The 201,674-nt window shown below is 59.1% G+C and carries 210 protein-coding genes and 1 tRNA gene (1 of these 211 running past the window's edge); 114 read left to right on the top strand and 97 right to left on the bottom strand.

Annotation, left to right across the window (positions count from 1 at the left end):
• The first annotated feature begins 425 nt into the window (after positions 1–425).
• From GOW04_RS15855 to GOW04_RS15845, 3 genes are all read left to right on the top strand, one after another.
• Positions 426–515: transfer RNA gene (locus GOW04_RS15855), tRNA-Ser, on the top strand.
• Between the two features lie 263 nt (positions 516–778).
• Positions 779–2,761, top strand: a complete 1,983-nt coding sequence (locus tag GOW04_RS15850) for a hypothetical protein (protein ID WP_171233196.1) — start codon at positions 779–781, stop codon at positions 2,759–2,761.
• Between the two features lie 145 nt (positions 2,762–2,906).
• Positions 2,907–4,154, top strand: a complete 1,248-nt coding sequence (locus GOW04_RS15845; protein WP_171233195.1) for a hypothetical protein — start codon at positions 2,907–2,909, stop codon at positions 4,152–4,154.
• A gap of 7 nt (positions 4,155–4,161) precedes the next feature.
• On the opposite strand, the gene GOW04_RS15840 is transcribed toward GOW04_RS15845, so the two are convergent.
• Positions 4,162–5,103 carry a YcaO-like family protein gene (locus GOW04_RS15840; RefSeq protein ID WP_171233194.1) on the bottom strand — a complete coding sequence of 314 codons (942 nt, stop codon included), beginning with the start codon at positions 5,101–5,103 and terminating at the stop codon, positions 4,162–4,164.
• 68 nt (positions 5,104–5,171) lie between these two features.
• On the opposite strand from GOW04_RS15840, the gene GOW04_RS15835 reads away from it, so the two are divergent.
• Together GOW04_RS15835 and GOW04_RS15830 are read left to right on the top strand one after the other, a co-directional pair.
• On the top strand, positions 5,172–5,483 hold the full coding sequence (locus tag GOW04_RS15835; RefSeq protein WP_152456717.1) for a hypothetical protein: 312 nt from the start codon (positions 5,172–5,174) through the stop codon (positions 5,481–5,483).
• 32 nt (positions 5,484–5,515) lie between these two features.
• Positions 5,516–7,135 (top strand): hypothetical protein, encoded by a 1,620-nt coding sequence (locus GOW04_RS15830; RefSeq protein ID WP_152456718.1) that lies wholly within the window; start codon positions 5,516–5,518, stop codon positions 7,133–7,135.
• 7 nt (positions 7,136–7,142) lie between these two features.
• Here GOW04_RS15830 and GOW04_RS15825 read toward each other — a convergent pair whose 3' ends face one another.
• From GOW04_RS15825 to GOW04_RS15805, 5 genes are read right to left on the bottom strand one after another with little or no spacing between them, the layout of a single operon-like run.
• On the bottom strand, positions 7,143–7,526 hold the full coding sequence (locus GOW04_RS15825) for a carboxymuconolactone decarboxylase family protein (protein WP_171233193.1): 384 nt from the start codon (positions 7,524–7,526) through the stop codon (positions 7,143–7,145).
• 17 nt (positions 7,527–7,543) lie between these two features.
• Complete coding sequence (locus GOW04_RS15820) at positions 7,544–8,290, bottom strand: sulfotransferase family protein (protein WP_254430167.1); 747 nt, start codon at positions 8,288–8,290, stop codon at positions 7,544–7,546.
• Entirely contained in the window at positions 8,287–9,123 is an 837-nt protein-coding gene (locus GOW04_RS15815; protein WP_171233192.1) for a hypothetical protein, read from the bottom strand. Before GOW04_RS15815 ends, GOW04_RS15820 begins: the two co-directional genes overlap by 4 nt.
• Positions 9,124–9,142: 19 nt before the next feature.
• The gene (locus GOW04_RS15810) at positions 9,143–10,231 is read right to left on the bottom strand and encodes an aromatic ring-hydroxylating dioxygenase subunit alpha (RefSeq protein ID WP_171233191.1); all 1,089 of its coding nucleotides are present in this window, start codon (positions 10,229–10,231) and stop codon (positions 9,143–9,145) included.
• Entirely contained in the window at positions 10,228–11,115 is an 888-nt protein-coding gene (locus tag GOW04_RS15805; RefSeq protein ID WP_171233190.1) for a MurR/RpiR family transcriptional regulator, read from the bottom strand. Before GOW04_RS15805 ends, GOW04_RS15810 begins: the two co-directional genes overlap by 4 nt.
• 68 nt (positions 11,116–11,183) lie before the next feature.
• Here GOW04_RS15805 and GOW04_RS15800 point away from each other — a divergent pair, with 68 nt between their 5' ends.
• The 7 genes from GOW04_RS15800 to GOW04_RS15770 are packed head-to-tail and all read left to right on the top strand — an operon-like array spanning position 11,184 to position 19,873.
• A complete protein-coding gene (locus GOW04_RS15800) occupies positions 11,184–13,637 on the top strand; it encodes an FAD-dependent oxidoreductase (RefSeq protein ID WP_171233189.1) in 2,454 nt (817 codons plus the stop codon).
• Positions 13,637–14,719, top strand: a complete 1,083-nt coding sequence (locus GOW04_RS15795; RefSeq protein ID WP_254430166.1) for an alcohol dehydrogenase family protein — start codon at positions 13,637–13,639, stop codon at positions 14,717–14,719. Before GOW04_RS15800 ends, GOW04_RS15795 begins: the two co-directional genes overlap by 1 nt.
• On the top strand, positions 14,716–15,294 hold the full coding sequence (locus GOW04_RS15790) for a dimethylsulfonioproprionate lyase family protein (RefSeq protein WP_171233188.1): 579 nt from the start codon (positions 14,716–14,718) through the stop codon (positions 15,292–15,294). Before GOW04_RS15795 ends, GOW04_RS15790 begins: the two co-directional genes overlap by 4 nt.
• Positions 15,291–16,397 (top strand): mandelate racemase/muconate lactonizing enzyme family protein, encoded by a 1,107-nt coding sequence (locus tag GOW04_RS15785; RefSeq protein ID WP_171233187.1) that lies wholly within the window; start codon positions 15,291–15,293, stop codon positions 16,395–16,397. Before GOW04_RS15790 ends, GOW04_RS15785 begins: the two co-directional genes overlap by 4 nt.
• The gene (locus GOW04_RS15780; protein WP_171233186.1) at positions 16,394–17,500 is read left to right on the top strand and encodes a mandelate racemase/muconate lactonizing enzyme family protein; all 1,107 of its coding nucleotides are present in this window, start codon (positions 16,394–16,396) and stop codon (positions 17,498–17,500) included. The genes GOW04_RS15785 and GOW04_RS15780 overlap by 4 nt, the downstream gene beginning before the upstream one ends.
• Positions 17,497–18,600 (top strand): mandelate racemase/muconate lactonizing enzyme family protein, encoded by a 1,104-nt coding sequence (locus tag GOW04_RS15775; RefSeq protein ID WP_171233185.1) that lies wholly within the window; start codon positions 17,497–17,499, stop codon positions 18,598–18,600. The genes GOW04_RS15780 and GOW04_RS15775 overlap by 4 nt, the downstream gene beginning before the upstream one ends.
• Before the next feature lies 1 nt (position 18,601).
• The gene (locus tag GOW04_RS15770; protein ID WP_171233184.1) at positions 18,602–19,873 is read left to right on the top strand and encodes an aspartate aminotransferase family protein; all 1,272 of its coding nucleotides are present in this window, start codon (positions 18,602–18,604) and stop codon (positions 19,871–19,873) included.
• A 238-nt stretch (positions 19,874–20,111) separates the two neighbouring features.
• Here the strand turns inward: GOW04_RS15770 and hemC are convergent, their stop codons facing one another.
• A complete protein-coding gene (gene hemC / locus GOW04_RS15765; RefSeq protein ID WP_171233183.1) occupies positions 20,112–21,077 on the bottom strand; it encodes a hydroxymethylbilane synthase in 966 nt (321 codons plus the stop codon).
• 106 nt (positions 21,078–21,183) lie between these two features.
• Between hemC and hemE the strand changes: the two genes are divergently transcribed.
• Positions 21,184–22,218, top strand: coding sequence for a uroporphyrinogen decarboxylase (gene hemE, locus GOW04_RS15760; RefSeq protein WP_171233206.1), 1,035 nt, complete (start codon positions 21,184–21,186; stop codon positions 22,216–22,218).
• An 80-nt stretch (positions 22,219–22,298) separates the two neighbouring features.
• Here the strand turns inward: hemE and GOW04_RS15755 are convergent, their stop codons facing one another.
• Positions 22,299–23,393, bottom strand: a complete 1,095-nt coding sequence (locus tag GOW04_RS15755; RefSeq protein ID WP_171233182.1) for a CaiB/BaiF CoA-transferase family protein — start codon at positions 23,391–23,393, stop codon at positions 22,299–22,301.
• Positions 23,394–23,558: 165 nt separating this feature from the next.
• Between GOW04_RS15755 and GOW04_RS15750 the strand changes: the two genes are divergently transcribed.
• From GOW04_RS15750 to uvrC, 7 genes are all read left to right on the top strand, one after another.
• Positions 23,559–24,488, top strand: a complete 930-nt coding sequence (locus tag GOW04_RS15750) for an ABC transporter ATP-binding protein (protein WP_171233181.1) — start codon at positions 23,559–23,561, stop codon at positions 24,486–24,488.
• Complete coding sequence (locus tag GOW04_RS15745; protein ID WP_152456733.1) at positions 24,485–25,246, top strand: ABC transporter permease; 762 nt, start codon at positions 24,485–24,487, stop codon at positions 25,244–25,246. Before GOW04_RS15750 ends, GOW04_RS15745 begins: the two co-directional genes overlap by 4 nt.
• Before the next feature lie 114 nt (positions 25,247–25,360).
• Positions 25,361–26,158, top strand: a complete 798-nt coding sequence (locus tag GOW04_RS15740; protein ID WP_171233180.1) for a S49 family peptidase — start codon at positions 25,361–25,363, stop codon at positions 26,156–26,158.
• Positions 26,139–26,330: a hypothetical protein gene (locus GOW04_RS21995; protein ID WP_253282532.1), complete on the top strand. Its 192-nt coding sequence runs from the start codon at positions 26,139–26,141 to the stop codon at positions 26,328–26,330. Before GOW04_RS15740 ends, GOW04_RS21995 begins: the two co-directional genes overlap by 20 nt.
• Positions 26,330–27,289, top strand: a complete 960-nt coding sequence (locus GOW04_RS15735) for a calcium/sodium antiporter (protein ID WP_171233205.1) — start codon at positions 26,330–26,332, stop codon at positions 27,287–27,289. The genes GOW04_RS21995 and GOW04_RS15735 overlap by 1 nt, the downstream gene beginning before the upstream one ends.
• 21 nt (positions 27,290–27,310) lie before the next feature.
• The gene (locus tag GOW04_RS15730) at positions 27,311–28,090 is read left to right on the top strand and encodes an SDR family oxidoreductase (protein WP_171233179.1); all 780 of its coding nucleotides are present in this window, start codon (positions 27,311–27,313) and stop codon (positions 28,088–28,090) included.
• A 290-nt stretch (positions 28,091–28,380) separates the two neighbouring features.
• Positions 28,381–30,243 carry an excinuclease ABC subunit UvrC gene (uvrC, locus tag GOW04_RS15725; RefSeq protein WP_171233178.1) on the top strand — a complete coding sequence of 621 codons (1,863 nt, stop codon included), beginning with the start codon at positions 28,381–28,383 and terminating at the stop codon, positions 30,241–30,243.
• Here the strand turns inward: uvrC and GOW04_RS15720 are convergent.
• Complete coding sequence (locus GOW04_RS15720) at positions 30,240–31,124, bottom strand: DMT family transporter (protein ID WP_171233177.1); 885 nt, start codon at positions 31,122–31,124, stop codon at positions 30,240–30,242. The two genes, uvrC and GOW04_RS15720, sit on opposite strands and share 4 nt — an antisense overlap.
• A gap of 173 nt (positions 31,125–31,297) precedes the next feature.
• Between GOW04_RS15720 and pgsA the strand changes: the two genes are divergently transcribed.
• The 4 genes from pgsA (at position 31,298) to GOW04_RS15700 (ending at position 33,982) form a co-directional block, all read left to right on the top strand.
• Complete coding sequence (gene pgsA, locus GOW04_RS15715; RefSeq protein ID WP_152456738.1) at positions 31,298–31,966, top strand: CDP-diacylglycerol--glycerol-3-phosphate 3-phosphatidyltransferase; 669 nt, start codon at positions 31,298–31,300, stop codon at positions 31,964–31,966.
• 3 nt (positions 31,967–31,969) lie between these two features.
• On the top strand, positions 31,970–32,215 hold the full coding sequence (moaD, locus tag GOW04_RS15710; protein WP_171119782.1) for a molybdopterin converting factor subunit 1: 246 nt from the start codon (positions 31,970–31,972) through the stop codon (positions 32,213–32,215).
• Positions 32,216–32,218: 3 nt separating this feature from the next.
• Positions 32,219–32,662 carry a molybdenum cofactor biosynthesis protein MoaE gene (locus GOW04_RS15705; RefSeq protein ID WP_152456740.1) on the top strand — a complete coding sequence of 148 codons (444 nt, stop codon included), beginning with the start codon at positions 32,219–32,221 and terminating at the stop codon, positions 32,660–32,662.
• Between the two features lie 111 nt (positions 32,663–32,773).
• Positions 32,774–33,982 (top strand): PLP-dependent aspartate aminotransferase family protein, encoded by a 1,209-nt coding sequence (locus GOW04_RS15700; RefSeq protein WP_171233176.1) that lies wholly within the window; start codon positions 32,774–32,776, stop codon positions 33,980–33,982.
• 21 nt (positions 33,983–34,003) lie between these two features.
• On the opposite strand, the gene GOW04_RS15695 is transcribed toward GOW04_RS15700, so the two are convergent.
• The 3 genes from GOW04_RS15695 to ubiA form a co-directional block, all read right to left on the bottom strand.
• The gene (locus GOW04_RS15695) at positions 34,004–34,324 is read right to left on the bottom strand and encodes a hypothetical protein (RefSeq protein WP_117870533.1); all 321 of its coding nucleotides are present in this window, start codon (positions 34,322–34,324) and stop codon (positions 34,004–34,006) included.
• Position 34,325: 1 nt separating this feature from the next.
• A complete protein-coding gene (locus tag GOW04_RS15690; RefSeq protein ID WP_171233175.1) occupies positions 34,326–36,257 on the bottom strand; it encodes an OmpA family protein in 1,932 nt (643 codons plus the stop codon).
• Between the two features lie 64 nt (positions 36,258–36,321).
• Entirely contained in the window at positions 36,322–37,284 is a 963-nt protein-coding gene (gene ubiA, locus GOW04_RS15685) for a 4-hydroxybenzoate octaprenyltransferase (RefSeq protein WP_171233174.1), read from the bottom strand.
• Positions 37,285–37,296: 12 nt separating this feature from the next.
• On the opposite strand from ubiA, the gene GOW04_RS15680 reads away from it, so the two are divergent.
• The 9 genes from GOW04_RS15680 to GOW04_RS15640 all read left to right on the top strand — a co-directional run bounded on the left by GOW04_RS15680 (position 37,297) and on the right by GOW04_RS15640 (position 46,587).
• Positions 37,297–38,022 carry a 16S rRNA (uracil(1498)-N(3))-methyltransferase gene (locus tag GOW04_RS15680; RefSeq protein WP_171233173.1) on the top strand — a complete coding sequence of 242 codons (726 nt, stop codon included), beginning with the start codon at positions 37,297–37,299 and terminating at the stop codon, positions 38,020–38,022.
• A gap of 68 nt (positions 38,023–38,090) precedes the next feature.
• The gene (locus GOW04_RS15675; protein WP_171233172.1) at positions 38,091–38,864 is read left to right on the top strand and encodes a GNAT family N-acetyltransferase; all 774 of its coding nucleotides are present in this window, start codon (positions 38,091–38,093) and stop codon (positions 38,862–38,864) included.
• Entirely contained in the window at positions 38,861–39,388 is a 528-nt protein-coding gene (locus GOW04_RS15670) for a hypothetical protein (protein ID WP_171119774.1), read from the top strand. Before GOW04_RS15675 ends, GOW04_RS15670 begins: the two co-directional genes overlap by 4 nt.
• A gap of 66 nt (positions 39,389–39,454) precedes the next feature.
• A complete protein-coding gene (locus tag GOW04_RS15665; RefSeq protein WP_171233171.1) occupies positions 39,455–40,825 on the top strand; it encodes a glutamate--cysteine ligase in 1,371 nt (456 codons plus the stop codon).
• A 70-nt stretch (positions 40,826–40,895) separates the two neighbouring features.
• Positions 40,896–41,969 (top strand): phenylalanine--tRNA ligase subunit alpha, encoded by a 1,074-nt coding sequence (gene pheS / locus GOW04_RS15660; RefSeq protein ID WP_171233170.1) that lies wholly within the window; start codon positions 40,896–40,898, stop codon positions 41,967–41,969.
• Positions 41,966–42,466 carry a hypothetical protein gene (locus tag GOW04_RS15655; RefSeq protein WP_171233169.1) on the top strand — a complete coding sequence of 167 codons (501 nt, stop codon included), beginning with the start codon at positions 41,966–41,968 and terminating at the stop codon, positions 42,464–42,466. The genes pheS and GOW04_RS15655 overlap by 4 nt, the downstream gene beginning before the upstream one ends.
• A gap of 314 nt (positions 42,467–42,780) precedes the next feature.
• Positions 42,781–43,584 (top strand): PHB depolymerase family esterase, encoded by an 804-nt coding sequence (locus GOW04_RS15650; protein ID WP_171233168.1) that lies wholly within the window; start codon positions 42,781–42,783, stop codon positions 43,582–43,584.
• Positions 43,585–43,662: 78 nt separating this feature from the next.
• Entirely contained in the window at positions 43,663–46,059 is a 2,397-nt protein-coding gene (gene pheT, locus GOW04_RS15645; protein WP_171229843.1) for a phenylalanine--tRNA ligase subunit beta, read from the top strand.
• Between the two features lie 81 nt (positions 46,060–46,140).
• Positions 46,141–46,587 carry a YtoQ family protein gene (locus GOW04_RS15640; RefSeq protein WP_171119768.1) on the top strand — a complete coding sequence of 149 codons (447 nt, stop codon included), beginning with the start codon at positions 46,141–46,143 and terminating at the stop codon, positions 46,585–46,587.
• Positions 46,588–46,637: 50 nt separating this feature from the next.
• On the opposite strand, the gene GOW04_RS15635 is transcribed toward GOW04_RS15640, so the two are convergent.
• Positions 46,638–47,336, bottom strand: coding sequence for a glutathione S-transferase family protein (locus GOW04_RS15635; RefSeq protein WP_171233167.1), 699 nt, complete (start codon positions 47,334–47,336; stop codon positions 46,638–46,640).
• Between the two features lie 261 nt (positions 47,337–47,597).
• Between GOW04_RS15635 and GOW04_RS15630 the strand changes: the two genes are divergently transcribed.
• Complete coding sequence (locus GOW04_RS15630) at positions 47,598–48,359, top strand: mechanosensitive ion channel family protein (RefSeq protein WP_253283973.1); 762 nt, start codon at positions 47,598–47,600, stop codon at positions 48,357–48,359.
• Between the two features lie 189 nt (positions 48,360–48,548).
• Here the strand turns inward: GOW04_RS15630 and ald are convergent, their stop codons facing one another.
• Positions 48,549–49,667, bottom strand: coding sequence for an alanine dehydrogenase (ald, locus tag GOW04_RS15625; RefSeq protein WP_171233166.1), 1,119 nt, complete (start codon positions 49,665–49,667; stop codon positions 48,549–48,551).
• A 135-nt stretch (positions 49,668–49,802) separates the two neighbouring features.
• On the opposite strand from ald, the gene GOW04_RS15620 reads away from it, so the two are divergent.
• Complete coding sequence (locus GOW04_RS15620; RefSeq protein ID WP_152456756.1) at positions 49,803–50,261, top strand: Lrp/AsnC family transcriptional regulator; 459 nt, start codon at positions 49,803–49,805, stop codon at positions 50,259–50,261.
• Between the two features lie 3 nt (positions 50,262–50,264).
• Here the strand turns inward: GOW04_RS15620 and GOW04_RS22285 are convergent, their stop codons facing one another.
• Positions 50,265–51,143: a CPBP family intramembrane glutamic endopeptidase gene (locus GOW04_RS22285; protein WP_171233165.1), complete on the bottom strand. Its 879-nt coding sequence runs from the start codon at positions 51,141–51,143 to the stop codon at positions 50,265–50,267.
• A 241-nt stretch (positions 51,144–51,384) separates the two neighbouring features.
• Here GOW04_RS22285 and ppk2 point away from each other — a divergent pair, with 241 nt between their 5' ends.
• A complete protein-coding gene (ppk2, locus tag GOW04_RS15610; protein WP_371419726.1) occupies positions 51,385–52,302 on the top strand; it encodes a polyphosphate kinase 2 in 918 nt (305 codons plus the stop codon).
• 67 nt (positions 52,303–52,369) lie between these two features.
• Here the strand turns inward: ppk2 and GOW04_RS15605 are convergent, their stop codons facing one another.
• The 3 genes from GOW04_RS15605 to rpsU form a co-directional block, all read right to left on the bottom strand.
• A complete protein-coding gene (locus GOW04_RS15605) occupies positions 52,370–53,482 on the bottom strand; it encodes a CAP domain-containing protein (RefSeq protein ID WP_171233164.1) in 1,113 nt (370 codons plus the stop codon).
• A gap of 83 nt (positions 53,483–53,565) precedes the next feature.
• Entirely contained in the window at positions 53,566–53,754 is a 189-nt protein-coding gene (locus GOW04_RS15600) for a hypothetical protein (protein WP_171229838.1), read from the bottom strand.
• Between the two features lie 25 nt (positions 53,755–53,779).
• Positions 53,780–53,986 carry a 30S ribosomal protein S21 gene (rpsU, locus tag GOW04_RS15595; protein ID WP_005614280.1) on the bottom strand — a complete coding sequence of 69 codons (207 nt, stop codon included), beginning with the start codon at positions 53,984–53,986 and terminating at the stop codon, positions 53,780–53,782.
• A gap of 111 nt (positions 53,987–54,097) precedes the next feature.
• Here rpsU and GOW04_RS15590 point away from each other — a divergent pair, with 111 nt between their 5' ends.
• Positions 54,098–54,790, top strand: coding sequence for a COQ9 family protein (locus tag GOW04_RS15590; RefSeq protein ID WP_171233163.1), 693 nt, complete (start codon positions 54,098–54,100; stop codon positions 54,788–54,790).
• 61 nt (positions 54,791–54,851) lie between these two features.
• On the top strand, positions 54,852–55,838 hold the full coding sequence (locus GOW04_RS15585) for an NAD(P)H-quinone oxidoreductase (protein WP_171233162.1): 987 nt from the start codon (positions 54,852–54,854) through the stop codon (positions 55,836–55,838).
• A 30-nt stretch (positions 55,839–55,868) separates the two neighbouring features.
• Here GOW04_RS15585 and GOW04_RS15580 read toward each other — a convergent pair whose 3' ends face one another.
• Positions 55,869–56,726, bottom strand: a complete 858-nt coding sequence (locus GOW04_RS15580; RefSeq protein WP_171233161.1) for a DUF2189 domain-containing protein — start codon at positions 56,724–56,726, stop codon at positions 55,869–55,871.
• 192 nt (positions 56,727–56,918) lie between these two features.
• Here GOW04_RS15580 and GOW04_RS15575 point away from each other — a divergent pair, with 192 nt between their 5' ends.
• Positions 56,919–57,902 carry a quinone oxidoreductase gene (locus tag GOW04_RS15575; protein ID WP_171233160.1) on the top strand — a complete coding sequence of 328 codons (984 nt, stop codon included), beginning with the start codon at positions 56,919–56,921 and terminating at the stop codon, positions 57,900–57,902.
• Between the two features lie 49 nt (positions 57,903–57,951).
• Here the strand turns inward: GOW04_RS15575 and GOW04_RS15570 are convergent, their stop codons facing one another.
• The 10 genes from GOW04_RS15570 to GOW04_RS15525 all read right to left on the bottom strand — a co-directional run bounded on the left by GOW04_RS15570 (position 57,952) and on the right by GOW04_RS15525 (position 64,498).
• Positions 57,952–58,485 (bottom strand): outer membrane protein, encoded by a 534-nt coding sequence (locus GOW04_RS15570; RefSeq protein ID WP_171233159.1) that lies wholly within the window; start codon positions 58,483–58,485, stop codon positions 57,952–57,954.
• 260 nt (positions 58,486–58,745) lie between these two features.
• Positions 58,746–59,222, bottom strand: coding sequence for a YHS domain-containing (seleno)protein (locus tag GOW04_RS15565; RefSeq protein ID WP_171119757.1), 477 nt, complete (start codon positions 59,220–59,222; stop codon positions 58,746–58,748).
• A 183-nt stretch (positions 59,223–59,405) separates the two neighbouring features.
• The gene (locus GOW04_RS15560) at positions 59,406–59,675 is read right to left on the bottom strand and encodes a hypothetical protein (protein WP_171233158.1); all 270 of its coding nucleotides are present in this window, start codon (positions 59,673–59,675) and stop codon (positions 59,406–59,408) included.
• Positions 59,672–60,277, bottom strand: a complete 606-nt coding sequence (plsY, locus tag GOW04_RS15555) for a glycerol-3-phosphate 1-O-acyltransferase PlsY (protein ID WP_171206089.1) — start codon at positions 60,275–60,277, stop codon at positions 59,672–59,674. Before plsY ends, GOW04_RS15560 begins: the two co-directional genes overlap by 4 nt.
• Positions 60,277–61,557, bottom strand: coding sequence for a dihydroorotase (gene pyrC, locus GOW04_RS15550; RefSeq protein ID WP_171233157.1), 1,281 nt, complete (start codon positions 61,555–61,557; stop codon positions 60,277–60,279). Before pyrC ends, plsY begins: the two co-directional genes overlap by 1 nt.
• Positions 61,554–62,006 carry a hypothetical protein gene (locus GOW04_RS15545; RefSeq protein ID WP_171233156.1) on the bottom strand — a complete coding sequence of 151 codons (453 nt, stop codon included), beginning with the start codon at positions 62,004–62,006 and terminating at the stop codon, positions 61,554–61,556. Before GOW04_RS15545 ends, pyrC begins: the two co-directional genes overlap by 4 nt.
• A complete protein-coding gene (locus GOW04_RS15540) occupies positions 62,003–62,389 on the bottom strand; it encodes a hypothetical protein (protein ID WP_171233155.1) in 387 nt (128 codons plus the stop codon). Before GOW04_RS15540 ends, GOW04_RS15545 begins: the two co-directional genes overlap by 4 nt.
• Positions 62,374–62,892 (bottom strand): hypothetical protein, encoded by a 519-nt coding sequence (locus tag GOW04_RS15535; protein ID WP_171233154.1) that lies wholly within the window; start codon positions 62,890–62,892, stop codon positions 62,374–62,376. The genes GOW04_RS15540 and GOW04_RS15535 overlap by 16 nt, the downstream gene beginning before the upstream one ends.
• Positions 62,889–63,824, bottom strand: coding sequence for an aspartate carbamoyltransferase catalytic subunit (locus tag GOW04_RS15530; RefSeq protein WP_171233153.1), 936 nt, complete (start codon positions 63,822–63,824; stop codon positions 62,889–62,891). The genes GOW04_RS15535 and GOW04_RS15530 overlap by 4 nt, the downstream gene beginning before the upstream one ends.
• A gap of 59 nt (positions 63,825–63,883) precedes the next feature.
• On the bottom strand, positions 63,884–64,498 hold the full coding sequence (locus GOW04_RS15525) for a scavenger receptor class F, member 2 (RefSeq protein WP_152456772.1): 615 nt from the start codon (positions 64,496–64,498) through the stop codon (positions 63,884–63,886).
• Positions 64,499–64,581: 83 nt separating this feature from the next.
• On the opposite strand from GOW04_RS15525, the gene GOW04_RS15520 reads away from it, so the two are divergent.
• The 6 genes from GOW04_RS15520 (at position 64,582) to GOW04_RS15495 (ending at position 72,073) form a co-directional block, all read left to right on the top strand.
• Positions 64,582–65,349, top strand: a complete 768-nt coding sequence (locus tag GOW04_RS15520) for a uracil-DNA glycosylase family protein (RefSeq protein WP_171233152.1) — start codon at positions 64,582–64,584, stop codon at positions 65,347–65,349.
• Positions 65,346–65,945: a metallophosphoesterase gene (locus GOW04_RS15515; protein ID WP_171233151.1), complete on the top strand. Its 600-nt coding sequence runs from the start codon at positions 65,346–65,348 to the stop codon at positions 65,943–65,945. Before GOW04_RS15520 ends, GOW04_RS15515 begins: the two co-directional genes overlap by 4 nt.
• Complete coding sequence (locus GOW04_RS15510; RefSeq protein WP_171233150.1) at positions 65,942–66,562, top strand: LysE family translocator; 621 nt, start codon at positions 65,942–65,944, stop codon at positions 66,560–66,562. The genes GOW04_RS15515 and GOW04_RS15510 overlap by 4 nt, the downstream gene beginning before the upstream one ends.
• A gap of 6 nt (positions 66,563–66,568) precedes the next feature.
• Positions 66,569–67,111, top strand: a complete 543-nt coding sequence (gene moaB / locus GOW04_RS15505) for a molybdenum cofactor biosynthesis protein B (protein WP_171233149.1) — start codon at positions 66,569–66,571, stop codon at positions 67,109–67,111.
• A 106-nt stretch (positions 67,112–67,217) separates the two neighbouring features.
• Positions 67,218–68,666 (top strand): efflux RND transporter periplasmic adaptor subunit, encoded by a 1,449-nt coding sequence (locus GOW04_RS15500; protein ID WP_171233148.1) that lies wholly within the window; start codon positions 67,218–67,220, stop codon positions 68,664–68,666.
• 5 nt (positions 68,667–68,671) lie between these two features.
• Positions 68,672–72,073: an efflux RND transporter permease subunit gene (locus tag GOW04_RS15495; RefSeq protein ID WP_171233147.1), complete on the top strand. Its 3,402-nt coding sequence runs from the start codon at positions 68,672–68,674 to the stop codon at positions 72,071–72,073.
• Here GOW04_RS15495 and GOW04_RS15490 read toward each other — a convergent pair.
• Together GOW04_RS15490 and GOW04_RS15485 are read right to left on the bottom strand one after the other, a co-directional pair.
• The gene (locus GOW04_RS15490; protein WP_171233146.1) at positions 72,040–72,489 is read right to left on the bottom strand and encodes an NUDIX hydrolase; all 450 of its coding nucleotides are present in this window, start codon (positions 72,487–72,489) and stop codon (positions 72,040–72,042) included. The genes GOW04_RS15495 and GOW04_RS15490 overlap by 34 nt on opposite strands.
• A 4-nt stretch (positions 72,490–72,493) precedes the next feature.
• A complete protein-coding gene (locus GOW04_RS15485) occupies positions 72,494–73,306 on the bottom strand; it encodes a protein-disulfide reductase DsbD domain-containing protein (RefSeq protein WP_371809354.1) in 813 nt (270 codons plus the stop codon).
• Between the two features lie 145 nt (positions 73,307–73,451).
• Between GOW04_RS15485 and GOW04_RS15480 the strand changes: the two genes are divergently transcribed.
• On the top strand, positions 73,452–74,006 hold the full coding sequence (locus tag GOW04_RS15480) for a YqgE/AlgH family protein (protein WP_152456781.1): 555 nt from the start codon (positions 73,452–73,454) through the stop codon (positions 74,004–74,006).
• Here the strand turns inward: GOW04_RS15480 and GOW04_RS15475 are convergent, their stop codons facing one another.
• Positions 74,007–74,957 carry an L-threonylcarbamoyladenylate synthase gene (locus GOW04_RS15475; RefSeq protein ID WP_171233144.1) on the bottom strand — a complete coding sequence of 317 codons (951 nt, stop codon included), beginning with the start codon at positions 74,955–74,957 and terminating at the stop codon, positions 74,007–74,009.
• A gap of 138 nt (positions 74,958–75,095) precedes the next feature.
• Between GOW04_RS15475 and GOW04_RS15470 the strand changes: the two genes are divergently transcribed.
• From GOW04_RS15470 to GOW04_RS15440, 7 genes are all read left to right on the top strand, one after another.
• Positions 75,096–76,799, top strand: a complete 1,704-nt coding sequence (locus GOW04_RS15470; protein ID WP_171233143.1) for an acyl-CoA dehydrogenase — start codon at positions 75,096–75,098, stop codon at positions 76,797–76,799.
• A complete protein-coding gene (locus tag GOW04_RS15465; protein WP_171233204.1) occupies positions 76,799–77,845 on the top strand; it encodes an MBL fold metallo-hydrolase in 1,047 nt (348 codons plus the stop codon). Before GOW04_RS15470 ends, GOW04_RS15465 begins: the two co-directional genes overlap by 1 nt.
• A 4-nt stretch (positions 77,846–77,849) precedes the next feature.
• Positions 77,850–78,302, top strand: coding sequence for a DUF6173 family protein (locus GOW04_RS15460; RefSeq protein WP_170346311.1), 453 nt, complete (start codon positions 77,850–77,852; stop codon positions 78,300–78,302).
• 56 nt (positions 78,303–78,358) lie between these two features.
• Positions 78,359–80,200, top strand: a complete 1,842-nt coding sequence (locus GOW04_RS15455; protein WP_171233142.1) for a glycerophosphodiester phosphodiesterase — start codon at positions 78,359–78,361, stop codon at positions 80,198–80,200.
• The gene (locus GOW04_RS15450) at positions 80,187–80,726 is read left to right on the top strand and encodes a hypothetical protein (protein WP_171171214.1); all 540 of its coding nucleotides are present in this window, start codon (positions 80,187–80,189) and stop codon (positions 80,724–80,726) included. Before GOW04_RS15455 ends, GOW04_RS15450 begins: the two co-directional genes overlap by 14 nt.
• 89 nt (positions 80,727–80,815) lie before the next feature.
• Positions 80,816–80,950 carry an aa3-type cytochrome c oxidase subunit IV gene (locus tag GOW04_RS15445; protein ID WP_050604020.1) on the top strand — a complete coding sequence of 45 codons (135 nt, stop codon included), beginning with the start codon at positions 80,816–80,818 and terminating at the stop codon, positions 80,948–80,950.
• A 17-nt stretch (positions 80,951–80,967) separates the two neighbouring features.
• The gene (locus GOW04_RS15440) at positions 80,968–81,600 is read left to right on the top strand and encodes a hypothetical protein (protein ID WP_171171212.1); all 633 of its coding nucleotides are present in this window, start codon (positions 80,968–80,970) and stop codon (positions 81,598–81,600) included.
• On the opposite strand, the gene GOW04_RS15435 is transcribed toward GOW04_RS15440, so the two are convergent.
• Entirely contained in the window at positions 81,589–81,921 is a 333-nt protein-coding gene (locus GOW04_RS15435) for an AzlD domain-containing protein (protein WP_171233141.1), read from the bottom strand. The two genes, GOW04_RS15440 and GOW04_RS15435, sit on opposite strands and share 12 nt — an antisense overlap.
• Positions 81,918–82,634, bottom strand: coding sequence for an AzlC family ABC transporter permease (locus GOW04_RS15430; protein ID WP_171233140.1), 717 nt, complete (start codon positions 82,632–82,634; stop codon positions 81,918–81,920). Before GOW04_RS15430 ends, GOW04_RS15435 begins: the two co-directional genes overlap by 4 nt.
• A gap of 49 nt (positions 82,635–82,683) precedes the next feature.
• On the opposite strand from GOW04_RS15430, the gene GOW04_RS15425 reads away from it, so the two are divergent.
• The 6 genes from GOW04_RS15425 to GOW04_RS15400 are packed head-to-tail and all read left to right on the top strand — an operon-like array spanning position 82,684 to position 87,889.
• Positions 82,684–83,571 (top strand): formate dehydrogenase accessory sulfurtransferase FdhD, encoded by an 888-nt coding sequence (locus tag GOW04_RS15425; RefSeq protein ID WP_171233203.1) that lies wholly within the window; start codon positions 82,684–82,686, stop codon positions 83,569–83,571.
• Positions 83,568–84,104 carry a hypothetical protein gene (locus GOW04_RS15420; protein ID WP_171233139.1) on the top strand — a complete coding sequence of 179 codons (537 nt, stop codon included), beginning with the start codon at positions 83,568–83,570 and terminating at the stop codon, positions 84,102–84,104. The genes GOW04_RS15425 and GOW04_RS15420 overlap by 4 nt, the downstream gene beginning before the upstream one ends.
• A complete protein-coding gene (gene mobA, locus GOW04_RS15415; RefSeq protein ID WP_171233138.1) occupies positions 84,101–84,745 on the top strand; it encodes a molybdenum cofactor guanylyltransferase MobA in 645 nt (214 codons plus the stop codon). Before GOW04_RS15420 ends, mobA begins: the two co-directional genes overlap by 4 nt.
• Complete coding sequence (gene mobB / locus GOW04_RS15410) at positions 84,742–85,233, top strand: molybdopterin-guanine dinucleotide biosynthesis protein B (protein WP_171233137.1); 492 nt, start codon at positions 84,742–84,744, stop codon at positions 85,231–85,233. The genes mobA and mobB overlap by 4 nt, the downstream gene beginning before the upstream one ends.
• 20 nt (positions 85,234–85,253) lie before the next feature.
• Positions 85,254–87,299 carry a gephyrin-like molybdotransferase Glp gene (gene glp / locus GOW04_RS15405; protein ID WP_171233202.1) on the top strand — a complete coding sequence of 682 codons (2,046 nt, stop codon included), beginning with the start codon at positions 85,254–85,256 and terminating at the stop codon, positions 87,297–87,299.
• Positions 87,296–87,889 (top strand): GNAT family N-acetyltransferase, encoded by a 594-nt coding sequence (locus tag GOW04_RS15400; RefSeq protein ID WP_371814409.1) that lies wholly within the window; start codon positions 87,296–87,298, stop codon positions 87,887–87,889. The genes glp and GOW04_RS15400 overlap by 4 nt, the downstream gene beginning before the upstream one ends.
• Here GOW04_RS15400 and GOW04_RS15395 read toward each other — a convergent pair.
• The 3 genes from GOW04_RS15395 to GOW04_RS15385 form a co-directional block, all read right to left on the bottom strand.
• Positions 87,886–88,881 (bottom strand): hypothetical protein, encoded by a 996-nt coding sequence (locus GOW04_RS15395; protein ID WP_171233136.1) that lies wholly within the window; start codon positions 88,879–88,881, stop codon positions 87,886–87,888. The two genes, GOW04_RS15400 and GOW04_RS15395, sit on opposite strands and share 4 nt — an antisense overlap.
• 14 nt (positions 88,882–88,895) lie before the next feature.
• Positions 88,896–89,366, bottom strand: a complete 471-nt coding sequence (gene greA / locus GOW04_RS15390; protein WP_170346321.1) for a transcription elongation factor GreA — start codon at positions 89,364–89,366, stop codon at positions 88,896–88,898.
• A gap of 231 nt (positions 89,367–89,597) precedes the next feature.
• The gene (locus tag GOW04_RS15385) at positions 89,598–89,978 is read right to left on the bottom strand and encodes a VOC family protein (protein ID WP_171206067.1); all 381 of its coding nucleotides are present in this window, start codon (positions 89,976–89,978) and stop codon (positions 89,598–89,600) included.
• Between the two features lie 86 nt (positions 89,979–90,064).
• On the opposite strand from GOW04_RS15385, the gene soxR reads away from it, so the two are divergent.
• The 4 genes from soxR (at position 90,065) to GOW04_RS15365 (ending at position 94,930) form a co-directional block, all read left to right on the top strand.
• Positions 90,065–90,520: a redox-sensitive transcriptional activator SoxR gene (soxR, locus tag GOW04_RS15380; RefSeq protein ID WP_171119728.1), complete on the top strand. Its 456-nt coding sequence runs from the start codon at positions 90,065–90,067 to the stop codon at positions 90,518–90,520.
• A gap of 136 nt (positions 90,521–90,656) precedes the next feature.
• Positions 90,657–92,303 (top strand): electron transfer flavoprotein-ubiquinone oxidoreductase, encoded by a 1,647-nt coding sequence (locus tag GOW04_RS15375; protein ID WP_171233135.1) that lies wholly within the window; start codon positions 90,657–90,659, stop codon positions 92,301–92,303.
• Positions 92,304–92,448: 145 nt separating this feature from the next.
• A complete protein-coding gene (locus GOW04_RS15370) occupies positions 92,449–94,119 on the top strand; it encodes a tetratricopeptide repeat protein (protein ID WP_171233200.1) in 1,671 nt (556 codons plus the stop codon).
• Positions 94,109–94,930: a 4-(cytidine 5'-diphospho)-2-C-methyl-D-erythritol kinase gene (locus tag GOW04_RS15365; protein WP_171233134.1), complete on the top strand. Its 822-nt coding sequence runs from the start codon at positions 94,109–94,111 to the stop codon at positions 94,928–94,930. The genes GOW04_RS15370 and GOW04_RS15365 overlap by 11 nt, the downstream gene beginning before the upstream one ends.
• Here GOW04_RS15365 and GOW04_RS15360 read toward each other — a convergent pair.
• The gene (locus GOW04_RS15360) at positions 94,923–95,921 is read right to left on the bottom strand and encodes a polyprenyl synthetase family protein (protein WP_171171195.1); all 999 of its coding nucleotides are present in this window, start codon (positions 95,919–95,921) and stop codon (positions 94,923–94,925) included. The two genes, GOW04_RS15365 and GOW04_RS15360, sit on opposite strands and share 8 nt — an antisense overlap.
• Positions 95,922–95,977: 56 nt before the next feature.
• On the opposite strand from GOW04_RS15360, the gene GOW04_RS15355 reads away from it, so the two are divergent.
• The 3 genes from GOW04_RS15355 to GOW04_RS15345 all read left to right on the top strand — a co-directional run bounded on the left by GOW04_RS15355 (position 95,978) and on the right by GOW04_RS15345 (position 97,249).
• On the top strand, positions 95,978–96,193 hold the full coding sequence (locus tag GOW04_RS15355; RefSeq protein WP_152456800.1) for a DUF2007 domain-containing protein: 216 nt from the start codon (positions 95,978–95,980) through the stop codon (positions 96,191–96,193).
• The gene (locus tag GOW04_RS15350; RefSeq protein WP_171233133.1) at positions 96,190–96,969 is read left to right on the top strand and encodes a tRNA1(Val) (adenine(37)-N6)-methyltransferase; all 780 of its coding nucleotides are present in this window, start codon (positions 96,190–96,192) and stop codon (positions 96,967–96,969) included. The genes GOW04_RS15355 and GOW04_RS15350 overlap by 4 nt, the downstream gene beginning before the upstream one ends.
• Before the next feature lie 115 nt (positions 96,970–97,084).
• On the top strand, positions 97,085–97,249 hold the full coding sequence (locus GOW04_RS15345; protein WP_083445267.1) for a YdcH family protein: 165 nt from the start codon (positions 97,085–97,087) through the stop codon (positions 97,247–97,249).
• On the opposite strand, the gene GOW04_RS15340 is transcribed toward GOW04_RS15345, so the two are convergent.
• From GOW04_RS15340 to GOW04_RS15290, 11 genes are all read right to left on the bottom strand, one after another.
• On the bottom strand, positions 97,246–98,112 hold the full coding sequence (locus GOW04_RS15340; RefSeq protein ID WP_171233132.1) for a DMT family transporter: 867 nt from the start codon (positions 98,110–98,112) through the stop codon (positions 97,246–97,248). The genes GOW04_RS15345 and GOW04_RS15340 overlap by 4 nt on opposite strands.
• Entirely contained in the window at positions 98,109–99,056 is a 948-nt protein-coding gene (locus GOW04_RS15335; protein WP_171233131.1) for a transcriptional regulator GcvA, read from the bottom strand. Before GOW04_RS15335 ends, GOW04_RS15340 begins: the two co-directional genes overlap by 4 nt.
• 300 nt (positions 99,057–99,356) lie before the next feature.
• On the bottom strand, positions 99,357–100,079 hold the full coding sequence (gene phbB, locus GOW04_RS15330) for an acetoacetyl-CoA reductase (RefSeq protein WP_152456804.1): 723 nt from the start codon (positions 100,077–100,079) through the stop codon (positions 99,357–99,359).
• A gap of 186 nt (positions 100,080–100,265) precedes the next feature.
• Positions 100,266–101,441: an acetyl-CoA C-acetyltransferase gene (locus tag GOW04_RS15325; RefSeq protein WP_152456805.1), complete on the bottom strand. Its 1,176-nt coding sequence runs from the start codon at positions 101,439–101,441 to the stop codon at positions 100,266–100,268.
• A 190-nt stretch (positions 101,442–101,631) separates the two neighbouring features.
• Positions 101,632–102,465 (bottom strand): EAL domain-containing protein, encoded by an 834-nt coding sequence (locus GOW04_RS15320; protein ID WP_171233130.1) that lies wholly within the window; start codon positions 102,463–102,465, stop codon positions 101,632–101,634.
• Positions 102,466–102,568: 103 nt separating this feature from the next.
• Positions 102,569–102,757 (bottom strand): hypothetical protein, encoded by a 189-nt coding sequence (locus tag GOW04_RS15315; RefSeq protein ID WP_171171185.1) that lies wholly within the window; start codon positions 102,755–102,757, stop codon positions 102,569–102,571.
• A gap of 93 nt (positions 102,758–102,850) precedes the next feature.
• Entirely contained in the window at positions 102,851–103,822 is a 972-nt protein-coding gene (locus GOW04_RS15310; protein ID WP_152456808.1) for a sterol desaturase family protein, read from the bottom strand.
• On the bottom strand, positions 103,819–104,205 hold the full coding sequence (locus GOW04_RS15305) for a hypothetical protein (protein ID WP_171233129.1): 387 nt from the start codon (positions 104,203–104,205) through the stop codon (positions 103,819–103,821). The genes GOW04_RS15310 and GOW04_RS15305 overlap by 4 nt, the downstream gene beginning before the upstream one ends.
• Before the next feature lie 59 nt (positions 104,206–104,264).
• The gene (locus GOW04_RS15300; RefSeq protein WP_152456810.1) at positions 104,265–104,594 is read right to left on the bottom strand and encodes a hypothetical protein; all 330 of its coding nucleotides are present in this window, start codon (positions 104,592–104,594) and stop codon (positions 104,265–104,267) included.
• Between the two features lie 84 nt (positions 104,595–104,678).
• A complete protein-coding gene (locus GOW04_RS15295) occupies positions 104,679–105,038 on the bottom strand; it encodes a hypothetical protein (protein WP_171233128.1) in 360 nt (119 codons plus the stop codon).
• A gap of 72 nt (positions 105,039–105,110) precedes the next feature.
• Entirely contained in the window at positions 105,111–105,677 is a 567-nt protein-coding gene (locus GOW04_RS15290) for a TlpA disulfide reductase family protein (protein ID WP_171233127.1), read from the bottom strand.
• A gap of 21 nt (positions 105,678–105,698) precedes the next feature.
• On the opposite strand from GOW04_RS15290, the gene argH reads away from it, so the two are divergent.
• The 5 genes from argH to GOW04_RS15265 all read left to right on the top strand — a co-directional run bounded on the left by argH (position 105,699) and on the right by GOW04_RS15265 (position 111,436).
• Positions 105,699–107,087: an argininosuccinate lyase gene (gene argH / locus GOW04_RS15285; RefSeq protein WP_171233126.1), complete on the top strand. Its 1,389-nt coding sequence runs from the start codon at positions 105,699–105,701 to the stop codon at positions 107,085–107,087.
• Complete coding sequence (locus GOW04_RS15280) at positions 107,087–107,284, top strand: hypothetical protein (protein ID WP_171233125.1); 198 nt, start codon at positions 107,087–107,089, stop codon at positions 107,282–107,284. Before argH ends, GOW04_RS15280 begins: the two co-directional genes overlap by 1 nt.
• Before the next feature lie 87 nt (positions 107,285–107,371).
• The gene (locus GOW04_RS15275; protein ID WP_171229797.1) at positions 107,372–107,527 is read left to right on the top strand and encodes a hypothetical protein; all 156 of its coding nucleotides are present in this window, start codon (positions 107,372–107,374) and stop codon (positions 107,525–107,527) included.
• Between the two features lie 62 nt (positions 107,528–107,589).
• Complete coding sequence (lysA, locus tag GOW04_RS15270; protein ID WP_171233124.1) at positions 107,590–108,855, top strand: diaminopimelate decarboxylase; 1,266 nt, start codon at positions 107,590–107,592, stop codon at positions 108,853–108,855.
• Positions 108,856–108,892: 37 nt separating this feature from the next.
• Positions 108,893–111,436 (top strand): TIGR02302 family protein, encoded by a 2,544-nt coding sequence (locus GOW04_RS15265; RefSeq protein WP_371814408.1) that lies wholly within the window; start codon positions 108,893–108,895, stop codon positions 111,434–111,436.
• A gap of 3 nt (positions 111,437–111,439) precedes the next feature.
• Here GOW04_RS15265 and GOW04_RS15260 read toward each other — a convergent pair whose 3' ends face one another.
• Positions 111,440–112,189 carry a zinc-ribbon domain-containing protein gene (locus tag GOW04_RS15260; protein ID WP_171233123.1) on the bottom strand — a complete coding sequence of 250 codons (750 nt, stop codon included), beginning with the start codon at positions 112,187–112,189 and terminating at the stop codon, positions 111,440–111,442.
• A gap of 182 nt (positions 112,190–112,371) precedes the next feature.
• Here GOW04_RS15260 and GOW04_RS15255 point away from each other — a divergent pair, with 182 nt between their 5' ends.
• From GOW04_RS15255 to GOW04_RS15240, 4 genes are read left to right on the top strand one after another with little or no spacing between them, the layout of a single operon-like run.
• Positions 112,372–113,049, top strand: coding sequence for a cell division ATP-binding protein FtsE (locus tag GOW04_RS15255; protein WP_152456816.1), 678 nt, complete (start codon positions 112,372–112,374; stop codon positions 113,047–113,049).
• Positions 113,046–113,945, top strand: coding sequence for an ABC transporter permease (locus GOW04_RS15250; protein WP_152456817.1), 900 nt, complete (start codon positions 113,046–113,048; stop codon positions 113,943–113,945). The genes GOW04_RS15255 and GOW04_RS15250 overlap by 4 nt, the downstream gene beginning before the upstream one ends.
• On the top strand, positions 113,945–114,688 hold the full coding sequence (locus tag GOW04_RS15245; protein ID WP_171233122.1) for a 1-acyl-sn-glycerol-3-phosphate acyltransferase: 744 nt from the start codon (positions 113,945–113,947) through the stop codon (positions 114,686–114,688). The genes GOW04_RS15250 and GOW04_RS15245 overlap by 1 nt, the downstream gene beginning before the upstream one ends.
• Positions 114,672–115,277 (top strand): pyridoxamine 5'-phosphate oxidase family protein, encoded by a 606-nt coding sequence (locus GOW04_RS15240; protein ID WP_171233121.1) that lies wholly within the window; start codon positions 114,672–114,674, stop codon positions 115,275–115,277. The genes GOW04_RS15245 and GOW04_RS15240 overlap by 17 nt, the downstream gene beginning before the upstream one ends.
• A gap of 20 nt (positions 115,278–115,297) precedes the next feature.
• Here GOW04_RS15240 and GOW04_RS15235 read toward each other — a convergent pair whose 3' ends face one another.
• Positions 115,298–115,891, bottom strand: coding sequence for an NAD(P)H-dependent oxidoreductase (locus tag GOW04_RS15235; RefSeq protein WP_171233120.1), 594 nt, complete (start codon positions 115,889–115,891; stop codon positions 115,298–115,300).
• 103 nt (positions 115,892–115,994) lie between these two features.
• Here GOW04_RS15235 and GOW04_RS15230 point away from each other — a divergent pair, with 103 nt between their 5' ends.
• On the top strand, positions 115,995–116,573 hold the full coding sequence (locus GOW04_RS15230) for a TetR/AcrR family transcriptional regulator (RefSeq protein WP_171233119.1): 579 nt from the start codon (positions 115,995–115,997) through the stop codon (positions 116,571–116,573).
• A gap of 21 nt (positions 116,574–116,594) precedes the next feature.
• Here the strand turns inward: GOW04_RS15230 and GOW04_RS22170 are convergent, their stop codons facing one another.
• From GOW04_RS22170 to mdh, 11 genes are all read right to left on the bottom strand, one after another.
• Positions 116,595–116,723, bottom strand: coding sequence for a hypothetical protein (locus tag GOW04_RS22170; RefSeq protein ID WP_256367778.1), 129 nt, complete (start codon positions 116,721–116,723; stop codon positions 116,595–116,597).
• A gap of 27 nt (positions 116,724–116,750) precedes the next feature.
• Complete coding sequence (gene lpdA, locus GOW04_RS15225) at positions 116,751–118,139, bottom strand: dihydrolipoyl dehydrogenase (protein ID WP_171206053.1); 1,389 nt, start codon at positions 118,137–118,139, stop codon at positions 116,751–116,753.
• A gap of 72 nt (positions 118,140–118,211) precedes the next feature.
• Positions 118,212–118,481 (bottom strand): hypothetical protein, encoded by a 270-nt coding sequence (locus GOW04_RS15220; protein WP_152456823.1) that lies wholly within the window; start codon positions 118,479–118,481, stop codon positions 118,212–118,214.
• A gap of 2 nt (positions 118,482–118,483) precedes the next feature.
• Entirely contained in the window at positions 118,484–119,998 is a 1,515-nt protein-coding gene (gene odhB / locus GOW04_RS15215) for a 2-oxoglutarate dehydrogenase complex dihydrolipoyllysine-residue succinyltransferase (protein WP_171233118.1), read from the bottom strand.
• 3 nt (positions 119,999–120,001) lie between these two features.
• Complete coding sequence (locus GOW04_RS15210) at positions 120,002–122,959, bottom strand: 2-oxoglutarate dehydrogenase E1 component (protein ID WP_171233117.1); 2,958 nt, start codon at positions 122,957–122,959, stop codon at positions 120,002–120,004.
• Positions 122,956–123,498 (bottom strand): DUF805 domain-containing protein, encoded by a 543-nt coding sequence (locus GOW04_RS15205; protein ID WP_152456826.1) that lies wholly within the window; start codon positions 123,496–123,498, stop codon positions 122,956–122,958. The genes GOW04_RS15210 and GOW04_RS15205 overlap by 4 nt, the downstream gene beginning before the upstream one ends.
• A complete protein-coding gene (locus GOW04_RS15200) occupies positions 123,495–124,007 on the bottom strand; it encodes a DUF805 domain-containing protein (RefSeq protein WP_171233116.1) in 513 nt (170 codons plus the stop codon). The genes GOW04_RS15205 and GOW04_RS15200 overlap by 4 nt, the downstream gene beginning before the upstream one ends.
• A gap of 131 nt (positions 124,008–124,138) precedes the next feature.
• A complete protein-coding gene (gene sucD, locus GOW04_RS15195; protein ID WP_152456828.1) occupies positions 124,139–125,020 on the bottom strand; it encodes a succinate--CoA ligase subunit alpha in 882 nt (293 codons plus the stop codon).
• A gap of 13 nt (positions 125,021–125,033) precedes the next feature.
• Positions 125,034–125,861, bottom strand: coding sequence for a glycosyltransferase family 25 protein (locus GOW04_RS15190; protein ID WP_171233115.1), 828 nt, complete (start codon positions 125,859–125,861; stop codon positions 125,034–125,036).
• A gap of 97 nt (positions 125,862–125,958) precedes the next feature.
• Positions 125,959–127,152, bottom strand: coding sequence for an ADP-forming succinate--CoA ligase subunit beta (gene sucC, locus GOW04_RS15185; protein WP_171233114.1), 1,194 nt, complete (start codon positions 127,150–127,152; stop codon positions 125,959–125,961).
• A gap of 309 nt (positions 127,153–127,461) precedes the next feature.
• Complete coding sequence (gene mdh, locus GOW04_RS15180) at positions 127,462–128,424, bottom strand: malate dehydrogenase (RefSeq protein WP_171233113.1); 963 nt, start codon at positions 128,422–128,424, stop codon at positions 127,462–127,464.
• A gap of 167 nt (positions 128,425–128,591) precedes the next feature.
• Here mdh and GOW04_RS15175 point away from each other — a divergent pair, with 167 nt between their 5' ends.
• Complete coding sequence (locus GOW04_RS15175) at positions 128,592–129,347, top strand: sulfite exporter TauE/SafE family protein (RefSeq protein ID WP_171233112.1); 756 nt, start codon at positions 128,592–128,594, stop codon at positions 129,345–129,347.
• Here GOW04_RS15175 and GOW04_RS15170 read toward each other — a convergent pair whose 3' ends face one another.
• On the bottom strand, positions 129,348–129,653 hold the full coding sequence (locus GOW04_RS15170; protein ID WP_171233111.1) for a hypothetical protein: 306 nt from the start codon (positions 129,651–129,653) through the stop codon (positions 129,348–129,350).
• 170 nt (positions 129,654–129,823) lie between these two features.
• Between GOW04_RS15170 and GOW04_RS15165 the strand changes: the two genes are divergently transcribed.
• From GOW04_RS15165 to GOW04_RS15100, 13 genes are all read left to right on the top strand, one after another.
• A complete protein-coding gene (locus tag GOW04_RS15165) occupies positions 129,824–130,681 on the top strand; it encodes a CoA ester lyase (protein ID WP_171233110.1) in 858 nt (285 codons plus the stop codon).
• Between the two features lie 6 nt (positions 130,682–130,687).
• On the top strand, positions 130,688–131,242 hold the full coding sequence (locus tag GOW04_RS15160; protein WP_152456834.1) for an NnrU family protein: 555 nt from the start codon (positions 130,688–130,690) through the stop codon (positions 131,240–131,242).
• Positions 131,243–131,254: 12 nt separating this feature from the next.
• Positions 131,255–131,461 carry a DUF1737 domain-containing protein gene (locus GOW04_RS15155; protein ID WP_152456835.1) on the top strand — a complete coding sequence of 69 codons (207 nt, stop codon included), beginning with the start codon at positions 131,255–131,257 and terminating at the stop codon, positions 131,459–131,461.
• A complete protein-coding gene (locus tag GOW04_RS15150; protein WP_171233109.1) occupies positions 131,461–132,489 on the top strand; it encodes a MaoC family dehydratase in 1,029 nt (342 codons plus the stop codon). The genes GOW04_RS15155 and GOW04_RS15150 overlap by 1 nt, the downstream gene beginning before the upstream one ends.
• A 54-nt stretch (positions 132,490–132,543) precedes the next feature.
• The gene (locus tag GOW04_RS15145) at positions 132,544–133,206 is read left to right on the top strand and encodes a DUF1194 domain-containing protein (RefSeq protein ID WP_171233108.1); all 663 of its coding nucleotides are present in this window, start codon (positions 132,544–132,546) and stop codon (positions 133,204–133,206) included.
• A gap of 213 nt (positions 133,207–133,419) precedes the next feature.
• On the top strand, positions 133,420–133,806 hold the full coding sequence (gene sdhC, locus GOW04_RS15140; RefSeq protein WP_152456838.1) for a succinate dehydrogenase, cytochrome b556 subunit: 387 nt from the start codon (positions 133,420–133,422) through the stop codon (positions 133,804–133,806).
• 13 nt (positions 133,807–133,819) lie between these two features.
• Positions 133,820–134,191: a succinate dehydrogenase, hydrophobic membrane anchor protein gene (gene sdhD / locus GOW04_RS15135; RefSeq protein WP_171233107.1), complete on the top strand. Its 372-nt coding sequence runs from the start codon at positions 133,820–133,822 to the stop codon at positions 134,189–134,191.
• 18 nt (positions 134,192–134,209) lie between these two features.
• Entirely contained in the window at positions 134,210–136,015 is a 1,806-nt protein-coding gene (gene sdhA / locus GOW04_RS15130; protein WP_171233106.1) for a succinate dehydrogenase flavoprotein subunit, read from the top strand.
• Between the two features lie 25 nt (positions 136,016–136,040).
• Positions 136,041–136,640 carry a class I SAM-dependent methyltransferase gene (locus tag GOW04_RS15125; protein ID WP_171119694.1) on the top strand — a complete coding sequence of 200 codons (600 nt, stop codon included), beginning with the start codon at positions 136,041–136,043 and terminating at the stop codon, positions 136,638–136,640.
• A gap of 147 nt (positions 136,641–136,787) precedes the next feature.
• Positions 136,788–137,414: a sulfotransferase gene (locus tag GOW04_RS15120; RefSeq protein ID WP_152456841.1), complete on the top strand. Its 627-nt coding sequence runs from the start codon at positions 136,788–136,790 to the stop codon at positions 137,412–137,414.
• Between the two features lie 31 nt (positions 137,415–137,445).
• Entirely contained in the window at positions 137,446–138,225 is a 780-nt protein-coding gene (locus tag GOW04_RS15115) for a succinate dehydrogenase iron-sulfur subunit (protein ID WP_171233105.1), read from the top strand.
• A gap of 121 nt (positions 138,226–138,346) precedes the next feature.
• Positions 138,347–138,487, top strand: a complete 141-nt coding sequence (locus GOW04_RS15110; RefSeq protein ID WP_171119692.1) for a hypothetical protein — start codon at positions 138,347–138,349, stop codon at positions 138,485–138,487.
• 290 nt (positions 138,488–138,777) lie between these two features.
• Positions 138,778–139,641, top strand: a complete 864-nt coding sequence (locus tag GOW04_RS15100; protein ID WP_171233104.1) for a DUF1989 domain-containing protein — start codon at positions 138,778–138,780, stop codon at positions 139,639–139,641.
• Positions 139,642–139,678: 37 nt separating this feature from the next.
• Here GOW04_RS15100 and deoD read toward each other — a convergent pair whose 3' ends face one another.
• The 3 genes from deoD to GOW04_RS15085 all read right to left on the bottom strand — a co-directional run bounded on the left by deoD (position 139,679) and on the right by GOW04_RS15085 (position 142,816).
• Positions 139,679–140,389: a purine-nucleoside phosphorylase gene (gene deoD / locus GOW04_RS15095; protein ID WP_171233103.1), complete on the bottom strand. Its 711-nt coding sequence runs from the start codon at positions 140,387–140,389 to the stop codon at positions 139,679–139,681.
• A gap of 17 nt (positions 140,390–140,406) precedes the next feature.
• On the bottom strand, positions 140,407–140,724 hold the full coding sequence (locus GOW04_RS15090) for an H-NS family nucleoid-associated regulatory protein (protein WP_171233102.1): 318 nt from the start codon (positions 140,722–140,724) through the stop codon (positions 140,407–140,409).
• 124 nt (positions 140,725–140,848) lie between these two features.
• A complete protein-coding gene (locus GOW04_RS15085) occupies positions 140,849–142,816 on the bottom strand; it encodes a protein meaA (RefSeq protein WP_171233101.1) in 1,968 nt (655 codons plus the stop codon).
• A 144-nt stretch (positions 142,817–142,960) separates the two neighbouring features.
• On the opposite strand from GOW04_RS15085, the gene GOW04_RS15080 reads away from it, so the two are divergent.
• From GOW04_RS15080 to GOW04_RS15055, 6 genes are all read left to right on the top strand, one after another.
• Positions 142,961–144,325, top strand: coding sequence for a 1-acyl-sn-glycerol-3-phosphate acyltransferase (locus tag GOW04_RS15080; RefSeq protein WP_171233100.1), 1,365 nt, complete (start codon positions 142,961–142,963; stop codon positions 144,323–144,325).
• 136 nt (positions 144,326–144,461) lie between these two features.
• Complete coding sequence (ccrA, locus tag GOW04_RS15075) at positions 144,462–145,745, top strand: crotonyl-CoA carboxylase/reductase (protein ID WP_170346380.1); 1,284 nt, start codon at positions 144,462–144,464, stop codon at positions 145,743–145,745.
• Positions 145,746–146,114: 369 nt separating this feature from the next.
• Positions 146,115–146,834 (top strand): LuxR family transcriptional regulator, encoded by a 720-nt coding sequence (locus GOW04_RS15070; RefSeq protein ID WP_171233099.1) that lies wholly within the window; start codon positions 146,115–146,117, stop codon positions 146,832–146,834.
• 83 nt (positions 146,835–146,917) lie between these two features.
• Positions 146,918–147,556, top strand: a complete 639-nt coding sequence (locus tag GOW04_RS15065) for an acyl-homoserine-lactone synthase (protein WP_170346382.1) — start codon at positions 146,918–146,920, stop codon at positions 147,554–147,556.
• A gap of 60 nt (positions 147,557–147,616) precedes the next feature.
• Entirely contained in the window at positions 147,617–149,149 is a 1,533-nt protein-coding gene (locus tag GOW04_RS15060) for an ATP-dependent RecD-like DNA helicase (RefSeq protein ID WP_171233098.1), read from the top strand.
• Positions 149,146–149,874, top strand: a complete 729-nt coding sequence (locus GOW04_RS15055; protein WP_171233097.1) for an SDR family oxidoreductase — start codon at positions 149,146–149,148, stop codon at positions 149,872–149,874. The genes GOW04_RS15060 and GOW04_RS15055 overlap by 4 nt, the downstream gene beginning before the upstream one ends.
• Before the next feature lie 3 nt (positions 149,875–149,877).
• On the opposite strand, the gene GOW04_RS15050 is transcribed toward GOW04_RS15055, so the two are convergent.
• From GOW04_RS15050 to trpS, 13 genes are all read right to left on the bottom strand, one after another.
• A complete protein-coding gene (locus GOW04_RS15050; protein WP_171233096.1) occupies positions 149,878–150,645 on the bottom strand; it encodes a TIGR02186 family protein in 768 nt (255 codons plus the stop codon).
• Between the two features lie 2 nt (positions 150,646–150,647).
• Positions 150,648–151,568, bottom strand: coding sequence for a sulfite exporter TauE/SafE family protein (locus tag GOW04_RS15045; RefSeq protein WP_152456856.1), 921 nt, complete (start codon positions 151,566–151,568; stop codon positions 150,648–150,650).
• A gap of 257 nt (positions 151,569–151,825) precedes the next feature.
• Positions 151,826–152,794: an ABC transporter permease gene (locus GOW04_RS15040; protein WP_171233095.1), complete on the bottom strand. Its 969-nt coding sequence runs from the start codon at positions 152,792–152,794 to the stop codon at positions 151,826–151,828.
• On the bottom strand, positions 152,794–153,888 hold the full coding sequence (locus GOW04_RS15035; RefSeq protein ID WP_152456858.1) for an ABC transporter permease: 1,095 nt from the start codon (positions 153,886–153,888) through the stop codon (positions 152,794–152,796). Before GOW04_RS15035 ends, GOW04_RS15040 begins: the two co-directional genes overlap by 1 nt.
• Position 153,889: 1 nt before the next feature.
• Complete coding sequence (locus GOW04_RS15030; RefSeq protein WP_171233094.1) at positions 153,890–155,419, bottom strand: ABC transporter ATP-binding protein; 1,530 nt, start codon at positions 155,417–155,419, stop codon at positions 153,890–153,892.
• Positions 155,420–155,514: 95 nt separating this feature from the next.
• The gene (locus GOW04_RS15025) at positions 155,515–156,513 is read right to left on the bottom strand and encodes a BMP family protein (RefSeq protein WP_171119679.1); all 999 of its coding nucleotides are present in this window, start codon (positions 156,511–156,513) and stop codon (positions 155,515–155,517) included.
• 139 nt (positions 156,514–156,652) lie between these two features.
• Positions 156,653–157,087, bottom strand: a complete 435-nt coding sequence (locus tag GOW04_RS15020) for an N-acetyltransferase (protein ID WP_171233093.1) — start codon at positions 157,085–157,087, stop codon at positions 156,653–156,655.
• Entirely contained in the window at positions 157,084–157,674 is a 591-nt protein-coding gene (gene tsaB / locus GOW04_RS15015) for a tRNA (adenosine(37)-N6)-threonylcarbamoyltransferase complex dimerization subunit type 1 TsaB (RefSeq protein ID WP_152456862.1), read from the bottom strand. Before tsaB ends, GOW04_RS15020 begins: the two co-directional genes overlap by 4 nt.
• Positions 157,664–158,227, bottom strand: a complete 564-nt coding sequence (locus tag GOW04_RS15010; protein ID WP_152456863.1) for a NifU family protein — start codon at positions 158,225–158,227, stop codon at positions 157,664–157,666. Before GOW04_RS15010 ends, tsaB begins: the two co-directional genes overlap by 11 nt.
• 69 nt (positions 158,228–158,296) lie before the next feature.
• Complete coding sequence (locus tag GOW04_RS15005; RefSeq protein ID WP_171233092.1) at positions 158,297–158,890, bottom strand: 2-hydroxychromene-2-carboxylate isomerase; 594 nt, start codon at positions 158,888–158,890, stop codon at positions 158,297–158,299.
• 9 nt (positions 158,891–158,899) lie between these two features.
• Positions 158,900–159,355: a universal stress protein gene (locus tag GOW04_RS15000; RefSeq protein ID WP_152456865.1), complete on the bottom strand. Its 456-nt coding sequence runs from the start codon at positions 159,353–159,355 to the stop codon at positions 158,900–158,902.
• A 77-nt stretch (positions 159,356–159,432) separates the two neighbouring features.
• The gene (locus GOW04_RS14995; RefSeq protein WP_170346396.1) at positions 159,433–160,296 is read right to left on the bottom strand and encodes a branched-chain amino acid aminotransferase; all 864 of its coding nucleotides are present in this window, start codon (positions 160,294–160,296) and stop codon (positions 159,433–159,435) included.
• Positions 160,297–160,355: 59 nt separating this feature from the next.
• Entirely contained in the window at positions 160,356–161,384 is a 1,029-nt protein-coding gene (gene trpS / locus GOW04_RS14990) for a tryptophan--tRNA ligase (RefSeq protein ID WP_171233091.1), read from the bottom strand.
• 86 nt (positions 161,385–161,470) lie between these two features.
• Between trpS and GOW04_RS14985 the strand changes: the two genes are divergently transcribed.
• A complete protein-coding gene (locus GOW04_RS14985) occupies positions 161,471–162,157 on the top strand; it encodes a rhomboid family intramembrane serine protease (protein ID WP_152456868.1) in 687 nt (228 codons plus the stop codon).
• Here GOW04_RS14985 and murJ read toward each other — a convergent pair whose 3' ends face one another.
• The 3 genes from murJ to GOW04_RS14970 are packed head-to-tail and all read right to left on the bottom strand — an operon-like array spanning position 162,158 to position 167,635.
• Positions 162,158–163,699 (bottom strand): murein biosynthesis integral membrane protein MurJ, encoded by a 1,542-nt coding sequence (gene murJ, locus GOW04_RS14980; RefSeq protein ID WP_171233090.1) that lies wholly within the window; start codon positions 163,697–163,699, stop codon positions 162,158–162,160.
• Positions 163,696–166,515, bottom strand: coding sequence for a [protein-PII] uridylyltransferase (locus tag GOW04_RS14975; protein WP_371814407.1), 2,820 nt, complete (start codon positions 166,513–166,515; stop codon positions 163,696–163,698). Before GOW04_RS14975 ends, murJ begins: the two co-directional genes overlap by 4 nt.
• A complete protein-coding gene (locus GOW04_RS14970) occupies positions 166,475–167,635 on the bottom strand; it encodes a penicillin-binding protein activator (RefSeq protein WP_152456871.1) in 1,161 nt (386 codons plus the stop codon). Before GOW04_RS14970 ends, GOW04_RS14975 begins: the two co-directional genes overlap by 41 nt.
• Positions 167,636–167,723: 88 nt before the next feature.
• Here GOW04_RS14970 and rsmI point away from each other — a divergent pair, with 88 nt between their 5' ends.
• From rsmI to gshB, 3 genes are all read left to right on the top strand, one after another.
• Positions 167,724–168,581 carry a 16S rRNA (cytidine(1402)-2'-O)-methyltransferase gene (gene rsmI, locus GOW04_RS14965; RefSeq protein WP_171233089.1) on the top strand — a complete coding sequence of 286 codons (858 nt, stop codon included), beginning with the start codon at positions 167,724–167,726 and terminating at the stop codon, positions 168,579–168,581.
• Between the two features lies 1 nt (position 168,582).
• A complete protein-coding gene (locus GOW04_RS14960; RefSeq protein ID WP_171119670.1) occupies positions 168,583–168,954 on the top strand; it encodes a YraN family protein in 372 nt (123 codons plus the stop codon).
• Between the two features lie 61 nt (positions 168,955–169,015).
• Entirely contained in the window at positions 169,016–169,948 is a 933-nt protein-coding gene (gene gshB, locus GOW04_RS14955; protein ID WP_171233088.1) for a glutathione synthase, read from the top strand.
• On the opposite strand, the gene GOW04_RS14950 is transcribed toward gshB, so the two are convergent.
• From GOW04_RS14950 to cobU, 4 genes are read right to left on the bottom strand one after another with little or no spacing between them, the layout of a single operon-like run.
• Entirely contained in the window at positions 169,945–171,459 is a 1,515-nt protein-coding gene (locus GOW04_RS14950; RefSeq protein WP_171233087.1) for a YifB family Mg chelatase-like AAA ATPase, read from the bottom strand. The two genes, gshB and GOW04_RS14950, sit on opposite strands and share 4 nt — an antisense overlap.
• A 47-nt stretch (positions 171,460–171,506) precedes the next feature.
• A complete protein-coding gene (locus tag GOW04_RS14945; protein WP_171233086.1) occupies positions 171,507–172,388 on the bottom strand; it encodes a glutathione S-transferase in 882 nt (293 codons plus the stop codon).
• A gap of 58 nt (positions 172,389–172,446) precedes the next feature.
• The gene (locus tag GOW04_RS14940) at positions 172,447–173,025 is read right to left on the bottom strand and encodes a histidine phosphatase family protein (RefSeq protein ID WP_171233085.1); all 579 of its coding nucleotides are present in this window, start codon (positions 173,023–173,025) and stop codon (positions 172,447–172,449) included.
• Positions 173,022–173,543: a bifunctional adenosylcobinamide kinase/adenosylcobinamide-phosphate guanylyltransferase gene (cobU, locus tag GOW04_RS14935; protein WP_171233084.1), complete on the bottom strand. Its 522-nt coding sequence runs from the start codon at positions 173,541–173,543 to the stop codon at positions 173,022–173,024. The genes GOW04_RS14940 and cobU overlap by 4 nt, the downstream gene beginning before the upstream one ends.
• A 99-nt stretch (positions 173,544–173,642) precedes the next feature.
• Between cobU and GOW04_RS14930 the strand changes: the two genes are divergently transcribed.
• From GOW04_RS14930 to GOW04_RS14905, 6 genes are all read left to right on the top strand, one after another.
• Complete coding sequence (locus GOW04_RS14930) at positions 173,643–174,521, top strand: RNA polymerase factor sigma-32 (protein ID WP_171233083.1); 879 nt, start codon at positions 173,643–173,645, stop codon at positions 174,519–174,521.
• Positions 174,518–175,342 carry a ChaN family lipoprotein gene (locus tag GOW04_RS14925; RefSeq protein ID WP_171233082.1) on the top strand — a complete coding sequence of 275 codons (825 nt, stop codon included), beginning with the start codon at positions 174,518–174,520 and terminating at the stop codon, positions 175,340–175,342. Before GOW04_RS14930 ends, GOW04_RS14925 begins: the two co-directional genes overlap by 4 nt.
• 63 nt (positions 175,343–175,405) lie before the next feature.
• Positions 175,406–176,602: a bifunctional phosphopantothenoylcysteine decarboxylase/phosphopantothenate--cysteine ligase CoaBC gene (coaBC, locus tag GOW04_RS14920; protein ID WP_171233081.1), complete on the top strand. Its 1,197-nt coding sequence runs from the start codon at positions 175,406–175,408 to the stop codon at positions 176,600–176,602.
• 15 nt (positions 176,603–176,617) lie between these two features.
• Positions 176,618–177,073 (top strand): dUTP diphosphatase, encoded by a 456-nt coding sequence (dut, locus tag GOW04_RS14915; protein ID WP_171119662.1) that lies wholly within the window; start codon positions 176,618–176,620, stop codon positions 177,071–177,073.
• Positions 177,073–178,122, top strand: coding sequence for a molybdopterin-synthase adenylyltransferase MoeB (locus GOW04_RS14910; RefSeq protein WP_171233080.1), 1,050 nt, complete (start codon positions 177,073–177,075; stop codon positions 178,120–178,122). The genes dut and GOW04_RS14910 overlap by 1 nt, the downstream gene beginning before the upstream one ends.
• A gap of 75 nt (positions 178,123–178,197) precedes the next feature.
• Positions 178,198–180,213 carry a M3 family metallopeptidase gene (locus tag GOW04_RS14905; RefSeq protein ID WP_171233079.1) on the top strand — a complete coding sequence of 672 codons (2,016 nt, stop codon included), beginning with the start codon at positions 178,198–178,200 and terminating at the stop codon, positions 180,211–180,213.
• Positions 180,214–180,215: 2 nt separating this feature from the next.
• Here GOW04_RS14905 and GOW04_RS14900 read toward each other — a convergent pair whose 3' ends face one another.
• The 6 genes from GOW04_RS14900 to GOW04_RS14875 are packed head-to-tail and all read right to left on the bottom strand — an operon-like array spanning position 180,216 to position 186,782.
• Positions 180,216–181,148, bottom strand: a complete 933-nt coding sequence (locus GOW04_RS14900; protein WP_171233078.1) for a glyoxylate/hydroxypyruvate reductase A — start codon at positions 181,146–181,148, stop codon at positions 180,216–180,218.
• Positions 181,149–181,163: 15 nt separating this feature from the next.
• Positions 181,164–182,303, bottom strand: coding sequence for a rod shape-determining protein RodA (gene rodA, locus GOW04_RS14895; protein ID WP_152456886.1), 1,140 nt, complete (start codon positions 182,301–182,303; stop codon positions 181,164–181,166).
• Positions 182,300–184,249 (bottom strand): penicillin-binding protein 2, encoded by a 1,950-nt coding sequence (mrdA, locus tag GOW04_RS14890; protein WP_171233077.1) that lies wholly within the window; start codon positions 184,247–184,249, stop codon positions 182,300–182,302. The genes rodA and mrdA overlap by 4 nt, the downstream gene beginning before the upstream one ends.
• Entirely contained in the window at positions 184,246–184,782 is a 537-nt protein-coding gene (locus GOW04_RS14885) for a rod shape-determining protein MreD (protein WP_171233076.1), read from the bottom strand. The genes mrdA and GOW04_RS14885 overlap by 4 nt, the downstream gene beginning before the upstream one ends.
• A complete protein-coding gene (gene mreC / locus GOW04_RS14880) occupies positions 184,775–185,677 on the bottom strand; it encodes a rod shape-determining protein MreC (RefSeq protein ID WP_152456889.1) in 903 nt (300 codons plus the stop codon). Before mreC ends, GOW04_RS14885 begins: the two co-directional genes overlap by 8 nt.
• A 58-nt stretch (positions 185,678–185,735) precedes the next feature.
• Entirely contained in the window at positions 185,736–186,782 is a 1,047-nt protein-coding gene (locus GOW04_RS14875) for a rod shape-determining protein (RefSeq protein WP_039523195.1), read from the bottom strand.
• 155 nt (positions 186,783–186,937) lie between these two features.
• On the opposite strand from GOW04_RS14875, the gene GOW04_RS14870 reads away from it, so the two are divergent.
• A complete protein-coding gene (locus GOW04_RS14870; protein WP_171233075.1) occupies positions 186,938–187,723 on the top strand; it encodes a 23S rRNA (adenine(2030)-N(6))-methyltransferase RlmJ in 786 nt (261 codons plus the stop codon).
• Positions 187,724–187,899: 176 nt separating this feature from the next.
• Here GOW04_RS14870 and GOW04_RS14865 read toward each other — a convergent pair whose 3' ends face one another.
• On the bottom strand, positions 187,900–189,468 hold the full coding sequence (locus GOW04_RS14865; RefSeq protein WP_171233074.1) for a 2-isopropylmalate synthase: 1,569 nt from the start codon (positions 189,466–189,468) through the stop codon (positions 187,900–187,902).
• Between the two features lie 288 nt (positions 189,469–189,756).
• Here GOW04_RS14865 and GOW04_RS14860 point away from each other — a divergent pair, with 288 nt between their 5' ends.
• Positions 189,757–190,422, top strand: a complete 666-nt coding sequence (locus GOW04_RS14860; protein WP_171233073.1) for an SDR family NAD(P)-dependent oxidoreductase — start codon at positions 189,757–189,759, stop codon at positions 190,420–190,422.
• A 4-nt stretch (positions 190,423–190,426) separates the two neighbouring features.
• On the opposite strand, the gene GOW04_RS14855 is transcribed toward GOW04_RS14860, so the two are convergent.
• Positions 190,427–191,908 carry a 2-isopropylmalate synthase gene (locus GOW04_RS14855; protein WP_171233072.1) on the bottom strand — a complete coding sequence of 494 codons (1,482 nt, stop codon included), beginning with the start codon at positions 191,906–191,908 and terminating at the stop codon, positions 190,427–190,429.
• A gap of 153 nt (positions 191,909–192,061) precedes the next feature.
• On the opposite strand from GOW04_RS14855, the gene GOW04_RS14850 reads away from it, so the two are divergent.
• The 3 genes from GOW04_RS14850 (at position 192,062) to GOW04_RS14840 (ending at position 195,724) form a co-directional block, all read left to right on the top strand.
• On the top strand, positions 192,062–193,720 hold the full coding sequence (locus GOW04_RS14850) for an NAD+ synthase (RefSeq protein ID WP_171233071.1): 1,659 nt from the start codon (positions 192,062–192,064) through the stop codon (positions 193,718–193,720).
• Between the two features lie 311 nt (positions 193,721–194,031).
• Positions 194,032–194,256 (top strand): hypothetical protein, encoded by a 225-nt coding sequence (locus tag GOW04_RS14845; RefSeq protein WP_254430164.1) that lies wholly within the window; start codon positions 194,032–194,034, stop codon positions 194,254–194,256.
• A gap of 136 nt (positions 194,257–194,392) precedes the next feature.
• Entirely contained in the window at positions 194,393–195,724 is a 1,332-nt protein-coding gene (locus tag GOW04_RS14840) for an FAD-binding oxidoreductase (RefSeq protein WP_171233070.1), read from the top strand.
• A gap of 4 nt (positions 195,725–195,728) precedes the next feature.
• Here the strand turns inward: GOW04_RS14840 and GOW04_RS14835 are convergent, their stop codons facing one another.
• Complete coding sequence (locus tag GOW04_RS14835; protein ID WP_171233069.1) at positions 195,729–196,661, bottom strand: MBL fold metallo-hydrolase; 933 nt, start codon at positions 196,659–196,661, stop codon at positions 195,729–195,731.
• A gap of 122 nt (positions 196,662–196,783) precedes the next feature.
• On the opposite strand from GOW04_RS14835, the gene GOW04_RS14830 reads away from it, so the two are divergent.
• Both GOW04_RS14830 and gltX read left to right on the top strand, forming a co-directional pair.
• Positions 196,784–197,218 (top strand): DUF1801 domain-containing protein, encoded by a 435-nt coding sequence (locus GOW04_RS14830; protein WP_171233068.1) that lies wholly within the window; start codon positions 196,784–196,786, stop codon positions 197,216–197,218.
• A gap of 75 nt (positions 197,219–197,293) precedes the next feature.
• Positions 197,294–198,619 (top strand): glutamate--tRNA ligase, encoded by a 1,326-nt coding sequence (gltX, locus tag GOW04_RS14825; RefSeq protein ID WP_171233067.1) that lies wholly within the window; start codon positions 197,294–197,296, stop codon positions 198,617–198,619.
• A 49-nt stretch (positions 198,620–198,668) separates the two neighbouring features.
• Here the strand turns inward: gltX and GOW04_RS14820 are convergent, their stop codons facing one another.
• Positions 198,669–199,238 (bottom strand): gamma-glutamylcyclotransferase family protein, encoded by a 570-nt coding sequence (locus tag GOW04_RS14820; protein ID WP_171233066.1) that lies wholly within the window; start codon positions 199,236–199,238, stop codon positions 198,669–198,671.
• 93 nt (positions 199,239–199,331) lie between these two features.
• Here GOW04_RS14820 and GOW04_RS14815 point away from each other — a divergent pair, with 93 nt between their 5' ends.
• Positions 199,332–199,778 carry an Rrf2 family transcriptional regulator gene (locus GOW04_RS14815; RefSeq protein WP_170346430.1) on the top strand — a complete coding sequence of 149 codons (447 nt, stop codon included), beginning with the start codon at positions 199,332–199,334 and terminating at the stop codon, positions 199,776–199,778.
• A 2-nt stretch (positions 199,779–199,780) separates the two neighbouring features.
• Here the strand turns inward: GOW04_RS14815 and GOW04_RS14810 are convergent, their stop codons facing one another.
• Positions 199,781–201,674, bottom strand: partial view of an ABC transporter permease gene (locus GOW04_RS14810; protein WP_171233065.1) — the 3' portion only. Its footprint extends 635 nt past the window's final position; 1,894 of the gene's 2,529 nt are visible here — the last part of the coding sequence; the start codon falls outside the window, past its right edge; its stop codon occupies positions 199,781–199,783.

The following is a 201,674-nucleotide window of genomic DNA, read 5'->3' as shown; positions in this document are numbered from 1 at the left end:
GGTTCAAATCCTGCTCCCGCAACCAATAATTCCAGCCATATATCAAACACTTAGCCTCGCAACTCGCGGGGCTTTTTGTGTTGGGGTAATGTCCCTTAGCGAACAAGTGGGCATTTTCCAGGTTGGGCGTGGCAATGGGATCCAACTGTAACAAGAGAACTTCATCGCTTTCAGAAAATGATCTCATAATCGGCGCAACTATGCGGAACGGGGAATCGATATGCCGTGTCGCTTCGAACCTGAAGGTTTGGTGGCACCGCGTTGAATAAAGGCTTCAGAAAAAATTCTCCAAAACTGGCCCATGATCCATCTAAGTTGGCGTCTTTTACCGTGATTTCAACGGGTTCAACAATTTTGCCAGAGAGGGGCACAAATCAGATATTTCGCCTTGTATTCCCGTCGCTTGCAAGGATATACCCGTCGATGGAGACGTGGCCGAGTGGTCGAAGGCGCTCCCCTGCTAAGGGAGTAGGCGGGAAACCGTCTCGAGGGTTCGAATCCCTTCGTCTCCGCCATCCAACTTCCTTTATCTTTCTGTTCGGGGAGATTCAGCCCGAAGATGGCTGGGCCCCAGATATCCTGTTTTGCATTGGATTCTGCGATTTCTCGAAAGATCGGAAAGTGGCGGCGGGGCTTGGTGTCCAGCGCGATCGAAGCCCTTTCTATCCCGAATATTCCCAATCTCCTTCAGAACAGGGCAAAAACATGTCGGAATGACCGGTCACGATCCGGTAACGGCGTCGTGCGAATCGTTGTCTTCGTCGATCGGGAGAGCAACATGCCGCAACATATCATTCCGTCTGAACCCTGGCAGGACCTGGAAAAGCCCAATCGTGGATTGAACCGGGATCAGTGTCACTCGAGCGCGCCGACTGGTGCCCGAGACAGGGCGGCCGCAGAACATAACGGCGAAGCAGACCTGTTTGCCGGGACTTGGCCCACGAGCTTTTCCAAGGGCTTGCGGCATGACGAAAATGGCATTGTCGACGTGCAGGTTTATACCGAATTTCTGGAAGAAGTGGCTGATCCTACCTGCACCGACAATCAAGGAAACAGGCTGACGCTGTTTGACACGCCAGCCTATTCCGGGCCCTTCCGCACCGCGCCATCAGAGGGTGGTGAATTTAGATGGCGTGCGTGGGAAGGGCCAATCCTGGGTCATCGGTTGGGGTTCAATGGATTGGACGCCGGCGGTTTGGGTATCGCGCCGGCGCCCAGGCTTGGGTCAGATGAATTGGCGGCAGAGATGGCCGAACTCTATGCGATGGCCTGTCTGCGAGATGTGTCCTTCGAAACCATTCGGGATGGTGCCGAGGGAACCGACAAGGTGCTTGGCGCCCTTGGCCGGTTGGAGTGGTTCCGCAAAGACGGTTTCCCAAAGGATGCCAGCGGCGCCGAGATCGGGAAAGTACCGGCGGCGCGCCGGGTCCGAGATGGCGAAGGTCTGTCTTCGCGAACTTTGTTCCGCGGCTCGAGCCAAGGCTGTTCGGACGGGCCTTACGTGTCGCAGTTCCTTTTGCAGGGTTACGACCCGCTGACGTCAGACGCGGCGCATGTGCAAGGGCGGTGGTTGTCAAATACAACTGCGCCAAGGGCAATGCCGTTTGGTTCATTTCGGGTTGACCAAAGAGTTGCCCCACAGGCCGTTGGCGTGGACTATTTGCGGGACTGGGCCGAGTGGCTGGACGTTCAGAACGGGGCGGACGCGACCGGCGAACAAGCCTTTGAGGCCTGTGGCCCGAAGTTTATTGAAACACCTCGCGACCTTGCCACCTATGTGCATTTCGACTCGATCTATCAGGCTTTTTTCAATGCCTGCCTGTTGATGTTGGGCCGAGGTATTCAAGCAGATGACGGTCTGCCCGAAGTCTGGAATTCCCGTGCGGAGGATAGTGGGGCCCATTGGGGCGGATCACACGCGCTGTCAATGCTGGCAGAAACCGCGACCAGGGCAATGCGGGCCGTGCGACGCCAGACCTTTCAGGTGCACAACCGCGCCCGCCCTGAAAAGCTGGGCAGCGTTGCAACCTTGGTGGCGAATGGTCATGGCGCGGTGCTTGGGGCAGCGGAACCGTTTGCCGCAGCCCATCTTGAGAAATTGGAAAGCGCCGCCTGCGAAGATTTCAGTCTTGTGGAAGCCATTGCCGCCGCGCCGGCCACTAAGCGGTTCGCCCACAACGCGGTTTCTCATAAGGGGCTGCCACAAATCGATCGCAACCTGCTGTTGCCTGTTGCTTATCCCGAGGGCTCGCCAATGCAGCCGTCCTACGGGGCGGCGCATGGCGCAGTAGCCGGGGCGTGCGCGACGCTGCTCAAGGCGTTCTTCAGAACACATGCGCTGGACGGGTCCCGGGTAACTTTGGCAGAGGCGGGTATGGAGCGCGTCTTTGTTCCGGCTCCGGGTGGCAGGACACTGGTTGAGTCCGTGCGGCCAGAGGACAGCGCAGCGAAGCTTACGCTGAATGGCGAGCTGAACAAGTTGGCTGCGAATATCGCGATCGGGCGCAATTTTGCAGGGGTACATTTCTACAGCGACTATTTCGACAGTATCCGAATGGGTGAACGCGTTGCAGTGGGCATTCTGGCCGAACAGATGGCGAATTTCCGGGGGGCCGCGAAAATGTCGCTTGAAACATTTGATGGAGATCGCCTCAACATCGTTGGCGGTCGTTCTTGCGGTAGCGAAATCCACATTGTGAACAGTACGCCCGAATTGTGGTGGACCCGTCATTTGCCTGAACAGGCGGGGTGGGCAGGATGAATGTATCAGACCCCATGACAGGTCGGTCTACATGATGCTTCCTTGTGCGTCACCGGTGGCGATCGCCCCGTCGGAATTGAAACCCTGCGGGCATCGACCTCTGACTTTCCATTCTAGTGTCTCTGAAGCCCAACGGTGTTCTTTGATGTCTGTATTCCAATCGCCGGGACTTGCTGATCAAGGCGTGAACGACGCCACCCGGTCCGCGTGGAATTCGACCATTCAGAACATATTCGACGTGCAGGGCGTCAGCCCGTTTCTGGTCATGGATCCGCGTGACATCGAGGCGGGCCAGCCTTCGAATGGGTTCAGATGGCGCGCCGATCCGCGGGAACCGCGGGACTGTCTGGGCGATGAGCTGGCGGCGCGCGTGTGTGACCAAGGCTGGCCCGGCAGGGTTGAGCTGCACAATGAATATCTTGAATACACGTTGGTAATGCGACCCGATACCAGTGGCAGACTGCGCCCGAAGCGATTTGTGGCCACTACCGAGTTTGTGGAGTGGTGGCAGTTCATGGCGGTGTTCGATTTCGATCACTTCCTGTCGGTGGTCGCATCGGTGACCGGGCGCTTCTACTCCTGTAAGGATCTGTTTGAAGTCTCACGGTCGGTATGGACGTCGATGGATGTGTCCGAGCGTGCGGCCCGCTTTCACAAAAGGCTGGTGGGTAGGGATCACGCGCATCCGCCGGAACATCCGTTGAATATCCAGCATGCCCTGTTTCTGGCCAAGGGTACGAACCGTTTGACCGATCTGATCCAGACCATGCATTTTTCTTCCTTCCCGTATCTCGTGAAGGACGGCGAGAGCAACCGGCGCGCCCGGCTTGAAGAAGTTCTTGATTTCGCGAACCGGCAGGATCTGTACTGCGGGCATGCAGGGTTCCGCCTGGTGAGCGATACGCTTGAACTGGCCGCGGGGAAATGTGGTAAGTCACCAGCGGGTCGGGCGATGGCATTCTCTGATCCGCTTGGGCTGTATATTCAGGCATTCCATACATCACGACTGTTTGTGGGTGCGGGCAGGGTGCCTCGGGGCTGGGTCCGGTTCAGGCGCGGTGCGCCGGGAATGCACATGCGCCTTGAATTCGGGCCTGCCGACGACGATCCCCGGTTTCTGGATGATATCACGCTGGGAACAGGCCCTTCGGCTCGCCCTGTCTCGGGCTATGCTCTGGCCAGCCTGATCGAGGTCGGCCCGATGATCACAGTTGCCGCCAGGCCGCGCGTGATCACCCGTGTCGAATTTGTTGAAACTCCGCATGTTGATCCGGGGCGGGTTGTCCGCAGCCTGCCCGAGACCGAACGTTGCAGGCAGCTTTTGGAATTCGCGGACCGTTGCAAGGCAGAGACCAACGGCGACACGACACGCTTTCCCAGAGACGGATCCTGACCAGTGCTCAAACTGCTACGGCTTTGACCACCGGCAGGGGAATTTCAGGTGCCGTCATGTCAAAAACCGCAACCGGACGACCAAGGGCGCGGCTTGCCGCGGTCAATACCGTCGTCAGCGACGGATTCGGGCTGTCCCACGCCTGCACGTCGTACAACCGCGTCGGAGCAACAGGCCGGTCATTCTGCGCGCCACGATAAAGCCGGAACAGACGGGCCTGTTCGGCATCCATGCCGTGATCCGTTACACCGTTGTGTTCAAGCATCACCATGTTGCGCCAGGACACCACCGCCTCGGATGCTGCGTGCCAGACGCCCTGCGCCAGATTTGCGGAAAGCGCCGATCCATAGGTCGGCCTGCCGCCATCCGCATCTGCGCAGACCGCGCGCAGCAGAAGGCCGATGCCCGGAACTTCGAGGATGTGAAGGCTCAGTTGCCGCAGTTGGACGTGCAGCCACTGCGTCAAATCATGGGGCAGGACCGTGTCCGGCGCCAGGTGGTCAAACCCCTGCGATCCAAGAGCGTGTTCCAAACACTCCAGCGCCGCCCACAGCGCGGCGGCTTCATGTGTCGGGCCAGCCGCGGCACCTTTCGAAGTGACCTTTCCGTCACTGCCCGGAACACCCAGAGCAAGCGCTTCGTTTGGCATCACATGGGATGCGCCATCCGACGCAATCAGGCTTTCGCGGGTTTGTGGTGCTTCGGCACTGTATTGCAAGGCATAGCGCTCAATCGCTTCGAACCCGGCCAGCCGCGCCGCCTCTTCCGGTGCGCGGCCGGTGCCGAAAGACACGCGATGGCCCATCCCGCCCTTAGGGGGCAGAGCTCCGTCGCGCAGCTCGATCAAGCGAAAAGCCGCGTGGATCGGCGCATCTTTGGGGAATTCGGCAAACGAGGGTTTGGAAATTAGCCGAGCAGTTTCAGCGCGTTCTATCAACGTGTCGGTCATTTTCATTTCCGGATAAGCATATAACGGGGTATACAAGTGGGCATTGTTGTTTGAGAAGGAGATTTTACATGGCTCGTTTGGCAATCAACCCGAATTATTCGTTGAAAGACTTGGGGTGCGAAGTTCTGAATGCCGCGCGCGGCCGTGCGCTGGGGTCGCAAGATGATCAGGACGCGGCGGAACGCAAAATTCAAGAAATCCTTGCGGACAGTGGTAATCCAGAGGTCAGGTTTGTCTATGACACCAAGGATCTGGTTCATATCGTTGTTCCGGACCTGAGTGACAAAAAGCCGGATCCGAACCCCGATCACGAGTCATGGTGCTGCAAACTGGCCTATGAAGCGATGGGCGGTATCGTCATATTTGGATGCAGCGGTTAACGACAACCCCCGAACGTTTTTGAGGGCCGTTAGTGACTGAGGCAAAAACCAAGGTTTTTTTGACCGGACCGTTTCAGATTATCCGTGACGACGGTCAGGATGTGACGCCTCGGGGCACCAAAGCGAAAGCTCTTCTTGCTTTGGTGCTTCTGTCGAAAAACGCGATACGTAGCAGGGCTTGGTTGCAGGACAAGCTCTGGAGCGAGAGTTCGCCCGCACAAGGCGCGGCGTCGCTGCGCAAAGAGCTGAGTGTTCTCAGCAAGCACTTTTCCAAGCACAGACTTGATATTCTTGAAATCACCCGTGAAACGGTGTCGATCAATCTGGCAGCAGTCGAGGTTGATCTGTTTGACGAGCAGCTCAGTCCCGATCGGGCTGAATTGCTGGAAGGGTTGGACGTTGCCGACCCCGAGTTCGAGGCGTGGCTGACGGTTGAACGGCAGGCCTATTGGGACATCGATACAGACTCAGACGGACCGGTTCTGGCGGGCCGCGGTTTACCGGTGCATTGGGGGCGTTTGCGTCCAGCGGTAGTGGTTGAGCCTTTTGAAGTTGTCGGGGAAACGCCGGATATCAGCATCGCTGCCTCCTCCATACGAGACGAACTCATGTTTCTTCTCGGCACAATGTCCGACGTAATCGAACTGCGTGACGCGCGCAGGCAGGAAGGCCCGGTTGAAGGTTATGTTCTCAGCGGCAGCGTGGTTGGCGCGGAAGGCTTGCGGGTGGCCGCTCAATTGACGTCAACCGCGGATCAGGTGTGCCTTTGGACACAGCGGTTCCGCTTTCGTGCGAAGGAAACATTCGACGCGGTCGAAGAAATCGCCATGAAGGTCGTCGAGGCGCTCCAACTGCGATTGCGCGACGGGTATTGGTCAGAAATCTGGTCAAGCCGTGTCACTTCGACCGAGGCCTGGTCTGCGTTCCAGAAAGCGCGCATATTGGAAAGCCAGGCAACGGAAGACGGGTTGCAGGATGCCATCCGTCAATACCGCGCCTGTCTCGAGTTTGACCCCGGATACCTGCCGGCCCGTGTGGCGATCGGTTTCTGTCATTTGGACATGATCCGTCTGGGCATGGATGCAAACCCGGCCGAGACGCTGGCAATGGTAGAGGCCGAATGCAAACAGTTGCGCAACCTGAACCCGACTGACCCGTATTGCTCGGCCCTCCATGCTTTTACCCACAGTGTTGCCGGCAACACGTCAGAGGCTTGCAGCTTGATGCTTGCCGTCGTGGAACGTTTCAGCGGAAGCCCGGAATTGTTGGGATATTACGGCATCCTGTTGGTGTATGATGACCGGGCTGAAGAAGGCGTTTCGGTCTGCAAGAAAGCGTTGGCGTTGACGCCGCATCCGCCCATTTGGATCGAAGCAAATCTGGCAATCGCAATGATGATGACCGGGGACAAGGCCGCGTGGCAGCATGCCCATAACGTGCTGCGGGTCGACCCCGGACGCGTTCGTCCCAGGGTCGTGCTGTGCATGCTGTCCGCCGCCGCCGGGAACCATTCCCTGGCGCGCCGACATGCCCGGCAGATTCTGGAATTGCAGCCGGGCTTTACGGCCGAACGCTGGGCCTGGCCCGGCTGTTTCAAGAACAGGCAACACTACGAAAAAGGCGTGCGGCTGTTGTCGGCGGCCGGTTTGTGACGGGTCGTCAGGTTTCTTCCAACACCTTGCGGGCCACGCGAAAACACTCCAGCGCCTGAGGAACACCGCAATATATCCCGACCACGTGGATGATGGCGCGGATTTCTTCCTTTGAAACCCCGTTGTTGATGGCGCCCCGGCAGTGGATTTCCCATTCATGCATCTTGCCCAGTGCACCGATCATCGACAGGTTCATCATCGACCGGGTCTTGGCGTCGATCACGTCGTCGCCCCACCCAAACCCCCAGCACCAGGCCGTCATGGCTTCTTGAAACGGGCGGGTGAACTCGTCGGCGGCAGCAAGGTTTTTTTCCACATACTCTGCGCCCAGCGTGTTCTTCCTTTGCTCGAGTCCTTTCAGAAACAGGTCTTCGTCGAAAATGTCGGCCATTGCGGGTCTCCGGTGTGTCAGTGTGTCAGGCGGTGTCTGTAAAGGTGATCGTAATGCGGTTTCATCCTGCGGTGCACCTGTTTCACGCGGTCTGGCGCGTCCGCGATGTCGATATGCGTGCGGGGCTGCGGGGCAAGCCCGGTCGATTTCGCCAGGTTGCCATGGAACGACCCACCGTCCCACCAACTGAGGGCGGACGGATCACCGCCCGGTTCCCATGTCAGCGCCTCTTGGATGAATGGGATTCCCACCGCGTCACAGAAGGCCCGGGTCATGCCGTGTGGGTCTTCCAGCAGGTCATCGCTGTCAATGACCGGCGGCGGAGTTCCGTTCAACGCCGTCAACAGATCGAACAGCGCGCGCTGTTCGGGAAAGCCAACCTCGCCTTCGGCAAAGTCCGGCCATTGTTTGTACATCGAAGTGATGGTCTTGGCCGGGTCCCGAATCAGGAAGGCGTGGGTGAAATGCGACAGAAACTCGGCGTCCCACATGTGGTTGATGTAATGCGGAAAATCCTTGAGAAAGACCGGCCCCCATTTCGCCCGCTGCTGAATGTCCAGCCACACGCTGTCCAGTGTCAGGCCCGGCGTTGTCACATCACCCGATTGGAACCGATGCCAAAGCGGGTCTTCACCCTGATACCACGCCTCGCCGAAGGGCTCGTGCAGGCAGTCGAGATCACCGCGTTGCCGCATCATCCACTCGAATGCGGTTGACGTGGATCTGGGCACGGCCCAGAGCGCGAGGATTTTGTGCATGGTCATGGCCTCTCGAACAACTCAAGACGTTTCAGCAATTGCCCGTGCGGTTTGTCGGGTGCGATACCGAGGGATTTGAAGATGCGCCAGTAAAGCGCGATGTCGTGGCCGATCACCGGTTTGCCCAGCGCGTCTTCTAGCGTATCGGCCAGATGCAGCGGGCGCTGGGGCAAGCCACCGGGTCCGGTGCGGAAATTGCACATGCCATTGATCAGGATCGCTTCGGCCTGAGGTACCTTGTCGGCCACATATTCAAAGCTTTTCAGTGCCAGATCGCCGTCAAAGACCCAGCGACAGGAATTGACTTCTTCCTGACTGTCGAACCAGCCCTGATCGTGGAAATTCCCGGCCCAGACCACATCAAACCCGGCTTCTTTCAAGAAACCGACCGTGCCCTGCCACCATTCCGGCCAATGATAGGCGGCGTTCAGGGCAACCTTTTCGACATTCAGGTCACGCAATGCCTCGACCATGGCATATCCCGCCATGTGAAAGCGGGTGCCATATTTGTCTGACAGGGTTTCGCAGTGTTGCCGAACGCCTTCCACGCCCAGCCCGCAGGCATGGACCCAGTTCGAACCGACCTGACCGCAGACATCCACACCGTTGCGGGACATGCAGTGCACGAAGTCTTCGAGCATGCCAAAGTTCTGTTTCCGCTGATCCAACCCGTGCACATAATCTGGCACATGCAGCATCCACCCGTGAACGCCCACCGTTTCGGGGCACATGCGCAGGAAATCCGAGGGCGCGGCGTCAAAGTCGAACGGCGGGCAGGTGAACCCGACCTGATGGCGGAACAGTTTGTGTTCCGGGCGCCAGACTTCAGGCATCAGCATCAGCGTGCAACCTCGGCCACTAATCCACAGCCTCGCGCATCCATTGCTGAAGCCGCGCGATGGAATGTTCCGACATCACCCCGCAGCCCGGATCCAGAACAAGCGGTCCGGGGCGATAGCCCCGCGACTTGAGCCCGCGATGAACGGATTCCACGAGGCGGATGTCTTCCTCGACCGTCGTTTCGCGGTCCTGGACCGCCAGTTGCCGGATAACCGCACTGTCCGAGCCGCTCTCGGTGTACCAGCCGCGCCAGACGGTGCAGTGATCGGCATCAACCGCGCGCCAGTGATAGGTGTTCAGCACGTTGCCGGGATAACACTGGAACGAGAACATCGGCCACAGGAACCACGATTGGTAATCGCCCGCGTGCGGTACCGACAGGTCGATGGGGTAGGTCATCTTGTCGAGGCTCTGGCATTCCGTCGTGTGACGCAGGACATAGCCGCCGCCCGCGTCCGGCTGGATGTCATAGGTCTCGGGTTTGACCACACCTTCGGCAAAGGTCGGGTGGTTGGTCGGGCAATGGTAGCACTCCGAGTAGTTCTCGATGCTGACCTTCCAGTTGCAGTTTTCGGGGATCTCGACCCATTCCAGCGGCTCCAGATCGTCGATATGGGGAACGAATGCGCGGATTTCCTCGCGCACGCCGGGGTACCATTCATCCATTGGCGCGGCGTCGTCATCGAGGTTGACGAAAATGAAACCGTTGAACACTTCGGTTCGGACCGAGGTCAGGCAAATGGCGCTGCGGTCGAACCCCGGGACGGATTTGATGTTGGGTCCGGCGCGCAATTGACCGGACAGCTCATAAGTCCAGGCGTGGTAGGGGCAGACGACGACACGCGTGTTGCCTGCGCCGGTGACCATTTCATGGGCGCGGTGCTGGCAGACGTTATAGAAGGTGCGGATTTCGCCGTCGCGGCCGCGAATGCAGAACAGATTCTGGCCGGCGATCTCAAACGCAAAGTAATCCCCCGTTTCCCGGACCTGCGCAACATGGCCCGCAAACTGCCACGTTCGGGCCAGAAGCCCCTGCATTTCCTGCTCGAAAATCGCAGGGTCGACATAGTATCGCGCGTCCAGTGAGTGGGTCAGGGGTGCGTTCATTCGGGCTCCTCCGCGTAGAGGCCAAGTTGGTGTCTGCGTTGGTGAAACCGTTCCACCCGCTCGACGATCTCATCGCTGGACACGGCGATTACGAAGGACAGCAGAGTTTCCAGCAAGGCGATGGTCGAGACGGAGGACGGGAAGAATTGCGGGGTATCGGCGGCGACGACAAAGCCGTGCTGCGCGTTCAGGATGACGGGGCTGGCCGGGCTGTCCGAGATGCCAATGACTGTCAGCCCCTGCAGGCGCGCCAGCTTGATCGCGTCGATCACCTCGGTCCGGTAGGGGTGGCATGTGATGGCGATCAGGACGTCCTGCTCATCGGCCCAAGCCAGATCGTCCACCGGGGTCGAGCCGGGACGGGGGATGGCATGGAACTGCTTCATCCCCGTTGAGGCAAGATAGGTGAAATTGCGCGCGTTCGAGTTGTTGACGCCGACGCCCAGCGTGAAGATCTGGCGGCAATTCCAGATATCCTCGGCAGCGGCCTTCAGAGTTGCGGCATCGATCCCGGCAAAGGTTTCTTCGATATTGCGGATCGCCGCACCCACCATATCGGCATAAAGCCCCCCCAGTTCCCCTGACTTGCCAATGTCCTGCAACCAGCGCGCGCGGTCTGGAAACGACACGTTGCCCCGTCGAATCGCTTCGCGGAAGGGGGCCCGAAAATCTTCATACCCTTCGAAGCCCACCTGCCGGGCCATGCGCACGAAAGTATTGGGTTTGACCTTGGCCGCCTCGGCAATCTCGCGCACGGTTGAAACCCCAACATCCGTTGGGTTTTCCAGCACGTACCGCGCGGCTTTCTGCGCCTCGGGGGTAAGGGCGTCCCACTCCTGGCTCAGGCGGTCCAGAACGATTGATGATACATTTGTGTCATTCATGATTGACGATGGTACATTTGTGGAATTAGCCTGTCGAGCAGAAACGCGACTCGGGAAGAGGAAAAATCATGTCCGAGAAGAATCTGCCGTCACACGCCCGCGTGGTCATCGTGGGCGGAGGTGTCATGGGGGTCGGTCTGGCCTATCATCTGGCGCATGAAGGGTGGGGCGCTGACACCGTCCTGCTGGAAAAGGCCGAGCTGACCAGCGGCAGCACCTGGCATGCAGCAGGGCAGATCACGCATTCGACGTCCAGCTTTGGGTTGGGAAAATGCGTGGATTACAACATTGGCCTGTACTCTGGTCAGTTGGAGGCCGAAACCGGCCAGCCCGTCACATGGCATGGCTGCGGTTCGTTCCGTCTGGCCTATACCGAGGATGAGATGGACTGGCTGCGCCACACCTTGTCGGTTGGGCGGTCTCTGGGCTTCAATATCGAGCTTGTCGGCCCCGAAAAGGTGGCTGAACTGCATCCGTTCTACAATCTCGAAGGCGTTCTGGGCGCGCTGCATACGCCGGATGACGGGCATGTGGACCCGACCAATGTGACCATGGCCATGGCCGCTGGAGCACGGCAAAAAGGCGTTCGTATCTTTCGCAGCTGCCGCGCCACCAATATCACGCAGGCTGAGAATGGCGAATGGGTGGTTGAGACCGAACAAGGCACAATCACCTGCGAGCATGTGGTGAATGCAGGCGGCACCTATGCAAGGCAAATGGGCGAGTGGTCGGGGCTGCAACTGCCGATGACCTCGATGACGCACCATTACTTCGTGACCGAACCGGTGCCTGAATTCCAGAACCTGGACACCGAACTGCCGGTGATCCGTGATGACCGCAAGGTCTCGGGCTATATCCGGATGGAGCAGCAGCGCGGTCTGATCGGGATTTACGAAAAAGAGAACCCGAACTCGGTCTGGCATGATCACTGCCCGTGGGAATACGAAAACTGGTTGTTCGACGCGGATTACGACCGGGTGATGCCGTGGCTTGAGGAAAGCCTGAACCGGATGCCGATCTTTGCCGAACTGGGCATTCAGCGCGACGTGCACGGGGCGATCTCGCACCCGCCGGATGGCAACCCTTTGATCGGACCAGCGCCGGGGGTTCGGAACTATTGGTGCTGCTGCGGGACGCAGATCGGCATCGGCTGGGGGCCGGGTCTGACCCGCGAACTGGCGCGGTGGATGGTGAATGGTGCCGCCGATATCTCGATGCGCGAATTCGATCCGCGCCGGTTCGGCAGCTATGCGACCAAGGATTGGCAGGTGATCAAGGCCGAGGAAGATTACTGCTTGCGCCACGAAATCCCCTTTCCGCATTTCAACCGTTTGGAGGGGCGACCGATCAAGCCGTCGCCACTGCATGAGCTGCTGAAATCCAAGGGCGCTGTGCACGAAGAGGTCTACGGATTCGAACGCCCCCGCTGGTTTGCGCGGGACGGTGTGGAACAGCGCGATCACTACTCCTTCCGCCGCACCCCCGCCGACGACATGGTCGCGGCTGAGGTCAAAGCGGTGCGCGAAAGCGTCGGCATCATGGATGTTACCGCCTTCACCAAGGTCGAGGTTTCGGGGCCGGACGCCTATGCCCTGCTGGACCGGCTGACCGCCAACCGGATGCCGCAAAAGGTAGGCTCGATCACGCTGACCCATATGCTGAACCGTCGTGGCCGTATCGAATTGGAGACCACGATTGTCCGTATAGCCGACGACCGCTTCTATCTGGTTTGTGCGGCCTTCTTCGAACAGCGCCTGCTGGATCATCTGGCGCAGCAGCGCGCGAATGAGGATGTGCAGGTAAATGCCCTGTCCGCCGACTGGTCGGCCCTGTCGCTGAACGGTCCCCGATCGCGGGATGTGCTGGCGCGCTGTGCCGATGCCGATCTGACCAATGCCGGGTTCCGCTGGCTTTCCGCGCAGGAAATCACCATCGCCGGTCACAAGGTCTGGGCCTTCCGCATGTCCTATGCCGGAGAGCTGGGCTGGGAACTGCACATGCCGAACGCCGCATGCCTCGACGTCTACAACGCGCTTTGGGCGGCAGGTGAGGCGCATGGCATCACCGACTACGGCAGCTTTGCCATGAACGTGATGCGAATGGAGAAGGGCTTCAAAGGCGCGGGCGAGTTGACCAACGAGGTCACTCTGGCCGAGGCCGACGTGCTGCGTTTTGCGCGCACCGACAAGGATTATCTGGGCAAGGACAAGACGCTCAACACCGACCTGCCCTGGATCTGTGCCTATCTTTCAATCGAACCGGATGGAGAGATTGATGGGCATGGCGGAGAGGCGGTGCTGCTGGACGGGCGCGTCGTCGGGTCCACGGCGTCGGTCGCTTATGGCCACACCGTCGGCAAGATTCTGGCCTTTGCATACCTCAAGCCCGAAGCGGCCAAGGCCGGGACACAGCTGGAGGTCGTGATCCATGGCCAACCCCGTGCCGCCCGTGTTCTGGACAAACCTGCTTACGACCCCGACAGTTTGCTGCCCCGCAGTGACGCCATACTGGAGACCGCTTGATGAGCCTGCCCGATACGATGAGAGCCATGGTCACAATGGGCCATGGTGGTCTGGAACAGATGGTGATGCAGGAAGACTGGCCGCGCCCCGAACCCGCCGCCGGTGAAGTTCTGATCAGGGTCGCAGCCTGCGGCCTGAACAATACCGACGTCAATACGCGGTCCGGCTGGTATTCCAAGACCGTCACGGATGCGACCACCGGCGGCGCATTCGAGGAAGTCGATGAAGAAGACCCGACATGGGGCGGCAACCCGATCACCTTCCCGCGCATTCAGGGCGCAGATGTCTGCGGCCGTATCGTTGCCGTTGGCGAGGGCGTGGACAGCGCTCGTATCGGCGAGCGTGTCATCACGGATGGCTGGCTTCGAGATCCGGCTGATCCCGGCAACATGAACAAGACAGGGTATTTCGGTTCGGAACGCGATGGCGGGTTCGCCGAATATACTACGACTCTGGCGGTCAATGCGGTGCCGATCGCTTCGGACCTGTCGGATGCCGAACTGGCCACGTTTTCCTGTTCCTACTCCACCGCCGAAGGGATGCTGTCCCGCGCCAACGTGAAGGAAAAAGACACCGTTCTTGTACCCGGTGCCTCTGGCGGGGTGGGTGGCGCCTTGGTTCAATTGGCCAAACGCCGTGGCGCGCGTGTGATTGCGATGGCATCCGAATCCAAACACGCTGACGTGGCCGATCTTGGCCCTGATGTGATATTGCCCCGCGCTCCTGAAGATCTGCGATCGGCGCTGGGCGACGAGAAGATCACCGTGGTCGCCGATGTGGTAGGTGGCCCTTACTGGCCGAACCTGATCGACGTACTGGAGCGCGGCGGGCGCTACACCTGTTCGGGGGCCATTGCAGGTCCGATGGTCGAACTTGACCTTCGGACGTTCTATCTGCGCGATCTGACCTTCACCGGTTCGACCGTGATCGGACCCGAGGTCATGAAGAACCTCGTGGCATACATTGAAGCCGGTGAAATCAAGCCGGCTCTGGCCGCAACCTATCCTTTGGAGGAGTTGCGGGAAGCGCAAGCGGCGTTCATCGCCAAACAGCATACCGGCAATATCGTGGTGGTGCCATGACGTTGGATGATGTTCTTGAGGCGGCCCGCCAATTGCATCAGGCGCATCCTGACCTTGCCGCGTTTGCATCATGGCCGGACGATCTGACACCGACGGGTTTGCAGCCTTCTCACATTCCGGCGACCGATCTGGTGGGCGATTTTGGCCTTGATGGCGTGGCGCCAACCCGTGATCTGGTCGCGGCGATCAAGGCCAGCGCGCATCTGGCGCAATGGAAACACACATATACCGAAGAGGAAGTCGGTGCGGATTTCCTGAATCGGTACGGGTATTACGAACTGTTCGGACCGACCGGGCATTTCCACTCGACCCAATTGCGCGGCTACGTGGGATATTGGGGCGCGGGACTGGATTATGACTGGCACAGCCATCAGGCGGAAGAGCTGTATCTGACCCTTGCGGGCGGAGCGGTTTTTCGCAGCGACGAGGATGAAACCTTCGTCGGCCCGAACCAGACACGACAGCACAAAAGCTGGCAAAGCCACGCCATGATAACGACTGACCAACCGATCCTGACCTTTGTCCTGTGGCGAGGCGAAGGGATGGGCGACCTGCCCAGAATGGACGCCGCATGAAAATCACCCGCATCCGAATTTACCAGACCGGGCTTCCCTATGTCGGCGGTACCTATGCCTGGGGTGCGGGAAACGCGATTGCAACGGCCATCGCATCGGTGGTGGTAATCGACACTGACGCGGGTTTGCGGGGCTGTGGTGAGTTCACGCCCTGTGGCGAAAACTACATGGTGGCCCATTCCGAAGGTGTGGCTGCGCTGGCGCGTCTTGTCGCCGGCAAACTGCTGGGCGAGGATCCGCGTCAGGTGGGGCGGATCGAGCACCTGATGGACCATCTGGTACAGGGGCATGGCTATGCCAAGGCTCCGTTCGATGCGGCATGCTGGGATATCCTGGGTCAGGCGTGTGATCAGCCGGTCTGGATGCTGTTGGGCGGCAAGCTGACGGATGGCGCGCCAATGTACCGGGTCGCTCCGCAGAAAGCGGTCGAGGAAACCGTGGCCGAGATGGACCGGTACCGGGAACAGGGTTATCGGCAGTTTCAGATCAAAGTGGGCAGCGACTGGGCCAGTGACATTGACCGGATACGCACCACTGTACCGTTGCTGAAACCCGGCGAGAAAGCCATGGCCGATGCCAATCAGGGCTGGCGCGTGGACGATGCGATCCGCGTTGTACGCGAGACCCGGGATCTGGATTTCATTCTCGAACAACCTTGCCGCACGTATGAGGAATGCCAGCAAGTGCGCCGGATTGCCGAGCAGCCATTGAAGTTGGATGAATGCGTGACCGGGATCCATATGGCCCAGCGTATCGTCGCAGACCGGGGGGCAGAGATTTGTTGTCTCAAGATCTCGAACCTTGGCGGCATCAGCAAAGCCCGGCGGGTACGGGATTACCTGATCGACAACCGCATCCCTGTGGTCGGCGAAGACACCTGGGGAGGAGAGATCACGTCTTCGGTTGTCGCCCATTTTGCGGCGTCGACCCCGCCTGAATACCTGCAGAACACCACGGATCTGATGAACTACAACACGCGATCCACGGGCGTCGGCGGTCCTGTCGTGAAAGACGGAAAGCTATATGCAACCAATACGCCGGGATTGGGTGTAACCCCCGATTTTGAAAGCCTCGGCGCACCGGTGGCGGAGTATGCTCTATGAAGATTGAAACCATTACCGTTTTTCAGGTCGATTTGCCGCTCGAGCATCCCTATTGGCTTTCAGGGGGGCGCCTGAAGTTCGAAACGCTTGATGCGACGCTGGTCAAGCTCGAAACCGATACCGGTCTGGTCGGCTGGGGCGAGGGCACGCCCTGGGGGCACACCTATGTACCCGCGCACGGGCCGGGCATCCGGGCCGGGATCGAAACGATGGCCCCCTTCATCCTAGGCCTTGATCCGCGTCGCGTGCTGGACGTGGAACGGGCCATGGATCTAGCCTTGCCCGGACATCTCTATGCTAAAAGCCCCATAGACATGGCCTGCTGGGATATTGCCGGTCAGGCGGCGGGCTTGCCGATTGCCGATCTGATGGGCGGCGGATCGCGGACACCGCGCCCGATTGCGTCCTCGGTCGGGGCAAAAACCGTCGAGGAAACGCGCGAGGTCATGGAGCGGTATCGCAAGCGCGGCTATGTCGCGCATTCGGTGAAGATCGGCGGTGATGTCGAGCGGGACATTGCCCGTGTGCGGGATGTGGAAAGCATCCGGCAGCCCGGAGAGATTGTTCTGTATGATGTCAACCGTGGCTGGACGCGCCAGCAGGCCTTGCGGGTGATGAGCACCTGCGAAGACCTGAACGTGATGTTCGAGCAACCCTGCGAAACACTGGATGATGTCGCGGCGATCTCGGGGCTTCATGCGTCCCCTGTGTCTGTGGACGAGTCCCTTGTGACCTTGCAGGATGCCGTCCGGATTGCCCACGATGGTCTGGCCCAGATATTCGGGATCAAGCTGAATCGCGTGGGTGGCCTGACCAAGGCCGCGCGGATGCGCGATATCGCGCTGGCCCATGGGATAGACATGTTCGTGATGGCCACCGGTGGAACGGTTCTGGCCGATACCGAAGCGCTGCATCTGGCCGCCACGACCCCGGATGACCGTTGCCACGCGGTTTGGGCCTGTCAGGACATGATCACGGTTGATGTTGCAGGTGGTCGAGGGCCCCGCAACGTCGATGGCCATCTGCATCTGCCCGAAGCGCCGGGGCTGGGCGTGCATCCGGACGAAGCCGCATTGGGTGATCCAGTAGGAGAATATGCTTGAGAATTGACAAGATAACACTCTGGTCCGTCGATCTGACCAGCCATGAAACCTATCACATGGCCGGCGGCAAGACCTGCGCGACCGTGACGTCTCATATCCTGCGCCTTGAGACGGATACAGGTCTGACAGGTTGGGGTGAGGTCTGTCCGATCCCGCATTATCTGCCCGCCTATGCGGATGGCGTGCCGGGGGGCATCGCTGAAATGGGGCCCGAGATTCTCGGGATTTCGCCAATTGGGGTCGACGCACCGATGCGAAAGCTGGACGGGTTTCTGCAAGGCCACAGCTACGCGAAATCGATCGTCGACATTGCGTTGTGGGATCTGTTCGGCCGCGCGGCGGGGGTGCCGGTTTACGCGTTGCTGGGCGGGCGGACTCGGGCGGATATGCCGCTTTACCATTCGATCACATGTATCGCGCCGGACGAAATGGCGCGCATTGCCAAGGCAGCCTTCCAGACGGGCATTCGGCAATTCCAGGTCAAGCTGGGTGTCGAGGGTGATTGGCAAGCCGACGCCGAGCGGCTGATCAAAGTGCGCGAAGCCGTGGGAACCGGACCGCTTGTGTATGGCGACTGGAACTGCGGCGCATCGCGCCTTCAGGCAACGCGAACCGGGCGCGCAGTGGCGCATCTGGATATGATGCTGGAACAGCCCTGCAAAACACTGGAAGACTGCGCCGCTGTTCGTCAGTCGACGGGTCTGCCCATGAAGATCGACGAAAATGCATTTAATCTTGCATCGCTGATGCGGGCGCATGAGTTGGGATGCATGGACGCGGTGGCGCTGAAATTGTCGAAGTTCGGCGGTCTTTCGGCAATGCGCCGCGCACGCGATCTGACCGTGCAGCTGGGTGCCGAGATTTGTGCAGAATGCACCTGGGGATCGGATATTGTAACGGCGGCTTCGCTGCATTTTGCGGCTTCGACCCCGCATGGATCGCTGATGAACACTTGCGACTTGTCCTCTTACGTTGCTCCGCGCCTGTGTCCTGACGCACCAAACCGTGGAAACGGCCGGATTGCACCGCCCGAAGGCCCGGGTTTAGGTGTGACACCTGACCTCGAAATTCTTGGCGCCCCGATTTTGGAGATTGATTGAGATGCTGAAGATCCAGACACAGTCCGAGTGGATAGCACGCGCAAAAGAGGTTCTGCCAGCTGGCGGTTTCGGCAACTTCGATCCGGGCATCATCATCGCCCGTGGCGAGGGCAGCCATGTCTGGGACGAGGACGGGAAGGAATACATCGACTATCTGATCGGGTCCGGCCCGATGCTGCTGGGCCATGGCCACCCCGAGGTGATGGAAGCGGTGCTGGAGCAACTGCCCAAAGGAATGACCTTCTTCGCCAACAACAGCAAGGGCATCGAACTGGCCGAGGCCATCATCGAAGCCGTCCCCTGTTGCGAGCAGGTGCGTTTCGTTGCCTCTGGGGGCGAAGCAGACATGTACGCCATGCGGCTGGCGCGTGCCTATACCGGGCGCGACAAGATCCTCAAGTTCGAAGGGGGGTATCACGGAATGAGCGCCGAGGCGCAGATGAGCCTGGCCCCCAGCCGCCGGGTCAATTTCCCGCAGGCCGTTCCCGACAGCGCCGGTATCCCCCAAAGCGTGGCCGAGCAGATGCTGATCGCGCCTTTCAATGATCTTGACGCGGTGGCGGCGCTGCTGGACGAACATGATGATGTCGCTGCGATCATGGTCGAACCCTTGCAGCGGATCATCCCGCCCGAGCCGGGGTTTTTGCAGGGCTTGCGGACCTTGTGCGACAAATTTGGTGTTCTGCTGATTTTTGATGAGATCGTCACCGGGTTCCGTCTGGCTTACGGCGGCGCACAAGAGCGATATGGCGTGACCCCGGATATCTGTACGCTTGGCAAGATCACCGGCGGTGGTTTCCCTCTGGCGGCATTGGGTGCCAGCACCGAGATCATGAAGCATTTCGACAAATCGAAAGTCGGAGAACAGGGCTGGCTGATGCAGTTGGGCACTTTGTCCGGCAACCCCATAGCCTCAGCGGCGGGGCTGAAGACGATGGAGGTTTTGCGTCGCGACGGCACCTATGGACACCTGCGCTCGATTGGGAGGCAGTTGCAGCAGATGCAATCGGACGCTTTGAATGAGGCGGGCATCGCCCATCGCATCTGCGGTGACGAGACCTTGTTCGACATTTATTTCACCAAGGCCGAATGTCGGGATTATCGCAGCGCAAACCATGATGATCCGCAGCGCAATGCCACTTACAATGCAACGTTGCGGGCGCATGGGGTCTTCAAGGCTCCGGGCAAACTGTACCCGTCGCTGGCGGTTACCGAAGCGGATCTGGAACAGACCAGAGAGGCCGTTCGTCACGCCGTCGAAGCGATTTCCTGAACGCGGGTCTGGCACAACGCAATCTGGCACAACGTAAACGGGTCGCTGTTGAACTCAACAGCGACCCGCTACCTTTGGAAGCCGGGGGTCAGCCTCGCCCCCTCGAATACTGATTAAAACACCGGCAATCTGAAAACTTTTCGATACTTTCGAGACTGGCCCGACTTCCTCTTCGGTATGTCACAGTAATGCCTGATCGCGCCGCCTGCTACAGTGATCAAGTTCACACTAAACGAATTTATTTTGAATTTTTCCAATCGAATAGATCAGGCCCCGCCTGTTCAAGCAGTTCAGCCGCCATCGCGCGGGCCATCTCAGGCCCATCCTCGACGGGGCCGGTCATATCCCTGCTGGCGGTTTCCGTTCCGTCCGGGCGCAGCACTTCGCCCCGCAACCTTAGGGTGTCGCCGTCAAGTTCGGCAAGGCCGGCGATCGGGGTTTCGCAGGACCCGTCTAGCGCGGCCAGCAATGTGCGTTCAGCCGCCAGACGCCATCCCGTTTCCGTGTGATGAATCGCGTCCAGCATTTCGGCCGCGCGCATGTCGTCGCTGCGCCGTTCGATGCCGATTGTGCCCTGCGCGATCGCCGGCAGCATGTCGTCAGGGGAAATGGCGCTGGCCGGAACCTCATCCATTCCCAAACGGCGAATGCCTGCCATTGCCAGAAACGTGCAATCGGCAACCCCGTCTTCAAGCTTTTTCAGCCGTGTCTGCACGTTTCCGCGAAACTCGACCACTTTCAGATCCGGCCTCCGGTTCAGCAGCTGCGCCCGCCGCCGCAAGGACGAGGTGCCCACAACGGCGCCTTCGGGCAGATCGTGGATCGAGCCCAACCGCGGAGATATGAAGGCGTCGCGCACATCCTCGCGCGGCAGAAACGTATCCAGGACCAGCCCTTCGGGTTGTTCAACGGGCATGTCCTTTGTTGAATGCACGGCGATGTCGATCTCGGCGCGCAGCATCGCCTCTTCGATTTCCTTGGTGAACAGGCCCTTGTTGCCGATTTCCTTCAGCGGTCGATCCGCGTCGATCATGGCGCGATTGTCACCGGTCGTCTTGATCACCACGATTTCGAACGCATCCTGTGGCAGATCGAAGGCATCGCTCAGACGTTGGCGCGTTTCATAGGCCTGAGCCAGAGCCAGCGGCGAGCCACGAGTGCCGATTCTGAGGGGCGATGCGGGGGTGGGCAGGGTCAAAGTCATGTGCACAGCTTTAGTCGCGTCACATTGCCCTGACAATGGGGGCTGAGCTTGACAAATTGCCGCCGAAGGACGACCCGTTGCCAAAACCTGAATGCTGGGGACAAACATGGCCGAGACAAAGAAGCTGCTGCGGGCGCTGGCGGGCGAAGTGCAGGATGTGCCGCCGATCTGGATGATGCGTCAGGCGGGTCGGTATTTGCCGGAATACCGGGCCACACGTGCTCAGGCCGGGGATTTCCTGTCACTGTGCTACAATCCTGAACTGGCAGCAGAAGTTACCTTGCAGCCAATTCGGCGATATGGGTTCGATGCGGCGATCCTGTTTGCCGACATCCTTCTGGTGCCACAGGCGCTGGGGGCTGATCTTTGGTTCGTGACAGGTGAAGGCCCGCGTTTGTCCACCATCACGCAGCAGGCCGAGTTTGATGCGTTGAAACCTGTTGACGCGATTCACGAGACATTGTCACCGGTTTACGAGACGGTGCGCATTCTTTCGCGGGAATTGCCGTCGGAAACCACCTTGATCGGATTCGCAGGTGCGCCGTGGACTGTGGCTACGTACATGATTGCAGGGCGCGGCACGCCGGATCAGGGTCCCGCGCATGCGCTGCGCGAAGGTGATACCGCTTTGTTCGAGGCGCTGTTGGACCGCATCACCGCGGCGACGATTGAATATCTTTCCGCTCAGATCGACGCCGGGGCCGAGGTGGTCAAGATATTTGACAGTTGGGCGGGGTCTTTGAAGGGCGAAGCTTTCCGAAAATACGCGGTCGAGCCGTGCCGGGTGATCACGCAGGCCATCAAGGAACGTCACCCCGGTATCCCCGTGATTGGATTTCCGCGGGAAGCAGGCGACGGGTATGTCGGGTTTGCAAGGTCGACCGGCGTGGATTGCGTGGCGCTGGACAATTCCGTGTCGCCCGAATGGGCGGCTGAGAACGTGCAGATTGATGGCTGTGTACAAGGCAATCTGGCGTCGTCGCACATGGTTACCGGCGGGCAGGCGCTGGTGGATGAGACCCGGCGCATCGTTGAGGCGTTTTCCACGGGGCCGCATATTTTCAACCTCGGCCATGGGATCACTCCGGATGCCGACCCGGACAACGTTCAGCTGATGATCGACACGGTGCGCGGCGGGTAGAACGCGTGGGAGGGGGCCAGCCCCCTCTTGGCCGCTGGCCAATTCACCCCCGGGATATTTCTGGCCAGATGAAGAGTGTGTCAGGTGCGTTCTGGCGCTTGGAGTTCGTTCAGGATCTCGGCGGTGTGTTGTCCGCGCGCCGGGCTGGGCTTTGGTTGCCACTGGTGTGTGGAGAAGCGTGGGGCGGCGGCGGCCTGTAGGGTGCCGTCAGTCTGGCGCCAGGATTGACGGGCTGCATTCATCGGGTGGGCCGCGGCCTCGTCGGGGCTGAGTACCGGTGCGACGCAGGCGTCTGAACCGTCGAACAGTTTGGCCCAATGGTCGCGCGGTCTGGACGAGAAGATTTCGGCCAGGCGCCGGGTCAGGTCGGGCCAGAGCTTGCGGGTGTACTGCTGTTGGAATGCCCGGTCCCGGGACAGCCCCAGGATTTCAAGAAATCGGGCGTAGAATTTTGGTTCAAGGCATTGGACCGAAACAAATCCGCCGTCCGCGCAGGTGTAGGTTCGGCTCCAATGCGGACCGTCCAACAGGCTTTGGCCGCGGGTTTCAGACAGGTTTCCGGTTTGGCGCATGGTCATCAGAAGGTTCATCATATGGGCCGAGCCGTCGTAGATGGCGGCGTCGACCACGGTGCCTTTCCCGGTTCTTTGTGCGTTGATCAAACCTGCCAGGATGCCTGCGACAAGGTACATGGCGCCTCCGCCGATATCGCCGACCAGGGTTGCAGGGGTTTGAGGCGGCTGATCCGGGAGAGAGGCGTACCAGAGCGCACCGGACAAGGCGATGTAGTTCAGGTCATGCCCAGCCGTTTCGGCCAGCGGACCATCCTGCCCCCAGCCTGTCATGCGGCCATATATCAGTTTTGGGTTGCGGGTCAGGCAAAGATCCGGGCCAAGTCCCAGCTTCTCCATCACGCCGGGGCGAAAGCCTTCGATCAGTGCGTCTGCCGTGTAAATCAGGCGGCGGGCGGTCGCCAGATCTTCGGGATCCTTCAGATCAAGCGCGATCGATCGTTTGCCGCGGTCCAGAAGCGAGCTGTCCGGCATGCCCGGTGTTACTGCCTGGCCTTTGCGGTGGATCGTGATGACGTCGGCGCCCAGATCAGCTAACTGCATGGCGGCAAACGGGCCGGGGCCCAGCCCTTCGATTTCGACTATGCGTATTCCATTCAGCATCGGCGCCCTCCGTTGTGGCAGAGTTTGCGGGTGGGTTGACGGATTGCAAGTTGGAATTGAGCATGGTTCTGACAACCATTACAGAATGCGCAGCCCGTTGTGCGAAATTGACCTGTTACAGGCTGGTTCCGCGCGATAGGGTCTCGGTCGGAACGGGGAACGGATATGACGACCATTTTATCCATCAAAAACCTTCGCAAGTCTTACGCGGATGGGTTCGAGGCGCTGAAAGGTGTGTCTCTGGATATTGAAGAGGGTGAGATACTTGCGCTTCTGGGACCAAATGGCGCCGGAAAGACAACCCTGATTTCGACGATTTGTGGAATTACGACTCCGACCTCGGGGGTGGTCACGGTTGGCGGACATGACACCCAGTCCGATTATCGCGCAGCGCGCAGGATGATAGGGCTTGTGCCGCAAGAGATCGCGTTGGAACCGTTTGAAAAGGTCTGGAACACGGTCCGGTTGTCGCGTGGGCTGTTCGGGCTTGGCAAGGACAACGCGCGGATCGAAGAGATTCTGCGCAAGCTGACCCTGTGGGACAAGCGCAACAACGCGATCAAGGAATTGTCCGGCGGCATGAAGCGGAGGGTGCTGATCGCCAAGGCCCTGGCCCATGAACCCCGGGTGCTTTTTCTGGACGAGCCGACTGCCGGAGTGGATGTCGAGTTGCGCAAGGACATGTGGGAGCTTGTGGCGGAACTGAAACGGGACGGTGTCACTATCATTCTGACCACACATTATATTGAAGAAGCAGAAGCGATTGCGGATCGTGTCGGCGTCATCGACAAGGGTGAGCTTTTGCTGGTGCAGGACAAAGACACACTCATGTCGCAGATGGGAAAAAAGCAGATCGAAGTCATGCTGACCGAACCCATCGACCGAATTCCCGATAGTCTGGTCAGCCACAATCTGGCTCTCAACGGCGCGGGTGATTGTCTGATCTATACCTACGATACCCATGCGGATCGTACCGGCATAACGACCTTGCTGAATGACGTGTCCGAGGCCGGGTTGGTGTTGCGCGACGTGCAGACCAGGCAATCAAGCCTGGAAGAGATTTTTGTCAATCTGGTATCGGGAGAGGCCGCATGAACTGGACCGCGATCGCTGCCATCTACCGGTTCGAAATGGCCCGTTTCTTTCGCACTCTGGCACAGAGCTTTCTGTCGCCGGTTCTGTCGACGTCGCTTTATTTTGTGGTGTTTGGCACCGCCATCGGCAGCCGTATCCAAGAGGTCGAGGGCGTTTCATACGGTGCGTTCATCGTGCCGGGGCTGATCATGTTGTCGGTGGTGATGCTGTCGATTTCGAACGCGTCGTTCGGAATTTACTTCCCCAAGTTTCTGGGCACCATCTACGAGCTGTTGTCCGCTCCGGTCAATTTCATCGAGATCGTGATCGGATATGTCGGAGCCGCCGCAACCAAGGCGTTGTTCGTGGGGTTGGTGATATTGGTCACCGCGACGTTTTTCGTCGATATTCGGATCGAGCATCCATTCGCCATGGCAGCGTTTCTGATCCTGTCCTGTCTCAGCTTTTCGTTGCTGGGATTCATCATCGGCATCTGGGCCAGCAACTTCGAGCAGATGTCGCTGGTGCCGCAGTTGGTGGTGACGCCACTGATCTTTCTGGGGGGCACGTTTTATTCGATCTCGATGCTGCCGCCATTGTGGCAGACCATCACGCTGTTCAATCCCGTGGTCTATCTGATTTCGGGTTTCCGCTGGTCCTTTTACGGGCTGGCAGATGTGCCGATCGTTTTCAGCCTTCTTGCCATTGTCGCGTTTACAGCTCTGTGCTTGGCGGTTATCGGCTGGATATTCAAAACCGGCTGGCGCATTCGCAGCTGACCCTCGCCAAGGCGTTGCATTTTTGCCCATCGGGTGTGTGAATTTGGTTCACGTCGCGTTTAACGCCGGCAGAGTCCCTTGTTTACGGGTTGGGGGCACTCTACATCGGCACCCATGAAGCTCAGCCTGCCGTTCGTAAAAAAGCACCCTTGCGTGGCCGTTGTCCGTTTGTCCGGTTCCATTGGAATGGCCGGTCGCGGGTCCTTGAACGATACCACCCTGGCGCCAATCTTTGAGAAGGCGTTTCGAAAGGGAAAACCAGCGGCTGTCGCGCTCGAGATCAACTCTCCGGGCGGGTCGCCGGTACAAAGCTCTTTGATTGGCGCCCGAATTCGGCGCTTGTCGGAAGAGCTGGACGTGCCCGTGATCGGGTTTGTCGAAGATGTTGCGGCATCCGGAGGGTATTGGCTGGCGGCTGCCGCGGATGAGATCTGGGCCGACGACAGTTCGGTTCTTGGCTCGATCGGAGTCATTTCGGCAGGTTTTGGCGCACATGTATTTCTGGCGCGGCAGGGGTTCGAGCGGCGCGTCCATACAGCGGGCAAATCGAAATCGATGCTGGATCCCTTTTCGCCGGAAAAGAAAGAGGATGTGGCGCGCTTGCAAAAGCTGCTGGGCGACATCCACGAAAACTTCATCGCGCATGTCAAAGCGCGACGTGGGGACAAGCTGGATCACAGTGCAGATTTGTTCACCGGTGAGGTTTGGCTGGCGCGCCGCGCGCAAGAATTGGGCCTGATTGATGGCATCGCTCATCTCAAGCCCAAGATGCAGGAACGCTTTGGCGACAAGGTCAAGTTCCGCCGCTACGGTGTGCGCAAACCGATCTGGACGCGTTTTGGGGCCAGCTTCGCACAGGATGCCATTGCTGGCCTGGAGGAGCGTGCAGCATATGCGCGTTTCGGTTTGTGACGTGATCATCAAGGCCGTCACCCTTTTCCTGATTGCCATGGGCGTATTGGCAATGTTCGGTAAGCTTCGCTTTCCCGGACAAAAGAAATTGAGTTCGGCGAAATGTCCGCGCTGCGGTCGGTATCGTATCGGCAAAGGCCCCTGCGCCTGTGAAAAAGGAGGCCGGACTTGATTACCACATGGCTGTTGTCCGGTCTGGGTCTGTTGATTCTGCTGCTTGCAGGCGACGCCCTTGTGCGTGGTGCCGTGAACCTGAGCCTGCGTCTGGGTGTTCCGGCGTTGATCGTCAGCCTTACGATTGTGGCCTTCGGCACGTCTGCGCCCGAGTTGCTGATCGCCATCAGCGCATTGAAAGAGAACGCGCCCGGTATCGCACTGGGCAATGTGGTCGGATCAAACACGGCGAATATTTTGCTGGTTCTGGGCCTTCCCGCGCTTCTGGCGACTCTACACACCAGTGAATGCAACAGCCGCCGGAACTATGTCTTCATGCTGATGGCGACGGTTCTGTTCATTGGTTTGGCATTCTTGGGAACGTTCACGTTCTTCAGCGGCCTGATCTTGCTGGCGGCGTTGGGTCTTGTTCTTCTGAACGCCTTCCGCGAGGCAAAGGCCCATCGCAAAGCCTGCGGTGAAGCCTGTGTGGACGAAGAGCTTGAGGGGCTGGAAGAAGCTGATCCTGACATGCCTTATTGGAAGGTGTCGGTGTATCTGATCCTCGGGCTGATTGGTCTGCCAATGGGTGCGCATCTTTTGGTAGATAACGCAACGATCATCGCGCGGACCTACGGGGTCAGTGAGACGGTCATTGGTTTGACGTTGATCGCAGTTGGAACGTCTTTGCCCGAATTGGCGACAACAGTTATGGCCGCTTTGCGCAGACAGGCCGACGTTGCGCTGGGTAACGTGATCGGTTCGAACATGTTCAACCTTTTGGCCATCATCGGGATCGCAACCTGGTTTGGTCGTATCCCGGTTGATCCCGAGTTCCTGCAATTCGATCTTTGGGTCATGCTGGGCGCATCGCTGCTGCTGATACCGTTTGTATTCCTCAAACGCGACATCTCGCGCGTCTGGGGGTTGGTGTTGACTTTCCTTTATGTGCTTTATGTCATCGTACTGCTGGTGTGATCTGACCAAACGAGGTGAAGCATGACCCGAGCCCTAGTCACCGGCGCCGGTATTCGTCTGGGCCGGGCCATGGCACTGTATCTGGCAGATCGAGGTTTCGATGTGGCCGTGCATTACGCCTCATCCGAAGGTCCGGCGCAGGAGACGGCGGCAGAGGTACAGACCCTGGGCCGAAAATCCGTGACCCTGAAGGCCGATCTGCTGGACGAAGCTCAGGTTCAGGCGCTGCTGCCCAAAGCGGCCGAGGCGCTGGGCGGGCCAATTACGTGTCTGGTGAACAACGCTTCAATCTTCGAATACGACAACATCCACACGGCAACCCGGCAAAGCTGGGATCGACATCTCGACAGCAACCTGCGCGCGCCCTTTGTGCTGACGCAGGCCATGGCAGGTCAGGGGCTGAGTGCTGGAACAGATGAAAATGGCGAACCGCTTGCAACCGGCCTTATCGTCAACATGGTGGACATGCGCGTGCGTAAACTGACGCCCGAGTTCATGTCATACACCATCGCAAAAATGGGTTTGTGGGCACTGACCCGAACGGCGGCGCAGGCGTTGTCTCCGACGATCCGTGTCAATGCGATCGGGCCCGGCCCAACGATGCAAGGCCACCGCCAAAGCCAAGAGCATTTCCAGGCACAGCGTTCAAATACCGTTCTGGAGCGGGGATCCAACCCGTCTGACATAACCGCTGCGCTTGGGTACTTTCTGGATGCACACGCGGTCACCGGACAGCTGTTATGCGTGGACGGCGGTCAGCATCTGGGTTGGAAAACTCCGGATGTTCTGGGTGTAGAATAAGTAATTCTGCTGCAAGTTTTGCACCGCTCGCAATTGTGTTACACGCGCGTTACAAAAATGTCTTTTTTTTCATACACTTGCTAAGTATACAAAAAAATAACATTTAAAAACAAGTACTTGATAAGTTGCCTATTTTTTGTGCAAGTAAAGGAAAAGGCAAGGAAACAAGGGGATTTCCGATCTTCCGGAATTTTATCTTCACACTTATCCACAGAAACCGTGGATTTGTTTTCTCTTGATCTGAAAGGCGTGAGATTGCAGCCATTGCCAGAGAATCATATCTCAGGATCATGACCACCGACGGCGAATCATCCCCCACCGGCTATGCCTGCATTCAGCGCTATGTAAAAACGCTGGACAGTTCTCCGGGCGTTTACCGCATGCTCGATGCAGACAGCCGGGTTCTGTATGTCGGCAAAGCCCGAAATCTCAGGGCACGGGTGTCGAATTACACACGGCCGGGTCATTCGGGGCGGATCGAAAAGATGATCGCCGCGACGGCCTCGATGATGTTCCTGACCACGCGAACCGAGACCGAGGCCCTGCTGCTGGAGCAGAACCTGATCAAGCAGCTCAAACCCAAGTACAATGTATTGTTGCGGGATGACAAAAGCTTTCCGAACATACTGGTAGCCAAGGATCATGACTTTCCGCAGATCAAGAAACACCGAGGGGCGAAGAAGGAAAAAGGTGCCTATTTCGGCCCCTTCGCCAGTGCCGGTGCGGTGAACCGGACGCTGAACCAGTTGCAAAAAGCGTTCCTGCTGCGCAACTGCTCGGATTCGATGTTCGACAGCCGAACGCGGCCATGCCTTCTGTATCAGATCAAGCGGTGTTCCGGGCCGTGTGTCGGCCTGATCTCGGAGCAGGATTACCGTGAAAGCGTGAAGGACGCTGAACGCTTTCTGTCGGGCCGCTCGACCAAGGTGCAGGAGGAACTGGCCGAGCAGATGATGGCCGCGTCCGAGGCGATGGAGTTCGAACGCGCCGCCGGTCTGCGTGACCGCATCCGGGCTCTGACGCAGGTGCAGACCTCTCAGGGCATCAATCCGCGCGGTGTGGCCGAGGCGGACGTGATCGGCCTGTATATGGACAGCGGTCAGGCCTGCGTGCAGGTGTTTTTCATCCGTGCGAACCAGAACTGGGGCAACAAGGATTTCTATCCCCGCGTCGGCCCGGATGTTTCACCTGCCGAGGTGATGGAGGCCTTTCTGGGCCAGTTCTACGACAACAAGGAACCGCCGCGTCAGCTGATCCTGTCGGACGGAATCGAAAACGTGGATCTGATGCAGGACGCGCTGTCTGAAAAAGCCGGACGCAAGGTCGAAATCCTTGTGCCGCAGCGTGGCGAGAAACAGGAACTTGTTGCCGGCGCCTTGCGCAACGCGCGCGAGGCTCTGGCCCGCCGCATGTCGGAAAGTGCAACGCAGGCCAAGTTGCTGGGCGGGCTGGCCGAGGCGTTCGATCTGGATGGTCCGCCGGGACGGATCGAGGTCTATGACAACTCTCATATTCAGGGCACCAATGCTGTCGGCGGCATGATCGTGGCCGGCCCCGAGGGGTTCATGAAGAACGCTTACCGCAAGTTCAACATTCGCGGTGATGACCTGACACCGGGTGACGACTTCGGCATGATGAAAGAGGTGCTGAACCGCCGCTTCACCAGACTGCAAAAGGAAGACCCGGACCGCGACAAAGGGCTGTGGCCCGATCTGTTGCTGATTGATGGCGGCGCCGGGCAGGTAAGCGCGGTGCATCAGATCATGGTCGAGCATGGGGTCGAAGACATTCCCATGGTCGGCGTCGCCAAGGGGGTCGACCGCGACCACGGCAAGGAAGAATTCCACCGGATCGGCCAGCGCCCCTTTGCGCTGAAACGCAACGACCCTGTGTTGTATTTCATTCAACGCCTCAGAGACGAAGCGCACCGGTTCGCCATCGGCACCCATCGTGCGAAACGCGCCAAGGCCGTGGGTGCAACGCCGTTGGATGAAATCCCAGGGGTAGGGGCTGCGCGCAAACGTGCTCTGTTGACCCATTTCGGCAGCGCCAAAGCCGTCAGCCGGGCCAATCTGGCCGATCTGAAAGCGGTCGAAGGAATCTCGGCCGGGTTGGCGCAGAAGGTTTACGATTTCTTCCACGACAAGGGCTAGGCCTGCCGGCCCCGCCACAGGATATATAGGCCCGACGCGACGATCAGCGCGCTGCCGATCCACATGTTGGGATCCAGCCTCTCACCAAACATGGCTACGCCAAGCCCAATGCCGAACAACAGCCGGGTGTATCTGAACGGGGTCACGGCGGACACTTCGCCGGTGCGCATCGCCTTCATCAGCGACGCATACGCTATTACGCCCATCAGCACCGCACCGATCAGATGCAGGCTGGTGTGAAGGCCAACCGGTGCAATCGGCGCGCCCTCCCAAAACCGATAGGCCACGCCAGCCACGATGATGCTGAGGAAGCCGTAGAACCCCAGGACTTCGGTTCCAAGCGTGGCAGGTGCTGCGCGGCTGGCCAGATCACGTCCGGCAAATCCCAGCATTCCCAGCACCGCCAGTATCGACAGCAACGAAAAGCTGTCTCCGGTGGGTTGCAGGATGACGACAACGCCGATCATGCCGACAAAGATAGCGCTCCAACGCCGCCAACCGACTGTCTCGCCAAAGAACAACGCGGCGCCTGCAACAACGACCAGAGGCGTGGCTTGCAGGATCACCGTGGCCGAGGACAACGGCGTCAGTGCGATGGCCAGAACATAGAACAACCGACCAAAGACCTCGAACAGCACCCGAATTTTCATCGGGCGGGACAGAACGTCAGGTTGCAACAGCCGCTGCCCACGGGCCCGGGCCACCGCAGCGAAAATCACCGACCCGCCCGCGCCGAAAAGGACCAGGACCTGCCAGATCGGCAGCGCGGCTGAAGCTGCCTTCAGCATCGCATCCTCCAGCGCAAAACCGGCCATCGCGGCGACCATCCAGAGGCTGCCGATCATGTTTGACCGTGTGTCGGTTTGAATATGCGCTGTCATCTGGTTCTTTCCGGCTGGGCTTGCGCGGCAATCTGACCGCAAAGCCGGGAAAGGCCAAGAGGTACTGTTCTGAGACGTCGGGCCTGCGGCGCTTTGACCAAGCGTTTGTGAGTGATGCAGTTTTTTGTCTGATTGGCTTTTCTGTCCCGGACCGGCGATATAGGGTCCAAGCCATGAAGTGGAATTTGCCTAATCTCCTCACCGTCCTGCGCCTGCTGGCCGCGCCCGGGCTGGCAGTCATGTTTCTGTATTTCACCCGTCCCTATGCGGACTGGTTTGCACTGATCCTGTTCCTGTCAGCGGCGATTACCGATTGGTTCGATGGGTATCTGGCCCGCGCATGGAAGCAGGAGACCAAGATCGGAGCGATGCTGGATCCGATCGCCGACAAGGCCATGGTGGTGATCGCGCTTATGATCCTTGTGGGCTATTCGACCGAGCACTGGACGCCGTGGCTAGTCCTTCCTGCAACCGTGATCCTGTTTCGCGAAGTTTTTGTCTCGGGCCTGCGGGAATATCTGGGCGATGTGGCCGGGACGCTCAAAGTCACCAAACTGGCCAAATGGAAGACCACGGCCCAGATGGTCGCCATCGCGGTTCTGTTTTCGCAGGGTATCTTCGAGCACTATGCCGTGATGGCGAGTTTTGGCATGGATGCCGAGCTGGTCGAGCAGATCATTGCGGGTCAGGTCGACGACGTGAACCACCTGCGCCTGAATGTCGATGGCATGTATTGGGCGGGTCAGGTCGGGCTGTGGCTGTTGTGGATTGCGGCAACGCTTACATTGATCACCGGCTATGACTATCTACGTAAGGCCATGCCTCATCTGAAGGAGAGCTAACCGATGGATGTTCTGTATTTCGCCTGGGTGCGCGAACGCATCGGCTTGCCAAAGGAAAAGGTCGAAACGCAAGCGGCCACGGTCAGCGAATTGGTGACTGAACTGAGCGCTCGGGAAGAGCGCTATGCCGCGGCATTTGCCGATCTGTCCGCGCTACGCGTTGCGTTGGATCAGGAGTTGTCGGATTTCGATGCGTCGCTGGCAGGTGTTCGGGAAGTTGCGTTTTTCCCACCGATGACGGGCGGTTGACCGATGCGGATCGCGGTTCAGGAAGAGGCATTTGATCTGGGGGCCGAGGCCAATGCCTTTGCCGCCGGGGATGATTCCAACGGCGCCATCGTCACTTTCACCGGCGTTGTGCGTGACCTGGCGAGCGGTGATCTGGATGTGATGGAGATCGAGCACTATCCCGGTATGACCGAACGCGCCCTGACCAAGATCGCCGAAGAGGCGCAGGCGCGTTGGGCATTGGGTGACGTGCTGGTCATACACCGTTTTGGACGCTTGGTTCCGGGGGATCGCATCATGATGGTGGCCACTGCGGCCCCGCATCGCAAGGACGCTTTCGAGGCGGCCGAATATCTGATGGATTACCTGAAATCCCGCGCGCCATTCTGGAAAAAGGAAATTACCCGTTCCGGCGCCGAATGGGTTGCGGCCAAAGATCAGGACGAAGATGCTCTGACCCGCTGGTAGCGTCGCGCGACCACCCCGGGGTTCTGGAATCCGAGCGGTTTCAATTCTTCTCTGGACGCCGGTTCACGAGCCTGCGCTAAATCTGCGCAAGAGGATCAAGAGGATGGCGGCATGCATGACGGGCTGAGAAACAAGGGCCTAGCGACACGGGCAATCCATGCGGGCGAAGCCCCGGACCCGACCAGCGGTGCGTCTGCGCCGGCCCTGCATATGTCTTCGACATTCGTCACGGATCAGGTGGCGGGGTTTTCGGCCCACGATCTGGAGGAAGAAGCCCCTTATCTTTACGGGCGCTGGGCCAATCCCAACGTCAGGACGCTGGAAACCAAGATCAGCATGTTGGAAGGCACCGAAGATTGCCTCTGTCTGGCGTCCGGTATGGCGGCGGCCACCGCCATCTTCCTGACGTTCCTGTCTGCCGGGGATCATTTGATCGTTTCCGACGTCTCTTACGCGGGCGTGGCAGAGCTGGCGCGGGACACGCTGCCGCGTCTGGGGATCCATGTCAGCACGGTCAACATGTCCGATCTTTCGGCGGTATCAGCAGCCATCAGGCCGAACACGCGTCTCATCCACACGGAAACACCCGTGAACCCGATCGGTCGTCTGACCGATCTGGCATCGGTCTCAGCAATTGCCAAAAGCGCGGGGGCGTTGCTGTCCTGCGATGCGACTTTTGCGTCTCCGCTTGGTCAGCCAAGCAAAGAGCTGGGCGTTGATCTGATCATGCATTCGGTGACCAAGTACATCGGCGGGCACGGTGATGCCATCGGTGGTGCGGTGGCCGGGCGAAAGGACCTGATCGCGAAAATCCGTAACGAATCCGCGATCCACCACGGCAGCATCATGTCCCCCTTCAACGCGTGGATGATCGCGCGGGGCATGGCCACTCTACCACTGCGGATGACAGCGCATCAGGCGGGTGCCACCGTCGTTGCCGATTGGCTTGAGACACGCGCGCGTGTGACCAGAGTTATCTATCCGGGGCTGAAGTCGCATCCCCAATACGAGCTGGCCCAACAACAGATGCGCAACACATCCGGCATGATCGCTTTTCAGGTGGGTGATCACGCAACAGGCGAGGCACTGGCCCAGCAGATGATCGATAAACTCCGGATCGTTCACTATGCCGTGTCGCTTGGCCACCATCGCAGTCTGATATTCTGGATGGGAACCGAAGCTTTGATGCAATCGTCCTTCCGATTGGAAGGGGCGCAATTGGCAAGTTACCGGGATTTCGCAGGCGACGGCGTGTTCAGGCTGTCGGTTGGACTGGAAGACTCCGAAGATCTGATCGCAGACTTGGCGCAGGTCCTGTGAGCCGTCCGGGAAGGCGGTTTCTCAGTCGGCGTTGTTGATCCGACCGCGCATTTCCTCGGCCTCTTGCCGCGCGGCGCGCAGACCGTCCATGGCCGCGGCCAGCTCTGCCTCTGTCTGGGTCAGCTGATTGGTCAACTCGGCTTCACGTTGCTGAAGATAGGTTATGGCCTGATCGCGGGTTTCTTCCGCTTCGTGCAGTTCCTGGCTCATGCGATCCAGATCGGCAACGTCGCTTTGGCGGACGCGGGACAGGCGGTGTGCCAGCCAGTTGGCAAACCAGCCCATGCAGAAGGCCGCAAACAGAATGACGGCTGTGGCGATGATGAATTCGGTTCTGTTCAACTTACTGGTCCTCTGCGTCCGTGTCTGGTGCGGTCGATTCGGTCTGATCCGTTTCAGGCGCGTCAGCCTCAGCCCCAACCTCGGCCTCGAGCGCTTCGAGGCCTGTTTCGGAGGCTTCGACCGGTTCGGGACGAATCAGCCGGAACTCGATCCGCCGGTTGGCTTCGCGGCCTTCTTCGGTGTCGTTGTCCGCGATGGGCTGTGTTTCACCGTATCCAACGGCAGTGTAGCTGCTGGTGGGAATGCGCCGCCCGCGCAGCTCGTTCAGAATCGATTGCGCCCGTGCCTGGCTGAGCTGCTGGTTCATCTCTTCGCGGCCCTGGCTGTCCGTATGGCCCTGGATCTCCAGCCGGATCGGCCCGCAGTCACGCAGGATGTCGGCGATCTGGTTCACCGTATCGCGCGAGTCGGATGCGATCGTCGCTGATCCGGGTTCGAACGCAATTTTGCTGACGGTCTGGATTTCGGCGATCTGCGCTTCGCAGACTTCAGGATCGGGCAGCGCGTCTTCGGGCTCTGGCGGAGGCTGATAGGTGATCGTCAGAGTGAATTCCTGCCCTTCGCCCAGCTTGTCCGACAACTGACCTGCGATACGGGCTTTGGCATCCTCTTCATGGCTGAGGCCGGTCAGTTCGACCGAGCCTGGTGTTACGGTCAAGGCCCCGTTGTGAAGCTGGGCCAACGCCTCGAGGCCGGCCAGAACACGCACCGGCCAATCTGCCGGAAGCCCCGGCGCGATGCGGGTCGCGGTATAGACCTGATCCGAGCCGAAGGCCGCGCGGGCATAGCTGTCGACCATGTCCCGCAACGTTTCATCCCCAAGACGCCCTCGCAGTTGCACAAGCCCTTCGGGGCTTCGGGTCGCCGAGAACTCAACGGGTCCGGTCTGTTCGCTGGTTTCAGGTTCCGGCAGCACGGCATGCAGGGCAAAGACCTGAGGCAACGCTGTTTCAAGTTCACCTACAACCCGGTCGAACAAGGTTGGATCCGTGCCTTGCGCTGCAACCAGGGTAATGTCCGCATCCGACATCGTGACTGAACCTTTGCCGATTCTGGCCAGTGCCTGAATGCTCTTCTCGGCGGCTTCGGGCCAGCGTGGCGAGGGCTCGCCCAGACCGATGGTGCAGGAATATGTTCCCGACAAGCCGGCATCGCGCGCAGCGGTCACGATCCGGTCGCGTGCTTTTGCATCCTGTGCCGAACAGGCGTCAAATTGCCCACCGTCTTCGTTGATCAGAAAACGCAGCGTAAAGGGCGTTATGACGGGACGAGGTGCCGAGATCGCCAGCCCGATCCGCAGGCTGGGCGGCGCGGCGCGGGTCAGATCGCGTTCGAGACGTTGTTTTTCCTGTTGACTGTCTGCAATGGCGGTGATTTTGACCAAATCGGCGTTTGCGGAAATTTTGGCACGCGGCAGGCTCGCCAGCGCCTCGATGGCATATGATATCGCGGCATCCCAACCATCGGGCTTGGGGTAATCCGCGGTTTCCATCAGGTCCGAAACCGCGATGTTGCGGTCGAGGTTGCTCAGCCTTCTGATCAGGTCATCTCTGTCTTCGCTGGCCGGGATCAGGCCGATGATCGAGATGCCGCGATCGTTGCGCAGAATTTCCGCCGAAAAGCGCGGCGGCGCCAGGGCAGAGGTTGCTTCGACCTCCATTTCATCGAATACGCGGGAAGCATCGACCTCGGTTCCGGCTGCGGTCAGTGCGTTGAATCGTGTCGCCTCATCGGGTGCAATCCCGGTCAGGACCACGCGCAAGCCGTCTGACTCGACCTCGGCCCAGTCGTGTCCTTTGAGGTCAAGCGCCCGGCGCACGGCGAACTCCGATGTCTCTTCGATCTTTGTGACGGCATAGCTGGCTGCCAAAAGCGACAGCCCGGCTGATGCAAGAAAGATCAGGGAAACAACGATAAAGTACGGCAGACGCATGTTTGGGTTTGACACTCCTCAGGCGGTTGGGCCGATCTTTACAGGCCGCGTTCAGCAGGTGCAATCAGAGCAACAGGGCGACGCAGAGGAAGATCAGCGGAATCAAGCCAGTGTCGCGGTTGAGCCTGAACAATTGCAACAGTCTGGCATTGTCTTCGATGTCCAGCGCGCGGAGTTGCCACATCATGTGCCAGCCCATTGCCCAAGGCCCACAGAGCGCAACGCCCAATGCCAGCATCGAGGCATCCGGCACCCCTGCATCGACGATGGCCAGCCCCATAAGCGACACGGTCGCCACCAAGAAGTACTTCAGCCACCGCGCTGTATCAGCTCCGAACAGACGAGCAGTAGATTTGATGCCGATCAGTTCGTCATCCTCGGCATCCTGATGCGCATAGATTGTATCGTAGAACAGGGTCCACGCGATTCCAGACAGGTAAAGCGTCACCGCTGGCCATCCCACGGAACCGCTATGCGCCGCCCAGGCCAGAAGGGCGCCCCAGTTGAAGGCCAGCCCCAGAAACACCTGAGGCCACCAGGTAAACCGTTTGGCAAACGGATAGATCGTCACGGGCAGCAGGGACAGAACACCCATTGCGATCGCCGCCTGATTGAAGCTGAGAAGGATGCCAAGCGCCAGAATGCATTGCAGGACCATCCAGACCGCGGCCTGCCGGACACTGACCTGACCCGAAGGAATCGGGCGCGAGCGTGTGCGTTCGACCTGCCCGTCGAATTCCCGATCCGTAATGTCATTCCACGTGCAACCGGCGCCCCGCATCAGGAAGGCCCCAAATGCGCATCCCACGGCGATCCACAGATCTTCCCAACGCGGCTGACCATCATGCAGGATCGCCAGAGCCAGCCCCCACCAACAGGGAATCAGCAGCAGCCATGTCCCGATGGGTCGGTCCGCGCGGCTGAGGCGCAGATAGGGGCGGGCAAAGGCCGGGGCACGGGTGTCGACCCAGTTGCCGCTGACGGCATCGGCGACTTGACCATCTGGTGTTGGGGCATTGCCTTGCATATGTAGGGTCTCATGAGTGCGAAGATCAGACTGTATGTAGAGCAGCCCTTGGGTCAGGGGCAATCGGTTCCTTTGACGCGCGACCAGGCGCACTACCTCTTTGGTGTCATGCGCCTTGCGGTCAAAGGGCAGGTCGCCCTGTTCAACGGGCGGGACGGAGAGTGGTTGGCCGAAGTCTCCGAGGCGGGAAAACGCGGCGGGACGCTGACTTGCCTTGAACAGACGAAACCGTTGCAGCTGCCGCCCGATCTGTGGTTTCTGTTCGCGCCCATCAAAAAGGCTCGCACCGATTTCATCGTGGAAAAAGCCGCCGAAATGGGTGCGGCGCGTATCCTGCCTGTTCAGACCGAGTTCACCAATTCCGAACGCATTCGTCAGGACCGCCTGCAGGCCCATGCGGTCGAGGCGGCCGAGCAGTGCGGCGGAACCTTCGTGCCCGAGGTGGCCGATTTACAGCGGTTGGATCGGCTGCTGGATGCATGGCCCGAAGATCGGCAACTGATGTTCTGCAACGAGGCCGAGGTTGGATCGGCCCTGCGACTGGCCGCCAATGAGAAAGGACGGCCCTGGGCGATTCTCATCGGCCCGGAAGGCGGGTTTTCGGACCAGGAACGCGCGCGTCTGACAGGGTTGCCATTCGCGCATGTGGTCAGCCTTGGCCCTCGTATCCTGCGGGCCGACACGGCAGCGGTGGCTGCATTGACCATGTGGCAGCAGACGCTGGGGGATTGGGCGTGATCCAAGAAGCCTCGCCGTCTGATGCCCCGGCCATTGAGGCGTTTTTGGCCAAACATCCCGATACTTCCATGTTTCTGCGCAGCAACCTGTTGGCGCACGGGATTGGATTTGGAGACGATGACCACTCCACCCGGTTCTTCATTTGGGGGCAGGATCGCATCCAAGGCGTATTTGGCCTGAGCAAAAAGGGCTACCTGATGGCGCAACTGCCCGATTGTTCGCCAGAGGCCGCTCAGGCATTTGCGGGCCGGATCGCAGGTCAGATCGTTCTGGGCATGACAGGGGCTGCACAACAGGTTGAGATGATATTGGACGCGCTAGGGCTTGGACAGGCCTGTTATCGCCTGCATCATGATGAACCCCTGTACCGCCTGGATCTGGGCGAAATCCCAGAGGCACCGATTCCATTTCGTGCCCTGTCCGAGGCAGACCGGCCGTTACTGACGCGTTGGTTTGCGGATTACTTCGAGGATACCGACCAAGCCAAAGGGCAAGAGGCGCGTGAAATGGCCTCCGACCGGATCACCACCGATATTAAATCAGGCAGAGCGATTGTCATGCTGGAAGACGACGCCCCCGTAGCCATGGCCGCCATCAATGCATCAGTCCGGGATCAGGTTCAGGTCGGCGGTGTATTTGTGCCGCGCGAGAACAGAAATTGTGGACTCGGGCGCAAGGTCACAACAGCTGTGTTGCAAAAGGCGAGGACCGACGGCGCGAACGCGGCCATCCTGTTCGCCAACAATCCACCTGCCGCGCGAGCCTATGAAGCTATGGGGTTTCAGCAGGTCGGCTGGTATCGGATCGCCCTGTTGCAAACACCACAAAAGGTGCTGTCATGAGTTTCATCCGACCCGAGGCAAAACTGGCCCTGTGGCGCTGGCGCGAAGTGCTGGTTGCCGGGTTTGTCCTGATCCTCGGTCTCAGCTGGATCAACGGGCCCGGCGGTCTGCTGGGGTGGATCGGTTGGCTGCTTGTCGCTGTCGCAATAGCCCTGGCGGTGATCGGGGTGCAGCGCGCGCGGTTCAGAACCGGCACTGGCGGACAGGGTGTCGTGACCGTCGATGAAGGTCAGATCACCTATTTCGGTCCACTGGATGGCGGCATAATCGCCACGCGCGAGATTGAGCGGCTGGCGCTCGATCCGACCTCGACGCCGGCGCATTGGGTGTTGGAACAACCGGGTCAGGCGGTGCTTCACATTCCTGTGAATGCGGAAGGGGCCGAGGCGCTGTTCGATGTCTTCTCGGCGCTTCCGGGCCTGAAAACCGAGCATATGCTGGCCGAACTGAACGGTGGATCGGCCCACCCGGTCGTGATTTGGGAGCGTACGCCCTCGCGCCCTCCACACCTTCGGCTGCATTGACACCGGCGCGGTTTGCCCCCACGACTGGCCAAAAGACAGACACATCAGGATCGGAGCACGGGTCTCATGTCCATCCCCCAGTCCGGCGGCGGACCAATCGAACGCCACGAGCAATTGGCCGAATATCTGGAGTCGGGCTGCAAGCCCAAGGCAGACTGGCGCATCGGCACCGAGCATGAGAAATTCGGCTACTGCAAGGACACGCTGAAACCGTTGCCGTTCGAAGGTGCGCGATCCATCGTGGCGGTGTTGGAGGGCCTGCGTGACCGGCACGGTTGGGCCGAAGTCCGTGAAGCGGGTCATCTGATCGGTCTGGAAAAGGACGGCGCCAATGTCAGCCTGGAGCCGGGCGGCGCGCTGGAGCTGTCGGGAGCTCCGCTCGAGACCATCCACGAAACCTGCGATGAGGTGAACACCCACCTGCGCGAGGTAAAGGACATCGCGGATGAGATCGGCGTGGGTTTCATCGGTCTGGGCGCGGCACCGACCTGGACACATGAGGAAATGCCGCTGATGCCCAAGGGGCGGTATCGGCTGATGAACGACTATATGGAAAAGGTCGGCACCATGGGCCGCGCCATGATGCGGCGGACCTGCACGGTTCAGGTCAATATCGATTTCGGGTCAGAGGCCGACATGGTGCAGAAACTGCGCGTGGCGCTGGCCTTGCAGCCGGTGGCAACGGCGTTGTTTGCGAATTCGCCCTTTTTCGAAGGCAAGGTAAATGGCCAGAAAAGCTGGCGCAGCTATATATGGCGGCATCTGGACGATGCGCGTACGGGCATGCTGCCTTTCGTGTTCGAAGACGGGTTTGGGTTCGAGCGTTACGTGCAATACGCGCTCGATGTTCCGATGTATTTCGTTTATCGCGACGGCCAGTACATCAATGCGCTGGGCATGTCTTTCCGCGACTTCCTGAAAGGCGAACTGCCCGCGCTGCCGGGGGAAACGCCCACGCTCAGCGATTGGGCCGACCACCTGACCACCGCCTTCCCCGAGGCGCGGATCAAGAAATTCATGGAAATGCGCGGGGCCGATGGCGGTCCTTGGCGGCGCCTGTGTGCCTTGCCCGCCTTCTGGGTCGGCCTGACTTACGATCAAACGGCCCTGGACGCGGCCTGGGATCTGGTCAAAGGCTGGGACACCGAGACCCGCGAGGCGCTGCGTGTCGCGGCTGCCAAAGACGGTCTGCAAGCGAAAGTCGGCACCATCAACATGCACGATCTGGCGCATGAGGTTGTGGCGATCTCCGAGGCCGGCCTGAAAGCCCGCGCCTATCCCGGTGCCGGTGGCCTGGTGCCGGACGAGACCCATTTCCTCAACGCGCTCAAGGACAGCATCCAAAGCGGGAAAGTGCCTGCGGATGAGTTGCTGGAACACTACAACGGCGACTGGAACGGTGATCTGACCCGGATTTTCCCCGAATACAGCTATTGATCCGCCCGGTCCCGCTTGCATTCGCGGGGCTGGCCCGATAGCAGGTTGGCGACCAAATTCAGAGGGCGTCATGGACGATCTTAAGGCAAAATATCTGGGCCAAATCGCCGAGGCAGGCGACGAGAACGCGCTTGAGGCGATCCGTGTCGCCGCCGTGGGCAAAAAAGGCGAGGTCGCGCTGAAGATGCGCGAGTTGGGTAAAATGACGCCCGAGGAACGCCAGGTGGCAGGCCCAGCGCTGAATGCCCTGAAGGATGAGATTAACTCGGCCCTGTCCGCCAAAAAGGCCGCTTTGGCCGATGCTGCGCTGGATGAGCGTCTGCGCACCGAATGGCTGGACGTCACCCTGCCAACCCGCCCGCGCCGTCAGGGCTCGATCCACCCGGTCAGCCAGGCGACCGAGGAACTGACCGCGATCTTTGCCGAACTGGGCTTTTCGGTGGCCGAAGGGCCGCGGATCGAGACCGACTGGCACAATTTCGACGCGCTGAACATCCCAGGCCACCACCCAGCGCGGGCCGAGATGGACACGTTCTATATGCACCGCGCCGAGGGCGACAACCGCCCGCCGCATGTGCTGCGCACCCATACGTCGCCGGTGCAGATCCGCTCGATGGAGAAACAGGGCGCGCCGATCCGCGTGATCTGTCCGGGCGGTGTGTATCGCGCCGACTATGACCAGACCCACACGCCGATGTTCCATCAGGTCGAAGGGCTGGCCATCGACACCGACATCTCGATGGCGAACCTGAAATGGGTTCTGGAAGAGTTCGTGAAGGCGTTCTTCGAGGTCGACGACGTCGAACTGCGCTTCCGCGCCTCGCATTTCCCGTTCACCGAGCCATCGGCCGAGGTCGATATCCGCTGTTCGTGGGACAATGGTCAGCTGAAGATCGGTGAGGGCGACGACTGGATGGAGATTTTGGGCTCGGGCATGGTCCACCCCAAGGTGATCGCCGCCGGTGGGATTGATCCCGAGGTCTATCAGGGCTTTGCCTTTGGCATCGGCATCGACCGTCTGGCGATGCTGAAATACGGCATTCCGGACCTGCGGGCGTTCTTTGACAGCGACCTGCGCTGGTTGAGGCACTACGGGTTTGCGGCGCTGGATATGCCGAACCTGCATGGTGGTTTGTCGCGTTGAAGCTGGACGAGGAAAAGTTTCTTCGCGTTATGGAGTACATTGAGGCTTCGGATGATTCCGGAGCCTCTTTCGATGATGCTGCTGAGAGTGGGAACGCTCGTTATCCAACGGAGGAGCCTCGACTAGACACAACCCAAAACAAACTTGGGATGTCGATTTCTGAACGAGAGTTCCTATTCCGTCTGATGCGTGCAGAGGATCTCATCACTGGGGCGTTCATGAAGAACGGTGCTTTGAACATACACCTGACTTACAAAGGGCATGTATGGTTGCAGGAATATCGCCAAAATACTCTTTCTAGGCGGGTTCTTAGATGGTTTGGCCGTCAACTCGATAAATTGTTTTCTTCAGTTGCTTTACCAATAGTAGCCGCCGTTCTGACTGTGTTCGTTCTGGATTATATTGGAGCTTCTCGTGGAAAATCTGTTGATGAGGTTGCCATCGAAGGCGCTGTGGAAAGCTATCTAGAAAAGCGTGGCGAGGAAGTAACCGAGTAGACAGAGAGCAGAATTGCCCTTTCATTATTTGTTTCTGAATAACTTGAAAGCGCGGAGCAAAGGCCGATAGGCCGCCGCGCGATCGCCAGACCGCGCGCACGGGCTGGCGATTTGTCTCCGCCAGCGCTACGTTTGAATGTCATACGGACTTGGCTGGCATAAATTGCCCACCATAGCCCGAGGATCGCCACCCTGCGGTCTGGCGACAGCGCGGCTTGTGATCTAGCCTGACAGACGGGCGACAGCGCGGCTTGTTACAGGTTCCCACAGGGTTGTGACGTGACTTGGCGCTCAGGCTGGGTAGGGTCGGGCGCATGATCTATCGACTGCTGTTTCTTCTGCTGACCCCAACCCCCGCTTTCGCCATGGGACCATGGAAGTCGGATTGCCATGGCGATACGGCCTGTGAGGTCGGCGACCGCTCGTACAATGTGCTGGAACCCGATGTCTGGGACGGTGAAACGCCTCTGCCGGTGTTGCTGCATTTCCACGGGTGGGCGCGACAGGGGACTGTTGTCGTCAACCACGAACGCATCGCGGGCGCGACAAAGCTGCGGGGTGTGTTGTTGGTGGCGCCGAACGGGCTGGGAAAAAGCTGGGATTTTTGGACCGCGGAGACCGGCGATGTGCCCTTTGCCGATGCGGTGCTGGAGGATGTCGCCAAGCGCTATCCGATTGATCCGAAACGCATCTATGTCTCGGGCTATTCCTATGGTGGCGCGATGGCTTGGCGCTATGTCTGTCAGTCAGGCAATGACATTGCCGCCCTGCTGGCCGTTGCAGGCAGCATCCGCCAGACTGAAGCCTGCCCCGAAGCCCCGCGCGAGGTGCGCCATGTGCATGGGCTGGACGACACGGTGATGGATTTTCCCTTTGGACCGGGCCGCGATACCACCTATCCGGTGGCGCTGTGGCGAAAGAAATACAACTGCAACGGTGCCACCCCGCGCGCGGATTGGAGTGTGAGACCGTTCCTGACGCTCAGCCGTGTGGAATGGACCGATTGTGCGCAGGGGCAGGTGGTGCTGGACACCCATCCGGGCGGGCATTTCATCCCGCATGGCTGGATCGGGCGGCAATTGGACGAGCTTTTGGGCCGCACCCCCACCTATCCATGACCCGCAGCGCTTGCACCTTGGCGCATTCTTTGTCATTGCCTGTGCCGACTGGATATCTGCCAAAAAAGGCCCCGAGCAATGAAATTCACTCTGTCCTGGCTGAAAGACCACCTCGACACCGATGCGTCGGTTGATGAGATCACTGAGGCGCTGACCGACCTTGGCCTTGAGGTCGAAGAGGTCATCAACCCGGCTGACAAGCTCAAGGACTTTACGCTGGGCTATGTGAAACACGCGGAAAAACACCCTGACGCCGACAAGCTGCGTGTCTGCAAGGTGGACACGGATGAAGGCGAGTTGCAGATCATCTGCGGCGCGCCCAACGCCCGCGAAGGGATCACTGTCGTCGTCTGCAAGCCGGGCATGTATATCCCCGGTCTGGACCTGACGATCAGCGTCGGCAAGATCCGCGGCGTCGAAAGCTTTGGCATGATGGCGTCCGAGCGCGAGCTGGAATTGTCGGACGAACATGACGGCATCATCGAATTGCCCTCGGGCGAGGTCGGTGACAGGTTCGTTGATTGGCTTGCCGAGAATGACCCATCGAAAGTCGATCCCGTGATCGAGATCGCGATCACTCCGAACCGGCCCGATGCGCTGGGCGTGGAAGGCATCGCGCGTGATCTGGCGGCGCGTGGGATCGGCACTCTGAAACAGCGCGACTACGTGCCGGTGCCCGGTGATTTCGAAAGCCCGATCAAAGTATCGATTGACGAGGATACGCTGGATGGCTGCCCGCATTTCACGGGCCGCCTTATCAAGGGCGTCAAGAACGGCCCCAGCCCGCAGTGGTTGCAGGATCAGTTGAAGGCGATCGGGCTGCGTCCGATTTCGGCGCTGGTGGATATCACCAACTATATGACCTTTGACCATAACCGCCCGCTGCATGTGTTTGACGCGGACAAGGTGCAGGGCAATCTTCGCGTTCATCGCGCCAAAGGCGGTGAAACCCTGGTGGCGCTGGACGAGAAGGAATACACTCTTCAGCCCGGCATGATGGTCATTTCAGATGACAAAGGCCCGGAATCCATCGCAGGCATCATGGGCGGTCAGGAAACCGGCTGCACCGAGGATACTGTGAATGTGTTCCTGGAAAGCGCGTTTTGGGATCATGTGCAGATCGCGCTGACGGGTCGGGCGCTGAAAATCAATTCAGACGCGCGGTACCGGTTCGAACGCGGCGTGGACCCTGAATACACGCTGGAAGGGCTCGAGCACGCAACCCAGTTGATTCTGGACATCTGCGGCGGCGAAGCGTCCAAAGTGGTCGAGGCGGGCAAAGCACCGAACCACGCGCGTGCTTACAAGCTGGATGCCGAACGGGTGCAGTCTCTGGTCGGGATGGACATTCCCGAAAGCGAGCAACGTCAGACGCTGACCCGTCTGGGTTTCCGTCTGGAGGGCGAGATGGCCCACGTGCCAAGCTGGCGCCCCGATATCATGGGTGAGGCCGATCTGGTGGAAGAGGTCGCACGGATCGCCTCGTTGACCAAGTTGCAGGGCAAGCCCTTGCCGCGTGTCACAGATGGTATTCCCAAGCCGGTGATGACACCGACACAGCGCCGCCAGTCCATGGCGCGCCGCACCTGCGCCGCTCTGGGTTACAACGAATGCGTCACCTATACGTTCATCGATCAGGCTTCGGCTGCTTTGTTCGGTGGCGGGGATGACGCGACCATGCTTGAAAATCCGATCTCGTCCGAGATGAGCCACATGCGCCCGGATCTGCTGCCCGGATTGTTGCAGGCCGCGGCGCGCAATCAGGCACGCGGATATGCCGACGTCGCCCTGTTCGAAGTTGGCCCTGTTTTCCACGACGGCGAACCCGGCGACCAGAAAACCCAGATCGCCGGCCTGCTGGTTGGCCGCAACGGCCCCAAGGATGTGCACGGGGCCTCGCGCCCGGTGGATGTCTTTGATGCCAAGGCGGATGCCGAAGCCGTTCTAGCGGCGATCGGAGCACCGGCCAAGGTACAGATTCTGCGCGACGGCGATGCCTGGTGGCATCCGGGTCGTCACGGCAAGATCTGTCTGGGTCCCAAAAAGGTGCTGGGTGTTTTTGGTGAACTGCACCCGCGCGTGTTGCAGGCGATGGATATCAAGGGTCCGGCGATGGCCTTTACGATCTGGCCCGACGAGGTTCCCTTGCCCCGCAAGTCCGGTGCCACACGTGCCGCATTGGAATTGCGTGACCTGCAAGCGGTCGAACGTGACTTTGCCTTTGTCGTTGATGAAAACGTCGAGGCGCTGACGTTGGTGAACGCGGCGGCAGGTGCCGACAAAGCGCTGATCGAAGATGTGCGTGTCTTTGACGAATTCATCGGTGGCAGCCTGGGTGAAGGTAAAAAATCGTTGGCCATAACGGTACGTTTGCAGCCAACAGAGCAGACGCTGAAGGAAAAGGACATCGAAGCGGTGGCCGAAAAGATTATCGCCAAAGTCTCCAAGGCGACCGGCGGTGTTCTGCGGGGCTGATGCAGGGCCGCCTCCGGCGGGAGTATTTCAGAAAAGATGAAGGGGCGGTGGCGCCCTTTCCGTGTTTACGGAGGACGAAAGATGCTGAACGTGTACCTATCTGGCGAAATCCACACCGATTGGCGCGAACAGATCATCGACGGCGCGCAGGGGTTGGACATCACATTCAACAGCCCGGTGACGGACCACGCGGCAAGCGACGATTGCGGCGTTGCCATTCTGGGGGAAGAGCCGAACAAGTACTGGCATGACCATAAGGGTGCGATGGTCAACGCGATCCGGACCCGCAAGGGCATTTCGGATGCTGACGTTGTGGTTGTCCGGTTTGGCGACAAGTACAAACAGTGGAACGCGGCTTTTGATGCGGGCTATGCCGCAGCGCTGGGCAAATCCATCATCGTGTTGCACGGCCCCGAGCATCAGCACGCGTTGAAAGAAGTGGATGCAGCCGCGCTGGCCGTGGCGGAAAAGCCCGCGCAGGTTGTCGAAATCCTGCGGTATGTGCTGACGGGTGCACTGCCGGGCTGAGTTTTTCAATGCGGGTGCCGGTTTCGGCACCCTGTCAATCGCGAAACAGATCAAGCGCGTGCGGGTATGGCCTTGCCGCGCTGCACCGCCGGGCGCTGCATGAAACGGTCGACATAGGCGACGACATTGGCGTAGCCGTCCCAGCCGACAACCTCTTTCGCGCCGTAGAAGTCCAGAGCATTCAACCAGGGGGCAAGAGCGATATCGGCGATGGAGTAATCGCCGGCGATCCAGTCTTTCCCTTCCAGTTGCGTGTTGACCACGTTCAAAAGGCGTTTGGCCTCGTTGACATAGCGTTCGCGCGGTCGGGGGTCTTCGATTTCGCTGCCCGCGAATTTGTAGAAGAAGCCAAGCTGGCCAAACATCGGCCCTACGCCCCCCATTTGGAACATCAGCCATTGTGTAATGCGATGCTTGTCTGCCGCGCTTTGTCCCAGCAACTTGCCTGATTTCTCGGCCAGATACAGCAGGATTGCCCCGCTTTCGAACAGGGCCAGCGGCTCACCGTCCGGCCCGTTGGGATCGATGATGGCTGGGATTTTGTTGTTTGGGTTCAGCGACAGAAACTCGGGGCTTTTGACATCCGCATCCGATAGCGTCACCAGATGGGGCTCATAGGGCAGGCTGGTTTCCTCCAGCATAATCGATGCCTTTACGCCGTTTGGAGTCGGATAGGAATACAGTTGAATCTTGTCCGGGGATTGCGCGGGCCAGCGCGCCATGATCGGATGAGGTTTGTTGTCCAGCATTGGGGGCTCCTGTTTGGCTGTCCCTGTAAAAGCTAGGGGCCACGCCTGATTTATATAAGCCCTTGGCGATGTGCATTTCCGGTCAGGCCGTGTTTTCTGGCGAACAAAGGGGAAATCAAACGAAACTCGCACCTAGACCGGAAGCCAAACTTGGCTCACAATCTGGTGACCCCCGCGATAACCTCGCGGGTTTCTTGCTGTTGAAAGGAGATGGGCGTGGATGAAGTCGTAACACAGGTGGGCGCATTTGCCCCGCTGATCATGAGTGCCGTCAAGGCGCTTGTCGTTCTGATCCTGGGCTGGATCGTGGCTGGTGCAATCGGGGGCATGGTGCGCCGCCGGATCAATTCGACGCCGCATATTGATCCGACGCTTGGGAACTTTTCGGCAAGCCTGGTCAAATGGGCCATTCTCGCCATGGTTCTGGTTGCCGTTCTGGGCATCTTCGGAATTGAAGCCACCAGCATCGTCGCCATTCTGGGTGCCGCGTCCCTGGCTATCGGCCTGGCGCTTCAAGGCACGCTTAGCGATCTGGCGGCCGGTGTGATGCTGGTTGTCTTCCGGCCTTACAAGCTGGGTCAATTTGTTGATATCGGCGGCACGTCGGGCACCGTAAAGGACCTGAACCTGTTCACCACCGAACTGGTGACGCCGGACAACGTGCAGATCATCGTTCCGAACGGTCAGGCATGGGGCTCGATCATCACGAACTACTCTGCCCATGACACGCGTCGTGTCGATCTGGTATTCGGAATCGACTATGGTGACAGCGCGGACAAAGCCATGCAGATCATTCTGGATGTGGCCAAAGCGGACAGTCGCATTCACAGCGACCCGGAACCCTGGGTTCGGGTTACGAACCTGGGTGACAGCTCGGTGGATCTGACGGCACGGCTGTGGTGCTCGGCGCCAGACTATTGGGATGTCAAATTCGAGCTGACGAAAACGATCAAGGAAGCCTTTGACGACAAGGGTATTTCGATCCCTTACCCTCATTCGGTAGAAATCCAGAAACAGGGGTGACGGCTCCCGCCCGTCGATCGGGCATTCGAAAATGCCCTCCTCCCGTTGGGCCGGGCACCGCGCAAGGGCGCGGTGCCCTTTTCTTTGTTCAAACCATCGCTTTGGGTCCGACCGCGCCACGCCTGTGGCGTGGCGCTATGCCCAACGCTGGAGATCGCTTTTCAAAAGCGATTTCAGGGGCGGGAGTGGTTACGACTTGACGATTACGTTGGGCGAGACGACGTCAATACCAAGGGCCTTGCCGACCGCATAGTAGGTCAGCTTGCCAGCGTGGACGTTCAGACCTTCCAGCAGATGCGGATCGTCCTGACACGCCTGTTTCCAGCCTTTGTCCGCCAGAGACAGCATGAACGGCATCGTGGCGTTGCCCAGGGCGATGGTCGAGGTGCGCGCCACCGCTCCCGGCATGTTGGCAACGCAGTAGTGCATGATGCCGTCGACGTCGTAGATCGGGTCGGCATGGGTGGTGGCTTTCGACGTCTCGAAGCACCCGCCCTGATCGATGGCAACATCGACAAGTACGGCACCGGGTTTCATCGTCGACAACTGGGCGCGCGAGACAAGTTTTGGGGCCGCAGCGCCGGGGATCAGAACGGCACCGATGACCATATCGGCACCCTGGATCAGCTCGGCCGTGGCACCCGCCGTCGAATACTGGTTCTTGAAGGTGCCGCCAAAGACGTCGTCCAGATAGCGCAACCGCGGCAAGGAGCGATCCAGAACGGTGACATCCGCGCCCATTCCGGCAGCGATCTTCGCCGCATGGGTCCCTACGACGCCGCCGCCAATTACGACCACTTTGGCAGGGCCGACACCGGGTACGCCACCCATCAGAACGCCGCGCCCGCCATTGGCCTTTTGCAGTGTCCACGACCCGACCTGAGGGGCCAGACGACCGGCAACTTCGGACATCGGTGCCAGCAGGGGTAGGCCGCCGTTCGCATCGGTCACAGTCTCATAGGCGATTGCGGTGCAACCCGATTCCAGCAGGTCATGCGTCTGGTCCGGGTCCGGGGCCAGGTGCAGATAGGTGAACAGCAACTGCCCTTCACGCAGCATCTTGCGTTCCACGGCCTGGGGTTCCTTGACCTTGACGATCATGTCGGCGGTAGCAAACACCTCTTCCGCAGTGTCAATGATACGCGCGCCAGCCGCGACATATGCGTCGTTGTCAAATCCCGCGCCGATGCCGGCGCCGGATTCGATCAGGACTTCGTGACCACGTGCGACTGCTTCCTGAGCAGCATTGGGCGTCATCCCGACGCGGAATTCCTGAGGTTTGATTTCTTTGGGGCAACCGATTTTCATGGGGTTCTCCGTACATAAACTGCTTAAATTATGTGCATTTCGCAGTGCAATTTCTGTGAAAGAAAACGTGTCAGTACATTTTTCTTTGGAAGAATATTGCGTAATATACAAAAACCTTGCAAAGGAGTTGCATGAATGAGCTTGGATACGACTGATCGCAAGATTCTGGCGGCATTGCAAAAAAACGGTAGGATGTCGAATTCGGAATTGTCTGAACAGGTCAACTTGTCTCCGTCGGCTTGCCACCGGCGTGTTCAGCGGCTGGAGGTTGAAGGCTACATTCGCAACTACGTGGCGCTGCTGGATGCGCGGAAGATGAACGTGCCGACAACGGTCTTTGTCGAGATCACGCTACAGGGTCAGGCCGAAGAGGTTCTGGATGCGTTTGAAAAGGCGGTGGCCCGGATACCGGATGTGCTGGAATGCCATCTGATGGCCGGTACGGCGGATTACATTCTGAAAGTTGTGGCGGAAAACACCGAAGATTTCGCCCGCATCCATCGGCAATACCTGTCGCGCCTGCCCGGGGTTGCGCAAATGCAAAGCTCGTTTGCCTTGCGTACCGTGTTCAAGACCACTGCCTTGCCCGTCTAATTGTCATAAAGGCCCGGGATAGGTGAACAGAAAAAGGTGGGTCAGGTTGAACCCAAAATGCATCATCACAGGCACCCACAGGCGTCTGGTTGCATAGTATCCCAATCCGCAGGCCAGCCCGAGAATGGAAGCAAAAACCACCAGCGCCGGACCCCCGGCGACATGGGCCAGCCCGAACAGCAGACTGGCTGCTATTACACCGCCAACGGCCCCAAAACGTGACGAGATGGCCGATTGCAGATAGCCACGAAAGAAGGCTTCTTCCGTCAGGCAGGTCAGAAACAGGTTGGACAGGGCAAATACCAGCCACCAGGGCGGGACCGTAAATTCCGGCTGTACCGCGCCGAAGGAAAGCCCCAACAGAAACAACCCCGGCAGGAGCAGCAACCCTGCCAGCAAAGCCGTGCGTTTGATCTGCGTATTGCCGCGCAGCATCCCGGGCCAGGCCAGAAGAACGGCAAAGAAGACCATCGGTTTGTCCAGATTCAGATGCAGGGTGAAACTGGCGCTTCCCGTACCCGCCTGTACCTGATCCAGAATTTTCAAATTTTCGAATCCCGGCAGCAGATGTGCACCCATCACCAGACACCACAGGATCAACAACAGGTGTCCGGCGACAGCAGGCCATCCTTTCAGATGGGGCAGCAACGAAGCTCCGACCAGACCAAAGGCCACCGCGGCGATCGCCATGGGTGACATCAATCCTGTCGCCGAGGCAATGCTGAGGAACAAAACCAGCAACGACAAGCCGATGCCTGTCCGCCGGGTCAGCACCATCAATTGCGCTGATATAAGAACAAGCCAGGGCCAGACAATGGGCATCACGGAAAGAAGGAATGTCACAATCGCCTCGTCTTTGTCATGCGCACCGTGATGCCGCACCAAAACGAGGCAATGCAAGCATCCGTGGCCAAGCGCAACGCATTGCGTCAATTCAGACGCTTGTATCCCGCGGGACAGATGTACAGATTCAGGTGAAAGATCATATTCTCGCGCTGGACCTGATTTGCAGGCACGACAACAGCCGCAGGACTCGTGACCCTAGCATCAATTTATCTGGTGGCATCAGGTTGTTACACGGGCCCGATATGGTCCGAACCCGAAGACCGAGAAGGAGCTGACCTTGGACAACGAAAACACTGGCGCCCCCAAAGACTGGCTGGAAGCCGAGCTGGAGGACACGCTGGACGAAGATTTCGAGATAGAATTCAGTGAGCCGATGCTGTCGATGGAAGTCCGGAAAATCTATCGGGAACAGCATCCGGACATGTTGGATCGCAAGGTTTACTTCCGCAATCTGCTGCGCCTGCAAGCCGAACTGATCAAGGTTCAGGACTGGGTACAGCATACCGGGGCCAAGGTCTGTATCCTGTTTGAAGGCCGTGACAGTGCCGGTAAAGGGGGCGTGATCAAGCGGATCACCCAGCGTCTGAACCCGCGTGTCGCGCGCGTGGTGGCATTGCCGGCACCCAGCCGCCGAGAGCAAAGCCAGTGGTATTTCCAGCGTTACGTACCGCATCTGCCGGCGGCGGGCGAAATCGTTCTGTTCGACCGCTCCTGGTACAACCGGGCCGGCGTCGAGCGGGTGATGGGTTTTGCGTCCGAGGACCAGGTTGAACAATTCTTTCAGGACGTTCCTGAGTTCGAGCGGATGCTGGTGCGGTCAGGGATCATTCTGCTGAAATACTGGTTCTCGATCACGGACGAGGAACAGCAGTTGCGATTCCTCATGCGTATTCACGACCCGATGAAGCAATGGAAGCTGTCGCCGATGGATCTGGAATCCCGCATCCGCTGGGAATCCTACACAAAGGCCAAAGAGGACATGCTTTTCCGAACCAATATCCCCGAGGCCCCGTGGTACATCGTCGAAGGCAATGACAAAAAACGCGAAAGGCTGAACTGTATCGAGCATCTTTTGACAAAAATCCCTTACGAGGACGTGCCTCAGGAAAAGGTCAATCTGCCCGACCGCAAGTACAACCCGGAATATGAACGCCGCGTTTTGCCGGATGAGCTTTACGTACCAAAGATCTATTGAAGCAAAATCAGGCTCTGAGCCGGAATATGCGAGGCCGACACGGCCGGCCTCGCAGGGGGTCAACTGATCAGGCTGCATCCATCATGCAGTCAAAGTGAAAGAAGTTGACCATTATGATGTCACAGTCATCGACGTCGGCTGTTTCGGTGCCCGCAGGCTCGGATTCCGTTTCCGGCGTGACGTCGGCGGTCGGCATCATGTCGATATCATCGGTGTCTGCCACTTCCGTGTCGCCGTTCATATCGTCACCCCAGTTGAACTCGTCAAACTGCGCTTGCAGGTTTTCGAGGAAACTGGCGATTTCATCCAGGAAGGCCTGAACGTCAAAGCAGAACGTCTCGGCCTCACCTCCGTCAACCACGTCCACGTCCGGCGTTTCGGGTTCTGGTTCTTCGGTTTCGGTGACGTCGGTATCGGGTGCTTCGAGTTCTGGTTCCTCGGTCTCGGTGACGTCGGTGTCGGGCGTTTCGGGCTCCGGCTCTTCGGTTTCGGTGACGTCGGTATCGGGTGCTTCGGGTTCTGGTTCCTCGGTTTCGGTGACGTCGGTGTCGGGCGTTTCGGGCTCCGGCTCTTCGGTTTCGGTGACGTCGGTGTTGGGTGTTTCGGGCTCCGGTTCCTCGGTCTCGGTGACGTCGGTGTCGGGTGTTTCAGGTTCCGGCTCTTCCGGAACGGCAACTTCGTCCGGTGTGGTTGGCGGAACGAGCGGTGTGTTCGTATTGCCGTTGTCCAGCATGACTGCCGCGTCGGTTGCGGCAAAGTTCTGGGTGACCATCACCGCATCAAAACCCTGCATATCGCCGGTTTCGATGCCGATCCCGATATACTTGAAATCCGGGTTCAGAATATTGGCGCGGTGGCCCGGGCTGTTCATCAGGTTCTGGTGCAACTGAGCCACGTCATCGCTGATGCCGGGCTGTCCGCGTTCGGACTGCCATGCGATGTTTTCGCCGGTCCGCCAGTTGCCCACAAGATCGAACCCGGCGTTTTGCATCCGCTGAGTCGCACTGGAACCGCCCGAGCCGGTGTGGCTGAACGTGTCTGTATCCAGCATCCTGGTGCTGTGATCTTCGGATGAATCGTTCAGCTGCGTCTCAAGCTGAAGCGGGTTGAGCCCGCGGGATGTGCGTTCCTGGTTGATCAGCTCCAGCATCTCGCGTTCGAATGTACTTGCAGTCGCCATTTTTGCCTCCGTTTGTGTTTGTGCCCTTCCGGACGGGCTCACTTAGAGGTCGGGATATCGACGGTGGTAGGGGGTGGTTCACGTCAGGCGAGTTTTGGCAACGCGATGCTACCGATGCGGGATTCGCTGCGCTGCAAAATGCCGGGCAAAATGTTGCTGGCGAGGAAATGGCGGCTTGTCGCACAGCCGGTACCACGAGTCGGCGGATTGAAACCGATCGCCGAAACGACAAACCCCCGGGCGATGCCTCGGGGGTCGTCAAATAGTGTCATCCAAAGCTGGACGAGACCAAAGGTCTTAGAGCAAACCTTCGCGCTGTGCTTTCTTACGTGCCAGTTTACGGGCACGACGGATCGCTTCAGCCTTCTCGCGCGCTTTTTTCTCGGACGGTTTCTCGAAATGTTGCTTAAGCTTCATTTCACGGAACACGCCTTCGCGCTGCAGCTTTTTCTTCAGGGCACGAAGCGCCTGATCGACATTGTTGTCGCGAACACTAACCTGCATGTGGTTGTCACCACCTTTCTAGATAGAGTTGCAAGGAAATTGCAGGAGTTGGCCGTATAGCAAAGCCGCTCTAACTTGTCTAGTACTGGGCCCGACAACCGGAGAACCGCCATGACGACCACATATGAAGATGCAAAACAGCAGCTTTTGGATGCGATGCTGATCCATGTTCCCTTCGATGGGTGGTCGGAATCCAGTTTCCGCGCCTCCATTTCCGACTGTGGTCTGGATGACGGTCTGGCGCGCGCGATTTGTCCGCGCGGCGCGGTGGATCTGGCGCTGGCCTACCACGCGCGCGGGGATCAGGCGATGCTGGACCGCATCAGGTCCGAGGACCTGAGCGAACTGAAATTCCGCGACAGGATTGCAGCTGCGGTTCGGTTCCGGTTGCAGGCCGTCGAGGACAAAGAACTGGTGCGCCGGGGCATGACGCTGTTTTCCCTGCCAACCCATGCGGCCGACGGTGCCAAGGCGGTTTGGCAGACCTGCGATCTGATCTGGGATGCGCTGGGCGACAGCTCGGATGATGTGAACTGGTACACGAAACGGGCCACTTTGTCGGGTGTCTATTCATCGACCCTGCTGTTCTGGCTGGGCGATGACAGCCCCGATCATCAGCGCACATGGGAATTCTTGGACCGCCGGATTGACAATGTTATGGAGTTTGAAAAGCTCAAGGCGCAGGTGCGCGACAATCCGGTGTTGAAACCGTTTCTGGCGGTTCCAAACTGGCTGGCCGGACAGGTGAAAGCGCCCATGAAAATGCGGGCCGATCTTCCAGGTATCCTGACCCCCCGAAAGTAGCTCATCTTGGTGCTGGGCCTTGACCCATATGCCTGTTAGGCATTGGGCAAAGGAGGAGCCTATGACCCAGATGATGCGCGCTGTTGAGATCACCGAACCGGGTGGTCCCGATGTTTTGCAACTGACCGAGCGTCCGATTCCCGAACCGGGTGCGGGGCAGGTCGTTCTGAAAGTGGCCTATGCCGGGGTGAACCGCCCGGATGCGTTGCAGCGCGCGGGCGCTTACGATCCGCCGCCCGGTGCCAGCGACCTGCCGGGGCTTGAGGCTTCGGGCGAAGTGATCTCGGTCGGGGCCGGGGTCGAAGGACTGTCCGTCGGGGATCAGGTCTGCGCGTTGCTGCCGGGCGGCGGCTATGCCGAATATGTCGCCACTCCTGCGGCCCATTGCCTGCCGGTTCCTGCCGGCATGGGAATGAAAGAGGCGGCCTGCCTGCCCGAGACCTTTTTCACCGTGTGGTCCAACGTGTTTACGCGGGGCGGGCTGAAGGCCGGTGAACGATTTCTGGTCCATGGCGGCTCGAGCGGGATTGGCACGACGGCCATCCAGTTGGCCAATGCCTTTGGCGCCCGCGTTTTTGCCACCGCAGGGTCGGATGAAAAATGTCAGGCTTGCGTCAAGCTGGGTGCGGAAAGGGCGATCAACTACCGCGATGAGGATTTTGTGGCCGTCACACGGGCCGAAGGCGGGGCAAACCTGATCCTCGACATGGTCGGAGGCGACTATATCCCGCGCAACGTCAAAGCTTTGGCCGAGGATGGGCGGCTGGTCCAGATCGCCTTCCTGCAAGGCCCGGTGGTCGAGCTGAACTTTGCCCTCATGATGGTCAAACGCCTGACCCTGACCGGCAGCACCCTGCGCCCGCAAAGCGATCTGGCCAAGGCCCGGATTGCGCAGGACCTGCGCGAAGCTGTCTGGCCTCTGCTTGAGGCAGGCAAGGTTGCGCCTGTCATGGACAGCGAATTTGATCTGGCCGAGGCTGCGGCCGCCCATGCACGCATGGAAAGCTCGGGCCATATTGGCAAGATCGTCCTGAACGTGGCGGGCTGAACTCTGCGCGCGCGGGGCAGACCCGCGCGTTCACGCAACCGCGCGGCGGTACAGGTGCCATGTGGCATGGCCCAGAACCGGCATCACTATGATCAGGCCCAATAGCATCGGCAGGGCACCCAGAAACAGAAGGGCCGCCACGATGAACCCCCAGGTCAAGATGACGCCGGGGTTGTGACGCAACACGCGAAACGACGTCACGACCGCCACCGGCAATCCGACTTGCCGGTCCAGAAGCAACGGAAAGCTGACGACGCTGATCGCCAGAGCGCAAAGAGCGAACACGAACCCAACGGCGAGTCCGACAACTATCATGGTCCAGCCTGCAACCGTAGTGACGGCCTGCTTGGCAAAAGTGCCAAGTGACGCGGGGGCTTCTGGCCCCATTGTATGCGTGTAAATGCTCTGCGCCACCATCAGCCAGATCAGCAGAAGCATCACCAGATAGAAGCCCAAAACCAGAATTGCGCCGAAAGCCGGAGAGCGGAATACACCGAACGCATCCAACCAATGCACCGTGCTGCCTTGTTCTCGTTTGCGGCTGATCTCATACAGCCCCACAGCTGCGACTGGACCGATCAAGGCAAAACCGGCGATCAGAGGCGCCAGAAGGGGCACCATGTTGACGTTCAGGGCAAAGCCGAACATCAAAAGCCCCGCAATCGGGTATATCAGCACAATGAATATGGCATCCGCCCGTGTTTCGACAAAGTCGTGATACCCCGCCTTCAGACAGGCGCGCAGATCTTGCATCGTCAATGTCTGCACCATCGGCAAATGCTTGGTATCTGCGCTTCCGAGTTTTGAAACGCTATCCGAGACATGATCACTGGCCGCCCCCAGATTCTGGGCCGCCCAACTGATCGGATTTCCGATTGTTTTAGCCATTTTCATCCCCTTTCCTGGCGAGATTTGCGCCGCGGAATGGATCCGGCATTAAGTTGTCCGTGGCCGGACCAGCCGACAACGCCTGATCGCAGTATAGCACAGTTTGGCGGAATCCTGATCAACACTCTGATTTCTGACGATTGCCCCGCATCGCAGTCATGTTAGCTTGATGTCAGGCAAGAGGAGGTCAGGATGCAGACAATAGCGAAAACGGTGGTATTGCACGAATTCGGCGGGCCCGAGGTTCTGCGGATCGAAGACAGGCCATTGGGCGACCCCGGACCGGGTGAAATACGTATCCGTCATCATGCCTGCGGTCTAAACTTTATCGATGTTTATCAACGCACTGGATTGTACCCCCTGGAGCTCCCCCATGCTTTGGGGATGGAAGCGGCGGGTGTCGTCGAGGCCGTCGGAGAAGGGGTAACGCACCTGAAACCCGGTCAACGGGCCGCGTATGCCGCAGCCCCACCCGGCGCGTATTGCGAGGCCCGCGTGATGCCTGCGGCACAGGTGTGCCCTTTGCCGGATGGCATCTCTTTCGAAGCTGCTGCGGCAATGATGTTGAAGGGTTTGACGGTTGAATACCTGTTTCACCGAACCACTCCGCTGAAACGCGGGGATACGGTGCTGTTCCACGCAGCGGCGGGTGGGGTCGGACTGATCGCCTGCCAATGGGCGAAGTCAGAAGGGATCACTCTGATTGGCACGGCGGGAACCGACGAGAAATGCAGCCTCGCCCGGTTCAACGGGGCCGCGCATTGCATCAACTACCGCTCTGAGAATTTCGCCGAACGGGTGGCCGAGATCACCAAAGGCAAGGGTGTGGATGTGGTCATGGATTCCGTGGGGGCGGACACGTTCGAAGGATCGTTGAACTGCCTGAAACCCTTGGGAATGATGATTTCCTTCGGCAACGCCTCAGGGCCGGTGCCGCCATTCGATATCGCTGTTCTGGGCCAGAAAGGATCGCTCAAGATTACCCGCCCCACTTTGTTCACCCATATTGCGGACCACTCCGTCTGTCAGGCAATGGCGCGCCGCTTGTTCGGCAAGGTCGAGGGCAGAGAGGTCAAGATCCACATCGATCAGCGCTTTGCGCTGGATCAGGTGGCCGACGCACATCGCGCGTTGGAAGCGCGGCAGACGACCGGCAGTACGATTCTGGACCTTTGACGCGAAACCCGGCCTGTCAGGCCGGGTCAAACTTGATCCTGAGTGCCGTTCAGAAGCGGTAAGAGACACGAACCTGCAATGTGGTTGCGTCGACATCCACATTGCTTCCGTTGAAGTTATTGAATTCGTGGTACAGCAGCTCTCCGCCAATGCTGACATTTGGGGCCACGATCTGTTCATAGCCTGCGCCGATGAACCACCCGTCATCACTGCCCAGGGTGTCGGTGTCCGCTTCGGCGTAGCCTGCCGTGCCATACAGCAAACCTTGCGGGTTTACCTTGTAGCCGGCGCGCGCTTTCAACCGCCAGACATCTTCAACAGTTGCCGCGCCGGACAGGCCCACGTCAGTCCAGTCATAGTCAAATCCGCCGCCAACGACCCAGTCGCCCAGATCATAGTCGTAGCCCAGGATGATACCACCGATCACGCCATCGCCATCGACACCGGACAGGCTGGTGTCTACATCGGCATAACCCAGTTGCAGACCGCCATAAAACCCGGTCCAGTTGCCCGAGGATTGTGCCATTGCCGATCCCGCGACCACGGTTGCGACAGTAGTGATGAGAGCCAATTTCAAAGTCATCTCATTTCCTTTCGATTGTCACTCTGCTCCAGTGAAATTCGGTTCACTTATGCAGACAGTTACGATCCGCGGACGTCATCGGATCAGTGATACCTACGAACCCCTGCCCGAATTTTGCCTCTGAAACGTGACAAGACACGCCGGGGGCCTTTGAAATCGGGCACTTCTGATACTGATGAGATAGGTAGAGATGAGAGGTCTTCAAACGATATGCGGCAGCGGAACATTCCGCCGCCGACACATCTGAAGATTTAGGCGGATTATTGCTTTTGCAATTCAGCAGGGGTCTTGTCCGCGATGTTTTCCCAGTTTGCACTTGCGCTTTCGATAAAGCCCGGGATGTCGCCTTCCCAGCGTTCCTGGATGTCTTCCGACAAGTTCAGGTACAGTTTGTTGTCGACGATTTTCCAGTGGTTCGGGTCACCGTCGAACTTGAAGCCCATGGCTGTACCAAAGGCGCAATAGCCGCCATAGGCAGGCAGGTAAGCTTCCGGGTTGGCTTCAAAGGCGGCTTTGTTTTCCTCGGACGAGAAACGGTACAGCGCATCGTCGTGCAGCGCGGTGATGCGATAGTCGCCCTTGGTCGCTTCACCGACGGTGAAATAGGCAACCGGGTCATAACCCTGCATGGCCAGACCGGTCGAGCTTGCGTTGATGTCCACTCCAGCGGCCAGTGCGGATGTTGCCAGTGCAACGGACAGAGCGACGCCACCGATCAGAGATTTAAACTTGTTCATTGTTCCACCTTTCGTGAAAGGAGCCTCGTCTGTGTGCGGATCGAAGGCCCCGGATTGTTGTCCTGTGTGGCCCGTAATTGACCGTCACGACAGCGATCTGGGAAGCAGGCGGATCACGTTCAAAACAATGAATCGTGATTGTGCGTCAGAGAGGAACGTCTGTTCAAAAATGCAGGCCTGACATTACGCGTCCGGTTCAAAATCCAGAACAAACGCGATGACTTTGCTGGCCGCCATTTCACAAGGCCTCAGCAGCGCGCCGCTGATGCGTGTCTGATACAGATTCATGCTGATATAGTCGGTGCCGCCCAGTTCGCGTGCAACCAGCTTGTGGGATTTCCCCTTTGCCATCTGTTGGCGCACGACGACATAGCGCCGATTCCCCGATGTACCGGCAAACCTGCCCTCGGGCAGTGCGAAAAACGCGGAAACGAAAGCGTCCGGCGGTGTCACGATTTTCCGATTTTCGGTTCAGTCCCGGCCTTGATCCGTGCGACGTTGGTGCTGTGACGCCAATAGATCAGAAGGGTCAGGATAATCCCAAGGATAAAGGATTGTCCGTTTGTCAGAACCAGCACCCAGGTCGTTGAAAGCGCGGCCGCGGCCAGTGCGCCGACCGAGGATATCCGCCAGATCGCCGCCGCCACCAGCCAGCTGAGACAGCACGCAACTCCGACGCGCCAGTCCAGCGCCAGCCAGAGGCCCAGAAAGGTGGCCACGCCTTTTCCGCCCTTGAAACCCAGCCAGATGGGAAAGCAATGACCCAGAAAGGCAAAAAGGGCTGCGATCTGCGCGGCGTCTTCTCCGGCATAAGCACGGGCAATCAGAACCGCCGCCGCGCCCTTGGCCGCGTCGAACAGCAAGGTCAGCGCCGCGGCGGCTTTGTTGCCGGTGCGCAGGACATTGGTTGCGCCGATATTTCCGGATCCGATTTCGCGCAGATTTCCCAGCCCCATGACCTTTGCAAGCAGCAGGCCGAAGGGAATGGAGCCCAAGAGATATCCAACCACCGCCCACTGGAGCAGTTCGCTGGTCGAGTTGTCGATCGGGGGCATTAGGAACTCCGGAACACTTCTTTACCTGCAACATAGGTCGAAATGACCTTACCTTGCATCCGCTGGCCGTCAAATGGCGTGTTCTGAGATTTGGATTTTAAGGCAAAGCGATCAAGCACAAAAGGCACATCCGGGTCGAACAGAAGCAGATCCGCCGGGGCGCCTTCCGACAATCGGCCGCTTTCCAGACCAAGCCGTTTGGCCGGGTTCAATGCCATCACCCGGAACAGGGTCGGCAGGTCCAACTGGTCGGCATGATACAGGCGCAATGCCGCCGGCAAGAGCGTTTCCAGCGCCACCGCGCCCGAGGCGGCCTCTTCAAACGGCAGGCGTTTGCTTTCTTCGTCCTGCGGCGTGTGCATCGAACTGATCGTGTCGATCAGGCCGGTGCGCACCGCCTCGATCACCGCCTGCCGGTCATCCTCGGACCGCAGCGGAGGCTTGACCTTGAAGAAGGTACGATAGTCGGCCACGTCCAGTTCGTTCAGCGTCAGGTGATGGATCGAGGTGCCGGCAGTGATGTCCAGCCCGTTGCGCTTGGCCCGTTCCAGCGCGGGCAGGGCGCGGGCGGTGGTGATTTGGTCGGCGTGATAGGCCGCGCCCGTCATTTCCAACAGCGCGATGTCACGGTCCAGCCCCATGCGCTCGGCCATGGGCGAGACCGCAGGCAATCCGCGCAGGGCGGCGAATTTGCCGCTGGTGGCCGCGGCGCCATGGCTCAGGCCCGGATCTTGCGGGTGGGCAATCACCAGCGCACCGCAGGATTTTGCATAGGTCAGTGCGCGGGAAAACACCTTGGTATTGGTGATGACGTGATCGCAATCGGTAAAGGCCACGGCGCCTGCGTCCTGCAAGAATCCGATTTCCGTCATCTCACGCCCTTCGCGCCCCTTGGTCAGCGCGGCCATCGGCAGCACGTTGACCGGCGCATCCGCCTGTGCGCGCCGGGTCGCGAATTCCAGCGTTTCCGGCGTATCGACCGCGGGCAGTGTATCCGGGCGGGTGACAATGGTGGTGACACCACCGGCTGCGGCAGCGAGGCCTGCGGATTTGTAGCTTTCCTTGTGCCGTTCGCCCGGCTCACACACCTTGACGCCGATATCGACGATGCCGGGGGCGAGGCACTTGCCGCCGCAGTCGATGACCCTGGCGTCAGCAACGGGCGCGTCGCCGTTGCCCTTGCCGTGAATGAGGCCGTCGGCAATGTGCAGCCAGCCGGGACTGTCCGTGCCGGTTTCTGGGTCGATCAGGCGGGCATTGGTGAAGATCAGGGCGGTCATGTATGGGTCTCTCGGGCTTGGGTCAGCGCGGCCAACGCGGCATCCGGGTCGGGCAGATGGTCGAATCTGAAAAAGGGGTGGCGGTTAAAAACCACCGCTGAGGGCACAGTGCGGAAATTCAGGAACCGGTTGATTTCAAGTTTCTTGGTTTTTAGTTCTTTGTTGACTTGCCACGCGTTCTGCGGCGTCACAACATAAACGCGTTGCGAGCGAACAAAGCGGTCCGCCCACATCACGAATGCCAGCACGCCCGTGCAACTGATCAGCTTCCAGAAATCCCGCACCGAGTCGACAATCCACGGGCTGGCGAACCACACCAGAACGACAGAGCCGATCAGAATCCTGTAGGACCAACCCAGATGAGGCGGAAAGAAGCCGTTATGCGGCCGCCCGAACCATAGAACCTGCTCGCCCTCTGGTATCTTCTCGCGCCACCATTCGTCGCTCATCCCATCGCCCTTTCAATCGCGGCTTTGGTGGCGGCCGGGTCTGACTGGTATTTGATCAGATGCTTGTCGCCGGTTTTGGTGACAACCTGGACGAAGCTGCCCATGATATTCACGGCGGTGATCTGGTTCAGCGGCACGCTGCGTCCGCCGGGACCGGTCAGCGCGGTGTCTGACAATTGCCAATTCGAGACCAGTTCTTCCGAGGCCAGATACCACGCGCGTACGCCGATGGCGGCCAGGCCAGCTGGGGCTCCGGTCCAGACGTAAGGATTGCCGATCAGCCACAGCACGGCCATTGCACCGGCCATGGCCACAGCAGCCAGCCATGCATTTGTGCGGATATAGGCCCCTTTGTCCGGGGCGAAGATCACAGGATCAGCCATAAGATGCCTCCGATGACCACAAGCGCGACCAGTGCCAGAATGGCAGATCCGACGCGGCGGGGGGTGTCACCCGCTGTGACGGTTTGCGGGGCGGAAAAGGGCTTGGCGCTTTCGGTTTCAATGGTCCCCCCGGTCCAGTTCGTGGCCTCTTCCGTGAACAGGCCGATCAGGCGCAGGCGCGGATCAGGGTTCAGCGTCGCCGGGTGTCCGTTGAAAGCCGCGCTGCGAAGGACCATGACCCAACCGTCGATAGTGGCCAGAGCATCCCGGTCCAACTGGTCAGCGGGCACGCCGCAGCCCTCGGTCAGATAGCCGTACAGGCCGAGGTCCTCGAGGTCGGATACCGGGAAAATATCGATATGGCTGGAATCCAGCCCGTCGACCCCAAGCACCTGATCGGCGGCACCCGGTTCGCGCAGGAACTTCGCCTCTTCCGGGCGCATGTCCAGCGTGAACAGGCGCAAAACGCCGCGTTCGTGGGGGGCGACGGTCAGATCGCTCATGCGGCCTCGCGCAGGTTGCGGGCCAGCAAATCCATCGCGGCCATGCGGACGGCGACACCCATTTCCACCTGTTCCTGAATGACGGATCGGTTGATGTCGTCCGCCAATGTGCCGTCGATCTCGACCCCGCGGTTCATCGGGCCGGGATGCATCACGATCGCGTCCGGCTTGGCCTGCGCCAGCTTTGCGGCGTCCAGCCCGTAGCGGTGGTAATATTCGCGTTCTGAGGGTATGAACCCGCCATCCATCCGCTCTTTCTGAAGGCGCAGCATCATGACGACGTCAACGTCCTTGAGGCCCTCGTTCATGTCGTCATAGATTTCGGCCCCGAACTCGGCGAACTGGCTGGGCACCAGCGTCGGCGGGCCAATCAGGCGGATGCGGTTTTCCATCTTGCCCAGCAGGATCAGGTTCGATCGCGCGACGCGGGAATGGGCGACATCGCCGCAAATGGCAATGTTCAGCCGGTGCAGGCGGCCCTTGGCGCGACGGATGGTCAGGGCGTCCAGCAGGGCTTGCGTGGGGTGTTCATGTTTGCCGTCACCGGCGTTCAGAACGGCGCAATTGACCTTTTGCGCCAGCAGATCGACTGCGCCGGAATGCGGGTGCCGCACCACCAGAAGATCCGGGTGCATCGCGTTCAGCGTCATCGCGGTGTCGATCAGGGTTTCACCTTTCTTGATCGAACTGGCCTGCATCGCCATGTTCATCACATCCGCACCCAGACGCTTGCCCGCCAGTTCGAAACTGGCCTGCGTGCGGGTCGAGTTTTCGAAGAACATGTTGATCTGGGTCAGCCCTGACAGAACGTCCGAATGCTTGGTTGACTGGCGGTTCATGTCGACATAGGTCTCGGCCAGATCCAGAATGTCGGTGATATCGGATTGCGACAGATGCTCGATGCCAAGAAGGTGACGATGGGCGAAACGCATGGGCGGGCTCCTGTCTGACAATCGCGCCGCTTATAGGAAGCCGGGCGGCGCAAGGCAACCTAAGGTTCCGTACCCTCAGGCAGTTTTTCGCAGCCGCCTTCGGGCAGGCATTGCTCGCCCGGCTTGCACCACTTGCCATAACCACAGTCGATGGCCTTGATCGGTACGCAGCCTTGATGCGCCGAGCATTTGAAACCGGGGCGGCATTGTGATCCGGTTTCCTCGCACAGGAACCACCCCGGACGCGAGCAGCCCCCGCCGGGCAGGCAGGCCGAACCGCGCGCGCAGGTTCTGCCATCAGCGCATGTGGTCGGTGGCGTCGTATCCAGTTCGGGTGCGCTTCGTTCACACTCGCCACGGCCATTGCAAAAACTGTCGCCCGGACAATCCAGCCGCGATGCGCATTTGTTCAGGCCTGCGGGCGCACATCTGAGTCCACCAGCGACGCAGCGTTCGAACGGACCGCAACTGCGCCCGCCGCCGCAATAGGTGCCGCCCAGTGGAATGCAATGGCCATCAAAACTGCATCTTTGCCCGCCTGAACAACATGTGCTGCCGCATTTGAACTGACCCGCACGGCATTGCCCGTGTTTGTCATGAAATGTGGCCCATGCCGGATCATCGGTGACAACCAGCACTAATCCAATGATGAGGAATCGCAGAAATCTGAGCATCGCATGCCGATGGTCGGCGCGACAGAGCGACCGATCAAGCCCTATTCGCTTTCCCTCAGCCCTCAGGCGGGTAAGTTATCCCTATGGAATCGGGCTTGGACTATTACTCTGCGCGGGCGCTGCTGGAATGGCAGGTCGAACTGGGCGTGACCGAGGCAATCGGTGATGCGCCGGTTGACCGGTACGCGTTGCCCGACACCTCGGCCAAACCCAGGAAACCGGAAACGCCCGCTGCCGCCCCGGCAAAGCCCAGGGATGTGGACCCGGTAGCAATCGCAGGATCCGCAGCACGGGGCGCAGGATCGCTGGATCAGCTGCGCGCAGCGATGGACGCGTTCGAACATTGCGAGCTCAAGCGCGGTGCGCGGCAGTTGGTCTTTGCCGACGGGACCCCCGGCGCGCGCGTGATGATCATTGGCGAGGCGCCGGGTCGCGATGAGGACCGCGAGGGCAAGCCTTTTGTCGGCCGAGCGGGTCAGTTGCTGGACCGGATGCTGGCGGCAATTGAACTGGATCGTCGCGAGAACGTCTATATCACCAATGTGCTGCCATGGCGGCCCCCGCAGAACCGCGACCCCAAACCCGAAGAGATCGGGATGATGAAGCCGTTTCTGGAACGCCACGTGGCCCTGGCTAGACCCGAGGTTCTGGTTGTGATGGGCAATATCAGCTGTCAGGCGGTGCTGGGCAAACGCGGCATCACCCGCCTGCGCGGCAAATGGGATCAGGCAATGGATCTGCCGGTGATCCCGATGTTCCACCCGGCTTACCTGCTGCGGCAACCGCAGATGAAACGGCAGGCCTGGGCGGATCTGCTGGAACTGAAAGCGCGGCTGCGAGGTGCAACATGAAGGTTCTGGCATTCTCTGATCTGCACATGGCGCGCAACCGGGCAGCCGATCTTGTTGCCGCCAGCACCGAGGCTGATCTTGTCATCGGTGCCGGTGATTATTGCAATTCGCGTCAGGGGCTGGACGAGGCGATGCAGATGCTGTCCGGCATTTCGGCCCCGCTGGTCCTGATCCCGGGAAACGCGGAAAGTGTAGAAGAGCTGGGCAATGCGGCCCCGGACGGTGTTCATGTCCTGCACGGATCTGGCATGACCATAGACGGCTTGCGCTTGTTTGGTCTTGGCTATGGCGTACCACCGACCCCGTTCGGAGACTGGTCCTGTGACCTGACGGAAGGTGAGGCGACCGAGATGCTCGACCGGTGTGAAACGGCTGATGTCCTGATCGTTCATTCTCCGCCCAAAGGGTATGGGGATCAGACATCGCAAGGCCTTTCGGTCGGATCGATTGCCATACGGGATGCGGTGGAACGCCTTCAGCCGGGATTTGCGTTCTTCGGTCATGTGCATGAAAGCTGGGGCTATCGCGGGTCCTTGGGGCGAACGCATTTGGCCAATCTGGGCCCGATGCCAAGTTGGTTTGAGGTGGATGCGTGATCGAATTCCAGACTTTGCTGGTCTTTGTTCCAGTGGCACTGGCACTGAACCTGACGCCCGGTGCTGATATGATGTTCTGCTTTGGCCAAGGGCTGCGATCCGGGGCGTGGCCTTCGGTATCGGCAAGCGCCGGCGTGTCCGTGGGTTCGATGATTCACGTGCTGCTGGCAGGGCTTGGGCTGGGCGCTGCGGTGTCGGCGCTGCCCTGGCTTTTCGAAGTGATCCGCTGGATGGGTGCCGCTTACCTGATGTATCTGGCTTGGGGTGCGGTCCGGCATGGCGCTTCGACTGGGGATAGGCCTGTGCGGTCGACGCGCATGGCCTTTCGGGATGGGATGTTGGTCAACCTGACCAATCCCAAGGTCATTCTGTTCGTGCTGGCGTTCATACCGCAATTCGTCGACCCGACCGCGGGATCGGTTCTGGTACAGTTCCTGATCTTTGGGCTGATCATCGCGTTTGGCGGGTTCTTGGTGAACGGGCTGGTCGGAATTTTTGCCGGCGGGGCAGGCAAGGTGCTGATCGGCAACCCGCGCGCCTCGCGTATTATTGGTTGGGTCACAGGGGGTATTTTTTCCGCCCTCGCGATCCGGCTTGTCATGATGGAAAGGGCCTGACGCAAGATGTCGCGCATTGACGAAACCAAGGAGTTCATCCCCGTCAGAATTGCCGTTCTGACCGTTTCGGACACCCGATCGTTGGACGAAGATCGCTCGGGGCAGACATTGGTGGACCGGATCGAAAAAGCGGGCCATGTTGTTGCGGATCGCCAGATCATCCGGGATGAGCGCGACCAGATCGCCGATCAGTTGCGGGCATGGGTGGCTAATGAACAGATCGATGTCGTGATCTCGACCGGTGGAACGGGTCTGACGGGGCGGGACGTGACCGTCGAGGCGCATCGGGACGTGTACGAAAAAGAGATCGACGCATTCGCTACTGTCTTCACCATCATTTCGATGGAGAAAATCGGCACTTCGGCGGTGCAGTCCCGTGCAACCGGGGGGGTTGCGGGGGGAACATACCTTTTTGCATTGCCCGGCAGCCCGGGGGCCTGCAAGGATGCGTGGGATGAGATTTTGGAAAAACAGTTCGATTACCGGCATCGCCCCTGCAATTTTGTGGAAATAATGCCCAGATTGGACGAACATCTGCGACGGAAGTAGACTGGTCGTACGTTCAATTCCGTATAACCGCTTTGTGGCTTGGCATAATTCGTGATCCGGCTACATGTTGTGGACGGCAGCTTGGTGCAACCGGGGTAACTGTTTGATGCGATTTCTACGGCAGAGTCTTGTCGGTATCTTTCTGGCGTTCCTGACGCTTGCTCTGCTGTTTATTGCCGCGCAGATCATCATGGGTGCCGTTCAGGACGTCCTGACGCGTGAGGACCAGACGCCCGCCGCCCGCGAACGGGTCTTTGCGGTTGCCGTACGTCAGGCCGAAGCGGAAACCGTAATCCCATATCTCGAAGCATTCGGAGAGGTCCAGAGCCGGCGCAGGCTGGAATTGCGCGCGGCACTGGGTGGCCGCGTTGTCGCGCTGGCAGAGGATTTCGTGGATGGCGGAACGGTGACTGCCGGGGAAGTTCTGGTTGAACTGGATCCGGCGGATGCCCAATCCGCGCTGGATCGGGCCAAGTCCGATCTATTGGACGCACAATTCGAAGAACGTGATGCCGAACGGTCTTTGCTGCTGGCGCAGGACGAATTGAAATCGGCCGAGGCGCAAGCCGAACTGCGGGAACGGGCGCTGCAACGGCAACGCGATCTGGAGGCCCGAGGGGTAGGCGCCGCCGCCAGCGTGGAAGAGGCGGAACTGGCGGCTGCTTCGGCACAACAGGCCGTGCTGGCGCGCCGTATCGCGCTTGCACAGGCTGAATCCCGCGTCGATCAGGCAACGACGTTGTTGGCGCGGGCGGTGATCGCCTTGGAGGCAGCCGAACGCGATCTTGACGATATGACCATTCGGGCCGGATTCAGCGGTACGCTGACCGATGTGACGCTTGTGGAAGGGCGGTTGGTGTCGGCGAATGAAAAACTGGCTGAACTGGTTGATCCAAACGCTCTTGAAGTGGCGTTCCGGGTGTCGACGGCACAATATGTACGTCTGTTGGACGAGAATGACAGGCTGATCAACGCACCGGTCACGGTTTCGCTTGAGGTGACGGGCACCGATCTAACCGCGACTGGTCATATCAGCCGCGACAGCGGCTCTGCGGGCGAGGGTCAGACCGGACGACTGATCTATGCGCGTCTGCAAGAGGCATCCGGTTTCAAGCCCGAAGATTTCGTCACCGTCTCGGTTCAGGAACAACCGCTTGCCAATGTGTTCCGCTTGCCGTCTTCGGCATTGGACGCATCGGGAACGGTTCTGGTGCTGGGTGCGGATGACCGCCTGGAAAGCTTGCCGGTGCAGCTTGTCCGCAGACAGGGTGACGAGGTTTTGCTGCGGGGCGACGGGTTGGAAGGGCGCGAGGTTGTGATCGGGCGCACGCCGTTGCTTGGATCTGGCGTGCGGGTGCGGCCCTTGCGGCTTGAGGCCGGGGCAGACCCGGGTATGGTCGAACTGTCAGATGCGAAACGCGCTGAACTCGTGGCCCGGGTCGAGGCCAGCGAAACCATGCCTCAGGATGAGAAAACTCAGGTTCTCGGTCAGTTGCGGGAAGCGCGCGTCCCTTCATCTCTGGTGCGGCGCATTGAAACCAAGGCCGGGGGCTGAGCGTCATGATGCGCGAGATACCTGGCGCAGCGGGTGGCCTTCTCAGCTATTTCACACGGCACCGGACGGTGGCCAATTTGCTGCTGCTGGTGATGCTGGTTCTGGGTGCAGCGGCTATCCCGAACATGCGGGCGCAGTTCTTTCCGGATGTCATTCTGGAACGGGTTGATGTCACCGTCTCGTGGGAAGGTGCAGGCCCCGAGGACATGGATGCAGGTATCGTGCAGTTGTTGGAACCTGCGCTGCTGGCCGTTGAAGGGGTAACCAGCACCGAGGCCAGCTCACACCCAAGTTGGACCCGCGTCAGACTGGAGTTCGAGCCGAACTGGGACATGTCCCGCGCGGTCGAAGACGTCCGGACCGCGATAGACGGTGTGACGGATCTGCCCGAAGGTTCGGAAGAACCTGAAATTCGGCGCGGCGCTTGGCGGGATCGGGTGACGGATGTCGTTATCAGTGGCCCCACAGACACCAATCAACTGGCGAAGCTGACGGATGAGTTCATCAACCGCTTGTTCTCGGCAGGGGTTACGCGAACCGAAATCAGGGGCATTGCCGCGCCTCAGATCATTGTCGAAATCACCACGGCGCAATTGATCGCCAATGACATCACCATGGAAGAGATCGCGTCGGCGATTGCGGCCGAGGTCAGCACCGATCCCGCTGGTGAGGTTGAGGGCGCAGGTGCGCGTATCCGGGCCGGAACCGAAAAGAGGACCCCGGAGCAGATCGAAGACATCGCGCTGCGGACCTTTGCCAACGGGTCGAAGCTGAAGGTGGGTGATATTGCCAGGATTCGGGTCGAAGGTGTCACACGGCATCGCAGTTATTTCGTCGGCGACGATCCGGCCATGTCCATCCGGGTCGACCGGTCAAATCTGGGCGATGCGATAGACATCCAGCACACGGTCGAAGATGTTGCCCGTGAAATGCAGGCCAGCTTGCCCGAAGGTGTGAAGATTGAGCTGATCCGCACCCGCGCCCAGGCCATAACCGACCGATTGAACATCTTGGTCAACAACGGGTTGATGGGTCTTGGCCTTGTCGTCTGTCTGCTGTTCTTGTTCCTCAACGCACGCATCGCCTTCTGGGTTGCGGCGGGTATCCCGGTGGCGATGTCGGCCGCAATCGCATTGATGTATCTGGGCGGCTTGTCGCTGAACATGGTCTCGCTGTTCGGCCTGATCATCACGCTGGGCATCGTGGTTGATGACGCCATCGTGGTGGGGGAACACGCGGATTTCCGTGCCCGGCGTTTGGGTGAGCCGCCTGTTGTGGCTGCGGAACGTGCGGCGCGGCGGATGGCCATGCCGGTGCTGGCTGCGACTGTCACGACGGTAATCGCGTTTTTCGGTCTGACCTTGGTGGGCGGACGTTTCGGAGAATTGATCCGCGACATTCCCTTTACGGTGATCGCCGTTTTGATCGCTTCGCTGGTCGAATGCTTTTTGATCCTTCCCAATCACATGGCGCACGCCATCGCGCATTCGGCCAAGGAACACTGGTATGATCTGCCCAACCGGGTCGTCAACCGTGGTTTCCGTTGGGTTCGGGATCACCTGTTCCGTCCCCTGATCGCCTGGGTGATATGGGCGCGCTACGTCGTCGTGGCGCTGATGATCGCGGTATTGGCCAGCCAGGTTGCACTGTTCATTCGCGGCGACGTCAATTGGCGTTTCTTCAATGCACCAGAGCGAAGTTCCGTGACCGGCGGCTTTATCATGCGCGAAGGTTCGACGCGATCAGATACGCTGGAAATGATGCGCCTTCTGCAACAGGCGGTCAATGACCTGGGCCAGATCTACGAAGAGCGTCATGGGCGCAATCCGATCGACTATGTCCTGGCCGAGGTTGGCGGCAATGCAGGCCGACAGCTGGCTGCTGCGGATGGCAAGGATGGCAGTTTGTTGGGGGGTATCTCGATCGAGCTTATCGATGCCGATCTGCGCCCTTATTCAAGTTTCGAATTCGTCGGAGAGTTGCAGGAATTCGCGCCGCGCCATCCCAAGCTCGAAGTGATCAGCTTCCGGGGGTGGCGGTCCGGCCCGGGTGGCGACGCCATCGACGTGCAGTTTTTCGGCTCTGACGTGAGCGTTCTCAAGGCCGCGTCCGAAGACTTGCAGGCCGAGCTGTCGAAATTTCCCGAAGTCTCGGCGCTGGAAGACAACCTGGCTTATGACAAGGAAGAGTTCATCCTGGACCTGACTGCACAGGGAGAGGCGCTGGGTTTCCGGATTGAAACGCTTGGTCGCGCCCTGCGCAATCGCCTGAACGGTATCGAAGCGGCGACTTTCCCGGACGGGCCACGCAGTGCCGAGATCCGTGTGGAACTGCCTGAAGGCGAACTGACGGCTGATTTCCTCGAGCGTACGCTCATGCGGTCTCCTGATGGGGTTTACGTACCGCTGGCCGACATCGTTTCGGTCGAGCGTGAATCCGGTTTCTCGACGGTTCGGCGCGAAAACGGTCTGAGGGTTGTTTCGGTCTATGGCGACATTTCCGAGGATGACCCGGCACGCGCGGCTGAAATCGAACGGGCGATGCAGGAAGAAATCCTGCCGAATATCGCTGCCGAACGGCAAGTCGAGTGGCGCATGTCGGGCCTCAGCGAACAGGAAAATGAATTCCTTGCCGAAGCCCGCACCGGTTTGATCCTGTGCCTGACAGGTATCTACCTTGTTCTGGCCTGGGTGTTCGCCAGCTGGACACGGCCTGTGGTGGTCATGGCAATCATACCTTTTGGCCTCGTTGGTGCGATCTGGGGCCACTACATCTGGGATGTGCCGCTCAGCATGTTCACGGTGGTCGGGTTGCTGGGCATGACGGGGATCATCATCAACGACTCGATCGTTCTGGTGACGACGATAGATGCGTATCAAAGAGACCGTGGTCTGGTTCCGTCCATTGTCGAAGGTACCGCAGACAGGTTGCGTCCCGTGATGCTGACCACTTTGACCACGGTTCTTGGACTTGCACCGTTGCTTTACGAAGGCTCGCAACAAGCGCAATTCCTCAAGCCGACCGTGATCACGCTGGTTTACGGGCTTGGGTTCGGGATGTTGCTGGTTCTGATCCTGGTGCCTGCCCTGTTGGCGATCCTCAATGACGTGGCGCGTCCTATGACAGCCATGCGCCGTGCCGCGCGGGCACCCGACCGGGTGGTTCGCGGGGCGCTGGCGGCAACCGGGGCCGCATTGGCTGTTTGGTTCGGCCTGACGATGATTTGGCCCGCGGTTACAGGCGCACCGCTTGGCGTGCTGCAAGGCCTCTATGCGGGTGGAGATGGCATTGCGGTGCTGCGAATGGGGTTGGGTGCATTCCTGGCCGGGGCAATTCTGATCGTGGTCCTGAGCGTGATCCTGTCAGGTTTGCTTTATGGGCGGCTGACAAGATCGGCCGATGCCTGATCCGCGCGGATCGCGTGTTCCAAAAGGTCGATGACCCGCGCGCTCATCGGCAGGTCGCCCCGGCGTATCTGCTCGATAGCGAACCAGCGGGCATCCAGCGCGTCGTCACCAGCCTGTGGTTTGCCGGAGAGATAGCGGCAAGCAACGCCGACCAACAGGTAATGGGACAAAACCTGACCCGCCTTGTCGTGACGCAGCAGATCCAGATTTCTCAGGTAATGAGACGGTTCCGCAATCACCGAGGTTTCTTCCCGCAACTCGCGCTGCGCCGCCTGCAAAACGGTTTCACCCCACTCTACATGGCCGCCGGGGAACCCCCACAGCCCTTTGTCCGGCTGTTTGCTGCGCTGAACCAGAAGAACCTTGTCCTGATGCAGAACAACCGCCAACGCACCGATCTTGGGGGATTGGCTCATGCATTCAGCCCGCGCTACAGCCCAGAATATCCACCGCGTGGTCGGATCCCAGAACGGTGATCCGGATCTCGGATCGGTCCAGCGCAAAAGGTGCACCTGATGTGTGAATGATTTCCGCTTCGGCCACCAATGTATCCCCCTGCCTCTGAGATACGGGTTGCGAGGCCCATAGCAAAGGATTGCCGGGTTCGATCACGGCGACTTCTCGACCACCCGCGGACGGCATCGTCATCCGTGCCTCGATCCGCATCCCATCTTTCGTGGGCGTCAGATTGCAGGTGGTCTTGGTGACACGGGCTTCGCGCGCGGAATAGGGCCTTTGCGCCATCGCTGCGGCAATCGCCGGGTTGCGATCGGCTTCGGCGTCCAGCGTATGGTCGAAATCCAGGCGTTCCGGGATGCAAACGTCTTTGCAGACCCCCAGATCCATCCTGCCTTTCAGACGGACCGGTTTTGCCGGGTTGCGCGGAGTGACCTTGATGGGCAGGACCAGCTGATTTTCATAGCCAATCGATTGCAGGCCATTCTGGTCAAAGACTTCGGGCGAGGGCCAGATGATTTCCACCTGGCCGACATTGCTGGATCGCTTCCAGTCGAACTCGGGAGGGATGCCGGAATCTCCTGGCGCGCGCCAGTAGGTTTTCCAGCCATCCTTGAGCGTCAGTTTCAACGCGGACATATAGGTGCCGTTGGTCGTCCGTCCACCATCCAGAACATCCAGCCGAACCACGTTGTCCAAGTCTTGCGCGGCAACTGGAACGGACAGGCTCAGACACGCGAGCGCGGCGACGGCGGTGGGTTTGATCGGCATCTTCATACCCTATAAATGCGCGTCGATGGCGCGGATTCCAAGTCACGATCCGGTCACCGCGCTGAAATCTGTCGAAATACGGGTTGGTCTCTTGCAAACCGGGGTGCGGCAGGGCCATTGTTGACGTGAACTGACAAAGAGATGACGGCCCATGGACCTGACCGGAAAACTGTTGATTGCGATGCCCGGAATGGGCGATCCGCGATTCGACCATTCGGTGGTGTATATGTGCAGCCATGGCGACGATGGCGCCATGGGATTGATCGTGAACAAGCCTTCGGATCTGCGAATCAAGACGTTGCTTGGGCAGCTGAACATCGCCTGCCGTATCCCGGTGATCGGAGAGCGCCTTGTGCATTTCGGTGGCCCGGTCGAGATGTCGCGCGGATTTGTCCTGCACAGCGCCGATTACGAGGCCAATCTGCATTCAATGCATATTTCCGCGGATTTCAGCATGACGGCGACACTGGATGTGCTTGAAGATCTGGCCTCTGGCAGCGGACCACTGAATTCGATGCTGACGCTGGGCTATTCCGGCTGGGGCCCGGGTCAGCTTGAGGACGAAATCGCGATGAACGGCTGGCTGACCACCGAAGCGACGACGAAACTTGTCTTCGACGTGCCTGATGACGAAAAATGGGAAGCTGCCTTGGCGACGCTCGGGGTGGATCCTCTGACGTTGTCCGCCAGCGCAGGCCGGGCCTGATCAGCTGTCGCGTGGCGCAGCGGCGCGGCGCAGCCGGTCGTTGATTGCAGCCCCCAATCCGGTGTTAGGGATCGGAGATACGGCAATGGGTCGGCCCGTCTCGTTCAGCCTGTGAAGGGCTGCAAAGAGGTTCGCGGCCGCCTCGGTCAGACGTCTTTGGACAGACAGGTTCAGGTCGCAATCCACCGCTCCAAAGCCCAGCAGAACCTCATCCCCGTGACGCGCAGTGGCGTTCAGGCGGACCGGGGCGTCGGGCGCATAATGCGACTGCAACTGCCCCGGAGCGGTCAGCAGATCGCCGGATTGGTGCAGGTGCAGGTGCAGGTTCAGCACGCTTTCGATCCGGTCCAACGCAACGCCGCCCGGGCGCAGCAATGTGGGCTCTCCGGCCAGACCGACAATGGTGGATTCCAGCCCCACCGCACAGGGACCGTCGTCCAGAACAGCCGCGATCCTTCCGCCAAGACCGGACCACACATGAGCCGCCGTCGTGGGGCTGATCTGACCCGAGGGATTAGCCGAAGGGGCCGCGACCGGTCCGTCAAAGTCGGCCAGCAGCGCACGCGCCGTCGGATGCGCAGGTACCCGCACGGCCAGAGTGTCCAGCCCGGCGGTCACCAGCGAAGAAACCCCGTGCCCTTCGCGCAACGGCAAAACCAGGGTCAGAGGACCGGGCCAGAAGGCCTGTGCCAGCTGCTCGGCCAGATCCGACCATTGCACAAAGCGCTGGGCCGCTTCGACCGAGGCGACATGGGCGATCAGCGGGTTGAAGCTGGGCCGTCCCTTGGCCTCGTAAATCGATGCGACGGCCTGTCCGTTGCGGGCGTCGCCGCCAAGGCCATAGACCGTTTCGGTCGGAAAAGCGACCAGAAGACCCTGGCGCAAAAAATCGGCAGCCTGCGCGATGCCGCCGGGATCTGCCGTCAATTCCTGTGTGCCGGATGAGATCATATCTGATGACGCCGCGTTTTGGTTGCCTGGAACTTGAGGTAAGGTACGTAATCGGTTCAGGCCCACACGCTTACCGGCGCTTGCATTTGATTCCAAGCCCGCCGATGTATTCTGATCCGTTAGACCCCGAGAGAAATCATGCCATATCGCGCCCCAATCTCAGATTATCAATTTCTGCTGCAACATGTCGTCGGGTTCGACCAGGTCGCCGCCACCGAGACTTTTGCAGATGCCAGCGCCGATGTCGTCACGGCCATCCTGACCGAAGCCGCCAAGATGAGCGAAGAGGTTCTGGCCCCGTTGCAGCGTGCCGGTGATCTGGAACCGGCGCGGCTTGAGAATGGCGTGCTCCGCAGCTCTCCGGGTTATGCCGATGGCTGGAAGGCGATTGCCGAAGGCGGGTGGATCGGGATCAGCGCTGATCCCCAATTTGGCGGAATGGGCCTGCCGATGGCTGTCACCACTGCCGTGAACGAGATGATGAGCGCCGCTTGCCTGTCGCTGCAACTTGCTCCGCTGATGGCGCAGGGCCAGATCGAGGCGTTGGAACACCACGCCAGCGACGAATTGAAGTCACTGTATCTGCCCAAAATGATTTCGGGTGAATGGTCTGCTACCATGAACCTGACCGAAGCTCAGGCCGGATCGGATGTGGGCGCGCTGACCTCGAAGGCTGAGCCAAATGGTGATGGCACATACTCGGTGACCGGGCAGAAGATCTTCATCTCCTGGGGCGACAACGACTTTGCTGAAAATGTCTGCCATCTGGTTCTGGCCCGTCTGCCGGACGGTGTGCCAGGCACCAAGGGCATTTCCTTGTTTCTGGTGCCGAAATACATCCCCGATGCGGATGGCAATCCCGGCGTGGCCAACGACCTGAAGGTTGTTTCCGTCGAACACAAGATGGGGCTGCATGGATCACCCACCTGCGTGATGCAATATGACGGCGCCAAAGGATGGCTTGTGGGTAGGGAACATGGTGGTATGGCGGCCATGTTCACCATGATGAACAACGCCCGCCTGGGCGTGGGTGGCCAGGGTGTGGGCGTTGCGGAAGGCGCCTATCAGCATGCTTTGGCCTATGCGCTGGAACGCAAGCAGGGCAGGACGCCTTCTGGTAAGATCATCGATCATGCGGATGTGCGTCGCATGATCATGGATATGCGCGCCGATATCTTTGCCGCTCGGGCTATTCTTCTGGCCAACGCGACCGCGATTGACATGGCGAAAGCCACCGGCGACGCCGATTGGGCCGCGCGGGCCGCGTTGTTGACGCCAATCGGCAAGAACTTTGGGGCCCGGACCGGGATACGCGTGGCCGAAACCGGCGTACAGGTGCATGGCGGAATGGGCTTTGTCGAAGAAACAGGCGCGGCGCAATATTCCCGCGATGTTCGCGTGACCGCGATTTACGAGGGAACCGACGGCATTCAGGCCATGGACCTTGTTGCGCGCAAAATGATGGACGGGGGCGAGGCGGCTTCGAACCTTCTGGACGAGATCGAAGAACAGGCCGAACACGCGCGTACGACGATGCCCGATCTGGCCGGTCCAGTGTGGGAGGCAACAGAAACCCTGCGCGAGGCAACCGAATGGTTGGTGGCGCAAGACGACATGAACGACCGATTTGCAGGCGCAACGGCCTATCTTCAGGCGTTTGCCCGGGTTCTTGGCGGGCATTATCACCTGTCCGCGGCTCTGGCTGATCCGGAAGGACCACGGGCCAAATTGGCGCGCTACTACATCAACGCCTTGTTGCCCGAGCATTCCGGGCTTCTGGCGCGGGTGCAAAGCGGCGCGGATGACCTCTTTTCGCTCAGCCCCGATGAGTTGGCGGCGTGATGGACGGGGATCGCGTATCGGGGATCAGATATCCGTGGGCGGAACCGCCCGCGCCGGGTGAAGCCGTCGAGGTTGCCGAGGGTGTACTGTGGATGCGCCTGCCTCTTCCGATGGCGTTGGATCACGTCAATATCTACGCGCTGGACGATGGCGAAGGTTGGACGGTGATTGACACCGGGCTGTCGTCGAACAAAACGCGGCGTATCTGGGAAACCCTGATGGGCGGGCCTTTGAAAGGCAAACCGATCACCCGTGTGGTGGTGACGCATCATCATCCTGACCATGTCGGCAATGCCGGGTGGTTTCAGTCGGAACACGGGGCCGAGCTGGCCACAAGCCGCACCTCATGGCTGTTCGCGCGGATGCTGACGCTGGATGTGCAAGAGACATGGCCGCAGGAAACGCTTGATTTCTATCGCAGCGCCGGCATGGCGCCCGAGGTTCTGAATGCGCGGATGAAGGATCGTCCGTTCAACTTTGCCGACACGGTTTACCCCATGCCGCTGGGCTTTGCCCGGATCAAGCAGGGCGACGTGATCCGAATGGGTGGGCGCGACTGGGATGTGCATATGGGCAATGGCCACGCGCCGGAACACGCCACTTTCTGGAGCCGTGACGACAATCTGGTGTTGAGCGGCGATCAGATTCTCGGCTCGATCAGTCCCAATCTGGGCGTCTATGCCACGGAACCGATGGCCGATCCGGTTTCAGCGTGGCTGGAAGCCTGCGAGCGGTTGCAGACGCTTGCCCGGCCCGATCATCTGGTTCTGGGCGGGCACAAGCTGCCGTTTTCGGGCCTGCCGCTGAGGATGAAACAGCTGATCGACAACCATCACGGCGCGTTGGACCGCCTGTTGAAGCATCTGGATCAACCCAGAGCGGCCGCGGATTGTTTTCTGCCACTGTTCAAACGCACGATCCGCGAAGGCGAATATGGGCTTGCGCTGGTTGAGGCGGTTGCGCATGTGAATCATCTCTACCACATTGGTGCGGTAACCCGGACGCAACGCGCTGACGGGGCATGGCTGTATCAGCGCAAAGGGTAGAAGAATGCAGGACCAGATCGAAACCTCGGCCGAGGCCGCCGAAGCCGCCGCTTTGCCGCGGTGTCACGAGGTGCACGCGGATCCCAATGCCGAATCCGGAGCCAAGGACCTGCCCGAGGGGTTGAAGAAGCCTGTTGCCAACAAAAGCCCGGCGCAATGGGCTTACGAGCGTCTGATCATGTATATCCAGAACTTTGAAAAGACTCTGGACGGCGATCACGAAGTCGCCATGGGCTTTACCGGCGGCGATGCCGGCGTCATGCGGATCGAAGGGATGGGGTATTTCGACCCCGACATGATCACTTTTTACGGATCTGACGGAACCGGGGCCCGCACGCAATTGGTGCAGCATGTCAGCCAGTTGAACGTGATGCTGCGCGCCCTGCCCAAATCGGTCGAGGACAAACCCGCCAACCGCATCGGTTTCCGTCTGGCGGCGGATCTGGAAGACAGCTGACTTGCAATTCACGCTTGCGCGCCTTTGAATGACTGCATCAGTCCGGAGGCGCCCACGTGACAAGATTTTTTCAAGCAGTAACACATGCCTATGCAGGTGCCTGGGAACGGCGCCGGGTCTTTGTGCCAATCTATATCGCTGTGCGCTTGCTGCTGGTGGCGCTGATCGCGCCGGGTGTGGCTGTGGCTGTCAATCTTGCGGTCTCTCTGTCAAATCAGACCGCTCTGACCGATCAGGACATTGCGATGTTCCTGCTGTCTCCGGCAGGGTTCATCGCGGGTGTTGCGGTGCTCAGTCTGTTCTTGCTGGCCGAGGTGCTTGTGTTCGCGGTCATGGCCGGGTCCTTGCGTATGGGAGAAAATGACCCCTGGCGCGCAGGCAGCGCGGCACTGGCACTGAACCTGTCCCGCTTTCCGGCGCTGTTCGGATTTGCCGTTCGGTTCATCCTGCGCGTTCTGCTGCTCGCCTTGCCGTTTGTGGCCATCGCGGGGTTGATCGCATGGTGGACGCTGACGGAATATGACATCAATTATTACCTGACATTCCACCCTCCGGCCTTTCAGGTGGCCGTGGTTCTGATCGGACTTGTCGTTCTTGCGTTGGCATGGGTGTTGATCCGCCGACTGTCGGGATGGGCGCTGGCGTTGCATCTGGTCCTGTTCGAGGGGGCCTCACCACGCGGAGCATTCGCGAAAAGCGAACAAAAGATGGAAGGCAAGCGCGGGCGTTTGAAGATCGAGCTTGCCCTTTGGCTGGGACTGCGGCTTGTGATTGCGGCTTTGATTGCGGCGGTGGCCAGTCTGTTGTTTGCGGTTGTGCCCTTGCAGGAAGGCGGCAGCCTCAGACTGGCATTGATCCTCAGCCTGATCATTGCGGGGCTTTGGTCCCTGGCGGGCTTGGTTCTGGCGGCCACGGCGCTGGGCGCATTGGCGGTCTTGCTGGACGGTTTCTTTGAAGCTGAGACCAAGGACGTTCCCTATCCCGAACCCCGAAGGATCCGCGTGCCGGTTCTTGTCACTGTCGCGGCGGCCTTGGCCGCGTTGGGCGTTGGCTTCTGGCTTGGGCAAAGCTTGCTGGAACGCGTGCAGGCGCCGGATCAAGCCGAGGTCATCGGCCATCGGGGCGCTGCGGCTTTGCGACCTGAAAACACAATGGCCTCGGTCCTGAAAGCGATAGAAGATGGTGCGGACTGGGTTGAGATAGACGTTCAGGAAACGGCGGACGATGTGGTTGTCGTGGCCCATGACAGCGATTTCATGAAATTGGCCGGCGTCAACCTGAAGGTCTGGGATGCGACTATGCAGGATGTGGCTGATATCGACATCGGAAGCTGGTTCGGACCGGAATACGCCGCAGAGCGGACCCCGACCCTGCGAGAGGTACTGGAAGCGGCCAAAGGTAAGTCGAAGGTTCTTATCGAGCTGAAATATTATGGTCACGACGTCGATCTGGAAAATCGGGTGATCGGCCTTGTCGAAGAACTTGGGATGCAGAACGACGTTGCCACCATGTCGCTGAAATACCCGGCCGTGCAAAAGATGGAAAAGTTGCGGCCCGATTGGCGCTCTGGTGTGCTGGCGGCCACGGCCATTGGGGATCTGTCGGGGTTGGAAGGTGAATTTGTCGCCGTCAATGCAGGCATGGTTACACCCGGGCTGATCCGCAAAGTGCAGGACGCTGGTAAGGATATCTATGTCTGGACGGTGAATGATCCGTTGCAGATGTCCAGGATGGCCTCGATGGGTGTGGATGGTTTGATTACCGACCGCCCGGCCATGGCCAATGAGGTTTTACGCGTCCGCGCTGAAATGGGGCCGGGCGAGCGGCTGTTGCTGTGGCTGGCAACCACCTTTGGATTGCAGGTCGATACAGAGGCGATGCGCGATGAAAGTCCTTAACATGGCGCTGTTTCTGTCTCTGCTGGCACTGTCGGCATGGGCACAGGATCTGATGCGCGGATTTGAAATGCCAGGCCACCGCGCCCTGATCGAGCAAAGCAAGGACGCCGAACTGACGTCGTTTGAAACCGATGGCTGTTCAGGCGGGTTGTCAGCCAGTTGGCGCTGGGTGGCAAAGCAATTCCCACAGGTTGGCGCGCTATATCAAGAACACCCGCCGTGGGAGTACTGCTGCGTCATCCACGACCGGGCATATCACAATGCTGGCGGTGCAGAGACAGCTAACGAAAGCTATGAGGCACGTCTGGCAGCGGATGACGCCTTGCACGCCTGTGTGGTGCAGCACGGAGACAACCATGCCGAGGACTATGCCGACCAGTACGACATGTCGCCTGAACAGATTCGCAGCGTGCACGCGATCACTGCGGATGCAATGTACGGGGCGGTGCGATTCGGTGGCGGGCCGTGCAGCGGCCTGCCCTGGCGGTGGGGGTTCGGGTATCCCGGTTGTTCGGTCCTCAAGTAACAGCGTCCTGCGCGCGAATGACGTGGTGACAGGCGTTCTGTTTTCCATTATCCAACAGATCAAACACGCGAATTGGGAATCTGAGACTCATGGCTGAACACAAGCACGGCGAAATGGACATCACGGTCCAAACCAAGACATTCAACGGTTTCATCAAGGCCACCACGTGGTGTGTGGTCGCCATTGCCTTCCTGTGCCTGTTCCTGGCGGTTTTCGCCTCCTAATCGTTTCGGGGGCTGACTTGTTCAGGATATTGATTGCCTGCTTGCTGGCAGCGACAGTGGCGGGCTGCGCCAATTCGAACCGTCCACAGGCGGATCGGAACGAGATCGTGTCCCGGTCCTACCGTGATCCGGGGCCAGCGACCCTGACGCTGTACACAATGATCAATACACGCACCGGATCGGGCGCGCATACGTCGCTGATGATCTCGGGCAGCGAGCGGGTGATCTTTGACCCTGCCGGTTCGTTCCGGGCGGATGTGGTTCCGGTGAAGGATGATGTGCTTTACGGCATTACCCCGGCGGTCGAACGAGCTTATCGCAGCTCGCACGCGCGCGAGACGCATTATGCCCGCATACAGACCATTCAGGTGAGCCCGCAACAGGCTGAAATCGCCTTGCAACTGGCAAAGCAATCCGGTCCGGTCGCTGGCGCATTCTGTACCAACTCGACTTCTCAACTGTTGAAGCAGGTGCCGGGGTTCGAGCAGATTGATGTGACGTTCTATCCGGTAAACCTGTCGGAACAGTTTGCGCAGATTCCGGGCGTCGTTACCGAAGAATATCGGGAAAATGACGATGCGGATCTGCAAAAAGGTTTGGCGGCAAACAATGCGCGTCTCAACCAGCTCGACGCTGTCTCAACTCAGTAGATAAAGCAGACCATAGAGCGTGGCGGCCCCGGAAAAGATGGCCGCTATCACGTTTTTGCTGATCACTCCGACCGCCAGGGCAACTGCTGCCGCCGACATACGTGGCAGATCAGGCTGCCCTTCGGTGGCAGAGGGCCAAACCACCAGCGGTGCGATCAACGCAGGAAGGATGGCCACCGCTGTATATCGCAGGTGACGCAGCAGCCAAGGCGGCATCGAGCGATCACCCACAAAACCGATAAAGACAAAGCGCAGCGCATAGCTGCCGATGGCAAGCCCGATGATAATGGTCCAGATGGTGACGGAATCGGGCTGTGTCATTGTCGCGTCTTTCTGCGTTCGAGGATCAGTTCCGCCTGTGCTCCGGCAACCATTCCAGCGCATCCGGCGATCAACAGACCCAGATTGAACGGGATTACGACGGTCAACAACGATACCGTGATGGCCACAAGGGCCGCGACCACATGTGCAAAGGTCCGCATCATCGGCCCTATCATGGCCAGAAAGGTGATAGGCAGGGCAAAATCCAGCGCCCAGCTTTCCGGTATTTGCGCACCCAGCACTGCGCCTAGATAAGTGCTCAGAATCCAAAGCGGTGTGATCGGCGTGACAGAGCCCACGAAATAGGCCATGCGTAGTGGCACTGACAGGTCGGGCTCTTTCTCGAACCGCACGATCGAGCAGGCATAAGATTGATCCACGGTCAGATATGCCGCAAAGGCACGCTGCCACATGGGCGCGGAACCCAGGTAAGGTGTCAGTGATGCGGAATACATCGCCATGCGCAGATTCACGGCCAGCGCCGAGATTATGATGATCACGGTCGGGGTGTTGTCCTGCAACAATTGCAACGCCGCGAATTGCGCGGCACCTGCAAAAACGGTCGATGTAAAGGCCATCGTCTGGACAAGGGTCAACCCGGCCTCCGTCGCAAAAACACCAAACAGAAGGCCAAAGGGCACGGCGACGAAGATAAACGGCGTCCCGTCCCGAAAACCTTTCCAGAAGTATGACTTGGATGTGGCAGAGGCCATGGCTAAATCCTATGGTGATTCATGCAGCAGTAACTGTCTTGGGAAGGGGTTGCAATTGGCCACGGAATTCGATCTGTCGGACTATCTTATCGCCCCTGATCCGGGTGCGATGCGCCTGACCCGAGCGGTCGAGGGTGTGGACCAGAACGGTGAAATCAGCCAGATATCTGTGGTCGAGGAACGCCCGCTGACGATCTTCCTCAATTCGCAGGAAATCGTGACGGCGATGACGATTGGCGATTATCCCGAATATCTTGCGCTGGGCTTTCTGCGCAATCAGGGGATGCTGCTGTCGGATGATGAAATCACGCGCGTGGAATATGACGACGACCTTGAAACCGTGATCGTCCGAACCGCGCGCGAAACATCTTATGAAGACAAACTGAAGAAAAAGACCCGCACCAGCGGGTGTGCCGTGGGTACTGTATTTGGCGACATGATGGAGGGGCTGGAAGACGTACAACTGCCGCAGGTTCAGGTGCGCACCTCCTGGCTGTATGATCTGGCCTCGAAGATCAACCGCACTCCGTCGCTGTACCTCGAGGCCGGAGCGATTCACGGCACGGTCCTGTGCCGTGAAAACTGCCCGCTGGTCTATATGGAGGACGTGGGCCGCCACAACGCCGTCGACAAGATCGCAGGCTGGATGCTGTCAGAAGATGAGTGTGCGGCGGACAAGATCCTCTATACCACTGGTCGCCTGACATCCGAGATGGTGATCAAAACGGCGATGATGGGGATTCCGGTACTGGCGTCCCGCTCGGGCTTCACCGCCTGGGGCGTCGAGATCGCGCGCGAGGTCGGGCTGACGCTGATCGGGCGGATGCGCGGCCAGCGCTTTGTCTGCCTGTCGGGTGAGGATCGCCTGCTGCGCGACGTGGACCCGTCAACCGTAGCGATCGAAGACAGGAAACACCGCCGGAAAAGTGCAGGATGATTTTGGAAACCCTTAGACTTTTTTTCCTGTTTGTTGTTGCAGTCAGTATCTTGCCGCTGAGCATTCTTGCTGCGCGAAACTACGCACGCAGCAAACGAGCAATCGTAGAGGGCATGGCACGGTTGGACGAAGAAATTTTGGATCGATTGGGGTGGGAGGCAAGAGAATATATCGGCACATTCGACCTGTTTGCCCCATTCCGGATGGGATGGGCAGCTTGGGGATTGGCGGTGCAAAAACAAAGCGCCGTGTTGCAACGTACCCTTCTTCAAGGTTTGCCAGCCTCAGTCGTTTTGCCAAACGAAATCAGACGATCACTTCGCAGGTATCGGTGCTTTTTCTGGTCGTTTTTCGCGCCTGTGGCGGTTTTGGTGCTCTTTTTCGCTTTCATTCGCTTGAGCCATGTTTTGGCCGACATTTTCGGACTTCCTGTGAGCCTGTGTTTCATTTTGCTTGGTGCGGGTAGTGGGGTTTGGATTTTTTCACCGCTGGAGAAATTCCAAAAATGGCCGGAGATCGAGGACCCATCATGACGAAACCGCTTGGCGTCATTCTTGCAGGCGGGCAGGCCACACGTATGGGTGGTGGCGACAAAGGTTTGCTGCAGATCGGGGGGCAGAGCCTGCTATCCCATGTGATTGACCGTTTGTCCCCACAGGTAAGTGGGTTGGCGTTGAACGCGAATGGCGACCCTGAGCGCTTCGCTGATCTGGGCCTGCCCGTCCTGCCTGACACGATCGAAGGGTTTGCCGGGCCTCTGGCCGGTGTGCTGGCCGGGCTCGACTGGGCGGCAGAGCAGGGGGCGGACTGCATCGTCACAGCTGCCGCGGATACGCCATTTTTCCCGCGCGATCTGGTGGCGCGACTGACGCAGGCTGCGGAAGGGCAGGTACACGCGTTGGTCTTGGCCACCACGCCGCGTTCGGGCGACGAGGCGCTGAAATCCGGTGGCGGCAAGCGAGTCAACCGACACCCGACATTCGGGCTTTGGCCCGTGGCCCTGCGCGATGATCTGCGGGCGGCGCTGATGGACGGGTTGCGCAAGGTGGTGCTGTGGACCGACAAACATGAAGGACGCGAGGCTATGTTCAGCGCCGACCCGTTTGATCCGTTCTTCAACGTCAACACGCCCGAAGATCTGGATCGTGCCCGAACATTGCTGGAGCAGGCATGAGGGTCTTCGGCGTCACGGGCTGGAAGAATGCCGGCAAAACCGGGCTGATGGAACGGCTGGTGGCCGAGATCACAGGCCGGGGCTTTACGGTCTCTACGGTCAAGCACGCGCATCACAGTGTCGATGTGGATCAGCCGGGCACCGACAGTCACCGGCACCGCGTTGCGGGGGCCAGCGAGGTGCTGCTTGCCTCGGGGCAACGCATTGCTTTGATGCAGGAATTGCGGGGCGCGCCTGAACCGCCGCTGGCCGAGCTGTTGGCGCGGCTCTCGCCGGTCGATCTGGTGTTGGTCGAAGGGTTCAAGCGCGAGGACCACCCCAAGATCGAAGCGTATCGCGTTGAGGCTGGCCATGCGCTGATGGCACCTGAAAATGGCACCATCCGCGCGGTGGCCAGCGACACTCCGCTGGATTTGGACCGCCCGGTCTATGATCTGGATGATACCGCCGGGATTGCTGACTTCATCCTGAAAGAGGTCGGTTTGTGAGTCTGTTCCAGACCTTTGCAATGTTGGATTGGTCTGGCGGAAACGACACCGGGCCGACCCCGCGCAAGGATGCGATCTGGGCCTGCATTGTACGAAACGGAAAAGCGCTTGACCCCGAATACCTGCGCAACAGGCAGATAGCCGAGCAGAGGTTGGATGCTCTGATCCGCGCCGAACTGAAGGCCGGTCGCCGCCTGCTTCTTGGGTTCGATTTTCCTTTTGGATATCCATGCGGCTTCGCGCGGGCGATGACCGGAACGGACGATCCGCTGGCGTTGTGGGATTGGTTCGACCAACATGTCGAGGATTCCCCGAAGGCCAACAACCGCTTTGATCTGGCGGGTCGGATCAACCTTCAGTTTGGCGGCCGTGGCCCGTTCTGGATGAATGGACTGCGCCGAGATATTGACGGCCTGCCACGCACCAAATCGGACTATTCAAACCCGTTCCCGAACCGTCGTGCCGTGGAGACTTTGGCAAAGGGCAGTTTCACCTGCTGGCAGATGGCGGGTGCGGGTGCAGTGGGCGGGCAGGTGATGATGGGCCTTCCGGTTCTGAACCGGCTTCGCCATCGGTTTGCCGAGCAAATCTCGGTCTGGCCGTTCGAACCGCTGGATAAACCAGTCTCTTTCGTGGAAATCTGGCCGTCTCTGACCTTGGGCGCGCCTCCGGAAGGGCGGATCAAAGATGACTGGCAGGTTGAACAAGTCGCCTTGACTCTGTCGGGTTTGACAGAGCAGGAGTTGGATGCGCAATTGAACGTCTCAGCGGCAGAGGAAGGTTGGATATTGGGTGTGCCTCAGGACAAGCCGAACATAACCCCGCCCCCGTTGCGGAACGATTGCTTCGCGTTGCCCGCCGGGGTCAACTGGACACCGGTGGATGAGGCGCTGGCCTGTTTGCGTGACAGGCTGCACCCGATTACCGCATCTGAGACGATGGCGCTGACCAAGGCATGCGGGCGCGTTCTGGCTGGGGATGTGGTCGCCCGACGTTCGAACCCGCCGCAACCGAATACGGCCGTGGATGGGTACGGGTTTGCCGGTCCCGCCCTTGATGGCCCACAGATCATGCCATTGATTGAAGGGCGCGCGGCGGCAGGGATCCCGTTCGACGGTGACGTGCCTGAAGGTCGGGCCTTGCGCGTGCTGACGGGGGCGGCGCTGCCCGCCGGTGTCGACACGGTCATTCTGGAAGAGGATGTCACGGTCAAGAACGGCCACATAGCCTTCCACGGCCCGCTGAAAAAAGGCGCCAACACACGGCGCGCGGGAGAAGATGTGACCGCAGGCGATATCGCCCTTCCTGCCGGGCGCAGGCTGACCCCTGCCGATCTTGCGCTGCTGTCTGCCGTGGGGATCGCCGAAGTCGACGTGCGCAAACCGCTTCGCGTGGCCGTGGTCTCTACGGGTGATGAATTGCTCGAAGCCGGAGAGAGCGCTGGTCCGGGTCAGATTTTCGACGCCAATCGCCCGATGCTGCTGTCCTTGATCGACCGTATGGGGTTCGTGCCCGTGGATATGGGGCGTGTTTCGGATGATCGGGACGCCTTGCGGGATCGATTGGATCAGGCCGCAGAACAGGCGGATGTGATTTTGACCAGTGGTGGCGCGTCAGCGGGTGACGAAGACCATGTTTCGGCCCTGTTGCGTCAGGCCGGAGCAATGCAGCACTGGCGCATTGCGTTGAAACCCGGGCGGCCGCTGGCTTTGGGTTTGTGGTCTGGCGTGCCGGTGTTTGGCCTGCCCGGAAATCCGGTTGCCGCCATGGTCTGTACATTGATTTTCGCGCGTCCGGCTTTGGGGCTGATGTCCGGTGAAGGTTGGGCTGAACCGCAAGGTTTCGAAGTGCCTGCCGCCTTTGAAAAGCGCAAGAAGCCCGGTCGCCGGGAATATCTGCGAGCAAGAATGCGGGATGGGCGGGCCGAGGTTTTCCATTCGGAAGGATCAGGCCGGATCAGTGGCCTCAGCTGGGCTGAAGGGTTGGTCGAAATCGAGGACGGTGCGCGCCATGTCAAACCGGGCGATATGGTCCGGTTCCTTCCGTATGGAAGTTTCGGGTTGTGACGGTCACGATTTCAAGAGGGTTCGCCAATCAGGAACGCGCGCAAGCGGCGGCACTGTTCTGGCAGGCATTTGCGGCAAAACTGGGCAAAGTCATGGGGCCGGACGAAAAAGGATTGGCTTTCTTTGAAATCGCATTGAACCCGGATTTCGCGTTGGTTGCACGGGATGAAACGGGCCGGATACTGGGTCTGGCAGGTTTCAAGACACGTGACGGCTCTTTTGCAGGGGGCAATATGTCTGGTCTGGCGCAGGTCTATGGTTGGTTCGGGGCGACCTGGCGTGCGTCGGTTCTGAGCGTGCTGGAGCGCGAACTGAAACCGGGCGTTTTCCAGATGGATGGTATTTTTGTCGCTGCCGAGGCGCGCGGCAACGGAGTGGGCACGGCATTGCTGAATGCTATCAAGTCCGAGGCCCGCAACCGCAACATGTCAGAGGTCCAGCTTGATGTCATCGACACGAACCCCCGCGCCCGCAGCCTTTACGAGCGCGAGGGGTTCCAGCCCATGGGTCAAGAAAAAACCGGACCGCTGAAGTATCTGTTTAATTTCAGCAGCGCGACCAAAATGTCGTGGATTGTCGGGTCGGATTAATCAAACGTGCCCGCCACGCGACCCAGCAACATGAATGCGCGGGCCGTTCGGGTTTCACCCAGTTCATTCAGTTCCGCATCGCTTGCCGTGGGTTCGAACTCGGCAATCATCTTGTCAAACCGACGCAGGAAATGGTGCGCGGCGTCGCGGAAAATCGGATCCTGTTTCATCCGGGCTGCCGTCAGCGCAAGTGAGGATCTGTCGCGCACGCCCCCCAGCGCCGCCACGGCGCGCCCGCGTGTGCCCTGGGCGAACTGGCGCCAGATTTCTGGCCGGGCCTTGTCGGGCCGCAGGTCATCCATGTAGATGCCTTCCTGGCTGAGCAGCGTCAGAACATCCTGTGAGGCTTGCACAAGCTGTGCCGTCTTGCGGTCCTTCAATGCAACACGCAGCGCATTGAACCCCTCGGTGTCATCCTGCGTTTCGGGGAAATTCAGGGCGCGGATGAAAACCTCGGTACTCAGCGGCGGTGTGATCTCTTCCGCAGGTGTGCCCAGTTCCAACGAGGTCTGGTCGCCCTGAGCGGAAGACTGCGCGGCCGTGGCAGAACGCGCCGTGCGTTTGGTCGAGAACGTCGCCAGGGCGTCTTCGGTTTTCCGTGTGGCCGCAGCGATTTCATCCAGCTTTTTGGTCACCGCAGGTTCATAGGTGCTGGAGGCGCGCTGCTGCTGCGCCACATAGGTCTGCCGGATCGCGTCGATTGCCGTTTGCAACCGCGCACTTTCCTCTCGCATCACCCGGCTGGCGCGCATCGCGGTGGCCGCAACCCAGATCATCGCCACGGGCATGAACACGGCCAGAAAGGCGACGACAAAGCCGCCGTTCTGCCCCTGACCGGGCAGCACGAGAAAGACGACCGACACCACCAGCCAGATTAGGCTGAGCACCAGTGCGGCAATCTCGATTTCGGTGACAGCCGGAGTCTTCGGGCGATCATAGATGCCCAGCGACGTCGGCTTTTCGGTTTCCGGGTCAGGTTTTGGCCCCGACATTACATGCGCTCCGGTCAGGCGTACTCGATACTCAGAATTTCGTAAGAGCGCACGCCGCCGGGTGTGCGCACTTCGACACTGTCCCCTTCATCTTTGCCGATCAGGGCGCGGGCGATGGGGGATTTGATGTTCAGCAGGCCGTTTTCGATATTGGCCTCGTATTCACCGACGATCTGCCAGGTCTTTTCTTCATCGGTATCTTCGTCGACCAATGTGACTTTTGCGCCAAATTTGACCGCACCCGACAATTTTGCCGGGTCGATGACATCAGCCAGCGACAGAATACCTTCCAGTTCCTTGATGCGACCTTCGATGAAGCCCTGTTTTTCACGGGCAGAATGATATTCGGCGTTTTCCTTCAGGTCGCCCAGCTCGCGCGCCGAGGCGATGGCTTCGATGATCGCCGGGCGTTCAACGGATTTGAGGTTCTTCAGCTCAGCCTCGAGCGCGGCATTGCCCGCAGGCGTCATCGGGATCTTTTCCATACTCTCTACGTCCACGCATAAATTGAGTCGCCCCGCCGCACAGGAGCGTCGGGGCGAATGTTAGATTGGCAGTTACCTGACCCAAATGCCACGTGAATTGCAAGAGGTGACAGCGTCAGCAGCGATCAATTCGCGACTTCGCGCCGTTTTGATTTGGGGTGGGGCCTGTGCCGATGATCGGGATGCCGCGACCTGCGCCAACGCTGCGATGGGGTGCAAAGCCAAATCATCTCAATCATATTGCACCACTTCGAACTCGATCCCGTTGTCATCGCGAAAATAGAACCGGCGCCCTGGTTCGTAATCGGCATGGTTGTGGGGCTCGAATCCTGCCTTGCGAACCTTGTCTTCGGTGGCATCGATGTCTTCGACCAGAACACCCACGTGGTTCAGCCCGCCGATCACATCATAGCTGCTTTCATCCGACTGCTTCGGGTCGTCAGGTTTGTACAGTGCCAGATACGTATGGGCCGAGCCGACATGCACGGTGTACCCGCCGGCAATTGCGGGGCCTTCCCAACGGGTTTTCCAGCCAAAGACCTTTTGCATCCAATCGGCCGAGGCCTTCGGGTCGCGGACAGTGAAGTTGGTGTGTTCAAGCGTCGCCATCATGGGATCTCCTGTGTTTTTTGGCTTGTCCCGACTCAGCGTAATTTCTAAACCTAACTTTAGGTCAAGGAATTTTTTATGAGGGTTTGATGGCGGCATCAGAGGGGCTGGCGATTGGCGCATTGGCCCGGCGCACAGGTCTGGCCGTGTCGGCCATCCGGTATTACGAAGCGCAGGGTCTGATTTCGCCCTGGCGCAACGCGGGCGGACAGCGGCGCTATCAGCGGGCCGATATTCGGCGGCTGAGCTTTGTCATGATTGCGCAGCAGTTCGGCCTGACGCTGCCGGAAATCCGGCGGGTGCTGTCGGGCCTGCCCGGAAACCGCACGCCGACGCCTCAGGACTGGAAGGCGATCAGCGTACAGCTGAGGGCCCATCTGGATCAGCGAATCGACACCCTAAAGCGGTTGCGCGACAATCTGGATGGCTGCATCGGATGCGGGTGTCTGAGCCTGCCGAAATGCGCGCTCTACAACCCCGATGACCGGGCAAAATCGCATGGTAGCGGTCCCAGGTACCTGATGGGGGATGCACCAGAGGGGTGATGTGTCGAATAGCGCCCTTGTTACGCCGTGTTTCGATTGACCAATGTCTTTCCGACCATGTAATCAGCCGTGAAACAAAATTGCGCAGATCATGCGGTGACAGCGCCAATTCGGAAAGTTAGCTAGGGAGCCCGCGATGGCCGAGATTGAACGCGAAGCGATGGAATACGATGTGGTGATCGTGGGTGCAGGTCCTGCGGGACTGTCGGCGGCCATTCGTCTGAAACAGCTGGATGCCGACCTGAACGTTGTCGTTCTGGAAAAAGGGTCCGAGGTTGGCGCGCATATCCTGTCGGGCGCGGTTCTTGATCCCTGTGGTCTGGACGCGCTGATCCCGGATTGGAAAGAAAAAGGCGCGCCGCTGAATGTGCCCGTGAAGGACGACAAGTTCTACATGCTGGGTGAAGCAGGCCAGGTCCGTATCCCGAACTTCCCGATGCCGCCGCTGATGCACAACCACGGCAACTACATCGTTTCGATGGGCAATGTGTGCCGCTGGATGGCTGAGCAGGCCGAAGAACTGGGTGTCGAGATCTTTCCGGGCATGGCTTGCTCGGAAATGGTCTATGGCGACAATGGCGAAGTCAAAGGCGTCGTAGCGGGCGTTTTTGGCCTTGAGGCAGACGGTTCCTATGGCCCCAACACCGAACCGGGGATGGAGCTGCACGGCAAATATGTCTTCCTGTCAGAAGGTGTGCGCGGGTCGCTGTCCAAGGAAGTGATCGCCAAATACGACCTGTCTGCCGGCAAAGAGCCGCAGAAATATGGTGTCGGCATGAAAGAGATCTGGGAGATCGACCCTGCCAAGCACAAGGAAGGCAGCGTGACGCACACGATGGGCTGGCCTTTGGGCAGCAACGCAGGCGGCGGATCCTTCATCTACCATCTTGAAAATAATCAGGTCTATGTCGGCTTCGTGGTGCACCTGAACTATAAGAACCCGCATCTGTACCCCTATATGGAGTTCCAGCGTTTCAAGCACCATCCCATGGTGGCCGATCTGCTGAAAGGCGGCAAGCGGGTCGCTTACGGCGCCCGTGCGATTACGGAAGGCGGCTATCAGTCGATGCCGAAACTGGTCGCGCCGGGCGTGGCGCTGTTGGGTTGTTCGGCGGGCATGGTCAACGTGCCGCGCATCAAAGGCAACCACAACGCGATGCTGTCAGGCAAAGCTGCAGCCGAGGCTGCTTTCGAAGCGATCAAGGCCGAGCGTTCGGGCGATGAGCTGACGGCTTACGAGACCGAAGTTCGCAATGGCGCGATTGGCTCCGACCTGAAGAAGGTTCGTAATGTCAAACCGATGTGGTCGAAATGGGGTCTGACCGCCAGCCTGATGTTGGGTGGTCTGGATATGTGGACCAACACGTTTGGCTTTTCGCTGTTTGGCACGTTGGGCCATGGCAAGAACGACGCGGAATCGACCGAGGATGCCAGCAAGCACCAGCCAATCGATTACCCAAAGCCGGATGGAACGCTGTCCTTCGATCGTCTGACGAATGTCTCGTTCGCAGCGACAAACCACGAGGAAAGCCAGCCCTGCCACCTGCGTCTGGCCGATCCCGAGATCCCCGTGAAGGTCAACCTACCCAAATACGACGAGCCGGCGCAGCGGTATTGCCCGGCGGGCGTGTATGAAGTGGTCGAGGATGAGAGCGGCCCGCGGTTCGTCATCAACTTCCAGAACTGCGTTCACTGCAAAACCTGCGACATCAAGGATCCCAGCCAGAACATCACCTGGACCACACCGCAGGGCGGCGACGGTCCAAACTATCCGAACATGTAAGCAAAAAACGGGCAATGGCGGCGCTGTGAAGGCTCTGCCATTGCCTCTTGCCTGCCGAAGCCCTAGCTTACCCCTCAGTCAACGATAGCAAGGCAGGATTTCGGTGTTTTCCCTGGTTCGTCGCGCGGCTTTGTCCGTGCTGTTCATGTCGTCGGTCGCGGTTCCGGCCTTTTCGGAAACGGGCGCCGGGTCTTATCTGGCCGGGCGGCAGGCGATTTACGAAAACGACTATTCTGCCGCTGAAAGATATTACGCTCAGGCCCTCAGGTTTGATCCCCAAAATGCGCTGTTGCAGGAAAGCGTTGTCGTTGCACGCATCGCTTTGGGGGAAGTGGCGCGCGCGCTGCCGATCGCCCAGCAGATCGAGGAAGCAAACTTGCCCAGCCAGGCAGCGCGTATGGTGATTTCGGCTAATCTGATCGCCGATGGGAAATTTGACGACCTGCTGGCCCGGGACCCTGAAACACAGGGAGTTGGCCCCCTTGTTGACGGCCTGATGATCGCCTGGGCCCATCTGGGGCAGGGTGAGATGACCAAGGCGATGGAACAGTTCGATTCTGTCGCCACACAGGATGGCCTCAGGGAATTTGCGCTTTACCACAAGGCGATGGCATTGGCGTCTATCGGTGATTTCGAAGGCGCCGAGGCGATACTTGCCGACAATGATGGAACGGTTGCCCGGTTCTCTCGTCGTGCTGCTTTGGCCCGCACCGAGATTCTGTCGCAGCTGGATCGCAACGAAGACGCCATTCAGTTTCTGGACGATGTGTTTGTGGCGGGCAGTGACCCGACCATCGAGGCGTATTTGAGCCAGTTGGCGGCGGGTGAAACACTGCCGTTCACCCATGTCCGATCCGCTCAGGACGGCATGGCCGAGATTTTTTTCACCGTCGGTGCCGCATTGAACAGCGAAGCTTCGGCCGATTACGTTCTGCTGTACGCACGCTTGGCCAGTTTCCTGCGCCCCGATCATGTGGATGCCATTTTGCTGAGCGCGGATCTGCTGGACAACTTGCAGCAATATGATCTGGCGGTTGAGGCATACCGCCTGGTCCCGGCGGACAGCAACGATCACCATGCGGCCGAATTGGGCCGGGCCGAAGTTCTGGACCGTTCGGGAAAAACCGATGCGGCCATCGAGGTGTTGCAGAACCTGGCTGCGCAAGACCCTGATTTTCCGGGTGTGCATGTCGCTTTGGCAGACTTGCAGCGCCGACAGGAAAACTATGCCGCTGCCGTGGCCTCTTATGACACTGCGATCGCGCTGACGGACAACGCGGCGGGTGGGAATTGGTTCCTGCATTATGCTCGCGGAATCAGTCATGAAAGGCTGAAGCAATGGGATCAGGCCGAAGCTGATTTCCGCCGGGCGCTGGAGCTGAACCCGGATCAGCCTCAGGTTCTGAATTACCTGGGGTATTCGCTGGTTGAGCGCAAAGAAAAGCTGGATGAAGCATTGGATATGATCGAGCGCGCAGTAGCTGCGCGTCCGGACAGTGGCTATATCGTGGACAGTCTGGGTTGGGTTCTGTTCCGTCTGGGGCGTTACGACGAGGCCGTCGAACACATGGAACGTGCGGTTGAGCTGATGCCGGTGGATCCGGTGGTCAACGATCATCTGGGTGACGTCTACTGGGCTGTCGGCCGCGCGCGCGAGGCCGAGTTTCAGTGGAGCCGCGCCTTGTCCTTCATCGACCCGGAAGACACGGACGGCGAAGCCGATCCGGATCGAATCCGGCGCAAGATCGAAGTCGGGCTGGATGCCGTTCTGGCCGAAGAAGGTTCGGAGCCATTGAAAGTCGCCAATGGAAATTAAGGCGTTTGCGCCCGCCAAGATCAACCTGACCCTTCATGTGACTGGCCGTCGAGACGACGGCTATCACCTGTTGGATTCGCTGGTTGTATTCGCCGATCTGGGTGATCGGCTGACATTCACCCCCGGCCCCGAATTGTCCATGGACGTTCGCGGCGAGTTTGCCGGCGGAGTCCCCACGGACAGCCGAAACCTGGTCTGGAGGGCGGCAGAAGCTGTCGGTTGGACCGGTCATATCCAACTGACCAAGTCCCTGCCCCATGGGGCGGGCATTGGCGGAGGGTCGTCTGATGCTGCGGCCACGCTTGGGGCCCTGGCAGATCAGGGCCACGACCTCCCGCAGGGCCTGCCGTTGTCATTGGGGGCGGATGTCCCCGTCTGCCTGGAAGGTCGGGCGATCAGAATGCAGGGCATTGGCGATCGTTTGACGGCGGTGAACCTTCCGCACCTGCCCGCCCTTTTGGTCAACCCGAATGTACAGGTGCCCACCGGTGCCGTTTTCAACGCGCTGGCGTCCAGAGACAACCCGCCAATGCCTGAAAGCGCACCTGAGTTTGAAAATGCCGATGAGTGCGCCCAGTGGCTGCGCAATCAACGCAACGATCTGCAAGTGCCCGCCATGAACGTCGCACCTGAGATCGAACAGGTTTTGGACGAGTTGACGATGACCAATCGCGCGCTCGTGGTGCGAATGTCAGGGTCAGGATCAACCTGTTTTGCGCTTTATCCGACGATGAAAGACGCGCATTTTGCGGCCTATGAGATCGGCGCAGCCCATCCTGATTGGTGGTGCCGCGCCACACAGCTCAATTGAGACGTGAAACCACGTAATCGGCCAATTCGCGCAACAGGCTGCGAATCTCATGATCCGGCAGCACCTCCAGCGACGCCTTGGCTTTGTTGGCCCAGCCCAAAGCGTCTTGCCGGGTTTCTTCCAGCGTGGCGTATTTGTTCATCAGACCCAGCGCTTGATCCAGATCCCCGTCCTGTTGGCGGCCCTTTTCGATCGTACGCTCCCAGAAGGCGCGTTCTTCCGGCGTGGATTGCGCCACGGCTTTGATGACGGGCAGGGTCAGTTTCCGTTCACGGAAGTCATCGCCAACATTCTTCCCGGTCGCTTTGCTGTCGCCCTGATAATCCAACAGGTCATCGGCAATCTGGAACGCGATGCCCAGTGAATCGCCATAGTCGAAAAGCGCTTTGACCTGCTCTTCCGAGGCACCTGCGATCACGCCGCCCACTTCGGTCGCGGCTGAAAACAATGCCGCTGTCTTGCCGCGCACGACCTGAAGATAAACGTTTTCATCCGTGCGCAGATCGGTTGCGGCCGTCATTTGCAGCACTTCGCCTTCGGCAATGGTTGCAGAGGCATTGGCCAGGATATCCAGAACGCGCAGCGAGCCCGTTTCCACCATCAACTGGAAACTGCGTGAAAACAGGTAATCGCCAACCAGAACGCTGGATTTGTTGTCCCAAAGCAGATTGGCGGTCGGGCGGCCCCGTCGCTGTGCGCTTTCATCCACGACGTCGTCATGCAGCAGGGTGGCGGTGTGAATGAACTCGACCGTCGCAGCAAGGCGCACGTGGTGGTCGCCGGAATAGCCAAACAGGCGTGCTGCGGCCAGTGTCAGCATCGGGCGCAGGCGTTTTCCACCTGCTTCGACCAGATGCCGCGTCACTTCCGGGATGCGTGGCGCATGGTCCGACGCCATCCGCGTGCGGATCAGCCCGTTCACGGCCTCCATCTCGCCCGCCAGAATTTCAGCCAGACGCTCATGCGGTTTTGAGATCATGTCGACGGTCATCACACTCCTGATACAAGGCTCGACTTTCGCCTCGCCTTGCCCTTACATCCATCCCCATGAAAGAACTGTTGCGCAGTACCGATCCGACAATCCTGGCCTTTGCATCCGCTCTCCTTGAGGGCGAGGATATAGACTGCTTTCAGATGGACGTAAATATGAGCATCCTCGAAGGTGGTATCGGGATCTTCCCCCGTCGACTGATGGTTCGGTCCGAAGACCTGACCCGGGCCGAGCGTGTGATGCGCGACAACGAGATCCCGCTGGGCCGATGATGCGCTTCGACGACAATGAATTGACGTGCAACGATTTCCTTGGCGGCCGTGTGCGATTGCTGCAACCTGCGTCAGGTTACCGCGCCGGGATGGACCCTGTTCTGCTTGCGGCATCCGTCCCTGCAAAGGTCGGGCAATCCGTGCTGGAACTGGGATGTGGCGCGGGGGCTGCCATTCTGTGCCTGTCCGCGCGGGTGCCGGGGCTGCAAATGGTTGGGATCGAATTGCAACCGGCCTATGCGGATCTGGCCCGTCGCAATTCGGAAATCAACAGCTGTGATCTGGATGTGATCGAGGCTGACCTGAACGCTTTGCCTGATGACCTCCGACAGCGGCACTTTGATCACGTAATCGCGAACCCGCCCTATTACCGTTCTGGGGCGCATAGCCCCGCCAGCGACACAGGGCGGAGCATTGCCCTGGGTGAAAATACGCCTCTGATCGACTGGATCACCGTGGCGGCCAAACGCCTTGCCCCTCGGGGGTTCCTGCACATGATCCAGAAAGCCGACCGTCTTCCCGATATGCTGACGGCTTGTGAAGGGAAACTGGGTTCAATCGAGGTGCTGCCGCTCAGCGCGCGGGTGGGCCGCGAGGCAGAGCTGGTCATCCTGAGCGCCCGCAAAGGGGGACGCGCGGCATTTCGCCTCCATGCGCCTTTGATTCTGCACGCCGGTGAGCGCCACGAAAATGACGGTGAAAGCTATACCGAAGCGGTCTCAGCCGTGCTTCGACACGCCGCTCCGTTGCCTCGGAACTTGTGCCATCGGCAATGACCAGCCGAATTTGTCGGATTTGTTACAGATTCTGTGCGTCTGCAGCGTGACAGGGTGGAAACGATGTGGTCAAATTCTTACGTGACATACAGACACATAAACAAGGAGGATCGCAATGAGCGTGAGCGCACATCTGACGGAACTGAAGAAAAAGCACGAATCTCTCGGTCTAGAAGTAGAACAAGCCCAACGCTCGCCAGGTATCGATGATCTCCATATTGCTCAGTTAAAAAAACAGAAGCTCAAGCTGAAAGAAGAGATCGAACGCCTGTCCGCTTAAGTTTTCAGGCTGGCGCGGGCCGCGATCAAGGCCCCGCCGGTGATCAGAAAGGCCGCGATCGCAAGCCCCCAGGACGGGGTCGCGATCCCGGCCACTACCAAAGCAAGGGTCGACAGTAACGGGGCCGCATAGGATGAGGTTCCGAGGATTTGAATGTCGCCTTGCTTGACGCCAATGTCCCAGACGTAGAACGCCAGCCCGACGGGCCCAAGGCCGAGTGCCAGCACCGACGCCCAGCCCAGTGCCGTATCGGGCAGTACAGTATCTTCCACAGCCAGATGCAGCAGACCCGAAGCCAGTGCAGCCGCAAGGCAGAATATTGCGACGGAACTGGTCGGCGTGCCCTCCAGTTTGCGTGATAGAACGGAATAGCCCGACCATGTCAGCGCGCAAAGCAAAGCCAATGCGTATCCGGGCAGGTATTGGGCCTGAAAGCCCGCGCCGCCACCCCCTGCAATGATGACAGCGGCCCCTGCGAATCCAAGGCAGGCCCCGATCAGGTGGCCGATACGCAGATGTTCACCCGGAAGCAGGCCCGACAGAAGCACAATGAGCAGAGGCCAGAGATATGCGATCAGCCCGGCCTCGGCAGCCGGCGCCATGCGCAGGGCCGAAAAATACAGCGCGTGATAGCCAAACAGGCCCAATGCGCCAAACAGGTAGGTCGTCCAGGGGACTTGCTTTAGATCGCTCAGACTACCTGTCGCCGTCGCCCAGACAAGCCCAAGCGTACCACCAATCGAAAAGCAGATCGTGTTCAGCAGCAGGGGCGGCGTGGGTGCCGACCCGACAGTGAACAATGCCAGCAAGGCCCATAGCAAGACAGCCACGAAGCCGATGGCCGTTGCGCGCATTTTGGTCATGGGCGGGAAACCTCTTCAATCGGTATGATTTTGAACTCATCCGATATATGCGCGGTTTTTTCAATCTCGGTCAGGAACCAATCGCGAAACGCCGCGATCTGAGGTTTCTTTTCAGCCCCCGGCAGGCACAGAAACCGGAACCGGCCTTGTGTTTCCAGGGCCACCTTGAACGGCGCAACCAAGCGGCCTTCGGTCAGGTCCTTGAGAATCATGGCGCGTCGCCCCAGTGCCACGCCGACACCGGCAACAGCGGCATCAATCGCGTGATCGGCATTGGAAAAATGCGCGCCATGGGTCGGAGTGAAATCCACCCCCACGGCACGGAACCAAGCGGGCCAATCGCAAGGCGGGGTCAGAAAGCTGATCGAATCGTCATGGATCAGCGGGGCCCCTTCAAGGCTTTCCGGCGTGGTGAATTGTTCCGCAAGTTCGGGGGTCATGACAGGGGTCAGCCATTCCTTTCTGACGGGAACGGAATACAGCCCGTCATCGGCCGAATTCCCGAAGCGGATGGCGACGTCCACGTCGTCCCGTTCCAGATCCATGTTGCGCAGCGTGGCCGAGAATTTCAGATCGATCTCGGGATGCGCCCGAGCAAATTCGTAAAGCCGCGGCGCCAACCACTTGGCGGTCAAAGCTGGGCCCGCGGTGACGGTCAGGCTTGTGTCATCTTCCTGTCTGCGCACCGCACGCCATGCGGCTTGCAAGGTGGCAAACCCTTCTGCCGTACCAGGCGCAAGGGCACGGCCCGCCTCGGTCAGTTCTACGGCGCGGTTCAGACGACGAAACAGCGGCCGGCCAAGGTGTTCTTCAAGCGACTTGATCTGAAAGGACAGGGCAGCTGGCGTCACATGCAGCTCTTCCGCCGCCTTCGAAAAAGACATGTGCCGGGCTGCGGCGTCAAAAGCACGCAACGCGGTCAGCGGAGGCAGATAGTCACTCATAGTGAAGAAAAACTTAACTGAAGTCTCAAGAAAGCTCGTTTGTCGTGTTTGTTTTTAGCCTCCATATTCACATCAGGTCAAACAAAACTGATTTGAAAAAAGGAGACTGCCATGATCGAGATGACGACGAATCCCGCCGCCCAGATGGCGATCCTGCGTGCCCACCAAGAGCGCAGCAGGGTGGTCTGGCAGTTTTGGGGATGGATATTCGGTTCCCGCTGATCGCAGCGCGCGCGTTCTTACGGGATCGGAAAGGGCCGGCCCAAAAGGACCGGCCCGTTTTTTGTTCACAACTCTGGATCAGACGAAGAACTGCGCACCGTTGGCCGAGATCGTCGAACCGTTGATGAACTGCGAATCGTCCGATGCCAGGAAGACCACGCAGCGCGCTATTTCCTCCGGCTCACCCAAGCGGCCGGCTGGGATCTGACCAATGATGGACTCGCGCACCTTCTCAGGCACTGCCATTACCATTTCGGTTGCGATATAGCCGGGGCAGATCGCGTTGGCAGTGATCCCCGCCCGCGCGCCTTCCTGCGCCAGGGATTTCACGATGCCCAGGTCACCCGCCTTGGTCGCAGCATAGTTCACCTGAGCGAACTGGCCTTTCTGACCGTTGATCGAACTGATGACGATGACACGGCCGAACTTGCGCTCGCGCATGCCGGGCCAGATGGGGTGCACGGTGTTGAACACGCCAGTCAGGTTGGTGTCGATCACGTCTTTCCACTGATCCGGCGTCATTTTGTGGAACGGTGCATCGCGGGTGATGCCAGCATTGGCGACGACCACATCGATGGGGCCAACCTCAGCTTCGACCTTTTCGATGCCCGCTTTGGATTCGTCATAATCCGCGACGTTCCACTTGTAGGTCTTGATCCCGGTTTCTTCGGTGAATTTTGCGGCTGCTTCGTCGTTTCCTGCATAGGTGGCCGCAACGTTATATCCTTCGGCTTTTAGCGCCTTGGAAATTGCTGCGCCAATGCCGCGGGAACCGCCGGTTACGAGTGCTGTTCGTGCCATTTATGACTCCTTCAATTTTAGTCGTCTTAGTAATGCTGTTACTCTGAGAGATGGTTGTGCGCAATATTGTTTCGTTTTGAATCTCGGTCTCCGGGCGGCAATATCGTCGCATCCAAGGGTTAGAACCTCAATGTAACAAAAAAAGGCGCCCACTGGGCGCCTAATTCTATTTGATTGTCAAAGCGCTTAGTCGCGCTCCACACAAAGGGCAACGCCCATGCCACCGCCGATGCACAAGGTTGCCAGACCCTTTTTCGCATCGCGTCGCTTCATTTCGAACAACAGGGTGTTCAAAACACGGCACCCCGAAGCACCGATCGGATGGCCGATGGCAATGGCGCCGCCGTTTACGTTCACGATCGACGGATCCCAGCCCATATCCTTGTTCACCGCGCAAGCCTGCGCGGCAAAGGCTTCGTTGGCCTCGACCAGGTCCAGATCGTCTACCGACCAGCCTGCTTTTTCCAGTGCCTTGCGCGATGCGTAGATCGGGCCGACGCCCATGATCGAAGGGTCCAGCCCGGCGGTCGCATAGGACGCGATGCGCGCCAGAGGTTCGATTCCCCGCTTTTCAGCGTTTTCGGCTGACATCAGCAGCGTCGCGGCCGCACCGTCGTTCAATCCCGAGGCGTTGGCAGCTGTGACCGAACCGTCCTTGGTGAAGGCCGGACGCAGTTTGGCCATCGCCTCCATGGTTGCGCCATGACGGATGTATTCGTCCTTGTCCATCACGATGTCGCCCTTACGGGTCTTGATGGTGAAGGGCACGATTTCGTCTGCGAACTTGCCGGCCTTTTGGGCTGCTTCGGCCTTGTTCTGCGAAGCAACGGCGAATTCATCCTGCATCTCGCGGCTAATCTGCCATTTCTGCGCAACATTCTCGGCAGTCTGACCCATGTGATAGCCGTTGAAAGCATCCCAAAGACCATCGCGGATCATCGTGTCGATATACTTCATGTCGCCCATCTTGTGACCGGCGCGCAGCGCGGCGGCGTGGGGTGACAGCGTCATGTTTTCCTGACCACCAGCAGCGACGATTTCCGCGTCTCCCAGCTGAATATGCTGGGCGCCCAAAGCAACGGCGCGCAGGCCCGAGCCACAAACCTGATTGATGCCCCATGCGGCGCTTTCCTGTGGCAGGCCGGCATTGATATGCGCCTGACGCGCGGGATTCTGGCCCTGGGCGGCAGTCAGAACCTGACCCATGATGGTTTCGCTGACTTCGCCTTTTTCCACTCCGGCGCGCTCGACAACTGCTTCCAGGACGGCAGCGCCCAGATCATGGGCAGGGGTGTTCGCAAACGAACCACTGAAGCTGCCGACACCTGTTCGTGCGGCGGATGCGATTACTACGTTGGTCATATGATCAGTCCTTTACCGTCATGGGCCAGCGGAATTTCTGACGGCGCAGGTCGAAAGGTGTCCTTTCGAAACAAGAGCGCCCCGTGATCCCCCGCTCAAGTACCCTTGCAATAGCGCAACGCTGCACATGCAGCAACGGGCAGCTTGTCTCAGTGTCGGAAATGGTAGGAAAATGTCGATGAACAGGCAATCAACTTCCTGTTTTTGATTTGTTTTCCTGTTTCCAGGGTTCCGCGACGCTGGGTGCGCCATACAAGAATCCTTGCAGGCAATCCACGCCACTTGCCATCAAAAACGCGGCATCCTCCTGCGTTTCAACCGATTCGGCCGTGACCAGAATCTCGAATTCACGGGCCACCGCGATCAGGGCCCGCACCAATGTCTGGTTGTCGGGGTCGGTGCTGATGCCCCGCACGAACTGGCCATCGATTTTGGCAGCGTCGAACAGAAACTCGCGAAAATGGCGGAAGCTGAAGTTGCTGGCACCAAAGTCATCCAGCGCAAAGGCGATGCCACGATCCTGCAATCGGTCCATGAAATCGACAACCAGCTCGGGCACCTGCATGGCCGAGCTTTCGGAAATCTCGAGAATCAACCGTTCGCCCAAGCCGGCATCTCGTTTCAGAAACCTGTCCAGTATTCTCGACCAGTTGGAATAACCGATCGAGCGGGCAGACATGTTGATCGACAGGCGTATTTCCGGGTTCTTCGCCAAGGTACGCAGCCCAAGCTCCAGCGCCACGCAGTCGAGTTCGCGGCCGATAGGCGTGTTTTCGACCTGAGGCATGAATTCGCGGGCCGGGATAACGCGGCCGGTTTCGTCCAGAACCCGAATGAACCCTTCGTAAAACGCGACACTGTACGGGGCGTGCGCCTGTATCACCGGCTGAAAGGCCAGTTTGCATTGCTTATGCTTCACGGCATCGGTTGCCATCTGCACAACCGAACGATCCCGTGTCGAAACTGCCGCATTCAACGGGCTGTCCGACCCTTCAGGCAGATGTGCCAGTTTTTTGCTTCCCATAAGCGCGGATTCCCATGTGTCCGGGACAGGTGTCCGGTCACAGTCTCGGGGCAAAGAGATGAATCTGCGGTTAAGGGGTCGGAAAAATTTCCGTCTCGCGGGCTCAGCGGGTGGATTGCCACGCGCGCGTCAAAGAAGCTGCCGCTCCAAGTATCGCGCCCATCGCACCTAGGGCCATCATTGCAAAACCCAACGCGATCAGGGCTGCAATGGCGCCCCCAAGGGCTGCGAGCATGGCCATCAACAGGCCGAACAGGCCGAAAAATGTTGAAATGGTTGCCAAACGATTCATACCGACCCTCGCTCACTCATACATGGCGCCTGTCGTCTGATATGGCGTTCAACGGCCGAGATTCAAGGCACAAGCAGGTTCCAGCCGGCCGTTTCAGGCCTGTTCTGCTTGTCCGCTGGGCAGTTTTTTGTCCAGATGCTCAAAACCTGGCGTTCCGCGGTCTTCCGGGTGGCGCGCCAGATGCTTGGCCTTGATCTGTTCCGAACTGTCCCGGCTGCCATCGTGGCTGTACCCCGGTGGGGCAAAGCAGTAGGCCAGCCGCTGTTTCAGGGTCAGGCCCGGCTGGGTCGCGTCGCGCCAGATGGCCACCCATTCGTGAAAGGCCACCCGCAGGGGATTGAAGGTGCCGATATTGTGCACCAGACCATAGTCCACCCGGTCGTCCTCCTGCTCGGGGACGAAGGTGCCGAACAGCTTGTCCCAGATGATGAACACCCCGGCATAGTTGCAATCCAGATAGCGTGCGTTGCGGCCGTGATGGGCGCGGTGGTGACTGGGCGTGTTCATTATGGCCTCGAACCAGCGGGGCATCTTGCCGATGGCCTCGGTGTGAATCCAGAACTGATAGATAAGATTGAGGCCACCGACGAACAAAACCATCGCAGGATGGAACCCAAGCAGGATCAGCGGGGCGCGTACGACCATCATGAAAGTGAACGTATAGGTCCAGGTCTGCCGCAGCGCGGTCGTCAGGTTGTAGTGCTGCGAGCTGTGATGGTTTACGTGGCTGGCCCAGACCCAGCGGATGCGATGGCCAAAGCGGTGGACCCAGTAGTAACGCAGATCGTCCAGGACAAAGCACAGGATGATAACCGGAATTGACGTACCTAGGTTCATCGGTGTGATCTGCCACAGCCACATGAAAAACGCATAGGCGATAAAGCCCAGCAAAAAACCCGATGCGATGTTTCCGGCCCCCATGATCAAAGAGGTCACCGCATCGCGTGTTTCATAACGCCCGCCTTTGCCTTTGACTGCGATCCACAGAAACTCGGCCAGAATTGCTGCGATGAAAAAGGGAACGGCCCATTGTACCGCATCGGGAAAACTAATTTGGTCTGTCATGCGGGCTCCATCAGGTCACGCCAGTGATGGCGTTCGAAATCGTCCAGTCGGATGAGTGTTTTGGGCACCGAGAATTCGTGAAACAGAATCTCAAAGCCTTCCGGATGATCCAGAAGATCATAGTCCACCAGATGCCGGGCCACGGTGTCGGCCCCGAAGGACCAAAGCAACCCATTGCCCGAACTGGTGCGCACCACCGCGGCGTGGCCATCATGGGAAACCGTGACGTCGACCACATCATCGTCCGGAAAGTGACGTGCCCATTGTGATCGTGCAATGTCGGGCGTAAGCCTTACCTGCTGCGACCTGCCGGTGAGATGCAATAACAGGGTGACACCAGCTATGCCGCCGACGACCAGCGCCAGTAGAATTTCAAGTGGCATTCCATCCTCCTGAGCGCAGAGTGCAAAGGAGTTGAAACTCTGTCAAAGGTGGCGTTGCGTCAGCTGTTTTCCAGCCGTTCCAGTATCTCGTGTTGCACCACACGTTCGACGAAAGGCACCAGCCCCTCGGGGCCGGATGTACGATCCTTCAGATGGATGCAGATATCTGGGCGGCGGGCGGCAATAATGCCCACCATTTCACCTCGGATCGTGTCGTCAAGCCCCGCGCCCAAGATGGCGCAGGCAATCCGGGGCTCGGCATCCAGCTGTTTCCGAACCTCGTCCGTGTCATGTGCGCCCAGCCACTGAATCGGCAGATGATCCAGTTGCCGCGCCACATCACCGATCACATTTGGCAACCGTCCGATCAGCAGTACGACGGGTTTCATCATTGCCTCCATTTCCAACAATATGCCTGCCCTGTCCGGCAGGGCAGGAACAGTATATCACGAGATTGAAAGGGGCTGACGCCTTTAGTTGTTGATCGAATAAATGGTTGTTTTGCCCTTGCCTTTTTCACGGGTCATTCGGGCCGTGGCCCCGTCAATTTCCCAAAGCTGACAATCCGTGCCCAGTGCCTTGCCGTCCAATACTCCGTTTCGGCACCAGAATTTTTTGTTCCAGACCCAGGTTCCGCTGAACGTCTTGCCGCTTTTCAGTTTGGCAGAAATTGTGCCGTCGGCATTTGCAACAAACACATTGCCCTGCTCGTCGACCAGCTTCTTTCCGACAATGTCAGCGTTGAACTGTTTTGCGGTTTTGATCCGTTTGTAATCGGCATGCGCGGTACCGGCGATCACCAGTGCTGCGGAAATTGCTAAAACTAATTTCATGTGTCTCATAAAAAAACCTCCCACTCTTAACGCGTGGGAGGGTAACACAATTCCGCGATTTTGCTAAACGCGTTAACTTTCGGCCGCAACCAGAGTCGAGATAATCGCCTTGGCGCTGTCGGAATTCCATTCGGCATCGCCGATCAGACGGGCGATTTCATTGCCGTCGGGGTCGATGATCACGGTGATTGGCAGGCCGATCACACCCATCTCGCGCGCAACGGCCTGTGAAGGGTCCTGATGGCGGGGCAGGTTGTCGATGCCGTTTTCTTCGAAGAACTTCTTGATCCCGGCAGGCGAATTGCGCCCGGTGGCCAGCGTCAGCACTTCGAACTTGTCGCCTCCGAACTCTGCCTGCAACTCGGCGATCTGGGGCATTTCCTTGCGGCACGGCGCACACCATGTGGCCCAGAAGTTCAGCAGAACGTATTTGCCTTTGTAATCCTCCAGCGAGGCTGTGCCGCCGTCATCCTCAAGCTCGAAGTCCACCGGCGTCACCGGCTTGGGCTGTGAATGCAGGATCAGACGCTTCAGGCTGTCCTCGCGCAAGGGGGCAAGCGTCTCGGCATCGGCGGCCAAAGCGGCGTTTGCACCCAGCGCAAGGGCCATATAAAGGGGGATCAGACGAATAAGGCGCATATCAACTCCGGGTTTTCCAACATGACCGATCAATCCTCGAACCAGATGTGGGGCGGCCGCTTTGCCGCCGGACCAGACGCGATCATGGAGGCGATCAATGCCTCGATCGGGTTCGATCAGCGGATGGCAGCCCAGGACATCGCAGGCTCGCGCGCCCATGCCGCCATGCTGGCTGCCACAGGCGTTATTACTGATAGTGATGCGCAGGCCATTCGGGAAGGGCTGCTCACCGTTTTGTCAGAAATCCAGAACGGTGAATTTCAGTTCTCGACCGCGCTGGAAGACATCCACATGAATGTCGAGGCGCGGCTGAAAGAGGTGATCGGAGAGCCTGCAGGCCGTCTGCATACCGGTCGTTCGCGGAATGACCAAGTTGCAACCGATTTCAAGCTATGGGTGCGCGATCAGTTGGACGCGGCGGAATCGGGCATTCTGGCCCTGATCCGCGCGCTTTTGGCGCAGGCCGAGGCCGGGGCCGATTGGGTCATGCCCGGCTTCACGCATCTGCAAACTGCGCAGCCGGTGACATGGGGCCACCACATGATGGCCTATGTCGAGATGTTCGGCCGCGATCTGTCCCGCGTCCGTGACGCCCGCGCCCGGATGAATGAATCGCCCTTGGGTGCGGCGGCTTTGGCCGGAACGTCCTTCCCCATCGACCGTCACATGACAGCGGAAGCCTTGGGCTTTGACCGCCCAGCCGCGAACTCGCTGGATGCGGTCAGCGACCGCGATTTCGCGCTCGAGTTCCTGTCGGTGGCCTCGATCTGCGCCGTGCATCTGTCGCGCTTTGCCGAGGAACTGGTGATCTGGTCTTCGGCGCAGTTCCGCTTTGTCACCCTGTCGGATCGGTTCTCGACCGGATCGTCGATCATGCCGCAGAAGAAAAACCCCGATGCGGCAGAGCTGATCCGTGCCAAGGTGGGCCGGATCTTTGGCGCCAACACGGCGCTGATGATGGTGATGAAGGGGCTGCCGCTGGCCTATTCCAAGGATATGCAGGAAGACAAGGAACAGGTCTTTGACGCCGCTGACAACTGGATGCTGGCGCTGGCGGCGATGGAAGGCATGGTCAAGGACATGACCGCCAACCGTGACAGCCTGGCCGCCGCCGCCGGTTCGGGCTTCTCCACCGCGACCGATCTGGCCGACTGGCTGGTGCGGGTGCTGGGCCTGCCCTTCCGCGACGCGCATCATGTTACCGGATCGCTGGTGGCCATGGCCGAGAAGAAGGGCTGCGACCTGCCCGATCTGACGCTGGACGACATGCAATCGGTCCATGCCGAGATCACAAATGACGTCTACTCTGTCCTTGGTGTCGAAAATTCTGTAAACTCACGCCAGTCCTATGGTGGCACGGCCCCGGATCAGGTGCGTGCTCAGGTTGAACGATGGAAGGCAATGGTGTGATGACCGTGCTGCGCGCGATTCTGATTGCAGGGTCCGGCCTAATGCTGGCCGGATGCGGAGCCGACGGTGAACCCGTTCAGCCGGCGCCCGCTCAGCCAACTGTCAGTGCAACCATCGGCGTTGGCTCTGGTGGAGCGTATGTAGGCGGTGGCGTAGGTCTAAGCCGTGGGCCGCTGGGGATTTACCTGGGATTCTAAGCCACTTTCATATTGCGCATCGGTTTTATATCCACCAACGTGAGGTGGCATGTCGGTGCGCATGTCATCCAAAGAAAAGATACTGAAATGAGAACACTAGGACTGTTTCTGGTATTTGCGGCTTTGACGGCTTGCGAACCTACATCGGCAAGACGCCCGGAACCTGCGGCAGAGCCCAAGCAATCGGGCACCGGAGTTTCGATCTCGGGCTATGGCCGGGTTGGAGTTTCGACCCGAAATTAAACTTGGTCGATGGGTTCGGAATCCATTGATTCGAAGCCATCTTCTGGTCTAAGCGCGCAGACATGGATCATTTTCTCTACCGCGACGGCGCGCTTTTCGCCGAGGATGTCCCTGTCTCCGAAATCGCTGCTGCGGTCGGAACGCCGTTCTATGTCTATTCCACCGCAACCTTGCTGCGGCATTTTCAACTGTTCGACGATGCGCTTGACGGCACGGACCACCTTGTCTGCTATGCGATGAAAGCGGCCAGCAATCAGGCGATCCTGAAAACTCTGGCACAGGCGGGCGCGGGGATGGACGTGGTCTCGGGCGGGGAATACCTGCGCGCCAAGGCAGCGGGCGTTCCCGGCGACAAGATCGTGTTCTCTGGCGTGGGCAAAACGGCGGATGAGATTCGTACCGCGCTGACCGGTGGCATCCGTCAGTTCAACGTCGAATCCGAGCCCGAGATGGAAGTGATCAACGCCGTTGCACTGGAATTGGGTGTGGTTGCTCCGATCACGGTCCGGGTGAATCCGGATGTTGATGCCAAGACCCACGCCAAGATCGCGACCGGCAAGTCCGAGAACAAATTTGGAATTCCGATATCCCGCGCCTCGGACGTCTATGCGCATGCGGCCAGCCTGCCGGGACTGGAGGTGATCGGCATCGACGTCCATATCGGCTCGCAGCTGACGGAACTCGAGCCATTCGAGCTGGCCTATGCGAAAGTGGCCGAACTGACCGAGCAGTTGCGGGCTGAAGGCCACAACATCCGCCGTCTTGACCTGGGCGGTGGATTGGGCATCCCCTATACCCGCTCGAATGACGCGCCGCCGCTGCCGGTGGAATATGGCGCGTTGATCAAGAAAACACTGGGCCATCTGGGCTGTGAGATCGAGATCGAGCCGGGCCGCCTGATCGCAGGCAATGCGGGGCTGATGGTCAGCAAAGTGATCTATGTGAAGTCGGGCGAAGGCCGTGATTTCCTGATTGTCGACGGCGCCATGAATGATCTGATCCGCCCGGCGATGTATGAGGCGCATCATGATATCGTCGCGGTGCAGGAACCGGCGGCAGGCGTGGAACAGCAAGCCTATGACATCGTGGGCCCGGTTTGCGAATCCGGTGACACTTTTGCCAAACAACGCAACATGCCGCCGCTGAAATCGGGTGACCTGATCGCCTTCCGCAGCGCGGGTGCCTACGGCGCGGTGATGGCCAGCGAGTACAATACCCGCCCGCTGATCCCCGAGGTTCTGGTCAATGGTGATCAATTTGCAGTCATTCGTGAACGACCAAGCTTTGACGAAATCATAAACCGCGATACCATACCTTCATGGCTTTGACGCGATGACCGCGCGGGCCTAACCCCGGAGGCCCGTCTTGTCCGACCGTTCAAACCTGCCCGTTCCGCGCCTGTCCGTTTGGCTGACCCATGTCGGCATGGTGGCTGAACAGGTGTTGCGCGCGTTCTGGTCGGCATTCTCGATTGCACTTGTTCTGCTTGCGGCATTGATGCTGGGGCTTCAAGATGTTGTTTCCGTGGAAATCGTCTGGGCAGTTGGCGCGCTGTCCCTGGGGTTGTTGTTGACGGCCGCGGTGCTTGGCCTGAGGGGTCTCAAGTTGCCCTCGCGCGCCGACGTTTTGGTGCGGCTGGATGAGACCTTGCCGGGACGCCCAATTCAGGCCTTGATGGATGATCAGGCTATTGGTGCGGCCGATCGGGATTCCGTGGCGCTGTGGCAAGCCCACAAAGACCGGATGGCGCAACGGGTCGCAACGGCCGAGGCCGTGAAACCAGATCTTCGGCTGGCATCGCGAGATCCTTATGCACTGCGCTACGCGGCGTTGCTGGCTTTTGTCGTAGCGCTGGTTTTCGGCTCATTGTGGCGCGTGGGGTCTGTGGCGGACATGGCCCCGGGCACTGCCGTCGCCGGGCAAGGGCCGACTTGGGAAGGATGGGTCGAACCCCCGCGCTATACGGGCCTTCCAACGCTGTATCTTGCGGACCAAACGGATGCAGAGCTTGCCGTTCCCAAAGGCAGTCGCGTTACCTTGCGGCTTTATGGTGAGGTTGGCGCACATAGCCTGACGGAAAACAGCTCGGCCCTGGGGGCCGAGGCGGCGACCGACCCCGAGCAGGAGTTCGTGGCAGAACGTTCTGGCCAGTTGCGCATCGACGGGCCAGCGGGGCGGGAATGGGCCGTTGAGATCATTGACGACACGGCACCACAGATAGCCGTGGCTGGATCGGCTGAGGCCGAAGCGGGCGGGCAGATGAAGCTGCCATTCGTCGCAGGAGATGACTATGGTGTGGTTTCAGGCTCTGCCCGGATCGAGCTGGATCTGGCTGCCGTTGACCGCCGCTATGGTCTGGCAGCAGAGCCCGAGCCACGCGAAGCGATCGCAGTTGAACTGCCTATGCCGATCACCGGCGATCGGGCGGATTTTGCAGAAGAACTGATCGAGGACTTCTCGCAACACCCATGGGCGCATTTGCCGGTCCGGATCACCTTGATGGCTACGGACGCGGCGGATCAGCAATCGTCTTCCGAACCTTATGTGACCGACCTTCCGGCCCGTCGGTTCTTTGATCCGCTGGCCGCTGCGGTGATTGAACAACGGCGCGATCTGCTGTGGTCGCGGTCCAATGCGCCTCGGATCGCGCAACTGCTGCGGGCTGTATCGCATCTGCCAGAGGACTTGTTTCGTTCGGAAACTGCCTATTTGCGTCTGAGGGTCGTGCTGCGGCGGCTTGAGACCTTTGATCAATACGGGTTGAAACCCGAACAGCAGGCAGAGATCGCCCAGGCGCTCTGGGATCTTGCCGTGTTGATCGAGGACGGCACGCTTGCGGATGCGCTGGAACGGATGCGGCGTGCGCAGGAACGCTTGACCGAAGCAATGAAGAACGGGGCCAGCGACGAGGAAATCGCGGAACTGATGCAGGAATTGCGCGAAGCGACGCAGGATTACCTCCAACAGCTGCAACGGTTGGCTCAGCCAAACGGCGAAGATGGCGAGCGTCAGCAGGGCCAGAACGGCGAGTCCCTGCAAATGACGCAGGATGATCTGCAACGCATGATGGACCGCATTCAGGAGCTCATGGAACAGGGCCGAATGGCCGAAGCCCAGCAGGCGCTGGAAGAGTTCCAGCAGATGATGGAAAACATGCGTGTGACTCAGGGTCAGAGCGGAGGGCAGCAGTCCGAAGGTCAGCAGGCCATGGAAGGTCTTGCGGAAACTCTGCGCGAGCAACAAGGGCTGAGCGATCAGGCCTTCCGTGATTTGCAGGAACAGTTCAACCCAGGCGCTCAATCCGGTGAAAGCCAGGGCAATGAGGGACGCAATGGCGGGCAAGGCCGGGGGCAAAGCCACGAAGGTCAGGGCGGTCAAGGGGAAGGCTCGGATCAGGCTGGCGAAGGCCAGCAGGGTCAAGGCACACTTGCGGATCGGCAGCAAGCGCTGAGAGATGAGCTGAGCCGCCAGCAACAGGGGTTGCCCGGTGCCGGTACGCCCGAAGGCGACGCCGCGCGCGAGGCGCTGGATCGGGCCGGGCGCGCCATGGACGAGGCGGAACAGGCCCTGCGTGGGGATGATCTGGCCGAAGCCATCGACCGGCAATCCGAGGCGATGGAAGCCCTGCGCGAAGGGATGCGTTCGTTGGGTGAGGCGATGGCGCAGAACCAGCAGAATCAGCCGGGTCAGGGTACGCAGGATGGCGATATGCAAGCCAACAACCGCGATCCGCTGGGCCGAAATCCGGGTGCCGCCGGTTCGATTTCAACAGATGAGAATTTGCTGCAAGGCGAAGACGTGTATCGGCGCGCGCGGGAACTGCTGGATGAAATCCGGCGCAGAACCGGGGAATCGGACCGCCCCCAGATCGAGTTGGAATACCTGAAACGTTTGTTGGAGCGGTTCTAGACCTCAGTTCTGGGCACCGGATCCAGCCTGTGCCTCAAGCCAGATACGCGCCTGATCCACAAGCGACACGTATGAGCTCAACAACGGGTCGGCCTGAGGGACCGCTTCGCTGATCTGTTGGGCATTTCCATAGATCAGATACAAAACCACGCCGATGATCAGCATCAACGCGAAGCCGCGTAGGAATCCGCCCGATTTGCGGGGTGGCTGCGGGACCTCTTCCGGCTCATCTGATCGCATGGTCGAATTGATGGCTTCGACATCCGGCAGTGCGTCTTTCTGCCCGGCATCGACAGCGGTTTCCGAAGCCGAAGGCCGCTTGGGGCGCACCTTGGGTTCTGGGGGTTCTGGCGGCGTATCCAGCCCCAGATCGGGCTGGCTTTCGAGGCTGCTGCCTTCCTGCGCCCGCAATTCCGCTTCGCGGGCAGCTTCCTCTCTCAGAATGCTGGCGACGGACGGATCGACATTCCCGGTGGGCGCGGCGGGTTCATCAACTTCTGGCTTGTCTTCGGATACCGCTTCTTCAACAGGTTCCGGTTCAACGTCCTGCGGAGCGTCGACCACGTCGGGCGATGCGTCATCCTGTTCAGGGGTTTTCGCTTTTTCGTCCGGTGCCTCTGCGGCTTCGGCAGGGTGCTTCGCTTGGAACCAGGTCTGATCGCAGTTGGAACACTGTACGTCGCGGCCTTCCTCGGGGATGACCTCGTCAGGAACCTCGTACTGCGCACTGCAATTCGGACATGTAAGACGCATGCTGCCTCCTCGGCCGGACGAAGGGCCGATAATAGTTTTTTCAGGAATGATATTCGGTTAAGACCCAACAGCAAAGAGCGTTTTCGGTTTCGCGGGTCAAGTGTCACCAATTGGACTCGGTAGAGCCATTGAAACCATCACCATGCTCGGGCAAGAAGAGCGGCAAAATAACGGGGGCACGTGTGATCGAGCTGGAAAATGTCAGCTACACCTATGGTGGCGGTGAATTGCTGAGTGATGTCTCGGTACAATTGCAGCCGGGTTCGTTTCACTTTCTGACCGGGCCTTCCGGGGCGGGCAAGACCACGTTGCTCAAGCTGTGCTATGGTGCCCTGCTGCCGAGCTCGGGGCGGTTGAGCGTGTTTGACCAGGATATTTCAACGCTTGATCGCGACCAGCTGGCCGTATTGCGTCGCCGCGTTGGTGTCGTGCATCAGGATTGTCAGTTCCTTGACCACATGACGCTTGCAGAAAACGTCGCGTTGCCGTTGATGGTGTCCGGGCGTTCGGAAACATCCGAGCAGGAAAACCTGACCGAGCTGCTCAGCTGGGTGGGTCTTGGCGCCAGGCTCGAAGCGCTCCCGCCTGAACTGTCCGGCGGCGAGCGGCAAAGGGCCGCTCTGGCGCGTGCCGTCATATTGTCGCCTGACGTGGTTTTGGCGGATGAGCCGACAGGCAATGTTGACTGGGAAATGTCGCAACGGCTGCTGCGTCTTCTGATCGAACTGAACCGGATGGGCAAAACCGTCCTGATCGCCACCCATGATCTGAGCCTTATCCGCGCGGCCAAAAGCCAGGTACAGGCCCGTGTCTTGCGTATTTCGCAGCGCAAGCTGCAACTGGCGGGGGCGGATCTGTGATCAGTCCTGACCTCAGAAATCTGTTGCGCGGTGACAAACGGGCAGACCGGGTTGTTCCCCCAACGGGATACACGGCGCACCTGACTCTGTTCGTCGCGGGTGCGATGGCGTTTCTTGCGGTATTCGCCCTGGCCCTGTCTCTGGCGTCGGGGCGCATTGCGGATCGCTGGGCCTCGGAACTGGCCGGAGCTGCAACCCTGCGTATCAACGCGCCAGCGGAACAGCGTGCAGCCCAGACCGAGGCGGCGCTTACCGTTCTGGGCCAGACGCCTGGCGTGGCCTCGGCCCGTGCCTTGACGCAGGAAGAGCAGGCGGCGTTGCTTGCCCCTTGGTTCGGGCCGGATCTGCCGCTGGATACGCTGCCCGTGCCGCAGCTTATCGAGATCATTGAAACCGAACCGGGCATCGACGTGGCTGGGTTGCGTTTGCGACTGGGAGCCGAGGTGCCGGGCGCCGTACTGGATGATCACACGCGGTGGCGGGAGCCTTTGGTTGATGCGGCGATGTCCCTGCGTCGTCTGGGGTGGATTTCGATCCTGCTGATCGGAGGTGCGACCGCTGCCATGATTACCCTTGCCGCCAACGCGTCGCTTGCCGCAAATGCCCAGATCATCGAAGTGCTGCGCCTGGTCGGTGCACGCGATGGGTTCATAGCGGGCGCATTCGTAAGGCGGTTTACATATCGCGCATTCTTTGGGGCATCGGTCGGTACATTGCTGGGCATGACCGGTGTTCTGATGCTGCCCGAAGCCTCGGAATCGGGTGGTTTTCTGGCTGGCGTCGGCTTTCAGGGCAAAGACTGGGCGTTGCCGGTTCTTATTCCGATCCTTGGTGCCATGGTCGCGTTTTTTGCCACCTGGGCTGCGGCCCGACGCAAATTGAAGGAGCTTTCCTGATGTTGATGGCTGTTCAATGGGTTCGGTCATTGATCTTCATGATCGTGATCTACGCCTGGATGCTGATCCTTGGCATTGTCTTTCTGCCCTATGCACTGTTTTCCAAGGCTGGCGCCCTGAGGGCGTGCAAGACCTACGCGCGCAGCACCATGTGGCTGGCTCGTTGGATGGTTGGCATTCGGTGTGAAGTGCGGGGTACGGTCCCAACGAATGAGGTGGTCATAGCCGCAAAACACCAGTCGTTTCTTGATATCATCATCATTTTTGATGCCATTCCGCACGGCAAGTTCATCATGAAGCGCGAGCTTTTGTTTACTCCCGTCATTGGAATGTATGCGCGGCGACTTGGCTGTATTCCGGTCAATCGCGGCAAGCGCGGTGCTGCCGTGACCAAGATGGTCAAAGATGTGTCGAAAGAGTTTTCGGAACCCGGGCAGCTTGTGATTTACCCGCAAGGGACACGTGTGGCGCCCGGTGCGAAGAAACCTTACAAGGTTGGAACAGCCGTTCTTTACGAAGGGCTCGGCTTTCCCTGCGTTCCGGTCGCGACGAATGCTGGCGTTTTCTGGCCCCGAACGGGTGTCATGCGCAAACCGGGCCTTGCGATCGTCGATTTCCTCGACCCAATCGAGCCGGGTGTTGGCCGGGACGAATTCCTTGCCCGGCTGGAAGATGTGATAGAAACACGTTCCAACGAGTTGATGCGGGAAGTGGGGTTTGATCCGGATGGAGCACATTCGTGACATTGAAACGCTTGAAGCTTTGTATGGTCGGCCCGGTGCTCCGTCCTTGCGAAAGGTCGTTCATCAACTGACGCCTCTCTATCGAAAGTGGATCCTTGCATCGCGCCTGTGTGTGCTCAGCACGGTTGGTCCTGAAGGTGTGGATGGCAGCCCTCGGGGCGATGATGGCCCGGTGGTTAAAGACCTGGATGCGAATACGCTGGCTCTGCCGGACTGGCGCGGCAACAACCGTCTGGACAGTTTGCGCAATATCGTGCGCGATCCACGTGTTTCGCTGATGTTCCTTGTTCCGGGGTCCAACAACGTCGTTCGGGTGAACGGGTTGGCGCGGGTAACGGCGGATGAGACCCTGCGGCATCAATTCGAGAAGGCCGGCAAACGCCCAGCGACCGTTATCGTCGTTGAAATCGCCGAGATATACAGCCAATGTGCCCGTGCTCTGATCCGGGCGCGTATCTGGTCAAGTGGTGACGAAAGCGGCAATCTTCCCACGATAGGCCAGCTTCTGTCCGAGGCATCAGACGGCGTGGAAGGCGGCGCGCAATATGACGAGGAATGGCTTGCACGCGCCGCAAAAACGATGTGGTAGATGTGGGTGTCGGCTGTGGTTCAAACCGCAGCGGCCCCGATCCTTGATACTTTTTCCACCCAGCGATCTACGCTGCCGGGCTTGGGATAGCTTGCACCGGAAAAATAGGTGAAACGCGTTGGTTTGAAGCCGACGAACCCAAGAATCTGGTCCCGTACCTGACGGATAAGCGCCTGCCGGTATATCAGGCGCATGAACCATCCCGGCGTGTCTGACGTCAGGATGACACGCGCGGTGCGCCCTGTCAGCATCGGGGCCGGAAACCCGATCTTGGTAGTGTTCCGTGTGTCAAAGGTTCGCCCCGGAATGAACATTCGGTCGATCAGTCCTTTGAGTTTGGCTGGAAGGCCGCCCCACCACATGGGGGTGGTCAGGACCAGATGGTCGCTCCACTCAAAGTCTTGCAGCACTTGTTCCAGAACCGGCTCAAGTGGTTTGAAGTCGTGATAATTGCCCTGACCGAAATCAAAATCGAATTGCAGATCGCTCAGATGAACCAATCGTACATCGTGCCCGTTTTTGCGGGCCGCGTCCTTGTATGTTTCGGCAAATGTGCGTGACAGGCTGCTTTCTGCGGGGTGTCCGTCAAGGATGAGAATCTTTTTCGTTTGCATCGGGTATCTCCTGAAAAAGTGACCGTGGTCAATTTATAGAATCAAAAAGTGACCACGGTCAATAAAAATTTGACCACGGTCAGAAATTATGCGATTGAGCCATATGCAAAAGACAATTCAGAAACGTACGATCAAGACCCGCGCCAAGCTTCTTGCGGCCGCTGAAGAGGTCATCCGCAATGGCGGATATGAAGCGTTACGGGTGGAAGAAGTCGTAAAGGCCGCAGGGGTCGCGAAGGGCACTTTTTTCGCGCATTTTCACGACAAGGATGCGCTGATGGAAATTTTGATCGCAGACAAGCTGAACGCCTGTCTTGATCAGGCCGAGGCCGGAACACCACCCAAAACTGTTGCAGAAATCATCGCGGCGCTGGAACCGGTTCACAGTTTCATGACATCCGAGCGATATGTATTCGATCTGTTGATCAGGTATTCCGGTGCGACGGCCGTCGCCGAAATAGGACCGGTGGCCTATTGTTTTGAGCGATATTTCCGCGTCGTGATGCTGTGGCTCGAAGATGCAGAGGTGCGCAAGGACGTGCCACCCGAGTTATTGGCCGAAGGTGTGCAGGCCTTTGCCATTCAGGCCATGTCACTAAGATTCTGCGCGTTGCATTCCGCGACGACATTCACCGACAGGTTGGAGACCTATCTGGATGCCTGGTTGACCCCGACAGGCTGATCGCTGTCGGGATCAAGGTTGTCAGCTGGGGATCGGGCCGTCGCCGCAAGCCAGTGCGGCCTCGCGTACAGCCTCGGAATAGGTCGGATGCGCGTGGCAGGGTTTGACGTGGTTCGGCGCAGCCGATGAAAGGTCCGGTGGACCTTTCACGCGTCAAACGGGCGGAGCCCGACCTGCCTAACTGTGGATCGGACCATCGCCGCAAGCCAGTGCGGCCTCGCGCACAGCCTCGGAATAGGTCGGGTGCGCGTGGCAGGTCAGGGCCAGATCCTCGGCGGATGCGCCGAATTCCATCGCCACGCAGACCTCATGGATCAGATCGCCTGCTGCGGGGCCGATGATATGGGCGCCCAGGATACGGTCGGTTTCCTTGTCGGCCAGGATCTTGACGAACCCGTCAGAGGCAAAGTTGGCTTTGGCGCGGCCGTTGCCCATGAACATGAACTTGCCGACCTTGTAGGCACGGCCTTGTTCTTTGAGCGTCGCCTCGGTTTCACCGACATTGGCGACCTCGGGCCACGTATAGATCACACCCGGAATGACACCATAGTTTACATGGCCATGCTTGCCCGCAACCTGTTCCGCGGCGGCCATGCCTTCATCTTCGGCCTTGTGCGCCAGCATCGGGCCTTCGATCACGTCACCGATGGCATAGATCCCCGGTACGTTGGTTTGCCAGTCCGCACCCACCTTGATCTGGCCGCGCGGGGTCATCTCGACGCCCAGAGCGTCCAGCCCCAGACCATCGGAATAAGGTTTGCGCCCGGTGGCCACCAGCACGGTATCGGCGTCGATCACATGCTCGCTGTCGTCCTTGAGCAGCTTGTATGTCACTTTGGCCTTGGTCTTGGTTGCTTCGGTTTTCTGCACCGCTGCACCCATGATGAAATTCAGCCCCTGTTTCTTGAGGATACGCTGGAATGTCTTCTGTACTTCCGGGTCCATGCCCGGAGTGATTTCCTTGAGGAATTCGATCACTGTCACCTCGGCACCCAAGCGGCTGTAGACCGAACCCAGTTCCAGCCCGATCACACCCGCGCCGATCACCACCATTTTCTTCGGGATCTTGCCCAGAGACAACGCGCCGGTTGAGGTCACAACGACTTTCTCATCCACTTCGACACCGGGCAGCGAGGACGGTTCGGAGCCTGACGCAATGATGATGTTCTTGGTTTCATGGATTTCATCGCCAACCTGAACCTTGCCGGCCGCAGGGATCGAGCCCCAGCCTTTCAGCCAGTCGATCTTGTTCTTCTTGAACAGAAACTCGATGCCCTTGGTGTTGCCCTCGATCACCTCATCTTTATAGGCCTGCATCTGTTTCCAATCGACCGAAGGCGATTTACCCTTCAGGCCCATTTTGGCAAAGTTGTGTTCGGCTTCATGAAGCTGATGGCTGGCATGCAGCAGAGCTTTTGACGGGATGCAGCCCACGTTCAGGCAAGTGCCACCCAGCGTTTCGCGCCCCTCGACTACAGCGGTTTTCAAGCCCAGTTGAGCGCAGCGGATCGCGCAGACATAGCCGCCGGGTCCGGCGCCGATTACGATGACGTCATAGTTTGCCATTACATTCTCCTAAACCGACCGGACGATCCGGCGCTTTCCCGACCCGATCTGGCAGGTCGGGAATATCTATTGTCAAACGGGTTCCAGCAGCTTGATCGAGATATGCGCAATGCCGCCTCGTTCATGGTGCATTGCCAATTCCTCGGATCCGAAAAATGCCTTCGCCTTGTCCAGGTTGATCACCTCGAACATCGCGATTGCATGGTCCTTCTGATCGGGATCGCGCCAGACATGCAGGTCGCGGATACCCGCGGCCTTGCGCATCGGCTTGTCCTCGCGGAACACTTTCAGCCAGGCGTCGAAATCGGCCACATCGGCCTGCCAGAGTACATGTGTCGCCATGGTTACAGATCCATCAGCAGGCGGCGCGGATCTTCAAGCGCCTCTTTCACGCGAACCAGGAAGGTTACCGCGCCCTTGCCGTCAACAATGCGGTGGTCGTAGGACAGGGCCAGATACATCATCGGGCGGATCTTGATCTCGCCATTGATGACCATCGGGCGTTCCTGGATCTTGTGCATGCCCAGAATGCCCGATTGCGGGGGGTTCAGGATCGGCGAGGACATCAGCGAGCCGTAAACACCACCGTTCGAGATTGTGAAGGTACCGCCCTGCATCTCGGCCATCGAAAGTTTGCCATCGCGGGCGCGCTTGCCCTTTTCGGCGATGGCTTTTTCGATGGCTGCAAAGGACATGCTGTCCGCGTCGCGAATGACCGGAACAACCAGACCCTGCGGCGTGCCAGCAGCCACACCCATGTGAACGAAGTTCTTGTAGACGATGTCGGTGCCATCGATCTCGGCATTGACCTCGGGCACTTCTTTCAGGGCATGGCAGCAGGCCTTGGTGAAGAAGGACATGAAGCCCAGGCGCACACCGTGCTTCTTCTCGAACTGGTCCTTGTACTGATTGCGCAGGGCCATGACCTCGGTCATGTCCACCTCGTTATAGGTGGTCAGGATCGCGGCGGTGTTCTGCGCATCCTTCAGGCGCTTGGCGATGGTCTGACGCAGACGGGTCATCCGTACACGCTCTTCGCGGGCTTCATCTTCGGCAGCAACCGGTGCGCGCGAAACCTGAGCAACGGGCGCCGGCGCAGCCGCCGCAGGTGCGGGGGCCGAAGCAGCCGCAACCGCCTTGGCTACATCTTCCTTCATGATGCGACCATCGCGACCGGTGCCGGTGACCTGATCGGCTGACAACCCGGCCTCGGCCATCGCCTTTTCGGCAGACGGCGCATTTGCAACATCCTTGCCGGTGCTTGCCGCAGCAGGAGCAGCCACAGCAGCAGCCGGTGCAGGGGCTGCGCCTGCGGTTGCGCCCGAGATGACTGCCAGCTTTGCGGTTGCATCAACAGTTGCACCTTCCGGCGCGACGATTTCCGCCAGAACACCCGCAGCCGGGGCGGGTACCTCGACCGAGACTTTGTCAGTTTCCAACTCACACAGCATCTCGTCTTGCGCGACGCTGTCGCCGACTTGCTTGAACCAGGTCGAAACAGTCGCCTCAGTCACGGATTCGCCAAGCGTGGGCACCATCACGTCAACCGACCCGCCCGATGCAGAGGGTGCGGCCTCGGGGGTTGCTGCGGCTGTTGCCGGGGCAGGCGCGGCCGCACCTTCACCGGCAGCAATCGTCGCCAGCAGAGCATCGACACCAACCGTGTCGCCTTCGGCGGCCACAATCTCACCCATCACGCCGGCTGAGGGAGAGGGCACTTCGACCGTCACCTTGTCAGTCTCCAGCTCACACAGCATCTCATCCACGGCGACTGCATCGCCGGGCTTTTTGAACCATGTTGCAACAGTGGCTTCGGTGACCGACTCGCCAAGCGTGGGAACACGAACTTCAATCGTCATCGCTTATTTTCCTTCGAGGCTCAGCGCTTCGTTAACCAGCGCTTCTTGTTGGGCTTTGTGTTGGCTGGCCAGGCCCGTCGCGGGCGAGGCCGAGGTTGCGCGACCGACATAAGCCGGACGGGTATGTTTCGCGCCGATCCGGGAAAGAACCCATTCGATATTGGGTTCAATAAAGGTCCACGCACCTTGGTTCTTGGGCTCTTCCTGACACCAGACCATTTCGGCATTCTTGAACCGTTCAAGCTCGTTGATCAGAGAATGTGCCGGGAAGGGATAGAACTGTTCGATCCGCATCAGATAAATGTCGTCGATGCCGCGAGCATCGCGTTCCTCCAGCAGGTCGAAATAGACTTTACCGGAACACATCACCACGCGTTTGATCTTGTCATCCGCCACCAGCTTGGTGTCGGAATTGCCCTTCTGGGCATCATCCCACAGCACCCTGTGGAAGCTGGATCCGGTGGTGAAATCCTCGGCGGAGCTGACTGCCAGCTTGTGGCGTAGAAGTGATTTCGGCGTCACCAGGATCAGCGGCTTGCGGAATGTCCGGTGCAGTTGGCGGCGCAGGATGTGGAAATAGTTCGCAGGCGTCGTGCAGTTCGCCACGATCCAGTTGTCCTGACCGCACATTTGCAGGAACCGCTCCAGCCTTGCCGACGAATGTTCGGGGCCTTGCCCTTCGAACCCATGCGGCAGCAGACAGACCAGGCCGGACATCCGCAGCCATTTCGATTCACCCGAACTGATGAATTGGTCGAACATGATCTGCGCGCCGTTGGCGAAGTCCCCGAACTGGGCTTCCCACAGGACCAACGCATTTGGTTCGGCCAGCGAGTATCCGTATTCGAAGCCGAGCACTGCATATTCGGACAGCATCGAGTCGATCACTTCGTAATGCGACTGACCTGCGCGAATGTTGTTCAGCGGGTAATACCGTTCTTCGGTTTCCTGATGAACGAATCCGGAATGGCGTTGGCTGAAGGTGCCGCGCGTGGCGTCCTGACCTGCAAGGCGTACCGGGTAGCCCTCGGTCAGCAGGGATCCGAAGGCCAGCGCCTCACCAGTGGCCCAGTCAAAGCCTTTACCGGTTTCAAACATCTGTTTCTTGTGCTCAAGCAGACGACCAACCGTCTTGTGCATGGCAAATCCGCTTGGTGTGCGGGTAAGGGCATCACCGATTTCGGCCATGGTTTCCGGCGAAATCGCCGTCTCGCCGCGCATGTATTCGTCTTTGTTCTTGTCAAGATGCGACCAGCGCCCATCCAGCCAATCGGCCTTGTTGGGTTTATAGTCCTTACCGGCCTCGAATTCGTCGTTCAGATGAGCCTGGAAGGCCGCCTTCATATCCTCGATCTCACCCTCGGGGATCAGGCCATCCTTGACCAGGCGTTCCGTATACAAGGACAGCGTGGTCTTATGCGTCTTGATCTTCTTGTACATGATCGGGTTGGTGAACATGGGCTCGTCGCCCTCGTTGTGACCAAACCGGCGGTAGCAGAAGATATCCAGAACCACGTCCTTGTGGAACTTCTGGCGGAACTCGGTCGCCACCTTGGCTGCATGAACAACTGCCTCGGGGTCATCCCCGTTTACGTGGAAGATCGGCGCCTCGACCATCAGCGCGATATCCGTCGGATAAGGGCTGGAGCGTGAAAAATGCGGCGCGGTGGTAAAGCCGATCTGGTTGTTCACTACGATGTGCATTGTCCCACCGGTGCGATGCCCGCGCAGACCGCTCAGGCCAAAGCCTTCGGCTACGACGCCCTGACCGGCAAAGGCTGCATCGCCGTGCAGCAGAATGGCCATGACCTTGGTGCGGTCCGTGTCGCCCAACTGATCCTGCTTGGCGCGGACCTTGCCCAGAACCACAGGGTTCACCGCCTCAAGATGCGACGGGTTCGCCGTCAGCGACAGGTGCACGCTGTTGCCGTCGAACTCGCGATCGCTTGAAGCACCGAGGTGGTATTTCACGTCGCCCGAACCATCCACGTCTTCGGGTTTGAAACTGCCGCCCTGGAATTCGTTGAAAATGGCGCGGTACGGTTTGCCCATCACATTGGCCAGAATGTTCAAACGGCCCCGGTGCGGCATCCCGATCACGATATCACTGAGGCCGAGCGCGCCGCCACGCTTGATGATCTGCTCCATCGCCGGAATAAGCGCCTCACCGCCATCGAGACCAAAGCGCTTGGTGCCCATGTACTTGACGTGCAGGAATTTCTCAAAGCCTTCGGCCTCGACCATCTTGTTCAGGATGGCTTTGCGGCCTTCCTTGGTGAACTGGATTTCCTTGCCATAACCCTCAATGCGCTCTTTCAACCATGCAGCCTCTTCCGGGTTCGAGATGTGCATGTATTGCAGCGCAAAAGTACCGCAATAGGTCCGTTTCACGATCTCGACGATCTGCCGCATCGAGGCGACCTGAAGTCCCAGAACGTTGTCGATAAAGATCGGGCGATCCATATCGACATCGGTGAAGCCGTAGGTTTTGGGATCCAGTTCCGGATGATTGCTGGCCGCGCGCATGCCAAGAGGGTCAAGGTTGGCGGCCAGATGGCCCCGGATCCGATAGGCCCGGATCAGCATCAGCGCCCGCAGACTGTCCAGCACCGCGCGCTTGATCTGGTCATCGCTGACTTCGACACCTTTGTCGGCGGCCTTTTCCTTGATCTTCTTGCCTGCGGCCTTGGCGTCAATCTCGGCCCACTCGCCGGTCAACGCACCGGTCAGATCATCCGCTGGCATGGGCGGCCAGTCCGTGCGCGCCCACGAAGGCCCTTCGGCCTCACGCTGCACATCAGGCGCGGCGTCACCCATGGCCTTGAAGAACTCGACCCAGGCAGCGTCTACCGCACCGGGGTTCTTGGTGTACTGCGCATAAAGCTGTTCCAGGTATTCGGCGTTATGCCCCTGCATGAAGCTTGAGGCATGAAAGGCAGTATTGGGCGAGTGTTCGGTCATTGGGCTACCTCATGTGGGTTGGGACCGTATTGATTGGTGCCTGGTTGACTGGGGCGGGTCAGCCACCACAGCACCAGGAGGGGCGACACCACCAGAACGATAAGTGTCGGGATGACGATCAGCAATGTTGCGCGGGTAAACAAAATGTCGAGCGTTCCGCCATGCTGAAAACTCGAGGCGATCCCGATACCAAAGATCAGGACGGCAAAGGCCCCAAGGATCAGCAGGATCGGCAGCAGGGCGTACAGCCCACTGCGCCCGGTATCGTGCATCCGCCGCCACGCAACGGCCAGATGCGGGAAGAAGACGATCAGGCCGACGATGCTCTGCACCGGAGCCGAGGACGTTGCGGTGACAGATTTCACCTCATCGCTTTCGGTGATCGCGACCTGAGTGAAGAACTGCCAGTCGATGATGCCGGCGATGATGTTCCAGATCACGATGAACAGGAAAAAGAACCAGTACTCGGGCCGCGAGGCACGACCCGAAAAGGTGAAAAACTTGGAGAAACAGGTGCGGATCGCGTCAGAGAAGGTCATGGTGTCACTCCTCCCTCGGGCGCTCCGAAGCGATTGCTTTGCGGATCTGATGCTACAAGAATCATGCCAAGAACGTTGGATGCAACCAGTGCGCTTGTGATAAATCCAATAAATCCAATAAGGAGCGCTGCGGCGATAAGCACGATGACGAACAACCCGAGAAAGAGGATGCCGAAACCGCTACTGGCTAGCAGGACTAACCCAAGCCAGTATGTCACCTGATAACCTAACCAGAGAATAATTAAAGGCATGAATGGATAGAATGCCTGACGACCCTCCTCACCAGTATCTTGCAACCGGCGGCTCATGGCCGATAGCAGAGGGACACAGGCTACCATAACGACAAACAGTTGCCAGGTGCCCCGAATCTCGGCTTTCTGCCATTTAAGCTGTGTTGCTGTTACGATCGGCAAGACAAGCGCGACCGGTGCAAACCACCAGAATTCTGAGCGTGTGGCTCTGCCGGAACAAACAAAGGTTTTCCGAAATCCGGTCGATATGGCCTGCATTGGTCCCATCAATACCCACCCGCCCGGCGACACCGCCGGGCAGCGCCCGACCGCCCCCATGGGCGGGCGCTTTGCACCCACCCGCGGTCGGGCGCTGCCCTCAGCACATATGCGCTATGGGCAATCACAGCTTACCCAATCGCTTCCAGCACAGCCTCACCCAGCTGGGCGGGGCTTTCGGCCACGACGATACCGGCCGAGCGCATGGCTTCGATCTTGTCTTCGGCGCCGCCTTTGCCACCGGCGACAATCGCGCCTGCGTGGCCCATACGGCGGCCTGGAGGGGCTGTGCGGCCTGCGATGAAACCGGCGGTCGGCTTTTTGCGGCCCTTCTTGGCCTCATCCGCCAGGAACTGCGCAGCTTCTTCCTCGGCCGAGCCACCGATCTCACCGATCATGATGATCGACTCGGTCTCGTCATCGGCCAGGAACCATTCCAGCACATCGATATGCTCGGTGCCTTTGATCGGGTCGCCGCCGATACCCACGCAGGTGGACTGGCCCAGACCCACATCGGTGGTCTGCTTGACGGCCTCATAGGTCAGGGTGCCCGAGCGGGACACAACGCCGACCGAGCCGCGCTTGTGGATATGGCCGGGCATGATGCCGATCTTGCAGGCGTCGGGTGTAATCACACCGGGGCAGTTCGGGCCGATCAGGCGGGATTTGCTGCCTTCCAGCGCGCGCTTCACCTTCATCATGTCCAGCACCGGGATGCCTTCGGTGATGCAGACGATCACTTCCATCTCGGCATCAATCGCTTCGAGGATCGAATCCGCAGCAAACGGCGGCGGCACATAGATCACGCTGGCATTGGCTTCGGTCACGTGCTTGGCCTCGTGGACCGAGTTGAACACGGGCAGGCCCAGATGCTCCATCCCGCCTTTGCCGGGGGTGACGCCGCCGACCATCTTGGTGCCATAGGCAATGGCCTGTTCGCTGTGGAATGTACCCTGCGAGCCGGTAAAGCCCTGACAGATCACTTTGGTGTTTTCGTCGATGAGGACTGCCATTTTGTCCCTTTCTCTAGGCGGTGTTGGATTGATTGGGTTCAGTCGCCGGCAGAACCTGCGGCGCATAGGTAATTTTCTCGAGCGTGGCACGTCCCAGGGCCAGGTTGGCCGTCGTGCGCAGGCCGCTGCTGATTTCAGCGATGCCACGCCTTACTTTTTGCCGGATCAGGGGCCAGCCTGTTGGCCGCGCGCGCGGCGCACCCATATTGTATTCGCCGGGCGCTTCGTTGCCCTGTTCGACCATGGCCGGGATCACCTGATAGATGTTGATCTGACGCGCCGCGGGCGAGGCGGAAGGGTTGAACAACAAACCATCCAGCGTAATGTCAAAGGGTTTCTGGGCCAGGAAGTGCCGGGCCGCTTCGCGTGTCAGCGCATAAGCTGCACCACCGGGATGGCGCGAGCGCATCAGGCGCAGTTCCCGCCCCAAATGGGACAACCGCTTGCGTCCAAGTGCCACGTAAAGCTTCGTGCTGCGCCAGCGTTCGAACCGGACGATATCGGCATCTGCGGGCCACCATGAGGCATCATTCAGCCAGTCTGCCAGTTCCGGTGTCAGAAACACATCATCCTCAAGGATCAACGCCTGTTCCGCGCCCGAGGCGATCAGCGCCTCCCATGCTTTGGCATGGCTGAGGGTGCAGGCCATGTCCTTGGTATGGAAATAGCCCCACGGCCCCTCGGCCCGACAGTCGCGCAGGAAATCCTCACGGGTGGCGGCGTCGCAATCAACAGCATTGACGCGCGTCGCCGACAGGCCTGCCTTTTGCAGCTCCTGCTCCATCAAACGCGCCCGCCCTGTGGCGCGTTCCAAGCCTATGAGGAAGATTGGGATGGTCATCAGATCGATTGCTTCTTTCGGCCTTGCGCGGCAATGCTTTTCAGCTTGGTTTTAGCCGCGATGGGGCGGGCCCGAGGCCAGCCCCATTTGAACAAGATTACCCCTTGACCGCTTTCACGATCTTTTCGGCACCGTCTTTCAGGTTGTCCGCCGCGATCACGTCCAGGCCAGAGGTGTTGATGATCTCTTTGCCGTTTTCGACATTCGTGCCTTCCAGACGCACGACCAGCGGAACCTTCAGGCCGACCTCTTTCACCGCGGCGACAACGCCCTCGGCGATGACGTCACAGCGCATGATGCCGCCGAAGATGTTGACCAGAATGCCTTTGACCTGCGGGTCTGAGGTGATGATCTTGAACGCCTCAGTCACTTTCTCTTTGGTCGCACCGCCACCCACGTCGAGGAAGTTGGCAGGCTCGGCCCCATACAGCTTGATGATGTCCATCGTCGCCATCGCCAGACCGGCGCCATTGACCATGCAGCCGATCTCACCATCCAGCGCGATGTAATTCAGGTCGTATTTGCTGGCTTCCAGCTCCTTGGGGTCTTCCTCGGTCGTGTCGCGCAGCTCGGCGATGTCGGGGTGGCGGTAGACCGCGTTGCCGTCAAAGCCGACCTTGGCGTCCAGCACCTTGAGATCGCCGCTGTCGGAAACGATCAGCGGGTTGATCTCCAGCATCTCCATGTCCTTCTCGACGAAGGCTTGATAGAGCTGACCCATCAGTTTGACGCATTGCTTGACTTGCGGGCCTTCCAGACCCAGCGAGAAGGCGATGCGGCGACCGTGATACGGCATGTAACCGGTGGCCGGATCGACCGAGAAGGACAGGATTTTCTCGGGCGTTGCGGCGGCCACCTCTTCGATGTCCATGCCGCCCTCGGTCGAACAGACGAAAGAAATGCGGCTGGTTTGACGATCTACCAGCAGGGCCAGGTACAGTTCGCGCTCGATGCCCGAGCCTGCTTCGATATAGATGCGGTTGACCTGCTTGCCTGCCGGACCGGTCTGATGCGTGACCAGAGTACGGCCCAGCATCTTTTTGGCTTCTTCGGCGGCTTCTTCAACCGATTTGGTCAGACGAACACCGCCTTTTTCACCGGCGTCGGCCTCTTTGAACGAACCCTTGCCGCGACCACCTGCGTGGATCTGTGCTTTGACAACCCAAAGCGGGCCGTCCAGCTCACCTGCTGCGGTTTTGGCTTCTTCGGCGCGCAACACGGCGCGACCATCGGACACCGGTGCGCCATAGCTGCGAAGGAGGGCTTTGGCCTGATATTCGTGAATGTTCATCGAAACTGTCCCGTCTGACTGCGTTTAATCGTTATAGGGGTGTCTAGCGGGCAAGTTTAAAGGGTTTTTTGATGCTCGATGGGTTTTTAGCGAAGATTTTCAACATTTGTGATCACGGGATTTTAGGGTGTGATCACAAAATTTCTGATGTGGCAAAACGATTCGAAAAAACTGCGCAGCGTCAGAAAATCACATTCGAAAAAAGGGATTTGCGGCGTTTGCGCCAACATTTGCGACCGGGACATGCGCGGACCAAAAGAAAACCGGCCCTGAAACGGGCCGGTCTGTTATTCGAAGTTCAGGGTTGTTTTATGCCAGCGAGCTGTCGATGCCCTTGCACGCGTCGATCAAACCCTTCACGGCGTTCACCGAGTTGTCGAACCCTGCCTGCTCGTCTTCGTTCAGCTTGATGTCAACGATACGCTCGACGCCGCCAGCGCCGATCACGGTCGGAACGCCGACATAGAGCCCGTCTACGCCCAGTTCGCCGTTGCAGTAGGCCGCGCAGGGCAGAACGCGCTTCTGGTCTTTCAGATAGGCTTCGGCCATTTCGATCGCCGACGTTGCAGGCGCGTAATAGGCCGAACCGGTTTTCAGCAGGCCAACGATTTCGGCGCCGCCGTCACGGGTACGCTGCACGATGGCGTCCAGTTTCTCTTGCGTGGTCCAGCCCATCTCGACCAGATCAGGCAGCGGAATACCGGCAACGGTCGAGTAACGGACCGACGGCACCATGGTGTCGCCGTGGCCGCCCAGAACGAAGGCGGTGACGTCGCGCATCGAGACGTTGAACTCTTCCGACAGGAAGTGTGCAAAGCGCGCCGAGTCAAGCACCCCTGCCATGCCGCAGACCTTGTTGTGCGGCAGGCCCGAGAATTCGCGCAAGGCCCAGACCATCGCGTCCAGCGGGTTGGTGATGCAGATAACGAACGCTTCGGGTGCGTGGGCTGCGATGCCTTCACCAACCGACTTCATGACTTTCAGGTTGATGCCCAGCAGATCATCGCGGCTCATGCCCGGTTTGCGGGCCACGCCTGCGGTCACGATGCAAACATCCGCGCCAGCGATATCGGCATAGTCGCTGGTGCCTTTCATCGAGGCGTCGAACCCTTCCGAAGGGCCGGATTCAGCGATGTCGAGCGCCTTGCCTTGAGGCAGCCCGTCTGCGATGTCAAACAGGACAACGTCACCCAGTTCTTTGACAGCTGCGAGATGTGCGAGCGTGCCGCCGATGTTCCCCGCGCCGATCAGCGCAATCTTGGGTCTGGCCATTTGGAATTTCTCCATATCCGGTCGGTATTGAAATCGCGGTTGTGCTAGTCGTTAAAACGTCAATAGGCAAGAGTTCTGCGACGTGGCATACAACCGCATACTGTTTGCAGGCCCCGCTTTGATTGCGCTAAACGGCCTTTGAGACAAGCCAAAACCGGGACTGTCACATGTTCGAATTGAACTTGATGTTTTTTGCCGTGGCGATCCCTGCCGTGATCTTTGCCGGTATTTCAAAGGGCGGTTTCGGTTCCGGCGTGGCCTTTGCCTCGTCGTCGATTCTGGCCTTGATCCTGACGCCCGGGCAGGCTTTGGCCCTGATGCTGCCGATCTTGATGGTGATCGACGTGGCCACTTTGGGTCCCTATTGGAGGCGGTGGAGCTGGCCGGATTCCCGTCTGCTGATCCTTGGCGCCGTGCCCGGTGTGGCGATGGGTGCGTGGCTTTATCGTGCAACAGATGATGATCTGTTGCGTCTGCTGATTGGTGGCATCTCGGTCGGGTTCGTAATCTGGCACATCGCGCAGTCGAAAGGGTGGGTGCGCGGGTTTGCCAGGCGACTGCCGCCGTCTTCCGGTTTGTTTGCCGGGCTGGTCGCGGGTTTCACAAGTTTCGTCAGCCATGCCGGTGGCCCCCCGGCAGCGGTCTATCTATTGTCGCAACGCCTGACGAAAACGGAATTTCAAGCCAGTACGGTACTGGTTTTCTGGGTGATCAATATCGCGAAATTCATACCTTATGCGTATCTGGGTATGTTCACATGGCAGACGTTATGGGCGGATTTTCTGCTGGCACCCTTTGCGATTCTGGGGGCATGGCTGGGCGTCCGGGCACATTTCATGTTGTCCGAACGCCTGTTCTTCGGGCTTGCCTATGTGCTGCTGACGCTCACCGGCAGCAAGCTGATCTGGGACGCGCTTACCTGATCAGGCATTGGGTGGCAGCGCCTCGGCCACCTCTTCAAAAGCCTGACCCGAAGCCACAAGGCAGGTGATCCCGTTGGGCAACGTCACCGTGATCGTCCAGCTGCCGGTTTCGTCCGAGGCAAAAAGCTCCATGACGGCGCCTTTCCGGGCCAGCCCCAAACCCCTGCGCGTTTCACCATAGGCCTCGTGCAACCGTTCCAGCACAGCTTCTCTGGGCGCACAGTTTTGACCCTGAGCGTGCACATGTTGCGCGGCCAGGACCATGATCCCAAGCCCCATCGTCATCTTGAACACCGTCTTTTGCATCCCGTACCCTTTTTGATTCCAACTGCCGATCAGGGTGGGTGGCAAGGGACGAAATCCGGTTAAGGGAACGCACGTTGCGTCGGGTTTGCTGCGGTGCGGCGATTTTGTGCTTGAACTTTCCTGCAAAAAATGTCCCATTCCGCGCAACTTTATTTCAATGGGAGTGGTCCATGGATCCTCGTCTGCGCCCCTATCGTTCGGTTCTCTACATTCCTGGCTCGAAGGACCGGGCCCTGGACAAGGCCCGTTCTTTGCCTGTGGATGCGATCATCTTCGACCTGGAAGATGCAGTTGCAGCGGACGAAAAAGAAAACGCTCGCGAAACGCTGAAAGGGGCCTTGGCTGCTGGGGGTTATGGTGCGCGGGTCAAGATCGTCCGGATCAATGGGCTGGACACCGAATGGGGGCGTGCCGATGCCGAGGCGGTGCGCGACATGGATGCCGATGCTGTCCTGTTGCCCAAGGTGAATTCGGCGGCTGACGTGGATGCTCTGGCGGCGATCACCGGAGAATTGCCGATCTGGGCCATGATGGAAACGCCGCGCGGAATGCTGAACGCTGCCGAGATCGCCGCGCATCCGCTGATGGCCGGGTTCGTGATGGGCACAAACGATCTGGCCAAAGAGCTGCAAACCCGCTTTCGTCCCGATCGCCTGCCGATGATGACTTCGCTGGGTCTGTGCCTGCTGGCCGCCAAGGCCGAAGGGCTGATCATCATCGATGGAGTGTACAACGCATTCAAGGATGCCGAGGGTCTGGCCGCCGAGTGTGCGCAGGGCCGCGACATGGGCTTTGATGGCAAAACACTGATCCATCCGGCCCAGGTCGATGTGGCCAACACGGCCTTCGCACCATCGGATGACGAGATCGATCTGGCCCGACGCCAAATTTCGGCATTCGAAGAGACCGAAGCGCAAGGGCAGGGTGTTGCCGTCGTGGATGGCAAGATCGTTGAAAACCTGCACGTTGCAACGGCCCGTGAAATTCTGGCAAAAGCAGAGGCGATTTCAGCTTTGCAAGCGGGGTAAGCCAGCATGGGCTTTGTTCTTCTTATTTTAGGCGTGGCGCTGTGGTGGGCCGCGCATCTGTTCAAACGCGTGGCACCTGAACGCCGCGCCGCGATGGGCGACGGGGGCAAGGGGGCAGTAGCCCTGGCGCTGGTCGCGTCGATCCTGTTGATGGTGTTCGGCTATCGCATGACCGACTTCATTTATGTCTGGGCACCGCCGACCTTTCTGATTCACGTCAATAATCTGTTGGTTCTGATCGCGATCTTCATGATGAGCCCCGCGGGCACCAAAGGCCGGGTGCTGAACAAGCTTCGCCATCCGATGCTGGGTGGATTCAAGCTGTGGGCCTTTGCGCATTTGCTGGTGAACGGAGATCTGGCCTCGATCATCCTGTTCGGCGGTCTTCTGGCATGGGCCGTGGTCGAAGTAGTTGTGATCAACAAGGCCGAACCCGACTGGACGCCCAGTGAGCCGGGTACCTATGGCAAGGATGCGATGTTCTTTGTGGCGTCGATCGTGCTGCTGGGGGTTATCGGATATATCCACGGCCTGGTCGGTCCGTCTCCGTTTGGCTCATGAGGACCTGACCCCATGGCGAAACTCTATCGTTTGTTGACCGAAGAAGACACGTCAGCCTTCTGCCACAAGGTGTCAGATGCGCTGGCGAAGGGATGGGAGCTGTACGGCGACCCGTCCTATGCCTTCGACTCAGCCAACAATGTAATGCGGTGTGCGCAGGCTGTGACCAAAGAGGTCGAAGCCGACTATTCCCCCGACATGAAACTGGGACAGCAGTAATGGTAAAAACAAATCCGGGTCGATTTTTCGAGGATTATTCCGTAGGGCAGGTGTTGCAACACGCCGTGCCGCGCACAGTGACCGAGGGCGAACGCGGTTTGTATCACGCGCTTTATCCCGCGCGTCACGCGCTGTATTCTTCGGACGAATTTGCCCGAGATTGCGGTTTGCCGGAAAGTCCTCTTGATGATCTGGCGGCGTTTCATCTGGTGTTCGGTAAAACGGTTCCGGATGTCTCGTTGAACGCGGTTGCCAATCTTGGCTATGGCGAAGGCCGCTGGCTGAAACCCGTCTACGCCGGTGACACCCTGCGATCTGTGTCCGAGGTGATTGGCGTCAAACAGAATTCCAACGGGAAAACAGGTGTCGTCTGGGTCCGCACCCGTGGATTGAACCAATTGGACGAAGTCGTCATCGAATATGTCCGTTGGGTGATGGTGCGCAAGGCAGACGTGAATGCGCCAGCGCCCGAAACGGTTGTTCCAGAATTGAAGAAGGCCTTGACGCCCCAGGATCTGATCGTGCCCGAAGGTCTGGATTTCTCGAATTACGATTTCGCTTTGGCCGGTGAAGCGCATCGTTGGGGCGATTATGAGATCGGTGAGAAAATCGACCACGTGGACGGCGTCACCGTGGAAGAGGCCGAACACATGCTGGCCACGCGATTGTGGCAGAACACCGCCAAGGTGCATTTCGACCTGACGTTCCGCCCGGAAGGCAGGTTGATCTATGGCGGGCACGTGATCTCGATGGCGCGGACGTTGTCGTTCAATGGGCTTGCGAACGCGCAGATGATTGTCGGCCTGAATGGCGGCGCGCATGCCAACCCGTGTTTCGCGGGCGACACGATCAAGGCCTGGTCCGAAGTTCTGGATAAGGCGGAAACCGGTGTTCCCGGCGTGGGTGCGATCCGCCTGCGTCTGGTGGCGACAAAGGGTGGTGATCCGTTCGAGTTGAAGAATGACGAGGGCCGGTATTTGCCGGATGTGCTTCTGGACCTCGACTATTGGGCGCTCATGCCGCAATAGGCGTGCTGACGGTATTGTGAGCCATTCGCATGCAAGCCGTGCTAGGCTTGCACCATGCATATTCTGCGCGCGATATTGATCAGCGTTTGTCTGGCGCCGGCGGCTCAGGCCTGCGATCTGGCGCTGGCCCTGGCGGTTGACGTTTCCGGCTCGGTCGACGCCAGCGAGTTTCGTATCCAGATGGACGGGCTGGCCGCTGGTCTGCGCGACCCGATCGTGTCCGAGGCATTGGTTCGTGGTCAGGCGCAGTTGATGCTGGTGCAATGGACCGGGTCGTCGCGCCAGCAGGTCACGATCCCCTGGACCCGAGTCGACAGTTTCGCGGCGCTGGATCGTTTTGCCGATCAGGTTGCCGAAGATCCACGCATCTGGCGGAACTTCTCGACCGCGATTGGCGAGGCGCTGCACACGACGCTGGACGCATTTGAGTCCGTTTCCGATTGCAAACGGCGACTGATCGATCTGTCGGGGGACGGCGTATCCAATGAAGGCGTCGAACCGACGCAAGTTCACGCGGCTTTGCGCAACCGCGGCATTGTCGTCAATGCGTTGGCCATCGAAGAAAGTGAACCGGACCTGACGGCCTATTTCTTTGAGAATGTCATCGTGGGTGAAGGCGCTTTTGTCGTTTCGGCCTCGGGCTTCGCGGACTACCCGGAGCGAATTCGCAAGAAACTGCTGCGCGAAGTGACGCAGCAAACGGCGGGCCTGAAATGACAGTCAGGAGATTCGTGATCACATGCCTTTGGTTTGAAATCGCTAACATTGATGAAGGGGAATGTTAAATGTGATCACGACAATATTTTGTGTGATCACATACCGGAATAATCCGTCAAATTGCGCTGAATTTAGTGGTTTTTGCACCCGCAGCACGTGACAGTGTCGCAAAAAACAGTAAAACGTTCGGTAGCCAACCGAAAAGGAGCCGCCATGGCCGATGTAAATCGGGGCAACCGCCCACTTTCGCCGCACCTGTCGATCTATCGTCCACAGCTGACGTCGGTCACATCCATCCTGACACGCATCACCGGAAACGCGCTACTGCTGGCGGCGCTGCTGATCGTCTGGTGGTTTCTGGCCGCAGCAACGTCGCCCGAGGCCTTCGCCGTTGCGAACGGAGTGATTACTTCGGTGCTTGGCGATCTGGTGATGGCTCTGTCCGTATGGGGTCTTTGGTATCACACGCTGGCCGGTGTACGGCACCTGATCTGGGACAATGCTATTGGGCTGGACCTTCCCACAGCGACAAAGCTGGGCTGGGCCGTTGTCATCGGATCGGTCGTGCTGACCCTTCTGACCCTTGTCATCGTCGCGTGATTGGAGGCCTGACATGCGTTATCTGACCGACCGCAAACGCGCCGCTGGCCTCGGCTCGGCGAAATCCGGCACCGCTCATTTCTGGGCGATGAAAGTCAGCTCGGTGGCTCTGCTGATCCTTGTGCCTTTGTTTGTTTTCACCTTCGGCCCGGTTCTGGGTCAGCCGTTTGACGTGGTGCTTGAATACTACTCGCGGCCCTTCCCGGCCATCGTGGCAGCACTGACGCTGGCGGTTGGCTTCAAACACTTCACAGACGGTGCGCAGGTGATGCTTGAAGACTATGTTCACGGCATGCTTGAAAAGGTCCTGATCATTCTGGTGACCTGCCTGTCCTATGGTGCGGCTGCGGCCGGCATCTTCGCCATCGCGCGCATTGCCCTTTAATTCCCGGAGCTGAAAGAAATGGCTGCATACGAATACGAAACGCATGAATATGACGTGGTCGTTGTCGGCGCCGGTGGGGCCGGTCTGCGGGCAACATTGGGTATGGCGGAACAAGGCCTGCGTACGGCCTGCGTGACCAAGGTTTTCCCAACCCGTTCTCATACCGTGGCCGCGCAGGGTGGCATTGCCGCGTCGCTATCGAATATGGGCCCCGACCATTGGCAATGGCACATGTACGATACCGTCAAGGGCTCGGACTGGTTGGGCGATACCGACGCGATGGAGTACCTCGCCCGCGAGGCGCCAAAGGCGGTCTACGAGCTGGAGCACTATGGCGTTCCGTTCAGCCGGACAGAAGAGGGTAAGATCTATCAGCGCCCCTTCGGTGGACACACCACTGAATTCGGAGAAGGTCCTGCGGTACAGCGCACCTGCGCAGCCGCCGACCGGACCGGCCATGCGATCCTGCATACTCTGTACGGGCAGTCGCTGAAGAACAACGCCGAGTTCTATGTCGAGTATTTCGCCATCGACCTGATCATGTCCGAAGACGGTCAGTGTCAGGGTGTCGTCTGCTGGAAGCTGGACGATGGCACCATGCATGTCTTCAACGCCAAGATGGTGGTGCTGGCTACGGGTGGCTACGGCCGTGCCTATTTCAGTGCGACCTCGGCCCATACCTGCACCGGTGATGGCGGCGGCATGGTGGCCCGTGCTGGGCTGGCCTTGCAGGATATGGAATTCGTTCAGTTCCACCCCACCGGCATCTACGGTTCGGGCTGTCTGATCACCGAAGGCGCGCGCGGCGAGGGCGGGTACCTGACAAACTCGGAAGGTGAACGGTTCATGGAGCGCTATGCGCCCCAGTACAAGGACCTCGCACCGCGCGATTACGTTTCGCGCTCGATGACCATGGAAATCCGCGAGGGACGTGGCGTAGGGGCCGAAGGGGATCACATTCACCTGAACCTCAGCCACTTGCCTGCCGAGGCTCTGGCGGAGCGCCTGCCCGGCATCTCGGAAAGCGCCAAGATTTTTGCGGGTGTGGATGTCACGAAGGAACCGATCCCGGTTCTGCCCACCGTGCATTACAACATGGGCGGTATCCCCACGAACTATTGGGGTGAGGTTCTGAACCCGACTGCCGACGATCCGACTGCGGTTGTTCCCGGTTTGATGGCCGTTGGCGAAGCCGGTTGTGCCTCGGTCCACGGTGCGAACCGACTGGGGTCGAACTCGCTGATTGACCTTGTGGTCTTTGGCCGGGCGGCAGCGATCCGGGCTGGCAAGGTTGTCGACGCCGAATCCCCCAACCCGGTTCTGAACCAGGCGTCGGTCGACAAGGCGTTTGACCGTTTTGATGCGGTGCGTAACGCCAGCGGTTCAATCCCAACCGCTGATCTTCGGCTTGAGATGCAAAAGACCATGCAGGCGGATGCGGCCGTGTTCCGAACCGCCAAGACCATGGCCGAAGGCGTCGAGAAGATGACGGCGATTGCCGCAAAGATGGACGACCTGAAGGTCACAGACCGTTCGTTGGTCTGGAACAGCGATCTGATGGAAACCCTTGAACTGACCAACCTGATGCCAAACGCGCTTGCCACCATCGTCGGCGCCGAGGCCCGCAAGGAATCCCGAGGGGCCCACGCGCATGAGGACTTCAGCGAGCGTGATGACGAAAACTGGCGTGTTCACACGGTCAGCCGGGTTGAGGGCAGCAAGGTTGAGCTTAGCTATCGTCCGGTCATCGTTGATCCGCTGACGACCGAGGACCAAGGCGGTATCAGCTTGCAGAAAATCGCGCCCAAAGCGCGGACGTTCTAAAGGGCGGGTCAGGAACAGGGGCGAGATGGCAGAGTTTTCTTCGACCGATTATTGGCAACGCCGATATGAGCGCGGCAAGACCTCGGGAGCGGGGTCTTACGGGCGTCTTGCCGTCTACAAAGCGAATTTCATCAACACGATGGTCGAGATGGAAGGCGTGGACTCGGTTGTAGAATTGGGATCGGGCGACGGAAATCAGGCGCAATTGTTTGATATCCCGAAATATACCGGTCTTGATGTCTCGGACCTCTGCGTTCGTCGCTGCAACGAAGTTTTTCGATCCCGCCCCAATTGGGTGTTCAAAAACGCCGATTCCGAGGTTGAGCCGCATGACGTTTCTCTTTCGCTGGATGTCATTTATCATCTGACCGAAGACAGCGTTTTCGAGAACTACATGCGGCGGTTGTTCGGGCTGGCAAAGCGTTTTGTCGTTATCTATTCGTCTGATTTTGACCAGAACCCTTCCAACCAGCATGTGCGCCATCGCCCGTATTCCCTGTGGGTTGAAGAATTCATGCCCGGCTGGCAGCTCTATTGTGAAGAAGAGAACCCGTTTGCCGTCAAAGGGCATGCGCATGCCTCAAAGAACAGCTTTGCCGCGTTCAAAGTGTTCGAGCGGAGTTGAACGTGTGACTGGCGCAAGCACCATATCGACCCGGAAAGCCAAACAAGCCGCTTTTGATCCAGTCACATTCCGGAAGGGCGTTCAAAAAAGCGCAAGTCATGGTGAAATCCCAGGCGCATCGCGGCATATGCCTTGCTGGTGCTTGCAATGACGGTCGAGAAACTCCAATCCGGGCAAAGCGATCCCAAGATCATCCTGATCGGCTTGAACCGCTGCGCGACGACCTCGTTTCACAAGCTGTTTCAGAACAACGGGATTCCTTCGGTGCATTGGGAAGATGAACAGGGTCTAAACCTTGCACACCGCATGGTAACCAATATTGCCATGGGGCGCAGACCGCTGGATGGGTTCGGTGCCGTCCGGGCCTTCACCGATATCGCCTTTGTCAATTCGCGCTTCATGCTGGACGGCGCGCGGTTCTTTCGAGAGCTGCACGCAGCTTACCCCGACGCCTATTTCTTGCTGAACACGCGCAATCGCGATGACTGGATCGCATCACGTGCCAACCATTCCGGCGGTAGGTACCTAGAGCGATGCTGCAAGGCCAATGGACAGACGGCCGACGAGGTAAAACGGGGCTGGGCGCGTATGTATGACGTGCACCATTCCGAGGTCGAAGCTTTCTTTGACGACAACCCGCGCTTTCTGCGCTTTGATATCGACCGGGACGATCCGCAAAGCTTTGCGGATTGGCTTTCGCCGGATTTCGACGTGAACATCGCCCATTGGGGGCATTATAACCGAGGGGCGTCTGAATGCGCCCGGACAGGCTGAAAGGCGGCCTTGTGCTGAATGGAGAATTGACATGGTTCAACTGACCCTGCCCAAGAATTCCCGGATTACCACCGGCAAGACCTGGCCAAAGCCGGGCGGCGCCACGAACGTGCGCAAGTTCCAGATCTATCGTTGGAACCCCGATGACGGGCAGAACCCGCGTGTCGACACCTATTTCGTTGATATGGATACGTGCGGTCCGATGGTGCTGGACGCGCTGATCAAGATCAAAAACGAGATCGATCCGACGTTGACATTCCGACGGTCCTGTCGCGAAGGCATCTGCGGATCTTGCGCGATGAACATCGACGGGATCAACACGTTGGCCTGTATCTATGGCATGGATGAGATCAAGGGCGATGTGAAAATCTATCCGCTGCCGCATATGCCAGTGGTCAAGGACCTAATCCCTGATCTGACTCATTTCTATGCCCAGCATGCGTCCATCATGCCGTGGCTGGAAACCAAGACCAATCGCCCTGCGAAGGAATGGAAACAATCCATCGAAGATCGCAAGAAGCTGGACGGTCTCTATGAATGCGTGATGTGCGCCAGCTGCTCGACCTCATGCCCCAGCTACTGGTGGAATGGCGACCGCTATCTTGGCCCTGCGGCCTTGCTGCATGCCTATCGCTGGATCATCGACAGCCGGGATGAAGCCACCGGTGAACGTCTGGATGAGCTGGAAGATCCGTTCAAACTCTACCGCTGTCACACCATCATGAACTGTGCCAAGACCTGCCCGAAAGGTCTGAACCCGGCCAAGGCGATTGCCGAGATCAAGAAGATGATGGTCGAGCGCGCGGTCTAAACACAGACCCGATTTGCGATTTTCGCATGTCCATCTTGCATAAATAGGCGATGCAGCCCCGGCTGCATTGCCTTATTTTTTGGGCAGGGAGGAGTGATGAGCTTTAGTCAGGATCACTCCAATGAGCAAAGACACATCCAAACGGAAAACCGACGCCCAAGACGCGCTGGAACTGCTTGAACAGGCATGGGCCTATTACACGCCCGAACCTGCGAAGGCTGACAAGGAACCAGAGCTTTTCGAATACGCAAACGCAGCCTGATACAGGCGGCAAGGCTTGCAAACTGAAGGTTTATCGGCAAAGCAGAGGGATGCCTGTTCTTCTGCTTCTTCTGGCGGCCGGCGTGTTTGCCTATTTCCTCTGGCGCTCGCGCCATTCCGGGCTGACACGTGATTGCAGGTGGCGGCAGGACAAGAGCCACGGCATCTGGCGGTGCAGCTTCTGCGGTGCCGAAATAACTGCGTTGGACCAACCATTGCGGTGCTTGAAGGCGCGTGACCCCTGAAAGATAGGGCTTTCCGAGGGCTGAATAATACGCCACTCTGCCCGGCATGACCGTTTCAGAAAACACTCTACAACCGCCCGAAGATGCCGAAGCCCGTCGCGCGGTTGCCCCTGTCATCTGTTACCGGAACGAGGCATTGCCGCGACCGGATGTACCTTGGATGAAGTCCCTTCGAGCACGCGCAAGCAAAACGGGCGAAGTGCTGGTGCCGCCACGCGATGCGCGTTGTTTTGAAGTGCCTGCCGGCCATTTCTTTCGCATCACTTCCGTCGAGGGGCCGCAGGTTGGCGATCTGAACCTCTGGAACCGAAACGACCTTTCAGAACGCTTCTATTCCGGAAAAACCAGGGCGCTGCATGGCACGCATCTGACCACCGGAGAGCGGATGTGGTCCAGTTTTCCTCATCTGCGCCCGATGGCCACGATTATTGCGGATACGCTGGAGTGGTACGGGATCGATTCCTATGGGGGGTCGGTTCATGACGTCATCGGTACGCGATGCGATCCGTATACGGGCAACCTTTTGTCCGGTACGCAATACCACCATTGTTGCCATTCCAACCTGACCCGCGCGCTTGCGGATCACCTCAATATTCCGCTGGCCGAAGCCGAACCAGCGGTGCACGACGTACTGAACGTCTTCATGTGTACCGGTTTCACCCGCGACACGGGTCAGTACTTCATGAAAGCCTCACCCGTGCGCCCCGGAGATTTTCTGGAATTTTTTGCCGAGATTGATTTGCTGGGCAACCTCAGCGCCTGCCCGGGCGGAGATTGTTCCTCGGAGCATTCCTCGGACACGGCTGCATGCTACCCCTTGCTGGTCGAGGTGTTCGCGCCTGCCAATGGTGATTTGAAGGGGTGGGACAGCCCTGCGAGCAATGGTTATGATCGCTCGCACGGGCGTTAGCAACGGCAGGCACCCGTTTCCTCGTGCCTGCCCACCATCAGCTGTTGGGGAACGCAGCCTGAAGCGCGATTTCCACCATTTCACCAAAGCTGCTTTCACGTTCTGACGATGGCAGAGCCTCTCCGGTCAACAGGTGGTCGGAAACAGTGAGAACGGCCAAGGCGCGGCATTTGTGGCGCGCCGCCAGGATGTAAAGTTCGGCCGCTTCCATCTCGACCCCCAGAATGCCGTGACGCACCATCTGTTCATTGAGATCTGGACGCTCGTCATAAAAGACATCTGACGAGTAAATTCCACCAACATGGGTCGGCGTACCCTTGGCGGCAGCCGCGGTGGCGGCAGCTTGCAGCAGCCCCCAATCGGCGCAGGGCGCAAAGTTGAGCTCTTTCATGATGCCGCGCGACGGCGTGCTCAGCGTGGTTGATGTCATGGCCAGAATAACGTCACGAATTTTGACGCCGTCCTGCATCCCCCCGCAGGATCCGATGCGGATCAGGGTTTTCGCATCGTATTCGCGGATCAACTCGTTTACATAAATGGAAAGAGACGGCATTCCCATGCCGCTTCCCTGAATTGTCACAGGATTTCCCTTCCAGTTTCCGGTAAAGCCAAGCATTCCCCGAACGTTATTGACCTGTTTGACATCGTCCAAAAACGTTTCGGCCGCCCATTTCGCCCGGTAGGGATCACCGGGCAAAAGAACGGTTTCAGCTATTTCGCCTTTTTCGGCGCCAATATGAATTGTCATTTTCAAAAACGCTCAGATTAGATTTCCAGATCAGAAATATCCACGCCTGCGGTCAGCGCGTCATGCACCCATTGAGGCTTGCGGCCGCGACCGGTCCAAGTTTGATCTGGATTTTCCGGGTTGCGGTATTTAGCCTTTGTTTTTGTTGGCTTAACGCTGCGAGACGCTTCTCCGGACAGCTCAGACAAAGAGAAGCCGAATTCTGCCGCAGCCTTTTCTGCGGCTCTCAAAGCTTCCTGACGTTCGCGTTTTTCTGCCCTGATCAAAGCTTTCTCAATGTCATTGCGCAAAGCCAAAAGGTCTTTGCGTGACATATTCTCAAGATTGATCCCCATCATTCTTCTCCATCAGATAATAATTACGGTGCACATGAGCGCGCACCGTAATTCCAAATATCAGCTTATTCCATCCCGAATTTTTCAGAGACGGAAACAGGAGAAAAAGTGCCTTGCAGCTAATTTACTCTGCCGCGAGGTTCCGCGGATCCGCCAGAGTAACAATATCGCCCATTATCGAATTGAGTTCGAAGTTTTTCGGGGTGTAGACCTTGGCCACACCCATGGATTTCAGTTTTTCGGCATCTTCGTCCGGAATAATACCACCCACCACGACTGGGATATGAGACAACCCCGCCTGCCGCAGACGTTCCATGACGTCTTTGACCAGTGGCAGGTGGCTGCCGGACAGGATCGACAGTCCAATGACATGCGCGTCATCTTCGCGGGCGGCCGCAACGATTTCTTCGGGTGTCAGGCGAATGCCCTCATAGCTGATATCCATACCGCAATCGCGGGCTCGGAAGGCGATCTGTTCGGCACCGTTGGAATGGCCGTCCAGTCCGGGTTTGCCTACAAGGAACTTCAGACGCCGGCCCAGCTTGTCGCTGACGGCATCAACGGCGGCACGCAGGTCGTCCAGCCCTTCGGTCTTGTTCGAAACAGACCCCGAAACACCAGTTGGGCCGCGATAGGTTCCATAGACTTTGCGCATTTCTTCGGCCCATTCGCCCGTCGTCGCGCCGGCCTTTGCGGCTGCAATGGACGGTTCCATGATGTTTGCCCCGGTCTGTGCCGCTTCGCGCAGCGCGGCCAGGGCCGCGGTTACGGCCGCTTCGTCCCGTTCTGCGCGCCACGAATTCAGGCGGTCGATCTGTTCTTGTTCCACGGCGGGATCAACAACCATGATGCCACCGTCTTCGGTTTGAAGCGGTGATGCCTCGCCTTCGATCCATCTGTTCACACCGACGACAACGGTTTCGTTGCGCTCGATCCGGTTCAGGCGTTCAGCGTTGGAATCCACCAGTCGGGACTTCATGTATTCGATCGAAGCGACCGCGCCGCCCATCGAATCCAGGTTGGCCAGTTCGGCCCGCGCGCCTTCTTTCAGCTCTTTTACCTTGGCATCGACAGCGGGGTTGCCATCGAACAGGTCATCGTATTCCAGCAGATCGGTTTCGTAGGCCAAGATCTGTTGCATCCGCATCGACCACTGCTGGTCCCATGGGCGCGGCAGACCCAGCGCTTCGTTCCAGGCGGGCAACTGCACCGCTCGGGCTCGGGCATTCTTCGACAGGGTTACGGCCAGCATCTCGATCAGGATGCGATAGACGTTGTTTTCGGGCTGCTGCTCGGTCAGACCCAGAGAGTTCACCTGCACGCCATAGCGGAATCGACGGAATTTCGGATTTTCAACGCCATAGCGTTGTTGCAGGATCTCATCCCAAAGATCCACGAAGGCTCGCATTTTGCACATTTCAGTGACAAAGCGGATGCCGGCATTCACAAAAAAGGAAATCCGGCCGCAGAGCGCCGGAAAATCCTCGGCAGGTACACGTGGGCGCAATTCGTCCAGCACGGCGATGGCAGTGGCCAGGGCATATGCCAGTTCCTGCTCTGGCGTCGCACCCGCCTCTTGCAGGTGATACGAGCACACGTTCATCGGGTTCCATTTCGGAACATTGGTATAGCAATACTCGGCCACGTCCGCGATCATCTTGAGCGACGGCTTGGGCGGGCAAACATAAGTGCCGCGGCTCAGGTATTCCTTGATCAGGTCGTTTTGAACCGTGCCCTGTAGTTTGGATACATCCGCGCCTTGCTCTTCCGCGACGGCGATATAAAGCGCCAAAAGCCATGGCGCAGTGGCGTTGATCGTCATCGAGGTGTTCATCTGCTCCAGCGGGATCTGGTCGAACAGAACCCGCATGTCGCCCAGATGACAGACCGGCACACCAACCTTGCCGACTTCACCGCGGGCCAAAGTGTGGTCGCTGTCATAGCCCGTTTGAGTGGGCAGATCGAAGGCCACCGACAGGCCGGTTTGGCCTTTCGCAAGATTCCCCCGATAAAGTGCGTTCGAGGCTTTGGCCGTGGAATGACCGGCATAGGTTCGGATGAGCCAGGGGCGATCTTTCTGCGTCTGCGTCATAGCGGGGCCTCGCGTTTCAGTGGGCAATAAAATTTCGTCTTGAGGTTCTAAAGCGCAATTTTCGGGACATGTCAATTCGCTGCGTTGCGGCATGCCGCAATTGTTCAGATTGTGGGCAGCTGTGATTGGTGGCAATCTGCCGCCATGACGCAAACCGTGGAACTTCCGCTTTGGCTTTTCGTGCTGATCGTGGTCTTTGCCATGGTCACTTTCGCATCGCATTTCCTGTTTCCGTCCGTCCGCTGGTTTTTCCGTCGCAGGTTGGAACGTGCGGTGGCGCGCCTGAACCAGCGCCTTCAACGCCCAATCCAGCCCTTCAAGTTGGCGCGTCGACACGACATGATCCAGCGCTTGATTTATGATCCGCAGGTCGGCCAGGCGGTTCAGCAACATGCCCGTGAAACCGGCATGCCCGAGGCCGTCGCCTCGGAGCAGGCACGTCGTTATGCCCGAGAGATCGTTCCGTCATTTTCGGCCTTCGCCTATTTCAGCTTTGCGATCCGGTTGGCCCGCTTGCTGAGCAACACATTCTACGAGGTACGGCTTAGCTACCAGGACGAAGAATCCGTCAGGAACATTGACCCCGAAGCTACGGTTGTCTTTGTCATGAACCACCGGAGCAACATGGATTACGTTTTGGTCACGTATCTTGCAGCCCGACATTCTGCACTGTCTTATGCTGTAGGAGAGTGGGCCCGGGTCTGGCCGCTCAGCCGATTGATCCGGGCGATGGGGGCGTATTTTATCCGGCGCAAGTCCGGCAGCGAACTCTATCGTCAGGTTCTGTCCACCTATGTACGCCACGCAACCGAAGCCGGCGTAACTCAAGCCATGTTTCCAGAAGGTGGGCTGAGCCTGACCGGGGCCATTGCGCGCCCCAAGCTTGGACTGCTCAAATACATTATGGATGGAACGTCGCCACAGGGGCGCGATGTGGTGTTTGTCCCGGTTGCCCTGAATTACGACCGTGTGTTGGAAGACACCATCCTGACCCGCGCGGCACTTGGAACAGAGCGGCGGTTTCGCGCACGGATCGGCGTCATCACGCGCTGGATAGTGAAACAGATCTGGCGTCGTTTGATCGGCCGATACAAGCGGTTCGGTTTGGCGTCCGTCCGGTACGGCAGGCCGATCTCTCTGAGAGAATTCCGAGCCAAGGGCAGCGACGACATGATGACGGATTTGGCCCGGGCGCTGATGCAGCGTATCCAGCATGCTATTCCGCTTGTGCCGGCACCAGCGGCCTGTTTGCTGGTGCGCGACAAGGGCCCGATGTCCGAAGAAGACGTGCTGTCACAAATCCGACAGATGATGGAGCGCGATGATCCGCAGACCAAGGACAATTCGCAGGCCATATCAAATGCTTTGGATCAACTGGTTGAACGCCGGATTCTGAACCGACAGGGGAACATGCTGTCCGTATCAGGTCAGCGCGGCGATCTTCTGGACTATTACGCCGCATCCGTCCCGGCGGATTCAGGTGACCGAATTTCTGCGTCCGCAAAATAACTTTCTGCAACCGCTGGGTCATAAAATTACAATATGGCGCCAAAAACGGTTGCAATATTACTCAGCGCCCAATATTCCAGTCTGTGAAGCGCGCGATTCTGCGTCGCGGCAAAGGCACTGAACAGAGGAGGCCGGCATGGCTTTGGACACCGAAAGTGGTATCGCGTCGTACGAGGCACCTGAAAAAGATCTGTATGAAATGGGTGAAATCCCGCCCATGGGATATGTCCCAAAGCAAATGTACGCTTGGGCCATCCGCAAAGAACGTCATGGTGAACCGAACACCGCCATGCAGCAGGAAGTTGTGGATGTTCCGACCCTGGACAGCAACGAAGTGCTGGTTCTGGTTATGGCCGCAGGGGTCAACTACAACGGCGTCTGGGCCGCTCTGGGGCAGCCGATCAGCCCGTTTGATGGGCACAAGGCACCCTACCACATCGCGGGTTCGGATGCGTCGGGCATCGTTTGGGCCGTTGGCGACAAGGTGAAGCGCTGGAAAGTTGGCGATGAGGTTGTGATCCACTGCAACCAGGACGACGGCGATGACGAGGAATGCAACGGCGGTGATCCGATGTATTCGCCCAGCCAGCGGATCTGGGGTTATGAAACGCCGGATGGCTCGTTCAGCCAGTTCACGCGCGTGCAGGCTCAGCAGCTTATGCCGCGCCCCAAGCATCTGACATGGGAAGAAGCGGCGTGCTACACCCTGACGCTGGCAACCGCATACCGGATGCTGTTTGGCCACGAGCCACACGATCTGAAACCGGGTCAGAACGTCCTGGTCTGGGGTGCATCCGGGGGCCTGGGTTCCTATGCGATCCAATTGATCAATACCGCCGGCGCAAATGCGATCGGTGTGATTTCAGACGAAAGCAAGCGTGATTTCGTTATGGGTCTGGGCGCCAAAGGTGTTCTGAACCGTCGTGATTTCAACTGCTGGGGACAATTGCCCACGGTCAACACACCGGAATATGCCGAATGGTTCAAAGAGGCCCGCAAATTCGGCAAGGCGATCTGGGACATAACCGGCAAAGGCAACAATGTTGACATGGTGTTCGAACACCCGGGTGAAAGCACTTTCCCGGTGTCGACCTTCGTTGTGAAAAAAGGCGGTATGGTCGTGATTTGCGCTGGAACATCGGGTTTCAACTGTACATTCGATGTGCGCTACATGTGGATGCACCAAAAGCGTTTGCAGGGCTCGCACTTTGCTCATCTGAAGCAGGCGGCAGCCGCGAACAAACTGATGGTCGAGCGTCGTCTGGATCCCTGCATGTCCGAAGTGTTCACCTGGAATGACCTGCCTGAAGCACACATGAAAATGCTGCGGAACGAGCACAAGCCGGGCAATATGTCCGTTCTTGTTCAGGCGCCGCGTACTGGTCTGCGTACCCTCGAGGAAGTCCTGGACGCAGGTTGATAACCCGCCAGGGTTGTAGACAAAAAAACACCCGCGAATCACCTTGTTGGTTCGCGGGTGTTTTGTGTTTTTCAGGCCTCTGACGATCTTTCAAATGTTTGCATTTTTGCCCATCGCTATTTTTGGGGAGTAGAAACCGGCGAATAGGCTGAAAAAGATCATACATGTTATGGTTGTGTTAACCCTTCGTTAACTGTTTCAGAGAGACCCTGATGGCGCAAAATGAGTGGATATTGGACGTATTGTCGGACCTCAATGCTTTCGCCGTTGCGAATGGTTTGAGCGCGCTTGCAGAGCAGCTTGATGACACAAGACTGATCGCGGCTGCCGAGATTGCGTCCTTGAAGAACGAGGTACGGGCGCCCGCGGATGGCAACGAAGGTCGATTTGGGTCAAATCCTTCAGGATTTGGAAAACACCAGCACGCTTGAAGAACTCAGCGCCGTAGCGGAGCGTTTGCGGGACGCGTTGAAGGTCGAGCACCTGACGTATCACTGGGTTGACGGTGCCGGAGATCAATACGGCTACACCACCTATTCAGACGCTTGGGATGAGCGTTACAGGGAAAAAAACTATCACCGTATCGACCCTGTGATCTTGGGGTGTTTCCAGCGGTTTCACCCGGTTGACTGGAAGTCTCTGGATTGGTCCGGCAAGGTGGCGAAAGCCTTCCTTCTGGATGCGCAAAGCCATGGCGTTGGCAATCAGGGGTATTCTATCCCAATTCGGGGTCCAAATGGTCAGTTCGCCCTGTTCACGGTCAACCACAGTTGTGATGATCAAACCTGGAAGAACTTTATCTCGACTTACGGGCGTGATTTGATTCTTGTTGCGCATTACATAAATCGCAAGGCGCTGGAGTTTGAAAAAGACAGGCAGCCGGACTGCCCGCGCAGCTTGTCGCCAAGGGAAATCGACGCGATCACACTGTTGGCGTTGGGATACAGCCGCGCCCAAGTGGCCCATTCCCTGACGATTTCCGAGCATACGTTGCGCGTTTACATTGAAAGCGCGCGCTCAAAGCTGGGCGCACATAACACAACCCACGCAATCGCCACGGCACTCAGCCGGGGATTAATAGTGGTTTAAGAGCCGAACGGCCTCCACACGCAAAATTAACCACGACTCTGTACTCCCTTCGTTCCTGCACAGGACGACAAGGGGAACAAGTCATGTTGCGTTATCTATATGCCGATGAGTTACACAGATTTCCGACTCTGGCAGAGGGGATGTTCAAGGATCGCGCGGATCAGTTCAAGACCCGGTTGGGGTGGGATGTCCACGTCAACGAGAAGGGCGAAGAACGGGACGAATACGATGATCTCAATCCGCTTTATGTCATCTGGGAAGAGCCGGATGGCAGCCACGGAGGGTCGATGCGTGTATTGCCTACGACCGGTCGGGTGATGATCAACGAGGTTTTTGGTCATCTGAATGGCGGCAAGCCGATTTGTAGCCCCCTGATCTGGGAGGTCACCCGGTTCTGCCTGTCCCGAACAGCCAGCCCGCATACTGCCGGCGCCATCATGTTGAGCGGCGGTGAAATGATGGAAGGTTTCGGCCTGACGCATATCGCCGGCGTATTCGATGCAAGAATGATCAGAATCTATCGCCTGATCGGGTCATCGCCCGAGGTTCTGGGAACCCAGGGCAGCGGACGCGATCAGATTTCAGTCGGATTGTGGCCCTATTCCGCGGACGACTGCAACAGAGTGGCCGCGCGTGCGGGCATCCCGCGCGACCTGTCTCGGATGTGGTTCAAGGCCGCGTTCGGGCCGAAGAAACAGCACCGGTTCGCCCTGTCCGCTTAAGTGTCGGAAAACGCCAATCCACATCTGGTGGTGGTCGGCGCGGCCCTGTAGGGTCGCGCCATGTCCTTGCCGAATGTAACGTTCTCAGATGATCAGGCCGCCGCATATGATAGCATCGCCGAGATGCTGCGGGCAGCGGGTGTTGATCTCGAAGATGATGCCCTTCTGAAACTGCCAGGCGCAGGAAAATCAGGTGTGATGGCCGTGATCGGCAAGGCTGGTTCGGGCAAAACGCTGCTGTTGGCCGAGCTGTACAAGGCACTGGCAGAGACGGGTGTTCAGATCGTGTCCGGCGATTATGAAAGCCGCAAATCGAAAGACAAGCGCAGCCTTGCTATCCTGGCCCCGACGAACAAGGCTGCAAGCGTTCTGCGATTGCGCGGCGTGCCTGCGACCACGATTCATCGCATATTGTACACGCCGGTCTATGATCCGGAATACGAGCGTATTGCGGAATGGCTGGCTGGCAATGACGAACGCCCCGATATCGAAGGTTTGACGGATGAAGCCTTGGATCGTGCGGCTGCTTTTTACCAAAACAACAAATCTATCCCCGGGGCGCTGGCCGCCGCCGGTTTGCGAGGGTCGGATTTCATCACAGGGTGGAAGCGCCGTGACGAACCGCTGGATATCGGGTTCGTCGACGAGGCGTCGATGCTGGATGACCGCCAGTTCGATGATCTCAAAGAGATTTTCCCGACCCTTCTGTTGTTCGGCGATCCGGCTCAGCTGGCACCGGTAAATCAGTCCGGCAGCATGGTGTTCGAGGCTTTGCCCGAGCCCCGGAAGCTGACACTTCAGCGCGTGCACCGCCAGGATGCAGACAACCCAATTCTGGATCTTGCGCATGCGCTGGCTGACCCGGCAATGGGCTTCGAGGATTTCGAGCGACTGATCGAAGAAACAGCCCGTCGGGATGACCGGGTTGTCTGGGGCCAGCGGGTTGAGGTCGATCTGATGGCCCGAAGCCCGGTTCTCGTCTGGCGCAACGCCACGCGCATTCGTTTGATACAGGCCTTCAGGCAAGTTCACGGCGCACCGGATACGGAATTGCTGGAAGGTGAACCGCTTATTTGTGATGGGATCGAATTGCCCTTGAAACATCGCAAGAAACGGCTGGACCTTGAGGCGCGGGGGCTGATCAAAGGAGCTCAGGTAGTATATCTGGGGCCGGGACGAAAGCCGGGGTTCTCGCGTCTTCACGTGATGGGGGCCGAAGACCCGCAGGTCAGCGCCGCGTCCATTGTTCAGATCGAAAAACCGGACGAGGAAGAGCCGTTCATTCCCTATGCCGCCCGCATGGGGGCGACCTTTTTGCACGGGGCCGCCGTGACGATCCACAAGGCGCAGGGGTCACAATGGGATACGGTTCAGGTGTTCGCTCCGGATCTCTATGCCGCCGCTCGCATGGGCCGGACCGAGGCCGGACAGCCATTGTGGAAGCGTTTGGCATATGTCGCGATCACGCGCGCGCAAGAGCGGCTGATCTGGGTGGTTCGCAATCGCCTGTCGAAACCCACGCACCCCCTGCGTGTGGATGACTTGAGGGCGATTCCGGCGGCTTCGCTGACATTGGAGACGGAAGAGACATGAAATCCATCATCGTAACGGGTGCCAGTTCAGGTATCGGCCGGGCAACGGCCCTGCTGTTCTTGTCCCAAGGGTGGACGGTCGGGCTGTTGGCGCGCAGCAAAGACAAACTGGAAGCTCTGGCAAAAGAGCATCAGGCAGCCACCGTCCTGCCTGCGGATGTGACCGACCCGAATGCGGTTGAACGGGCTTTTCGGTCTTTTACAGACCGCACCGGGCGGCTGGATGTTCTGTTCAACAACGCCGGGATCTTTGCGCCGGGCGGCACGATCGACGAGATCGCTCTGGACGATTGGTATCAAAGCGTCAACGTGAACCTGAACGGCATGTTCCTATGCGCGCGTGAAGCTTTCAAAATCATGCGTCACCAAAACCCGCAGGGCGGCCGGATCATAAACAACGGCTCGATAGCGGCACATGTTCCGCGCCCGAATTCGGTACACTATTCGGCCACAAAGCACGCCATTACAGGGCTGACGCGCAGTCTTTCGCTGGATGGGCGTCGCTTTGGAATTGCCTGCGGGCAGATCGATATCGGAAATGCGCGCACGCAGATGGTTCAGGGCCTTGTGGACGCGGCGCAAGCCGCGGGCGAAACACCAGACCCGACGATGGCCGTGGAAGACGCCGCGCGTTCGGTTCTGCATATGGCAAGCCTGCCGCCCGAGGCCAACGTGCAGTTCATGACCGTCATGGCCACGACCATGCCCTATATCGGCCGAGGGTGACTTTTACTTTTCTCGCAACAGCCGGAAGGCTGTCGAGGCGCCCCAGCCTGCCGCAATCGCTATGACCAGCGACATCAGGCCGTACCAGACGGGCTGCTGGCGGGACATATTGTACAAAAAACGCTCCAGACCGACTTTCCGGACATCAATGATCGCTTCATATTGCGAGACGACCTCTCCGCCACGGGTGAGAAAAATCCGGGCGGAATAATCGCCTTCGGTCAGGTCGGCGGGCATATCGATCGAGGTGCGGAACAGGGTCTGTTCGTCCACTGCTACGGTGTTTTCGCGGATCGAATACAGTTGTTCGTGTTCTCGAATTCTTATTACGGCGTCTGCAAAGTCCTGTGCGCCCCGGATGTGCATCGCGGCACCGACCGAGCGGATCGCGCGTTCGATCGAAATCCGGAAACGCAGGTCTTCGGTGTCGGACAGGATGTCGTCAAAGGGTCCGCTGGTTGCAACGGCGTAAAAGCTGGGTGCAAGGTCGACAAGAACACTGTCGGTGTTCACCCAGATCCCAAGCTTGCGTTCCTTGCGTCGCACGGTGACAGGCTCGGACGGACCCGCAACCGCGACGATGACTTCGACCGGAGGGCCGGAAGGGATTGGGGTTTCCCGCTTGATGGCCCCAAAAATCAGAAGTTCAGATCCGTCGAATGTCGCGGTGATGGCAACCCGGTCCTGGCTGAGACCAAGGACAACCTGTTCTTCCGCTGCCAAAGCGGGCGTGCAAAACAAGCACAGGGCGGCAATAAGCGAACGCAGCATCCTCAGTGCCCTCCGCCGCTGCCAAGCGAGTAGAGCTCGGCGGGTTCGATAAGCAGATCAAGTGCAAGCTTGCCACATACGGCCAGCACCAGAGCGGCAAGTAGCACGCGCAATTGTTCCGCCGGCATCCGGGCTCCGATCACGGTTCCGATCTGGGCGCCAATGACACCGCCCACCAGCAACAAGACTGCCAGAACAACATCAACCGTGTAGTTGGTGGTGGCGTGCAGCATCGTGGTGAAGGCTGTCACAAAGATGATCTGAAACAGCGACGTGCCGACAACGACCTTGGTCGGCATACCCAGCAAGTAGATCATGGCAGGAACCATGATAAAGCCGCCGCCAACGCCCATGATCGCCGACAAAACCCCAACGCACAGACCGACCAAGGCCGGCGGGATGACCGAGATATACAGGCCCGAGGTGCGAAAACGCATTTTGAAGGGCATGGCATGGACCCAGCCCCGCTGTCGGCGCTTGGCAGGCGCCGCGCCGCCTTTCTTGGCTTTACGCAGGGCCCTCAGGCTTTCGACAAACATTAGGCTGCCAATGACGCCAAGAAAAACAACGTAACAGAGTGTCACCAGCAGATCGACCTGACCCAGGCTTTTGAGATAGTTGAAGACAACCACGCCCAAAGCGGCCCCAACAAGCCCGCCAACAAGCAATACCGTTCCCATTTTTAGGTCCACGGTCTTTCGTCGGAAATGTGCCAGAACTCCGGAAAAGGATGATGCGACGATCTGATTGGCTTCGGTTGCAACAGCCACCGCCGGTGGAATACCGATGAAGAACAGCAGCGGGGTCATCAAAAAGCCGCCACCGACACCGAACATTCCGGACAGGATGCCAACCATGCCGCCCAACCCCAACAAGAGAAAGGCGTTTACTGAGACTTCGGCGATGGGAAGGTATATCTGCATGGGCTCTTCTAGTCGCACTGAGTTGAGAGGCGCAACGCCATAGCGTCGCATTCGCCTAAATATTTAAAAAATTGAATGTGACTAATCGGCACATACGACCAGACCTGTCTGTTTGCGCTGATCGGGTCTGCGGACAACTGCCAGTTTGCAGGAAGGTACACACTCATACCCTCTTAGAACGGTTGCGGCGTGCAAAATCAACTCTGCATGCCGCTCCGCAGCGAACAGGACTGAAACTCAGTTCGGAACTGGCCTTATCAGCGCTCTTTGACGTAGGGTTCTCCGCCTGCCCGAGGTGGGATGGCTTTGCCGACGAAGCCGGCAAGGATCACCACCGTCAGAATATAGGGCAGGGCGTCCATCACCTGCACGGGAATCACGACGCCACCCAGATCGATATTTTGGAAACGCAGCGCGATCGCTTGCAGCAGACCAAACAGCAAGCAGGCCCACATGGCATGCCACGGGCGCCACTTGGCAAAGATCAGGGCGGCCAAGGCGATAAAGCCACGACCGGCGGTCATTTCCTTGACAAACCCTGCCTGCAAGGCCGTAGCCAGATAGGCTCCTGCAATACCGCACAGCACACCACAGATGGCGACAGCGGCGAACCGCAGGCCAACCACCGAGACACCGGCGGTGTCCACTGCGGCCGGGTTCTCACCCACCGCCCGCAGGCGCAGACCGAACCGGGTGCGATACAGAATCCACCAAGTGGTCGGAACCATCAGGAACGCGACATAAACCAGGATCGAGTGGCCCGAGAGCAATTCGGAATAGATGGGACCAACAATTGGCACACCGCTGAGGGACTCGGCGAATGGGAAGTTGATCGGTTCGAACCGGCCCCCGCCAAACAGGGACGGTGTACGACCACCTTGCTGAAACCAGCTTTGCGCGACCAGGACGGTCAGGCCCGAGGCCAGAAAGTTGATCGCCACGCCCGATATCAACTGGTTGCCCCGGAAGGTGATCGACGCCAGCCCGTGCAGGCCCGACAGCAACAAAGAGGATGCGATACCAGCCAGCAGGCCCAGCCAAACCGACCCTGTGACAGCTGCGATTGCAGCCGAAAAGAACGCTGACATCAACATTTTGCCTTCGAGGCCGATGTCGAAGATCCCGGCCCGTTCCGAAAACAGACCGGCCAGACAGGCAAGCAGCAGTGGCGTGGACAGGCGAATGGTCGAATCCAGAACCTGAATGAGGGTTACAAAAAATTCCATCACTCAGCCCTCTTCCGCATACCCAGGAAAAGTTTTTCAAGCGGCATTCGCACCATGTTGTCCAATGCGCCGGTGAACAGGATGACCAGGGCTTGAATGACCACGATCAGCTCCCGCGGAATCGAAGCCCACAGCGCCAGCTCGGCGCCGCCCTGATACAGAAATCCGAACAAGAGCGCGGCCAGAAACACGCCGAACGGATGTGAACGCCCCATCAGAGCCACGGCGATGCCAATGAACCCCGCGCCCTCGGTCGAGTTCATAACAAGTCGCTCGGCTTCGCCCATGACATTGTTGATGGCCATCAGCCCTGCCAGCCCGCCGGAAATCAGCATCGCGACAATCGTGATGCGCACAGGTGAAATACCGGCATAGACAGCGCCGGTCTCGGAATGGCCGTAAGCCCGGATTTCATAACCCAGACGCGTGCGCCAGATCAGCGCCCAGACAACGACGCAGGCAAGCAACGCGATAAAGAAGGTGATGTTCGCAGGAGCGCCGCGGAAAACTACATTCTCTGCGGTCGAGAACATCTCCTGGAAAGAGGGCAGATGCACGCTTTCAGAGAACCGCGCGGTGGCCGGGTCCTGCGACCCTTGCGGGCGCATGACATTGACCAGCATGTAATTCAGGAAAGCAGCGGCGATGAAGTTGAACATGATCGTGGTGATCACGATATGGCTGCCACGCTTTGCCTGAAGATAGGCCGGAATGGCCGCCCAGAGCGCGCCGAACAGCATCGATGCCGCGCAGGCGGCAAGCAAGGCAATGCTCCAATGCGGCCAGTCGACATAAAGACAGACCATGGCCACGCCCAGCCCGCCCAGCATCGCCTGACCTTCGCCCCCGATGTTGAACATACGGGCATGGAAGGCGACGGCCACCGCAAGACCGGTAAACATGAAGTTGGTCGCGTAATAGAGCGTATAGCCCCAGCCATAAGTCGATCCCAGCGCACCAGTGACCATCAATTTGACGGCCTCGACAGGGTTTTCGCCGATGGCGAGGATGACCAGCGCCGAAAGGATTGCGGCCAGTATCAGACTGATCAGGGGGATCAGAATGACATCGGCCCATTTAGGCATTTTTTCCATGTTACGCGGCCTCTCCCGCAACACCGGCCATCAGAAGGCCCAGTTCTTTTTCATCTGTCTCATGGGGCAGGCGTTCTCCCATGATATGTCCGTCAAACATCACCGCGATCCGGTCCGAGAGCGAGAAGATTTCTTCCAGTTCGACCGATACCAGCAGGATTGCCTTGCCCTGATCACGCAGCGCAACAATCTGTTTGTGAATGAACTCGATGGCGCCGATGTCCACGCCCCGCGTGGGTTGCCCGACCAGCAGCAGGTCAGGGTTGCGTTCAATCTCGCGGGCGACAACGATTTTCTGCTGATTGCCGCCCGAGAAACTTTTGGCTGCCAGCCAGGGATTGGGCGGGCGGACGTCGAATTTCTCGATCTTGGCTTCGGTATCGGCGCGCAACGCCGCGTTGTCCATGAAGATACCGCGTTTATAGGCCGGGTCGCGGTGATATCCGAAGGCCACGTTTTCCCAGGCGTGGAAGTCCATGATCAGGCCTTCGCGTTGCCGGTCTTCGGGCACGTGGGCGATGTGATGCGCGCGGCGGGCCTGACCATCTGATCCGGCCCCACTCAGTGCCAGCGGTTCGCCGTTCAGCTTGATCGTGCCCTGTCCGGGGCGCATTCCACCAAGAACTTCCAGCAGTTCGGATTGACCATTGCCGGCCACGCCGGCGATGCCGACGATCTCACCTGCGCGCACGGTCAGGTCGATGTTTTTGACCCGTTCAACGCCCGCCGAATCAAAAACGCTGAGATTTTCGATCTCGAGAATGGGTTTGCCGGGCGTCGCGGGCACTTTGTCGACTTGCAGCAGAACCTTGCGGCCGACCATCAGTTCGGCCAGCTCCTCGGGGCTGGTCTCGGATGTTTTGACCGTCGCCGTCATTTGTCCGCGCCGCATAACCGATACGGTGTCGGTGTTTTCCATGATCTCGCGCAGTTTGTGGGTGATCACGATGACTGTTTTGCCCTCGGACCGCAGCCGGTCGAGAATGCGGAACAGCTGATCGGCTTCGGCTGGGGTCAACACGCCGGTCGGTTCGTCCAGAATCAGAATTTCGGCCTTGCGGTACAGCGCCTTCAGGATCTCGACCCGCTGCTGCATCCCCACGCCGATCTCGTCGATACGCTTGTCGGGATCGACGAATAGTTCGTATTCTTCCTCGAGCTCTTTCAGCTCTTTGCGGGCTTTTGCCAGTGATGGCGCCAGCAACCCGCCATCCTCGGCGCCCAGTACGATGTTTTCCAGAACGGTGAAATTTTCCACCAGCTTGAAATGCTGGAACACCATCCCGATGCCCGAGGCGATGGCCGCCTGGCTGTCCGGGATGTCGGTCTTGGTCCCATTGATCCAGATCTCACCTTTGTCGGCTTTGTAAAAGCCGAAGAGAATGCTCATCAACGTGGATTTGCCTGCGCCGTTTTCACCGATGATCCCATGGATCGTACCGGGTGCAACGCTGATCGAGATGTCTTTGTTGGCCTGAACTGGCCCAAAGGCTTTGGATATCCCTTTGAGCTCAATGGCTGGGACGGTCATGTCTTGCCCTCAACTGCCGAGAAACCCATCCGGCTGTCCGCCAGGATGGCGAAGTGGGTGGCGAGGCGGAAGGCACTCTCCCGCCCCGCACGTTATCAGAACTGCAGTGCCGGGCAGCTGTCGTTCTCGTAATAGCTTACAACATTGATGTCGCCGTTGATGATCGCCTTGCGGGCTTCGTCTACGGCGTCGCTCATGCGAACCGAAACAAGCTCTTTGTTGTTTTCATCCATGGCAACGCCGACCCCATCTTCGGCCAGACCCATGATGAAAACGCCGGTTTCAACGTTTTCGCCTGCTTTCATCGCTTCATAAACAGCGACGTCCACACGCTTCAGCATCGAAGTCAGAACTTTGCCTGGGTGCAGGTGATTCTGGTTGCTGTCCACACCAATCGACAGGATGCCCTCGTCAGCCGCAGTTTGCAGAACGCCAACGCCGGTTCCGCCGGCCGCAGCGTAAATCACATCAGCGCCCTGGCTGATCTGCGCTTTTGTAAGCTCCGAACCTTTTACCGGATCGTTCCAGGCAGCAGGCGTTGTTCCTGTCATGTTGGCAACAACATTGATGTCTGGGTTCACGGCCTTAGCGCCCTGGGCATAGCCGCATCCGAAATGGCGAATCAACGGGATGTCCATACCTCCGATGAAACCAACGGTGCCGGATTTCGACGCCATGGCGGCCATCATCCCGACCAGGTAGGACCCTTCGTGCTCGGCAAAGCCAATCTGGCGGATGTTTGGAGCGTCCAGCCAAGTCACGTCAACAGCGACGAATTTGGTGTCGGGGTAATCACTTGCAACAGCCGCCAGGGCGTCAGCGATTCCGAACCCCATGGTGATGATCGGATTTGCACCGGATTCCGCAAACCTGCGCAGGGCCTGTTCGCGCTGCGGTTCTGCCTGAATTTCGATTTCCAGATACTTGCCGCCGGTTTCATTCGCCCAGCGCTGCGCGCCGTTATAGGCGGCCTCGTTGAAGGACTTGTCGAACTTGCCGCCCAGGTCAAAGATCACCGCCGGTTCGGCCAGAACCGCTCCGGCTGACATTGCGACGGCAGCAGCAGCACCCATCAAGGATTTCATCAGGGTCATTTCAGTCTCCCAATTTTATTTTGTTGGCACAGGGTCAGATTAGCCCCGTTCACCCACTTTTAGCGAGCATAACTGTTGTGATGGCGGGTATTAAGGGGGTTTGCAACCACCATGGTCAACTGAATTCTGACCAAATGGTCTAAAAAACGGGCGATTGCCGTAGGGGCAGGCGGCATTCCATTACGAGTGCATCAGTTTTCTGGCCCGTTTCGCGTGCATAGTACGCCTTGCGCAGCCCGCACTGCCGATATCCGCATCGATTGTACAGGGAAATGGCCGCAATGTTGTCGGCCGCGACATCCAGAAAGGCACGCGTCGCCTGAAAATCGATCGCTTGATCATGCCATTCCTGCATGAGACGAAGTGCCAGGCCCTGCCTTTGAAACGAAGGGTGGGTCGCAATTGTCAGCAACTCGGCTTCGCCCGCAATCACCTGAAACAGTGCAAAGCACCGGGAATCTCCGACGGCATGAGTAAAGCGGTTTTCAAGAAGAGCGGCGAATTCATCTTCTGTCCAGCCGCGCGATTGCGAAAACGCTGCGGCGTGGGTCGATGCCATCTCGTGCGGTGTCATTCGTTCAGCAGAACAGGGGGGGTATCGCGGGACGGAGCCGCGTCGGCGGGCCTTACGTACAAAGGTGCAGGCGGCAAGCTGGTACGATCCCAGCGCCGCGCGGCCAGCCGGGCGATGGCTTGTGCCAGCAAGGCAGGGTCAGAGCAGGAATACAACGGCCCGCCAAGTTCCGCTTCGGCCCGAGGCAAGAGACACGGATCGGCACCGGGCATTTTCACATAAACCTGGTCGCGCGGGGCAGGGATCGCCGGTGTCTGCCCGCCTTCCGCCAGCTCACGCAAGGCATCGAAGCCGGAAACTCCGACCGCAGGGATTTCCAGCCCAAGTGCAAGACCCCGCGCGGCCGAAACCGAAATACGGATGCCGGTGAAGTTCCCGGGCCCTATCCCAACGCCGATCGCGTCCAAACCGGCCCAATCACATCCGGTTTCCGCCAGAACGTCTTCCAACAGCGGAATCAATCGTTCGGCTTGTCCGCGTGACATCGCTTCGGCACGGGACGTCACGATTTCGCCGTCGCGCAACAAAGCGGCCGCGCAATGCGCGGCCGATGTGTCAAATGCCAGAATCGTCGGGTTAGACGGCAACAGGGCGAACCTCGGTCACTTCCGGAATGTAATGGCGCAGAAGGTTTTCGATACCCATCTTCAGGGTCAATGTCGAAGACGGGCAACCCGCGCAGGCCCCCTGCATGTGCAGATAGACCACGCCGCGATCAAACCCGTGGAACGTGATATCACCCCCATCCTGAGCCACGGCAGGACGCACACGGCTGTCCAGCAAGTCCTTGATCTGGTTGACGATATCAGCGTCCTCACCAGAGTGCTCGGCATGGCCCGAGGCCCCGGCGGAATCTGCGCCCATAACAGGCTGGCCGGATTGATAATGCTCCATCACTGCGCCAAGAATGGCCGGTTTGATGTGGTCCCACTGAACGTCGTCCGATTTGGTGACGGTGACAAAATCGTTGCCAAAAAACACGCCAGTCACACCATTGACCGCAAATATGCGTTTGGCCAGAGGGGATTTTTCGCCCGCTTCCGCAGTTGGGAAATCCGCTGTTCCAGCTTCCAGCACCGTTTGGCCGGGCAGGAATTTCAACGTGGCCGGATTGGGGGTGGATTCGGTCTGGATGAACATGAGGGCGCTCCGTCTGATGTGCTTCTGATATGCGCGCAGGCGCACGGGAAGTCAAGATTTGGAACGATTCTAAATTGTGGAAGCGTGTTCTAATGCGTCATCCAGACGGTCATCGCCCCAGAACAACTCTTCCCCGGCCAGAAAACTTGGTGCACCAAACAGACCAAGCGCCTTGGCGCGGGCAGATTGTTCGAATAGGGCCTGTTTTATGTCCGGGTCCCCTGCGCGGTTCAGCACGCCGCTGTGCACCCCTGCTTCGTCGAGGCAGGAGGCCAGTACGCTGTCCTCGGAGATATTCTGCCCGGCGCCGAATTCGGCGCTCAAGACGGCCCGAACAAACGCCGCCCGTTCCCGATGATCCTCGATGCCCAGAACCAGACGTGCTGCCCTGAGCGAATTCTGCGGAAACGGATCAGGCTTTGCGAAAGGAAGCCCGCGCGCCTTGCACAGACGTTCCATATCGCGCCACATGTACCGCCCTTTGGCCGGATACAGGTTGAAAGGTGAGGTGCGCCATCCTTGTTCCGCGAAAATCGGACCCAACAGGAACGGGTGCCATTCAATGTCAACGCCTTTGTCTTGCGCGGCCGCTTCGATCCGCATCGCGCTGAGGTAGGAATAGGTCGAGGCGAATTCGAACCAGAACTGTATCGTCTTCGCCATCGCCGCGCCTCAGGTTATTTCTTCCAGTTTCTCTTTGCTCAGATTGCCCGGAACGATCGTGATCGGAATCGGCAGGCTACCCGAATTCTTCGTCAGTTGAGTCACCAACGGACCGGGACCTTTCTTGTCGGTCCCCGCCCCAAGTACAAGAACACCAATCTCGGGATCGGACTGAACATGTTCGATGATCTGTGCCACGGGATCACCTTCGCGAATGGCCAGTTCAGGTTCCACGTTCTGCTTGTCCCGCATCCATTTGGCAAACACTTCGAAATGCGCATGGATACGTTCGCGGGCTTCTTCACGCATGGTTTCGGCCACACCGATCCAGTGATTGAACTCGTCGGGCGGGATGACAGACAGGACCGTCACACCACCTCCGGTATGGGCAGCCCGCATCGCGGCGAACCGCATCGCGTTGAGGCATTCGCGGCTGTCATCCAGAACGACTAGGAACTTACGCATGGGTATCCTCTTTAGGTTTCCGGGATCATGCCCGACCGATCGCACGCTGGCAACTCGGGCAAGCCTGAGGCTTTGCGCTAGCGTTCGCTTGCAGCCCAATCCCAATAGAGCGCGCGGGCACGGCGAGCAACAGGACCCACCTGAAATTGCGTATCCTCCAGTGCAGTTACCGGTGTGACCTTGCTCATGTTGCCGGACATGAAGACCTCGTCGGCCTCGTGGAAATCCTCGAAGCTTAGAACCGTTTCGTGGACCTTTACTCCATCTGCGCGCAGGTTTTTGATATGCCGTGCTCGGGTAATTCCAGCCAGGAAGGTTCCGTTCGGGATCGGTGTAAAGACTTCGCCATCCTTCACCATGAAGATGTTGGCCGTCGCCGTTTCCGCCACATGCCCCATCGCATCGGCCACCAAAGCGTTGGAAAAGCCTTTCGAGCGCGCCTCTTGCAGCATGCGGGCGTTGTTGGGGTAAAGGCACCCCGCCTTGGCGTTTACGACCGCGCTTTCCAGAACCGGGCGGCGGAAGCGCGTGGTCGACAGAGTGGCCGACGCGGTTTCCGGGGCCATTGGGATTTCTTCCAGGCAGATGGCAAAACCGGTGCTGTTTTCCTGCGGGACTATTGCCGTGCTGTCACCGTCGATCCCCCAGTACATCGGACGAATGTAAACGGCTGTGTCCGGGCTGTAGGCCTGCAACCCTTCGCGTACTAACTCGACCATCTGTTCGGTCGTCATGGTCGGCGTCAGCATCAAGGCTTCGGCTGACCGGTTTACCCGTGCGCAATGGGCCTCCAGATCCGGGGCCACGCCGTCAAAATATCGCGCGCCGTCAAAGACCGAAGATCCCAGCCAGGCGCCATGATCCGCCGCGCGCATGATGGGTGCGTCCCCCTCATGCCATTGGCCTTGAAAATAGGTCCGGATGTTCGTGCCGGTTGCCATGACGCCCTCCTTTGATTCAGGCAAACCCTAGGAGGGCGTCAGGCGAAGGTCCAGTGCAATCAGCGTGATGCGGCGCCGACCATGCCAACGATCTCGTAGGTCTTTTGCAGGATCGGAGCAGCGATTTCACGTGCGCGCTCGGCGCCGCGGGCGAGAATCCGGTCAATCTCGGCCTGATCCCCCATCAGGCGTGACATTTCGGTCGAGATCGGAGCCAGTTTCGCCACTGCCAGATCGGCCAGCATCGGTTTGAACTCACCGAACTGCTTGCCGCCTACTTCGGACAGAACCTGTTCGATGGTTTGATCGTTCAGGGCCGCGTAGATATTGACCAGGTTACGCGCCTCGGGGCGGTCCTCGAGCCCTTCGGCCTCTGACGGCAGAGCATCAGGGTCGGTCTTGGCCTTGCGGATTTTCTTGGCAATCGTTTCGGCGTCATCCGTCAGGTTGATCCGGCTCATGTCAGAAGGGTCGGATTTCGACATCTTCTTGGATCCGTCCCTCAGGCTCATGACCCGTGTGGCGGCACCTTCGATCACCGGCTCGGTGACGGGGAAGAAATCGACGCCGAAATCGTTGTTGAACTTGATGGCGATGTCGCGAGTCAGCTCAAGATGCTGTTTCTGGTCTTCCCCGACCGGTACGTGGGTTGCGTGATAGATGAGGATGTCCGCAGCCATCAGAGCAGGATAGGCAAACAAGCCAAGCGAAGCGTTCTGCTGGTTCTTGCCGGCCTTGTCCTTCCACTGGGTCATGCGCTGCATCCAACCCATACGAGCAACACAGTTAAATATCCAAGCCAGTTGCGTGTGTTCCGGCACTTGGCTTTGATTGAACAAAATCGATTTTTCGGGGTTTAGCCCAGAAGCGATGTAACCGGCACAAAGCTCCCGCGTTGCATGCTGCAACTCGGTTGGATTTTGCCAGACCGTGATTGCATGAAGATCGACCATGCAATAGATGGTTTCAAATTCCTCGCTTTGCATTCTCACCCAGTTCCGAAGCGCACCGAGATAATTGCCGAGGTGCAGGTTACCCGAAGGCTGTGCGCCGGAAAACACGCGGGGCGTGAACTGGGTCTCGGTCATCAAAGGGAACTCCTGTCTGGAAAAATCAGCCCCCGTCGCTTACCCATGAGGCAAAGGGACGTCAACAGCCGCGAAAGGCCAGCCCTATGAGCAGTGAGCATTACACACCCGCCGTAAACCCGTTGCCGCCCGTTGTGGTGGCGCTGGTTCTGTTCATCATCGGCATCGAACTGGCCTTCACGCTGGGATCGCGCGGTTTGATCGGAGGGCCGGCGGCCGTGGGTTGGCGTCTGGACGCGATACAGCACTATGCCTTCTCGGCGGATATTTTCGATTGGATGGTGCTGAACGGGCGTTGGCCGTTCGAACATCTGGTCCGGTTCGTGACCTATCCCTTTGTATCCGCCAACTTTACGCAGGCGATTTTTGTCTGTGTCTTCGTTCTGGCGATGGGAAAAATGGTTGGTGAGGTTTTCGGTGGTGTCCCCATGCTGCTGATCTTCGTCGTCTCGGGGATTGGCGGCGCGTTGAGTTATGCCGTTTTGCTGGACCCGCGCTATCCCCTGATCGGAGGGTTTCCACCTGTTTATGGCCTGATCGGAGGATTCACGTGGTTGTTGTGGCGCAAACTGTCGCTTGTGGGGGCAAATCAGGCAAGGGCGTTCCAACTGATCGCCGTTCTGATGGGCATTCAGTTCCTATTTGGTCTGATCTTCGGCGGAAACGCGGAATGGGTCGCCGATCTGGGTGGGTTTGCCACCGGCTTTGGCATGTCATTTCTGGTGGCGCCGGGGGCCTGGGCCCGGATCGTCGGGCGCATCCGCCGCGATTGATCAGGCCCGGCGCAAGGCGCGTTTGAACTCTGACAATTTGAACGCTCCCAGGACATGACCAAGACAGAAATACGAGACGGCGGCGACCACGATCAGGACCAAAAGCGCCAGATAGCGCCAACCGGGAATGTCCAGCGTCCAACCTAAGAAGTGGATCAACGCAAACAAAACCGCGCCCATGCCGACCGAGGCCAGAACGATCCGTCCCGCACGTGCCTTGAAACGGTCATCGAAACGCGCTTCTTCTCCCATGCGACGTGCACCGATCGCCAGAAGAACAACCATGGCCCAGCCGGCAGTTGACGCAGCAATCGCAGGGGCGATCCAACCCACCAGCGGGAAAAGGCCAAACGCCAATGCCGCGTTCACGACCATTGCGACCACCGCATATCGGAACGGGGAACGCGTATCCTCGCGCGCAAAGAAAAGTGGTTGCAGCAGTTTTTGCAGCATGAATGCAGGCAGACCGATGCCATAAATCGCGACCGCCAGCGCTGTCGCAGCGGTATCCTCGGGACTGAACTGTCCCCGTTCGAACAGCACCGAAACCAGCGGGTTCGGGATGATCAGGAACGCCACGGTCGAGGGCAACGTCAACAGCAGCATGAATTCCCCGGCGCGGGAAAACGCGTTGCGGGCCCCTTCCTTGTCGTCGGCGCGCAGGCGGCGGGACAGGTCGGGCAGCAGGACAATGCCAATGGCGATTCCGACGACGCCCAAAGGCAGTTGGTACAGGCGATCCGCGGCAAACAGCCAACTCACGGCCTTTTCGGTCTTTGATGCCACCAGTTGTCCGACCACCAGGTTGACCTGCGTGACCCCCATGGCCAAGGCGGCGGGAACCGCGATGCGGACCATCCGGCGCATCTCGGGCGTCAGGTGGGGCAGGCCGGGGCGGATACGGATACCTGCACGTTCGGTCGCCACCCAGACCAGCACCAGTTGTGCGACGCCGGCGACCGGAATGACCGAGATCAGCCATCGTATCACCTCGCCGCCAGAGATGGCCCCGGCGATCAGCGCGGTGCAGGCAAAGATGTTCAGCAAAACAGGTGCCGCTGCGGCCGCTGCGAACCTGCCGGTGGCGTTCAATACCCCCGAAAACAACGCCGCCAAGGACATGAAAAGGATATACGGGAACACGATATAGCCATAGTCCACGGCCAGCTCGAAACGTTCATCCCCATGGAACCCTTCGGCCGTCAGCCACACCAGACCCGGCATGAAAACCATGGCCAGCCCGACCAGCGCCAGAACGGCCACGGCCAACAGGTTGAACGCATCCTGCGCGAACCCCTGGGGGTTCTCGTCCGCCTCCAGCCGTTTCGAGAACATGGGCACAAAAGCCGCGTTAAACGCACCTTCGGCGAAAAAGCGGCGGAACATGTTCGGCAGGCGAAAGGCCGCGACGAAAGCATCCATCACCGGCCCGGGGCCGATGAAGGCGGTCAGCAGAATTTCCCGCAGGAACCCCAGTATTCGACTGGCCAGCGTCCAGAAGCCGACCGTGAACAGGCCTGAAAACAAACGGATTTGCTTCATGAGGCCGCACGCTCAGCGCCTTCGGTGATCGCCTTGCGCAGCTTGGCCTCAAGCCCACGTTGCTTGCTTTCCGAATGATATTTCAAGCCGAACATATCCTTGACGTAAAACGTATCGACTACCTGTTCGCCATAGGTCGCGATCACGGCATTGGCGATGTAGACATTCGCTGCGGCGAGGGTCCGGGTCAGATCAAACAACAGACCCGGACGGTCGCGGGTGTCCACTTCGATGATCGTGTAAATTTCAGAGCCGTCATTGTCGAAGGTGATATGCGTTGGAACGTTGAAGGCACGCTCGCGTTTCTTAATCTTGTCGCGTGATTTCAACGCCTCCTTCGCAACCACTTCGCCGCGCAATGTCTTATGGATCATCTGTGTAAGACGTGGCAGGCGCGAGGCTTCAAACGGGTGCCCTTCGGCGTCTTGAATCCAGAATGCATCGGTGACATAGCCGTCTTTGGTCGTATAGCTACGCGCATCCACGACATTCGCGCCAACCAGGGCCAGCGCGCCGGCAATGCGGGCAAAGATACCGGGGTGGTCGCCCATCGCAAAACAGGCTCGGGTTGCGTCGCGATCCTCGTCCGGTTGCAGGCGGATCTCCATCGCGCCGGGGTCGCCGCTTTGTTCCAGCGCACGCAGCATGTTCGCAAACTCGACATGTGTGGCCAGATTGAGACCCTGCCAATACGGGTCGTAGTGGCGCCCCGTCTCGGATTTGAGGTCGGCCTTGGACCAGGCTGCCAGTTCGGTGCGCAGGGCTTTCTTTGCCTCGGCGCCGCGATTGGCGCGGTTGAGGTCCTCCATCCCGGTTTCCAGCGCGCGCTTGGTTTCGGCGTGAAGGGCACGCAAAAGCGTGGCTTTCCAGTTGTTCCATGTGTTCGGCCCCACGCCGCGAATGTCGCAGACGGTCAGAACGGTCAACAGGTCCAGCCGTTTGACGGTTTGAACTGCCTTGGCGAAATCACGCACTGTGCGGGGGTCTGAAATGTCACGTTTCTGTGCCATGTCGGACATCAGCAGGTGATAGCGCACCAGCCATTCGACCGTTTCCGAATCTGCTTTGTTCAGGCCCAGTCTTGGTGCCACCTTGCGCGCGATCTGTGCTCCAAGAATCGAGTGATCCTCGGGTCGCCCCTTCGCGATATCATGCAGCAACAGGGCGACATACAGCACCTTGCGATTGACCCCGCCTTTCAGAATCGAAGAGGCAAGAGGCAGCGATTCAATCAACTCTCCGCGTTCGATCTGGGCCAGATTCACGATGCACTGGATGGTATGCTCGTCCACCGTATAGCTGTGGTACATGTTAAACTGCATCATGGCCACGATGGGCTCGAACTCGGGCAGGAAGGCGGACAGTACGCCCAGTTCGTTCATCCGCCGCAAGGCTCGCTCTGGGTTGCCGTGTTTCAGCATCAGGTCCAGAAAGATGCGCCGCGCTTCTTTGTCGTTGCGCATTTCGTCGTCGATCAGATGCAGATTTGCCGCCACCAGACGCATGGCATCCGGATGGATCAGCATTCCTGTTCGCAAGCCTTCTTCGAACAGGCGCAGAAGGTTCACTTTGTCGGATAGAAATTTGTCAGGGTCTGCTACGTCCAGACGGCCGTGAACAACCTTGTATCCGGCTTTGACCCGCCGGCGTCTGCGGAAAATGCGCTCCAGCAATGGCGCGCCTTTCACGTGCAGCGCCTCAAGCTTCGTCAGAAAAATCCGCGTCAACTCGCCGACACGCGTGGCTTCGCGGAAATAGCGTTGCATGAATACTTCGACCGCACGGCGACCGGCTCGATCCTCATAACCCATGCGCGCGGCGACCTCGACCTGCATGTCAAAGGTCAGTTGCTCGGTGGCGCGACCCGTCACCAGATGCAAATGCGAACGAACAGCCCAAAGAAATTCTTCGGCCTGAACGAAAGTCTTGAACTCTTCCGGGGTGAACAGACCCAAAGGCACAAGTTCGGCCACGTCCTGAACGCCATAGATGTACTTTGCGATCCAGTAGAGGGATTGGAGGTCGCGCAACCCCCCTTTGCCCTCTTTCACATTGGGTTCGACCTTGTAGCGCTCCCCCTGTTTCAGGTGCCGCTCATCTCGCTCGTTCAGTTTGGCTTCGATGAATTCCCGCTCGGTTCCTTTGAACAGCTCGGTTTTCAGGCGTCGCTCAAGCTCGTCGGCCAACGCCTTGTCGCCCGCCAGATAGCGTTGTTCAAGCATTGCCGTGCGGATAGTGAAATCCTCGGTGCCCAGCCGAAGGCAGTCTTTGATCGTGCGCGAGGAATGCCCGACCTTAAGCCTGAGATCCCAAAGAATATAAAGCATCGATTCGATGACGCTCTCGGCCCAGGCGGTGATTTTGTAGGGGGTCAGAAACAGCAGATCGACATCCGAAGACGGCGCCATTTCACCGCGCCCGTATCCGCCAACGGCCAGTACGGCGATCTTTTCACCTTGTGTTGGCGTCGCAAGCGGATGCAAGCGCGTGCTGGAGACCAGCATTGCGGTTCCGACCAGCTGGTCCGTCAGGTAGGTATAGGACCGGGTCAGCGCGCGCGCGTCGAACGGACGTTCGCTGAAGGCATCGGCAATGGCTTTGCGACCCGCTTTCTGAGCGTCGCGCAGAATGCGCACTGTTGCAGAACGCATTTTGCTGTTGTCAGAGCTGGTCTCGAACACCTCGGCCAGCGCATCATTGACGCTGACGCTGTCAAAGATGTTTTCGGCAGGGCAAATTAGCGCGCCATCCGGCGCCATGGTCTCGCCCGATCGCTCAGAAACCGGCACCAGAGAAGCTTTGCGGGGCAGGGTCAATCACAACCACCTGTTTATTCTGAATCGTCGCTACGGCAAGGCCGCGTTCATTGGTGCCGTTCGGGCGGAGGCGGAAGATACCGCCAACACCTTGGAAACCGGCATTTTGGGTCAGGGCAGCACCGGTCAGAGCATTGGATTTGCCCTGGCTGACCAAAGCACCAATCGCCGCTATGCCGTCATAGGCCAGACCGCTGATCGGATGAGGCGCTTCTCCATATGTCGCGTTATAGCGTTGACGATAGGCTTGGGCCTTTGACGGGTCGGGCAGGGCGAACCATCCCCCTTGCACGCCCGGCAGCTCCAGCGTTTGCGGGGGGATATCCCAACGGGTTAGACCGATGAATTGTGTCGTCGCCGGAGAAACGCCGGCCTCAGGCAGCAATTGCGAGAAAAGTGGCAAGGCACCCGCTGTCGTTGCCGTCATGAAAATCGAGTCCGCCCCTGTCGAATCGACGGTGGCCTTGATGGTGGGAACCGAGTTGATGACACCCTGTTGCGACCGGTCGTATCCGACCGTTCCCGCATTGTTGACCCGGCTGTTTGCCAGAGCATTGGCGATGGCAGCTTGCCCCACTTGCCCCGCGGCATCATTGCTGTGCACGATAACCGTGTTCGTTTTGCCTTGCCTGCCCGCATAATTCACCAGCCGGTTGGCGGTGTTTTCAAAGGTCGGTCCAAGTACAAATACATTGCCACCCGCAATGCTGGTGTTGTTCGAGAACGAAAGAACATTCACGTTATTGTTCAGTACGGCCAGTCCGGCAGCGTTTGCCGCCTGGGCGTAAACAGGGCCGACAATGATCTTGGCGCCTTCGGCAACGGCCTGCTGGGCCACCGCTGTCGCCGTGGTCGGGTTTCCTGCCGTATCGTAAACACGCAGGTCGATTTTGACGTTAGGCAGATCGGACATTGCCATACGGGCCGCATTCTCAAGGCTCTGCGCCAGCGCGGCGTCGCCCGAGCGGGGAACCAGCAAAGCAACCGGAACAGGATTCGACGTGTCAATCGAAGGGCCACCCCCAACGCCGCCCGGCTCACAAGCGGCCAGAAATGCTGCGGTCGTCAGGGCAATGGCGGCTTTCGCCAGCTTGCTTACGGGCTTGCAAACGGTAAACATCTAAATGAAAACTCCCTGATCCGGCGGCTGTGAATGCTTCTGTTCTGTTGAGCCGCGATAATAAACGTCACGCTGTGAGGGTCCAGCTTTGAATTTCCAAAAGATCAGATTGGCTGCGGGCCTGTATTTTGTTGCCACTCCGATCGGAACCGCGCGCGATATTACGCTCAGGGCGCTGGATGTTCTGGCCTCGGCCGATGTGATAGCGGCGGAGGACACCCGGAGCCTGCGGCGGTTGATGGAAATCCATGGCATCCCCCTGGAGGGTCGGCATATCCAAGCCTACCATGATCACAGCGGCGCCGGGGCGCGTGGCAGACTTATGGATGCCCTCGCACAGGGACAATCGGTCGCCTATGCATCCGAGGCGGGTATGCCGCTGATCGCTGATCCGGGATATGATCTGGGCAAACAGGCGGCCGAAGCCGGGCATATGGTGACCTGTGCGCCCGGGGCATCCGCTGCCATAACAGCGCTGACCCTGGCGGGCCTGCCAACGGATTCATTCTTTTTCGCAGGTTTCTTGCCCAATGCATCGGGCGCACGCCGGACCCGGATTGAGGCTTTGAAAAACATACCAGGCACCTTGGTGTTCTATGAATCCCCAAAACGCGTCTCGGCCAGCCTTGCAGATCTTGCGGAATGCCTGGGGGCAGACCGTCAGGCGGCTTTGTGCCGTGAACTGACGAAAAAGTTCGAAGAAATTCGCCGTGGAAGACTGGCCGATCTGGCGGCGGAAATTCAGGAAAAACCGGTCAAGGGTGAGATCGTTCTGCTGGTTGACCGTAGCCATTCGCAAAGTGTTAACGAATCCGACGTAGAAGAGGCTTTGAAACGAGCTTTGGAAACTCATTCGGTCAGGGACGCAGCGGATCTTGTGTCAGAAATGTATGATCTGCCGCGCCGTCCAATTTACCAGAAAGCTCTGAAACTGGGAAAGGGATGACATGGGGCGGCGTGCAATTCAGGGCTCGGTTTCCTACCAGGCGGGGCAGTCGGCCGAGCTTCGGGTCGCCTCGGACTACGAGCGCCGGGGGTTTGCAATTGCGCATCATCGGTGGCGGGGTGCCGGTGGTGAAATCGATCTGATTGCGCGGGACGGCGATGGGCTAGTGTTCATCGAGGTCAAGAAAAGCTCCAGTTTCGAAAATGCTGCAGCCCGGATCAGCCAAAGACAAATTGACCGAATCTGTGCCTCGGCCGCGCAATACCTGGAAAACGAACCGGGTGGGCAATTGACCAATGTCCGATTTGACGCGGCACTGGTAGATGGCACTGGCGCGGTTCAAATCATCGAAAACGCCTTCGGTCACGCCTAAGCCCCATTGAACCCTCAGGCCTGCTGGGCCATGTATCTTGCGTGAAACTGAGGGACACGCCATGAAAATCGCCTTTCAAATGGACCCGATCGGGGCCGTGGACATCAACGCTGACAGCTCATTCCGTCTGGCGGAAGAGGCGCAGGCGCGCGGTCATTCGTTGTTTTTCTATGGGCCGGATCAGCTGGCCTATCAGGAAGGTCGTATCACGGCGCGCGGCCATGACATGACCGTGCAGCGGGTCGCCGGCGATCCGGCGATTCTGAGCCCCGAACGTGAAGTTGACCTGGCCGATTTCGACGTGGTCTGGCTGCGTCAGGATCCACCCTTTGACATGCATTACATCACGTCCACCCATCTGCTGGACCGCCTGAAAGGGCAAACGCTGGTGGTCAACGACCCGTTCTGGGTTCGGAACTATCCTGAAAAACTGCTGGTTTTGGATTTCCCTGACCTGACGCCGCCGACAACGATTGCCCGTGATATAAAAACGATCAAGGCGTTCAAGGAAAAGCACGGCGATGTCATCCTCAAGCCGCTTTATGGCAATGGCGGTGCGGGCGTGTTCCGACTGGATGCCAATGACCGCAACCTGACCTCTCTGCACGAGCTGTTCACGGGGTTCTCGCGCGAGCCTCTGATCGTGCAAAAATTCCTGCCGGATGTTAGCAATGGCGACAAGCGGGTGATCCTGGTGGACGGTGAACCGGTTGGCGCAATCAACCGGGTGCCGGCCGCGGGCGAAACGCGGTCAAACATGCATGTGGGCGGACGCCCGGAAAAGATCGGGTTGTCAGAGCGTGATCTGGAGATCTGCGCCGCCATCGGACCGTTGCTGAAGGAAAAAGGGCAGATTTTTGTCGGGATCGACATCATTGGCGACTATCTCACCGAGATCAACGTGACCTCGCCCACCGGTATTCAAGAGCTGGAACGGTTCGACGGCGTGAACATTGCCGAAAAGATCTGGCAGGCGATTGAAGCCAAGATCTAAGCCATCACGCGGGCGCTGATGCGAAAGCTCAGCGCCTCTGCGACATGTGGCCTGCGGATGTCGGCTGAGCCGTCCAGGTCGGCGATCGTCCGCGCCACCCTCAGAATGCGATGAAAGGCACGGGCCGATAGGCCGAACCGATCAGCCGCCTTCAGCAAAACTGCTTTTCCTTCTGCATCGGGTGTTGCGATCTGTTCCAGAACTTTGCCTTCGGCGTCGGAATTCTGACGCATCTCTGGCATTCCCCGAAACCGGTCTGCCTGTATGGCGCGGGCGTTTTCAACCCGCGTGGCAACTGTCGCCGAGCTGTCGCCGGAAGGGGGCAGATCAAGATCGGTGAAGCCCACAGGCGGAACTTCGATCCGCAGGTCGAACCTGTCCATCAGGGGCCCCGAGATACGGTTCAGATAATCCTCGCCGCAGCCGGGTGCGCGAGAGCAGGCGCGCGATGGATCCGTCAGGTAGCCGCATTTGCACGGGTTCGCGGCGGCCACCAGCATGAAGCGGCAAGGGTATTTCACATGGGCATTGGCACGCGCCACCATGACTTCTCCGGACTCTATTGGCTGGCGCAGGGTCTCCAGAACCGTACGCGGAAACTCGGGAAACTCATCCATGAACAGCACGCCGTTATGCGCCAATGAGATTTCACCGGGCTTGGCGCCTTTGCCGCCGCCGACAATGGCTGCCATCGACGCCGTATGATGCGGTTCCCGAAAAGGACGGGTGCGGTTGATGCCGCCTTCGTCCAGCAACCCGCACAGGGACTGGATCATCGAAGTTTCCAACGCTTCGACCGCCGTGAGCGGAGGCAAGATGCCCGGAAGCCGTGCAGCCAGCATGGATTTGCCCGATCCCGGCGTACCGATCATGATCAGATGGTGACGTCCGGCTGCCGCGATTTCCAGGGCGCGCTTGGCGCGTTCCTGTCCCTTTACATCGCGCAGATCCCGCACGCTGGGCGTCAGATTCACCTCGCCGGGTTGTGCCGCCGGCAAAGGGCACTGTCCCGAGAAATGGCGGACAACATCACCAAGGGAATCCGCGCCGATAACCTGAGTGGCGTCGACCCATGCCGCTTCGGCGCTGGAGGCTTTGGGACATAGCAACATGCGGCCCTCGGACGCTGCCGTCATGGCTGCGGGCAGGGCGCCGACAACAGGCACCAAAGAGCCATCAAGCGACAACTCTCCCAGTGCGACCGTTCCTTCGGCGGCATCGGCTGGGATGACCTCGAGTGCCGATAACAGCGCGACTGCGATGGGCAGGTCGAAATGGCTGCCTTCCTTGGGCAGATCCGCAGGAGACAGGTTGATCGTAATTCGTTTAGAGGGCAGTGCGATGGCCATCGCACTCAGCGCGCTGCGGACACGGTCGCGGGCTTCGGACACGGCCTTGTCGGGAAGGCCAACGATGGAAAAGGCCGGCAAGCCGGGCGATACGGCACATTGCACCTCGACCGGGCGGGCTTCGACGCCGTGAAAGGCAACAGTGTGGGCGCGGGCGACCATGGCAATCCTATTCTTGGTTAACAGGGTGTTGCTGCCATGATTGTGGTTTAAGAGTCGTTAACGGTTGCGCGCAATGCAGCGAATTTTGGCCACGCGTCGGGATCGGCAATTGTTTTGTCGCGGCAGAATGGATTGCAGAAGCCCCAGCATTTGCCATCCAACTCCAGAAATTCCGCAACGGGTTTGCCGGAATACGGGCAAACTTGGTTGATTGACGGGCCGGAGACCGGCTTGGCGGTTGAAACCCCTCCGATCGGCCAGGGCTTGGACGGCAAATCCAGACGATAGGGAAAAGGGTCGTATGTGACAGTCAGGCCCATTGCGCGCCATTGTCTGACGGCGGGGTCTGACAAAAGGTCCAGGCAATAGGTCCGGTTCGCCTTGGATACTGGCAGCCCGTATCCGATGATCCGCGCTGCGACAGGTGTGTAAAACACGTCCGCCAGCGAATACGAGCCAAACAACGGGCCTTGTTCCACACCTGACATTATGCGCGCATGATCCCAGAGTGTTTCGATGCGTGCCAGATCTGCCAGTGTTTCATCTGATGGGTCGAAATCCTGCCAGACGTGCAGCAATTGCATCGGGCATTCACCCCGCAAGGCTCCAAACCCTGCCACCATCTCGGCGCACAGCCAGCGGGCGGTTGCCCGGGCGGCGGGATCTGATGGCCACAACCCGGCATCAGGGTGGCGCTCGGCCAGGGTTTCAGCCATGGCCAGGCTTTCGCCCACCACAGTTCCTTCCGGCAGGTGCAGGGCAGGCACAAGTCGCGCTGGGGCCAAGGGCTCCATATCCTGTGCCATTGTGCCCGAATACAGGCCAATCATGTGGCTTCTGTAGGGCAGGTTGAATTTCTCAAGCATCAACCAGCCACGCATTGACCAGCTGGAGAAGAGGCGGTCGCCGATATACAAATCATATGTCATACGCAGACGATGCCGCAGGTTCGCAGTTCGGTAAAACATTGATTTGTGAGGGGTCTGTTCACGGAAGGTGATTGATTGTACCGACGGACCACCTGTCTGCGTCGATCAGGATATCCGTCACCGACAAGTTGTCGATTCGGTGTGAAAAAGTCTGTTGTCCGTCCAGATCAAGGGCGCGCTGCACCTGAGTTAGGATAACGCCGAAATGCGCGACGATGACCAGATCGCCGCCTGAATGTGCTGAAACAAGCGTGTCGATCGCCGCGTCGACCCGATTGCGGACGTCGTTCCAGCTTTCACCCTGCGGCGGGCGGACATCGCCGGGGTTGTCCCAATACGCAAAGGCCAGTTCCGGGTCTTCGGCTTCGATTTCGGCAAATCCGCGCAACTCCCAGTGACCAAAATGGATTTCCCGCAAGCCCGGATGATGAGGAAGACGTTGACGTTGGCCTTGTATGGCCGTGGCGGTGTCAACTGCCCGTGACAGATCGGACGAGATCACAAGCGCCTCGGGCGGCAAATGGTCGTTCAGACGTTTCAGTGCGGCTGTATCACTCAGGTCGGCGGGCAGGTCGGACCAGCCGACCATGGTTTTCGCGTGCGTCGGCCCGTGTCGAACAAGGTGAAGGCGCGTCACGGCAATTGCCCTTTCAGAACCAAGGGCAATCCGGCGGTGATCTGCACCACCAGATCGGCCTGCGCTGCAAGTGCGATGTTCAACCGCCCCTGGGCTTCGCGAAACCGGCGGGCCAGGGCGTTGTCCGGGACAATACCGTGGCCAACTTCGTTCGAGACCATCACGATTTGCGCGGGGCATGCACGAAGGGCGTCAAGCAGGGCGGTTTGTGCCGCTTCCAGATCGGTATCAGTCAACAGGTGGTTGCTCAGCCACATTGTGGCGCAGTCAATCAGGCAAATCTGATCGGGCGACAACGTGGCCAGAACCGGCCCCGGATCGAAGGGTTCTTCAACCGTGGTCCAACCGTCGCCGCGTTGTTCAAGATGGCGCTCAATCTTCTGGCGTATCTCGTCATCAAACACTTGTGATGTCGCAAGGTAAACTCGGCTTTTCCCCTGAGAAACAACCAGTTCTTCGGCGAAAACCGACTTGCCTGACGCGGCCCCACCCAGAACCAAGGTTAAATCCGGCGACACAGTACTTACCTATAGTTGATCCGTTTGGTGCTGTTTTGCGTAATGGTCATAGGTCGGCAAAGCAAGTCTGACCAGTACCTGCAAACAGGGGAGAGGTTTATGGCACTGGATAATGCGACGGACTTTTCGATGTCCCGGCAAGCAATGAAGGCCGAGCTGCTGGATGCGGAAACCGAACTGAAACTGGCTTATGCCTGGCGTGATGAGCGTGATGAACAGGCATTGCACCGTCTGATCACCGCCTATATGCGTTTGGCGATTTCGATGGCGGCCAAGTTCAAGCGCTATGGCGCGCCGATGAATGATCTCATTCAGGAAGCAGGCCTTGGCCTGATGAAGGCCGCAGACAAGTTCGATCCAGATCGCGGCGTGCGGTTTTCGACCTATGCCGTATGGTGGATCAAGGCAAGCATTCAGGACTATGTGATGCGGAACTGGTCCATGGTTCGGACCGGGTCAACCTCATCCCAGAAATCGCTGTTCTTCAACATGCGTCGAGTTCAGGCCCGGCTGGAACGTGAAGCCGCCACCGAAGGTCAGGAACTGGACCGTCATCAGTTGCATCAGATGATCGCCACGGAAATCGGTGTGCCGCTGCGCGACGTCGAGATGATGGAAGGTCGTCTGTCCGGCTCTGATTTTTCGCTGAATGCGGTGCAATCCGCTGATGAGGATGGGCGCGAGTGGATCGATGCTCTGGAAGATGACCGCGAGCAGGCAGCCGACGCAGTTGAACACAGCCTTGATACCGAACAACTGCGCAAGTGGCTGTTGACGGCGATGAATGCCTTGAATGATCGCGAGCGTTTCATTGTGCGCGAGCGCAAGCTGCGAGACCCTGCGCGAACCCTGGAAAGCCTGGGAACCGAGCTGGGCCTGTCCAAGGAACGTGTACGTCAGCTTGAAGCCGCAGCCTTCGCGAAAATGCGCAAGAACCTTGAAGCCCAGTCGCGCGAGGTGCAACACTTCATCGCATGAAACAGTTTGCGATTCTTGTGTGCGTTCTGGGTCTTACGGTTGCGGCAGCGCGACCGGGGCTGGCAGATAGACTTGTTCCCGCTGATGCCATGTCCGCGATGGTGGAGGCCGATGTCGTGATATTGGGGGAAGTTCACGACAACCCGACGCATCATCTGGTGCAGGCCGAGGCGCTTGAAGCTGTTTCACCCTCGGCCGTCGTCTGGGAAATGGTCACGGAAGAGGGCGCGCAGAGGCTCGCTCAGAAAGCTGTGTCCAACCCAGAAGAACTGAGCCGTATTCTGGAATGGGCTGAAAGTGGCTGGCCTCCGCTCAGCATGTATTATCCGGTGTTCGAGGCTTCAGGCGCGCCGGTTTACGGGGCCATGGTTCCGCGTGCTGCCGCGCGTGCCGCGATGGAACGCGGTGCCGCCACGGCGTTGGGGGCAGACGCGGCGCGTTATGGTCTGACGGTGCCTCTATCGCCCGAAGAACAGGCCGCGCGCGAAGCCGACCAGTTGGCGGCGCATTGCGATGCGCTTCCGGCTGAAATGTTGCCCCAGATGGTTGCGATCCAACGGTTGCGCGATGCTGTGCTGGCCCGTGCCGTGGTCCGTGCGATGGACGAAACCGGGGGTCCGGTTGCCGTGATTACTGGAAATGGTCATGCGCGAAAAGATCGGGGCATACCGACCTATCTTGCGCGCCTCAGACCTGGTTGGAAAGTCGTGGCCGTCGGACAATCCGAGGATGGAGCAATCGACGGAGAATTCGATATCGTGATTGATAGCCCCACGGCCGAGCGCGAAGACCCCTGTGCGGCATTTCAGGTTCAGAATTAATCGCTGGAACTACCTGCGGGCCTTGCCTAATGTCGGGGCCGACCGGGACGGGAAGGGCTGAACATGCTGTCATCCAAACGCATTCTGCTGATTATCGGTGGCGGAATCGCGGCCTACAAATCGCTGGACCTGATCCGCAGGTTGCGCGAGCGGGGCGCGGACGTAACCCCTGTATTGACGCGCGCTGCGGAAGAGTTTGTGACGCCGCTGTCGGTATCGGCTCTGGCAGGTGAAAAAGGCTATCGCGATCTGTTTGACCTCACTGATGAGGCCGAGATGGGGCATATTCAACTGTCCCGCTCTGCGGATCTGATCGTTGTGGCCCCCGCAACGGCGGATCTGATGGGCAAGATGGCCGCAGGGCTGGCCAACGATCTGGCCTCGACCCTTCTGATGGCCACGGACACACCCGTTCTGTGCGCGCCCGCGATGAATGTGCGCATGTGGACCCACCCGGCAACACAGCGAAACCTGAAGCAGCTGCAAGCGGATGGCGTGCGTTTTGTGGGCCCGAACGAAGGCGACATGGCCTGTGGCGAATACGGCCCCGGGCGCATGTCCGAGCCGCTGGAAATTGTCACGGCGGTTGAGGCTCGGTTGTCTGCGGGGCCCTTGGCGGGCAGGCGGGTGCTGGTGACGTCCGGCCCGACGCATGAGCCGATAGATCCGGTCCGGTACATAGCCAACCGTTCGTCCGGGGCCCAAGGTGCCGCCGTGGCCCGGGCGCTGGCGGAATTGGGGGCCGAGGTGACCTTTGTGACTGGCCCGGCAGACGTGCCGCCCCCGGCGGGTGTGCGGGTCGTACCTGTCGAAACCGCGCAACAGATGTCTGATGCAGTTGATGCAGCTCTGCCCGTCGATGCCGGAATATTCGCGGCTGCGGTCGCGGACTGGCGTGTCGCCAGCGCGTCGGACAAGAAGCTGAAGAAAAGTCGCGATGGCCTGCCGGTACTGGAATTCGCCGAAAACCCGGACATTCTGAAACGTGTTTCCGGGATGGGCGCGAACCGTCCGCCGTTGGTTGTCGGCTTTGCGGCCGAGACGGACAATGTGATTGAACACGCCACGGCCAAGCGTCTGCGCAAAGGCTGCGACTGGATCGTCGCAAACGATGTCAGCCCTGCAACAGGCATTATGGGCGGGTCAGAGAATGCGGTCATCCTGATTTCGGACAACGGGGCCGAGGAATGGCCCCGTATGGGCAAAGACGAAGTTGCCCGGCGTCTGGCGGCGAAAATCGCGGACGCATTGGCAGGCTGAAGGAAAGGCAAGGGCATGGTTGCAATCCGGGTGATCCGCGAAGACGGGGCAGACCCCGCCGTGGCGCTTCCCTCTTACGAAACCTCGGGGGCGGCTGGCGCGGACGTGCGTGCCAATCTGCCCGGCGGCGCGCCGATTACGCTGGACCCCGGTCAGCGGGCGCTGGTGCCGACCGGCCTGCGCATTGAAATCCCACAAGGGTATGAGGTGCAGGTTCGGCCCCGCTCGGGCCTTGCGTTGAAGCATGGGATTACACTGCCCAACACGCCGGGCACTATCGACAGCGACTATCGTGGGCCTTTGGGCGTGATCGTGATGAATGCGGGACAGGAACGGTTCGAGATCGCCCACGGAGATCGTATCGCGCAGCTTGTGGTCGCGCCGGTAGTGCAGGCAACGTTTGAACTGGCTCAGGCTCTGGGCGAAACCGATCGCGGGGCTGGCGGTTTCGGCTCGACCGGGCGCGGCTGATGCTGTTGGTTTTCATCCTGGCTGCTGGGCTTTGGGGTGTCGGTTATATCGCCGGCACGTCGAAAAAAGCGCGGGTGGTTTCCGTGAGTGTGTTGCTGGCCGGCGTCATACTGTCCCATCTGATCTTGCCGGATGGGCACCCTCTTCGCGAAGCAACGGGTGGGTCTGCGGCGCTTTGGCTGATCCTCGTGGGTTTCGCGGCGCTGGCTTTGCTGTATGGCAGAATACTCAAAGCCTTGCGTAACCGCGCAGTTTCAACTTCGGAACCGGAGCCCGACATGCCCTCGGACCGATTTACCGAGGCCGAGCTGGACCGCTATGCCCGCCATATCGTTTTGCGCGAACTGGGTGGGCCCGGTCAGAAAAAACTTAAAAAAGCCCGCGTACTGGTGATCGGCGCAGGTGGTCTGGGCGCACCTGCGCTGCAATATCTGGCGGCTGCGGGTGTCGGCACGATCGGGATCATCGACGATGACGTCGTCGAGAATGCCAACCTGCAACGACAGGTCATTCACCGGGACGCGGATATTGGAATGCCCAAGGTCTTTTCGGCGCAGCAGGCGATGGAGGCGCAAAACCCGAACGTCGTTGTTCTGCCCTATCACCGCCGCTTGAGCGAGGAAATCGCCACCGACCTGTTTGCAGAATTCGATCTGATTCTTGACGGAACCGACAATTTTGAGACCCGGTATCTGGCAAACCGAACCGCCGTCGCGCTGGGCAAACCGCTGATCTCGGGGGCTTTGTCGCAGTGGGAAGGTCAGCTGAGTGTGTTTGACCCGGCCAATGGCAGCCCCTGCTATCAGTGCATCTTCCCAGAGGCCCCGGCCCCCGGTCTGGCCCCGTCCTGTTCCGAGGCCGGCGTGATCGGCCCGCTGCCGGGCGTCGTCGGATCGATGATGGCGGTCGAGGCGATCAAGGTGATAACGGGCGCCGGCGTGGCGCTGCGCGGCGAGATGCTGATCTATGACGCGCTGTACGGCGAAAGCCGAAAGATTGTTCTGACCCGCCGGGACGATTGCCCCGTTTGTGGCATGAGAAACGATTAACCTTTCTTCACATGGGATGGGTGTTCTGGAACACCCGGCCATGGCGACATAGCTATGGGATCAAAGGAGATCCGCATGACCAACCCGATCCTGTCCAACTGGACCACACCGTTTGAAATCGCCCCTTTTTCCGATATCTCGGATGATGATTTCTCGCCGGCACTGGAGCAGGCGATGAAAGAGCATAACGCCGAGATTGACGCGATAGCGGCAAATCCGGATACCCCCACATTCGCCAACACGATCGAGGCGCTCGAGGCTGCGGGCGGGCAACTGGACAAGGTTCTGTCGGTCTTCTTCACGATTGCGGGCGCGGACAGCAACCCCAAGCGGGAAGAACTGCAACGCGCGTTTTCCCCCAGGCTTTCGGCGCATTTTTCGGGCATTTCTTCCAACAAGTCGCTGTTCAAACGTGTGGCCGACCTATGGGCACGGCGCGATGATCTTGACCTGACCGAGGAGCAGGCGCGTGTGCTGATGCTGACCCACCGGGGCTTTGTGCGTGCCGGCGCGGCTTTGGAAGGGGACGAAGACGCCCGCATGCAAGAGATCAAGTCGCGCCTCGCGTCGCTGGGCACGTCGTTTACCCAGAACTTGCTGGCGGATGAGCGGGACTGGTACATGGATCTGACCGAAGAGGATCTGAACGGCCTGCCGGATTTCGTCGTGGACGCGGCGCGTGCCGCGGGGCAGGAGAAGAAAGCCAAGGGGCCGGTGGTCACCTTGTCACGGTCGCTGATCGTGCCGTTTCTGCAATTCTCGCCCCGCCGGGACCTGCGTGAAAAAGCCTATCGCGCCTGGGCCGCACGCGGTGCCAATGGGGGCGAGACAGACAACCGAGATATCGCGGCCGAGATTCTGGCCTTGCGCGAAGAGCGTGCCAAGCTTCTGGGCTATGACACGTTCGCCGACTACAAGCTGGAAACCGAGATGGCGCGCAGGCCGGATCGGGTGCGTGAACTGTTGATGCAGGTCTGGGAACCGGCCAAGTCCCGCGCCGACGCCGACGCGGATGTTCTGACGCAGATGATGCAGGAAGACGGCATCAACGGCCCTCTGGAAGCCTGGGATTGGCGGTACTATGCTGAAAAGCGGCGCAAGGCGGAACATGATCTGGATGAGGCCGCGTTGAAACCCTACTTGCAATTGGATCGCATGATCGAGGCTTCGTTTGCCTGCGCCAACCGGCTTTTCGGGCTGGAATTCAAACCGTTGGACGTCCCCCTCTATCACCCGGATTGCCGGGCTTGGGACGTTACCCGCGACGGGCAGCATGTTGCCGTATTTATCGGAGACTATTTTGCGCGAGGGTCCAAGCGGTCAGGCGCCTGGTGCAGCGCGATGAGGGCGCAGGCCAAATTCCCAAAGAAGCAGACACCTGTTGTCATCAATGTCTGCAACTTTGCCAAGGGGGATCCCGCCCTGCTGTCCTATGATGACGCGCGGACCCTGTTTCATGAATTCGGCCATGCCCTGCACCAGATGCTGTCCAACGTGACATATGAAAGCATCTCGGGCACGTCCGTGGCGCGCGATTTCGTGGAATTGCCCAGCCAGCTTTACGAACACTGGCTGGAAGTGCCCGAGGTTCTTGCCGAGTTTGCGACGCATGCGGAAACGGGCGAGCCGATGCCGCAGGACATGCTGCAAAAGGTGCTGAAAGCGGCCAATTTCGATCAGGGATTCCAGACGGTGGAATATGTCGCCTCGGCCCTTGTTGATCTGGCCTTCCACGATGGCGAGGCGCCGACAGATCCGATGGCGAAACAGTCAGAAGTTTTGGCCGGGTTGGGGATGCCGAAGGCCATTGGAATGCGCCACGCTACTCCGCATTTCGCGCATGTCTTTGCAGGCGATGGCTACAGCTCGGGGTACTACAGCTATATGTGGTCCGAAGTGATGGATGCCGACGCCTTTGCCGCCTTTGAAGAGGCGGGAGGTGCCTTTGACCCCGAACGCGCCAAAGCGTTGGAGGACAACATCCTGTCCACTGGCGGTTCGCGCGAGGCAGAAGACCTGTATCTGGCGTTCCGGGGAAGATTGCCGGGGGTTGACGCCCTGTTGAAAGGCCGCGGTCTGATCGCGGCCTGAAATCAGTAGCCCAAAGCGCGATTCACCAGGTGCACGAAGGGCTCTCCGGCTTCGCCGCGCCGGATGTTTTCGCAAATGACCTGCGCGGCTGTGGCCGGGCGGGTCTCGGACGCGATATGAGGGGTCACCGTCACGTTCGGATGTGCCCAATACGGATGATCGGGGGGCAGGGGCTCGACCCGGAACACATCCAGCGTCGCGTGACCGACCTGACCCGCGTTCAAGGCATCCAGCAGCGCATCGTCATCGATCAGAGGTCCGCGACCCGGGTTGATGATCCGCGCGCCCTTGGGCAGCAGGGCCAGCGTTTCAGCATTCAACGCGTTTTCGGTGGCAGCGGTGTCAGGCAGCAGCAGAACCAGTATCTCGGCCTGGGAAAGCGCGTCACGTAGACCGTCAGGACCATGCAGGCAATTTACGCCGGGGATGTCCTTGGCGGTGCGGCTCCAGCCTGTGACCGTGAAATTCAGCGAGGCCAGGGCGCGGGCCGCGGCTTCTCCCAACGCGCCGAGGCCCAGAATGCACACTTTGCGCTCTTGCGCCAAAGGTGGGGCATCCGGGGCCCAGACGCCATCCTGGATGGTGATGTGGCGATCCATTCCCAGATGATAGCGCAGCACATGGCCCACCACCCATTCGGTCATACCCTGCGTCAGCCCGTGATCCACCATTCGCGCCAAGGGGACGTTCAGCGTGTCATTGTCCGCGATCTTTTCAACCCCGGCCCAGAGGCTCAGAACCGCCTTCAGGCGTGTAAAGGGCGAAAAATCCAGTAACCCGCCATTCGGAGCGTAGACAACGTAATCGACCTGATCCGGGTTAAATTCCGTACCGAGCCGCGCCTCAACGCCGGCTTCCGCAAGGTATCGAGTGAGCAGCGGTTCATACACGGGCCACAGGGCAGGGCGCGCGGAAAACAGAACGTTTACGGGCATCGGGGGCCTTTCAGATCAGCGGGGACGATGGATATGAGCGCTTTGGACGATGCCGAACGCGGCCATCAGCACCAGCATGGCCGATCCGCCATAGCTGACCATTGGCAGAGGGACGCCCACAACCGGTGCCATGCCCATCACCATCGACATGTTGACGGCAAAGAACAAGAAGAAGTTCAGCGCGATGCCCAGAGTAACCAGTGACGAGAACCGATCCTTGGTGGCCAGTGCGGTCGCCATGCAGAACACAAGGATCAGGGCGTAGAGAATCAAGAGCGTGATGCCTCCGACGAATCCGAACTCCTCTGCGAGGGTGGTGAAGATGAAATCGGTGTGTTTCTCGGGCAGGAAGTTAAGCCGGGATTGCGTACCCTGCATGAAACCGCGCCCGTTCCAGCCCCCGGAACCAAGGGCGATCTTGGATTGCGTGATGTGATATCCGGCACCCAAAGGATCGGTAGAGGGGTCAAGAAACGTGTCGATCCGGCGGAACTGATAATCCTTGAGCAACTGCCAGTCGGTCCCGCGACTGTTGAACACGGCGGCGATCAGGCCCACGACGGCGGCAATGACGGCTGCAAAGTAAGCCCAGTGGACACCCGCAAGAAACATCAGCCCGCCACCGGCAGCCAACAGCAGGATCGACGTGCCGAGATCCGGCTGCTTCAGAACCAGCAGCGTGGGCAGGACAATCAGAGCCACGGGAATAAAGACCCAAAGAGGGCGAGACGTCTTGTGCGATGGCAGCCAGTCGTAGTACGCCGCCAGAACCATGACCAGGGCCACCTTCATGACTTCTGAGGGTTGCAGGCGCATGAATCCAAGGTCGATCCAACGCTGCGCGCCCATGCCGATGGTGCCGAACAATTCCACGAATACCAGCAACGCAACCGACCCGAGATAGGCCAGCACGGACATGTTGCGCCAGAACCAGATCGGAACCAAAGCAATGATGAACATCGCGATCAGGCCAAGCCCGAACCGCTCCATCTGCGGTTCTGCCCAGGGTGTCCACGACCCGCCGGCAACCGAATACAGCATCAGGAACCCTGCGCTGGCCGTGCTGATCAGCAACAGGGTCAGCGGCCAGTTCATGTACAGGAATTTCCGAAACCCCGACGGCGTGGATTTCACGGCATATTCAAGATAGCTCATGCGCGGTCCTTTCCATCGGGACGCGCTTTGGGGCGACGGTCGCCCTCGAGCCGTTTTTGCTGTTCCTTGATGCGCTCGCGGTCGGCAACCGGATATGCTTCAAGCGACGGAGTACCGTTATAGAGCGCCTGAAGCATGATATCGCGGGCGACCGGTGCCGCCGCCTTGGACCCGCCACCGCCATGTTCAACGACCACGGCAACCGCGTATTTCGGATTGTCATAGGGCGCGAAGCAGACGAACAAGGCGTGGTCGCGACGCTCCCACGGCAGGTCTTCGTTGCGGATCACGCCGGCGGCACGTTCGGCCTTGGTGATGTTGCGGACCTGGCTGGTGCCGGTTTTGCCGGCCATGCGGAACTCGTCTGCGATGATGCGACTGCGATAGGCCGTCCCCCGCCGATCGTTCGAGACCGAGTACATGGCCTTGCGCACCTGTTCCAGATTGTAGGCGTTGATGTCCAGCGGTTCCCCTGCGCCCGAAGGCTGCTCGACACCGTCGATCGATCGTACAAGGCGCGGTGTCACCGATCGGCCGGTGGCGATACGAGCTGTCATGACGGCCAGTTGAAGCGGTGATGCCAGCATGAACCCTTGCCCGATGGACGCGTTGGCCGTGTCGCCCACCAGCCAATCCTGACCGTGTGTCCGCTGCTTCCATTCCTGATTGGGGGCAAGTCCAGCGGCAACCGCCGACATTGGAATATCGTGCTTGACGCCCAGCCCCAATGTACGGGCCATTTCGGATATCTTGTCGATGCCCACCCGTAATGCCACGTCGTAGTAATAGACGTCGCAGCTGCGTTTAAGCGACAGGTTCAGATCGACCGTACCATGCCCACCGCGCTTCCAGCAGTGGAACCTGCGGCTGCCGACCTTCAGATGTCCGGGGCAATACACTGTGTTTCCAGGGCCTATTACGCCGGCCTCCAGCGCGGCCAATGCGGTGACCATCTTGAACGTCGACCCCGGAGGATAAGTGCCTTGTACGGACTTGTTGGCCAGAGGGCGATACTTGTCCCCCGTCAAAGCCCGATAATCCGCGACCGAGATACCGCGCACAAACAGATTAGGATCGAAACTGGGTGTAGAGCTGACAGCGCGCAGGTCCCCGGTTTCGCAATCCAGAACAATTGCAGCCGCGCTTTCACCTGCCAGCCGCGCTTGCGCATATTGTTGCAGGTCGGCATCGATCGCCAATTGCAAGTCCGCACCCGGCTGACCTTCCTGCCGGTCCAGCTCGCGCATGACGCGCCCTGTGGCATTGACTTCGACACGCTTTGCGCCGGCTTTGCCACGCAGGGCTGTTTCCTGCTTGGCTTCCAACCCGACCTTGCCAATCTGAAACCGAGGGATTCGCAAAACCGGCTCGGGGTCTTCGAGCTTGCTGAGATCGTAGTCGCTGACCGGGCCGACATAGCCGACGATATGGGCGAAATCCTCATAGCGTGGGTATTGCCGTGTCAGGCCGACCTCGGGCGTCACACCCGGAAGGGCCGGAGCATTGACTGCGACTTTCGAGATGTCTTCCCAAGTGACCTGATCCGCCAGAGTGACCGGCAGGAACGGCGCTGATCGGCGCATTTCGGTCCGGGCGCGTTCGATCTCATCGTCGTTCAGCGGGATGAGTTCCGACAATTTGGCAATCACCTTGTCGACGTCACCTGCGTCTTCACGCACGATAACGATGCGATAGGATGGTGAGTTCTGACCGATGATCTGCCCGTTGCGATCATAGATACGTCCACGGGTTGGCGGGATCAGTCGAATGTTGATGCGGTTTTCTTCGGCCAGCAGGCGGTATTCGTCGGCCTGATCCACCTGCATGAAACGCATCCGTGCGGCCAGCCCGCCGATAAAAGCCGCCTGCAAACCGCCCAGCAGCAGCGCCCGGCGTGGCAGGCGTTTATAGGCAAGGCCCTGCGACTTGGGTTTGCGTTGTTTCATGCTCCGCCCCCTACGGCTCCAGCATCCGCAGCAGACAGGCGGTGGACGCCAAATACGCTTTGGCTCAACAGCACGATGATCGGGTAGAAGGCGATTGTCAGCACAAGTTGAATCACGACTGGCCACAAAGCGGCCTGCTGCACCGACAAGATCGACAGAACGACTCGGTTCATCAAAAACACCATGGCAATCACCACACCGACGGACATCCATTCACCGACAAATCCGGTGTCCTTCATACCCGGAGCGGCAGAGCGCAGATAGGCTGTGCCAAACACCACCAGCGCGGCCAGAAGGCCCGGCGGGCGTTGCAGCAACAGATCCGCCATCAGCATGACAAACGCGACCAACAGGGTGGGCACATAATCGGGGCGCCGCAATACCCAGGCAAAGGTCAGCGCAACCAATACATCAGGAAAAGGCCAGCGATCCGGTTGCGCATCGAGCGGCAGCAAGTGCATGAACAGCACGACAAAGGCCAGCGCAACGTAAAGGCCGCGCATGGCCCAGTTGTATGAGGCGGGCCTATCCATCGCTTACCTCATCCGGTACAAGCGCAGTTTCGGGCCGAGTTGGCCCGACGATCCCACCCGGATCCTGAATTGGCGGGGGCGAATGGAAGCGCAGAACGCGAAGAAACTCGAGCCGTTCAAAATCCGCTGAAAGGCGAACGCGCAGACGGCCGCCCGGATCCGCGGCGATTTGGCCGATCAAAAGGCCTGCCGGAAAAACGCCTCCGTCGCCGGATGTGATCACCCGATCACCGGGGCGGACCAGCTCTCGGTTTTCCAGGAATTCGACCACTGGGGCCGGAGTATTGTCTCCTTTGATCAACGCGGTCTGGCCAGAAGGCTGAATCGTTGCCGGAATGGCACTGGTGGCATCCGTCACCAGGATCACCCGAGCCGTATCTGGCCCGACGCCGGAAATTCGGCCAACCAGCCCGATGCCATCCATCGTGGCCCAGCCATCAACGATCCCGTCGCGTTCCCCCACATTCAACAGGACGGACTGCCGGAAGGGTGACCCGCTGTCGGCCATCACAACACCCGTGATGTATGTCAGGCGCGGGTCGAGGCGGACATTGTTCAGATCCAACAGCCGCGCATTTTCCTGCTCCAATTGCAGTGCGGCCTCTTTCCAGGCACGCATCAGGCGCAGTTCGCTGCGCAGCTCGCGGTTTTGCTCGCTCAGACGCTGGTAGCTTTGGAAATCGCGCACAAGGTTCACAGCGGCGGTCACGGGCACCATGGCCCAATCCATCGACGGTACGACCGCGTCCACCACCTGCGCGCGGAACCGCTCGACGCGCGGGCTGTCGATCCGCCAAACCAGAAAGATACCCAGCAAGCACAGGATGATGATCCCCAGCAACAAGCGGCGCAGAGGGGTCGTGTAGTCATCGCGCTGTGATCGGTCTTTTGCCACAGGTTACCTTCCCGTGCTGCTCGTGCCGAATTCAGACTGCCCCTAAAAGGTGCGCGCCTCAGCTTTCGTAGTCAATCGCATGGCGCAGCTGTTTTTCGTATTCTAGCGCCTTGCCGGTGCCCAAAGCCACACAATTCAGGCTTTCGTCGGCAATCGACACGGCCAGGCCGGTCTGTTCGCGCAGGGCCAGATCCAGATCACCCAGCAATGCACCACCGCCTGTCAGCATGACGCCGCGATCCACGATATCGGCGGCCAGATCAGGCGGAGTGGTTTCCAGCGCAGTCATCACCGCTTCGCAGATCTGCTGGACGGGTTCCGACAGCGCCTCGGCGACCTGGGCCTGGCTGATCTCGATTTCCTTGGGTACGCCGTTCAACAGGTCACGACCCCGGATATGCATCGACTGGCCGCGGCCATCATCAGGCATCCGCGCCGTGCCGATCGTCGTCTTGATGCGTTCCGCAGTGGATTCACCGACCAGCAGGTTCTGCTGCCGGCGCAGGTACGAGATGATGGCTTCATCCATGCGGTCGCCACCCACGCGGACCGAGCGGGCATAGACGATGTCGCCCAGCGACAGAACCGCCACTTCGGTTGTACCACCACCGATGTCGACGACCATGTTGCCGGTCGGGTCGGTGATCGGCATGCCCGCGCCGATGGCGGCGGCGATCGGTTCGGCGATCAGGCCGGCGCGGCGGGCACCAGCGGACAGAACCGACTGACGGATCGCCCGCTTTTCAACGGGTGTCGCGCCATGGGGGACGCAGACGATGATCTTGGGCTTCGAGAAAGTCGAACGCTTGTGAACCTTGCGGATGAAGTGTTTGATCATTTCTTCGGCTGTATCGAAGTCAGCAATCACACCTTCGCGCATGGGGCGGATGGCTTCGATCGAACCGGGCGTCCGGCCCAGCATCAGCTTGGCATCTTCGCCGACAGCCAGAACTTTCTTCACGCCGTCCTTGACGTGATAGGCTACGACCGAAGGCTCAGACAGGATGACACCGCGCCCCTTGACGTAAACCAGCGTGTTCGCCGTTCCAAGGTCGATGGCCATGTCCGCTGTGAACAGGCCGCCCAGATTGCCAAAGATCCCCATGTTTCCCCTGATCCTGTATGTCGGTTTTTCTACTGCCCGCGACTCGACGGTTCCGGGACGGATGACTTATAGGGTGCCATCACGCCCGGTAAAAGGGCTGATTCCGCGACAATCAGCACCTTTCCGCCTTATTGAATGGGACTTTAGAAGGCAAAATGCTCTCTTATCAACACATTTACCACGCCGGGAATCTGGCTGATGTCCAAAAGCACGCATTGCTGGCCTGGGTGCTGAATTATTTGACGCAGAAGGACAAGCCGCTCAGCTATGTCGAAACGCATTCTGGACGGGGGCTGTACCAGTTGGACGCGGACGAATCCATGCGGACGGGCGAGGCGGCGGCGGGAATCGAGCGCGCGAAACGAGAAGGGTGGTTCGGCACCGGACATCCGATGGCGCGGGTTCTGAAAAACATACAGGCCCGGCACGGCGACGCGGCCTATCCGGGATCGCCGATGATTGCAGCACATCTGTTGAGGGATCAGGACAGTCTGCATTTTGCCGAGCTGCACCCCCAGGAACATGCCGCGCTGTCCTTGGCAATGTCACCGTTCGGGGCGAAGGTGTATCGGCAGGACGGGTTTGAACTGGTGCAATCCCTGCTGCCTCCGACGCCGCGACGGGGGCTTTTGCTGATTGACCCAAGCTATGAGGTGAAGACCGATTACGATCGACTGCCCGGAGTGATTGCCAAACTGCACCGGAAATGGAATGTCGGGGTGATCGCGCTGTGGTACCCGGTGTTGTCGGACAAACGCCACGCCCGGATGATCGCGACGCTTGAAGCGCAAAACTTCCCCAAGGCTATTTGTCATGAGGTGACATTTCCACCGGTGCGCGAGGGGCATCGGATGGTGGGATCAGGGATGTTCATTCTGAACGCACCATTCGGCATCGAGGAAGAAACGACACGGCTGTCGCAGCTATTTGCAGGTCTCTGAGGTCAGCCAAGAAATGCAACCGATACTCCCGCCCTGTTTGCCTGCATCAGAGATACCGTCAAACATGTTGGGCCCGGCAGCGCGCCGCAGGCGCGCTGCCGGGCCCAAAGCTGCAAGGGTGCTCGGTGCAGCCGGGCAACCGCAGGTGCGGGAGCCCCTCACCGCGCCACTTTGGATCAGGTCAGGTCTTTGTAGCTGATTTCGCGGGCATCCGCGCCCGGGCCGGTCTTTTCCCGGCGCACGATCAGGCGGTTCAGCGCGTGGATATAGGCTTTGGCCGAAGCCACGACGGTATCCGTGTTCGCCGACTGACCCGTGGCGATCATACCATCTTCTTCCAGCCTGACCGAAACCGTGGCCTGCGCATCGGTGCCTTCGGTCACCGCATGAACCTGATACAGCTGCAAACGGGCCGTGTTGGGGTGAATCGCACGGATTGCCTTGAAGGTCGCGTCTACCGGCCCGTCGCCATGTTCAGTTGCGATGACGTCCTTACCGTCGACTTCCAACTCGACCGTCGATTCCGCCTGCCCGCCGGTGCCGCAGGTGACTTTCATCGACACCAATTGCAGATAGTCGTCCGCCTCGTCCAACGTCATCAGCGCAATGAGATCGTCGTCGAACACTTCTTTCTTGCGGTCCGCCAGATCCTTGAACCGCACGAAGATGTCTTTGAGTTGATTGTCGCCAACTTCAAAGCCCAGCGTTTCCAGTTTGTCGCGCAGAGCCGCGCGGCCCGAGTGCTTGCCCAGAGGCAGGGATGTGCCCGACAAGCCAATATCCTCGGGGCGCATGATTTCGAAATTGTCGCGGTTCTTGAGCATGCCGTCCTGATGGATGCCGCTTTCGTGGGCAAACGCGTTCTTGCCGACGATGGCCTTGTTGAACTGCACGTTGAAGCCCGACACCGTAGCGACCCGGCGCGAGATATGCATGATCTTGGTCGTGTCGATCCCGGTGTGGAAGGGCATGATGTCATTGCGCGTGCGTATTGCCATCACGACCTCTTCCAGGGCGGTGTTGCCGGCGCGTTCGCCCAGGCCGTTGATGGTGCATTCGATCTGGCGCGCGCCACCGATGACGGCCGCCAGTGAGTTCGCTGTCGCCATGCCGAGGTCGTTGTGACAATGCGTGGCGAAGATCACCTCATCTGCGCCCGGAACCGTTTCGATCAGGCGTTTGATCAGGTCAGCGGATTCCAGAGGCGCAGTATATCCCACGGTGTCGGGGATGTTGATGGTGGTTGCCCCGGCCTTGATCGCGATTTCGATGACGCGGCACAGGTAATCCCATTCGGTCCGGGTCGCGTCCATCGGCGACCACTGCACGTTTTCGCACAGGTTGCGCGCGTGGCTGACCGTTTCGTGAATTTTGTCAGCCATCTCGTCCTGTGTCAGGTTCGGAATGGCGCGGTGCAGCGGAGAGGTGCCGATGAAGGTGTGAATGCGGTTCTGTTCCGCGTGTTTGACCGCCTCCCAGCAGCGGTCGATATCAGCGAAATTGGCGCGGGCCAGACCGCAGATACGGGCGTTCTTGGCGTTCTTGGCGATCTCGGACACCGCTTTGAAGTCACCTTCGGATGCGATCGGAAAACCGGCTTCGATGATGTCGACGCCCATGTCATCCAACAGTTCGGCAATCTCGAGCTTTTCGTCATGGGTCATGGTCGCGCCGGGGCTCTGCTCGCCGTCGCGCAAAGTGGTATCAAAGATCAAGACGCGGTCTTGGTCGGTCACGTTGGTCATGGGAATCTCTTTCTTGTCTGTCCTAAAGCCTGTTGGCGCGCTGGCGTCCTCCTCTGAGCGGGCGCGCCGGATGGCACGCTCAGAGGCGGATTAGGATCAGTAGGCCACGCAGAACCGCGCCGTGAGGGGCGGCTTTGGCAAAAGGGATATCTGCGCAGTTGATCATGGGTTTGAGGTTATACAGACGCCGCCGGGAATGAAAAGAACCAATTTTCGACAAGTTGCGGTGTACGGGGTTGGAAATTCCCGTCCCTTGATTGATCCGTCCATGCCGCTAGCTGGTCGCAGATGGATACTGCTTTGATCATTGGTGCGTCCGGCGGGATTGGTGCGGCCGTACGCGAGCAATTGGAGGCACAGGGCGTTGCGGTGACGTGCCTCTCGCGCTCTGTCGAGGGGTTCGATCTGATGGAGCCAGATCGAGCAAGCCGGATGCTTGATCGCCTATCGGGCCCGTTCGATCTTGTTCTCGTCGCTTCCGGGGCGCTGGAAATTTCAGGCAATGCGCCCGAAAAGACCATTCGATCTGTTTCGGCAATGGCAATGATGGACCAGTTTGCTCTGAATGCCGTTGGTCCGGCGTTGGTGCTAAGCCGGGCCCATCAGTTGTTGCCGCGACAGCGGCGTTCGGTATTTGTTGTATTGTCCGCGCGGGTCGGGTCCATTGGCGACAATCGGATGGGCGGCTGGATCAGCTACCGCGCGGCCAAGGCCGCGGTCAATCAAATCGTCCATACTTCGGCAATTGAATTGGCCCGGACTCATAAACAGGCGATATGTGTTGCGCTGCATCCCGGCACGGTCAAAACAGAGTTTACTCGGAAATATCTGGGACGGCATCCCGCCGTTGAACCCGGTGAAGCCGCGCGCAACCTGATGTCCGTGATCGGCGGGTTGCGCCCGGCGGATACCGGTGGGTTCTTTGACTGGGCCGGAAAACCAGTTCCCTGGTGAACGATCATTCGCCAGACGGATCTGGTTGCTCCGCCTCTGAGAGCGGGTCTGTCTGCTGTGCCGGAGCGTCTACGCCGCCCTGCTGGTCCGGAGTTTGATTTGGTAAAACACCGTTTTCCCAGATACCGGTTTCTTCTTGCCCGTTGGCATAGCGCATGGTTCCGCTGCCCTGCCTTTTGTTGTCGACAAAGTTGCCCTCATAGACGTCGCCGTTCGAATAGGTCGCTATGCCTTCGCCGTTGATTCTGCCTTCGGACCAGTCGCCGACATACTTGAACCCGGCAGGGGTCACGATTTCTCCTTTGCCGTGACGCTTTCCGTTCACGAAGTCCCCGGTGTAGACCGTGCCGTCAGAGTATGTCGCCTTACCTTTTCCCTGACGAACCCCGTTGACCCAGTCTCCGTCATAGATCGAACCGTCCGCGCGGGTCATCACACCCTTGCCGTGGCTTTGTGCGTTTTTGAACTGACCCTTGTAGATCATGCCGGTGGCATAGGTCGCCGTACCCTGGCCTTCGATGACGCCGGCGATCCACTCACCCTCGTAAGTGGAGCCGTCGGGATAGGTGATGCGGCCGTTTCCTTCCGCCAGATCGGCCACGAAATCGCCCACGTAAACCGAACCGTCGGGATAGGTCAGCTCACCCAGGCCTTCTATCTGACCCTGGTTCCAGTCGCCGGTGTACACAAAACCATCGGTTCCGGTGAACGTGCCTGTGCCATGGCGGCGATCATCGACAAAATCGCCCTCGTAGACGTCCCCTGACGCGTGAGTTACTTTGCCTTTGCCCTGACGGCGCCCCTGCACAAGCTCGCCTTCATAAACATCGCCATTGGCATAGGTCAGGCGACCTGTCCCGGTGATCTGGTCCTGCGTCCATTCGCCTTCGTACACCATTCCGTCAGGCATCGTCTGGGTGCCCGTGCCATCGCGCAAGCCGGCGTTGACATCGCCTTCGTAAACGCTGCCATCGGCATAGGTGATCGTGGCCTTGCCTTGCCGCTGACCGTCCACCCAGTCGCCATCGTATACATATCCGTCGGGAAAGGTCAGTTTGCCCTTGCCGTGCCTTTGTGCGTTCCTGAACTCACCCTCATAGCGCGAGCCATTGGCAAATTCAGCGATGCCCGTGCCGTTGATGGATCCGTTGGACCATTCACCGTCATAGCTGCTGCCATTGGCGTAAACGATCTTGCCGCGCCCGTCCGGCTGACCTTTGACGAACGCGCCTTCATAAACCGATCCATCCGGGTACTTGGTGACGCCCTGGCCCTGAATTTCGCCTTCCACCCACTGGCCGGTATATTCGAACCCGTTGGGCAGCCGATACGTACCCGTCCCGTGGCGCAGGCCATTCTCATAAGTGCCCTCGTAGACGCCGCCCACTTCGTCATCCTTGACGATAATCGTGCCGTCCTGCGCAAAAGCGGTCGCAGCTGCCAGGCTCATGGCCACAGCCCCAATTGAGTTTCGGATCACATTCATTTTGGTCCTGCCTGCCGGATCATCGTTGGTTGCATCCCTGGGCGCAAAACTAGGATACCGTCGAGGGCAGGGCAACGGGTTTTGCGGCATTGGCCTTTTACTCGCGCGATGATCTGCTAAATGGCAATAGGACTGACGAGGCAAGAGGGCAGCATGGCCGACCGTTTCCGCATCACTCTGGCGCAACTGAACCCGACCGTAGGGGATATCGACGGCAACGCGGCCAAGGTCGTTGCCGCGTGGGAACAGGGCAAGGCGGCGGGGGCCGATCTGGTGGCGTTCCCCGAGATGTTCATCACCGGATACAACACGCAGGATCTGGTGCTGAAGCCGGTGTTTCATCGCGCGGCCATGGATGCGGTCGAGACTCTGGCCGGGAAATGCGCCGATGGGCCCGCGATTGCCTTGGGTGGTCCGTGGGTCGATGATGGCAAGTTGTACAATGCCTATCTGATCCTGAAGGGGGGGAGGATCACCAGCAAGGTTCTGAAGCACCACCTGCCGAATGAGACTGTTTTCGACGAAGTGCGCCTGTATGATGCGGGTCCTCTGGGCGGTCCGTATTCGGTTGGCAACTTCCGGATCGGCAGTCCCATCTGCGAGGATGGCTGGCACCCGGATGTGGCGGAAACGCTTGAGGAAACCGGGGCCGAGTTTCTACTGATCCCCAATGGGTCGCCCTATTTCCGGAACAAATACGATGTACGTCTGAACCATATGGTCGCGCGCGTGGTCGAAACGGGCCTGCCGCTGATCTACCTGAACATGGTCGGCGGGCAGGACGATCAGGTCTTTGACGGCGCCAGCTTCGGTCTCAACCCGGGCGGAGAGCTGGCCTTCCGGATGCCGGTATTCGACGAAGTGGTTTCTCAGGTGGATCTTGAGCGCGGCGATGATGGCTGGCGCATTGTGCCGGCAGAAATCGTGCCCCAGCCGGATGTGTGGGAGCAGGATTATCGCGCGATGGTGCAGTCCCTGCGGGACTATATGGGCAAGACCGGTTTCAAAAAGGCAGTTCTGGGACTTTCCGGAGGGATCGATTCCGCCTTGGTGGCGACCATCGCGGTGGATGCCATCGGGGCCGACAGTGTTCGCTGCGTGATGTTGCCGTCGGAATACACCAGCCAAGCGTCATTGGACGATGCCGAGGCCGTCGCCAAGGCACTGGGTGTGCACTATGACCATGTGCCGATTTCGGAAAGCCGGGCTGCCGTCACCAACACGCTTGCTCCGCTATTTGCGGGGTTGGACGAAGGCTTGACCGAGGAGAACATTCAGTCGCGCCTGCGCGGGCTTTTGCTGATGGCGATTTCGAACAAGTTTGGTGAAATGCTTTTGACCACCGGCAACAAGTCCGAGGTCGCGGTGGGCTATGCCACGATCTATGGCGACATGAATGGCGGCTACAACCCGATCAAGGACCTGTACAAGACCCGCGTGTTCGAAACCTGCCGCTGGCGCAACGCCAATCATCGAGACTGGATGATGGGGCCTGACGGAGAGGTCATTCGCCCGTCCGTCATTGACAAACCCCCCAGCGCCGAACTGCGCGAAGATCAGAAGGACAGTGACAGTCTACCGGACTATCCCGTACTGGACGCGATACTTGACATTCTGGTCGATCAGGATGGCTCCATCGCGGATTGCGTCGCCGCCGGATTTGACGAGGCGGACGCGCGAAAGGTCGAGCACCTGATCTATATCAGCGAGTACAAACGGTTCCAGTCCGCTCCGGGCACGCGCTTGAGTAAGCGGGCATTCTGGCTGGACCGGCGGTACCCGATCGTAAATCGCTGGCGTGATCGTCACTGAAATCGAAGCCAAGCCCGTCAGATCGGAAACAGTGAAGTTTCCGTGTTGTGCATTGTTCCTTGATCGAGGGGCAAAGCCCGCGCAACCGTGCGAAAAAGGCCATCCCTGGCTTGCTTGGGTGACATTTTTCTGACACATTTTTGCTTGGAAGTTGCCCAATGTGGGGCGGATGCGACGCATTGCCGTTGATGGCGAAGGCTGAATGTGGCGAACGCAGCGTATCCGGGGTTGGATGTCTGAGTGAATGGTTTGGTGTTAAAATGTACGAGGATTATGAAAGATCGCTTCATGCGCCTTTGAAATGGCGCACAATGGAATCTCCGCCGCAAGAATTGGATGAAAAAAAGCTGGATGCAGCAATTGCCGATTTGTTGAATGAACAGCGGCAGTCGGAAGATCAGAAAGCGGCCATGTTGCGGCCAGAGTTTCCGCAATTGCTTCCTCAGGAAGACGTATCCGCGCAAGCGGCGCTGAAGGAAAACCGGTTGTCCGCGATCTTGCGCCAGAAATGGGCGGAACTGTCCGGCGCAGCGTAACCTTCGGCCCGCGCTTTTAACCTCAGGCGTCTGGGTCACAGATGCCGAAAATCGTATGTTGCGGTGGCAGTTTGTATTGCCCATGCTTTGTCTTTTGGTCTCCATAGCGGTCCAAGCGACAGAGTAAGGCCTATTGATGACCGCGCCCAAACCAACTCCTGTAGAACCTGATCTTGCCCTGCCCAAAACCGTTGATGTCGTGGTCATCGGCGGCGGAGTCATCGGCGTTTCAACCGCGTTGGAACTGGCAGAGCGGGGCGCTTCGGTTCTTGTGTGCGAAAAAGGGCAGATTGCAGCCGAACAAAGTTCACGCAATTGGGGCTGGGTCCGTCTTGGGATGCGGGACCCAAGAGAGATACCCCTGATGCAGGAATCGTTGTGCATCTGGCAGACGCTCGATGACCGGCTGGACCGCAAGACAGGTTACACCCGATCCGGTATCCTTTTTGGCGCATCCGGCAGGCGGGATACCGGCAACATGGAACGTTGGCTGCACCATGTCGAAGGATTGCAGACCGGCGCGCGGATGGTTTCGGGCGGTGAGTTGGCAGACCTTTTGCACGGCAACCAATTGGGCTTTGAATCCGCTTTGTACATGCCGCAGGACGGTCGTGCCGAACCTCAATGGACAGCCCCCGCCATTGCCGAAGCCGCGCGGGCTCGGGGCGCGGTGATCATGACGAACTGCGCCGTGCGCAGTTTGGACGTTCAGGCTGGACGTATCGCCGGTGTTTTCACCGAGCGCGGCAAAGTTGCCAGCGGCCGCGTCGTTCTGGCCGGGGGTGCGTGGTCGCGCCTGTTTGCAGGCAATGCGGGGATCGAACTGCCGCAGCTGAAGGTTCTGAATACGGTCCTGCGCACATCCCCCATCGCAGAGGGGCCCGAGACGTCGTTGTGGTCGGATGACTTTGCGATCCGAAAACGGGCCGATGGCGGTTACACAATTGCGTCTGGTCACGAAAATACTGTGGACATCGTGCCGGACAGTTTTCGATTGGCGATGCAGTTCCTGCCGGCTTTTGTACAGGAGTGGAAATCTCTGCGCTTTCGCCTGTCCAAACGCTGGACGATCGAAGCAAAACAGGACCGGAGATGGCTGCCAACCGATGTGACGCCGTTCGAAAAGTGCCGGATCCTAGACCCTGAGCCGTCTCAAAAAACGTTGCGACGCGCCTGGGCCAGTGCATGCAAGGGATACCCCGCTGTGCAAACAGGCGAGATCGTACAAAGCTGGGCAGGTATGATCGATGTGACGCCGGATGCGATTCCCGTCATCTCGGGCGTGGATGATCTGCCGGGAATGTACATTGCCACGGGGTTTTCAGGCCATGGCTTTGGAATCGGCCCCGGGGCGGGGCGGCTGATGGCTGATCTGGTTGCCGAAACAACGGCTTGCGTGGACCCGGCCGCTTTTCGCTTGTCGCGGTTCAGTGACGGTTCAAAAGTGCGGCCGGATCCGGGGTACTGAACGCTCAGCCCATCATCTGGTAGCTAACCGGGACAAAGCGAAAGCCTTCTCCACGGGTCTCAACATACCCGGCGCCGGGGAAGGGCATGTGATAGCCGACCATAGGCACCTTGTCGGCAGCCAGCATGCCAAGAACATCGCGGCGTGCGGCAGTGGCTGCGGCCTTGTCCATGTCAAACCGGACTTCCCATTCTGGATGGGCGAAAGACCAGACATAGTGGTTGGCCAGATCCGCCGTCAGCACCAGACGTTGCCCGTTGCTTTCCAAATGGTAGACCGTGTGGCCCGGTGTGTGGCCATAAGCGGCCACTGCGGTAATGCCCGAGGCAACCTCGCCCCCGTCTTCGACAAAGGTCATTTTCTCGGCCAACGGTGTGACTTTTTCAGCGACCAGATCGCCCACACGATTGCCTGCGTCCTGCGCAGCCCAGAAATCATATTCCGGAGAAGCCGTCACGTAGCGCGCATTGGCGAAGGTGGGCGCGCCTTCGGTGGTCATGCCACCGATATGGTCAGGGTGCATATGCGTTATCACGACCACATCGATCTGATCCGGGGTCACGCCCGCATCTGCCAGCGCGGCCTGTATGCCACCTTGCCCCAGACCGGTATCAAACAGAACCAGCTCTGATCCCGTGTTGACCAGTGAGGGGGTAAAGAAAAACTGTGCGACGTCTGCCGGAATGAAGTTTTCAGCCGAAACCGTGCCAAATTCTTCGTCCGTCGCTCCGCCCCCAAAAATCTCTTTGGCTCCGTCGCGTGGAAAGCTGCCATCCAGCAGGGTCGTGACCGTGAAATCGCCAATATGAAATGACCTGGCGATTGTCGAGTTTGCTTTGGTTTCCGGGCTGGCGGCCAGAACCGGTGCGGCCGCAGCTACAAACGGCAAGGCGACGGCACTTCCCAAAGCGGCGCGGCGTGAAAGTTTTATTGTCATCTTCGTTCTCCCTGTCAGGACATCATTGTTATTGTTGCAGTTAGGGCGTCGAGAGTCTCTTGCCAGTTTATACGCCATTCAGATGGGGTGCATGGATGAATAATACGTGTTAATTTTTGTTCATGGCGCGATCAGACAACAAGACAGTTCCGACAGATCAAAGCGTCGAGAATTTCCTGAGAACGGTTCAACCGGCGCGCCGTGCTGAAGACGCGCACCAGCTTGACAAATTGTTTCGCGCCACCACCGGGTTTAGCCCGGTCATGTGGGGCCCGTCGATCGTCGGGTATGGCCGCTACCACTATCGCTACAAATCGGGTCGTGAAGGGGACTTTCTGGCAACCGGTTTTTCGCCGCGCAAATCCGCTTTGGTGATTTACATCATGCCGGGTTGCGCAGATTTTGCGGAACTCATGGCCAGATTGGGAAAGCACAAGCTGGGCAAGTCCTGTCTTTACGTCAACAAACTGGCGGATATCGACACGGGCGTTTTGCGCGAACTCATTCGCGCCGGATTGGACGACCTCGACAGGGTGTGGCCGGTGAAACCTTTCTGAATCACCTGATGGATCAAGCGGCGGCTGGACAAAAACGCCCCCATGTGACAAGAGCCGCGCCAACAGGAGACACCCATGACAACCACCCGTTTCGCCCCGTCGCCCACCGGTTACATCCATGTGGGCAACCTGCGCACCGCCCTGATGAACTATCTGATTGCCCGCAAGGCAGGCGGTACGTTCATCCTGCGCATCGATGATACCGACCCCGAGCGGTCGAAAGAAGAATATGTCGATGCCATCAAGCAGGACCTGGAATGGCTGGGTTTGCATTGGGACCGGGTCGAGCGTCAGTCGGACCGTCTGGACCGCTATGCCGAAGCGGCCGACAAGCTGCGCGCGATGGGTCGTTTGTACGAAGCGTTCGAAACGCCGACCGAGCTGGATCTGAAACGCAAGAAGCAACTGAACATGGGCAAGCCGCCGGTCTATGACCGCGCTGCGCTGAACCTGTCGGAGGCCGAGAAAGAGAAGCTGCGCGCTGAACGTGGCGACGGCGTCTGGCGCTTCAAGCTGGATCATGAACGTATCGAATGGAATGACGGCATTCTTGGCGACATCTCGATTGATGCGGCTTCGGTTTCCGATCCGGTTCTGATCCGTGGCGATGGTCAGGTTCTCTATACGATTGCGTCGGTTGTGGATGATACTGAAATGGGCGTGACGGATGTCGTGCGGGGTTCAGACCATGTGACCAACACGGCGACGCAGATCCAGATCATCGAGGCGTTGGGCGGGCGTTGTCCGCGCTTTGCCCACCATTCTCTGCTGACTGGTCCGCAGGGCGAGGCATTGTCGAAACGGCTGGGCACGCTGGCCTTGCGCGATCTTCGCGAACAAGGGGTGCAACCGATGGCGTTGCTGAGCCTGATGGCGCGTCTGGGCTCGTCTGATCCGGTTGAGCTGCGCTCGGAAATGGCCGAGCTGATCGAAGGGTTCGATGTAAGCCGGTTTGGCGCCGCGCCGACCAAGTTCGATGTACAGGACCTGTTTCCGCTGACCGCCAGGCATTTGCAATCGCTGCCGCTGTCAGATGTGGCCAGTGCCGTTGCGGATGCCGGTGTTCCAGATGAATTGGCAGAACCTTTCTGGGCCATGGCCCGCGAAAACATCACCACCCTGGCCGATCTCAAGGGCTGGTGGGAGCTGTGCCGTGATGGGGCCGATCCCCTGATCGCTGATGAAGATCGGGAATTCATTGCCCAGGCGATGGCTTTGCTGCCCGAAGGTCCGTTCGAAGGTGACACGTGGGGCACCTGGACCAAAGCCGTGAAAGAGGCAACCGGTCGCAAGGGCAAAGGCCTGTTCATGCCACTGCGCAAAGCGTTGACCGGCATGGAGCGCGGCCCGGAAATGGCTGCGCTGATGCCGTTGCTACAGGTGATCCGCGCGCGCGGCTAATGTGGCGGCATAAAAAATTTCTGGGCCACGTCATCGGCGTGGCCCTTTTTTATGCCGGCTGTACGAACCGAACCGACAATCTTGTCAGGCGGTCATCGACAAAATCACGTTCGACAGGTTTGAGTTGCTGGTGGCGTGGATAACGCGGTTCGGCGCGATCATTCAGGATCGGGGCATCCCATCCGGTTGTCGTCTCAAAGAATCGATCCGCGCCGTCCTCGCCGAATGCCCGCAAGTAACCCTGCACGACAACGTCGATATAGCTGAGCAGCAACGGGTGGTGATTGCTGGGCTGGCTGTGCCGATCCTGCGGGACGGCGTAGACAGCTATTTCGACGTCGTGCGTCAGGGGATGTGAAACCGACTGCGTTGCAGGAATTCGGTCATACGCCCATTCCCGTTCATCCAGCGCGGCCCAGTTATTATTGGGAACATGCGCAATCATGCCTTCGATCTCTGACTTCGGGTCGGGTACAGCAGTCAGAAACGCCACGGGTCGCAGATCGGTATGCCGCCAGGCCCGCCGCCAACCCTTCAGTCGCGCGGGGCGCGGATCGAGGAAATCATGCGTCGCGAGGTTCACGAGGCTGCCATAGCCAAAGAAATAGGGGTCGGCCATCCAAGAAGTGTCCTTTGGGTCGATTGATGTATGTCAAACCGCTTTTTTCCCGGACATGCAATAAGGTTGCATCTTGAATTTAGGGAGGCCCTCATGCGGATTACCAAAAGGACGAATATCGCTGTGCGCCTGTTGATGTATTGCGCAGCTCACCCGGACAGGCTGGTCACGAAATCCGAAATCGCCGAAGTGTGCAACATTTCGGAAAACCATCTGGCGCAGGTGATCAATCAGCTGAGCCAGCTGAACTATCTGAGCACGCAGCGCGGTCGAAACGGTGGCATGTCGCTGGCGCGCCCTGCGGATCAGATACGCATCGGTGCGGTGTTCCGGCATGTTGAAGGGGCTTTGCCCATTGCCGAGTGTTTCGCCGACGCTGACAACACGTGCCCTCTTACGGATGCCTGTCGGCTGAGGCTTGCGCTTCAGGACGCGGCAGAGGTGTTCTATGCGTCCCTGGACGATGTTACCCTGGATGCGCTGGTATGTGACAATGATCCGTTGCTGAGGCTCTTGCAGCCCGTGGCCTGCGTGCGCTGATTTCAATCGCTCGCTCGCAATATGCGCGCCGGACGCACCGCAAGTGGACGCAGGGCAAATGCCAGCCCAGCACATAACGTGACGCCTATCCCGGCCAGTACGATGCCGAAGGCCGATGACCAGATGACCGTGAACTCTGTGTCAAAGATGTAGGTGGCAACCGCCCAGCCGCCCAGAATGCCAACGAACAGCGCGACGTATCCCGCAGCGGCCCCAAGCAGAACAGATCGCAGGCCAAAGCTGCGCAGGATACTGCCACGATCTGCACCCAATGTCCTGAGGATCGCTGCTTCGTATCTGCGGGCAGGTTCGCCCGCCGCCGCTGCGCCGATCAGAACCAAAAATCCGGTCAGTAGCGATACTCCTGCACCGTACGAGGTCGCTGCGGCGATGCCTGCCAGCAGGCCCGAGACACGATCAATGGCGTCGCGCACCCGGATGGCCGTGATATTGGGGAACTGGCCCGCAAGATCCCGCAGGATGGCCGCCTCGGCCTGTTCTTCGGCATAGACCGTCGCGATAAAGCTGTGCGGCGCACCGGCCAGCGCAGAGGGGTTCATCGACATGACAAAGCCCATTCCCGCGGTAGAGAAATCCACCTCGCGCAGGGACGTCAGTTCTGCCGTGATGTCACGCCCCAGGATATTGACGGTCAGTTGGTCGCCCAAGTTCAGGCCCATCTCTTCGGCTTCTTCGGCGGCAAAGCTGACCTGCGGCGCGCCTGCGTAATTTTCGTCCCACCATTCCCCTGCGGTCAGGCGTGTGTTCGGCGGCGGTTGAACCGAATAGGTCACGCCGCGATCCCCTTCCAGCACCCAGTGATCTCCGGCCACCTCCCGAGCGGGCCGGCCGTTGATCTGCGTGATGATCCCGCGCAACATCGGCGCGCTTTCAATGCGGCTGACCGCGGGGTCGCTTTGCAGGCGTTCGGTGAAGCCGGGCATTTGATCTTTCTGGATGTCCACAAAGAAGTACGACGGCGCAACATCCGGCAGGTTGCCCGAAATGGCGTTGCGCAGGGTCCCGTCGATCTGCCCGACCGCAGCCAGCACCGACAGGCCCAGCCCCAGTGACAGAACCACAGATCCTGCACCTTCGCGTGGGTCCGAGATTGCCGACAACGCCCATCTGACTGTGGGTCGCCCGCGGGCCAACGAAGTCCCAGCCCGGGCCAGTTTGCGAATGGCATAAGCGGCGAGGGCCAACAGCGCCAGTGCACCGACAAGCCCGCCGCCGGTCCAGACAGTAAGCCGCGTCGAGCCGCTGAACCATGATGCCAGGGCGATCAGCAACAACAGCCCGGCACCGGTTGCCACGACGTAAATCAGACGTGGAAAGGGGCGGGCCGAGCTCAGCGCGTCGCGAAACAACGTCGCGGCGCGCACATCTTCGGTGCGGGCCAATGGCCAAAGGGTGAACAGGAACGCTGTGAGCAGACCGTATATTGCTGCCTCGATCAGCGGCTGTGGATAAAGGGAAAACACTGCTGGAACCGGCAATTGGCTTTCCAGCAGCGGGGCCAGAACAAGCGGCGCCAATCCACCCAGCGTCAGGCCGATCGCGATCCCCAAGACGGACAGAACGCCAATTTGAATCATGTAGGTTTGAAAAATGGTGGCGCGATCGGCCCCCAAGGTACGCAGAGTCGCAACCGTTTCTGTCTTCTGCGCCAGATAAGCACGCACGGCGGCAGAAACGCCGATGCCTCCGACGGCAAGCCCGGACAGCCCGACAAGGACAAGAAATGCACTCAGGCGATTGACGAACTCGGATATCCCGGGGGCACCGTTGCGTGCATCCGTCCAGCGCATTCCCGTGCCTTCGAATGCCGCGTCAGCCCTTGCGGATACATCCGAAAGATCTGCGTTCCGGGGCAGGATCATCCTGTACTTTGTT

The sequence above is a fragment of the Ruegeria sp. HKCCA4812 genome (assembly GCF_013034245.1).
In the GTDB taxonomy this organism is placed as follows: Bacteria; Pseudomonadota; Alphaproteobacteria; order Rhodobacterales; family Rhodobacteraceae; genus Ruegeria.
The sequence above is the reverse complement of the archived record's forward strand: the minus strand, read 5'-3'. Positions and strand labels throughout refer to the sequence as shown.

What these genes read in the sequence shown, in the direction of transcription:
- GOW04_RS14860 (WP_171233073.1), top strand. Translation starts at nt 189,757, where the DNA reads ATGGATACTGCTTTGATCATTGGTGCGTCCGGCGGGATTGGTGCGGCC.
- GOW04_RS15055 (WP_171233097.1), top strand. Translation starts at nt 149,146, where the DNA reads ATGAAATCCATCATCGTAACGGGTGCCAGTTCAGGTATCGGCCGGGCA.
- GOW04_RS15575 (WP_171233160.1), top strand. Translation starts at nt 56,919, where the DNA reads ATGCAGACAATAGCGAAAACGGTGGTATTGCACGAATTCGGCGGGCCC.
- GOW04_RS15535 (WP_171233154.1), bottom strand. Translation starts at nt 62,892, where the DNA reads ATGAGCGATCTGACCGTCGCCCCCCACGAACGCGGCGTTTTGCGCCTG.
- GOW04_RS14870 (WP_171233075.1), top strand. Translation starts at nt 186,938, where the DNA reads ATGCTCTCTTATCAACACATTTACCACGCCGGGAATCTGGCTGATGTC.
- GOW04_RS14815 (WP_170346430.1), top strand. Translation starts at nt 199,332, where the DNA reads ATGCGGATTACCAAAAGGACGAATATCGCTGTGCGCCTGTTGATGTAT.
- GOW04_RS15805 (WP_171233190.1), bottom strand. Translation starts at nt 11,115, where the DNA reads ATGAATGACACAAATGTATCATCAATCGTTCTGGACCGCCTGAGCCAG.
- GOW04_RS15275 (WP_171229797.1), top strand. Translation starts at nt 107,372, where the DNA reads ATGAGAACACTAGGACTGTTTCTGGTATTTGCGGCTTTGACGGCTTGC.
- GOW04_RS15355 (WP_152456800.1), top strand. Translation starts at nt 95,978, where the DNA reads ATGAAAGAACTGTTGCGCAGTACCGATCCGACAATCCTGGCCTTTGCA.
- moaB (WP_171233149.1), top strand. Translation starts at nt 66,569, where the DNA reads ATGTCGCGCATTGACGAAACCAAGGAGTTCATCCCCGTCAGAATTGCC.
- GOW04_RS15785 (WP_171233187.1), top strand. Translation starts at nt 15,291, where the DNA reads ATGAAAATCACCCGCATCCGAATTTACCAGACCGGGCTTCCCTATGTC.
- argH (WP_171233126.1), top strand. Translation starts at nt 105,699, where the DNA reads ATGACCGATCAATCCTCGAACCAGATGTGGGGCGGCCGCTTTGCCGCC.
- GOW04_RS15835 (WP_152456717.1), top strand. Translation starts at nt 5,172, where the DNA reads ATGGCTCGTTTGGCAATCAACCCGAATTATTCGTTGAAAGACTTGGGG.
- GOW04_RS15815 (WP_171233192.1), bottom strand. Translation starts at nt 9,123, where the DNA reads ATGCTGATGCCTGAAGTCTGGCGCCCGGAACACAAACTGTTCCGCCAT.
- GOW04_RS14840 (WP_171233070.1), top strand. Translation starts at nt 194,393, where the DNA reads ATGACCGCGCCCAAACCAACTCCTGTAGAACCTGATCTTGCCCTGCCC.
- GOW04_RS15165 (WP_171233110.1), top strand. Translation starts at nt 129,824, where the DNA reads ATGGATCCTCGTCTGCGCCCCTATCGTTCGGTTCTCTACATTCCTGGC.
- GOW04_RS15740 (WP_171233180.1), top strand. Translation starts at nt 25,361, where the DNA reads ATGAAGCTCAGCCTGCCGTTCGTAAAAAAGCACCCTTGCGTGGCCGTT.
- GOW04_RS15260 (WP_171233123.1), bottom strand. Translation starts at nt 112,189, where the DNA reads ATGCGTCTTACATGTCCGAATTGCAGTGCGCAGTACGAGGTTCCTGAC.
- GOW04_RS15795 (WP_254430166.1), top strand. Translation starts at nt 13,637, where the DNA reads ATGAGCCTGCCCGATACGATGAGAGCCATGGTCACAATGGGCCATGGT.
- pgsA (WP_152456738.1), top strand. Translation starts at nt 31,298, where the DNA reads ATGAAGTGGAATTTGCCTAATCTCCTCACCGTCCTGCGCCTGCTGGCC.
- GOW04_RS15630 (WP_253283973.1), top strand. Translation starts at nt 47,598, where the DNA reads ATGAGTGCCGTCAAGGCGCTTGTCGTTCTGATCCTGGGCTGGATCGTG.
- GOW04_RS15245 (WP_171233122.1), top strand. Translation starts at nt 113,945, where the DNA reads ATGTTGATGGCTGTTCAATGGGTTCGGTCATTGATCTTCATGATCGTG.
- GOW04_RS15820 (WP_254430167.1), bottom strand. Translation starts at nt 8,290, where the DNA reads ATGACCATGCACAAAATCCTCGCGCTCTGGGCCGTGCCCAGATCCACG.
- coaBC (WP_171233081.1), top strand. Translation starts at nt 175,406, where the DNA reads ATGCTGTCATCCAAACGCATTCTGCTGATTATCGGTGGCGGAATCGCG.
- GOW04_RS15005 (WP_171233092.1), bottom strand. Translation starts at nt 158,890, where the DNA reads ATGGCGAAGACGATACAGTTCTGGTTCGAATTCGCCTCGACCTATTCC.
- GOW04_RS15640 (WP_171119768.1), top strand. Translation starts at nt 46,141, where the DNA reads ATGCTGAACGTGTACCTATCTGGCGAAATCCACACCGATTGGCGCGAA.
- GOW04_RS15825 (WP_171233193.1), bottom strand. Translation starts at nt 7,526, where the DNA reads ATGGCCGACATTTTCGACGAAGACCTGTTTCTGAAAGGACTCGAGCAA.
- GOW04_RS15705 (WP_152456740.1), top strand. Translation starts at nt 32,219, where the DNA reads ATGCGGATCGCGGTTCAGGAAGAGGCATTTGATCTGGGGGCCGAGGCC.
- gshB (WP_171233088.1), top strand. Translation starts at nt 169,016, where the DNA reads ATGAAAATCGCCTTTCAAATGGACCCGATCGGGGCCGTGGACATCAAC.
- hemC (WP_171233183.1), bottom strand. Translation starts at nt 21,077, where the DNA reads ATGACTTTGACCCTGCCCACCCCCGCATCGCCCCTCAGAATCGGCACT.
- GOW04_RS15730 (WP_171233179.1), top strand. Translation starts at nt 27,311, where the DNA reads ATGACCCGAGCCCTAGTCACCGGCGCCGGTATTCGTCTGGGCCGGGCC.
- GOW04_RS15495 (WP_171233147.1), top strand. Translation starts at nt 68,672, where the DNA reads ATGATGCGCGAGATACCTGGCGCAGCGGGTGGCCTTCTCAGCTATTTC.
- GOW04_RS15320 (WP_171233130.1), bottom strand. Translation starts at nt 102,465, where the DNA reads ATGGGAAGCAAAAAACTGGCACATCTGCCTGAAGGGTCGGACAGCCCG.
- GOW04_RS15345 (WP_083445267.1), top strand. Translation starts at nt 97,085, where the DNA reads ATGAGCGTGAGCGCACATCTGACGGAACTGAAGAAAAAGCACGAATCT.
- mobA (WP_171233138.1), top strand. Translation starts at nt 84,101, where the DNA reads ATGACGAAACCGCTTGGCGTCATTCTTGCAGGCGGGCAGGCCACACGT.
- GOW04_RS15650 (WP_171233168.1), top strand. Translation starts at nt 42,781, where the DNA reads ATGATCTATCGACTGCTGTTTCTTCTGCTGACCCCAACCCCCGCTTTC.
- GOW04_RS15335 (WP_171233131.1), bottom strand. Translation starts at nt 99,056, where the DNA reads ATGAGTGACTATCTGCCTCCGCTGACCGCGTTGCGTGCTTTTGACGCC.
- GOW04_RS14905 (WP_171233079.1), top strand. Translation starts at nt 178,198, where the DNA reads ATGACCAACCCGATCCTGTCCAACTGGACCACACCGTTTGAAATCGCC.
- GOW04_RS14845 (WP_254430164.1), top strand. Translation starts at nt 194,032, where the DNA reads ATGGAATCTCCGCCGCAAGAATTGGATGAAAAAAAGCTGGATGCAGCA.
- GOW04_RS15120 (WP_152456841.1), top strand. Translation starts at nt 136,788, where the DNA reads ATGACGGTCGAGAAACTCCAATCCGGGCAAAGCGATCCCAAGATCATC.
- plsY (WP_171206089.1), bottom strand. Translation starts at nt 60,277, where the DNA reads ATGCCCCCGATCGACAACTCGACCAGCGAACTGCTCCAGTGGGCGGTG.
- sucC (WP_171233114.1), bottom strand. Translation starts at nt 127,152, where the DNA reads ATGAACATTCACGAATATCAGGCCAAAGCCCTCCTTCGCAGCTATGGC.
- GOW04_RS15770 (WP_171233184.1), top strand. Translation starts at nt 18,602, where the DNA reads ATGCTGAAGATCCAGACACAGTCCGAGTGGATAGCACGCGCAAAAGAG.
- GOW04_RS15205 (WP_152456826.1), bottom strand. Translation starts at nt 123,498, where the DNA reads ATGACCTTCTCTGACGCGATCCGCACCTGTTTCTCCAAGTTTTTCACC.
- GOW04_RS14930 (WP_171233083.1), top strand. Translation starts at nt 173,643, where the DNA reads ATGGCACTGGATAATGCGACGGACTTTTCGATGTCCCGGCAAGCAATG.
- GOW04_RS15420 (WP_171233139.1), top strand. Translation starts at nt 83,568, where the DNA reads ATGATTTTGGAAACCCTTAGACTTTTTTTCCTGTTTGTTGTTGCAGTC.
- GOW04_RS15280 (WP_171233125.1), top strand. Translation starts at nt 107,087, where the DNA reads ATGACCGTGCTGCGCGCGATTCTGATTGCAGGGTCCGGCCTAATGCTG.
- GOW04_RS15720 (WP_171233177.1), bottom strand. Translation starts at nt 31,124, where the DNA reads ATGACAGCGCATATTCAAACCGACACACGGTCAAACATGATCGGCAGC.
- GOW04_RS15530 (WP_171233153.1), bottom strand. Translation starts at nt 63,824, where the DNA reads ATGCGTTTCGCCCATCGTCACCTTCTTGGCATCGAGCATCTGTCGCAA.
- GOW04_RS15540 (WP_171233155.1), bottom strand. Translation starts at nt 62,389, where the DNA reads ATGGCTGATCCTGTGATCTTCGCCCCGGACAAAGGGGCCTATATCCGC.
- GOW04_RS15515 (WP_171233151.1), top strand. Translation starts at nt 65,346, where the DNA reads ATGAAGGTTCTGGCATTCTCTGATCTGCACATGGCGCGCAACCGGGCA.
- GOW04_RS15430 (WP_171233140.1), bottom strand. Translation starts at nt 82,634, where the DNA reads ATGGCCTCTGCCACATCCAAGTCATACTTCTGGAAAGGTTTTCGGGAC.
- GOW04_RS15385 (WP_171206067.1), bottom strand. Translation starts at nt 89,978, where the DNA reads ATGATGGCGACGCTTGAACACACCAACTTCACTGTCCGCGACCCGAAG.
- GOW04_RS15605 (WP_171233164.1), bottom strand. Translation starts at nt 53,482, where the DNA reads ATGGCGACTGCAAGTACATTCGAACGCGAGATGCTGGAGCTGATCAAC.
- moaD (WP_171119782.1), top strand. Translation starts at nt 31,970, where the DNA reads ATGGATGTTCTGTATTTCGCCTGGGTGCGCGAACGCATCGGCTTGCCA.
- GOW04_RS15445 (WP_050604020.1), top strand. Translation starts at nt 80,816, where the DNA reads ATGGCTGAACACAAGCACGGCGAAATGGACATCACGGTCCAAACCAAG.
- GOW04_RS15790 (WP_171233188.1), top strand. Translation starts at nt 14,716, where the DNA reads ATGACGTTGGATGATGTTCTTGAGGCGGCCCGCCAATTGCATCAGGCG.
- GOW04_RS14885 (WP_171233076.1), bottom strand. Translation starts at nt 184,782, where the DNA reads ATGGATAGGCCCGCCTCATACAACTGGGCCATGCGCGGCCTTTACGTT.
- GOW04_RS15475 (WP_171233144.1), bottom strand. Translation starts at nt 74,957, where the DNA reads ATGATCTCATCCGGCACACAGGAATTGACGGCAGATCCCGGCGGCATC.
- GOW04_RS15315 (WP_171171185.1), bottom strand. Translation starts at nt 102,757, where the DNA reads ATGAATCGTTTGGCAACCATTTCAACATTTTTCGGCCTGTTCGGCCTG.
- GOW04_RS15570 (WP_171233159.1), bottom strand. Translation starts at nt 58,485, where the DNA reads ATGACTTTGAAATTGGCTCTCATCACTACTGTCGCAACCGTGGTCGCG.
- gltX (WP_171233067.1), top strand. Translation starts at nt 197,294, where the DNA reads ATGACAACCACCCGTTTCGCCCCGTCGCCCACCGGTTACATCCATGTG.
- GOW04_RS14855 (WP_171233072.1), bottom strand. Translation starts at nt 191,908, where the DNA reads ATGAATGTGATCCGAAACTCAATTGGGGCTGTGGCCATGAGCCTGGCA.
- GOW04_RS15070 (WP_171233099.1), top strand. Translation starts at nt 146,115, where the DNA reads ATGGCAACGAAGGTCGATTTGGGTCAAATCCTTCAGGATTTGGAAAAC.
- greA (WP_170346321.1), bottom strand. Translation starts at nt 89,366, where the DNA reads ATGGAAAAGATCCCGATGACGCCTGCGGGCAATGCCGCGCTCGAGGCT.
- GOW04_RS15060 (WP_171233098.1), top strand. Translation starts at nt 147,617, where the DNA reads ATGTCCTTGCCGAATGTAACGTTCTCAGATGATCAGGCCGCCGCATAT.
- GOW04_RS14950 (WP_171233087.1), bottom strand. Translation starts at nt 171,459, where the DNA reads ATGGTCGCCCGCGCCCACACTGTTGCCTTTCACGGCGTCGAAGCCCGC.
- pyrC (WP_171233157.1), bottom strand. Translation starts at nt 61,557, where the DNA reads ATGACCGCCCTGATCTTCACCAATGCCCGCCTGATCGACCCAGAAACC.
- GOW04_RS15360 (WP_171171195.1), bottom strand. Translation starts at nt 95,921, where the DNA reads ATGACCGTCGACATGATCTCAAAACCGCATGAGCGTCTGGCTGAAATT.
- trpS (WP_171233091.1), bottom strand. Translation starts at nt 161,384, where the DNA reads ATGACCGAGACCCAGTTCACGCCCCGCGTGTTTTCCGGCGCACAGCCT.
- ald (WP_171233166.1), bottom strand. Translation starts at nt 49,667, where the DNA reads ATGAAAATCGGTTGCCCCAAAGAAATCAAACCTCAGGAATTCCGCGTC.
- mobB (WP_171233137.1), top strand. Translation starts at nt 84,742, where the DNA reads ATGAGGGTCTTCGGCGTCACGGGCTGGAAGAATGCCGGCAAAACCGGG.
- GOW04_RS14865 (WP_171233074.1), bottom strand. Translation starts at nt 189,468, where the DNA reads ATGACCAACGTGACCGACCAAGACCGCGTCTTGATCTTTGATACCACT.
- GOW04_RS15565 (WP_171119757.1), bottom strand. Translation starts at nt 59,222, where the DNA reads ATGAACAAGTTTAAATCTCTGATCGGTGGCGTCGCTCTGTCCGTTGCA.
- GOW04_RS15090 (WP_171233102.1), bottom strand. Translation starts at nt 140,724, where the DNA reads ATGGGGATCAATCTTGAGAATATGTCACGCAAAGACCTTTTGGCTTTG.
- GOW04_RS15010 (WP_152456863.1), bottom strand. Translation starts at nt 158,227, where the DNA reads ATGTTCATCCAGACCGAATCCACCCCCAATCCGGCCACGTTGAAATTC.
- GOW04_RS15000 (WP_152456865.1), bottom strand. Translation starts at nt 159,355, where the DNA reads ATGCGTAAGTTCCTAGTCGTTCTGGATGACAGCCGCGAATGCCTCAAC.
- GOW04_RS15780 (WP_171233186.1), top strand. Translation starts at nt 16,394, where the DNA reads ATGAAGATTGAAACCATTACCGTTTTTCAGGTCGATTTGCCGCTCGAG.
- uvrC (WP_171233178.1), top strand. Translation starts at nt 28,381, where the DNA reads ATGACCACCGACGGCGAATCATCCCCCACCGGCTATGCCTGCATTCAG.
- GOW04_RS14820 (WP_171233066.1), bottom strand. Translation starts at nt 199,238, where the DNA reads ATGGCCGACCCCTATTTCTTTGGCTATGGCAGCCTCGTGAACCTCGCG.
- GOW04_RS15755 (WP_171233182.1), bottom strand. Translation starts at nt 23,393, where the DNA reads ATGCTGAATGGAATACGCATAGTCGAAATCGAAGGGCTGGGCCCCGGC.
- GOW04_RS15110 (WP_171119692.1), top strand. Translation starts at nt 138,347, where the DNA reads ATGAGCAAAGACACATCCAAACGGAAAACCGACGCCCAAGACGCGCTG.
- GOW04_RS14995 (WP_170346396.1), bottom strand. Translation starts at nt 160,296, where the DNA reads ATGGCAACCGGCACGAACATCCGGACCTATTTTCAAGGCCAATGGCAT.
- GOW04_RS15045 (WP_152456856.1), bottom strand. Translation starts at nt 151,568, where the DNA reads ATGCAGATATACCTTCCCATCGCCGAAGTCTCAGTAAACGCCTTTCTC.
- GOW04_RS15485 (WP_371809354.1), bottom strand. Translation starts at nt 73,306, where the DNA reads ATGAAGATGCCGATCAAACCCACCGCCGTCGCCGCGCTCGCGTGTCTG.
- GOW04_RS15585 (WP_171233162.1), top strand. Translation starts at nt 54,852, where the DNA reads ATGACCCAGATGATGCGCGCTGTTGAGATCACCGAACCGGGTGGTCCC.
- hemE (WP_171233206.1), top strand. Translation starts at nt 21,184, where the DNA reads ATGGCCGAGACAAAGAAGCTGCTGCGGGCGCTGGCGGGCGAAGTGCAG.
- GOW04_RS15230 (WP_171233119.1), top strand. Translation starts at nt 115,995, where the DNA reads ATGCAAAAGACAATTCAGAAACGTACGATCAAGACCCGCGCCAAGCTT.
- GOW04_RS14970 (WP_152456871.1), bottom strand. Translation starts at nt 167,635, where the DNA reads ATGTTTACCGTTTGCAAGCCCGTAAGCAAGCTGGCGAAAGCCGCCATT.
- GOW04_RS15220 (WP_152456823.1), bottom strand. Translation starts at nt 118,481, where the DNA reads ATGGCGACACATGTACTCTGGCAGGCCGATGTGGCCGATTTCGACGCC.
- rodA (WP_152456886.1), bottom strand. Translation starts at nt 182,303, where the DNA reads ATGAGCTATCTTGAATATGCCGTGAAATCCACGCCGTCGGGGTTTCGG.
- GOW04_RS15635 (WP_171233167.1), bottom strand. Translation starts at nt 47,336, where the DNA reads ATGCTGGACAACAAACCTCATCCGATCATGGCGCGCTGGCCCGCGCAA.
- GOW04_RS15305 (WP_171233129.1), bottom strand. Translation starts at nt 104,205, where the DNA reads ATGCCACTTGAAATTCTACTGGCGCTGGTCGTCGGCGGCATAGCTGGT.
- GOW04_RS15620 (WP_152456756.1), top strand. Translation starts at nt 49,803, where the DNA reads ATGAGCTTGGATACGACTGATCGCAAGATTCTGGCGGCATTGCAAAAA.
- sucD (WP_152456828.1), bottom strand. Translation starts at nt 125,020, where the DNA reads ATGGCAGTCCTCATCGACGAAAACACCAAAGTGATCTGTCAGGGCTTT.
- GOW04_RS15235 (WP_171233120.1), bottom strand. Translation starts at nt 115,891, where the DNA reads ATGCAAACGAAAAAGATTCTCATCCTTGACGGACACCCCGCAGAAAGC.
- GOW04_RS15500 (WP_171233148.1), top strand. Translation starts at nt 67,218, where the DNA reads ATGCGATTTCTACGGCAGAGTCTTGTCGGTATCTTTCTGGCGTTCCTG.
- GOW04_RS15395 (WP_171233136.1), bottom strand. Translation starts at nt 88,881, where the DNA reads ATGTCGGGGCCAAAACCTGACCCGGAAACCGAAAAGCCGACGTCGCTG.
- dut (WP_171119662.1), top strand. Translation starts at nt 176,618, where the DNA reads ATGGTTGCAATCCGGGTGATCCGCGAAGACGGGGCAGACCCCGCCGTG.
- GOW04_RS15030 (WP_171233094.1), bottom strand. Translation starts at nt 155,419, where the DNA reads ATGACCGTCCCAGCCATTGAGCTCAAAGGGATATCCAAAGCCTTTGGG.
- GOW04_RS15310 (WP_152456808.1), bottom strand. Translation starts at nt 103,822, where the DNA reads ATGACAGACCAAATTAGTTTTCCCGATGCGGTACAATGGGCCGTTCCC.
- pheT (WP_171229843.1), top strand. Translation starts at nt 43,663, where the DNA reads ATGAAATTCACTCTGTCCTGGCTGAAAGACCACCTCGACACCGATGCG.
- ccrA (WP_170346380.1), top strand. Translation starts at nt 144,462, where the DNA reads ATGGCTTTGGACACCGAAAGTGGTATCGCGTCGTACGAGGCACCTGAA.
- GOW04_RS15580 (WP_171233161.1), bottom strand. Translation starts at nt 56,726, where the DNA reads ATGGCTAAAACAATCGGAAATCCGATCAGTTGGGCGGCCCAGAATCTG.
- GOW04_RS14945 (WP_171233086.1), bottom strand. Translation starts at nt 172,388, where the DNA reads ATGACATATGATTTGTATATCGGCGACCGCCTCTTCTCCAGCTGGTCA.
- lpdA (WP_171206053.1), bottom strand. Translation starts at nt 118,139, where the DNA reads ATGGCAAACTATGACGTCATCGTAATCGGCGCCGGACCCGGCGGCTAT.
- GOW04_RS15480 (WP_152456781.1), top strand. Translation starts at nt 73,452, where the DNA reads ATGGACCTGACCGGAAAACTGTTGATTGCGATGCCCGGAATGGGCGAT.
- ubiA (WP_171233174.1), bottom strand. Translation starts at nt 37,284, where the DNA reads ATGCAAGGCAATGCCCCAACACCAGATGGTCAAGTCGCCGATGCCGTC.
- GOW04_RS15460 (WP_170346311.1), top strand. Translation starts at nt 77,850, where the DNA reads ATGCAGGACCAGATCGAAACCTCGGCCGAGGCCGCCGAAGCCGCCGCT.
- GOW04_RS14900 (WP_171233078.1), bottom strand. Translation starts at nt 181,148, where the DNA reads ATGCCCGTAAACGTTCTGTTTTCCGCGCGCCCTGCCCTGTGGCCCGTG.
- odhB (WP_171233118.1), bottom strand. Translation starts at nt 119,998, where the DNA reads ATGACGATTGAAGTTCGTGTTCCCACGCTTGGCGAGTCGGTCACCGAA.
- GOW04_RS15375 (WP_171233135.1), top strand. Translation starts at nt 90,657, where the DNA reads ATGGCCGAGATTGAACGCGAAGCGATGGAATACGATGTGGTGATCGTG.
- sdhC (WP_152456838.1), top strand. Translation starts at nt 133,420, where the DNA reads ATGGCCGATGTAAATCGGGGCAACCGCCCACTTTCGCCGCACCTGTCG.
- mdh (WP_171233113.1), bottom strand. Translation starts at nt 128,424, where the DNA reads ATGGCCAGACCCAAGATTGCGCTGATCGGCGCGGGGAACATCGGCGGC.
- GOW04_RS15050 (WP_171233096.1), bottom strand. Translation starts at nt 150,645, where the DNA reads ATGCTGCGTTCGCTTATTGCCGCCCTGTGCTTGTTTTGCACGCCCGCT.
- GOW04_RS15210 (WP_171233117.1), bottom strand. Translation starts at nt 122,959, where the DNA reads ATGACCGAACACTCGCCCAATACTGCCTTTCATGCCTCAAGCTTCATG.
- phbB (WP_152456804.1), bottom strand. Translation starts at nt 100,079, where the DNA reads ATGGCACGAACAGCACTCGTAACCGGCGGTTCCCGCGGCATTGGCGCA.
- GOW04_RS15145 (WP_171233108.1), top strand. Translation starts at nt 132,544, where the DNA reads ATGCATATTCTGCGCGCGATATTGATCAGCGTTTGTCTGGCGCCGGCG.
- GOW04_RS15155 (WP_152456835.1), top strand. Translation starts at nt 131,255, where the DNA reads ATGGCGAAACTCTATCGTTTGTTGACCGAAGAAGACACGTCAGCCTTC.
- GOW04_RS14910 (WP_171233080.1), top strand. Translation starts at nt 177,073, where the DNA reads ATGCTGTTGGTTTTCATCCTGGCTGCTGGGCTTTGGGGTGTCGGTTAT.
- GOW04_RS15840 (WP_171233194.1), bottom strand. Translation starts at nt 5,103, where the DNA reads ATGACCGACACGTTGATAGAACGCGCTGAAACTGCTCGGCTAATTTCC.
- GOW04_RS15340 (WP_171233132.1), bottom strand. Translation starts at nt 98,112, where the DNA reads ATGACCAAAATGCGCGCAACGGCCATCGGCTTCGTGGCTGTCTTGCTA.
- sdhD (WP_171233107.1), top strand. Translation starts at nt 133,820, where the DNA reads ATGCGTTATCTGACCGACCGCAAACGCGCCGCTGGCCTCGGCTCGGCG.
- GOW04_RS15590 (WP_171233163.1), top strand. Translation starts at nt 54,098, where the DNA reads ATGACGACCACATATGAAGATGCAAAACAGCAGCTTTTGGATGCGATG.
- GOW04_RS15690 (WP_171233175.1), bottom strand. Translation starts at nt 36,257, where the DNA reads ATGCGTCTGCCGTACTTTATCGTTGTTTCCCTGATCTTTCTTGCATCA.
- GOW04_RS15545 (WP_171233156.1), bottom strand. Translation starts at nt 62,006, where the DNA reads ATGAGCGACGAATGGTGGCGCGAGAAGATACCAGAGGGCGAGCAGGTT.
- GOW04_RS15150 (WP_171233109.1), top strand. Translation starts at nt 131,461, where the DNA reads ATGGTAAAAACAAATCCGGGTCGATTTTTCGAGGATTATTCCGTAGGG.
- GOW04_RS15160 (WP_152456834.1), top strand. Translation starts at nt 130,688, where the DNA reads ATGGGCTTTGTTCTTCTTATTTTAGGCGTGGCGCTGTGGTGGGCCGCG.
- GOW04_RS15125 (WP_171119694.1), top strand. Translation starts at nt 136,041, where the DNA reads ATGGCAGAGTTTTCTTCGACCGATTATTGGCAACGCCGATATGAGCGC.
- GOW04_RS15670 (WP_171119774.1), top strand. Translation starts at nt 38,861, where the DNA reads ATGAGTTTCATCCGACCCGAGGCAAAACTGGCCCTGTGGCGCTGGCGC.
- GOW04_RS14875 (WP_039523195.1), bottom strand. Translation starts at nt 186,782, where the DNA reads ATGGGGATCTTTGGCAATCTGGGCGGCCTGTTCACAGCGGACATGGCC.
- GOW04_RS15845 (WP_171233195.1), top strand. Translation starts at nt 2,907, where the DNA reads ATGTCTGTATTCCAATCGCCGGGACTTGCTGATCAAGGCGTGAACGAC.
- mrdA (WP_171233077.1), bottom strand. Translation starts at nt 184,249, where the DNA reads ATGAAACAACGCAAACCCAAGTCGCAGGGCCTTGCCTATAAACGCCTG.
- GOW04_RS15300 (WP_152456810.1), bottom strand. Translation starts at nt 104,594, where the DNA reads ATGAAACCCGTCGTACTGCTGATCGGACGGTTGCCAAATGTGATCGGT.
- GOW04_RS15025 (WP_171119679.1), bottom strand. Translation starts at nt 156,513, where the DNA reads ATGACCCTGATGAAATCCTTGATGGGTGCTGCTGCTGCCGTCGCAATG.
- GOW04_RS15100 (WP_171233104.1), top strand. Translation starts at nt 138,778, where the DNA reads ATGACCGTTTCAGAAAACACTCTACAACCGCCCGAAGATGCCGAAGCC.
- GOW04_RS15365 (WP_171233134.1), top strand. Translation starts at nt 94,109, where the DNA reads ATGGAAATTAAGGCGTTTGCGCCCGCCAAGATCAACCTGACCCTTCAT.
- GOW04_RS15175 (WP_171233112.1), top strand. Translation starts at nt 128,592, where the DNA reads ATGTTCGAATTGAACTTGATGTTTTTTGCCGTGGCGATCCCTGCCGTG.
- GOW04_RS15490 (WP_171233146.1), bottom strand. Translation starts at nt 72,489, where the DNA reads ATGAGCCAATCCCCCAAGATCGGTGCGTTGGCGGTTGTTCTGCATCAG.
- GOW04_RS15600 (WP_171229838.1), bottom strand. Translation starts at nt 53,754, where the DNA reads ATGACACTATTTGACGACCCCCGAGGCATCGCCCGGGGGTTTGTCGTT.
- GOW04_RS15680 (WP_171233173.1), top strand. Translation starts at nt 37,297, where the DNA reads ATGAGTGCGAAGATCAGACTGTATGTAGAGCAGCCCTTGGGTCAGGGG.
- GOW04_RS15035 (WP_152456858.1), bottom strand. Translation starts at nt 153,888, where the DNA reads ATGGAAAAAATGCCTAAATGGGCCGATGTCATTCTGATCCCCCTGATC.
- GOW04_RS15370 (WP_171233200.1), top strand. Translation starts at nt 92,449, where the DNA reads ATGTCGTCGGTCGCGGTTCCGGCCTTTTCGGAAACGGGCGCCGGGTCT.
- GOW04_RS15470 (WP_171233143.1), top strand. Translation starts at nt 75,096, where the DNA reads ATGCCATATCGCGCCCCAATCTCAGATTATCAATTTCTGCTGCAACAT.
- glp (WP_171233202.1), top strand. Translation starts at nt 85,254, where the DNA reads ATGTTGGATTGGTCTGGCGGAAACGACACCGGGCCGACCCCGCGCAAG.
- GOW04_RS15525 (WP_152456772.1), bottom strand. Translation starts at nt 64,498, where the DNA reads ATGCTCAGATTTCTGCGATTCCTCATCATTGGATTAGTGCTGGTTGTC.
- deoD (WP_171233103.1), bottom strand. Translation starts at nt 140,389, where the DNA reads ATGACAATTCATATTGGCGCCGAAAAAGGCGAAATAGCTGAAACCGTT.
- GOW04_RS15040 (WP_171233095.1), bottom strand. Translation starts at nt 152,794, where the DNA reads ATGGAATTTTTTGTAACCCTCATTCAGGTTCTGGATTCGACCATTCGC.
- lysA (WP_171233124.1), top strand. Translation starts at nt 107,590, where the DNA reads ATGGATCATTTTCTCTACCGCGACGGCGCGCTTTTCGCCGAGGATGTC.
- GOW04_RS15085 (WP_171233101.1), bottom strand. Translation starts at nt 142,816, where the DNA reads ATGACGCAGACGCAGAAAGATCGCCCCTGGCTCATCCGAACCTATGCC.
- GOW04_RS15240 (WP_171233121.1), top strand. Translation starts at nt 114,672, where the DNA reads ATGGAGCACATTCGTGACATTGAAACGCTTGAAGCTTTGTATGGTCGG.
- GOW04_RS15850 (WP_171233196.1), top strand. Translation starts at nt 779, where the DNA reads ATGCCGCAACATATCATTCCGTCTGAACCCTGGCAGGACCTGGAAAAG.
- GOW04_RS21995 (WP_253282532.1), top strand. Translation starts at nt 26,139, where the DNA reads ATGCGCGTTTCGGTTTGTGACGTGATCATCAAGGCCGTCACCCTTTTC.
- GOW04_RS15325 (WP_152456805.1), bottom strand. Translation starts at nt 101,441, where the DNA reads ATGACCAACGTAGTAATCGCATCCGCCGCACGAACAGGTGTCGGCAGC.
- GOW04_RS14850 (WP_171233071.1), top strand. Translation starts at nt 192,062, where the DNA reads ATGGCCGACCGTTTCCGCATCACTCTGGCGCAACTGAACCCGACCGTA.
- GOW04_RS14925 (WP_171233082.1), top strand. Translation starts at nt 174,518, where the DNA reads ATGAAACAGTTTGCGATTCTTGTGTGCGTTCTGGGTCTTACGGTTGCG.
- GOW04_RS15450 (WP_171171214.1), top strand. Translation starts at nt 80,187, where the DNA reads ATGAAAGTCCTTAACATGGCGCTGTTTCTGTCTCTGCTGGCACTGTCG.
- GOW04_RS15800 (WP_171233189.1), top strand. Translation starts at nt 11,184, where the DNA reads ATGTCCGAGAAGAATCTGCCGTCACACGCCCGCGTGGTCATCGTGGGC.
- GOW04_RS15190 (WP_171233115.1), bottom strand. Translation starts at nt 125,861, where the DNA reads ATGACCATCCCAATCTTCCTCATAGGCTTGGAACGCGCCACAGGGCGG.
- soxR (WP_171119728.1), top strand. Translation starts at nt 90,065, where the DNA reads ATGGCGGCATCAGAGGGGCTGGCGATTGGCGCATTGGCCCGGCGCACA.
- GOW04_RS15745 (WP_152456733.1), top strand. Translation starts at nt 24,485, where the DNA reads ATGAACTGGACCGCGATCGCTGCCATCTACCGGTTCGAAATGGCCCGT.
- GOW04_RS15065 (WP_170346382.1), top strand. Translation starts at nt 146,918, where the DNA reads ATGTTGCGTTATCTATATGCCGATGAGTTACACAGATTTCCGACTCTG.
- GOW04_RS14835 (WP_171233069.1), bottom strand. Translation starts at nt 196,661, where the DNA reads ATGACAATAAAACTTTCACGCCGCGCCGCTTTGGGAAGTGCCGTCGCC.
- GOW04_RS15295 (WP_171233128.1), bottom strand. Translation starts at nt 105,038, where the DNA reads ATGAAATTAGTTTTAGCAATTTCCGCAGCACTGGTGATCGCCGGTACC.
- GOW04_RS15080 (WP_171233100.1), top strand. Translation starts at nt 142,961, where the DNA reads ATGACGCAAACCGTGGAACTTCCGCTTTGGCTTTTCGTGCTGATCGTG.
- GOW04_RS15020 (WP_171233093.1), bottom strand. Translation starts at nt 157,087, where the DNA reads ATGACACCGCACGAGATGGCATCGACCCACGCCGCAGCGTTTTCGCAA.
- GOW04_RS15435 (WP_171233141.1), bottom strand. Translation starts at nt 81,921, where the DNA reads ATGACACAGCCCGATTCCGTCACCATCTGGACCATTATCATCGGGCTT.
- GOW04_RS15200 (WP_171233116.1), bottom strand. Translation starts at nt 124,007, where the DNA reads ATGCAGGCCATATCGACCGGATTTCGGAAAACCTTTGTTTGTTCCGGC.
- GOW04_RS15170 (WP_171233111.1), bottom strand. Translation starts at nt 129,653, where the DNA reads ATGCAAAAGACGGTGTTCAAGATGACGATGGGGCTTGGGATCATGGTC.
- GOW04_RS15350 (WP_171233133.1), top strand. Translation starts at nt 96,190, where the DNA reads ATGATGCGCTTCGACGACAATGAATTGACGTGCAACGATTTCCTTGGC.
- GOW04_RS15290 (WP_171233127.1), bottom strand. Translation starts at nt 105,677, where the DNA reads ATGCGCCTTATTCGTCTGATCCCCCTTTATATGGCCCTTGCGCTGGGT.
- pheS (WP_171233170.1), top strand. Translation starts at nt 40,896, where the DNA reads ATGGACGATCTTAAGGCAAAATATCTGGGCCAAATCGCCGAGGCAGGC.
- GOW04_RS15115 (WP_171233105.1), top strand. Translation starts at nt 137,446, where the DNA reads ATGGTTCAACTGACCCTGCCCAAGAATTCCCGGATTACCACCGGCAAG.
- GOW04_RS15520 (WP_171233152.1), top strand. Translation starts at nt 64,582, where the DNA reads ATGGAATCGGGCTTGGACTATTACTCTGCGCGGGCGCTGCTGGAATGG.
- murJ (WP_171233090.1), bottom strand. Translation starts at nt 163,699, where the DNA reads ATGAAGCAAATCCGTTTGTTTTCAGGCCTGTTCACGGTCGGCTTCTGG.
- GOW04_RS14985 (WP_152456868.1), top strand. Translation starts at nt 161,471, where the DNA reads ATGAGCAGTGAGCATTACACACCCGCCGTAAACCCGTTGCCGCCCGTT.
- GOW04_RS15750 (WP_171233181.1), top strand. Translation starts at nt 23,559, where the DNA reads ATGACGACCATTTTATCCATCAAAAACCTTCGCAAGTCTTACGCGGAT.
- GOW04_RS15810 (WP_171233191.1), bottom strand. Translation starts at nt 10,231, where the DNA reads ATGAACGCACCCCTGACCCACTCACTGGACGCGCGATACTATGTCGAC.
- GOW04_RS15465 (WP_171233204.1), top strand. Translation starts at nt 76,799, where the DNA reads ATGGACGGGGATCGCGTATCGGGGATCAGATATCCGTGGGCGGAACCG.
- GOW04_RS14830 (WP_171233068.1), top strand. Translation starts at nt 196,784, where the DNA reads ATGGCGCGATCAGACAACAAGACAGTTCCGACAGATCAAAGCGTCGAG.
- GOW04_RS15675 (WP_171233172.1), top strand. Translation starts at nt 38,091, where the DNA reads ATGTTTCTGCGCAGCAACCTGTTGGCGCACGGGATTGGATTTGGAGAC.
- GOW04_RS14960 (WP_171119670.1), top strand. Translation starts at nt 168,583, where the DNA reads ATGGGGCGGCGTGCAATTCAGGGCTCGGTTTCCTACCAGGCGGGGCAG.
- rpsU (WP_005614280.1), bottom strand. Translation starts at nt 53,986, where the DNA reads ATGCAGGTTAGTGTTCGCGACAACAATGTCGATCAGGCGCTTCGTGCC.
- GOW04_RS15665 (WP_171233171.1), top strand. Translation starts at nt 39,455, where the DNA reads ATGTCCATCCCCCAGTCCGGCGGCGGACCAATCGAACGCCACGAGCAA.
- sdhA (WP_171233106.1), top strand. Translation starts at nt 134,210, where the DNA reads ATGGCTGCATACGAATACGAAACGCATGAATATGACGTGGTCGTTGTC.
- GOW04_RS15700 (WP_171233176.1), top strand. Translation starts at nt 32,774, where the DNA reads ATGCATGACGGGCTGAGAAACAAGGGCCTAGCGACACGGGCAATCCAT.